The following is a 230,686-nucleotide window of genomic DNA, read 5'->3' as shown; positions in this document are numbered from 1 at the left end:
TTCAGCGCGCGCGATACGAGGACCGCGTCGTCGTTGAACATCTCGTAGAAGTCGCCCATCCGGAAGAAGAGGATCGCGTCAGGGTGAAGCGCCTTCGCTTCCTCGTACTGGCGCATCACCGGCGTCAGCTTCTTCCTGGCCGCGGGCTGCTCGGACGGATGCATCGCCGGCGTCTTAGTCTCGACGCCCGGTGAGGTCTACGCGGGATGCGTACGTTCGTTTCGCGGTTTTCGTGGAAAAATCGGCGTCAAATTCGCAATGACGCGTGAGCCGACGCGCTCACCCAGCGGCGACCGCGCGTCGGCGCCGCGCGCGCTGGGCGCGCGGGCTCGACGAGCGGCTCACCTGAACCGGCGCGTCACGCCGACGCTGCGCGCGCTCAGCAGGATCAGCCCCTGGAGCGAGCCGTCGGTGATGGCGAGCTCCCCCGTCGCGGGGACGAGCCGGATGGCCTGCGGCTGCAGCTCCACGAGCTCCCTGCTGTCGCTGAGCCGCACGAGCAGCGGCGTGAACGCGCCCTGCGTGGTGAAGCGGAACTGCATGTCCTGCTCGGGCGCGCCGCCCGTCACCGCGAAGCGGAACATCGGGTTGACGAAGGCGCCCAAGTCGCCGTCGGTGACCCGCCCGTCGTCGGGCGTGTGCACGACGCGCCCGTTGAGCCGCGCGAGGCGCTCGTCGCACGCGTTGCGGCACCGGCCCGTCTCCGGGTCGGCGACGACGTGGTGCAGGAAGCCGGCGCCGCCGCTCTGGACGACCCACTGGCCCGCGGCGCGGACGCCGAGCTGCACCTCGCCGCCGAAGCAGCACGCCGCGAACGCGACGTCGTCGACCGCCGGATCGCGCGACTCGAGCGTGAGGTGGTCCTCGTAGGCCTCGACCACGCGGAGCCCCGGGCGCGACGTGATGACGCTGCCGTACTTCGCGTTGCAGCTCTCGAACGAGCACGCCTCCGCCTTGTCGCTGTCCCAGTACGCGGCGTCCTCGGCGGGGAGCGCGGACGTGATCTGCACGAAGTCGGCGAGCTGCGCGGCCCGGGCCGGTGCCTCGCGCGCGTCGACGCCGGCGGCGACGAGCTGCTCCTCGACGCTGGCCTGGCTCTGCACGCCGCGGCGGCAGAAGCGCGCGTCCGCGCTCCCCACCGCGCCGTCCTCGCCGAAGCGGACGAACGTCCGGGTGAACCCGGGGAGCACGCCCTCGTAGGTCACCGTCCACGTCTCGTTGGCGAGGTGCACCCGCGGATCCTCGAGGTTCATCGACAGCGCGTGCTGCGGCTCGCCGGACCTCAGCACGAGCCCCTGCTCGTCGAGCAGGGTCTGACCGCTGTCGGTCGCCTGGATCGGCTCGCGCTCGACGCCCACCGCGAGGGTGAGCGCGGCCGCGTCCCCGGACGGGAACGTGGCGCGCATCTTCGGGCTCTCCGCGGAGAACGGCACGACCGTGCCGGTGCGGTCGTAGAGGACCGGCAGGCCTTGCACGCCGGGCTCGAGCTGGCCGGCGCTGTCGCTCGTCACGACGTAGTTGGCCGAGCGGGGCGCGTGCGGGGTGACGACGTTGCAGGAGACCTCGCCGCTCGTCGCGAGCGGGTCGCCGGTCGGCGCGCCCTCGCCGCAGCCCGCGCGCGCGCTGCCGACCGCGGGCCCGCGGCAGGCCGCGTCGAGGTCGTCCACGTCGATGATCGCGACCTCGCCGTTCGTGAGCACGAGGTAGGCGAACGAGCCCCGGAGCTTCAGCGGGCCGGCGCCGGCGTCGCGATCGGACGACGTACGGTACAGTGTCTCGATGTCGCACGAGGCGACGTTGCTGTCGCACGTCCTGAGGCGCGGGTCGGGATCGCACCGGATCCCCTCCGGCGCAACGCCCGTCGCGGGCAGGCTGGCGGGGGCCTCGCGCTGCACGACGGCGAGGTCGCGGACGGGCGCCTGCAGGCGGATCCGGTCGGGCGGCTGGAACGGGTTCCACTCCGGATGGGGGCGCGAGAGCGGCGCGCGGCTGGCAGCGCCGTCGCTCACGTCGAAGACCATCACGCTGCCGTCGCCCGCGTCGACCGCGTAAAGGTAGCGACGGAAGTCGGGCGGCGACGCCGGGCTCACCGCGACGCGGCTCGTCGTGACGACGCGCTCGGGATCGAGCGTCGACGAGGGCAGGAGCGGGGGCAGCTCGATCGGATCGCACGGCGTCGGGACATCGACGACGTGGATCACCGGGGCGTCGAGATCCGCGATGAACAGCCGGTCGCCGGCGAGCGCGAGCCCCGCGGGCCGGGGCGCCTCGACGGCCTGCGCCGGCCTGGCCGAGGCCGCCGGCGCGACGCACTCCGGGCCGTGCGGCGCCGCGCCGGGCGCCGCGGCCGGCGGGAGCGAGGCCTGAAGAGGGACCCACCGCTCCACCTCGCACGGCGCGAACCCGCCCTCCGCGTACCGCTCGTCCTCGAGGAGCGTCTGCGCGTCGATCACGGCGAAGCCGCCGAGCTCCGGCATGCTCACGATGAGCTTCTGCCGGCCGAGCCCTTCCTGGCTCAGGTCGCCGCTCGCGCTGCCGCACGCGTCGCCGGTCGCGTCGGCCTCGCCGGGGCTCGCCGGGTCGATGTCGTAGTCGCTCGAGCACGAGCTCCGCAGCTTGCCGTCGGGGTCCGGCGGGTCGGAGACGAGCAGGATCTCGCCCGGCGGCGAGCCGAGCGAGCAGGAGGGCCACGAGGTGAGCGCCGGGACCGGGCACCCCTCGCGCGGCAGCACCCTGGCCGACGGGAGCGCGAAGATCCCCTCGCGCCCCGGCTCGGCCACGGAGACGAACGACGCGGTGCCCCCCCGCGTCGCGACGATGTCGACCGGCTGCGCGCCCACCGGGAGGAAGCTCGCGCCGGGCGTGCCGGAGTCGAGATCGAGGATCGGCGAGCGCTCCGTGGTCATGTCGATGACCGCGACCTCGCCGCGCGACGTCTGCGTCACGAGGGCGTAGAGGTGCGGCAGCGTGGCCCTGCCCCCGTCGTCCTCGTCGACCTCGAAGTCGCTGGGCGAGTCCGCGGTGCGGTACGAGCAGTCCGTGATCGGGAGCGAGCGCAGGACGCCCGGCTTCCCCGGATCGGGCTGGTCGATGGCGAGGCAGACGAAGGCGCTCCGGCCGGACTGCGCGAGGGCCTCGACGTCGACCGGCGTGGCCTCCCCGGCGCACCCGGCGAGCGCCAGGGCGGTGGTGGGGGCGAGGAGCGCGGCGCGCTGCTTCATTGGGACTCCCGGGGCGGGACCGGCTTGCCCACCGTGAGGATCATCGATCCGAACGTGTTCGCCTTGCGCATGTCGAGGTCGACCACGCCGAGGTACGAGTCGGTGAAATGCGCGATGTACATGAGGGAATAGGGTTCGCAGGCGTCGTCGCCCGACGAGCAATCGCAGCGCTCCTTCTCGTCGCCGCACGCGTGGCCCGTGTCGAACGCGAGCGCCTGGGGGCCGCGCCCGGTGCGGATGACGCCGTCGATGCGGCGCGCCTCCGGGTCGTAGGAGAACGCGAGGCCCGAGTCGAACGCGAGCGCGAAGACCCTCCGGTGGCGCGCGCCGTCGGCGCCGATCACGTGGCCCACCTCGACGCGGGACGGGTAAGCCGCGAGCGGCGCGGCGTCGCGGATCGCGAGCGTCTCGTAGGCCGCGGCCCACCGGCCCTCGGACTCGGTCGGCTCCCGCTCGACAAGCGTCGTGGTGAGCTCGCCGATGAGCAGCGAGTTCGGGTAGCGGTGCGCCACGAACACCTGGATCGGGATCGCCGCGCACCGCGCGAGGCACTCGAGGTCGTCGTCCCCGCAGCCCGCCTCGCACGCCTGCCGCTCGCTCGCGTCGACCGCGATCCCGCGGGAGTCGGAGCCGCTCGCGAGCGCGCTGATCCGGGTCGCGGTCGACTGGAACAGGAGCGCCGGCGCGGGGTCTGCGGTCTCCTGGTACCGGAGCAGATCGAGCTGCGGCGCCGCGACGTACGTGAGCGCGAAGGTGGGCTGGTAGTCGATCGCCTTGGCTTGTGCCCTCAGCCGGCCGACGAGGCGCGGGGGCGGCACGGCCGCGAGCTCCGTCGGACCGGAGGCGAGATCCGTGAGGACGCCGGCGAGCTGGGGCCTCGTGCCGATCGTTTCTACGTTCTCCCACGGGTTCACGATGACGCTCGCGATGTTCTCCACCTGGTGCGAGACGACGATGCTCCTCCCGTCCGGGCCCGCGGCGATGCCGAACGGCTCGAGCGGGAGCTTGCGCCGGATCCGCTCCTGGCCCGGATCCTCGCCGATGCGGTGGTCCCTCCCGCAGCGCCCGCCCGTCGCGGTCGCGCCGCAGTCGAGCTGGAAGCAGGCGTCGCCCTCGCAGCGCTGCGCCGCGGGGGCGTCGGTCCGGTCGTCGGCGACGTCGAAGAAGGTCACCGAGGGGTCGCCGCGGACGGGCACGAACAGGCGGGCGAGCGGGCCCTCGGTCGCCGCGGGCTCGTCGAGCGGCCGGTGCACGAGGACGAGGTTGGACGCGAACGCGCCGATCACGGCCGAGCGACGGACGATCTCCTCGTCGCCGTCAAGCGTGGAGATGTCGAGCGGCCCGCACGGCCCCGGATAAAGGAGCGGCGCGGCGTTGAGCTCCAGGCCCGCCGCCTCGCACGCCGCGCTCACGCTCGCGCCGGCGCCCGCCTCCGGCGGGTTGAGCGACGCCTGGAGGCCGAGCGCCCGCCGGCGCAGCCGCTGGAGATCCAGCGCCTGGACCGTGCCGCCGTTGAACTGGAGATCGAAGTCCGAGTTCGCGACGTAGAGGACCCGCCCGCCGGGGGACGCCGCGATGCCCGACGGGAAATAGAGCCCCTCGACCGGCGGCGGGAGCCCTTCGCTGTCCACGAAGCAGCCGGCCCCCCCGAGCCCGCCCACGATCGAGGCCGCGAGGCCTGCACCAAGAATGCGAGGTGTCCGGAGAAGTGCGCAGGCGAGCGTCATGCGGGCGCGGAGACTAGTCAGCACCACGAGCACTGGCAACCCGCTCCAGGAGTTCGTTTGCGGCGGACGTGCGCCGAACACGCCGGCACCGGCGCGCCCCGCGAGCCCGCCGCCAGACGGCGGCGAGCGCGCCGCGCGGATTCCGTGTACGGGTGTACCGGGGAGGCGCGCCGCCCCGAGCGCAGGGACGCCGAGCGAGAAGACGCCGTCACCCCCGCTGCTCCAGAAGGGGAGTGCCGCGCCGTGCGGGGCATGACGTCATCGACGTCGCCGCGCGACGGGCTTCCCGGCGGGAAAGCGGAGGAGCGCGCTCTCCTGCGCGCCTGCCGCAGCGCAGCACGGGCGCAAAGCGGGCTGGCGAGCGCGCACGGCTCGGCAGAGCACCTGCTCGCGGCTCGCTGTGGCGCCCGTCCGCCATGGGTCGCGCGCGGTACGGCAGGACGCGAAGGAGCCTTCCTGCGTCGGCAGGTGCCGAGGTGCGCCCCCGCAGCGCCGCTGCGCGGGCCGAGGGCCAGGAACGTTCGCCGTCGTCCGTCCCCCTGCATGTTGATCTCGGAGACGCGGCGCGCCTTTGCTACGTTGGTCGCCGGGACATGGCCGATCTCGCAGCCGCCCTTGTCATGGGAATCGCCCTTCTGGGGCTGATCTACTGGTATTTTCGTTCAAACAACGGCGATCGGGCCCGCCCGCGCACGGCGATCGCGCCGTCGCATGGTGGCCCAGGAGCCCAGGCCCTCGACGAGGGGGAGGCAGATCTCGAAGGTTCGACGACGAGTCCGGGCGCAGCCGGCCCGCAGGACGGCACGCGCGTGCCCGCGAGCGAGAGCTCCCACGCAAAGACCACGGGAGGACAGGGCCGCGCGGAGCGGGTCTCGAGCGCCGAGTGGAAGCGCACGACCGGGTCGTCGCGCCGCGACGACGACGACGACGCGTTCGGCGATGACGACGACGACCTCACGCTGATCACGCTGGCGCCGCCGGAGGTGCTGCAGAGCGCGATCAAACGCCCGAGCGCCCCGTCCTACGGCGGCGACGAGGAGGACGACGACGACGACGATCACGAGCGCGAGGAGCCCTCGGCCGTCCCCATCATCTACGACGACGAGGCCGCCGTCGACGAGCCGACCAGCTCGTCGCCGCTGCTGCTCATCAGCGCCGTCGGGCAGACAGACCCCGGCCAGAAGCGCAAGAAGAACGAGGACTGCTATCTCTGCCTGGACGAGCACTACCTGTTCGCCGTGGCGGACGGCATGGGCGGCCACGCGGGCGGCGACGTCGCAAGCCGCCTCGCCGTCGACACGATCGCGCGGGCGTTCCGTGATCAGTCGTTCGTGGACAGCGACGCGGAGCGCGCCTACCCCGATGTCCCCCGACGCGGCAGCGAGCTCGCGGTCGCGATCCAGCGCGCGAACCAGGCCATCTACGAGCGAGCCCACGCCGAGCGCAGCCTCACCGGCATGGGCACGACCCTCGTCAGCGCCCGCTTCTCGCCCAACAAGCAGCGCCTCTACATCGGCCACGTCGGCGACAGCCGGTGTTACCGCCTGCGCGACAACGAGCTGACGCAGCTCACCACCGATCACACGATGGGCGCCGCGGGGATCACCGGGCCGATGGCGAACCACCTGAGCCGCGCGATCGGGATCTCCCCCGCGGTCAAGGTCGACCTGATCATCGCTCGCCCGCACCCCGGCGATGTCTACCTCCTCTGCTCGGACGGCCTCTCGAAGATGACGACGCACGAGGCCATCCGCGACATCCTCCTCGCCGAGCCCGATCCCGAGAAGGCGTCCCAGGCGCTCATCGAGAAGGCGAACGCGGGCGGCGGGCGCGACAACATCACCGTCATCCTCGTCCGGGTCAGCGATCCCAAGGACCTCGCCCGCCTCGCCTCGCGCGCCGGCATCGGCGCGGGGGCCGGCGCGGGCTGACCGCCCGCCGGCCCCTCTCCCTCCCCTCGCCTCCCCAGGAGATCGATCGCCGCGCCGCGCGGCGCGCCGCGCGGCCCGCGTGACCGGCGGAGCGCGCCAGTGCGTCCGCGGCCGGCCCGCGTTCACCTCCAGATTGCAGTCTTTTACGGACAACGCTCCTCGTTTGCCACGAAGACAGGCGTGCTCGCGTGATGGACCGCGGAGCAGCGATATACGAGCGACAGGCGACAATCGTCACGAATAACGCTCACGCTCGACCGCAATCGCATTGCGATCTCATTGCGTCACGCGGCGCGCGATTACCACGCATACGGCGCCCGGCGCGCTCGAGATCGCGTAAAAAGAAGCGCCATGCGACCTTGACGCGCTGTGGCTCGAGAGCTCTCAATGGCTGCCACCAACGACTCGCTCAGCGGAGCCATTGACCCGGGATGCAACGACCCCTTCTCTTCAACATCGTTTTGCTCTCTCTCCTGCTCGGCGCGCCCGCGTCCGCCGCGGAGCCGGCGCGCCGCGTCCTGCGGTTGCAGTACAGCGAGGAGGCGCGAGCGGCGTCGTGCCCTGGAGAGGCCGCGCTGCGCGAGCAGATCCAGGCGCGCACGGGGTACGACCCTTTCCGGGAAGACGCGCCCGAGGATGTCGCCGTCACGATCGTCCCGCGCGGCGCCGACCTCGTCGCGACCGTCAAGTACCGGGACGCAGGCGGGAACGTCTCCTCTCAGCGCGAGTTCGACGTCCCGAGCAGCGACGCCGCGTGCGGGCTGCTCACCAGCTACGTCGCGCTCTCGATCGCCTTTGCCCTGACGCCGTTCGGGCTCGACGAGCGAGCTCCCGCGGCGGCGGCCCCCGCCGAGGTCGCGCTGCCGGCGACGCCGCGGGCGAGACAGCCGGCGCCGCGCCCGGCTCCCGCGATCGCCCCCGACAAGCCGCTGCACGCGACGCAGCTCGGCGCCGGCGCGCTCGCGCGGGTCGGCGCGACCGGCGAGGTGCTCGGCGGCTTCTCCTGCTCTTTCCGGTCTCGCCTGTCGAGGAGCGTGACCCTCGCTCTCGAGAGCCGGAACGTCTTCCCCGCGTTCGCGCCAGACGCCCGAACGGGCGGCGCGGGCGCGGATCAGGGCGCCTCGAGCCCTGCCGGAGGCCCGGCGGAGCAGGCGCTGTACACGCGGGCGATCACCTCCGGCGCCATCGCCTCGTGCTTCCATCTGCGCGACCCGCTCGTCGGCTGCGGCCTCGTGGAGGCCGGCACGCTGCTGCTCTCCGGCCAGCCCGGCGGCGACCTCGACGCGATCCTGCTGATGATGGCGCTCGGGGTCCGCGGCGGTGCCGAGGTCGCGCTGAGCGACACGTTCTCGTTCTATGCCCACGGCGAGCTCCTCGCGGCGTTCAGGCTCCACGACGCCCCCGCCATCGACGCCCTGAGGACACCGCGCCTGACGGCATCGCTCGGCGCCGGGCTGCTCGCGGGCTTCTGAGCGCACCACGGGCGGCCCGCGCCGCGAGGCTGCGGTTCGCGGGTGGATTTTTCGACCCCGGCGCGCGGACCGCGCGTCGCCGCGCCCTCCTGGACCGCGCGGCGCGCCACGCGAGGCGCGGCCCAGGTCGCCCGGCGGCGACCTTCGCGCCGCGCGGCTGACCGCGACGGTGCGGAGCGCCTTCTCTCTGGCACGAGGCTGCGAAGTTCGCGTAGCCTGTCCCAACGGTGCTCCCGGAGTTCACCGATCCGACCGACCGCTTCATGATCGAAGCCCGCAGCCGAAGCGGCGGCATGGGCGATATTTTCAAGGGCACCGATCAGTCGACGGGCGCCCCGGTTGCGATCAAGATCCTGCGCGCGGCCGCGTCGCCCCAGGAGCGCGCCCGCTTCGCGCGCGAGATCGCGATCCTCGCCGACCTACGGCACCCGAACATCGTCCAGTACATCGCCCACGGCACCTGGCTCGACGGGCGCCTCTTCTTCGCGATGGAGTGGCTCGACGGCGAGGACCTCGGGCAACGCCAGCGCCGCGCGCCGCTCGGGCTGCGCGACTCGGTGGAGGTCGTCCGGCGCAGCGCGGCGGCCATGGCCGCGATCCACGCCCGCGGCGTCGTCCACCGCGACCTCAAGCTCTCCAACATCTTCCTCGTCCGCGGCAAGGGCACGGCGATCAAGCTGATCGACTTCGGCGTCGTGAAGCTCGCGGTCCCGGACGACTGCCCCACGGAGCGCGGCACGATCATCGGCACCCCGCACTTCATGGCGCCCGAGCAGGCGCGCGGGGAGCCGGTGGACGCGCGGGCCGACGTCTACTCGCTGGGCTCCGTCCTGTTCCGCCTGGTCACCGGGAGGAACGTGTTCGAGACCGAGCACGCGATCGCCCTGCTCGGCCGCCTCGTGCTCGAGGATCCGCCCCGCGCGCAGCAGATCCGCTTCGACGTGCCGGAGGCGCTCGACGAGGTGATCACCCGCGCCATCGCCCGCGATCGAGAGAAGCGGTACGAGAACGGCGGAGAGCTCGCGCGCGCGCTCGCGCGGGTCGGAGAGCTCAACAACGACCCCCCGGCGACCGACAGGTCCGCCTCGGCGGTGCGGCGGGCGGCGGCGCCGGAGATCAGGGCGACCCCGGCGAGCCCGGCCGGCCCGGGCGACGAGCGGCCGCAGACGCGGCTCGCCACGAGCGAGCGGCGCGTGGTCGCCTGCGTGCTCTTCGAGCTGGGCGCCGGGCCCCTTCACCCCGAGGTGGACGCCGCGCTCCGCGAGGTCCTCGGCGACGACGCGCGGCTCGAGCCGCTCCTCAGCGGGAAGATGGTGGCGGTCCTCGGGGTGGAGCGCTCGCGCGGCGACGAGGCGATGCGCGCGGCGCGGGCGGCGCTGACCGTCGCCAGGTCGACGCCGGGCGCGCGGGTCTCGGTCGCGGTCGGGCACGCCGTCCGCGGCCGCGCGAACCTCGCCGGCGAGGCGCTCGAGCGCGCGGCGCAGCAGCTCGAGTCCGCCGTGCCCGGCGCGGTGCGGATCGACGCGTACGCGACCGCGGCGCTCGAGGGGCGGTTCGTGGTCCAGGAGGACGCGCGCGGCGGCGTGCTCCTCCACGAGGACGCGACCGGCTTCGACGCGCGCAAGCTGCTCGGGCGGCCCTCGCCGACCATCGGGCGCGAGCATGAGATCGCGAGGCTCCAGGGCATCTTCAGCGAGCTCGCCGAGGATGCCGTCCCGCGCGCCGCGCTCGTGACCGGGGCCGCCGGCATCGGCAAGAGCCGCGTGCGCGCCGAGCTGATCCAGCGCCTCGACATGGCGCCGCACGCGCCCGTCATCCTGCTCTGCCGCGGGGATCCGATGAGCCAGGGCTCGGGCCTCTCCGGGCTCGGTCGCGCCCTGCGCACGCTCATGGGCGTCCACGACGGCGAGCGCCGCGAGGACCAGGTGCAGAAGGTGAGCGCCCACGTCGCGGCGCGCCTCGCCCGCCCGCTCCGCTTCCTCGCCGCGTTCATCGGGGAGCTCACCGGCGTGCCGTTCCCCGACGAGGGCAACGAGCCGCTGCGCGCCGCCCGCGAGAGCCCGCAGCTCATGGAGTCGCGCATGCGGATGGCGATCGAGGCGTTCTTCCGCTCGAAGTCCGAGGAGACGCCGCAGATCCTGGTCATCGAGGACATGCACTGGGCCGACGGCACCACCATCGAGCTCGTCGACTGGCTGCTCGGCTGTACCGATCTCCGCTTCGGCGTCTTCGGCTTCGCGCGCCCCGAGCTCTTCAGCCGGTTCCCGGCGCTGTGGGCGCAGCGCAACGTGACCCGCCTGCCGCTCGCGCCCCTGTCCCCGCAGGCCGCGGACCGGCTCGTGGCGACCGCCCTGCCCCAGGCCGACCCGGCCACGCGCGGCGCCATCGTGCAGCGCGCCGGCGGCTACGCGCTCTTCCTGGAGGAGCTCATCCGTCACGCCGCGGAGGGGCGCGACGACGTGCCGCTCAGCGTGCAGGCGCTCGTGCAGCTCCGCGTCGACCGCATGTCGAAGGGGGTGCGCGAGGCGCTGCGCGCCGCGTCCGTCTTCGGCCAGGTCTTCTGGACCGGCGGCGTCGAGGCGCTGCTCGAGCGCCCCGTGGGCGCGGAGCTCGCCGAGCTCGAGGCGGGCGAGATCATCGCGCGCCAGGTCGAGCCGGGCGTCGCGGGCCAGGCGCAGTGGGCGTTCCGCCAGGCGCTCGTGCGCGACGCGGCGTACGCGTCGATCCTCGAGGAGGACCGCGCCGCGCTCCACCGCGCCGCGGCCGCGTGGCTCGAGTCCGCGGGCGACGTCGACCCGGGGCTCATCGCGCGGCACGCGGAGGCCGGCGGCGAGAAGGCGCGGGCCGCGCTGCTCTACGCGCGGGCGACGCGGAGCGCGGCGGCGCGGGGCGCGGCGCTCGACGCGGCGCTCGAGCTCGCGACGCGCGGGCTCGCGTGCGGGGCCGAGGGGACGACGCGCGCGACGCTCCTGGTCCACAAGGGGACGATCTGCGAGCTGATGGGCCGCGTCCCCGAGGGGCTCGACGCGGCGGAGGAGGCCGCGCGCCTCGCGCTGCCCGGCTCGGATCTGTGGGGCGAGGCGCAGGTGCTCGCGGTGACCTGCATGATCGAGGCGGGCCAGAGCGCCGAGGGGGACGCGCGCGCCGCGTCCGCGCTGTCGCCGCAGTTCGCGGCGGCGCTCTCGCCGTCGATCCGCGCCATGCTGCTCGCGTCGCGCGTCCGCGGCCTCGTGGACCTGAGCCGGCCCGCCGAGGCGCTCCGCGCCGCGGAGGCGGCGGTCGAGGTCGCGCGCTCGGGCGGCTCGACCGACGCTCTCCTCCACACCCAGGAGGCCCGCCTCGCCGCGCTCATCCACGTCGGCGACCTGTCCGCCGCGCTGGCCGCGGGCGCGTCGCTCATCGCCGAGGCCGACGAGGCGGGCGACGCCATCGTCGCGACCAAGGCCCGCCTGAACATCGGCTCGACGCTCAACTACATCGGCCTGTTCGAGGACGCGCAGGCGACGCTCGAGCGCGCGCTGGCCGACGCGCGGAGCCGGAAGCTGCGGGTGCTCGAGGGCTTCGCGCTCCACAACGTCGGCATGTCGTACGCGCGGCTCGGCAACCTCGAGGAGGGCATCGCGTGCCAGCGGCAGGCGGGCCGGTTCGCCGACGAGTGCCAGGTCGCGCGCCTCAGGATCGTCGGCCGGCTGTACGAGGCGATCTTCCTCGTGTGGCGCGGCGCGCCCGGCGATTACGGGACCGCGCACTCCATCGCGCGCTGGCTGTGCGAGGAGACGGCGCGCCACGCGGCCGCGCTCCAGGCGATGGCGAGCTTCGCGCTGGCGCGCGTCCAGCTCGCGCGCCGCGAGATGAAGGAGGCGGTCGACGCAGCGCGCGAGGCCGCTCGCCACCTGGAGGGCGGACCCATCGAGGAGTGGAACGACGCGATCCGCCTCACGCTCGTGGAGGCCCTCCTCGCGACCGGAGACGAGGCGGGCGCGAACGCCGCGCTGGACGCCGCGTTCACCGCGCTGGCCGCGCGCGTCGGGGCCCTCCGCGATCCGCGCCACCGCGAGGCGTTCCTGCGCGGGAGCGACGACGTCGGGCGGCTCGTCGCCCTCGCCCGCGAGCGCCTCGGCCGCTCGCTGCCGGCGCCCGCCGCGCCTCAAGCGTCGAGGGACGCGGAGGGACCCTCCCAGCGCCCCGCGGCGGCGCCGCCGCGGGGCAAGGACGTGAAGGCGATCGGCGCCCCTCCGCGGCGGGAGCGCGCGGATGCGCCGGGCGGCGATCCGGCGGCTCAGCGCGGCGCGGGCTCCGCGCAAGGCAAGGACGCTCACGCCGACGGCGCGGCGACTCCGGCGCGCGAGAAGGGCGCGCCACGTTCTTGACGTTGGATGGCCGGGTAGCTAAGGCCATCCGCGATGCAAAACAACGCCTCTGAGCGGCCCTTCGCGCGCTGCTCCACGCTCTCCAGCCCCGCGCGTCCGGCCGACGCGAGCCCGCGCGCCGCGCTCTCGGCGCGGCCGACCGCGGGCCGGCGGCTCGCGGCGCGCGTCCTGCCGCTGCTCGCCGCTGCGGCGCTGGGCGGCGCGGCGCTCCTGTCGTCCGCGCCCGCGTCGGCGCAGTCGAAGATCGCCGTCGTCGACGTGCGCCGCGCCATGCTGGAGACCGAGGAGGGGCTCCGGGTCCAGGCGACGCTCAAGAAGCTGTTCGACAGCCGCCAGGTCGAGCTCGACACGAAGCAGCGCGCGCTCGCCGACGAGCGCGACAAGCTCGACAAGGAAGCGCAGGCGGGCAAGACGCCGAAGGACGCGCTCCAGCGCCGGTTCGAGACGTGGCAGCGCCAGGCCGCCGAGCTCCAGGCGACGATGGTCGACTACCAGCGCGAGATGCAGCGCAAGGAGAGCGAGCTGACCACGCCGATCCTGCAGAAGGTGCTCGGCCTGCTCCGCCGGCTCGCCGCGCAGGAGGGCTACGACCTCATCCTCGACAAGTCGGCGGCGCCCTATTACCGCGCCGATCTCGAGCTCACCGACCGCGCCATCCAGATGTACAACAGCGGGCAGACCGGCGACGCGGCGCCCGCGAAGGGCGCGCCGCCGGCCAAGGGCGCGCCGCAGGCGGCCCCCGCGAAGCCGGCGCCCAAGCCGCCCGCGCCCGCCGCGCCCGCCAAGAAGTAGCCGGATCCACGTCACGAGGGCGCGGCGCTGGAGCGCTGCGCGCGGCGGCCCAGGCAAGGAGGTGACTCGGTGAGCTCTTGTCTTGTCGGCCGGGGAGCGCGCCTCGCGGCCTGGGTCGGGCTCTGTGCTGCCGGCGCCCTCGCGTCGCCCGCGGCGTGCCTCTATCCCGATTACACCTTCGACGAGCCCGAGCCATCGGGGGGCGGCGGCAGCAGCTCGAGCGGGCCCGGGTCGGAGGATTGCTCGAACGGCGCCGACGACGACGGCGATGGCCTGGTCGACTGCGCCGATCCGGGCTGCGGCGACTTCGTGTGCACGACGGCGGTGCCGGAGGGGTGGAGCGGCTACTTCGCGCTGTTCGACGGGGCGCCCGCGATGGACCCGGGATGTCCTGCCGCGTTCGCCGCGGGGCAGCCGTTCGTCGGCAACCGGGGTCTTTCCGCGCCGCCGGCGCGCTGCACGTGCTCGTGCGGCCCGGCGCAGGGGCAGCGGTGCGGGGAGCTGGGGAGCATCCAGATCAGCGTCAGCGACGCGCCGTGCGGGTCGCCGTGGGTGTGCGCCTGGGACCTGGACCTCATACCCGGCTGGACGCGCGACGAGTGCGCGGGGCCCGACGGGGTCTTCGGCGGCGGGGTGGCCTGCGAGCCGGGCAACGAGTGCCTTTCGACCCGGGAAGCGCACCCGTGCGTTGCCTCGGTCTCCGCGACCCCGCTCGAGGCGACCGGCGGGAGCTGCGCGCCGGGCCCCGTGCAGGTCGAGGCGTCGGCCCCCCGATGGACGGGGCTCGGGCGCGCGTGCCCCGCCGCGCCGCCGGGCCAGGGCTGCAACCTCGGCCGGGTCTGCGTTCCCAGGCCGGGCGCGCCGTTCGAGGGCGGGCTCTGCATCGCGAAGGACGGCGACAACGCGTGCCCGCCGGGCGCGTACACCGAGAAGCACGTGTTCTTCACCGAGATCGAGGACGACCGCGGCTGCGAGGACGACTGCGCGTGCGGCGAGCCGTCGAACGGGGCGTGCCGGACGACGATCGCGCTCTACGCCGACCCCGAGGTGAACACGTGCGACACGCCGCTGGTCGAGGTCCTCGCTGGGGAGTGCGCGAACGTCGAGGGAAACCCCACGATCGTCGGCCGCAAGGTGACGTCGGCCACGCCCACCGGGGGCGCGTGCGCGCCGAGCGGCGGCACCGCGACCGGCGCGGCGCGGGGCGCCGCCCCGAGGACGTTCTGCTGCCAGAGCCAGGGCTGAACGGCCCGCGGGCGACGGGCCTGTCACCGCGCTGCGGGCGCCGGGCCTGTCGCGGCGACGCGGGCGCCGGGCCTCAGAACCGGCCAGCGACGCTGAGGCCCGCGAGGTCGGCGCCGGGCGCGTGCAGCACGACAGCCGCGCGTTCAGCGCCCCCGCCAGCGCTCCGGCGGCTCGTGACGGCGCCCGCGCGCGGCTCGGCGGGCGCGGCGCCGCTGTTCGTCACGAGCAGCGCGATCCCCGCGGCCACGCCGACGACGCCGAGCCCGATCGCGACCTCGGCGACGCCCGTGTAGAGCCGGCCGCGATCGGCGGTGGGCCTGGCCGAGGGAGGGCAGCTCGTGTCGCCACCGCAGAGCGCGTCGAGGTCGCTCAGCGTCCCGGCGCGGAGCCCGAGGAAGACGCCGCCGACGGCGCCGCTCGCGATGCCGGCGCCGAGCACCACGAGGCCCGGCACCCGCGAAGGCCGCGCCACCGGCGCCGGCGCGGCCGCCGGCGGAGGCTCCGGCGCCTGAGCCGCGGGCGGCGGCTCCGCCGGAGGCTCGGCGATCGCGACCTCCACGGTCTTCTCTTCGCCCTCAGCGAGCGTGACGGTCTCTCGCGCCACCTCGCGGTCGCCGATCCTGGCCGAGACCACGTGCGGCCCGGGGTCGACGGGGATGTCGGCGCTCATCTCCGCGGCGCCGAGCGCGGCCCCATCGAGCAGGATCGTCGCCGTGAGCGCCCCCTGCCCGCGGCGGATCGCGAGCTTCGGGGTGCGCTGCTCCAGGTCCTCGATGCGCGCGCCCACGTTGGCGGTGACGTCGTTCGCCCTGGGGTCGCCCGCGGCCGCGGCCGCCGCGATGCGGTAGTTGCCGAGCGCCGAGACGAGCTTGCCGAGCCGCGCCTCGCACTCGGCGATGTTGAACAGCACCTGCGGCGTGCGCCGCACGCTCGCGACCGCGTGGAACCTCGCGAGCGCCGCGGCGCAGTTGTTCGCCGCGCTCAGCGCGACGCCCTCCTGGAAGAGCGCCCGCGCCTCCGCGAGCTCCTCCTTCGTCTGCGCCCCCACCGGAGGCGCCGCGAGCACGGCGACGCCCAGCGCCGCAGCCGCGAGGATCTGCCTGCCGCCCTTCCGAAGTCCGCCCTGGTCCATGCTCCCCCTTGGCGGGCGCAGCGCCCGGCCCAGGCCATGCTCCAGCCGCCGCGGCGCGGCAAGGCCGGCGGCCTGACGCGGAGGCGGCGCCAGGCGCGCGGCGCCTCGTCGATGTCGCCGCGCTCACCCCGCGCGTCGGCGCGGCCGCGTCCAGCGGCCCGGGGCGCCCGAGGCGCGCGACGCGATCGACCGCCAGGCCGCGATCGCCTCCTCCTGGTCCACCACGAAGTCGTGCGGATCGAAGCGCACGAAGTGCCCGGTGCGGACGATGAGCTCGCGCTGGATCGACCGACGCTCGCCCGGCGTCACCCGGCCCGTGTCGAGCTCGTCGAGCGCGACCTCGGGCGTGTACGGGAGCCCGCGCCGGTACCGCGCGCCCAGATCCCAGCCCTGGCAGCGCTCGATCCAGAACGCCCGCCAGCGCGCGGCGTCCACCGTGGGTTGCTCCACCATCTCTGGCGCCGGCGCCGCGGGCAGGTCGCGGGGGTCGCTCACGATCTGCGCGAGCTTGAGCTCGCGCGGCTCACCCACGTCGGGGTCGGGCGGCTCGGCGACGACGATCTCGTCGTCCTCCACCGCGACCTCCTCCCACATGCCGGCGCCGGTGATCCTCTCCAGCGCGTAGGCGGCAGCGAGCTTCATCGCCTTGTCCCCTTCACCCTCGAGCAGGTCGATCAGCAAGGGCACCGACGAGGCCGCGCCCGCCCAGCCCACGGCGACGATCAGGCCGTGGCGCGGCGCCTCGAAGGCGCGCGCGACGAGGTGCCGCGCGTCGGCCTCGTCGCCCGCAAGCGCGAGCAGGAGCGCCGCCGCGTCCCCGCCCTCCGGCGCCTCCATCGCGGCGCGCAGCGTGATCGAGGCGTGCGGGTGGTCCGAGAGCGCCATGGCCGTCCAGGTGGCCTCGCGGAGCTCCGGGTCCGCCGCCGCGGCCGACGTGAGCGCCCGCTGGATCAGCTCGGGCAAGCGCTGGTTCGGCGCGCAGCCGAGGTGGTGGAGCGCGCGCGCCGCGACGGGCGCCGCCTCGTCCGAGGCCGCCGCGACGAGCTCGTCCTCGGTCGCGAGGCCTCGGTAGGCGAGGACGTCGATCGCCATCGCGCGGAGGAGCGGCTCGGGCTCGCGGAGCAGGCTGCGGAGCGCGAGCGGCAGGAGCTCGTGCGGGACGAGCTTCAGCGCGGCGCCGAGCGCCTCGATGAAGGCCCGGTCCCGCTCGCTCCGGAGCAGCGCGTGCTCGGCCGCTGCCAGCGCGTCGCGGCCCGCGAAGCAGCCGAGCACCATCGCGCTCGCGAAGGCGAGGCTCGGGTCCTTCACCGGGGCCTCGGCCACGAGCCGCGGCACGTGCTCGAGCGCGGGCGCCCCGATCGCCGCGATCACGTCGATCGCCGCGAGCATGCGCCGCTCGAGAACCAGCGCCCCGCGGAACGGATCGCCGAGCAGCGGCGCGCGCTGCATGCCGACCATCGCGACCTCCTCGAAGCACTCGCGGGTGCGGCCGCGGAGGAAGGCGACGTCGTCGATCGCGGCGCCGATCTCCCGCGCGAAGCCCGGCGGCGGCGCCGGGCGCGCGGCGGGCTCGTCCCCGCGCGGCGCGAGCGGCCGCGCCGCCGCCGCGGGGAGCGCGCCGGGCGCGGGCGCGCGCTGCTTCAGCGTCGCGACGGCGGCCTTGAGCTCGTCGAACGTCGTCGGCCGCGGGATCGGCGGCGGCGGCTTCGCCACGAGCTCGGCCGGGGGCGGCTCCGGGACCTTGAGCCTCGGCACGAGCGAAGCGCGCCGGACCGCGTGCAGCCGCGGCCGATCGCGGCTCGCGAGGATCGGGAGCGGGTCGAGCGGCGGCGCGGGCGGCGCGCCGGCGAGCCGCGCCTCGGCGTGCTCGAGCCAGCCGCGCGCGTCCCGGAGCAGCGCGCCCACGGTCGCGAGGCCCGCGTCGAGTCCCGCCGCGTCGCCGATCGGGACAGCAGCGCTGTCAATTTCCGCCAGGGCAGCGCGCACGGCGCCCAGGCGGTCGGCGCGGCCGTCGAAGGCGTCGTAGATCGCGCCGGCGGCGCGCTCCAGGGCGCGCGCGGGCCCGGTCAGGTCGATCACGGGCTCGACGTCGTGCTCCAGCGACCGCGCGGCGCGGCGGAGCGCTGCGTGCCCGCGCTCGAGCTGGTCGAGGGCGGGCGGGGCCATCCCGGCGGGCGCGGAGGGCTGCCCCTCCTGACCGCCGGGCGCGACGAAGGGCAGATAGGTGAAGGACACGCGCCATGGATACACCTGCGCCGAGGAGGCCCCAAGCTGCGCGCTGAGGTAGCCTGGCCGCGCGATGCAAGATCCCTCGGACGACCTCGAGGCGTACGCGACGCTGGCCGCCCAGCTTGCGGACCCGAGCGCCGATCGCGCGGCGCTCCTCGCCGCGCACGGGCTGGACGAGGAGCGCTGGGAGGCGCTCGACGACGCCTGGCAGGCGCGCCTGTCCGAGGCGGATGACGGTGACGGCGAGGACGTGGAAGTGCCGCCGCTGGTCGCCGCCTTCGCCGAGACGTTCGCCCGGGTCCAGCGCGCCCGCGCGAGGAACGAGCTGTCGTTCGACCGCTTCCTCGAGGCGGCGCGCGCGATGAAGCGGGGCACCGACATGGCGACGGTGCTGAGCCGGCTGGACCTGACGCTCGAGGACTACCTGAGCGCGCAGCAGCGGTGGACCGCGGCGATGCTCGAGGACGAGGAGCTCATGGCGCGGTTCCAGCGGGCGATGAAGTAGCGGGACGGCCGCGCCGCGGGATCGGCCGGCGCCGGGGCCGCGCTGCGGCGCGGCGGCGGGGGTATGCTGGGGGGAGGCATGGTGGAGAGCGAGGGGAACAGCCGATCGATCACGCTCGAGGAGCTCGCCGCGATCGCGGGGGCCCTGGAGGCGGGCGCGCCGCGGGACGAGGCGCTCGCCGGGGCGGGGCTCTCGGTCGAGGCGTGGGAGGCGGCGCGGGAGCGCTGGCTGGCGAAGCTCGCCGCGCAGGCCGCGCGGGGGCAGCTCCGCCCGAGCCAGCGCTACCTGGAGCTCGTCGGCGAGCAGAAGCGCCGCGCCCAGGCGAAGCTGCGGGAGGCGCGCAGGAAGCCGGAGGGGCCGATGCCGGTGGCGCCCGAGGCGCACCTCCCGGCGCTGGGGGGCGCGCTCCCGGACGGGGCGGCGCCGGTGGCGGCCGCGGGCGTGAGCGACGAGGAGGCTGCGCGCTCGCCGTGGGCGAGATCGAGCGCGAGCGGGCCGGCGGCGCGACCGCTCATGGATCGGTCCCCGCTGCCCTCGGGCACGCCGTCGCCGCTGCCCTCGGGCACGCCGTCGCCGCTGCCTGCGGCCATCCCGTCGCCGCTGCCTGCGGCCACGCGTACACCTCGGCCCTCGCCGATTCCGGAGCCGCCGCCAACCGCGCCGCGGGCCTTCGTGACGCTCCTCGACATGCGGGCTGTCCCACTCCAGGACGCGCTGCCCTTCCGTCAGGGCGCGTCGAACGCAGCCCCGGTCGAGGCGACCGCGGCGAGGATGGACACCACGAACGCCGGCACGATGAGCCCGTTGCCCGCCGACAGGGCGCTGCCCTTCTCGCGGAAGGTCCCTGGACCTCCGACCGACAGCGCATTGCCCTTCGGTCGGACGGCCCCTGTACCTCCGACCGACAACGCCCTTCCCTTCTCGCGCCCGAACCCTCCTCCTGCGGCCGACAAGGCTTTGCCCTTCTCGCGCCCTGTCGCTCCTCCGGCCGACAACGCATTGCCCTTCTCGCGCCCTGTCGCTCCTCCGGCGGCCGATAACGCATTGCCTTTCTTTCGCCCTGCCACGCCTCCCGCGGCCGACAAGGCGCTGCCCTTCTCTCACCCGAGCCCTTCGCCTCCCGCCGACAACGCTCTTCCCTTCTCGCGCCAGAGCCCTTCGCCTCCCGCCGACAACGCGCTGCCGTTCGCCCGCCCTGCCGCTTCTCCCGCGCCGCCGCGGGCCTCCAGCAGGGACGACGCCGTGCCACGGCCGCCCCCGCTGCCGACCGGGAGCTGGGCCTTGCCGTTCCAGCAGCCGAGCTCCGGCGACGGGTCGCCGGCAAACACGTCGCTCTCGCGGTCCGCCGCGGGGGCGCGCCCCGAGCTGGATGCGGAGATGAAACGGCGCGTCGAGCGCATCTCGCTCGCCCAGTACGCGCGCATCTGCGCCGACGTGCGGGAGCACCCGGCGCACGTCCACGAGATCCAGGGTCATTACGGGCTGGACCCGCAGAGCTGGACCGCGCTCCACGCGATGTGGCACGAGCGCTTCCAGTCCGATCCGGCGCTCAAGGCGCGATGGCAAGCGCTCGTCGAACAGAGCGCGCGGCGCTGAGCCGCGCCCCGAGGGCCCGCCCGGCACGCGGCGTCAGTTCAGCCGGAGCAGCCGCCCCACGATCCGGAACAGCCCCCGCGACGCGGCGCTGATGCGGCTGCCCACCACCTCGATGTCGCCGTCCTCGCGGATGCGGACCGCGCCCCGGCCCGAGCGCAGGAGCAGCTCCTGCTCGCCCTCGATCGTGATCGTCGCCGCCTTGAGGTGAAGCGCCTTCGGCCGCTGCGTCGCGAGCGCCCCGACGATGAGCGGCAGCGCGCCGTCGCAGAGCTCGACGAGCACGGCGTCGCCACGGGCGCGCGCGTCGGCGATCACCTCGGGGTCGACCTCGGGCGCGACCTCGGCCTCGATGGGCCCGTCCGCGCCCCGCACGAGGATCTGCGCCGCCCGGCCGGCGATCGAGGCGACGCGCGCGGTCCGCATCGCGGCGCCGAGCGGCTGCGCCTGCGGCGCCGGGAGCGGCGCCGCCGCCGGCGCGGCGGGCTCGGCCAGCACGTCGTCCAGGGTCACGCGCGGGGCGTCGGAGGCCTCCCCCGCCCCGGGGTCGGCATCGAGCTCCTCCACCGCGCGCGACGCGCCGGCCGGCCAGGAACCACCGTCGAAAGGAGCCGCCATCAGACCTCCGAGACCTTCTTCGGGAGCTGGATCTTCGGGGCCAGGAAGGCCACGAGCGGCGACGTGATCGTGACGCCCCCGCCGTCGATCACCACCTCGCTGGCGCCGCACTTGAAGACGATGGCCCCCTTCGCCTCCACCTTGTGGAACGCCCCGATGAACGTCGCAGGCCCCACGGCCTGGACGACGTGCGACCCCTTGAGCTTGTCGACGACCGCGCCGCCCACCATCGCGGTGCGCGAGCCGGTGACCGTCTCGCTCTCCCCCGCGCTGCTGAGCACGACCAGCCCCGTCGCCTTCTCGTTCTTCGAGCCGGTGACGGTCTCCGAATAGCTGCCGAACGCGACCTGCACCGTCGCCGCGCCGACGTCGATCGTCTTCTTGCCGGTCACGTTGTTGTCGATGTCCTTGACCGCGCCGAGGACCTTCATCGACCCGACGTCCTCCTTGTGCGTGCCCGCGACCTTCGCGGTCGAGTGCCCGGGCCCCTTCTCGCGATCGGTCGCGTCGACCCCATCGACGTTGCCCTCTGGCCCGGCGGCGTTCGCCATCGACTGGCCGCCCCCGCCGCCCGAGTCCATGCCGAGCGCGGAGGCGAGCGCCTCCGGCTGGACGAAGATCCCGCCGGCGAGCGCGTTGTGCGCCGCGTTCGAGGCGATCGCCGCGAGCATGTTCGGAGGGCCGCCAGCGCCGCCGCCGCCGCCAGCGCCGCCGCCGCCGCCAGCGCCGCCGCCGCCAGCACCGCCGCGACCTCCTCCGCCCATCGAGGCCGCGAGCTGGCTCGCGCCGGGGATGCCCGACGCGCCCGCGATCATCCCGGGCATGCGGCTCATGTCGCCGCCGGCGACGGCGCCCATCGCGCCGGCGACCCCCTGCACCTGCTGCGTGAGCCCGTTGATCGGCGCCATCACCTGGTTGATCGCGCCGTCGACCTGCCCCTGGATCGCCGAGATCGCGTTGTTCGCCATCACGCTCGCGAACTGCACCGCCGCCTGCGCGGCGAGCGCGAGCATCGCCTCGAGCGGGTTGCCGTCCATCTCGAACTGGTTCCCGCCCACCGTGGTCGTCGCGTTGCCCTTCGCCGTGAGCGCCGACACCGCGTTCACCTCGAGGGTGCGGTTGCCGCCCACGCTGATCGTCTGATCGGCGCCGATCGTGTTCGACGAGCCCTTCGTGATCTTCGTCGTCTGGTTGCCGCCGACCTCGAGCGACGCGTTGTTCCCGATCACCGTGGTCTCGTTGTTGCCGATGTTCTTCTTCGCGTTGTTCGCGGCGGCCGTCTTCATGTCGTGCTGGGCGTGCATCATGATCTCCTCGGCGCCCGCCTTGTCCTCGAAGCGGACCTCGTTGGTGCCGCCGCCGCCCGGCGTGCTCGCGGTCCGGATCGCCGAGCGCGTCTTGCCCTCGGGCAGCGCGTACGGCGGCATGAAGACGCCGTTGTAGAGGCGGCCCGTGACGATCGGGCGGTCGGGGTTCCCCTCGAGGAACTCGACGATCACCTCCCAGTCGATGCGGGGGAGCATCATCGAGCCCGACGTCTGGAGCTGCGCGACGCGCATCCAGCACGAGGCCTTGTCGTCGACAGCGTCGCTCCGATCCCAGTGGAACTTGACCTTGCACCGGCCGTGCTCGTCGGTGTGGATCGCCTCGGGCTGCGAGCCGGCCGGCGCCACCACCGTCGCCGTCTGCGGCCCCTCGATGACCGGGATCGGCGTGATGCGCCGCGGCCGGTACTTCACGTCGGCGGGCACGAGGCGCGCCCGCGCCCTGGAGCGCGGCGCGGCGCCCTCGCGCTCGCCGTCCTCCTCGTGGACGAAGGTGTGCGTCACCGAGAACAGGAAGTACTCGCCGTCGAGCTCGCCGGCGTCCGCGATCGTGAGCTTGTGGCCGACCGCGAGGCGCGGGCACACGGCGTCGATCTCGATGGTGCGCCGCTCGACCTGCTCCTCCTCGAGACGGATCTGCGCGAGCCGCTCGCCCTCACTCGGCTCGAAGTAGCCGCCCGGGTAGTCGTACCGCTCGAGCTCCGTCCGCTCGCTCGACGCGGCGGTCACCGTGAGGTCGAGCTTCGGTCGCTTGAAATCGAAGTCGCGGAGGACGAACTTGCCGGAGCGCACCCGCTCCCGCTCGCGGATCGCGTAGATGGCGTCGCGCTCGTCGGCCGCGCTCAGGCCGGTGCGCCGCCGGAACGGCAGCGCGGGATCGCCGGAGATCGGCCCGGCGACGGTGCTGTCGTCGTCGAAGACGAGGAGCTCCCCCTCGGCGTCCACCTCGACGAAGCTGTAGATGCCCTCGTGCTCCATGAGCCGCGAGATGAACACGAGCGCGCTCTCCTGGTACTGCACGCAGTACTCGCGCTTCGGACAGTCGCCGCTGAGCCGCCACTCGACCCGCGAGACCCCGTGCTCCTCAAGGACCTGCGCGACGATCTCCTTGGCGCTCATCTCCTGGAAGATGCGCGAGTCGACGCTGCGCGCGAGCAGCGCGAGCGAGGAGACGACGCGCACCGCGTAGCGCGCGCCCATGATCTCCATGCCGAGCTCGGTCGAGCCGATCGACGTCGCGGCCTCCACCGTCCCGGCGATGACGCGCGGCTCCTCGCCGGGCGCGCCGAAGGAGAGCACCGCCCCCTTCCCGATCATCGCGTCGAGCTCCTGGTACATGTGGAGGACGACCTCGACGTCGAGCACGAGCGGCCTGCCCGCCTCGTGGATCGACTCGAAGCGGAGCACCCGGGCCGCCGGGACATCCTCGATCGTGAAGTGCGCTACGGTCTGGCGTGCCACGTTCGCCTCCTGCTCCTCAGTTGTCGAGTACCAGCGCGGCGGTGTCCGCGACGTCGCCGTCGAGCTTCGCGGACAGGCCGAGGATCGCGACGCTCGCCGGTGTCAGCGAGACGATCGACGCGCCCATGACCAGCGTGAGCGCGCCGGTCGCCTCGAAGACGACGTTGTTCGCCTTCACGATCTGCGCGCCGCCGGCGAGCTCGGTGTAGGTGCCGAGCGAGCTCTCCACGCGATCGCCGTTGGCGACGTTGACGATCGCACCGCCGACCTTCACGTTCATCGATCCGCCGACCTCGACGCCGCGCCCGGACTTGACCGCGATCACCTTCGCGCCGGTGGCCGTCTCGCTCCGGTCGCCCTGGACCGTCACGGTGCGGTGCCCCAGCGCGAGCTCGACCAGCGCCGCGCCCACCTCGTGCTTGAAGGCGGCCAGGGTCGCGTCCGTGACCGAGCCGACCACGAGGTCGATCTGGTTGCCGGAGACGGTGAGCGCGCTGTCGCCGGTGACGTCGCGCTTGTGATCGCCGCCGACCTTCATGTCGCGGTTGCCGCCGATCGCGAGCTTGTGGTCGCCGCCGATGTCGTCCACGTGGAAGGTCTCGACCTTCATCGCCTGGTTGCCCGAGACCGAGATCTTCTGGTTCGAGCCGACGCTGCTCGTCATGCTGTTCGTGACGTTCGTCGACTGATCCGCGCCGATCTTCTTCGCGTGGTTGTTGCCGATCGACTCGGTCGCGTTGTTCTTCACCTCGGTGGACATGTCCTTCGAGGCGTTGATGAACATCTCCTCGGCGCCCTTCGCGTCCGACATCCTGAGCTCGTTGGAGCTGCCCCCGCCCGGCGTCGTCGCGGTCTGGAGGGAGCTCTTCCCGGCCTCCTTCGGCAGCGCGTAGGGCGGCGGCGTGAGCGCGTTGTACATGCGGCCCAGCACGAAGGGCCGGTCGGCGTCGCCCTCGAGGTGGCGCACCGTGACCTCCCAGCCGACGCGCGGCAGCAGCATCGAGCCCCCGGTCGGCACCTGGCTCGTGCGGATCCAGCGGCTCGACGTGTCGTCCTTCTTGCCGGAGCGATCCCAGTGGAAGGAGACCTTCACCTGGCCGCTCGCGTCCGTGTGGATCTCCTGCCCCGACGGGCCGGTGGTGATCGCCGTCTGCGCGCCCGGGATGACCTGCTCGCGGGCGCGCCGCGGCGGCCGGTAGCGCGTGGTCCCGGTGGGCACGCCCCAGAACTCGCAGGCCATGCGGAGGTCGCGCGCGCCGCCGTCCGCGCCCGCGCGGCCCGCGAGCTCGAAGTTCCGCGGGCGGCTGCCGGCAATGCGCGCGCGGACCACGAGGTACTCCTGGTTGAGCGGGTCGTAGGGGTGGCCCTCCACCGAGAAGCGCCGGCCCGGGAGCAGCGCGAGCGAGCCGGTCTCGCCATGCACGACGTCGCGCTCGGCCTGCACCGCGTCGAGCAGCACCTTCGCGAGCCGCTCCGCCGCGCTCACGTCGGCGGTGCGCGCGGGGTACTCGTAGATCTCGAGCACGTGCGACCCGGGATCGCTCCCCTCGGCCGACGCCTCCAGCTTGAGCGAGGGCTTCTCGGGGTTGTAATCGCGGACGAACACCTTGTCGCTCCGCACCGAGACCTCCCGCGAGAGGCGGACGACGCGATCGGCGAAGCCGTCGACGCCGAAGTCCTGGTAGAACGGGAGCGTGGTCGCGCCCTCGATGTCCTCGAGGCCGGTCGGCGAATCGCTGAAGACGAGCACGTCCTGCTCGTCCTTCACGTGGATCGCGAAGTAGATCCCCTCCTCGGCGAGGAGGCGGTGGATGAAATCGAGATCCCGCTCCCGGTACTGGACGGTGTAGACGCGCGCGGGGTGCGGCTCGGCCAGGCGCCAGTCCTGCTGGCCCGCGGGCACGCCCGCGCCCTCCAGGACCTCCTTCACGATGTCGACCGCGCTCTTCTCCTGGAAGATCCGGCAGTCGGCGCGCTGCCCGAGGTTCCAGAGCGCCGGCGCGACCTCGATCCGCAGCGTGGGCACGTCGTCGCTGTCGGGCAGGAGCTCGGCCGCCACGATGGTGCCCGCGAAGGTGCGGGTCTGCGTGTCGTCGCTGCGCGTGAGCGTGAACACCGCGCGCTTGTCGAGGACGTCCTTCGGCCGCGGCAGCGCCGCCTCGTCGTCGAGCAGCTCGCACTCGAGGCGGGTGAGCTCCGAGAGCTGCTCGGTGAGCTCGAACCGCAGCACCCGGTAGACCTTGCCCTCGACGCTGACGGAGGGGATCGCGAGGATATGTTGTTCAGCCACTCTTCACCTCACTAGCGCCCGCGGACCTCACGATCCGAGCTTCATCGACGCGCCCATCTTGACGACGAGGGCGCCCTTCACCGCGATCTTGGTCCCCTTGATCACGACGGGTCCGCCGCCGAGCTTGAGCTCGCTGCCGCCGCCCTTGAACGAGCCGACGGCGCCGAGGAGCGTGATGAGCGGCGCCTGGACGACCAGATCGCCGTTCAGCTTCTGGTAATGCAGGCCGCCCACCAGGTTGGTGACGCCGGTCGCCACCTGAGAGATCGAGCCCTTGGTCAGGTGGAGCTCGGCGGCGAGGGAGGTCTGATCCTTGTTGGCGGTGATCTGCTCTCCGTGGCTCCCGTTGATGATCTGCGCCTTCACGGCGCCGACCGTCTCCGCCATCCCGCCGAGGACGTTGTCGTTGATCGAGGCGAGGCTGCCGGCGATCTGCACCGCGCCGACCTTGCGGCTCATGTCGCCGGTGATCGACTGCTCGATACCGTTCGATATCGTGATCTGGTTCCCGCTCACCGTATAGGAGCGGTTGCCCGTGATCTTCTCGACGTGATTGCTGATCGCGTTGGTCGTGTCGTTGCCGCCGATCGAGATGCTCTGGTTGCCCGTGATCTTGTGGGAGAGCACCGCGCCGACGTCGAGCGATTGATTCCCGGACACGGTGATCGACTCGTCGACCTTGACCGAGCGGGAGCCGTTCACGCTGATGTGGTTCTCCTCGTTGACCGCGACCTCATCGACCTTGTCGTTCCTGACGGTGACGTTGAGGTCCTTCTGGGCGTGGACGCCGAAGCCCTGGCTCCCGGAGCTGTCGGACATGCCGATCTCGTTATGGCCGCCTGCGCCCGGCGACGACATGCTCTTGAGAGAGCCGGACGCCTTGGCGGCGGGGAGCGACTGCGGCGGCGTCTTCTCCGCGTTGTAGGTGCGCCCGAGGGCGAGCGGCCGGTCCGGGTCGCCGTCGAGGAAGGCGACGGAGACCTCCCAGCCGACGCGGGGGAGGATCATCGAGCCGCCCATCGCGAGCTGCGAGACGCGCAGCCAGCAGCTCGCGGTGTGGTCCTGCTGGCCCTGCCGGTCCCAGAAGAAGCGCACCTTGATGCGGCCGTAGTTGTCGACGTGGATCGCCTGCTCCTGGGTGCTCGACCCCGTGACGACCGCCGTCTGGATGCCGCGGATGCGCGGCCGGCGCGCGCGGCGCTCGGCCGCGAAGGGCGCGCCCTTGGGGATGCCGCGGAAATGGTTCTCGACGTCGTAGTTCGTCTCTCCCCCGGTGAGCGTCTGGTTGCCGCGCGAGACCAGCTGGGTGACCACGAACTGGCCGTTGAGGCACGGCTCGGCGGCGCCCTCGACGAGGAACGGCTCGCCCACCTTGAGGCCCGCCGCGCGGCTCTCGCCCTCGCACACGTCGGCGTCGGCGGAGAGCTCGCGCATGCGGGCGTCGGCGCGGCGCCCGCCCACGCTCCCCTTGGTGAAGCCGCCGGGGTACTCGAAATAGGGCAGCTCGATGGCCTCCTTGCGGGGCAGCGCGGACTCGGGCTTCACGGCGGGCTTCTCGAAATCGTAGTCCCGCAGGTGGACGCTGCTCGTGCGCAGGGCGCGCGTCCTCGTGAGCTTCGCGAGCGGCTGGCTGCCGGGCAGGCCGCCCTGCGCCATGCGGAAGATCACCGGCGTCCCCTCCTCCACCTCGAACGAGGAGGGATCGTCGGTGATGATCATCGTGTGTCCGGAGACCTCGTGCCGGAAGTAGTAGAAGAGGCCGTTGTCCTCGAGCAGGCGTGAGACGAAGTTGAGGTGCGACTCGCGGTACTGGACGATGAACTCGCGCGCCTCGTATTCCTTCGCGTTCCGCCACTCGACCTTGTCGCCGAAGCCCGCCTCCTCGAAGACGGTCTGCACCACCTGGACGATGCTCTTCTCCTGGAAGATGCGGGACCCCTCGCGGTGCGCGAGCGCCGCGAGCGCGGGCCGCAGGCGGACGTCGAACTGGCGCCCTTCGCCCGCGACGCGGGCGAAGCCGGCGCGGTCGACGATGCCGTCGAACAGCCGCTGCGCGCCAGAGGTGTCGATGACCCGCAGGCAGAGGCGGCTGCGCAGGCAGTCCTCGACCCGGAAGGCGGTGTCCACCGTCGAGAAGCGCACGTCGACCGCGTACGGGGTGGACACCCCCTCGACGGCCTCGAATCGGGTGACGGCGATGTCCGCGGGGAGGTTGTCGCCCTCGAGGGAGAAGGTGGCGAAGGTGGCGGCCATTCGGGGCATGGTAGGCGATCGGCGTGCGGCGCCAAGCCCCGCGGACGCGGCGAAAGCGGCGTGGGAGCGGAATTTCGTCGGGCGTGGGAGCCGAATTTTGCGGCGCTCACGGCGGGCGACGGATTGCTGCGCGCGCCCGCGCCAGCGTCGGAATGGCGCCGCAATCGCGGCCGAAAAGCGGCGGGGCGCTCGCTGTACGGCGTCAGCCCGGCGCGACGACGACCATCGCCGCGCGCTCCCCGCCGTCGCTGCCGGCGAGGGAGACCGCGCAGGGGTGCGGCGCGAAGCCGCGCGCGAACGCCTCGGACGCGATGCTGAGGTGCAGCGGCATGGCCGCGGCGCCGAGGTGGCCTATCCGCTGCGCGGGGCTCTCGACCTGCTGCGGATCGCAGAAGAGCTGCTGCGTGCGCACCGAGGCGGCCTGGAGCTCGAAATGGCGGAACGTCTCGAAGGTGAGATCGGTGAGCATCCAGCCGGCGCGCAGCCCGCGCTCGGACAGCGGCGCGAGCGCGGTGCGGAGCGCGGCGGTGAGGCCCGAGGCCTGGAACGCCGATTCGTCGTTGTCCGGGCGGGCCCGCTCGTGCGCTGTGGCGAGGCCGACGATCTGCCCCTGGTCGCGGAGCTGGGCGCGGCGCGCGACGTCGGGGCGCATCAGCACCACGAACGCCGCGCACTCGCCGGGGATCAGCGCGTCGAGGTTGTCGGGCCGGAAGATCCGGCCCGCGGCGTCGAGCGCGGCGATGCGCGCGGGATCGTAGTCGGTGTGCACCCCGCCGAGCAGCGCCGCGTCGATCGCGCCGCGCGCGAGCGCGTCGCACAGCTCCGGCAGCAGGAACCCCGGCCCGGCCGGGCCGCGCGTGGCGACCTTGACCGAGATGCCGGGCGCGTGCGCCTCCGCGCGCGCGGCGAGCTCGGCGGCGAGCCGCTGCGCCGGGACCTCGCCCCCGGGCTGCCGCTGCCCGAGGTGCTCGTCCAGGCACAGGGCCATCTGCATCCGCAGCCCGCGCGCGGCGGGGCCGAGCTTCTCGAGCGCCTCGCCGAGCGCGCGGGCCCCGAGCAGGGCGGCGCGCGGCGCGCCGGTGGCGAGCGGATCGAGCGTGGGGAGGAAGCACATCGTGACCGGCTCCCCCTTCGCGTCGAGGAGCGGCGCCTCGCGCATCGCGGCCGCGGCGGCGCGGTGCGAGAAGGCGGTGTCGATCGACCGCAGCCCGACGGGCGTGACAGCGCCCGCGGCGACCAGGACGGCGAGGGGCCTCACGCGCGCCCCCGCTCGCGCACGACGACGCGCGCATCCTTCATCCGCCGGGGCGCCTTGACGTGCGCGCGCCAGACCATCTCCACGGCCACCGGCTTCTGCGGGCCGGTGGCGTAGAGGTCGACGAGCACCGTGTCGAGGTGGGGCGCGAAGGCGGCCGGCGGGCGGTCCTTCACCTGGAACTCGATCTCCACCTGCACCCTCGGGAGCTCGAAGCTGAGCGCCCCCTCGGGCGTGAGGTTGAGCACCCGCACCGGCTCGCCGCCGGCGAGCGGCGGATCCGCGATCAGGCCGGGCGAGGCGCACAGGTTGTAGCGGTGGTCGAAGTCCTCGGGCAGGAGCGGCGCGCGGAGCTCCTGCCAGGTCCGGTCGTACGTCCCCGCGTACCTGCGGCGCGGCTCCCAGTGCCGGCCGATCGGGCCGATCCCGGCGGGCGGCGGCGCGGACTTCGCGGTCCGGATCGGGAACGACGGGTCCTCGATGCTCGGCGCCGGCTGGTGGGTGAGCGAGGCCGGCGCGCGCGTGACGCCCGTGCCGATCGGGTTGCGCGGCTCCTCGAGGATCGCCGCGGGGTCCTCGTCGTCCCTGCCGCCCCAGGCGTGTTCGTAGCGCATGTCGATCTGCTCGATCGGCCCCGGCGCGGTGAGCGCGGCGCCCTTGTCCACCCAGAGGCGCCTGCCGAACACGACGAGCGACTTCCTGAGCGGGCCGACCTCGACGCGCACGTCGAACGAGGGCGCCGGCTTGCCGTTCGGCGCGTACGCCCTGGCCACGAAGATCACGTCGGTGGCCGGCTTGAACAGGCAGATGTCGGCCGGGTAGGCGACGCTCTCGGGCTTCTCCTTTTCCCACGGCAGGTCGGCGAACCGGATCGCGCGCGTGCGCTCGGGCGGCGCGAGCTCGAAGCCGCCGTCCTCCTGGAGCTCGAAGCTCGCCTTCACGATCGTGACCAGCTTCTCGCCGTCCCGATCGACGAGGAGCTGCGGGTGCGCGGCGAAATCCGTCTTGTTGTCGAGCGGCGGCTGGTCCATCGCGGGCGCATTATCGACAAGATCGGGCGAGATGTCTCTCGGGCCAGCGCGATCACGACGCCCGCGCCATGTCGGCGGCGTAAGCGTCGAGGCCGTGGCCGCGCAGCATCGCCTCGACGAGCGCGATCGGCTCGGCGCAGGCGGGGTCGCCGTCCGCGCCCGCCTCGGCGCAGATGAGCGGCAGCGCCCGGGCCACGACGAGCCGCGCCGCGCGATCGCGCAGCGCGAGCGAGAGCGGCAGCGCGCCGAGCAGGCGGTGGCCGTGGAGCGCCGCGCGCAGGTAGAAGCGCTCGCGGTCGGGGGCGCGCGGGGGCGCCAGGAGCAGCGCGGCGAGCAGGTCGGGGTCGGCCAGGGCGAAGGTCGCGGCGGCGATCCACTGCGTGGCCCTCCGGGCGAGGTCCCGCTCGCTCCGCCAGGCGGCGTCCTCGCGCGCCCGCCGCGCGGCCCTCCGGTGGAGCGCGGCGAGCCAGGGCCCGAGCGCCGCCGGCTCCAGCGGGTCGGGCCGCTCGAAGCGCGCGATGGCGTCTTCCGTGAGGCCCTCGACCTCGATGGCGGCGGCGAGCGAGGAGAGGCCCGCGGCGACGTCGGGCGGCGGCGCCGCCGCGGCGAGGCGGCGCGACCACGCGACGAGCTCGGCCCGGGGGGCGGTCGCGCCGAGCGCCACCTCCGCGCGGTCGGGGAGCGCCGCGACGTCGATGCGGTCGTCGAGATCGCCCCGCGCGCGCAGCCGCGGGTCGATCAGCGGCGCGCCGCCGGGGCGGCCCACGCTGGCCAGCACGCAGGCGCACTCCACGGAGACCGAGATCCGGATCGACTCGCCGTCGTCGATGAAGCTGGTCGGGAACGTGCGGCACCCGAGCGGCTTCGCCGCGGGCCCACCGGCCGCGTGGAGCGAGCAGCGCCCCGCGCCGCCCTCGCCCTCCAGGTAGGCGCACCGGCCGTCCCGCATCGCCACCACGGACGCCGCGGACGGCCACGCCCCGCGCTCCGGCGTGAAGGCGCGCTCGTGCCGCGCGCCGCCGCTCAGCACCTCGGGCCGCAGCGCCCGCGCCCGCGCGGCCTCCTCGGGATCGAAGAGGATCGAGGCGTAGATGCGGCAGCAGCTCCCGCTGCCGTCGCAGTGGAGGCTGAAATCGGGCAGCACCTCGAGCGGGCGCTCGCGGGGGTCGCGCGCCGTCGGGTCGAGCGCGGGCGCCGCGGGCAGCGCGGGCGCCGCGGGCAGCGCGGAGGCCCTGGGCGCCGCGGACGCCGCGTCCTCGCCGGCGTCCTCGGCCCCGAGCAGGCCCGCGGCGTGGAGCTGCGCGAAGAAGGCCTGCGCCGCCGGGACGCGCGCGGGCGCGCCCTCGCGGGCGGCCGCGATCACGATGCCCTCGACGTCGCGGGTGCCGTCGGCCGCGGAGAGCAGGACCCACTCGCGCGGACCGAGCTGGAGCAGCTCGCCGGTGCGGAGGTCGTGCAGGAGGATGCGCTCCTCCTCGCCGACCAGGTGGCGCCGCGCGAGCACGTGGGCGGCGAGGCGGGGGCGGGCTGGCAGGGCGTTCGGGCTCACCCGCACACGCTAGTGCCGTGGGCCAGGAATCACGCCAGGGATCTGCTTTGCGGAGCGGAGAGCGGGTCAACGCAACGACGCCAGATGCGCAAGGACGCAAATGCAGCATGCTTACACTTTTCTACCCTTGCGCCTTTGCGCCTTGGCGTTGAACTCTCTCCGTATCCCCAGGCCGGCGGCCGCGACCCCGCGACAGCGCGCTCAGCGCACGCACTTCACCCACGCTTCCGTGAAGTAGTTCCACTTGCCGCTGGCGCCGGCGTTGAACCCGGTGAAGCCGTCGTCGAAGTTCAGCGCCCACGCCGCCGGAGCGTTCCTCGCGGCCTCGTGCGAGCCCCAGTACCAGTCGTTGCTGCGGGCGCCGTACTGCGTGTCGGGGAACATCGCCCGGTTGATCGACGGCGCCACCTGCGCTTCGTCGACCAGGGTCGCCAGCTCCCGGATGCTCGGCAAGCGCCAGGCGTGATCGTTGAGGCCGAGCGTCTCGCAGTAGCTCGCCGCGTCGGCCCAGCTCATCGTGGTCGGCGAGTAGCCCTGTTGCCAGATCAGCCCGGTGTACTTATCCATCACCTCTCCGGCCGACACGACGGCGTACTGATCGGGCGGCGCCACGGCCGGGCTGCTCGGCGCCTCCCCCTCGCCGTCGCCGCGCACGCAGCGCAGGCTCGCCGCGGTCGCCTTGGAGTAGGCGTTGCTGACGATCCCGTCGCTCATGTTGAAGGCCCAGGCATAGTCGCGGCCGGCCCCGGCGCCGGCCTGCCGGATCGTGAGGATCCAGTCGGAGGACGTCTTGTGGAATCCCCCCCGCGCGCCCGGGAATGCGGCCGTGTCGATGGCCGGGCTCCGGGTGAAGTCCACGATCGACGTCATCTCGATGCGCGTGGGAAGACGCCAGTCGGAGTGCCCGCCGAGCGTCAGGTCCTCGCAATAGCGGATCGCCTGGTCCCACGTGTACGCCTCGGAGGGAGGGCTCTGCTGCCATTCGAGGCACGTGACATTGTCGCGCACCACGCCCCCTCCGACATCGCTGTAGCTCGCCGGGTTGGGCAGGCCGCTGCCCGCGGGGTTCGGCATCGGCCAGCACGCCCACTTGTGCGTGCCGCAGGCGGCGGCCCTGCTGCAGGTATCGGGTGCTCCGGCACCGCCGCCGCCCGCGCCCGGCGATCCCCCGTCGCCCGGCGCGCCGCCGCTCGACGCGGTCCCTGCGTCGCCGGCGCCGCCAGCCCCGCCGCTCCCGGTGATCCCGGAGCTCCCCGCGTCGCTGGCCCCGGCGCCCGCCTCGGAGGCTCCCCCTGTCGCGAGCGCGCCGCCCGTCCCCGACGCGGCGCTCTCGGTGAGCGCGTCGCCGCGATCGCCGGCATCCACGCTCCCGCCGGTGTCCCCCGCGGTCGAGCAGGCCGCGACCGCAAGCGCCAAGCCGAGCGCCATTCCGCTGCGGGCGCACGCGGCCATGGTGGACGTCGCCAGGGTCGCGCGAAGGACCCACCGGTTGCTTCGATTCACAGGAACCTCCATCAAGTCAAGCTGGTGCCGCGTCGCCGACGTTTGTCCATGGATCACGAGAGAGAGAGAGAGAGAGAGAGAAGGAACCACAGAGGCACAGAGGGCACAGAGGGCAGAAGAGAAAGAGAAAAATTCTTATCTTCTCTTCCCTCTGTGCCCTCTGTGCCTCTGTGGTTCAAATTCTTTCCCATCACGGGATCAAGAACGAACCTCAGGGACGCGACAACGGCGCTCAAGATAAACCAGTTCGAATCGCACCAGCCTATCACACGATACGCAACCAACGTCAATGCGCGCACCGGAAGAAGGATTCATTTCTCATCGTGACCGATCGCACCTCAACACCTCTGCGCGGCGCGGAGTCGCAGGACTGGCGCGCTTTCCGCAGGCACACCGACCCGGCGTGGTCGACAGGACGAGCGCGCGTTCTCGTGCGCTGCCAAATCTTCAACCAGCCGACAAAGCGCAGGCGGTTCGAGACTCTGGTGATTGGGTCCGAGGGGCTCGAGCAACCTGATCAAGAACGACAAGAATCTCTCGAGCTTCGTGCCGTCCGGGCCCCCTTTCGCTCGCTCCGTCCCGGCGCCATGAAGCGCGCATGTCGTTGTCCACCAAGAAGACGTCTATCGGCGGCTCCAGCAACAGCAGACCGAAGAACAAGAACAAGCGACATCACTGGAAGCGCTACCGCGGCCAGGGCAAGTCACATCACGGCTGATCGCTCCGGCGCGCGCGGCCGGCCGCCCGCCCGACGAGCGCGGCGGCCGCGGCCACGCCGCGAGCGCGCAGCGTCGACCGGGGGAGGCGCGCGTCGATCGGCGGGGACACGAACGCCTCCAGCCAGGCTTCGGCCGGGGGACGCGCCAGCACGCCGCCGAGGTCGAACAGCGCGAGATCCGGGACGCCGGCCGCCACCGCGACCGCGACGTCCTCGCGTAGCTCGTCGGGCGACCGGTAGACCGGCTCGTCGCCGAGCGCGCCCGCGCCGACCGCGCCCAGCGAGACGCCCGCCCTCGAGCCGAACCGCCGCACCGCGGCGCGGCACCCGGAGGCGAGCAGCGCGACGGCATCCGCCCGGCCGAGCGCGCCCCGCGAGTAGCCCTCCAGCAGCGACGTGTAGAGCATCGCGCCGACGCGCCCCCACGGCGGCGCCGACACGGGCGTCCCGAGGAGGCGCTCCCAGCCGCGCGACGGCCCGTCGGCCAGGACGAGCGGCACGATCGCCGCCGAGGTGGCCACGCCGCGCGCGTGCAGCGCCGCGGCCATCCCGGCATAGGCGCCCTCCGCGTCGCGCCACCGCGGGCTCACCCCCGCGCGCCCGCCGCGGAGCAGATCGAGCGCGCCGCGGCCGCCCGCGAGCGCACGGCGCACGTCCTCGATCGGCGGCTCGAGATCGAACACGACCTCCGCGGCGGCGAGGCCGCGGGCGTCGAGCGCGTCGAGCAGCCGCGCGACGAACGCGCCGAACGCCGCCGCGTTGCCCGCGCTCGCCCAGCGCCCGGCCTCGTCCTCGATCATCGGCCACACCGCGACCGCCACCCCGGCGTCCGCGCACGCCACCGCGAGATCGGGCAGCCCGGCCGCCGTCTCCGGCCGCACGGCGACCGAGAGCTCCAGGCCGTGGCGCCGCAAGAGCGCGAGCGTCCGCGGGGCGCGCACCACCTCGAGCGGCAAGAGCTCGCTCCAGATCCGCCGCCGATCCCTTCCGGAGACGGGGTCGCCCCCGCTACACTCGCGCGTCATGAAGATCCTCTATGGCGTCGTCGGCGAAGGGATGGGGCACGCCATGCGCTCGCGCGTCGTGATCGAACACCTGCTCGCGCAGGGACACGAGCTCGAGATCATGGCGTCGGGCCGCGCGACCGACTTCCTGTCGAAGCGCTTCGCAGGGGTGAACCGCATCCACGGGCTCCACATGATCTACGAGGAGAACCGGGTCCGGCGCGGCAAGACGCTCTGGTCCAACGTGCTCTCCGGCGCGACGGGCATCCCGAGGAACATCGCCGCGTACTTCGAGCTCATCAAGGACTTTCGCCCCGAGCTCACCGTCAGCGACTTCGAGTCGTGGACGTACCTCTACGCCAAGCTCCACCGGCTGCCGATCCTGTCGGTCGACAACATGCAGATCATCAACCGGTGCACGCACGGCCCGGAGATCCTCGCCGGCCACGAGGCGGAGTTCCAGATCACGCGCGCGTTCGTGAAGAGCAAGCTGCCGTTCTGCAAACACTACGTCATCGCCACGTTCTTCCGCCCCCCGGTCCGCAAGCAGGACACCACGCTGGTGCCGCCGATCCTCCGCCCCGAGATCATCGCGGCGAACCGCCGCCCCGGGGAGCACCTGCTCGTCTACCAGACCGCCGAGGGGAACGACGCGCTCTCGGAGACGCTCGCGAGGACCGGGCTCGAGTGCCGCATCTACGGGATGCGCCGGAACATCCAGGAGGAGCAGGTCGAGGGGAACCTGCGCTACCGCCCCTTCAGCGAAGACGGCTTCATCGACGATCTCGCCTCGTGCCGCGCCGTCATCGCCGGGGGCGGGTTCACGCTGATGGGCGAGGCCGTCTACCTGCGCAAGCCGATGCTCGCCGTCCCCCTCGGGCGCCAGTTCGAGCAGGTGCTCAACGCCCGCTACCTCGAGCGCGAGGGGTTCGGCCGCGCCGCCGACTCGCTGGACGACCCGGCGGTCATCCTCGATTTCGTGAAGGCCATCCCCGCCTGCGAGGAGAAGCTCGCGGGCTACTCCCAGGACGGCAACCGGCAGCTGTTCGAGGTGATGGACGGCCTGCTCGACCGCGCGCTCGCCGGCGTGCTCTGAGCGCGAAGCGCTACCGCGCGTTGCGGGTCTTCGCGCCCTGGCGCTGGCTCCACGACGCGGCCGCGGCCTCCTCGATCCGGATGAGCACGGCGGTGATGTTGTCGCGGCCACCGTTCTCGTTGGCGCAGTCGATGAGCTTGCAGCACGCGTCGGCGAGCACGGCGTTGTCCTCGATGATGCGCGCGATCTCGCGATCGTCGACGAGCCCGTGCAGGCCGTCGGAGCAGAGGAGGAAGACGTCGCCGGGCTCGACGCGCTCGGCGCGCAGGTCGACGTCGACGCTGGGGCCGATGCCGAGCGCGCGCGTGATCACGTTGCGGGGCAGGTACGCGAGGTCGCTCTCGGTGAGATCGGGCCGCTCGAGCAGCGCGTCCGCGATGAGCGAGTGATCCCGGGTGAGCTGCGCGATCCCGCCGCGGCGCAGCAGGTAGCAGCGGCTGTCGCCCGCGTGCGCGACGTAGAACTTCCGCTCGCGCGGCGCGAACGCCGCGGCGACGACCGTGGTGCCCATCCCGCGGTAGAACCGGGAATCGTCGGCGTGCGCGAAGATGCGCGCGTTCGCGTACGTCACGGCGGCGCGCAGCCGATCGCCGGTGGACGCCTTGCGGCGCTTGCCGTTCGCCTCGCGGAAGTAGCCCGCGATGGCGCTCGCGGCGATCCGGCTCGCGACCTCGCCGGCCTCGTGGCCGCCCATGCCATCCGCGACGACGTAGACGTTGAACTCGGGGAGCAGGATGTATCGGTCCTCGTTGTGGACCCGCTCCCTGCCGACGTCCGATAGACCTGCCGCGATGGCCCGCATTCGCCCCGAGTCTAGACGACGCTTGGCCCCCCAGGGAACTGGGTTAATCTCCCCCGCCATGCCCGACCTGGTGATCGACAACCCCTATACCCTCGAAGAAGCCGCCCGCCGGCCGCTCGCCGATGAGGCCGCGGTCGACCGGCTCCTCGACACAGCGACCGCCGCCGCGCGGAGCTTCGCGCGCACCCCCTTCGCCGAGCGCGCCGCCCTGTGCCTGCGCGCGGTCGAGCGCATCGAGGCCAGCGCGCCGGCGATCGCCGCTGACATCACCCGGATGATGGGCAAGCCGCTACGCCAATCCCGCAATGAGATCGCGGGCATGGCCAAGCGAGCTCGGCACATGATCTCGATCGCCGAGGCCTCGCTCGCGGACGTCGTCCTCCCCGAGCAGCAGGGGATGGAGCGGCGCATCGTGCGCGCCCCGCTCGGTGTGGTCTTCAACCTCCCTGCCTGGAACTATCCGCTCCTCACCGCCGTGAACGTGGTCATCCCCGCGGTGCTCTCGGGCAATGTGGTGCTGCTGAAGCATTCGCCCCGCTCCCCGCTCTGCGGGGAGCACTTCGCTAAGGCGTTCGCCGAGGCCGGCGCGCCGCCCGGCGTGGTGCAGGCCTTCCACTGCGATCACCCCACGTCCGAGCGCATCGCCTCGGACCCGCGCGTCAACTACGTCGGATTCACCGGTTCCGTCGAAGGCGGACGCAGGATCTACGCGGCGACGTCGAAGAAGGTCGCGGTCGACGCCGGCCTGGAGCTCGGCGGCAAGGACGGCGCGTACGTCGCGGCGGACGCGGACCTCGAGAAGGCGGTGGACGGGATCGTCGACGGCGCCTGCTACAACGCCGGACAGAGCTGCTGCGCGGTCGAGCGCGCGTATGTCCACCGCGATCTCTATCCCGCCTTCGTGGAGGCCGCGCTCGAGCTGATGAAACGTTACGTCCTCGGTGATCCCACGGACGAGCGCACCAACCTGGGGCCGATGGCGCAGCCGCACGCGCCGGCGTTCCTGGAGGCGCAGGTGAAGCAGGCGCTGTCGCGGGGAGCGCGGGCGCTCTGCGGCGGGCGGGCGACGCAGGTCGACGGGCGCGGGCGCTTCTTCCAGCCGACGCTCCTCGTCGACACGGCGCCCGATCTCGACGTGATGCGCATCGAGTCGTTCGGGCCGGTGCTGCCGATCGTGCCCGTCTCGTCGGACGAGGAGGCGCTCGCGCTGATGAACGACAGCGATCTCGGGCTCACGGCGTCGATCTGGACGCGCGACAGGGAGCGCGCGGCGCGGCTCGCGGCCGAGCTCGAGGTCGGCACGGTCTACATGAACCAGTGCGACACGCTGGATCCGGCGCTCCCGTGGACGGGCACGAAGAACACCGGCAAGGGCGCGACGCTCTCGACGCTCGGGTTCCTCCACCTGACCCGGCCGAAGTCGATCAACTTCAAGCTCGGCTGACGGAAGCTGGAGAAGGAGAGAACAGGACCCCAAGGCGCAAAGGACGCAAGGAGAGAGGGGGAAAGAGATCGATTGAGAAGAAAGGCGCCATGGCGCCAGAGCTTCTTTCCCTTCCTCTCTCTTCTCTCCCTGGCGACCCTTGCGCCCTCGCGGCCTCTTCTCTTCAATCCGACCGTGACCCCCCAGCCGGCGCCTGCGCCAGCCCCTCGCCGAGCACCTCGAAGACGGCCTCGGTGAGCTCCATCGCGCCCTCGCGCGGCAGGAGCCCGTCGGTGAACATGCGCGCGAGCCCGTAGACCATCGCGCGGCCCGCGACCTCCGTGACGATGGGGTCGGTGGGGCGCAGCTCGCCGTGCTCCCGCGCCTCCGCGATCATCCTCCGCAGCCGCGCCTGCGCCTCGTCCCGGGCGGCCAGGAGCGCGCCCTCGCCCTCCGGGTCGACGCGAAAGGCAGGGCCGTTCAGGAGCTCGAACAGCGCGGGATGCTCCAGGGCGAACCGGACCGACGCGAGCCCGAGCGCGCGGAAGCGCAGCAGCGGAGAGGGCGCGGCCGCGATCTCGGCCGCCGAGGCGAGCTCGAACCGCTCCATCCCGGCGAGGGCGACCTCGCGCAGGAAGTCCTCCCGCGAGGGAAAATGGCGGAACGGCGCGGCCGGAGAGACGCCAACCCGCCGCGCCGCCTCCCGCACCCGCACGGCGTCGACGCCGCTCTCCTCGAGGAGCGCCAGCCCCGCGTCCACGAGGGCCCGCTTGAGATCGCCATGGTGATAGCCGCGCGCCGCCCGCTTCGAGGGCGCCCGCCCGGCAGGCGGCTTCGCGGTCTTCTTCGAGGGCGTCGCCCTCTTCTTCACAGGCGGCTCCTCGACGCGCTTTCGACCCGGAGGCATGCCGCGCTTTCCGGGGGACGAACGGCGGCGTCAAGCAGGAGACCGCCGCGCCGACGCGAACAACGGCGGCGCAGAGGGCCGAGGACGCCCGGCGACGCCGCCCGCACGATCCAGCTTGCGCTCATGTGATCATCGATTACATTACCCGAACGCGATGTAATCAATGATTACATCCGCCCCACCGGAGGCCCCATGTCCATCGCCCTGTCCACCCCCGTCCCCGACGCCGCCCTCGACGCTGCCTTCGCCGGCGCGGGCCGCGCTTCCCCGGAGGCCGCGCGCGGCGCGCGCGCCTTCGACCACCTGACCGACCTCGAGGCCGAGTACGGCTTCACGCCGCTCGCGGTCGAGGGAGCGCTGCCCGAAGGGCTCGAGGGCACGCTGTTTCGCGTGGGCCCGGCCCGCGCCACCCTCTTCGGCGTCCGCGTGCCGCACCCCTTCCAGGCGGACGGGGGCATGCTCGCCGTGCGGCTCTCGGGCGGCCGGGCGGAGGGCGCGCACCGCCTGGTGCGCAGCCGCGGCCTCGTCGAGGAGCTCGCGGCTGGCCGGCGCCTCTACGGCTCGACGCTGTCCTGGCCCAGGCGCGTGCTCCGGGCCCTGCAGGGCAAGGATCGCAAGAACGTCGCGAACACGAGCGCCTTCGTCGCCGGCGGCCGTCTGTTCGCGCTCGTCGAGAGCGCCAGGCCGACGGAGCTCGATCCAGCGACCCTCGACACCCTGGGCGAGAGCGACCTCGGCGGCGCGCTCGGCCCCACCTTCTCGGCCCACCCGCACCGCGTCGCTGCCCGGAAGACCAGCTACAACTTCGGCGTCCGGTACGGCCGCGCGCCCCAGCTCGACCTCTATGCGGTCGACGACGAGGGGCGCGCGCGCGCGCTCGGCGCGGTGCCGTTGCCGGCGCCGGTGATGCTCCACGACTTCTGCGCCACCCGGCGGCACCTCGTCTTCTTCGTCTCGCCCGCGGTCATCCGGGTGGCGCGCGCGCTCCTGCACTGGGGAGGATTCGACTCCTGGGTGCGCTACGAGCCGCGCCGGGGCACGGAGGTGATCGTGGTCGACATCGACGACGTCTCCCGCGTGCGCCGCTTCCACGTCGACGCGTTCTTCCAGTGGCACTTCGCGAACGCCTACGACGACGGTGACGACCTCGTCGTCGACCTCGTCCGCTACCCCGGGCTCGGCACGCTCGGCGCCATCGGCAAGGACACCGACCGCCCCGAGCTCTCCTCGGTCGAGACCGGCGTCCTCGTGCGCCACCGCGTGCGCCCCGCGCGCGAGCAGCTCGAGGCGGAGGACCTCGGCGGCGTGCTCGGCGAGTTCCCGCGCTGCGACCCGCGGGTCGAGGGGGAGCGGCACGGCGTGGTCTTCCTCGCCACGGCGGGGCGGGACGAGGACCGGCACGGCAACGGCGTCGCCCGCGTCGAGCCCGGTACGGGCGAGGTCACCCGGGCGCCGCTCGCGCGGCACGAGCTGCCCTCGGAGCCGGTGTTCGTGCCGCGCTCGCCCGGCGCGGCCGAGGGCGACGGCCACGTGCTCGCCCTGATCACCGACGTGAAGGCCAGGAAGAGCGCCGTCCACGTCTGGGACGCGGCGCACCTCGACGACGGGCCGCTGGCGCGGATCCACCTGCCCCACGCCTCGCCGCAGACGTACCACGGGACGTTCCTGCCGCGGGAGAGCTGAGGGAGGCCGCGGGCGCCGCTCCGCGGATCGAGCGCCGCGCGTCGCCGCGCTACGTCGCCGGCGCCTCCACCTCGATCCGCTTCCTCGCGACCGGCCGCGGCGCGACGTCGTTCAGGACCACGCCGAGGATGCGGCGCTCGCCGATCTGCTCGGCGGCCCGCGTGAGCGAGGACGCGCGCGTCACCGAGGCGCGCGCGACCAGGAGGATGCCGTCGGAGGCGTCCTCGATGACGTTGGCGTCGCCCGTGCCGAGGATGGGCGGGCCGTCGATCACCACGTAGTCGTAGTAGCGCCGGAGCGTGCGCAGCGCGGCCTCGAAGTGGACCGAGTGGAGCGCCTCGGGGTAGCTCGCCTCGAGCGACGGCTCCGCGAGCACCGAGAGCGACGGGCCGAGGGCGACGACGCCGAGCGGGCGCGCCTGACCCGCCATGCGCCGCCGGAGCTGCTCGGAGAAGCCCGCGCGCGCGGGCAGGCGCAGGCCGAGGAGCGCCGCGACCCGGGGGCGCGCGAGGTGGCCCTCGACGAGCAGGACGCGCGCGCGCTCGGCCTCGGCGAGCGTCATCGCGAGCCGGGTCGCGAGCGCGGTCTTGCCCTCGGCCCGGCCGGGGCTCACCACCGCGACGGCGAGGGGCTCGCCCCCGCGCCGCTGATCGAGCCGGTGCCGGAGGACCCGGAGCGCCGCGAGCGCCGCCGCGGGCGCGCCGCGGAGCAGCTCGAAGACGCCGCACCCCTCGGGGTCGACGTCGGCGCCGAGGATCTCCACCTCGGGCTCGCCGAACGCGGCGCTGGGCGCATACGAGAGGGGGCGCGCGCCCACGCAGGCGAGCGCGGGCGCGCTCCAGGACGACCCGGGGAGGACGTCGGCGCCGTCGAGATCGAGGTCGTCGGAGCGCGCGTCTTCCGGGGCGAGATCGGGCGGGTCGGCGTCCGGATCCGGGGGCGTGTGGGGCGGCTCCGTGATGTGTGGGGGCGCGCTCGACGGCTCGTCGCCGTGGCCAGGAGCGCTCGACGGCTCGTCGCTGTAGCCGGGCGCGCTCGATGGGTCGGGGCCGTACGCGGAGACGATCGCGCGCTCGCGTAGCGGGGGGCGCGCCGGGAGCTCCGGCATCGCGGCCAGCAGGGCGGGGCCGCCGAGCGCGTGGATGTCGCCGCCGTCGTAGAGCGTGTCGTTGAGCAGCACCCGGGCCCCGGCGACGCCGAGCGCGAAGAAGAACGTCACCGCGGCGCCCGCGAAGAGGACGCGGCCCCGCCCGCGATCGGGGCGGCTCGGCAGGTAGGCCGGATCGAGGATGTCGAGCTCGGTCTCGCTCTTGTCCTCGGCGGCGTCCGCGGACAGGTTGGCGGCGCGCTCGTTGGCCTGCGCCGTCTTCAGGTACTCGCGCGCCCGCTCGAGATCGAGGCGGAGCCGGTGCCACTCGGTCTCGAGCTCGATGACGCGGTCCTCGGCGCGCTCATCGGGCTCACGCGACCCGCGCGGGGCCTCTCCGTCCGCCGCGCTCCCCGCCGGCGCGCGCGGGGCGCGCCGGGCCTCGCCGCCCGCCGCCGCGCTGCCGCCGCCGGCGCGCGCGCGCAGGCCCGCGATCTGCCGGTGCAGCGCGCTCCGCTCCGCCTCGAGCGCTGCGCGCCGCGGCGGCGTGAGCGCGCGCGCCTCGTCGCGCGGCACCTCGGTGAGGCCGGCGCGCACGAGGCCGAGCGCGCTCTCGGCGGCCGCGAGCTGGCCCTTCGCCGCCTCGACGCGGCGCTTCGCGGCGATGGCGTCCGGGTGGAGCGGGGTCACGGTCGTGAGCTTCTCGGCGAGCGCCGCCTCCGCCGACGCGACCGCCGCGGCCGCCGCGTCGCGGGCCCGCTGCGCCTCGACGACGGTGTGGGGCAGCGGCTGCCCCGGCGCCGCCGAGGGCGACCGCCCGGCCCCGAGCAGCGCCTCGACCCGGGCGAGCTGCCGCTCGAGCGCGGCGAGCTGCGGATCGACGGGGCGGGCGGGCTGCGCGGGCGCGATCCGCGCCGACGCCGGCGCGGGGGCGCCGGGCGGGCCGAGCGGCTGGGGCGCGGGCGCGTACGGGGAGTCGTTGAGGCCCCACTGGAACTGCGGGTTCCTCGCGAGGAACGTCGCGAGCGCGCGGCTCGCCTCGTCGACCTTGGCGCTCGCCTCGGCGAGCTCCTCCCGGAGAAAGTCGCGGGTCATGGTCGCCGCGCCGACGCTGGCGCGGCGGTAGTCCTCGATCAGGATCTGCGTGAGTCGGGCGGCGACCTGCTGCGCGACGTGCGGGCCGTCGTGGGTGAAGGAGATCACGTACGTGTCGCTGCTCTGCGCGCGGAAGCCGACGTGGTTCTTCATCTCCTCGACGGCCTCGACCATCGAGCGGGCGGTCTTCTCCGGGTAGAGCCCGAATTCCTCGATGACGCCGGCGAGCGTCCCGCGGGCGGTGAGCGTGTCCTTGAGCTTCGGCCCGAGGCGCGCCGCGCGCGCGGCGCTGCTCTGGGGATCGCGGCCGGTCTGGATGGTCTCGCGGTAAAGGAGGGTGGCCTCGCTCCGCCACACCCGCTTCGTGGTGAGCGCCAGGGCGAGGGAGATCGAGAGTCCGACCGCGATCATCGCGGCCACCCCGCGCCAGTACATCCGGACGCGGCCGAGGACGCTGATCGCGCGATCCAGGCGCTCGCGGGGTGTGCTCTCCGTGCTCAGGCTGGACATGATGTTCCTCGCCGCGTGGGCAGCGCGTCCGGCGCCGCGCGGCGCAGGGCGCGCGCGGCGGTGTTTCGCGCCCTCACGGCAAGGCGCGTGCTCGCGGGCGCGTCACCTGGGGACGCACCCGCGTCGAGGAGACCGGGAGAGGCGATTCAGGGCGGTGAGGAGGGCGAGCGCCGTGGACGTTGCGCATGCAGGGAGCGCGTGTTCCTTCGCGGACACGTGTTTGGAGACAGGCGATCATCGGACCCTCCGTTCAACAGGGCTGTGCTGTTCCAGTTCGGGGGTCCAGTTCCAGACTCGCCACGAGCTGCGCCCGGTACCCTCATCGTGCGTTGTGCAGGGCCGCCCCGGAGAGATGGCAGCCGGCGCCGCTTGGCGCCGCCGCTGAACGGCAGTATCGGCGGGCAGACGCATGACCAATCCCCTTCCCTGCTCCCTGCTGCTCGTTCTTTCGTCGGTCGGCTGGCTGGCGAGCTGCAGCGACGGCGAGCCCGCCTCGCCGCCCGGCGACTCGACCTCGAGCGGCGCCGCCGCCATCAGCGGTGCGACCGGTGGCGGCCAGGGCGCGGGAGGGGCGGCCGCCGGAGCCGCCAGCGCGAGCGGCAGCAGCGCCGGCGGCGTCGCCGCGGGGGGCGCGGGCAGCACGGGAAGCGAGGGAGTCACCGCGACAAGCTCGACCACCGGCGCCGGCGGCGCGGAGCCGGTCGCGCCCGGGATCGTCAAGCGCGGCGAGGGCAAGCTCGCGGAGTCGGGGCTCACCGTGGTGTCCTATGGCGGTTACGTGAACGGCGAGTCGTTCCAGCAGGACGCGATCGTGTCCTTCAACGGCTACCAGTACGCGGCCTTCTGGAACAGGAACCGCAACGTCGTGCTCGCGCGCCGCAAGCTGCCGGCCAGCCCCGGGGGGGACGCCGGGGCCTGGCAGAAGTTCGACTTCACCGACCACCGGCTGAGCGCCGACGACGCCCACAACACGATCTCTCTCGGGATCGCGCCGGGCGACGGCACGCTGCACCTCGCGTTCGATCACCACGGCAGCACGCTGCACTACCGCCGCTCGGTCACGGGTCTTCTGACCGATCCGGAGGGCGCCGCGTGGGCCGCCGCGAGCTTCAGCGCCGTCTCGGGCGCGCTGGTCGGCTCGAACACCGTGCGGCTCGTCACGTACCCGAGGTTCGTCACCGAGCCGGGCGGGGACAAGCTCCTGTTCAGCGCCCGGATCGGCGAGAGCGGCAGCGGCGACGAGCACCTGTGGGAGTACGACGCGGCGACGCACGCCTGGCGCTCGCTCGGCGAGTACATCGAGGGCACGGACGCCAGCATGAACGCCTACCTGCACGGCCTGGCGTACACGCGCGGCGGCTCGCGGCTGCACGCGGCGTGGTGCTGGCGAGACACGCCCGACGCGACGACGAACCACGACCTGCTGTATGTGTACAGCGACGATCACGGGCGCACCTGGATGAACAACGCGGGCGAGAAGGTCGCGACGACGGGCGCGTCCTTCGTGACCCGGAGCACGACGGGCCTCTCCGTGTGGCCCATCGGCCAGAATAGGGGGCTGATCAACCAGGAGCACATGGCGGTCGACGCGAGCGGGCGGGTCCACGTGCTGCTCTCGCACCTCCCCGACGGGGAGGCCGACAACTCGAACTTCACGAGCGCCCGGTCGCGCAGCGAGTTCTTCCATTACGTGCGCGACACCGACGGGACGTGGGCGCGCCACGGGCTCGGCCTGCGGGTCGTCGAGAACTTCCGGGGCAAGCTCGCGATCTCCTCCACCGAGAACGTCTACGCCATCCTCCCGGATCTGCGCATCGCCGGCGCGTCGCCGAGCGACGGCTACGCGACGTGGACGCTCCTCGACGACACCGACGCGGGCCGGTTCTTCTCCGATCCTTTGATCGACGCCGCCCGGCTCGAGACCTCGGACGAGCTCACCGTGTACTATCCCGAGCGGAGCTCCGTGAACATCTGGGGGCTGGAGTACACGCTCCAGTGAGCCGCGAGCGTGCGCTCCCACGTCCGTAGATACGCCTCGGCGGGGTTGTAGAGCGCGGTCAACGCCGCTTCGCCGCGCTCGAGACGGACCTCTTCCACCCAGTCTGCGACCAGGCCGTCGTGTGCCATGCCGGAGCTATCGAGAGCCGGCGCAACGGTGTGAAATTCCGCCAATGCAGGAATGGCGCTTCTGCCTTCTCGAGATCGGCAACTCCGAGGCGAGCGCACGATTTCGGCGGGCTGGCCACCCGGGACGGGGCCGCGAACCTCAACCTCGGTCGGGTCCGCGCGCCTCAACCTCGGTCGGGGCCGCGCGCCTCAACCTCGGTCGGGGCCGCGCGCCTCAACCTCGGTCGGACCGCGGGTCGGGGCCGCGCGCCTCAACCTGGGTCGGGTCCGCGAGCCTCAACCTCGGTCGGGTCCGCGCGCCTCAACCTCGGTCGGGCCGCGGGTCGGGCCCGCGAGCCTCAACCTGGGTCGGGTCCGCGCGCCTCAACTTCGGTCGGGTCCGCGCGCCTCAACCCGGGTCGGGTCCGCAGGTCCGCACCGGCCCCGTCCCTTGACATAGGTCCGTCGAGAGCTATCGTCTAGATATATCTTTTAGACTATCGGACCGGGCGCCGCGGGCTGCCCGGACCCGCAAGGCCGGGACTGTCCACCCACGCGCGCAGCAACTGAGTGCTCGCCGACGTGGCGGGCCGCCGCCGAGCAAGAGAAGGAGCTCACCTATGTTCTGGGGATGTGACCACCACCACCATGGCCACCACCATCACGCCGGCCCGCGAGGGCCCCGGGGTGGTCCGTTCGGGAGAGGCCGGCCGGGCTTCGGCGGCGGGCCGCCCGGCTGGTGGGGCGACTGGTTCGGAGGACCGCCGCTCCGGGCCGACCGCGGCGGCGTGCGCTACCTCGTCCTCGACGTGCTCGCCGAGCGAGCGCGCCACGGCTACGAGGTCATCCAGGCCATCGAGCAGCGCAGCGGCGACGCCTACAGGCCGAGCCCCGGCGTCATCTATCCGACGCTGCAGATGCTCGAGGAGCTCGGGCATGCGCGCGTCATCGAGGCCGACGGGCGCAAGGTCTACGAGATCACCGACGCCGGACGCGAGGACCTCAAGGCGAACCGCGAGTACGTCGACGAGTTCTACGAGCGCTTCGCCGAGACCTCGTGGGAGCGCTTCGCCGAGGACTTCGGCGACGTCATGAAGCGCGTCGGCTCGCTCATGAAGCTGCTGCGCCACGCCATGCGCCGCGGCCGCCTCACGCCGGCCGTGCTCGCGCGCACCGTCAAGATCCTCGACAAGGCGGCCGCCGACATCGAGGAGCTGCTCGACGAAGACCCGGAGAACCGCGCCGGCCGGCGGCCGTGATCACGCGCTCGTCGTCACAGCCGCTGCGAGTAGTACTCGATGATGAGCTGAACCTCGATCGGGAACGGGATGCTCGTCTCGTCCGGCAGGCTGGTCACGCGCGCCTGCCGGACGTCCTTGTCGACCGCGAGCCACGAGGGCGCTTCCATGTCCGCCCTCGCGAGGCCGGCCACGACGGTCTGGTGATCACGCCGCTGCTGCCGCACGCTCACCGTCTCTCCGGCGCGGACCCGGTAGGAGGGGATGTCGACGCGCTTTCCGTCGATGAGCACATGCCCGTGGGTCACCAGCTGTCGCGCGGCCGGGATGGTGCGCGCGAAGCCCGCGCGGAAGATCACGTTGTCGAGCCGCCGCTCGAGCAGCTCGATGAGCTTCGCCCCGGCGGCCATCTTGCTCCTGCGCGCCTCGAGCATGAGCGTCCGAAGCTGCGTATCGGTGAGGCCATAGTTGAGCCGGACCTTCTGCTTCTCCCGGAGCCGCAAGGCGTACTCACTGAGCTTCTTGCGGGCCTGGCCGTGCTGCCCCGGGGGGTAGGGCCGGCGCTCGGTCTTCTTCGTCGACAGCCCGGGGAGCTCGACCCCGAGCGCGCGCATGACCTTCACGCGAGGTCCGGTGTAGCGGCTCATGTGGAGGCCCTCCCCAGAGAGGCGCGCGCGTCGCGAGGGCAGATCGCGGCGCCGTCCGGCGCCGGTGCGTCAACGAATTCCTGGATGTTCATCGAGATCCTTTGTCTTCTTTCCTGGTCCTGTTCTGGAGCTGACGAATCCCCTCAAATTCTTCGGAGAAATTCACAGCGAGGCGGGGAGGCGGGGAGAAAAATCTTCGAAGACTCCCCGCCTCCCCGCCTCCCTGTTGAATTTCTCCGCTGAAAAAGGCTGCAAAACGAGGGGACTCCTCAGGTTCTGGAGGGCTCACACGCGCCGCAAGTGGCGGAGGATGGGGAGCTGCGATTTTCGAAGGAAGCGCGCGAGTCCGTTCGTGGTCCGGACCCGGGCGCCAAGCGGCTCGGGGTAGTCGTCCTCGTCGAGGACCCGCAACCACGGGAACGTCTCCACGCCGCGCCCCTCTCGGTGGAGCTCGACGTGACGCGCGCCCCTCGCCGCGGAGGGACGAAGTCGGAGGCACGGGGTCGCGTCGAGCAGGAGCTCCACGCCTGTCGCGAGGCGCAGGGAGGCCTGGGTCAAGAAGTCCGAGATCCGCTCGGGGCCGAGCTGGGAGAAGAGGCCGAGGCCGAGGATCAACGTGGGCCAGCCGTGCGCCTCGGAGAGCTGATCGATCCAGTGGTCGCAGCCGGGGGACGCGGTGGCCAGCGCATACCGCGGCGTGTCGGGGGCGCGCCGGAGCCTCCAGGCGATCACGCGCGGGACGTCGACGTCGATCCAGTGGAGCAGGCCATTGTCGACGCGCGAAAACCGAGTGCACGGCCCGGAGAAGAGCCCGATGGCCAACCCTTCCGGGTGGCGGCGGAAGAAGTCGCGCACGACGTCATCCACCAGGCGCGCCCGGGTCGCGAGCGGGCGGAGCTCCTGTTCCGTGAAGCCCGCGCGCTCGACGTCCAGCACGCGGGCGAGGCGGCGCGCTTCTTCGTCGTGGAACCCGAGGTCCGGGAACGCGTCGGCTGCGTAGGCGCACGCGGCGACACCTGCGAGCTCGCGTCGAGCAAACGATGGGGCGGCATCGATGTTGAAAGTCATTTTCATTTTCATGACAGATCTGACCGCCGCTTGTCAAGCCCAGGCGCGCCGCGCCGCGAGGTTGGCCGACGGTGCGCCGCGACCTCACCCAGGTTGCCGACGGTGTGCTCCCTCACCCGGCCGACACGTCAACCACGGTAAGGTCGCTGTGAGGTCGCTGTGAGGTCGCTGTAGGTCGCTGGCCCGGCTCCGATCGCCGGGCCGCGGCGTCACGGTCGCCAGGCGTACGGCGGCGCGACCGTCACCTCGGTCGCGGACGAGACGCCGGTCCAGTCGCCGGGGACGAATCCGTAGAATGTATTGCTCGACTTCGACGTGGCGACGAACTCGACATCTCCGAGCAGCCGCGCCGTCCCGGAGACGGACTGGCCGCCGCCGAACCAGCCGAGCGGATAGAACGTCGTCTGCACGACCGCCGAGCCGCTCACGTCGAAGGCGCGCGCCTGAATGCCCGCTCCGCCCTGCCCGACCAGGCTGAGCGCCCCGATCCGACCGCCGGAGATCGTCCCGTTGACGATGGTCGCGTGATCCTCGACGCGCACATCGCCGCTCACCTCGCCTCCGAGGATCCTGGCGTAGGGGCCGACATACACGCTCGACGGCGTGCCCGGAGGCGCGCAGCCGCCGCCGTTCGAATGCCTCTCCGTGCCCGCCGGACACGCCTCGACCTGACCGTCCTGGAACCCGGCAGGCCAGGCCCCGTCCACCTGCACCATGTACGGATAGCGATAGATCGACGGGTATGCCGGCCCGTCGGAAGGATTCGTCCAGACCAGCTTCTGGTATTCGGTCGGCGTCGCGACCACGACCAGGTAGACGTTCTCGCCCGGGCTGACGCAGAAGCTCAGCGCGCCGTCGGCCCCTCGCTGCAGCGGGCTGTAGCGCGCCCTGGTCAGCTCCGGATCGGTCGCCACCAGCCCCCAGCGCCACCCGGACTTTGCATCGGCCTGCGTGACACCCCGGAACTCCACCTGCACGCTGGTCGCGTCCGGCTCCGGGTGCAGGCGCACGACGTTGTACCCCCAGCGCTGCGGCGCCCAGTGGTACGGCGAGACGAAGCGGCGGTCCTGGGCCCAGTCCGCGTCGAGCGCCTCGAGCCGGGTGAGCCGCAGCCGCCGCTCCGTGCGGCCGCGCGAGGTCGGATCGGTCTCGATCGACCCGTACGCCTGGCGATACACGCTGGAACGATCGGCTCCGTCGGTGGGCGGCGGGTCCTTGTAATCCCAGGTGATGTTGTGCATCGCCCACTCGCCGAACAGATCGTTGAGCTGCTCGATGTCCCACCCCCGGCTCAACATGAGCTTCTGCCACGGGTCGCGCTGGCCGCTCGGGGCGTCGAACGCCCACATGTCGTTGACGGCGCCATAGCAGTGCTTGTCCTTCAAGAACTCGAAGAACTGCCAGTTACAGTAACGGTCGCGCGTGTTGCCGTAATAGAGGTGCGGCATGTTCGGCAGCATCTCCGAGCAGTGCACGTCATCCCGCCAGATCTGGTGCGGCATCCAGTTCGCGTGGCTCTCGAAGATCCAGCAGCCGACGCCGCCGCACTCCGGGAACGCCCGGGTCGTCGACTGCACGCCGTGCATGAACTCGTGGGCGAGCCCCCACCGATCCCTCGCGGCGCCGGGGCCGATCCACATCCCCATGTAGCTGATGCCGTTGCGGGTCCAGCCGCCTCCCCAGAGCGGGAAGTCATTGTCGAAGTGGACCGCGGCCTTCCACTTGTCTGCCGAGCCGCAGTACGGCTCGGGGAAGAAGATCGGGCTGCCGAAGTACGCGCTCCAGATGCTCTCGAGCGTCTCCGCCGCCGCCTCCGCCTGGCTCAGCGTGATGTCGGTGCCCTCTGGCCAGTAGATGGCGAAGTGCTCGGACTCGTGGCGCAGCGGCGCGCCCGTCTCGCCGCCGTCGCGCGGCGCCCTCCACGTGCCTGCCGTGCAGCTCTCCCGCGTGGCCTGGCAGCTCGTCGCCCACGTCGTGCTCGCCGTGCCCTCCTGGCAGGCGCCGGGACCGCCGCCCGTGCCGCTCGCCGAGGGGCCCGCGCTCGCCGTGGTGCCCGTCGCTCCTCCGCTGGAACCGGCGCCCGCGCCGGTGCCTGCGGTCGCCCCCGCGCCGCCCGTGCCCGCGGTCGCCCCCACGCCGCCGCTGCCGGACGCGGGTTCCACAGCACGCTGCTCCGACGGCTGACCGCACGCGACGAGGAGCCCGGCGACGGCGAGCGCCGAGCCCTTCGCGAGCCGCTCCTCGAGCAACGCGCCCAGCCTGCGTCGAGCTCCCGCTCGCGCGCGGCGTGTACAGGCGGAGAGCTCGGGGACGCCACGACCGCGCAACTCCGGTGTGCCATCAGCCGGTTCAAGCATGCTGTATTCTCGCCCGGAGCTCGCTCGGCAGGCAAAGCAAATCACGCCAATGCCGGCCACATCGCCGCTCGCCAGGTTACATGGGCCCGTGAAGTGGTCGTGTAGGTCGCGTCGCGAATGTCACCCGGCATCCAAGAACGTCTTGTGATCAACGAACGCTCGGCATAATCTGCACGTGGCGCTCGGCGGGGCAGCGGGGGCGCGGGGGGTCTACGTAGAGCGAGTTCGCGGTCCGCTCGTCCGAGGAGCGACCGTCCGTGGGGAGTGCGCGCTGGGGGCATCGTGTCGCCTCGCGCCGTGGAGGATCGCCCGGTGCTCCGCGGATGCGCTGGGGCCGGCGGGAGCATTGCAAGGAGACCGAACGTGACCATGGATGGCATCGAGCACGTCGTGCTCGTGATTCTCGAGAATCGATCCTTCGACAGCATCCTCGGGTGGCTGTACGCCGACCGGAGCGAGGGCCCGGCGCTGAACATCCCGGAGCCCGCCCCGGGCGCGCGCCGCTTCGAGGGCCTGCAAGGCCTCGATTTGACGGCGTTCACCAACGTCGCGGAGGGGCTCAGCGGCGCCCCCGTGAAGGGAGCCTCCGCCCTGAACGTGCCCTGCGTCGCGCCGAACGAGGAGTTCGCCCACGTCAACGTCCAGCTCTTCGGGAAAGAGGACGTCGAGACCGGCGATATCCCCACGATGAAGGGGTTCCTCCAGGATTACGTGGCGGCCCTCAGGAAATCGGGCGTCGCCCGCGACAAGCCGGGAGCGCTGCGCGAGCTCGCGGGCGAGGTGCTGGAGAGCTACACGCCCGACCAGCTCCCGGTCATCAATGGGCTCGCAGAGCACTATGCGGTCTGCGACATGTGGTTCTCGTCGGTGCCGTCCCAGACCAACCCGAACCGGGCCTTCGCCTTCTGCGGCACGTCTCTGGGGCTCACCGACAATGGCTGGCTCGAGAAAGACCCGAGGGCCAAGCTGATCGAGGAGAAGGTAGGGCTCGGCCTCGGCGACGATCAGTTCGACACGAAGACCCTCTGGAACGCCCTCCACGACGCCGGACACGACGACTGGAAGATCTTCTGGGAGACGAGCACCCTCCCCAGGAAGATATCGGTCGCGCTCACCGGCGGAAAGACCGGCCTCCAGCCGCTGATCGAGCGCGTCGTCAAGCTCGCGGAGGACCTCGACGCCGACCACCAGGACTACCTGATCGAGCTCTCGTCCGGAGAGCTCCCTTCCTGCTACACGTATCGGCTGTTCCGCGGTCTTCATGCGATCCCGGAGGTCGAGCGACGCTTCGCGCGGATCGACGAGTTCCACACGCACGCGCGCGCAGGGACGCTCCCGCGGTTCAGCCTCCTGGAGCCGTTCTGGACCGTCTCGGAGGAGTCCACCGATGTGAGCTGGATCAAGAGCCTCGCCACCGCGATCGGGAACGATTACCACCCGCCCGGGAACCTGAGCGCGGGGGAGACCTTCCTGCAGAGCGTCTACATGAGCCTCATCGCGAACCGAGAGGCCTGGGAGAAGACGCTGCTCATCGTGACGTTCGACGAGGGCGTCGGCACCTTCGACCATGTCCCGCCGCCCGCCGCCGTGCCCCCCTGGGGGAGCGACCGCCCAGGGTTCGAGACCCAGCACGGGTTCAATTTCGATCGTCTTGGCGTCCGGGTGCCCGCGATCCTCGTCTCGCCGCGCATTCAGCGAGGCACCGTGTTCCGCTCGACGCGAGAGCAGCCCTATGATCACACCTCGCTCATCGCCACGATCCTCAAGTGGTACGGGGAAGAGCGGCAGCTCCCCACCTTCATGGCGCGCGCGATGGGGGCGCCCACGTTCGAGGGCGTGTTGACCTTGAAGGAGCCTCGCCGGGACGAGCGCGACATCCGGTTCCTCAAGGTGGAGCGCGCGGCGGGGGAGCCGTTCAGGTACCTCGAGCGATTCCACCTGAGGAGCCACCTCGGCGAGCGCCTCTCGACCTCGGTCAAGGAACGGACGATCCTGGGCTTGCTGTCGCCGTCGGATCCCGAGGCGGCAGAGTACTTCCCTACCCTCGGCGGCGAGGCCGTCGCGCTCTTTCTGGAGAAGAGCGCGAGGGAGGCCAGCGCGAAGGAGGTCCGCGACGGCGACGACGTCGCCCTCGTGTCGACCGAGATGGAGATCGGCGCCTACAACACGCTGGGCGCATGGAGCGACGCCCGGAATTGCTACTACTTCAACGACTACGACCCGGTCCTGGACGAGAAGAGGTACGAGAAGCAGACCTGGACGCTCGAGGCCGAGGTCAAGGACAGGCCCGTTCGCTTCGGCGACGCGGTGGCCTTCAAGAACAAGCGCTCGGGGGAGTACCTGACCCGGAGCAAGAACGGCGTGACGACCCGGAGGGAGGTCTACTACTGGACCGTCGAGCCGATCGGCGCGCAGGCCGCGGCGCCGGGCCGGTGACGACCGGCGGGAATGACCCCGAACGACCTACTGCAGCGCGGTGGCGCCGCCTCGTGGTGCGCCATGGAACATCAACGAACCGTCAATGACGGATGGAGCAGGGCATGAATCGTCTCTCGTCGGACATCGAAGACATCAGCGGTGAATACGACGTCGTCGTCGTGGGCTCCGGCTATGGGGGCGCGATCATGGCGTCCCGGCTCTCGCGCGCCGGGCTCAAGGTCTGCGTGCTCGAGCGCGGGCGGGAGCGGCAGCCCGGCGAGTACCCGAACACCGCGCTGGAGGCCGTGGAGGAGTTCCAGCTCAACCTCCCGGAGCTGGGTCACGAGGGCTCGCGCACGGGGTTGTTCGATCTGCACGTCAACAAGGACATCGGCGTGCTCGTCGGCTGTGGCCTCGGCGGCACCTCCCTCATCAACGCCAATGTCTCGATCCGCGCCGAGGCGCGCGTCTTCGACGATCCGCGCTGGCCGGCGCAGCTCCGCGCCGAGAACATGGAGCACCTCAACACGGGATACATGCTCGCCGAGCGGATGCTCTCGCCGAGGCCCTACCCCGAGAGCAACCCCCCGCTGCGCAAGCTGACGGCGCTCCAGCGATCGGCGGAGGCGATGGGGCAGCCGTTCCGGCGCCTCAACATCAACGTGACCTTCCAGGACGGCATCAACGCCGCCGGCGTCGCGCAGAAGGCCTGCAACAACTGCGGCGACTGCTGTTCCGGCTGCAACCACGGCGCGAAGAACACCGTCCTGATGAACTACCTGCCCGACGCGAAGCGCCACGGCGCCGAGATCTTCTGCGAGGTGAGCGTGCGCCACGTCGAGCGCCGCAGCGACGGGAAATGGAACGTCCACTACCAGGTGCTCGACACCGGCCGCGAGGCGTTCGACGCGCCGACGCTGGTGGTCACCGCCAAGATCGTCGTCGTCTCGGCCGGCACCCTGGGCTCGACCGAGATATTGCTCCGGTCGAAGGAGCTCGGATTACCCCTCTCCGATCAGCTCGGCAATGGGTTCAGCGGAAACGGGGACATGCTGGCGTTCGGCTACAACTGTACGCCGGAGCTCGACGGGATCGGCTTCGGGCACCGCGCGCCGGGGACGGCGACGCCCGTCGGGCCGTGTATCACCGGGGTGATCGACATGCGCAATCAGCCCGACCTGAAAGATGACATCATCATCGAGGAGGGCTCCATCCCGGGCGCGCTGGCGCCGCTCCTGCCGCTGATGTTCAAGGCGGCCTCCACTATCGGCGGCTCGAACACCGCCCCGCAGAACGCCTTCGCCCAGGGAGTGCGCGAGACCGAGTCGCTCCTGCTCGGCGCTTACCATGGCGCCACGACACACACGCAGACGTACCTCGTGATGGGGCACGAGGCGAACGCCGGCACGATGAAGCTGGAGAGCGATCAGCTACGGATCGACTGGCCGGAGGTGGGCACCGAGCCCATCTTCGCGAAGATGAACGCGCGCGTCTTCGAGACGACGGCGCCGCTCGAGGGGATCTCGGTCAAGGACCCGATCTGGTCCCCGAAGATCGGCGACAAGCTGATCACCGTGCACCCGCTCGGCGGCTGCTTGATGGCCGACTCGGCCGCGTCGGGCGTCGTCAACCACAAGGGCACGGTCTTCGCGTCGACGGCGGGCACGGCGGTCCACGAGGGGCTGTACGTGTGCGACGGCTCGATCATCCCCGTCTCCCTCGGCGTCAACCCGCTGCTCACGATCTCGGCGCTGGCCGAGCGCTGCGCGATCCACCTCGCGCGCGACCGCGGGCTCCACATCGACTACTCCGACAAGGGTCCGTTCGTCCCCGAGCCCTCGCCGCGCAAGCCCGGCATCCGGTTCACCGAGACGATGAAGGGCTATTTCTCGAAGGCGGTCGACAGCGACTTCCAGACCGCCGCCGACCTGGGCAAACAAGAGGACTCGAGCTTCAAGTTCATCCTCACGATCGTGTCGGAGGACGTCGACGCGATGATCGCGAGCCCGGAGCACGCCGCGCGCACGCTCGGCACGGTGGACGCGCCGGCGCTCTCGGGACGCCCGCTCACGGTCACGCACGGGACGTTCAACCTCTTCGTGCAGGACCCGGACGCCGCCGACACGCGGCTCATGAAGTACTCGATGAAGCTCGCCTCGGAGGAGGGTCGCTCCTTCCATTTCTACGGCTTCAAGGTGATCACCGATCGCCCGTTCTGGGACGCGTGGCACGACACCACCACGCTGTACATCACCATCCACGAGGGCGAGGACGACAAGGGGCCGGTGATCGGCAAGGGGATCCTCCGGATCGAGCCGGAGGATTTCATCCGCCAGCTCGGGACGCTCGACGTCACGAACGCGAAGAACGCCGAGGAGCGGCTCGCCACGACGGTGAAGTTCGGGCGCTTCTTCGCGGGCGTGGTCTACGACTACTACGGCGGGGTGGCGGCGCCCCTCCAGTTCGCCGACTCGAACGCTCCGCCCCAGAAGCGCAGGCCGCTGCGCGTCCCCGGCCCGCGCTTCTACCCGTTCAAGACCGACGACGGCGTCGACCTCCTCCTCACGCGGTACCAGGGCGGGACGAAGGGGCCGGTGATGCTCGCGCACGGGCTCGGCGTGTCGAGCCGTATCTTCTCGACCGACACCATCGAGACGAACCTGCTCGAGCACCTCGTGGCCCACGGCCACGACGTCTGGCTCCTCGACTTCCGGTCGAGCGTGCTGCTCCCCGCGTCGAAGACCCAGTACACGGCCGATCAGATCGCGCACCACGATCACCCCGCCGCGATCGCGAAGGTGCGCGAGGTGACGGGCGCGGCCAGCGTTCAGGTCGTCGCCCACTGCTACGGCGCGACGACGTTCACGATGGCGATGCTCGCCGGGCTCCAGGGCGTCCGCTCGGCGGTGATCTCGCAGATCTCCACGCACGTGGTCACGCCCGCCCTGGTGCACCTCAAGGCAGGGCTGCACACGCCGGACGTGCTCGACGCGATCGGCGTCGGGTCGCTCACGACGAACGCGTCCTCGCACGAGGGGTTCTTCTCGCGCCTCTACGATCGCGCGCTCGCGCTCTACCCCGTCGGGTCCGATGAGCGCTGCGACAGCGCGGTCTGCCACCGGATCTCGTTCATGTACTCGCTGCTCTACGAGCACGCGCAGCTCAACCACGCGACGCACGAGCGGCTCTACGAGCTCTTCGGCGAGGCGACGATGCGCGCCTTCGAGGGCCTCGCGCTGATGACCCGCAAGGGCCACGTGGTCGACGCCGACGGGAAGGACGTCTACCTGCCGCACCTCGACCGGATGGCGATCCCGATCCGCTTCATCCACGGCGCGGAGAACCAGTGCTTCCTGCCGGCGAGCACCGAGAAGACCGTCGAGGTGCTGTCGGCGAGGAACGGGGCCGGCCTCTACTCGCGCAACGTCATCCCCGGGTACGGCCATATCGACTGCATCTTCGGCAAGAACGCGTCGACCGACGTGTATCCCTTCATCGTCGAGCACCTCGACCGGACCTGAGCGCGGCGCTGATACGCGCGCCCAAGAGACTCCGTCACCACGGGAGCCGGCCGAGCTTTGCGTGCGAGAACGTACCCGTCGGGCCGTCCGGGACCGTCGAGATGTCCGGTTTTTCCAATCAGAGGCCGCGGGCGCGTGGCATGAACACCTCATGACCCACCTCGACGCCACGATGAGCCGCTCCCCCCTCCGCTCGACTCCGCTGGGCAAGGCCGGGCCCAGCGTCTTTCCCGTCGGCCTCGGCTGCATGGCGATGTCCGGCGCCTACGGCCCGGCCGAAGACGCCGAGAGCGTGGCGACGATCCGCCACGCCATCGCGCGAGGGATCACCCTGATCGACACCGGAGACTTCTACGGCAACGGGCACAACGAGCTCCTCATCCGGCGCGCGATCGAGGGGGTGCGCGACAAGGTCCAGCTCTCGGTGAAGTTCGGCGCGATGCGCGGCCCAGACGGCGCCGCGCTGGGCATCGACGCCCGCCCGGCGGCCGTGAAGAACTTCGCTGCGTACAGCCTGCAACGGCTGGGCGTGGAGGTCATCGATGTGTACCGCCCCGCGCGCCTCGACCCGCAGGTCCCCATCGAGGACACCGTCGGGGCCATCGCCGACCTCATCAAGGCCGGCTTTGTCCGGCATATCGGGCTGTCCGAGGTGGGGGTCGAGACGATCCGGCGCGCGAGCAACGTGCACCCGATTGTGGACCTGCAGATCGAGTACGCGATCGCGACGCGCGGACCCGAGGCGTCCATCTTCCCCGCCCTCGCAGAGCTCGGGATGAGCGCGACGCTCTACGGGGTCTTCTCGCGGGGGCTGCTCACCGGCAGCAAGCCTTCGGGAAAGGGGGACTTCCGACAGTACATGCCACGCTTCGCAGGCGAGCAAGGGGCAAAGAACGCGAGCGTCGTAGAGAATCTTCACGCCTTCGCCGGTGAGCGAGGGATGACGCCGGCTCAGGTCGCGCTGGCATGGGTGCTGGCGAAGCAGCCCACGCTGGTGCCGATCGTCGGGGCCCGCACGCGAGCCCAGCTCGACGATGCCCTCGTGGCCCTCGACAAGCCGCTGTCGTCGAGCGACGTCGCGGCGCTCGAGAGCATCGTGCCAGCCGACGCGATCGGCGGCACGCGCTACCCCGCCCAGCAGATGAAGGCTCTCGACAGCGAGCGGTAGCCGATCGGTGCGGGCACCCGCGTCGGCTTGAATGGCCGCACGAGAGGCGTAACAGTAACGAACATGGCCGCTGCGATGGCTCTCCCCACCCTCGCGCTCCCGCCCTTCGTCGAGGACGTGCGTGCGGTCGCGCCACCCCCCGGTCAGGCGTTCGACCTCGAGTGGCTTCCCGACGGCAGAACGATCCTCGTTTTTCGAGCGCTCGAGGGTGGGCGCGAGGGGGACGTGTGGGTCGCGGGTCCCCGAACACGCGCGATATTCAAGAGCAAGACCGGCCTCGCGCGGACGGTCATTCTTCGGTTCAAGCCAGGCTGGTCGGTCCCGCTGCTCGGCGTGGCAGCGCGCGAGCTCACAGACCGCACCGTTCCGCTGGAGGACGTGTGGGGCCGCGCGGGGCGCGAGCTCTGCGGCGAGCTACTCGCCGCGAGGAGCCGCGCGGAGGTGATGGAGCGCGTCGCCCGGGCGCTCGCCCGTCGTGCCGGCCAACCATTCGAGACGGCGTCGGGGCAGCTCGCTCGTCGCGCGGTTCGCTTGCTCGAAGGTGGCGAGGTCCGGGTGGAGAGTGTTGCCGACCGGCTCGGCGTCACGGCGCGGCATCTTCGCCGCGCTTTCACCGAGAACGTCGGCATCGGCCCGAAGGAGTTCGCGCGGACCGTCCGCCTGCAACGCGCGGTGCGAATGGCAGCGACCTCGTGCGACTGGGCACGCATCGCCGCAGACGCGGGCTATTATGACCAGGCCCACCTCATCGCCGACTTCCGCCAGCTCGTCGGGCTCACACCGGGCGCGTTCTTCGACCGCGCGGGCGGCCGGATGACCCAACCGAAGCGGATCACCTCGGATTTTCCTTTGCCTGTCCGGTAGCTCGGCACGAGGACCTTTTCGTTTCCCTGGCTCACCCCTGCTCCGACGGCCGGCCAGCTCGGCAAGGCCTCCGGCCGCGGGCACCGAGCGCGATCGATTCCCACAGGACGAAGTCGCCGTCCTCCAGCGTGGGCACCAGCGCGTTCGGGTTGCGCGCACCTCCTCGTGCACGCTCGCGCGGGCGGCTCAGGCCGGCGAGCGCTTCCGCCGCGTCGGCTCGGGCGCGGCTTTGCGGCTGCGAGGCCGCGGCGTGGACCGCGTGCGTGCGCTTACCTGTCCGGCCGGGGCGGCGAGGACCGCGAGCACCGCGTCGAGGGTCTCGTTTGCGGCGCGCAGGGCGCGTTCCCCGACCGCCGCGGATACCCGATCGGCCCACGCGACCTGAATGGGATGAATACGCCGGATCGCTGCCCAGCCTCGTTCGGTCGGGGCAAGCAGCTTGGCTCGGCGGTGGGCGGGATTGTCGAGATAGGTGCACAAGCCCTCGTCGACCAGCACGTCGGCGAGCCGCTGCACGCTCTGACGGGTCAGTCCCATGCTGCGCGCGGCCGCCGCCACCGACTGCGGCTCGCGCAGCACGGCACCCAGCACCTGCCAGCGAGCCGCGGTGAGGCCGCTGCCTTCGGTGATGTCGTCAGCCGCCTCGAGGAAGCGGCCGTTGAGGCGAAAGACCTTCAGCACCAGCTCGGTCAGCGCGTCCCCGCCGGAACTACGCTTGACCACCACGTCCGAGCGCCTCCATCAAGGCGTAGTAGTAGGACGGCTCCCGTGTCTTGTAGAGCCCGTACCAGGCGTCGAGCGCGGCCGGCGAGAACACCTTCAGGCGGGCCAGGATCACGCGTGCGAAGTCGAGAGGCGCCATGGACGAGGCCGTGATCACGCCTCGATCGTCCACCGCGGGCTCGTTCAGGTAGTGCGCGCCGCCGCGGTAGCCGCTGGACTGGAGGAAGCTCGGATCGTTGCTGGTGTGCTTTCGATCATCGAGCAGCCCGGCGCGGGCCAACCCCAGGGTCGCGCCGCAGATTGCTGCGATCGGCACGCCGGCGTCCACGAATTCACGCGCCTTGGCGAGCACGGGATCCGTCTTCGGCTCCGCCCAGACGTCGGCCCCCGGCAGGATCAGCAGCGAGCTGTCCGCCGGACGCAGCTCGTTCAACGAGAGGTCCGGCAGGATGGTGACTCCGCCGACCGTTCGCACGGCTGAGCCATCGAGCCCGACAGTGCGGACCCGGTACGGAGAGGGCACGCCGGGGGCCGGGCGGTTGATATGGGCTATCGCGAACCCAGGCTCCCAGTCGGCGAGGGTATCGAGCACGAGCACGTGGACATCGCGTTGGTTCGACATGACAGAATGCTGTCATGTTGACAGCATTCTGTCAAAATGCCGATTCACGATATCGGGCAGGCCCAGTCCAACCGGCGCCTGTTCTGGCGGGCGGACTAGGCGGCCAGCAGCGCGCGCATGGCGGGGCCGATGACGTCCGCGATCGCGCAGCGCCGGGAGGCGGCGAGGACGGCTTCGTCGGGGCGCCCGTGCGCGGCGAGGGCGGCCGCAGTGGCGTCCGACGCCGCGGCGGCCGGCGGGGGCGCGGCGAGGGCCGCCTCGAAGGCCGACGCGACCGCGCGGCGCACGGCGTCGCCGCCCGTCTGGAGCGCCCAGGCGACGAAGCGCCACGCGAGCTCGGCGTGCCGGGCCTCGTCCTCGGCGATCGCCGTGAGTGCGCTCCGGACCGCGGCGTCGGTGGCGTGCGCGAGCTGCTCGCTGGCCTGCACGGCGGCGAGCGTCTCGCCGATGCAGCCTTCGCGGACGGCGCGCGCCGCGAGCTCGGCGAGATCCGAGGTGACCTCGACGCTGCCGCCGAACGCGAAGGGCGCCGGCTCGAGCGCCGCGCCGGCATAGGCGCTCGCCAGCCCGAAGCAGAGCGCGGCGTGGCGCACCTCGTCGCGCGCGGCCTCGTGCGCGGCGTCGAGCATCTCGGCGGGGGCCCCGACCGCCATCATCTCCAGCGCGAACCGCGAGAACGAGGCGACCGAGGCGTGCTCGAGCAAGGCGTCGCGGAGCCACGCCTCGGCCAGCGCGGCGCGGGTCGCCGGCGTGAGCGCAGCGACGTCGGGACGCGCCGCGGCGGCCCCCCATGCGCCCGCCGCGCGCCGCTGCGCCGGCGCGGTGCGGGCGCGCTCGCCCACGAGGAACGGGCGGCCCGACCCGCCGCAGCTCGCGGTGAACTCGTAGCAGCACTGGCCGCCTCGCGGGACACCGCCGCCGAGGCTGTCGTACCAGCACCCGGCGGGCGGCCTGGGGACGTCCGGGTCCATGGGGTCCAACGCAGGACATGCGCCCGTGTACGCGCCGCCGGAGCCCCCTGCGCCGCCGAAGCCCCCTGCGCCGCCGAAGCCCCCTGCGCCGCCGAAGCCCCCTGCGCCGCCCTGCCCTCCCTCGCCCAGGAGCTCTGGCGCGACACACACCGTTCCTTCCTCCGTCCACGAGACGCCGCCCGCCTGGATCGACGTGACGACCTCGGGGTTGTGGCCGCCTTGCGCTCCCTCACCGCTCATCCCTCCAGGCGCTCCCGAGCCATCGTCGCTGCGCCCGCCGCCGCCCTCGCCGGAAGGGCGATCGTGGATGACGTTGGCGCTGCAGGCGGCGCCTCCAGCAGCCACGCTGAGCGTTGCCGTGGCGAGGATCGCGCGCGTCAGATGATGAGCGAACGCGCTTCGGAAGTGAGCCGGAGAGGGGGGCGTGTTGGTCATGGAACCGCGTCGTAGCAGCAGATGTACCAGCGGCAGATCCGCAGAAATTCAGCATCTCCGCGATGAGAGGTTCGGCACAGCCTGGCACAGAGTCTGTATTCCTGGCACGCTGGCGCAGCGCCGCCGCGCCGCGGAGCGAATCAGACGATGACGCGACCCGGCACGCTCTCGAAGGAGAACACCCGCCAGGCATTCGGCTGGCCCGGACGCGTGGACTCTGTCGCAGCGCCGTTCGTGAACTCCGCGACGACGCCGCCCCAGAACGCGAGAGCACCCCGGTTCCCCTCGGAAACGCGCACCGTCCACGCGCCGGGAAGACCGCTCCACAGCAGGAAGGCTGCCCGACGACCCACACCGGAACGGCGGTATCGACGGAGGACGAAGAACTCGGCGATATCGAGGACGTCCGGGTCCTCGGCCGCAGGTGAACCGCGCGTCGCCAGGACGAAGCCTGCGACGCGCCCGCCGCATCGGATGATGAAGGCAAACCGGCGATCGCGCTCGGACCAGTAGAGAGGAAGCCTGGGGTAGCCGAAGCGCCCGTCCGCCCCCAGCTCGATACCGGGGAACACGTCGCTGAGATCGTGAATGTACAGCTCGAGAAGGTTGGACAGCAACAAGGCGTCGGACGAGGTCGCCGCGTCGAGAGAAGCTGTCTGGAGTTCGCTCATATGCCGCAGGCTGCGCTCCTCGGCTCAGCCGAGGAAGCCCCGCGCCCGGGCGATCGCCTCGATCGCCGGCCTCCGCCGCTCCAGCTCCTCGACGTCCTTGACGGGGAGGAACCGGGCCGCGAGGCCCTCGCGCGGCACGCGCAGGAACCTGGCCGGGAGGCCGAAGGTGATCTCGTTCAGGATGCGCTCGAACTGGATCGCCTTGCGGTCGCCCACCTTCTTCTCGACCTCCACGTAGACCCAGTCCATCGCGAGCGCGCTGAGCGCCTCGGCGCTGGCCAGGAAGGTGTTGGTGTTGAAGACGGGCACGACCTTCGGGTCGAAGCTGGTCGGCAGCCGGAAGTCCTCCGCGATCACCGGGCGGCCGTTCCATCGCATCGGGCCGCCGCCCTTGTCGCCGCCCTTGTCGACCACCTCGACCGTGAGGGGCCCGCCGTGGCCGAGGTGCCAGCCGAGGATGACCGGATCCACCGTCGCGCCGAGGTTGTCGAGGTTGGCGATCCACACCGTCTTGCCGCCGCGGGCGATGAAGCGGCCGAGGAGGCCGCTCTCCCGGAGCGCGTCCGGGAGGTCGCCGTGGCCGGTGGCGTAGACGCTCGGCTCGCCGTCCTCGTCGACGAACAGCGCACCTTCCTGGGTCAGCCGCAGCGAGACGTGCTGCTCGAACGTGGCGCAGAGATCGCCCTGCTCGTCGAGGCGCTGGCCGAGCGCCTCGCGGATCGGCGCGTTGGTCGCCTCGCTGGTCATCAGCCACAGCGGCACCGGGACGCCCGTCGTGCGCCGGAGGTGGTCGCTCTCGGCGAGGCGCAGGTCGAGGAACGTCCGGCCCGGCAGCACCTCCACGAGCGCCTTGACCACGCCGCCCATGCGCGTGGCCATCCCGCCGGCGAGGACGCAGAGGGCGACCTCGCCGCGGCGGAGCGCGTCGAGGCCCGCCTCACGGCAGCGGGCATGCTCGGGCGTGCCCTCGGCGGGCACGTCGACGACATCGCCGGGCGCGGGCGGCTCGACCGTGCCCTGGAGGCGGTTGCGGGCGTCGCGGTCCTTGCCGATGGACGCAGCCCACCGGGCGACGCGGTCGGGGTCGAACCCGCGCGCCCGGAGGCGGCCGAGGAGAGGAGCAGGGAGCGCGGCGATCTGCTGAGCGAGAGAAGACACGGTATCTTCAAAGAGCACGATGCGATGCGCGAGGCAACAGCATTGTGCCGCGGGTCGCGGGTCGCGCGAGCCTCCCCGACGCGCTGCTCCCCGGCGCGCACGATGCGGTTCCGGGCATGGCTGGACGGGTCGTAGGCTGATCCCTGATGGGGATTCGGAGAGCAGAGATCCGGCGTCACGGAGGAGCGAGCTCCACCGTTGGCCGGCTGGCGCCGCCGCCGCTCCCGTGGCTGACGGCGTCGAGCCCGCCGGATGGCCTTGACGGCCGCGCGACGCGCGCGAGAACCTGGCGGCCAGGGCGCCGCGGCGCGACGCGAGGGACGACGGCATGATGAACATCGCTTACGCCGTGATGGACGGTTACCAACAGCTCATGGACGCGCAGCGGGAGGTGGTGGACGAGAGCCAGGTGCTCCGGCGAGAGTTCGCGCGGCTCGACGCGGAGTTGACGGCGGTGAGGTGGAGAGATCGCGAGGTGGACTGGGCGCGCTTCGACGCGGTGCTCCCGAAGGCCTGCTGGGACTACGTCGAGCGGTCGACCGAGTTCCTTGCATGGCTGGATCGGCTTCGCGACCTCGGAGCCCGCGTGGTGAACCCGGTGGAGCTCATCCGGTGGAACAGCGACAAGCGCTATCTCCTCGAGCTGCGTCGAGGCGGCGCGAGCGTCGCGCCGCTCGTGTACGTCGAGCGGGGCGCCCCTCGCGATCTCCGGGCCGAGCTCTCGTCGCTCGGACGGGGGGAGATCGTGCTCAAGCCGGCGATCTCCGCGGGCGCCTACAGGACGCTCCGCGCGAGCTCGCTGGACGCCGAGGGGGTGCTCGATCATGCCGAGACGATCCTGCGCGACTCGGGGCTCCTGATACAGCCGTTCTTCCCGGAGATCCCGCGCGACGGAGAATGGTCGCTCCTCTTCTTCGGCGGCGTATTCAGCCATGCGCTCGTGAAGGTGCCTGTCCGCGGCGATTTCCGCACGCAAGCGATGTTCGGCGCGACGGTGACAGCGCGGGATCCGCCGCCGGCGCTCCTCGAGCAGGCCGCCGCGGCCCTCGACCTGCTGCCCGGGAAGGCAGCCTATGCTCGGGTGGATGGATTCGTTCGCGAAGGACGGCTGCAGATCATCGAGGTGGAGCTGATCGAGCCGTATCTGTATCTGGAGCACGGCGGCCCCCTCGCGGCGCGCCGGTTCTGCGAGGCGATCCTCGCGATGCTGCGCTGAGACGGAGACAAGCGCCTGTGTGCGCTACGGCGGCGGGACGAGCGCCTTCCTCCCCTCCCTCGCCCCGTCGACCCCGCGCACCCGCCGTGGGAGAACGGAACTACGACACCGATCGCTTCGAAGTCACGGTCGCCCGCGAGGCGGCCCTGGGAGCAGGCGTGCGCAGATGAGTTGGTGCGCGTTTACTAAGGAAAGGACTCCTCGCCATGGTCGTCTCTGGTTACTGAGCTCACGTATCGACCATCGCTATCTCTCTGTCCTTGCTGCGTCAGCATGCGGGTCGGATCCAGTCGATCTTCGACCGCCTTATCTGGCATTCTCACCCATGTCGCACCAGGGCTCGGCGCCATGTCCCTTCCCGAGCGCCGCTTTTGGGGTGCGATCGAAGGGGAATTGCAATGCTTCGGCGTTGACCTTCGCGTTGATGTGCCTCCGGCGTCTCCGGGCGCCATCCTCTTTCGGCGGATTGGCGCAGCCGCCTTTGTCGTGCTGGTCAAGGTCCTGTACAGATCGGGGTGAACATGTCGGATATGATCCTCAAGCCCCTTGCGCACCTTCGAGCACCGTGGGCATTTTTGCCCAGACAGGGTAGAGGCGTCCGACATCAGCACATTTCGTGCTGATGATTTCGTCTGGATTCCAGCGGACTTCGGCTCGGCCTTCGAAGCGACCTTTGGCTCGGCTTTCGCCGCGGCCGTCGGCTCGGCTTTCGCCGCGTCCACCAGCCTTGCACGCACGGCATCTTGCAGCAGTCGCGCGCCGTCGCGACCGAGACGTCGAATGAACTCGGCCGGCTCGATAGCGGCCCATTTAACATGAGTTCCTACGCGCTGAGACCGATAAAACTCCTGGAAGTTGCGCCGAAAGATATACAATCGCTCTCCACTTCCTATTTCTATCGGCAGACATGGTGCAGCTCCAAGCTCCGTCCCTTCAAAGGCCTTATGCTTGTGCCAGACACCTTGCGGCAGGTCATCGATCAGCTTCTGAAGCGAGCGGCGAAGAGCCGCTCCGGCGGCCGCGATTTCGTTCTGTAGGCGGTCAACTTCAGCAGCCTCTCTGGCTGCTTCCGCCAAGGCTGTGCTCCAGGTTCCTTCCGTCATCATGCGCCCCCGGTCCCCTGAAGGTGCGATCCACGCGCTTCGGTCTCGCCCGATCTCTCGAATCCGGCCCCCAGAGGATCCTACCAGCGCCCGGCCGCGCTCGTCCACTCCGGCGGCGCATCGAATCCTTCCAGCGCCACGCGTCCGCCAACCTCCCACCCGGCCCGCGATCCCCGTGAAGTGTCACGACCCGATCGCCGCCCCGAACCAGCGCGCTCACCCGAGGATCCGCAGAAGGATGTTCAGCGAGACGAGCACCGCAAACATCGCGCCGCACACCAGCGCAGCCTCCCTGGAGGACACGCGCACCGAGACGCGGCTGTCCTCGGCCCGCGCGGCGCCGTACAGCGCGGCGGACGCGCCGAGCGCCATGTAGAGAACGTCCTTGTACGCCCACGACAGGAAGAAGATCCCTATCAACGCGCCGCACAGGCTCACGAAGATCGCCGGCGCGAACCGCCTCGCCGCGGGGCCCACCTCGACGTCGCCGAGCCAGATCACGAGCGGCACCTTGAGCGACGCGTAGAGGACGAGCGCAAAAAGGCACATCCCGAGCAGGCCCGTCTCGGCCGCAGCGAGCATGTACGAGTTGTGGGCCGTCAGGCCGAACGACGACTCGTCGCCGAACTGCCCTGCGCCGACGCCGATCCCCTTCGTGCGCCGGATCATCTCGAAGGCCTCGCGGAGCAGCGCCACGCGCTCCTCCGAGCTCTCGGTCGCCTCGTCGCCGCTCCGGCCGCCGAGCAGGAGCATGGGCGGCCCCACGAAGCAGGCGGCGACGACGCCCAGGGTCCCGCTCCGCCGGATGAAGGTGAGTCCGAGGACCGCGAGGTACACGATGAGCCCCGAGCGCGAGCGCGACATGACGACCGTCGCGCCGATCGCCACGATGACGGCCGTCACGGGCAGCGCTCGCAGCGCCGAGGCCACGCGCGAGAGCAGCCGATCCGTGAGCAGGAGAGGCAGCGTCGGCGCGGCGCGCGCCCGGCGGGGAGATGCCGGCGCGCGCGGGTCGGCGCCGGCGCCGGTCGGCCGCGCGCTGTCCGGCGGACGCGGGCGGCCGTTGCCCGGCTTGCGGGGCGCGCGCGGGCCGGCGCGCCGCTCCGCGAGCGCGATCGCGAGCGGGATCGACATGCCCGCCATCAACGACAGCTCGTTCGGATCGGCGAGCGAGCCGCGGTAGCGGACGCGACCGTCGATGGTCGACGTACCGAGCGGCCCGGGGCGCTCGCACCGGTAGTTGCCGTCGGGGACGGGCGCATCCTTGCGGCAGTCGAGGTTGGTCTCGCACGGGCGTCCATCCGGCTCGAGCTCGCCCCTGCCCGCCCAGTCATCCGGCGCGGCGAGCATGCAGCCGTAGGGCTGACACGCCTGCGTGATCGCGACGACGGTGGTGAGGACGGCGCAGCCGACGAGCGTGATCGCAAGCGCGCGCAGCCCGCGCGGCGACGCGGCGGCGAAGGCGACGGCGAGGAAGACGCCCACGACGGTCGCGAGCTGCAGGCCGCGCTCCTCGAGCGCGGTCGGGCGCTTGAGCGCGGTGGTCAGCGCCGCCCAGGCGAGGAACGCGATCGCATAGACGATCTGGGGGGCGAGCGTCGGCCTGAGCCGCCGCCACACGACGTCGAGGGCGACGCAGAGAAGGGTGAGCCCGAACGCCGCATGCACGAGCGGAATCCCCGAGAGCTCGGGGATGAACTCCTGCGGCTTGATGATGACGAGCGCGCACAGCGCGCACACGACCCACGCTGCCATGGTGTGGCGCGCCGCGCGCCGCGCGGCCGACCGCGCCGCGCCCTCGTGACGGCCGCGGAGCGGCGCCCGGCGCAGGCGCGATGAGGCGCGGCGCGCATTCCCCCCCTTCAGCGCGACGGATCTAGCACCGTGGGTCCGACCGGCACGCGGGAAGCGCGCCGGTGCGCGCGCGAGGAGCAGGCGCGAGGCGCGGCGGCGGGCTCGGGGATTGCTGTGCGCCGTCACGTCGACCACGCTGTCGCGACAATCACGTCAATCACGTCGAGGAGGCTGGAAACCGCATGTGCTCCCGCTGTGTCCGGATTGCCCTGCTCTGCTCCGCGCTCGGGGTCCTCGTGGCGCTCTCGGGCTGCGGCGCGAGCGCGCCGCGGGTCGACTTCGAAGCGGAGCGCCGCGCCACGAGCGCCTATGCCGTCGGTCCGGGCGACGTCCTGGAGGTGCGCGCCTGGAAGAATGAGGCGCTGAGCCACCGCGTCACCGTACGGCCCGACGGGTTCATCACGATTCCGCTCGTCGGCGACATCATGGCGTCGGGGCGCACCGTCATGGGGATCGCCGAGGAGATCGCGAATCAGGCGGCCAGGTTCTACCATGAGAAGCCGGTCGTGAGCGTGGAGGTGGCGGAGCTCCACAGCTACCGGGTCTACGTGATGGGCGAGGTGTCGCGTCCGGGCGAGTTCACGCCGAGGGCGCAGATCACCGTGCTTCAGGCGCTCGCCCTGGCGGGCGGGTTCACGCGCTTCGCCGATCCCGACGAGGTGGTGATCGTCCGGCGCGACGCGAACGGCGAGCGCCGGATTCCGTTCGTGTTCGAGGAGGTCGTCGGCCGGGGCGACCTCCGCGGAGACCTGCCGCTGCAGACGAACGACACGGTGGTGGTGCCGTAGATCATCGCGCGGCGTCCTGGCATCCTGGGAGGATGCGCCCCGACGCTACGCTGCCGCTCCTCGCCGCGCTGACCCTCGCGTTGCCGGCGCTCGCGGTCGCGTGCGCCCCCTCCGGCCCGGGCAACGCGGCGCCTGCCGGCAAGGCCGCAGCGCCGCCTCCTCCTGGCTCGCCGGCAGCCGTGGCGGCCGGCGCGCCTCCTGGCCCGGGAGGCCCTGTACCTGCCAGCGCCGCCTCCACCGGGGCAGCGGCAGCATCAGCGCGCGGCGCGCAGGTCCGTGCCCCCTCCCCGGCCGCGCCCGAGCCGGCCCCCTCCATCTCGGCCGACGAAGCCGAGGCGATCCTGTTCCCGGAGGACGCCGCCGCGCACCAGGCCGGCATCGACGCCTGCCGGCGCGGCCACGCCTCGGCTGCCGGCCCACCCTCTCCGGAACACGAGCGCGTCCGCTGTCTGCTCGCGCTCCGCTACCACGGCGACGCGCAGGCCGCGGCGAGCGCGACCGCGCTCTTCGACGGGAACGGCAGCGTCGCCGGCCTGGAGCGGGAGCACCTGATGGACGGCGGCTACCGCGGCACGCTGCACCTCGTCCCGGAGCTGCCGGTGCGCGCGGAGCGCCGCCACCTCGAGTGGACGGCCGCGGCCATGGCCGACGTCGACGCTCTCGTCGCGGATCTCGCGGCCGCGGCCAGCTCACCCGTACGTTATCGCCACCGCGCCCTCGCGCTGCGGTACTTCCGGTCCGTACGGGCGCGGACGCCCTCCGCCTACGCCGCGGGCTGGACGGTCGCCTACAACCTGGCCGGCTCGCTCCACCGCTCCGCGGACGCGGTGCGGGAGACGCTCTTCCACGAGATCTTCCACCTGAACGACAGCGCGCACGGCGCGTGGTCGCAGGCGGCGCTCTCGCCGATCTTCGACGGCATCGTCGCGCGCTGCGGGACGAGGATCTCGTGCCTCACGCCATACGCGCCGAACGAGACGCTCGTGAAGGGCGGGACGTACTACGCGTTCCAGCCGGGCAACGGCGTGGGCGAGTACGCCGCGGAGCTCGCGATCCGCTACTACCGCGAGCAGCGGGCGGCGCTCCGCGGCGAGCGGCTCGGCAAGACACCGTTCAAGTGCGGCCCGCCGGAGAACGCGCGGGCGTGGTCGCTCCTCGCGGCCGAGTTCTTCGGGGGCGCGGATCGCGTGGCGCCCTGCCACGAGGGCGCTCCTTCCGCCCCTCGGCCTCGGGCGAGCGCAGCTCGCTGACACGCCCTCACGACCCGGTGCCCCGAGCCCGCAACCCCCTAGTCGATGCGCTCCCGGATCCACCCCGCGATCAGCTCCGCCGCCGCCTGCCGGTGCCCGTCGAGGAAGTGCGTCGCCCCCCGCAGCTCCACATAGCTCCTGTCCGGCGCCGCGCTCGCCTCGAAGATCTCCCGCGCTTGCCGCCGCCGGATCTCCGTATCCGCCGTCGCGTGCACGACCAGCGTCGGGATCTTCACCGCGCGCAGGCTGTCCGCGAGCCGCGCCCTCGATGACAGGCTCGACCACGTGGACAGCCACGCGCGCGCGGTCAGCGTCCGCGCCACGCCGCCGTATCCATGATTCGCCAGAAATGGATCCGGCGACGCGAAGATCGACCCCATCGCGCGATCATCCGGCTCGATGGTCAGATCCAGGTACGCCGGGTCTGCCACCGTCCGGTACACCGTCAGGTACCTGCCGTGCGCGCTCCGCCGCCGCAGCCGGTTCCAGTCGGGATGACGCGCATCCATTCCCTCCATCGCCCTCTCCGCCTCGGCCTGCGCCTCGAGCGCCGCCCGCGCGATCGCGTCGATGCGCGCGACCCGCGCCCGCTGCGCCGCTCGATAGCGCGCGAGCCACGCGCGATCGTACCTGCACGGCTCCGGCCACGGCCGCCAGCCGTTGTCCGGCGCGTACATGTCGAGCGCCGGATCGACCGACAGGGGATCTGCCTCCTCCACCACCGAGGGATCGATCGCCTGCTCCAGGAACACCCCCTGTCCCGGGTGCGCTGCCAGCGCGATGAACGCGTCGCCCAGCCTTCGCCCCTCGGCCGCCGCGCCCGCGTCCGCCAGCGCGAGCAGCGAGCCGCCCCCCGAGTTGCCGATCAGCACCACGGACTCCGCGCCCCGCGCCCGCGCCGCCTCCACCGCGGTCTCGACGTCGAGCGCCGCCTTCTCGTGCAGACAGTCGGTGTCGTTGTTCACGTAGCGCATCGCGAACCCCAGCGCCGCGATCCCGCGCGCCGCGAGCAGCGGGCAGAGGTAGTGGACCGAGAAATCCGCCCGCGGGTGCGCGAGCACCGCCGCCACCTTGAACCGGCCGCCCGGCGGCGTCCAGAGCAGGCCCCGCACGAGCGCGCCGTCGCTCCCCACGGCCACGACCGGCTCCCGCCCGAGCGAGACGGCCGGATCGTCCTCGGGCGAGGGCCAGTATCCGGCGGACGCCGGGCGGCGCCCGTGCCCCAGCATCGCGTCGATCGGCGGCGCGCTCATCGACGCACCTGGGGCCGATGGACGATCACGGGCCGCGGCAGCTCGAGCGGCGGCATGGGATCGAGCAGCGCGCGCTCCGCGTCCGCCACCTCCTCGGCCGAGAAGCCCCGGAGCGTCTGACAGAACTCGACCATGATGCCGTTGGGATCCATCGTGTAGATCGACCGGCAGAAGTCGTGATCCATCTCGGTCACCTCCATGCCGTGCGAGAGCCACCGCGCCAGCATCTGGCCATAAAACTCGGCCGTCGGCGCGTCGAAGGCCAGGTGGTTCATCCACACTGGCAGCCCCAGCCCCGTCGAGAGGTCCGTCCTGAAGCGCCCCTCCAGCGTCGCTTCGTGCGGATCCCAGAACGCGAGGAGCGGCCCATCCGACGCGCTCGTCCGATAAAACGCGTGCCTCGCCCAGCCCCCATCGCGGCTGCCCTCGTACGGGACGGCCATGACCTTGACGAGACGGAACCCCATGACCTGGGTATAGAAGCGATGTGTGGCGGCCATGTCCCCGGTCGCCAGCGCGATGTGATGCACCCCCATCGTACCCCCCGTGTGTGCGCGAGGAGCATGTCAGCGCCGGCGCGCTCGTTCAAGGTGCACGCCGTCCGATGATCGTGGAACGTGGATCAGAGCCCACGAGTCACGGCCGCGATCGTCCGTAGCGCGACAAGCCCGCTTCGTTCCGAACGGCGAGAGGCCTTGCGGGGTTCGCGCCATGGCCGATCGCGCGGCTGTGGCTGACACGATTCCGGACGGCGCTGCCCCCACGCGGCCCGGGCCAGCGGGCGTCGTGACGCGCTCCCGCGCGCTGCCCCCCGGGCGCCTGCGCTATCCTCCGCGCACGCCATGTTCGAAGGCGACGTCGTCTTTGCATCGATCCCCGCGGCCCTCATCGCCTTCGCCTCGTCGCGCGGCGTGCCGCGCGACGATCTCCTCCGCGCCGCTGGAATCGCGCCCGAGGCGCTCGACGCGCCCGACGAGCTCGTACCGTACGGGTCGCTCCTCTCGCTGTGGGAGCTCCTGCTCCAGCGCTTCCCTGGCGAGCCGCTCGGGCTCCAGTACTCGCGCTGGATCCCGGTGTCGGTCGTGGGCATCGTCGGGCACGTCCTCCGCCACAGCGAGACCCTGCGGCAGGGGGTCGCCGTCTATGGCCGCTTCTGCCGCCTCATGGACCCGTACCTCCGCATCACGCTCGAGGAGCACGGCGACGTCGTCCACCTCGCGCTCGAGCACGAGCCGCGCGTCGTCGCCCTGGCCGAGCCGATCGAGCTGATGATCGCGACGCTCGCGCGCTTCATCGCGCTCTACCTCGACGGCGCTGCGCGGCCGATCGAGGCCATGTTCCGCCACCCTCGCCGGCACCCGCCGTCGCTCTACGAGGAGGCGCTCGGCGCCCCGGCGCGCTTCGAGGCGGGCGCCACGGGCCTCGTCTATGACGCACGCGTGCTGGACGCGCCGGTCGTCGGCGCGGATCCCCTGGTCCGCGACTACCTCGTCCGCCAGGCCGAGCACCTCCTCGCCACGCGCGCGGCGCCGGCCAGCGCTGCGCCCCTGGGCAGCGCCGCGCCGCTCGACGCCCGCGTGCGCGCCCGCATCGACGAGCGGCTGGACCGCGGCGACGTGGACCAGGACGGGATCGCGCGCTCGCTGGGCATGAGCACGCGCTCGCTCCAGCGCGGCCTCAAGGATCTCGGCACCTCGTTCACGGCGCAGCTCGACGAGGTGCGGCGGAGCAAGGCGCTCGACCTCGTCCGCCGCCGCGATCTCGCGCTCCAGGAGATCGCCTTCCTGCTCGGCTACGGCGAGCCGCGCCACTTCTACCGCAGCTTCCGCCGCTGGACGGGCACCACCCCGGGCGAGTACCGGCGCACCTGCGCCCGCTAGCGCCGCGTCGCCCGGCGATGAGGCGCGGGCGGGAACGGCGGCGCGGCGCGCCAGGCCGGCGCTCACCCGACGTCGACCGCGAGCGATCGCACCCGGTCCCGGAGCCAGGTGAGCGCGGGGTGCCTGGCTGTCCTGTGGTGCCACACCATCGCAATGGCAAAGCCCGGTACGGGGACGGGCGGCTCCAGGAGCTGGAGCCGGTCGGCGCGGTCGCGCGCCACGCGTTCGGGGACGAGCGCTGCCATGTCCGAGCGCGCCACGATCTCCGGCACCATGAGGAACGAGGGCACGGACAGGAGCACCCGCCGCTCACGTCCGAGCGCGGCGAGCGCGGCGTCGGTCGCGCCCGTGAAGCCGCCGCCGCGCGGGCTCACCACCACATGGTCGAGCGCGCAGAGCTGGTCGAGGCTGACGGTCCGCGAGACCCGCGGGTGGTCGCGCCGGACGATGACGACGTAGCGCTCGTCGAGCACCTTCCTGCGCTGCAGGTGCTCGGGCGCTGTCTCGGGCGTGATGAAGGCGAGGTCCACCTCGCCCCGCTCCGCCTGGTCCGCGAGCTGGACGGCGTCGATGGCTCGCCAGGCGAGCCGCACGCCCGGCGCCTCGCGCCGGAGCTGAAAGGCGAGCGGCATCAGCAGCGCGTACTGCACGTAGTCGGACGCGGCGACCGCGACCGTCAGCTCGGCGGTCGCGGGGTCGAAGGCGGCACCGGCGGCGAGCACGGCGCGCACGCCCTCCAGCGCCTCGTGCAGCGGCGCTTGCAGCTCCAGCGCGCGCCTCGTGGGCGTCATGCCGCGCTGCGCGGGGAGCAGCAGCGGGTCGCCGATGACGTCGCGCAGCCGCTGGAGCTGGGCGGACAGCGCCGGCTGGCTGAGGTTCAAGCGCCTGGCGGCCCTGGTCACGTTGCGCTCGGCGAGCAGCACGTCGAGCGCGACGAGCAGGTTCAGGTCGAGGCGGCTGCTATCCACCGAGGTGATAGCAGCACAGAAGAACAACGTTTTCAACGATGCCGGGGAGCGCCGTAGCTTTCGACGCATCGACCCGGCCGCCCCGGGCGGCCCGGTGATCCACCGCGCGAGAAGAACACGCCCGGGAAAGGACAAGGCATGAACATCCTCATCGTCTATGCGCATCCCGAACCGCGCTCATTGAACGGTGCGCTCCGCGACCGGATGGTCGCGACGCTCACCGCTGCCGGGCACGAGGTGCTCGTCTCCGATCTCTATGCGCAACGGTGGAAGGCGGCGCTCGATGGCGCCGACTTCCCGGCCGAGCCCGGAGACGCACCCCTGCGCCTCATCGACGCTTCGCACCGCGCGTTCGCCAATGGCACGCAGACATCCGACGTGGCCGAGGAGCAGCGGCGCCTCCTCTGGGCCGACGCCGTCATCCTCCAGTTCCCGCTCTGGTGGTTCTCGATGCCGGCGATCCTGAAGGGCTGGGTCGAGCGCGTCTTCGCGCACGGCTTCGCCTACGGCGTCGGCGAGCACTCGGACCGGCGCTGGGGCGACCGCTACGGCGAGGGCGTGTTCGCCGGCAAGCGCGCCATGCTCGTGGTCACCGCGGGCGGCTGGGCCGATCACTACGCGGAGCGCGGCATCAACGGGCCGATGGATGACCTGCTGTTCCCGATCCAGCACGGCATCCTCTTCTACCCCGGCTTCTCTGTGCTGGATCCGTTCGTCGTCTACCGAGCCGAGCGGATGAACGAGGAGCGCTTCCGGGCCATCACGGCCGACCTCGACCGGCGCCTACATGGGCTGTTCGCCGAGCGGCCGATCGCCTACCGGCCGCAGAACCACGGTGACTACGAGATCCCGTCGATGAAGCTGAAGGAAGGGCTCGGCGGGGCGGGACAGCAGGGTTTCAGGCTGCACCGGGCCTGAGTCGCGCCGGCTCACTCGCGGATCCGCACATCCGTGTTGTAGCCGCGCGGCGCGAGGGGCGACAGCTTCTCCAGCCAGATCTGCTCGAGAAGGGTGAGCTCATCCGACACGGAGAACCCCGGCTCGTCCTTCTGCCGCACGACCTCGAGCACCTCGAACGCGAAGGCGTCAGCGCCGTGCTGCTTCCAGTCCCGCTGGAGCTCCTGGTTCATGTGCATGCCGTTCGACAGCATGAAACGGTGCTTGTTGAGCGGCCCATGGAGGTTCGTGCTGCTGCCGAGCAGGACCTTGCCGTTCACCGTGTTCTTGACCTGGAAGACCCCCGCCTGCTTCGGGGTCTCGAGATACTGCCGCTTCAGCTCCTTGCGCGTCTCCACCTTGCTCACGCCCGCCTCCCTCGCTCCTGCCTCTGGCGTCCTGGTCTCCGCCTCGGGTGTCCTCGTCTCCGCCTCGATCAGCCTGTAGAGCTGGCCGTCTCGCGTCATGTACCCCTCGTCCAGCAGCATGCGCCGGATCGTGCAGTGATCGGGGTACAGGGCATGGATGATCTCGTTCACCTCCTGCTCCCGGTAGCTCCGGCCCGCCTGGAACCTGCCCACGAACTGCTCGAGCACGATGCGCCGCTTGCGCCATTGCTTCGGCATCTGGACCAGCACGCCCCCGCGGAAGAAGGCGCGCAGCACCTGAGTCCGGGATCGCTCCGCGCGCCGCTGCGCAGGCCCGTCGCCCGCGGATGGCAGCGCGACGAGCTCCTTCAGCGTGAGGCGGAGCAGGTCGTCGCGGAGCGCATAGACCTGGTAGTACTGGGTCTTGCGCTTCGTCACCAGCCCGGCCTCGTCGAGCTTCCGGAGGTGGAAGGAGACCGTCGACGCCGAGCGCCCCAGCCGCTCGGCCAGCTCCTCGGCGCAGTGAGGCCGCCCGATCAGGGCGCTCACCACCTGGAGCCGCGACGCGTCGGCGAGCGCCTTGAGCACGCCGACGCGCGCCTCGACGCCCAGCGCGCGCGCTGGAGAATCCGATTCGATGGTCATCGAAACAAATCTGCGGCGCCGCGTGGCGCCCGTCAAGCTGTTTCGATGGACGTCGAATCAGATTTTCGTGACGTGGCGCGATGGGCTTCATCGCGAACCGTTCGCCTGACCTTTGGCCGCCTCGGTCGCAGAGGACGCGGGGACGCGGGGACGCGGGGACGCGTCGAGCCATGCCATGAGGTCTCATTACGTGGTTGAACAGGAGCTCATTTCACCATTCGCATCTCATCGACGCATGCCCGAAATGCCTGTTCTCAGCTTGCCCCTCCGTGTGGCGCGCAGTAGCGTTCCGCTCATGCCGACACTCGAGCACAACGGCCTTGTCGACATGTTCCGCGAGAATCCATCTCTCGCGCCCCATCTCCTCAAACTTCTCTTTCACCTCGATCTGCCGCCCTACACCACGGTCGCCGTGGTCGAGGCCTCGCTCGATCAGCTGATCCCGGTCGAGTTCCGCGCCGATCTGGTGCTCGATCTCCGGGACGATCGCGGCGCGGTCGTGCTGTCCATCGTCCTCGAGCTCCAGCGCGACATCGATCGGCGCAAGTCCTACTCGTGGCCCGTCTACGTCGCGGTCGTGCGGGCACAGAAGGAGTGTCAGGCCGTGGTCGTCGTCGTCGCGCCCGACGCCGAGGTGGCGGCCTGGGCTGCGCAGAAGATCGACCTGGGACTGGGGCTCGGGACGCTCCAGCCGCTGGTGATCGGTCCGGCGATCGTGCCCGAGGTGACGGATCAGGCCGAGGCGGAAAAGGAGACGGAGCTCGCCATCCTCTCGGCGGTGGCGCATGGCAACGGACCGAACGGGCTCGCCGTGGTGCAGGCCGCGCTCGGTGCGCTCGGACGGTTCGACCGCGAGCACGCGGCCGTTTACTTCCAGATCGTCTACAATGCGTTGCGTGACCCGATGCGGAGGGCCCTGGAGGCGCTGATCATGGAACGGCAGACCGAAGGCAAGGCAACTTTCCCCGCGTTCGCCGAGCGGCTCATCGAGCGCGGCAGGCTCGAAGGCATCCGCGAGGGCAAGCTCGAAGGCATCCGCGAGGGCAAGCTCGAAGGCATCCGCGAGGGCAAGCTCGAAGGCGTCCGCGAGGGGGAGCTCAAGGGCAAGCGCGACGCCCTGCTGCGGCTGATCGCACGCGCGGGGATCGCGCTGACCGCCGACGACCGCGCGCGCATCCAGGCGTGCACAGACCCCGCGACCCTCGATCGGTGGGTCGACAACGTCCTCGGGGCCAAGAGCGCCTCCGACGTGCTCTCCTGAAACGCTGACTCCGCCCCTGGGCGGCCCCGTCCCCCCGCAAGCCGGGCCTGGCGCGATCCGTCGCAACGTTGGCGCCCGGCGCCGCTGCGGCGGCGCCGCGGCGTGCCCATCGTTACATCGCTCCCGGTGAGGCGCCGCGCGCCGCCGGGGGCGAGCCCCTCCCGAGGTACGCCATGAGCCATCTACCCCGAGGCCCGCAGGGCCGACTTCGCACGACCTACCAGTTCCTCGCGCATCCGCTCGAGTTCCTGTTCCGGTGCGCGGACACCTACGGCGATGTCTTCAACATCCCGATGTACAACGGCGACGTCGTGATCGCCGGCAGCGCCGCGTCGGTGCAGGACGTGATGACGGCGCCGCCGGAGACGTTCGTCCCCTACGCCGTCAAATCGATCGCCTCCCTCCTCGGGGAGCACTCGCTCCTCATGCTCTCGGGCGAGCGACACCGGCGCGAGCGGAAGCTGCTGACGCCGCCGTTCCACGGCGATCGCATGCGCGCCTACGCGGCGATCATGGCGGACACCGCCGCCCGCCGCTTCGCCGAGGCGGCGCGCGCGCCCCGCGCCGTCGCCCAGGAGATCACGCAGGCGATCTCGCTCGACGTCATCATCCGCGCCGTCTTCGGCGTCGAGGAGCCGCAGCGCACGCGCGCGTTCGCCCGCGCGGTCGTCGCCATGGGCGACGCGGTGACCCCGGCGCTCGCCTTCCTGCCGCTCCTGCAGCGCGAGCTCGGCGGCTTCGGCCCCTACGCGCGCTTCCGCCGGCGCGTCGAGACCCTGGAGGCCCTCTTCCGCGACCAGATCGAGCGCGCGCGCGCGACGCCGGGCGACGACATCCTGAGCCTCCTGGTCTCGGCCCGCTACGACGACGGCTCGGCCATGAGCGACCAGGCCATCTTCGACCAGCTCCGGACCCTGCTGTTCGCCGGTCACGAGACCACCGCGCTCGCCCTCGCCTGGGCCCTGGATCATGTGCACCGCCACCCCGGCGTCCTCGCGCGGCTGCGCGACGAGATCGACGCCCTCGGCCCGGAGCCCGACCCGGAGCGCCTCGCCGCGCTGCCCTACCTGGACGCGGTGTGCAAGGAGGCGCTGCGCCTGTACCCGATCGCGACCGAGGTCCCGCGCCTCGTGGCGCAGCCGTTCCGCCTCGGCGAGCACGAGCTCCAGCCGGGGACGGGCGTCGCGCCCTGCATCCTGCTCGTGCACCACCGCCCGGAGCTCTACCCCGAGCCCTCCCGGTTCAGCCCCGAGCGCTTCCTGGAGCGCAAGTTCTCTCCGTTCGAGTACCTGCCGTTCGGCGGCGGCAACCGCCGCTGCATCGGCGCGGCCTTCGCGATGTTCGAGATGAAGATCGTGCTCGGCGTGGCGCTCTCGGCGTGGCAGTTCCAGCTGCTCGACGACCGGCCGCCGCGCCCCGCGCGACGCAACGTCACGCTGGGCCCCGCGGGCGGCGTCCCGGTCGCCCTGCGCGCCCGCGACCGCAGCGCCCTTCGCGCCGCGTAGCGCTGGCCGCGCCTCCAGCGCAGGAGCGCACCGTCGAGGAGGACACCCGGTCTGCGCCGGCGCCGCGGTGTCCGCTGCGACACTCGCGCACGGAGGAGACGGAGGAAATCACGACATAAAACTCCGCGCGTCCTCCGCTGCGGAGATCCGCTGGGGGCAGTTCCGGAATAGAAGGGCTCCCCCGCTCCCCGCGCCGCGCCATGCCGAGATCCCTTGTCGATCGATTGACCTCCTCCCCCCTGCGTGCATGCCAATCGCCGTCGGTCGCGCCGTTCGACGCGAGCACCGCTGTTCGGCGACAGCACCCCCGCTGTCCGGCGCGGAGCCCGCGGCCGCTCGCCAGGCTCGGATGGTTGGCGGCGCTGCTCTCGGCGGCGTCGTCCTGCGAATCGGCCGCGACCTCACCGTCGCCGCCCCCTTCCCGGACGACGCAAGCCCGGCTGGAGCTGCACGCCGGCGACGCCGAGGTCTGGGCCTGGAGCGCGCGCATCCAGGGCGCCCTCGCCGGGCCGGGCACGCTGGAGGGCTGCGTCGTCCAGGTGGGCGGCGAGTCGATCCCCGCGGCGATCGAGCCCCCGCGGCGGTTCTCCGCGGACGTCCCGCTGCTCGAGGGCGAGAACGAGATCGTCGCGCGCTGCCGGGAGACGGGCTCGGGCCACCTGGCCTCCCCGCCCGTCACCTACCACGTCAGGCTGCGCGACGCGCCGAGGGCCCGCGCCCGCGCTACGTGGGCCGACGGCAAGCTCCTCCTCGACGCGGCGAGCAGCGAGCCCAGCGAGCGCTCGCGCGCCGAGGTCGTCGCCTTCGAGTGGCTCCGGCTGCGTGGTGCCGCGACGCCGGAGCGGCTCGGGCTGGGCCCTCGCCTCGAGCTGCCGGCCGCGGCCGCCGCCGATCCGGCGCTCTACGAGCTCCGCGTCCAGGACGAGCGCGGCCGCCGCGACGCCGCGCGCGTCGCGCCGCCGCCCGACGCACGCCCGGGAGCGAACGCGCGGGCGTGGATCGACGACGCCATCCTCTACGGCGTCGTGCCGCCCTTCTTCGGCGATCCGCCGCTCGAGAGCGTCCGCGCCGCCCTGCCCGCGCTCCAGCAGCTCGGCGTCACCGCGATCTGGCTGTCTCCGCTCTTCGGCGCGCCCCCGGGCGACTTCGGGTATGCCGTCACGGACTACTTCGCCGTGCGGCCCGACTACGGAACGGAGCGCGATGTCCGCGAGCTCGTGGACGAGGCGCACCGGCGCGACATCCGGGTGCTGCTCGACCTCGTGCCCAACCACACCTCCGCCGAGCACCCGTATTTCCGGCAAGCCGAGCAGCGCCAGGGCCGCTCCCACACGTTCGCGTTCTACGATCGCGACGACGGCGGCGAGCCCACCCATTACTTCGACTGGGAGCACCTGCCGAACCTCAATTACGACAACGCCGAGGTCGAGCGCTGGATGCTCGAGGTGTCGCTGCACTGGGTACGGCGGTTCGGCATCGACGGCTACCGCGTCGACGCCGCGTGGGGCATCAAGGACCGCCGCAGCGCGCTCTGGTCCACCTGGGCCGCGGAGCTCCGGCGCGTGAACCCGGAGCTGTCGCTGATCGCCGAGGCCTCCGCGCGCGACCCCTATTACCTGCAGAACGGGTTCGACGCGGCCTACGACTGGACCGAGGAGCTCGGACACTGGGCCTGGAAGGACGTGTTCAGCGCGCCGCGCGGCGTCGCGGCGCGGCTCGGCGCGGCGCTCTCCGCGACAGCGGCGGGCGCCTCGCGCCCCGAGCGCACGCTGCGGTTCATCAACAACAACGACACCGGCGCGCGCTTCATCACGCGCCATGGCCCAGGGATGACGCGCGTCGCGGCCGCGGCGCTGCTGACGCTCCCGGGGATCCCGTGCGTCTATTCCTTCGACGAGCTCGGCGCCGAGTACGAGCCCTACGGCGGCCTGGAGCCGGTCTCACGGCCGGCGCCGGGCGCTCTGGCCCGGCATTACGAGCGGCTGATCCGGCTCAGGCGCTCCACCGCGGCCCTCCGGGCGCCCGGGCTGCTCACCGTGCACGCCGGGCCGGACGACGAGATCCTCGCCTACCTCCGGCACGGCGACGACGCGTCGCGCTTCGCGCTCGTCGTCCTGAACTTCAGCGACCGACCGGTGAGAAAGCAGATCGTCGTCCCGGAGCCGTTCGCCGGCCACGCGCGGGGCGGCCTGCGCGACAGCCTGAGCGGCGCCGCCGCGCGCCTCCACGGCCGCTCCCTCGCGCTCGATCTCGCGCCCTGGGACGTCCGGGTCCTCGTGCCCCGGTAGGAACGATCCGCGCGCCGCCGCAGGGGGTGTGCCTCAGCGCGCCATCTGTTATAACGGACACACGTCCAGCATCGAGCCTGGCCGGGAGCCGCCCTTCCAGAGGCTCAGATCCACCACTACCTGATTTTTTCACATTCCGAACGCGCAGCGCACGCGCGCGCGGCGGCCGTGGTCGCCGCCGAGGAGGAGAGATTCATGGCTCAGGAGCAATGGTCTGCCGTCGATCGCTACATCACCGATCTGCTCGTTCCCGCCGACGCCGCGCTGGATGGGGCGCTCGAGGCGAGCGCCGCGGCCGACCTCCCCGCGATCAACGTCGCGCCGAACCAGGGCAAGCTGTTGCATCTGCTCGCGCGGATCCAGGGCGCGCGCGCGATCCTCGAGATCGGCACGCTCGGGGGTTACAGCACGATCTGGCTCGCGCGGGCGCTGCCTGCGGGCGGGCGCCTGATCACGCTGGAATCGAACCCGAAGCACGCCGAGGTCGCCCGCGCCAACCTCGAGCGCGCCGGCCTGGCCGACGTTGTCGAGCTGCGCCTGGGGCGAGCGCTGGACACGCTGCCCGCGCTCGCCGCCGAGGGCCGCGGCCCGTTCGACTTCATCTTCATCGACGCCGACAAGCCCAGCAATCCCGACTACTTCGCGTGGGCGCTCAAGCTCTCCCGCCGCGGCAGCGTGATCGTGATCGACAACGTCGTGCGCAAGGGCGCCGTGGTCGACCCCGAGAGCGCCGATCCCAACGTCCAGGGCGCGCGTCGCCTGACCGAGCTGCTCGCCGTCGAGCCGCGCGTGAGCGCGACGGCGATCCAGACCGTCGGCAGCAAGGGGTACGACGGCTTCGCCATCGCGCTCGTCACCGCCGACCCGTAGCGGCCGTGGCCGGGTGCCAGCCAGCCGCCCGCGGCGGCGACCCCCGGCGCCCGCTTTGCCGGAGCACAAAAAACAGAGCGCCCATTCGACGGCGGGGGGGGGAAGCCGTCACGGGCGCTCTGCCATCCCTTCTTAGCAGGACGTGGGCCAGGGGCTTTCTCCAGTCACTTCGCGGAGTTACCCGTCAGGATTGCCCTGAGGATTTCGTTCCTGAGATCGCTGCGTTGCAGACCTGACGGCCGATCAGCTCCTGAATGCCCCGAGCGGGGCAGCGCGCGCCGGCGCCGGCGTCAGGACGGGGATGGGGCGCGCTCGGCGCTGGTCGCATAGGCGATGCCCGACTGGAGCGTCCCGCGCATCACGATGTTGCCCCACGGGACATCCAGCTTCACGAGGGTCCTGGCCACCTCGGGGCGAAGGCCGGTGAGGACGACGCGCGCACCGAGGAGCGCGACCGCCTTCGCCGCATCGACGAGGACCGACGCGACATGCGAGTCGATGAGGCTCACCCCCGTGACATCGAGGATCGCGACGCTCGCCTGGGTCCGGCTGAGGCCGTCCAGCAGCGTGGACAGCACCTGGTCCGCGCGCTGCGCGTCGACGATCCCGACGAGCGGCATCACCACGACCTTGTCGGTGATCGGGATCAGCGGCGTCGACAGATCCCGGAGCCGCCTGGACTGCTCCTCGATCACGAGCTCGGCCTCCCGCCGCGCGGTGATGTCGATCTCCATCCCGACCATGCGCAGCGGCCTTCCGCTCGCGTCCCGGGCGACGATCCTCCCACGATCGATGTTCCACCGGTACTTCCCGCTCTTCATCCTGAGCCGGGTCTCGCAGTGGTAGCTCGGGGTTCTCCCCTCGAGATAGCCGTTCACGGCCTCCATGACGCGCGACACGTCGTCCGGGTGGAGCAGCTTCGCCCATCCGCCGACGTTCGGCTCGAGCTCGCCCGGAGCGTACCCGAGCGACTCGCACCACCGGTCGCTGTAATAGACCACATCGGTCGCGATGTCCCACTCCCAGTATCCCTCGGGCAGCATCTCGAGGACGTATTTCAAACGCGCGTCGGCCTGGCGGCGAGCGGCCGCGAGCTCCTCGCGGTCGGTCACATCGTGATGGGTGATCAGCGCTCCGGTGCCGCCCTCGGCCGCGAGCGCGCTCGCGACGAGCTCGAAATGGCGCGGTGGCGCCGCGCGCTCGCAGGCGTACTCCAGCGTGAACGACTGCGACCGTCCGGCCAGGACGTCGCGCACCCCTCGCGCGAGCACCTCGACGAGCTCCGCGCTACGGGCCTCGGCGCAGCACGCCAGGTAATCGCGCGCGACGGCGAAGCGGCCGCCCGCGAGCGCTTGCTCGACGTCGAGCCGGGACCACGCCGTGTTCACTGCCCGGACGTGCCCCTCGTGGTCCAGCATGGCAGCCGGTTCCCTGAGCGAGCTCAGGAGTGCTTCCGATGAGACGACGGACATGGGGCTCCTCTCGTGTTGTGTCGCGCCCTGCCGGGCGACTCCTCCACGGCTCGTATATCAAGGTTTGCATAGCCTCTGGGCAACGATCCGTTGGCCTTCAACGCGGTATATGGATGAGCCTGTATGGCCGTCTGGCCGCGCGCCGTCCTGGCTCGAATCTGGGAACGTGGGGAACTCCGGCGTTCTGGTCGGGGCGCCCCCTGAGGATCGCCGTTCTCCACGTGAGAGGATTCGAGGCGCGGTCGCGCCGAGGAACAGGGCGCCGGGACGCGCGCCGCGCTCAGCCGGGGGTGGCGATCTCGTCGTAACCGCGGCCGTTGAACTGAAGAAGGCAGATGCCATGGCCGAAGGGATCGGCCAGGCGGAGCATGCGTCCCCACGCGGCCACCTCGATGTCGGCCTCGGGGACCGCGCCGGCCTCCTGTGCGCGGCGCGCGGCGGCCTCGAGATCGTCGACGACGAAGTCGAGGTGGACCGGCGTCCAGTGGCGCCGGTAGTCGCGCGGCGACGCGCCGCCGGCGGGCGCGCTGCCAGCCGGCTTCACCAGGAGGTAAATCGGCGCCGCCGCGCCGAGGAGCTCGACGAACGCGTCGCCGAAGCGTCGCCCGACGCGGAGGCCGAACGCGCGTGTATAGAACGCGAGAGCAGGGTCGAGCGCCGGAACATCGATGTTGACGAGCAGGTCGGACATGCGCCCAGCCTAGCGGCCGAGCGCGTCACCACACAACGCGCGCGCCGCGCGGACGCGCGGACGCGACGCGACGGCGTGAACCGAAGGGAGTTTGCGCTCAGACCACCATCTCGCTCCGGGCCGCGCCGTCCCCGCGCCGCGCCAGGAGCAGCTTCGCCGCCGGCCGCACCACCTCGGCGACCGCGCGCGCGGCCGCCTCGGCGCGCGCCGCGGCCCCGAACCGCCCGTGCGACGCGAGCGCTGCGCCCTCCGCGCGGTCGTCCTCCCCCCCGTCCGCGATCTCCCACGCATCCGCGCGCTCGAGCCCGGCGAACACCGCCTCCACCGCCGCGCGCACGCCCTCGCCGCCCGCGCCGATCGCCCACGCCACCGTGCGCCACGCGAGCTCCGCGTGCCGCGCCTCGTCCGCGGCGATGATCGAGAGCGCGCTCCGGACCGCCGGGTCCTCCGCGGCGCCGAGCTCCTCGGCCGCGATCACCGCCGCGAGCGTCTCGCCGATGCAGCCCTCCCTCGCGGCGCGCGCCGCGATCGACGCGAGGTCCGCCTCGACCTCCACCCGCCCCTCGAACGGAAACGCCCCGGGGGCGATCGCCTCGCCCGCGTAGGCGCTCGCGAGCGCGAAGCAGAGGCGCGCGTGGCGGGCCTCGTCGAGCGCAGCGCGGTGCGCCTCCTCGACGAGGCCGGCCGGCGCGCCCGCGGCGAGCAGCTCGAGGGCAAAGCGGCCGAACGAGGCCACGGACGCGTGCTCGAAGAGCGCGTCGCGCGTCCACGCCGCGGCCAGCGCCTCCCGCAGATCGGCGGACAGGTGATCGATGCGCGGGGAGATGGCCTCGGCCGCGCCCCACCCGGCGTCGCGGCGGGCGCGCACGGAGGGCGCCGTCCGCGCCAGCTCGTCGACGAGGTACGGGCGCCCCTCGCACATCGGGATGACGTAGGCCTCATAGCAGCACTCGCCGTCCTTGAAGGTGCCGTCGCTCTTGACGGAGTGGGACGCGAAGTACGTTTGATTGAGGATCTCCTGCCCTTCCGACCGCGATGGGCACGCGAGCGGCTCGCCACCTGCGCCGCCGCCTGCGCCGCCTGCGTCGTCCTGCGGCCACGCGAAGCAGGCCACCTTGGAGACGGGCTCCGGATTGTCGGGACAGCTGCTCATGCTGAGACAGCCGGCGGAGGCGCCCGCGGCGGGCAGCGCGAGCAGGGCGAAGAGGCGATGGGCGAGCGTCAGGCGAAAGGCATGTGCGGTGTTCATCGGGGACCTCGTCGGCAAGGGAATCGCCGTGGGCGCCCCCCATGCACGACGAATGCCTCTCTCGCAGCCAGGCCGAACGCGCGCCCCGCGCGCGGGCAGGGCATGATCGGGCGGTCATGGCTGGCGCAAGCGCCCTGGCGCAGGCGCCCTGAAGACAGGCGCCCACGTGACGAGCAACGCGATGGCCGGCAGGGGCGCGGTCGGATTGCGTTCCATGGCTCGCTCCGGCGTGCGCCGGAGCTGACCAGGCCCTCGCCGTCACTCACGCACGCGCGGCGCGGCTCCTCGCGCGGATGCAGTCGAGCAGCGCGTCCCGCAGGCCGTTGCGCGTGGGCAGGCGCGAGAGATCCACCCCGAGCGCGACGATCGTCCGCGCCACCTCCGGCCGGATGCCCGACAGCACCCCCTGCGCGCCGAGCATGCGCACCGCGTCGAGCATCTTCATCAGGTGACTCGCGACCTCGGTGTCGATGATGTCGACCCCGGTCAGGTCGACGATCACATGGCTGCTGCCGCTCGTCACCACCGCGTCGAGCAGCGCCTCCGTCATCTGGTTGGCCCGCTCCCGGTCCACGAAGCCCACGATCGGCAGGATGAGCACCCCGTCCCACACCTCGATGATCGGCGTGGAGAGGTTGCGGATCGCCTCTGCCTGCGCCTCGATGAGGTGCAGCTTCTCGGCGAGCGATTGCTCCGCGCGCACACGCTCGGTGACGTCGGTGACGTAGCCCTCGAGCGCGAGCAGCGCGCCGTCCTCCGCGCGGACACCGCACCCCTGCTCGTACACCCACCGCTCCTCGCCCTCGGCCGTCGTGATCCGATAACGCAGCGTGAACGGCTGGCGCACCCCGAGCGCGGCCTGCACCTCGTCCCATACCCGCGCCTGGTCCTCGGGGTGGATCAGGTGCCCATACATCACCCGGTGATCGACATACTGCTCTGGCGAGTACCCGGTGAGCTGCTGGCACCCGGCGGTGATGAACTCCAGCGGCCAGTCCGGCTCGTTGCGGCACCGGTACACCATCCCGACCAGGTTGCTGAACACCGACGAGAGGAAGCGCTCGCGCTCGCGCGCCGCGCGCTCGGCCTCGTGGAGCTGGTTCACGTCGTGCAGGATCACGTGGACGACGCGCTCGCCCGCGGGCGCCGCGGCGCTCCAGTCCATCCAGCGCGCGCCGGCGCCCGGCGGCTGGAGGCGCGCGCGCCACGAGCGCGCCTGCTCCCCGCGCCCGAGGTCCACCAGGCACGACTCGACCTGCCGGCGATCCTCGAGGTGCACCAGCTCGGCGATGTGGACGTCCCGCACCCGCTCGCGGTCGACGCCCGCCGCGCGCGCCAGCGCGGGATTCGCCGTGGCGATCGACCCGTCAGGGCGCAGCAGCGCCTGCGGCGCGGGATGGAGCGAGAAGCAACGTTCGGCAAAGCCCGGGGAGAACACCGACAAGGCCTATATCACGGCGCGACAACCGTGAGCCACCTGTCAGCGGCGCGCCGAGCGTATCGCGCGCACATCTCGGGAGCTGTCTTGTCCACAGCCGCGCCGCTGTCACCGAACGGCTGTCCAGGTCTGTCCTCTGGAGTCGGCGCCAGGCTCAGCAGGCATGATCGGCCAGAGGGCATATCGACATCGCGGGCTTCATGATCGAGGCGCACCTCTCGACGATCCCCGAGGCTTCCTCCCCCGCGCCGCCTGCCCTACTGCTTCTTCGACGCGGTCTTCCTCCGCCTCCTCGCGGCCCGGCCGGCGCGCATCGAGCCGGTGCTCACGGCGCTCTACACCCGGCCCCCCGTCGAGCCGCCGCGCGCCAAATCTCTATTGCAATACGGTCAGTTACGGCCAGCGCACCTCAGGGCAGGACGCGGGTCGCCCGGGCCGCCGCGAGCTCCGCGCCGCCGGCCCACGGCGCCTGCCGGTCGCCCAGCGAGGCGCGCACCCGCGCCACGTCGTCCTTCGTGATCGCGGGCGCGCTGTTCCCCCAGCTCGATCGCACGTAGGTGAGCACCAGCGCGATCTCCTCGTCCGAGAGCGTCACGCCGAGGTTGGGCATCACGTCGTTGTAGACCACGCCGTTCACCTCCATCGGGCCGGTCGCGCCGAGCAACAGGAGCCGGATCGGGGTCTCCGCGTCGTCGAGCAGCCATGACGTGCCGACGAGGGGCGGATAGCGGCCGGGCTTGCCCTCCCCCCTCGCCTGGTGGCAGCTGGTGCACGAGCGATAGTAGATCTTGCCGCCCTGGGCGAGGTCATCGGCCGTGACGCCGGAGCCCAGGCTGCCGCCCGGCGGCAGCGCGCGGCCCTCCAGCTTGCGCAGGACCATCCACGGCAACGCGAGCACGCCGAAGGCCACGATCAGCAAGATCACCACGACGTGCGCCGTGCTCTGCTCTCCCCCTCGGGCGTCGTCGCGCTTGCTCGCTGTACCCACGCGGCACTCCTCCGCCGCAGATGAAGCGCACGCGATCCCCGCCGTCAAGGACCCATCCGTCGGCCGCCGCCGGCCCGGGCGCTGCGCCCCGGAAAGCTGGTCCCGCCGGCGCCCAGGCGGTGTCCCCTTGCCGCTGCTCGCCGCGCTACGCCGTGGCAGCCGCCGGGACGCCGGCGCTCTCGGTCCTCGTCGCAGCGACGCGCGGCGCCTTCTTGCGGGTGACGCTGCGTCGGCCGTCGATGCCGACCGGCACGTCGCCGTCGACCGTCACCCGGCGCACCACGCGGAGCTGATCGCCATAATCGTTGATCGCGTAGTGCTGGGTGGCGCGGTTGTCCCAGACCGCCACGTCGCCCACGGCCCAGCGCCATCGGACGGTGTTCTCGAGGCGCGTGACGTGCTCCTGGAGCACCTGGAAGAGGTGCGCGGAGTCGAACGACGACACGCCGAGGAGGTTCTTGACGAAGTGGCCGAGCACCAGCGACCGCTCCCCGGTCTCGGGGTGGACGCGCACGACGGGGTGCTCGGTCTCGTAGACCGTCGACGTGAACACCTCCTGATACCGCCGCACGTCGTCCGCCGACGACTGCGGCTTCCGCGCCTGGTAGTCGTACTGATTGCTGTGGACCGCCCACAGCTTGTCCGCGAGCTCGCGCAGCGCGGGCGGCAGGTCCTGGTACGCCGCGACCGTGTTGGCCCAGACCGTATCGCCGCCGTGGGCGGGGATCACGAGCGCCCGCAGGATCGAGGCCTTCGGGTACGCGTCGACGAACGTGACGTCGGTGTGCCATGAGTTCGCGCGGCCGCCGTACCGCGAGTCGAGCTCGTGGATGTAGTCGGTGCCCTGGACGACCGGCACCGTCGGGTGCGCGACGGGCTTGCCGTCGAACAGCGCGGTGAGCCTCTGCTGACCGGCATCGTCGAGGTGGTGCTGGTTCCTGAAGAAGATCACCTTGTAACGCAGCCACGCCTTCCGGATCTCGCTCACCGTCGCGGGGTCGAGATCGGCCGAGAGGCGCACGCCGCGCACCTCCGCGCCGATCCGGCCGGCGATCGGCACGATCTCGAGGACATTGCTGCTCTGGTTCACTGTGGCGCTCATGCGGAGTTCTCCTGATTGCGGGGTCGGCCGGTCCGCACCGCGACATCACGCCGCGGCGCGGAGCTCGACGGGCCGGTGGACTGCTCAGTGCGACGCGGGTTTGTGGGCGATGGCGAAGAGGCGCTTTCCCTCGAGTCGGATGCCCTCGGGCGTCCGGAACGCCTCGAGCTCGCGCTGGATGTCCTCGATGGCCTGGGTGCGCAGCGACTCCGGCAGGTGACCGAGGAAATTGCCGAACGAGCTCGCCTGCGAGAAGGCGATCGCCGCGCGTCCGTCAGGTTGGTAGTGGACGTTCTCCTGGGCCTCGATCTTCTGCACGGCGAAGCCGGCGCCGCCGAGGAGGCTCGAGAGCTCATCGGCCGTGACCCAGTGGGGCGTGCCGGCCTTGGACTCCGGATAGCGCGCGTAGGGCTCCCGCGACAGCACCTGCCGCTTGATGGCCTGCAGCCGGTTCGGGTGGTCCTTCGCGCCCGTGGTGAGCCCGACCCGCCCACCCGGCTTGAGCAGGCGATGGATCTGCCGCAGCGGCTCGGTCTTCTCGGGGAGCCAGTGGAAGACGGCGTTGAGGTACACGACGTCGAAGCTGCCCGAGGGGAGCTCGTCGAGCGCGTAGGCGTTGCCGACCCGGAACGAGAGGTTCGCCTTGGCCTTGCGCTGGGCGATCTCGATCCGCAGCGGCAGCGGGTCGATGCCGAGCACCTGGCCCGTGGGCCCGACGATACCCGCCACGTGCTCTGCGAGCAGCCCGGTGCCGCTCCCGATGTCGAGCACGCGCTCGCCGGCGCGCACGCCGAGCTCGGCGATCAGCCGCTGGCCGTGGCGGAACTGCCGCTCGGCGCTGCGTACCTCGTAGTCCTGTGCGAGCTGCGGCGTATCGAAGACGAGACTGAGTCCACTCATGCGACGGCTCCGGAGAGAAGAGGGTTGCCGGGCGCTCTCGGCGGCGGGACGTCCTCGCCCGCGCCCGTCGACGCCCACGTCGACCCCCTCACGTCGCACGCGCCGTGCCAGCGTTTTCCACGGGTTCCTGCCGGGCGTCGCCCGCCGGGTGCTGCGTCACGAGCACGCCGCCAGCACCTCGTGTTGCGCAGGCCGCACCTCGCCCGCCCGCAGGGCTACGCCCTCAAAACAAAGCTCCATCTCCGCTGTATTCACGCTCGCGGTGAGCCGATCCGAGGGCGAACCGCTACTGCCTGACGAGTGCTCCGCTGGCTCCTGCTTTCGCTCATCCCTCCCGGCCAGTCCGCCGCCAGGGAGCGGCGCGTCACGGCTCGTCGGGGGCAGATCGGCGATGGCGCGCCCGCCGGAACACAGCACGTCCCTCGACATGATTCCCTGACTTTCTCACCGGAGCACTGGTCAGCTCGAACGGCGCCGACACGTCGTACACACCAGCAGGGCCCTCCCGGGGGGAGGGCAGCATGACAATTTGTACTCATAAAAGAATTCTTGTTGTTCGATGATGGGACTTCAGCGCGCCCTGAGCGGGCGAAGAGCGGCATCGATGTACACATCCTTGAACCATGAGCAGGCGAGGCCTCTCAGAGGCCTCAGGTCAGCTGTCCCGATCGCGTTGATCGTGGCCAGCGGTTGCACTGGAAACGTGGGCAACGGGGGCAACGCGGGCGGCGTGGGCGAGCCTGACGCCGAGACCCCCACCACGGTCGACCCGAGCGCCTGCGAGGATGGCGCGATTCACCCCGGCCGGGCGCCGCTGCGGCGGCTGACACGGTTCGAGTACAACAAGACGGTTCGCGACCTCTTCGGCGACACGACCGAGCCAGCCTTCTCGCTGCCGAGCGAGGATGTCGGAAACGGCTTTGGCAACGACGCCGACGCCCTGTCGGTCTCGAGCCTGCTGGCCGAGCAGCTCGGCACCGTCGCGGAGGGCGTCGCCCGGCGCGCGACAGCCACGAAGGAGGCGCTCGCGAAGCTCGCCCCGTGCGCGAGCAGCGTGACGAGGGAGAGCGAGGAAGCGTGCGCGCGCACGATCATCGAGCGGATCGCGCCGCTCGCCTACCGAAGGCCGCTCGCCGCCGGCGAGGCGGACGAGCTCCTCGCGCTCTACGCCGTCGGGCGGACGGATGCGACGTTCGACGTGGGCATCGCCACGGTGATCGAGGGGCTGCTTCAATCGCCCGATTTCCTCTACCGCATCGAATGGGGCACACCCGACCCGGAACGCCCCGAGCTCCGCCGGCCCACGGGCGACGAGATGGCGACGCGGCTCTCGTACCTGCTCTGGGGCACGATGCCCGACGACGAGCTGCGCAGGGCGGCGCAGGCAGGCGAGCTCTCGACGAAGGAGGGCGTGCGGGCGCACGCCGAGCGCATGATCGAGGACCCTCGGTTCCGGACCACGGTCCGGTTCTTCTTCGACAACCTGCTCCCCATCAGCAACCTCGCGGACCTCGAGAGAAGCGCGGAGGCGTTCCCGACCTTCTCGCGGACGCTCGGCTCGTTCATGCGCGAAGAGACGCAGCGGTTCCTCGAGCACGAGATCTTCGAGGGGACCGGCACCTGGCCGGCCATCTTGACGGCCCCGTACTCGTTCATGAACGGTCCTCTCGCGAAGTTCTACGGCGTCGAGGGCGTGACGGGCGACGAGTTCCAGCAGGTGCAGCTCGACACCACCCAGCGCCTCGGGCTCCTCACCCAGGCGGGCGTGATGGCCGGGACGACGCACTCGAACACGACCAACCCCGTGATCCGCGGCTCGTTCGTGATCCAGAAGCTGATGTGCCAGAAGATCCCGCTCCCCACCGGCGACATCCTGGAGCGGGTGAAGCCGCCGGATCCGTACACCGGCGCGACGGCGCGGGACCGCTTCAGCCAGCACAGCCAGGATCCTGTCTGCGCGGGGTGCCACCAGTTCCTGGATCCGGCCGGGTTTCCGTTCGAGAACTACGACGCTGTCGGGCAGTTCCGCACGACGGAGAACGACGTGCAGATCGACGCGAGCGGCGGGGTCCCGGGCACGGACGTCACGGTGAGCGGGCCGATCGAGCTGGTGCGGGAGCTCGCCGAGAACGAGGACGTGCTGAGCTGCTTCGCCTCGCGCTGGGCCGAGTACGGCTATGGTCTCACGCTGCGCTCCGAGGACGTTTGCACCAAGACGGACGTCACGGCCGCCTTCAAGGCGTCCGGGTACAACGTGAAGCAGCTCCTGATCGAGCTCACGCAGACGGACGCTTTCCACTACATGGCTGCCCGAGAGGAGTGATGGTGATGTCGAACTTTCGCTTGAGCCGACGTGCCGTGCTGCGCGGTGCTGGCGCCATCGCCATCGCGCTCCCCTGGCTGGAGATCATGGGCCCCGAGCGCACGGCGCGCGCGGCCCCGGCTCCCGCCAAGCGCTTCCTCTCGGTCTACACGCCGGGCGGGACCGTCATCAACCGCTGGCGGCCGACAGGCAGCGAGACGAGCTTCACCCTGGGCCCCATCCTGTCGCCGCTCGCGCCGGTGCAGGACCGGTTGCTCGTCGTCGACGGCCTCGACCTGAAGAGCGCGCGCGGTGAGCAGCACCAGAGCGGGATCATCGCCTGGCTCACGGGCACGGCTCAGGAGGGCTCCTCGAACGGCGGTTACGGCAACGGACCCTCCATCGATCAGGTGATCGCCTCCCGGATCTCCGCCGGTCAGAAGGCGAAGGCGAGCATCGAGATCGCGGTGCGCTGGGCGACGGGCAAGTCCCACGGCCTGGTGTCGCCGATGAACGCCGCGAATTTCGAGACCACCGCGCCGTTCAAGCCGATCCCGCCGCGCCTCGATCCGGTGGAGATCTTCACCGAGCTCTTCGGCACGCTGGATCCCACCGCCGGCAACGATGCCGCCCGTCGCCTCGCGCGAAAGCGATCGATCCTCGACTTCCTCGACGGGCGCTACTCCGCCCTGTCCTCGCGGCTCGGCGCCGCCGACAAGCAGAAGATCGACCAGCACCTGACGAAGATCCGTGAGATCGAGATGAGCCTCAACAACGTGCCGGTCGAGACGAGCGCGTGCAAGGCGCCGGAGCGGGTCGACACGTCCGACTACAATCCGCGCACGGGGCTCAACTCCTCGGACAACGGCTCGATCAAGGACACCTCGACCGACGCGGCGATCCCCAAGGTCGGCAAGCTCATGATGGATATGCTGGTGATGTCGCTCGCCTGCGACATCACCGCGGTCGGCACGCTGCAGTGGAGCGACACCGAGGCGAAGCACACCTTCCCCTGGCTCAACCTGACCGAGCACCACCATTACTACCAGCACGACGGCGGCTTCAAGCCGGACGAGTGCGAGCGCATCTGCAACTGGTACTCGAAGCAGCACCTCTATCTCCTGCAGGAGATGGAGAAGGTCGACATGGGCGGCCACTCGCTGCTCGACGAGAGCGTCGTCTTCTTCGGCTCCGAGCTCTCGGATCCGCCGAGCCACAACAAGACGAACATGCCGTTCCTGCTGGCCGGCGGCGGCGGCGGCCTGCGCACCGGGCGCTGGCTCCGGTACCCGAACCTCCCGCACAACAACCTGCTCGTCTCGATCTTGAACCTGTTCGGCGACACCCGCGACACGTTCGGCGACCCGCGGTACTGCACCGGGCCGCTCACCAACCTGACGTAGCCACCCCCCGGGGGGGACACACCGGCTGCTTCGATGTGGACGAGACGACGTCCAGCAGCTTCAGCCTTTACACCGGCGCCCTCGCCGGAGTGGTATCCTATGAGAGTATCTCTTCTTACGATCCCTGTGATGATGGTAGCTCTTGCCTGTGGCTCCGATGCCGACCCGCCTCCGGCAGACCAGGGCACCTCCAGCTCCACGGGCGCTGGCGGTCCGGGCGGGGGAGCCGATGCGTCCACCAGCACGAGCGCCTCCAGCAGCGCGAGCTCCGGCGGGTCCGGCGGCAGCGGCGGGGAAGGCGGCAGCGGCGGGGAAGGCGGCAGCGGCGGGGAAGGCGGCAGCGGCGGCAGCGGCGAAGACCCGCTCGCCGCGGCCGCCAGCATCGACGGCTTCCGCTGGGAGATGCCGTGCGATCGCGATCCGGGCGGCAGCGACGAGTGTTCGACGTCCGCGCACGTCGACGAGACAAGGACGTTCGGCGGCTCGCCCGACACGATCTATCAGGTGACGGTCCGGCTACGCGGCGTCGTCGAGCCGATGAGGTACCGGGGCGGCACGCCCGACGGCATGCACTTTCGCGTGGGCGGCACGCCCGACGACGCGACGTACAACGTCTACAGCTTCACTGTCTCCGATCCGCCGGAGGTCTATTACCTCAACGACAGCCCCAACGTGGGTCACGACACGTTCCTCATCGACCACACGAAGACCATTCCCATCCGGGGTGGAGCCACCGTGTCTTTCCTGGGCGACGGTCAGAACGGCATAGAGATCGCCAACTTCAAGCATCTGGTCGTGGACGGCATCGCCCCGGCGCCCGAGCCTTATGTCGGTCAGCTCATCCAGCTCGACGTGCAGTCCGTCGAGGTGGCGCAGCCCTGACCGCCACGACGGCCAGGTCAACCCAGTCGACGGGTTCATCCCCAGGGGCGCCGGCCCCATCGTGATCGCGCCGCAGGGATCGCTGGCTGGAACCGGACGACAGCAAGGCTCGGCTGTCGTCCGGTGACGACGTGCTCGGAGGGCCGCGGCGGCCCGGGGTGTCTCAGCGGACGTGGATGTCCGGCTTCGGCACCGGGGCCATCCCCTCCCCGATGTGGAAGCTCGGGTGGGGCGGCTGGTTGTAGGCGCCGTTCTGCCACGAGATGGCGACGCGGTACTGCGGATCGTGCATCAGGGTGTGGATCCGGTTCTTCGCGAGCTGGCTCGTCGTGAAGATGCGGATCGCGTTGCCGCAGCGGAAGATCACCTCCTCGCGCCAGTCGCCCAGGATATCGGCGCTGAGGGTCGGGTTGCTCTTCGTGCCGTTGTTCGCGGCGCACCCGTCGGCCGTGAAGTTGCCGCCTTCGCCGTCGGCCTGGCGGATGCCGTTGCCGTCGAGGAGCTCGCGGCTCAGGTCCGCGTCCCACCAGATGAGGAAGTTGCTCGACGCGGGGCGGTTCCCGACGCTCTTGCCGTCCGAGCCGCTCAGCAGCTGGCTGTTGTTCACCCACGCCTCGCTCCCGGGGTTGCGCGGATCGACGTCCGCCGCCACGCCCCGGCCAGGCCCCTCCTCGCCGCCGTTGCCGGGCCCGCGCCAGATGACCTCGCACGTGCGCGCGTCGCGCATGGCGTACGCGGGCGACTCCCCGCCCTCGTACGGCATGAACACCTCGAGGCCGGGGCGCGACGGGATGTGATCCGTGACGTGCAGCGCGTCGCCGTGAGCGTAGTAGTCCACGGTGCAGAGGCCCGTGCCGTCGTGGTCGAAGGTGGCGCCGCCGTTGATGATCTCCTGCTGCGGGTCGTCGTCCACGTTCGCGACGCTGATGGAGTGGGCGCCCTTGCCGGCGAACTTCCCGTTGTCGCGGCTCGAGCTCGAGTCGAACGTCCAGAGGTTCGAGAGCGCGCCGTCGCGGTAGTTCCAGGCCGAGAGCGTGGTGCGCGCGTAGTAGCCGCGCCCGAACACCGCGCTCGGACGCCCAGTGTCGTCGAGGAACGCGATCGTGCCGACGAACCTGTCGACGCGGTTGCCGTAACACTCGTTGTTGCCCCAGCTGCACGGGTCGTCGCGCCCTACCTTGAACTCCGTCGTGGCGAGCTCGGCGCCGGTCTCTCCGGAGAACACGGTGAGGTACTCCGGGCCGGTCAGGATGTAGCCGTCGCCGTTGCGGTAGTCCCTGGCGTCGTCGTCGCCGGCCGCGGGCCCCTTGCTCAGGAGCTCGCCCTTGCCGTCGCGCGTCCCCGGGGCGGTCTTGACGGCCACCTCCGCCTTCCCGTCGCCGTCGAGATCGTAGACGAGGAACGGCGAGTAATGCGCCCCCGCCCGGATGTTCACGCCGAGGTCGATGCGCCAGAGCCTCTCGCCGTCGAGCGTGTACGCGTCCAGGTAGGTCTTGCCGGTGCGGCCAGCCTTCGAGTTGTCCTGGAGGTTCGACGGATCCCACTTGACGACGATCTCGTACCGGCCGTCGCCGTCCAGGTCCCCCACGCTGCCGTCGCCGCTCGAGTACGTGTAGCCGTCCCCGGCGGGCGGCGGCGTCGTCTGGATGGACAGGGATCCATCCTTCCACACGGACGCGGCCTCCGACTCGCCCTGCTCGACGCCGCCGACGACCGGCCGCACCGTGTAGACCGAGCTCGGAGAGCCGCCGCGGTCCACGAAGTTGGTGGAGTCCGTGATCGGCGCGTCATTGACCTTGGTGCCGTCCCGGTAGACGTTGAATGCGATGTCGTCGGGATCGTAGCCGAACAGGCGGAAGCCCACGTAGATGCCGCCGTCGGTGGGAACGGCCACGACGCCGCGGTCGAGGTCCTCCATCTGCGCGAACCCCGTCGGCGCGGGCACGCCCCCGCCGCCGCCCGCGCCGGGGCCCGCGCCCGCGCCGCCGCTGCCCGACGCAGCGCCGCCGCCCGACGCCGTGCCTGTCGCGCCGCCTCCGGACGACGCCGTGCCTGTCGCGCCGCCTCCGGACGACGTGCCGGTCGCGTCGCCTCCGGACGATGTGCCGGTGCCGTCGCCGCCGACGCCGCCGGCGCCGGTATCGCTCGACCCGCATGCCACGAGCCCGGCAGCGAGCGAGAAACAGATCGAGAGAACAGGGCGCCTCATGAATTACCTCGCGTTGCCGCTCCGCCTCCGGTCGGCGGTTCGCCGCCAGGCCGTGAGCGGCATGATGTTCTGGTTGCTGGCCTAGGTTGTGACATCGGCGCAGACTCAATCACCTCGACCGCTCATGTCGTGCGTTTTCTCGATGGGCTGGAAATTTGAACACCCCTCGCGAGAACGCGGCTGTGCTCCGAGCAACACAGCGAGGCCAGCTGGCATGCCAGCTCAGTTTTATGGTGAAGCGGATGAGTCTGGGGTACGCAAGAGGGCCGACATGCAGCAGTCGCGCACACCGCACCGCGCCATCACCAGGACGCTCAGCGCAGCGGCGATCGCGGGCGGACGCGCGGCGCCCCGATGCCTGGCCGCTGTCGCGTCGCTCGGGCTCGCGGCCTGCGCGAAGGGGCCGCTCGACGCCGTCGAGCTGGCGGCGCCGACGCTGGCCGAGGGCCTCGTCGCGTACTGGACGTTCGACGAGGGCGAAGGGACGGTCGTGAACGACCGGTCCGGCAACCGGCACGACGGCGAGCTCACCGGCGGCACGTGGGTGGAGGACGGCCGGTTCGGGCGTGCGCTGCACCTCGACGAGGGCGAGTTCATGACGGTGGGCGAGTTCCCGAACGCCACGCCGAGCTGGACCGTCTCGGCGTGGGTCCGCGTGCTGACCGACGAGCCGCCCGCCGGCGACACCCTGCGGACCGTGATCAGCGCGGAGGACACCGGCGGATGGGAGCTCGACGTCGACTACGAGGGCGAGGCGCCGGGCATCCGCTTCGGGTTCTGGAAGGGCCCCGAGCTCAGCGATTACCACCACATGCAGTGTCCCTGCCTGGAGCTCCAGCGGTGGACGCACGCCGCCGGGGTCGTCGACGGCGACGCGCTGACCGTGAGCTTCTACATCGACGGGCGCCTCCACGACACCGCGCCCATCGACAGGACGATCTCGCCCGGCGCGACGAGCCTCTACGTCGGCCGACGGCCAGAGGACGGTCGGCTCCTCGTCGGGGACGTCGACGACATCGCGATCTACAGCCGCGCGCTCGGCGCGGCGGAGGTCGCCGAGCTCTCCCAGCACGCCGTCCCGGCGGAGGTCGCGGCGGACGTCTCGACGGACACCCCCTACAACCTGGTCGGCGTCCAGAGCGGGCGCTGCGTGGACGTCGACGCCGCCGTGGCCGCGGCCGACGATGTCGTCGTGCAACTCTGGGATTGCAACGGCGGCACCAACCAGCAGTTCCGCTTCGAGGCGGCGGACGGCGGGTATTACCGGATCCGCAACGTCAGCAGCGACAAGTGCCTCGACGTCCGCAGCGGGTCGACCGCCGACGGCGCCGTCATCGTCCAGTTCACCTGCCATGGCAACCGCAACCAGCAATGGTCCGTCACCGATCTCGGCGGCGGCGCCGTCCGCATCACGTCGCGCCTCAGCGGCAAGGTCATCGACGCTTACGGCTCGCCGCCCGGCAACGGGACCGCCCTCTTCCAGAGGGCTTCCAACGGCGCCACCAGCCAGCAGTTCAGGCTGAACCCGGTCGGAGCCGACACAGGCGCGGGCACCACCGGCGGCCCGGAGCCGTGACGCCGGGCGCCTCTCCGCAGGCGTGGGACCTGCTCGGCCACATCGACGACCTGTCCACGCGGCGGCGGCCGGCGCGGGCGACGACGCCCCGGGAAGCTCCACCGCCGGGCGCGCGCCGCGACGCCGCTCGTCCTCCGATGATCACAGCCACCCCACGAGGCTGAGGCTGCCGAGCAGCGCCGGGCGCGCGCCGCTCGCCGCCTCGGTCTCGGCGAAGCGGACCACCGGATACGGGTGCGCCACGAGCGCGTGCGCCTCGACCACGACGTCGAGCCGCCGCGTGATCCCGAGCTCGACGCCGGCGCCGGCGTCCGCGGCGAACGCCCACCGCGCGCTGTGGCCGCCCCGGTACGGCCACGAGGCCTCGCCGTCGACGGCGACGTGGAGCGCCCCGAGGCCCACCGAGAACCTCGGCCGCAAGCGCAGCTCGGGCCAGGGGAGCGCCGCGAGCTCCACGAGCCCGAGCCGCTGCTGCACGGTCGCGCTGGCCTGCGGCCCGGCGACGCGCGGCGCCGTCCCGAGCCCGGCGAGCGAGAGGCGCCCCTCGAGTGGACTGCTCGGCCCGAGCGGCGCGACGCGCAGGCGCGCGACAAGGAGCAGCGCCGGGCCGATGCCCCCCGGGCTCGCGAGGAGCCCGCCCCCCAGCTCGACGCCCCACATCGATCGGCGCGACTGCTGATCGAGCGACGGCGCTGCCGGTCGAGACACGTGCGGGCTCGCCTCGCTCGCAGGCGGCGCGGCGTCACCGGGCGGCGCCGCGGAGCGCCGCGAGGACATCAGGAGCTCCAGCAGGCTCGCGCGGAGCAGCTCGACGGCGCGCACGGCGAGCACCTCGACGATGTGCTCCCGCGCCTCGCCGCGCGTGTCGATCCGCCGCACGAGCGTCCTGTTCGTCTGCGGGTCGACCACCCAGAGCTCGGCGGCCTGGCCGTCCGGCGCCAGGAACAGCCCGATCAGGGCCGCGGAGCCGGCCTGCTGCCCGGCGTCGTCCATTGTCGGCCGGGGGGCGGAGGCCGACTGCGCATCGAGCAGCTCCACGTCGAATCCATCGGCGACGAGCTCCCCGCGGATGCGGATCAGCGCCTCGGAGATCGACGGATCGGCGGCGCCGGGCCGCACGAGGACCACCCGCGCAGGCTCCGCCGACGCCGCGGGGCTCGCCGCGCAGAGGAGGAGCGTCAGGGCCCCGGCCAGCGCCTGCGCCCGCGCGAACCTCACGGCGTCCGAACGAGCGCCCGCGCTGCCTGCGCGTAGGTTCCGCCCGGGAACCGGCGCAAATACGCCCGCGCGACGGCCTCGGCCTGCGCGTCGCCGTGGAGCCGCTGCACGATCACCATCTTGCGCCCGAGCGCTTCGGAGGCGTAAGCCCCCTGCGGCGCCTCCTTGAGGTAGGTCTCGAACCAGGCGAGCGCCGCGGCGCCTCCCTCCTGGGTCTCCGCGAGGCGGCCGAGCTGGAAGGCCGCCTCCTTGCCCCGTTGCGTCGCCGGAAAGCGCCGGCGCTGGGCGAGGAGCGCCCGCCGCGCGATGTCATTCCGCCGCGTGTAGCGCGCCGCGTCCGCGAGGGCCGAGAGCTCCTCGTTGCTGCTCTCCGCGAGCGAGGCGTCGAGCCCGCGGCGCTGCGCCTCGTCGACGATGACGTCGAGCTTCCCGGCCGCGAGCTTCCCGGCCCAGTCGCGCCTCGGCTCGGCCGCGGGCGCCGCCGCCGTCGGGTCCGCGGGCGCCGCCGCGGTCGGGTCCGCGGCCGGCCCGGGGGCATCCGGAGCCGGCGCTGCGCCGGGCTCCTCGGCGCGGTCGGGCGACGGCAGGGCGGGCGCCGGCGACGCCTCCGCGCCCTTCTGGAGATCGAGATCCCGCAGGAGCACCTCTCCCGTGCGCCGCCGCAGCGTCAGCCACTGCCCGGCGCGCACCGCGATCGGCTCGCCGGCCAGCGGCCCGCTGACGACGACGGCGCCGTTCTCGAGCCGCAGATCGAGGCGCTCGTCCTCCGGCGTCCAGGAAAGCGCGAAGGCCGTCCCGGTCACGGTCACGAGGAACGGCCCCGCGTCGAACAGCCACTGCGCCTCCGACCGATGGACAACGCGCGCGTGGACCTCTCCCCGGTCGAGGGCGACCCTGGCGCCCTGCTCGTTCACCGACACGATGTGCGCGCGCGCCATCTCGGCGAGCTGAACCTCGGTGCCGTCGGAGAACCGGACCTTCGGACGGCTCGACGTGTCCGCGTGGACGGAGCCGTCCTGCTGCACGGCGCCGCCCTCCACCTCGTAGGAGAGCCGATCCGAGCCCGTTCCTCGCTGCGGCCACCCGTTGACGCCGACAGCGACAGCCGCGGCCACGGCGAGCGCGAGCGCTCCGCCCCGGAGGGGCGACAGCCGGAAGCCCGGGCGCCTCGCCGTCCGCTCCGTCACGCGGAGCAGCCCCTGGACGCGCTGCTGGGGAGACATCACGCCGAGCGACTGGCGCGCGAGCTCGATCGCGCGCGCGGCCTTCGGGCTGAGTGCCGGGTCCTTCTCGTCGTCAAGAGTCATCCCGCGCCTCCCCTCTCATGCAGTAAGCGCCGAGAGACATGTCCTTCTCGACCTCGGACGACACACGCTCCGTTGCCCGGCTGAGCCTGCGCTTCACGGTGGCCAGCGATATCCCGGTTGCCTCCGCGATCTCGGGCAGGCTCATCCCCTCCATGTGGCGGAGCACGAACGCAGTCCTGTCGTCTGCGCTCAGCGTGTCGAGGATCGCATAGAGGCGTCCCAGCGCCTCGCGCGCCTCGCTGTCCGCCGGCGCGACCGCCTGCTCCGGGAGCTCGGCAGTGTCCGCGAGCTGGAGGATGCGCCTCACGCGCCTGCGGCGGAGCTCCCACTTCAGGAGTCGAACGGTCACCGAGAACACGAAGCTCCCCAGCGCATCGGGGTCTCTCAGCCCGGACACCCTGGAGAACACGCGAACAAAGACCTCCTGCGTGACGTCCTCTGCGTCGGCGCCCGGCCCGAGCACGCGCGCGACGATCCGGAACACCTTGGGCGCGTGCGCGTTCCACACCGCGGCTGCCGCCCACGGCTCTCCTGCGATGAGCGCGCGAACCACCTCGCTATCGTCAGTACCGCCACGCTCGGACGGAGCGACGGCAAGGCTGGCTCTACGCACAACGTCATCGCTCCGAGGGCTCGTGGCTTTCGCGGGTCGATCGTGAGGAGCGAGCACAGTACCGAGCCGAGGTTCCCGGCGCAAGGCGGTCAGCGCGCACGGCCCGGGAGGAGCCCACCAGATGACCTTGAGTGAAGTCAACATCGCATCGGACGCTCCCGAGCTGGGTTGCCCGGATGCCCGGCACGGCGACCACCACGGATGTCCGCGGAGGTCGCAGAGATCTCGGTGGGCACTTCGACCCAGCCAGCCAAGCGCACGTCTGTCAGGCAGTAGCCGCACGCCCCCGAACCGGCTCACCACGAGCGCGAATGGCGCGAGGGCGGAAAATTCCCGTCGCCAAGGCGGAAACGGCGCGGGAGGAGAGGAGCGCGCGGCGCTGGCGTCAGCCGCGGCGCGCGACCTCGAGGACGCGGAAGGTCTGGTCGGCCTCGGCGCCCGGCTTGCGGCGGGTCCCCCACCCCACCGCGGCGCGGTAGCTCCCGAGGAGCCCGGACGCCGAGAGCTGCTCCTCGTCCACCGGGACGGGCCGCTCGGCCTCCGGCGCCACGTAGAGCGCGTCCACCGGGCAGTAGGCCTCGCACATGAAGCACGTCTGGCAGTCGCTCTGCCGCGCGATCACGGGCGCGCCGCCGGGCACCCGATCGAACACGTTGGTCGGGCAGACCTCGACGCAGAGATCGCACCCGATGCACCGGGCGTCGCTGACGAGCTCGATCATGGCGCGTGCGCCTCCACGGCGGCCGCGCCGATCGACGTCGGCGCGGGCGACTCGGCGCGGACCCAGACCTGGTCGAGCCCCCCGGTGATCAGGCGCCGCTGCTGCGCCGGATCGAGGCCCGGATGGTCCTTGTGCTTGTGCATCCCGCGCGTCTCGGTGCGCGCGCGCGCCGCGTTGAACATCCAGCGCGCGGTGGCGACCATGGCCGCGCCCTCCCGCGCCCGCACGGCCTCGCGCACCTCGGCCGCGGGCCGCGCCTGGCGCACGTCGCGCCAGAGCGCGTCGAGCCGGTCGAGCGAGACCGCGAGCCCGCGCTCGGTGCGGAAGAGGTTCTTGTCGTACGGAAACACCTCGTCTTGCACCGACCGGATCACGCCCTCGGCGTCGATCGGCCTCGTCCCGCCCGCCGCGGGGAGCGCCGCGCGGCCGGCGCCCTCGACCTTGCGCTGACCGGCGCGGGCGCCGACGCCGCGCGCGAACAGGGCGGCGCCCTCGCCGGCCCACTGGCCCGAGGAGATGGCCCACGCGGCGTTGTGGCTGCCGCCGCCCGTGAAGCCGCCGCAGATGAGCTCCCGCGTGGCGGCGTCGCCGGCGGCGTAGAGCCCCGGCGCCGAGGTCGCGCAGGCCTGGCTGGTGATGCGGATCCCGCCGGTGCCGCGCACGGTGCCCTCGAGCCGCATCGTGACGGGGAAGCGCTGCCGGAAGGGGTCGATCCCGGCGCGGTCGAACGGCAGGAAGAAGTTCGGCTGGGCCTTGCGCATCCACGCCTGGAGCGCCTCGTCGGCCTTGTCGAGCTGGGCGTGGACAGGCTGCGTGAGCAGCGTCTCCGCGATCACCGACCGCCCGCGCTGCGAGCCGGCCCCCTCGATGACGCGCCCGTCCTCGTAGTAGAACGTCGCCCAGTTGTAGAAGAGGGTCTTCGTGACCGACGCGAACGCCGGGGCGATCGCGTACGCGTTGGAGAACTCCATGCCTGACATCTCGGCGCCCACCTCGGCGGCCATCAGGCCGCCGTCGCCGGTGAGCACGTTCGTGCCGAGGGCCTTGCTCAGGAAGGCGCACCCGCCGGTCGCGATGACGACGGCCCCGGCCTTCACCGTCCACCGATGCCCGAGCTGCCGGCAGACGCCGGCGGCGCCGGCGACAGCGCCGTCCGCGTCGACCAGGAGCTCGAGCGCGGGGCTGTGGTCGAGGATGCGGACGCCCGCGAGCTTCACGCGCTTGCGCATGAGGCGCATGTACTCGGGCCCCTGCAGGCTGCGGCGCACGGGCTGGCCGCCGTCGTCTGTCGGAAAGGGGTAACCCCAGGTCCCGAGGTCGTTCACGCTGGACCACGTCCGATCGAGCACGCGGTCCATCCAGCCCCGGTCCGCGAGGAAGCCGCCCAGGCCCTCGCGGCTGGCCTTGGCTGCCTCGCGCAGCTCGGGGACCGGCGGCACGTACCACACGCCGACCCCGGACGGCGCGGTGGCGCCGCTGCTGCCGCAATACCCCTTGTCCGCGAGCACCACCCGGGCGCCCTTCGCCGCTGCGGCGAGCGCCGCCCAGGTCCCGGCAGGCCCGCCGCCGATGACCAGCACGTCGGCCTCCAGCGCCAGCGTGTCGCTCCCGTCGAGGACGCGTCCACCCTCTCCCGCGTTTGATTCAGGCTCCAGTAGCTCGCTCATGATCGGCGACTCCCTTGCTCAGGCCGACTTTCACGGAATGCAGCCGATATGCCATCACGCGCTCACTGCCCCTCTCCGGCCGGCGACGTCCTTCGTTGCTGGCGAGGCACCAGGGCCTGCTGCTCGGGTGTTGCTCCGCGCGCACTCTGTCGCTCGCTCGCGCGCGTGGTGGCGAGCGGGGCTCCGCCGCGTCAGCGGAGCGCGAAGCCCATCGAGGCGAGCGCCGCCCGCAGGCGGTCGCGCCCGCGCAGCACGGCCATGACGAACATCTCGAGATATGTCAATCAGGCTCATCCACCAAAACGGACAGATGTTCCGCCAAAACGGACACGTCAACAGCGCGCACAGACGGAGCTCCGGGTGTGGCGAAAAGGAGGAAGCGTCGACGCGCTCGCCGCCGCGCTTTCCGCGCGAATTGCGCTCATTTCCGCGGCGTGCTCGCGATGAGCGCGGTCGATCGCCGTCCGTGGCCCGGTCCTGGCATTGCGCCAGTTTCATGAAATCTTCCGTTGTAGCCATCGCCGGGTTTGGCCTCGCCGTGCTCACGACGGGGTGTGGCAAGGAGGAGCGAGCGCTCGCGGAGGAGCGCCCGGTGCAGCCGGCGGTGGTCGAGGTCGACCAGCGCGCCGTCGATCCGCCGCTGGTGGCGACCGAGATGCCTGTGCCCGGCGACCATCCGGCGTTCGTCGTCACCGGGCCGGGCGGCGCGTGTCCGCGGATGATCTTCCTGCACGGCATGTGCGGGCACGGGCTGGGCTATGTGCAGGCCATCCAGGGTGCGGCGCGGGAGCACGGCGGGGTGCTCGGGCTGCAGGGCAACGTGCCCTGCGGCGGGGACGGCGTGTTCAGCAAGTACTCGCCGAACCCCGAGGAGCAGGACGGCCGGATCCGGGCCGCGCTCGCGGCGTGCGGCGGCGAGGCGGAGGACCTCGTGGTCATCGGCTACTCGCAGGGGGCCTACATCGCGGAGCGGCTCGCGGAGCGCTGGCCGGACCGGTACTCGCGGCTCGTGCTGCTCGGCGCGCCCACGACGCCCTCGGCGGCGCGGCTCCGGGGCATCCGGGGGGCGGTGATGATCAGCGGCGAGTTCGACGCGAAGTACCGCATGAAGGAGGGCGCCGGCGGCCTCATGGCGGCGAAGATCCCGGCGGTCTACCGGGAGATGCCCGGCGCGCAGCACGGAGCGATGCCGGACGCGGAGCGGGTGATGGACGAGGCGCTCGACTGGCTCGACGCGAATGCGCTGCCCCGCCGCTGACCGGCGGCGCGCGCGTGAGCTCGGGCTCGAGCGCCTGCGTCGGTCCGCGCGTGCGCTCCGGCGCGCGCGCTCGAGCTGCCCTCGGCTTCGGGCGCGGGCGCGTGTGCTATGGATCCCGCGCCGATGATCGAGCGCGCATCTTCCGGGGTGTCGTGTGAGGATGGCGACGCGCCGGAGCCCGCGGACGCCGCGCCGCAGGGCGACGCCGGGAGCGCCGCGCTGACCCCGGGCGACGCGCTCGGCGACCTCAACCAGGCGTTCCTCGACGCCTACGCCGCGCGCCGGGAGGCCGTCCTCGCCACCATCGAGCCGATCATCGCCCAGATCGACGACAGCCTCATCCTGCGGCGCGGCGGCCAGCGGTTCGAGGGGCCCGCGCGCACCCGGCGCTACCACGAGCTCAAGGCGATCGCGCACGTCCCCCTGGCGGTCCACGCGCTCCTCTCGGGCCGGCGGTGGGCGCTCGACGGCGGCGCGCTCGACGGCGGCGGGCGCCGCCGGATGGCCGAGCTCCGGCAGCGCATCGCCGCGGCCGCGGGCGACCTCGACCGCCGCGGCTTCACCCCGGAGCAGCTCGAGCGGCAGCGCCGGATCCTCGACGCGTCGGCCGCGCTCCTCGACGAGGCGAGCGCGACCGGCGGCGTCGCGCCCGAGGCGCTGACCACCTTCGCCCGCGCGCAGACCGAGGACGTCCTGCGCAACGCCGAGGACGCGGCGCGCGACCAGATCGAGACGATGCACGCCACGGTCGAGGGCTGGCGGCGGCAGATGACCCCCGAGGAGCGCGACGGGCTGCGGGCGGTGGTCGCCGTCTCGCACATGGCCCGGCCCGGGAACGTGGCCGCGCAGTACTTCTCGGTGACCCTGGGAGAGGCGTGGCAGGGTCGCTTCGATCAGGAGGACCTGAGGCCGGGCAAGCGCGTGCTCACCGCCGAGGCGACGTTCGACGAGGCGCAGGCGTTCGCGCTGCTCGCGACGCACGCGCTCGACGCGGGGGTGGCCACGCGGTTCTTCGACGAGGAGACCCGGCTCTCGCGCGACATCCTGGCCGACGCGGCGGAGCGGATCCTCGCCGGGATGTTCCGCAAGGCGCCGGAGCCGCCGGCGCAGGCCGTGGAGACCCCGATCGCCGATCGGCTTGAAACACCCAGGAATGAAGAGATGTGAACCACAGAGGCACAGAGGACGCAGAGGAACAACAAAGAAAACTCTGTGCCCTCCGTGCCCCGGTGGCTCGTTCTCTCGGGGTTTCAGCCTGTTCGATGGGGGTCGACGCGCTGGATCGCGATCGACGTCACCTCCTCACGCCGTCTGCGGAGATGCCTGGGGCGGCTGTGCGCCCGGTGATGGCGCGGCCGTCGGTCGCGCGGCCGGCGGCTGTGCCGCCGTGGGCTGCGCGGCCGTGGGCTGCGCGGCCGTGGGCTGCGCGACCGGCGGTCGCGCGACGGCGACAGCGCCCCTCGCGGCCCGGGCTCGCCCCTCGACGATGGACGCCGCCCGCGTCTCGAACAGCGCGCGCAGCGCCGCGTAGCGCTCGGCCAGCTCGGGTGCGTGCTCGAGCGCGTTGGCGAGCTGCTTGTTCTCCGCCTCCAGGAACACGAGGGCGTCGCTCAGCGCGATCTGCTCCATCTCGCGGGCATACAGCGCGAGGGCCTGCACCGCGGCCGACAGCCGCCCGACCCGCTCCAGCCGCTCGACGAGCGCCGGCGCGCGCTGCGGGTCGGGCGCGTACTTCCCGAGGTCCGCCGCCAGATCCAGCCCGGCGGCCTCGCGCAGCGCGGCGAGCACCTCGGCGCGCAGCTCGGAAGACACCTTGCGCAGGCGGCGGTTGCGCGTGTCCGGATCCGTCGGCCGGAAGCCGGCCGGCGGCCTTGGCAAGCTCGCCGGATCGAGGATGGGCAGCGCGCGGTTCTTCGCGATGGTGTCGTCGAAATCGGCCTCCGGCGCGCGGCCGGCGCCGAGCGTGGGCTCGGCGCCGGCGGGTGTCACGGGGCTCGGGGTGTTCTTCGTGCTCTTCTTTCGCGACGGCATGGGCTCCTCCTGGGGGGCGCGCGCCACGGCGGGTCATCCCGGCTCGCGCGGCGCGCAGGTCTGCGCAGGGCGTATTCAAGGAAGATGCCCGCGGCCGAACGTCCGGTCAGACGCGGCCCGGCGATCCGCGCGGAGGGGTGAGTACGCAATGGATTGCCGCAAGCCGCAGCATGATTGCGTAGAGATGTGCGGACGGGCCGGATCACCCCCGGCCGGGGTTCGACCATCCCAACATCCATGGTCGATCATCCCCTGTCCGTGGATTGACCCTCCAGCCATCCATGGTCGTTCATCCCGTGTCCGTGGATTGACCGTCCTCGGCCGGGGGCCGTTCGTCCCGCCGCCGAGGACCGACGATCCTCGGCCGATGACGGACCGTCACCCTCCGGCCAGGGGACCGTCACGCGGCCGAAGATCCTCGGCGTGCACCTCCGTGAGCGCCGTCGGATCGCTGCTCTGCTGCGCCAGGGCCGCCGGTGCCTCCCCGGAGGCTCGTCACGTCTCGACCCGGCCCGCCGCCGGCGGTCAACCCGGCAGCGCGCCGCCGCCGACCACGCTCCGGCACCGCTCGACGTCTTCCCAGAACGTCGGATACGTCTTCGCCACGCAGGCGGGGTTCTCGATCGTCACCCCGGGCCGGCACAGCCCCAGGATCGCGAAGCTCATCGCCATGCGGTGGTCGCTGTAGCTGTGCACCACCGCGGGCGTCAGCGGGCGCGGCTCGATGCGCAGCCAGTCGTCGCCGTGGGTCACCTCCTGCCCGAGACGGCGGAGCTCCGCGACCGTCGCCGCGAGCCGATCCGTCTCCTTGATCCGGATGTTCGCCACGTTCCGGATCGTCGTCGGCCCTTCGAGGAGCGGCGCGATCGCCGCCAGCGTCATCACGGTGTCCGAGATGTGGTGCATGTCGACATCGACGCCGCGCAGGCGGCCGCCGCCGCTGACCGTGGTGGTGTCCGCCTGCCGGGTCACGCGCGCGCCGGCCTGCTCCAGGAGCTCGACGAACCGGTAGTCACCTTGCAGCGCGCCCTCGCCGAGCCCGGGCACGGTGATCGCGCCGCCCGCGGCCGCGGCGAGCGCGAACGGGTAGCTCGCGGACGACGCGTCGGGCTCGATCGCGTACCTCCGCGGCCGGTACCCCTGCGCCGGATGGACCGCGAACCCGCCCGCGGCCTCGTCGATGCGGCCGCCGAAGTCCGCGACCATGCGGCGGGTGATCTCGACGTAGGGGCGGCTCACCAGCTCGCCGGCGATGCGCAGATCGATGGCGGACTCGGCGAAGGGGCCGGCCATCATCACCGCCGAGAAGTACTGGCTGGAGCGATCGCCGCGCATCGTCAGGGTGCCGCCCTTCAGCCGGCCGCCCCGGATGCGGAGCGGCGGGCACCCTGTCGGGCACTCCACGTCCGCCCCGAGCTGCCTCAGCCCGTCGACCAGGTCGGCGATCGGCCGCTTGGCCATGTGCTCGTCGCCGACCAGCACCACCTCGCCGGGCACGAGGCACGCGAGCGCTGCCAGGAAGCGCACCGTGGTGCCGCTGTTCCCGATGAACAGCTCGCGCCCCGGCGCGCGCAGCCGGTGCCGCCCGCCCTCCACGACCAGCGTGCTCGGGCCGGCGTCCTGGATCCGGATCCCCAGCGCCTCCAGGGCAGACCGCATGTGCCGCGTGTCGTCGCTGTGCAGCACCCCCTCGAGCGTGCTCTCGCCGTCGGCGAGCGCCGCCAGGACCAGCGCGCGGTTCGTGATGCTCTTCGAGCCGGGGACACGCCAGGTCAGCTGTGGGGGCGAGGAGAACGGGACGATGGGCAAGGGACCGGCGGGGATCATGGGGCGCCAGACTAGATCCTGACGCCCGAGCCCGCCACTTCGGTCACACGGCCGGGACGCCCGATCGAGCCCCTCGTCCCCTGCGCCGATCGAGGCTACGCCCCCCGCGCCTCATCATGTAATGGAGTGTCATGGACTCCGCAGCGGCAGGGTGCGAGCACCTCGCCTGCGCGCGTCGCTCTCGTCGCGCTCCTGCGGATCTCGTCGATTCCTTGATGAAGCTCGCCCGCTTCAGCCACACACCGCACCGGCGAGGCTCCCCTGCCTCAGCTACGCGCCGGCCCCCTTGACCGAGGCCCCTCTTGTCCTCTCGCCCGACCCATCGCGAACACCACCGCGGCCCCCGCTGCCGTCTCCTCCTCGCGGCCGCGACCCTGGGGCTCGTGCTCGCCGCCGCCCCCTGCGCGCTCGCCGCGCCGCAGGAGACGCCCCGGCCCGCCGACGACGCGCCCCGGCCCGCCGACGACGCGCCCCGGCCCGCCGACGACGTGCCCCAGCCCGACGACGCGCCCCAGCCCACCGGGCCCACGGCGCGGGACAGGGCCGCCGAGCACTACAGGAGGGGCCTCGCCTTCTACGACCGGCGCGACTGGTCCAGGGCCCTCGCCGAGTACCTCGCCGCGCAGCAGCTCTACACGAACTGGACCGCGACGAGCGCCGCCGCGCTCTGCCTGACGCACCTCGGGCGCCACGACGAGGCGCTGGAGATGTTCGAGGCGCTGCTGCGCGACTTCGGCGACCGGCTGCCCGCCGCGGCGCAGGCGGCGGCGCAGCGCCAGCTCGACGACCTGCGCCGGATGGTCGGCATCCTCGAGGTCGACGCCGCCGAGCCGGGCGCGTCGATCGTGGTCGACGGGCGGCGCCGCGGCGAGGCGCCGCTCCCGGCGCCGCTCCGCATCACCTCGGGCAGCCACTGGGTGCGCGTGTTCAAGGAGGGCTTCGAGCCGTTCGAGCAGCGCGTGGAGGTCGCGGGCGACCGGCTCGTGCGCGTCCATGCGCGGCTCCGGCCGCTCTCGCGCATGGGGCGCCTGCGGGTCGTCGAGCAGAAGGGCCGCCCGCTGGATGTGCTGGTGGACGGCAACATCATGGCCAAGGCCCCCTGGGAAGGGCTGCTCACGCCCGGCGAGCACACGGTCGCGCTGCGCGGCGAGCGGCGCCTCGGCACGCCGCCTGTGCGCGTCGAGGTCGAGGTCGACAGGACCGTGCCGCTGACGCTCTCGGCGGAGGAGCTCGCCTCGGCGCTGCGGATCGAGCCGGTGCCGGTCAACGCCAGCGTGGCTATCGACGGCGTGCTCGTGGGCCGGGGCCTGTGGGAAGGGCGGCTGCGCGCGGGCGCGCATCAGGTGGAGATCGCGGCGCCCGGGTTCGTGCCGGAGTCGCGCCGGGTGGTCCTCGGGCGCGACCAGATCGAGGTCGCGCGCGTGAGGCTGGAGCGCGACCCGAGCTCGCCCTTCTGGCGCAGGCCCTCGCGCCCGTCGCGCCTCGTCGTCGAGGCCGTCACCAGCGTCGTGCTCGTCCCCGGCTTCGGCGGCGGCGTCGCGGGCACGTGCATCCGGAGCTGCGAGGAGTCGCTCGGCACGGGCGGCGCCGCCGTGCTCCAGGTCGGCTACGAGCTCGGCATGGGCCTCGGGTTCGGCGTCACGGCCGGCCACCTGGCGGCGTCGCAGCGCCTCGAAGGCCGCGCGACGACGGTGACGCCGGTCGGCCTCGACGACAACCCGGGGACCGTCGACGATCGGCTGTCGCTGCGCGGCGCGCTCCTCGGCGGGTGGGTCGGCTTCACGCTGCCGCTCTCCGACCGCGTTCCACTGCATTTCCGGCTCGGCGGCGGGGCCCTCATCGGCTCGCTCCTCGACGAGCGGACGAACGGCGCGTTCATGGCGAGCAGCGACGCGCCGTACGAGCTCGGTCCCTACGTCCAGAAGCACCCGGCGCTCTTCTTCTACGCGACCCCCGAGGTGCGGCTCGGATGGTCGCTCGGCCGGCGCGTCCAGGTGACCGCCAGCGTGGCCCTGCCCCTGCTCGTCGATCGGCGGCAGGCGCAGTGGGACCCGGGCCAGGTCGTGCCGGCGGGGACCGACGGCCGCGGGCAGTTCCCGGCAGAGCGGCTCACCGGCCCCGTGGTCCTGACGATCGCGCCCGGGATCGGCGCTCGTTACGAGTTTTACTGAGCTGCTTGGAGAGAGGTCGAGATGCTCGCGGAAGGTTCGATGCGCCGTGCCGGCTCGTGGACGCTGGCGGTCTTCTGGGCTGCCACGCTGGCCCTGCTGCTCGGCTGCAGCGAGGTCGGAGGTCCGATGGACGCGCGCGCGCTGCGCCGGCAGTTCCCGGAGCAGGCGGACGCCGTCCTTCAAGGCCCGTTCGCCTTCACCGCGGCAGGAGACGGGTTCGAGGCGCTGCGGCCGCCCAACGCGCAGACCGACGGGCACGCCGACGTGCACGGCGAGGCCGGTCTGCGCCCGAGCTTCCCGCAGCAGGGCGACGGCGCCGTTCGCTTCCCGCTGCCCGACGGCGCCGAGGCCCTCGTCCGGGAGCTCGGCGCCGCGGGCGAGGCCGCGGTCGCGGACAACGCGGTGGCCTATGCGCGGAGGGGCGGAGCGTCGTTCTGGACCGCCCTGGAGGACGGCTACGAGGAGTGGCTGCTGCTCGAGCCGAGCGCGGTGCGGCGCGACGCGCCCGTCGCCACCTGGCAGGTCGACGGGGCCGCGCTGCGCCAGGACGGCGCGGCCGTGGAGCTGGCGGACGCGCGCGGAACACCGCAGCTCCGCGTCACGGCGCCCGAGGCGTACGCGGCCGGAGGAAGGCCGGTCGACGCGCGCCTCGTCGCCCGGGGGAGGCAGATCGAGCTGTGGGTGGATGCCGAGGGCGAGACCGTGCTCGTGGATCCGCGGTGGAGGCCCGTCAGAGAGATGAACTCCCCCCGCTACCGACATACGGCGACGCCGCTGCCGGACGGGCGGGTCCTCGTCGTCGGCGGCTATCATCGCTGGAACGCGCACGACAGCGCTGAGCTGTTCGACCCGGCCTCGGGCGAATGGTCGGTCCAGGGGTCGATGAGCGCCGCCCGCGCCGATCACACGGCCACGCTGCTGCCGGACGGGCGGGTCCTCGTCATCGGCGGCGATACCGGCGGCACCGAGGGCGATACCGCCGCCCCGGATCTCGCAGGAGCGCTCGACAGCATCGAGGTGTTCGACCCGGGCTCCGGCCAAGCAAGCGGGTGGTCCACCGGAGATCCCATGAAGGCTGCCCGCGCCGATCACACGGCCACGCTGCTGTCGGATGGACGGATTTTCGTCGCCGGCGGCTACGGCCCTGAAGGAGCGCTCGACAGCGCCGAGCTGTTCGACCCGAGCTCCGGCAGGTGGTCCACGCTGCAGCCCATGCGCGCCGCCCGCACCGCGCACACGGCGACGCTGCTGTCGGACGGGCGGGTCCTCGTCGCCGGCGGCGAAGGTGGCGACGGCGTGCTCGACAGCGCCGAGCTGTTCGACCCGCGCTCGGGCAGGTGGTCCACGCTGCAGCCCATGCGCGCCGCCCGCACCGCTCACACGGCGACGCTGCTGGAGGACGGGCGGGTGCTCGTCGTCGGCGGCGCCGATCCAGACAGCGCGCCCAACGACGCCGAGCTGTTCGACCCGGGCACGGGGACATGGCTCACGGTCAGGCGCATGGCCGCCGCCCGCACCGCGCACACGGCGACGCTGCTGCCGGACGGGCGGGTCCTCATCACCGGCGGCGACGGGCCTGAAGGATCGCTCGACGGCGTCGAGGTGTTCGACCCGGGCTCCGGCAGGTGGCTATCGCTCCAGTCCATGCAGAGGTCCCGGGCCGAGCACACAGCGGCGCTGCTGCCGGATGGGCGGGTGCTCGTCGCCGGCGGCTCCGTGCATGGAACGATCGACGACGCCGAGCTGCTCGACCCGGACGTGGGCATGTGGCGGTCGGTCGCCCCGCTGCACATCGCTCGGGAGGAGCACACAGCGACGCTGCTGCAGGACGGCCGGGTGCTCGTCGCCGCCGGAACGGTCGGCTCCGGCGGCCCACACCCCGGAGCGCGCGTCGACGTCACCGAGGTGTTCGACCCGGACTCCGGCACCTGGCACGTCGTCGGCCCGATCGGCCAGGTCCGGACTGAGCACACGGCAACGTTGCTGCAGGACGGACGGGTGCTCCTCGCCGGCGGTTCCGAGGAGATCGATGACCAACCGGGCAAGCTGCGATCGCTGACTCACGCCGAGCTGTTCGACCCGGGCTCCGGCACCTGGCAGCCGGCCAGCCCCATGAACATCGCCCGGTACTCGCACACAGCGACGCTGCTGCAGGATGGACGGGTGCTCGTCGCCGGCGGCCGCAATCAACAGGGAACCGAACTTCCGGACAGCGCCGAGCTGTACGATCCCGCTTCAGACAGGTGGATGCTCGTCGAGCCCATGCTCGCTCCGCGACAGGCGCACACGGCGACGCTGCTGCTGAACGGGCAGGTGCTCGTCGCGGGCGGCTATAGCCCTGATGGAGTGCTCGACGGCGCCGAGGTGTTCGATCCGGGTTCTGGCGGGTGGCTGCCGCTCGGGGCCATGATCTCAGCGCGTTCGGTGCACACCGCGACGCTGCTGCCGGACGGACGGGTGCTCGTCGCCGGCGGCTTCGACGCCGCGGGCGATCTCGACAGCGCCGAGGTGTTCATCCCGGACTCCGGCAGGTGGCTGCCCCTCGGGACCATGCACACCGCCCGCATCGATCACACAGCGACGCTGCTGCCGGACGGGCGGGTGCTCGTCCTGGGCGGCGCCAACGTACAGGCCTTCACCCTGCAGCCGCACACCGTCGAGGCGTTCGATCCATCATCCGGAGCGTGGTTCCGCCTCGAGCCCCTGCCCCTGGCCCGGTACTTCCACAGCACCACGCTGCTGAAGGATGGCGGGGTCCTCGTGGCCGGCGGCGGCGATGAAGGAGCGCTCGACAGCGTCGTCCTCTTCCGCCCGATGTCGGACGGCAGCCCCTGCGCTGCGGACGTCGAGTGCAGCAGCGGCCACTGCACCGACGGCGTCTGCTGCGAGCGGGCCTGCGACGTCTATCTCTGCGAAGCGTGCTCGGCGCTCCGGGGCGCCTCCGCCGACGGCGTCTGCACGTCGCTGCACCCCGACTACGTGCCCTTCGCCTGCTCGCCGCAGACCGGGGAGCGAATGGAGCCCTGCGCGTCGGTCCACCACTGCGCTGACGGCTTCGTCTGCGATGAAGGCGGAGAGTGCGTCCCGCCGCCGCAGAGCGGCGGGTTCCTCGCCAAGGGCGGCTGCCGCCTCGCCATCGCGACGGCCGCGGAGCCGGCGGGGCGCGCGCCCGCGGAGCTCGGCCTGCTGACGCTCGCCGCCGCCTCGGCGGCGCTGCGCCGGCGCCGCAGGTGACGGCCTCGGCGGCGCCAGCACGCGGTCGCGCTGCGCGGCGAGGGACACCTCGGCACGCCGTCGGCGCCGTCGCCGGCGCGCTCCTGGACGCGCGCCAGGTCGTGGCCGCGGGGCCCGATGGCTACGGGACGTTCCCGGAGGAGAGGCTCACTGGCCCCGTGTTCCTGACTGTCGCACCGGGGATCGGAGCTCGTTACGAGCTTTACTGACAGGATGGAGAGGGAGATTCGATATGCCCATCGCGGGTTCGACGCGCCATCCCGGCCTGCGGACGCTGGCGCTCTTCTGGACGGGCGTGCTCGCCGTGCTGCTCGGCTGCAGCGAGATCGCCGATCCGCTCGACGCGCGCGCCCTGCGGCGACAGTTCCCCGAGCAGGCAGACGCCATCCTCCAAGGCCCGTTCGCCTTCACCGCGGCGAGCGGTTCGTTCGAGCCCGTGCGCTCCTTCGAAGCGCCCGACGACCGGCCCGGTGAGGCCGCTCCGCGCCCCCGCTTCCCCATGCACGGCGACGGCGCCCTCCGCCTCCCCCTGGGCGACGGCTCCGAGGCGCGGGTGCGGGAGCTCGGCGCGGCGGGCGAGGGCGCCGCGGCCGAGAACGCCATCGCCTATCCGCGCGCGGGCGGCACCTCGTTCTGGACCGCCCTCGAAGACGGCTACGAAGAGTGGCTGCTGCTCGAGCCGCGCGCGGTGCGGCGCGACGCGCCCGTGGCCAGCTGGCACGTCGACGGCGCGATGCTGCGCCAGCAGGGCGAGGCCGTCGAGCTGGCGGACGCGCGCGGCGCGCCGCAGGTCCGCGTGACCGCGCCCGCAGCGTACGCAGCCGGGGGGAGGCCGATCGGGACGCGGCTCGTCGCCGAGGGCGAGCGGCTCGAGCTCTGGGTGGAGGCCGAGGGCGAGACCGTGCTCGTGGATCCGCGGTGGAAGCTCAAGAGGAAGATGAGCGCCGCCCGGGCCAGGCACACCGCCACGCCGCTGCTCGACGGGCGGGTGCTCGTCACCGGCGGCCAGAGCGACGTCGAGGCGAACGAGCTGGAGAGCACCGCCCAGGTGTTCGACCCGACCTCCGATACGTGGCGATCGCTCGGGACCGTGAGCTCCGCTCGCGTTGAACACACCGCCACGCGACTCCGGGACGGCCGGGTGCTCGTCGCCGGCGGCAGCGCTCATACGCAACCGCACGACGAGGAACCGTTCGCCACCGCCGCGGTGTTCGACCCGGCCGAGGACACGTGGTCACCCGTCGCGTCCATGAGCACCGCGCGCGCCAGGCACTCCGCGACGCTGCTGCCCGACGGGCGGGTGCTCGTCGCCGGCGGCCATGCTGCTGGAGAGACGCTCGCCGCCGCCGAGGTGTTCGACCCCGCCTCGGGCACGTGGACATCCGTCCCGTCCATGAGCGCCGCCCGCCACGCGCACACCGCGACGCTGCTGCCCGGCGGGCGGGTGCTCGTCGCCGGCGGCCGTGCCCCTGGAGAAGTGCTCGCCGCCGCCGAGATGTTCGACCCGGCCTCGGGCACGTGGACATCCGTCCCGTCCATGAGCATGAGCACCGCCCGCCACGGGCACTCCGCGACGTCGCTGCCGGACGGACGGGTGCTCGTCATCGGCGGTGGTGATCTCGAGAGAGAGCTCGCCAGCGCCGAGGTGTTCGACCCGGCCTCGGGCACATGGGCATCCGTCGCGTCCATGAGCACCGCCCGCTACCTGCACACCGCCGAGTCGATGGCGGACAATCGGGTGCTCGTCGCTGGGGGTTACGCTTATGAGGACGGCGTGCTCGACCGCGCCGAGGTGTACGATCCGGCCTCCGGCGCGTGGTTGCCGGTCGACCCCATGGTCACCGCCCGCCATGGGCACACCTCCACGTCGCTGCCGGATGGACGAGTGCTCGTCGCCGGAGGTGGTGGCCATCAAGCAGTGCTCGACAGCGTCGAGGTGTTCGACCCGGCTTCCAGCGTCTGGCGGTCGGTCGAGCCCCCGACAGCCGCGCGCGCCGGGCATACCGCCACGCCGCTTCCGGACGGACGGGTGCTCGTCGCCGGAGGCCTTGTCAGCGGGCTCGACGTTGAACGAGCGCTCGCCAGCGCCGAGGTGTTCGACCCGGCCTTCGGCGCATGGTCGCCCCTCGACTCCATGAGCGCGGTCCGCCTGGGGCACACCGCCACGCCGTTGCCGGATGGGCGGGTGCTCGTCGCCGGCGGTGGTCGAACCGTCGTCGACGTGAACACGCAGGAAAACACCGTCGAGGTGTTCGACCCCGCCACCGAGAGGTGGTCATCCATCGACTCCCTGAGCGCGGCCCGCCAGCACCACACCGCCACGCTACTGCTGGACGGGCGGGTGCTCGTCGCCGGCGGCTACGGCGCTCAGGGAGCGCTCGATACCGTCGAGACGCTCGACCCGGCCTCCAGCGAGTGGCTGCCCCTCGATTCCATGACGATCCCCCGGTCCGCTCATACCGCGACGCTGCTGCCGGACGGGCGGGTGCTCGTCGCCGGCGGCTACGGCGCTCAGGGCGCGCTCAACAGCGCCGAGGTATTCGACCCGGCCTCCGGCGGCTGGGTGCCCATCGGGCCCCTGATCTCCGCCCGCGCGGAGCACAGGGCGACGCTGCTGCCGGACGGGCGGGTGCTCGTCATCGGCGGCTACGGCGATCAGGGAGCGCTCGACACCGTCGAGGCGCTCGACCCGGCCTTCGGCACGTGGGTACCGCTCGCGCCCATGCACCATGGCCGCCTCGGACACAGCGTCACGCTTCTGCCGGAGGGGCTGGTGCTCGTCACCGGCGGCAGCGATCTCTCCATGGTGATCCATCCCGGCAGCACCGAGGCGTTCGATCCAACGAGCAACACGTGGTCGCTCCTCGCGCCCATGCTCGACGCCCGCCGCGGGCATGCCGCCACGCCGCTGCCGGACGGGCGAGTGCTCGTCTCCGGAGGCGGCCCCCACCCGCCGAATCATCCGATCGGCGCCGAGGTGTTTCAGCCGATGCCGAACGGCAGCATCTGCACGGCGGCCATCGAATGCCAGAGCGGCTTTTGCGCGGACGGCGTCTGCTGCGACCGGACCTGCAACGTCTATCTCTGCGAGGCGTGCTCGGATCACCGGGGCGCCTCCGCCGATGGCGTCTGCACATCGCTGCACCCCGACTATGCCCCCTTCGCGTGCTCGCCTCGAAATGGGCGCCAGGCCAAGCCCTGCTCCTCGGTTCGCGACTGCGTCGACGGCTATGTCTGCGATGGGCGCGACTGCGTCCTGCCGCCGCCGAACAGCGGATTCCTCGACGGGGGCGGCTGCCATCTCGCCACCCCCGCCGCAGCGGAGCTCACGCGACGCGCGCCCGCGGAGCTCGGCCTGCTGCTGCTCGCCGCCGTCTCCATGGCGCTGCGCCGACGCCGCGGATAGCGGCGCCGGACCGGCGCCCCCTCATTGCGGGGCATACGCCCGGAACTCGCCGCTCAGGTGCAGCAGGGCCAGAATGCACTTTGCAAAGACAGTTTACACCCCGCTCTCCTCACCCCAGTCCCCGGCCGCCGCCCATGACATCGTCGCCGTGGAGCGCGCCAGCCCGAACCGCCCGTCGCGGTCGATGGCGATGACGCCGCCGGTCATGTCGAGCCGCTCGGCGAGGTGCGCGATGATCCCCCGCGCCGCGTCGACCGCGCTGGCGCCGGCGCGCATCCGCTCCGCGGCCGAGTGCGCCACCGCGAGGCGGATCATCCCCTCGCCGTGGCCGGTCGTGGACACGGCGCCGGCCTCGTCGTCGGCGTACGTGCCCGCGCCGATGAGCGGCGAGTCGCCGACCCGCCCGACCCGCTTGTTCACCGTGCCGCCGGTGCTCGTCGCCGCGGCGGTGAGCCCGCTCGCGTCCCGCGCCACCGCCCCGACCGTGCTGCCCGCCCAGGAGGTCGCGCGGCCCGCGCCCTGCTGGGCGGCGGCGAGCGCCTCGCGCGCGGCCTCGGTGATGAGCGCGGCCTCGCCCACGGGCGTGAACCCCTTCATCCGCGCGAACCTCGCGGCGCCGTGCGCGGCGTAGAGCACGTGGCGGCCGTCCTCCAGCGCCGCGCGCGCGATCGCGATCGGCTCGGCGAAATCCGCGAGCGCGCAGACCGCGCCGGCGCGCAGCCCGCGGCCCTCCATGATCGACGCGTCGAGCTCGATGTGGCCCTCCTCGTTGAGGCACGCGCCCGTGCCCGCGTTGAAGAGCGGATCGTCCTCGAGGACGCGCACCGCGCGCTCGACCGCGTCGAGCGCGCCGCCGCCCTCCGCCAGCACGCGCGCCCCCTCGCGCGCGGCGCGGAGGCACCCCGCCGCGTGCAGCGGCCTCCGCTCGGGGGCGACGTTGCCCGCGCCGCCGTGGACCAGGATGGAGCGCTGTCCGCCGCGCCCGCCCAGATGATGGATGACGTGCTTCACGGTCGCGGCACCCTACCGCGGCGCGCGCCCGGAGGTCCACGCTCCGCCGCCGCTCACTCGGGCGGACGCGCGCTCCGCTTCGCCTCGAGATCGTAGGTCATCCCGCACGGCAGCGCCGCGAACACCGGCGCGACGCTGAGCTCGCCGGGCACGAGATCCTCGCAGCGCGAGCCCGCCGTGGGCGCGAACTCGTAGGTCATCCTCGCCTCGAAGCGCGTGATGTCGTCGTCCACGCCGCGGAGCTCCCCGCGCGCCCGGTCGCGCCGCTCGACCGAGCAGGGCGGCCCGGGCGGCATGTCGCCGCCGCGCATGTCCACCACCACGCGCGCCTCGATCGAGAAGCCCTCGTCGTCGTCCAGGATGCCCTGGACGACGCTGGCGCCGTTGTCCCAGTACAGCGCGCCCTCGTCGCGCGCGAGCTCGACGTCGAACTCCCAGAGGCGCGCCGCGCCGAGCGCCCCCTCGCCGCACGTGTTCGACGTCTGCGTCGCGACCACGTGGAACGCGCCGAGCGCCGTCCCCGGCTCGTCGGCGGCCTGGTCCCCGAACGCCTCGACGCACCCCGAGAGCGCAGGCAACGCCGGCAGCACCGCGAGCAGCAGCAGCATCCGCATGGACGCCGCCTACCAGACCGGCGCGGCGCAGGACAAAAAAGCGCGCGCTGGCAATGGAAATAAAAAACGGGCCGGGTGCTTCGCTTGCACCCGACCCGTCCCGTGGGCCTCTACCGGAGGCCTTCTGGACCCCGCTTGATCCCGCCTGTGCGGCGCCTCCCCTGTCCCATCGCGACGAGCGATCGACCCCGGAGCACCGGTGAGAATCGTCTCCGGAAGACCTGAGTCTTCCACGATTCTCTCTCTGCCGGCCTCGCGGAGGTCGCGATGGCTGTCAACAGGTCGTCAGGCGCCGGACCTGGCCGAGCGCGGACGCGTCTCGCAAGGCCCTGATGGCCCTGCGTCACGCTCCACGAGGGTCAGCTGTTCCCAGCCTCCGGTATAGAAGAGCCACTGGTACTGTGCATGGTGTCCATCCCTCCTCCGGCGTGCCGGCACCCCGCGCCGGATCGAAAGCATCGTCCGGCATGGCAGGGGTGTTCGATTGCGGATCAGCGGAGAGCCCGCCGATCTGGTATCGACCTCGGTACCACGGTGCTCCGCGGCAGGACCATCCTGGAGCTGACGCTCCGTCCGAAGCCGAGGACCAGCCTATCACCGCTGTTCAGGCGAGCAAGGGCCTCACGCACCGAAACATGCAAAGTGACTCACTTCCTTTTTCTCCGGCTCTCGCCTCCGCTGGCTCGGCTGCCGGAGCGGTCAGACGGCAGCGCGCGCAGCGCAGCTTGACAAGAGAAGCAGAGGGGTCGAACGGGAGGGCCCGCAGAGCGCGTGCGACGGAACCGACGGAACGTACGAGACCGACGATACCGGCAAGCCCGCGGCGCGGCAGCGGCGAGGACGGCCGCGGATCGCCCCGCGCGCAGCGCTCTGCGCCGCGGGATCCGCGGCGCTGCGCGGCGGCGGCGCCGGGGCACGGGGTCGATCGCGCGGCCGCTACACGTGCACGAACCAGCTCGTCTCCTCGCCCTCCGGCAGCGCCGTGGCGAGGACCGCGAGCATCGCGTCGATCTCTTCCTTCGTGTGCACGCCGCTGCGCAGGATGGCCGCCGGCCCCTCGCCCGCCGGCACCACCACGGACTCGACGGCGAGCGCCGTCTCGACGCCGTAGCCGTAGGACGCCAGCGTCACGACGGCGGTGGCTTCCCGGTCGTCGAGCAGCCTGCGGATCGTCAGCGTGCGGCGCACGCGCTCGCTGTCCTCCGCCCACGTCGCGAGCCACGCGCGCGTGGCCTCGTCGAGGCCGACGAGCACGAGCTGCGCAGGCGGCATGGCGTCCGGATCGGCCGCTGCCACCGCGGCGCGGTGGAAGCCCCGCACCTCCCGGCACCAGAGCGGCGGCGCGCCGTCGACTCGGACGACAAAGCCGTAGGGACCACGAGCCCCCTCGCGCTCGGAGCCCCCCGAGGAAGCGGAAGAGAAACTGTCGTTCGACACGAAGGGAGACGATACACGAGCTCTGCTCTGCGGAGGAAGCCCGCTCGATTGCGCAGCACGTCGAACCGACACGGCTCCGCCCTGGCCACACGCGGCACCTGGGTACGCTCGCTGTTCCCGGTTGTTCCTGGCTGTTCCCGGCTGTTCCTGCTGTGAGTTCCCGCTGTTCCTGCTGTTCCCGGCTGTTCCTCGCGGCTCCCGGCGCGCCTTGCCGTTCCCGACGGTTCCTTGCTCTTCCCATCGGTTCCGCAGCTCTCGCTGCGCTGGCATCCGCAGTTCCTCGCAGTTCCTCGCAGTCGCTGCTGTTCCCCGCGAGCCCTTCAACGAGACCGCCACACTCCCTGGATTTCGGCTAAGGTGGCCCCGCCTCCCCTGTGGAGCCCGTCCGGGACGGGGTGCGTTTTGCACCTACGGTGCCGCCCCTACCGACGCGCTCCAGCCCGCTTCCGCGGGTCGGGGCGGCGGCGGCAGCGCCCGCCGCCGGGCGCCGCGGTGGCAACCGGCGCAGAGGCCCGCCGGCGCGCCCCGCCGCGTCACCCCCGATCCCGATCCGACACGCAGGCCATGAAGCTCACGTCACAAGAAATCATCGAGATCGTCACCGCGCTCTGCGCCTTCTTCGGCGTCGCGTACGCGCTCAACTCGTTCGCCCCGGCGCGCTCCCGCGTGCTGGCGCGGTACATCACGGTCGCCGGCGGCGTCGCGCTGTTCTTCTATGGCCTGCACCGGTACATCGACGAGCACGCCCGCGCCGTGGACCTGGCGAAGGTGCTGATCGCGATGGGCGCCGCGCTCTGCGTCTTCTACGAGACGCAGCGCGAAGGGATGCGCAGGCCGATCGCCGAGCGCTGGAAGCGGTTCGTCGGCGTGGCGCTCGGGATCGCCGCCATCCTCTGTTACTTCAACGGCTTCCGCTTCGGCTATCCCAAGTATTACCACCGCTGGGATCAGTTCCATTACTACATGGGGGCCAAGTACTTCCCCGAGATGGGGTACGACGGCCTCTACAAGTGCGCGCTGATCGCGCAGGACGAGCTCGGGCTCGTCACGTACACGAACGAGGACACCGGGCGTCAAGTCAAGCTGGACATGGCGAAGGAGGTCCGCCATCCGGACAAGAAGATCCGGAACCTCGGCGGCGACAACCTCCTCATGCCGGCGAGCGAGGTGCTCAGCCAACCGGAGGTCTGCAAGGCGCACTTCGCCCCGGAACGATGGGAGGCATTCAAGGCCGACGTGCAGTTCTTCCGGACGTCCTCGGACAAGGGCTACTGGGAGGACATGCAGAAGGACCACGGCTACAACCCGCCGCCGGTCTGGACGATCATGGGCAAATTCTGGGCGGACCTCCAGCCGGCCAGCACGCGCTACCTCCAGTTCCTCGCCAGCTTCGATATTTTCTATCTCCTCGGTATGTTCGTCGCCCTCTACTGGGCCTTCGGCTGGCGGGTCTTCGCGGTCGCGGCGATCTTCTGGGGCTGCCAGTCGTCAGCGCCGTTCTACTGGACCGGCGGCGCGTTCCTCCGGCAGGACTGGCTCTTCTATCTCGTCCTGTCGGCCTGCCTGATCCGCAAGCGATATTTCAAGCTGGCAGGCGCGAGCATGGTCTACGCAGGTCTCCTGCGCATCTTCCCGGGCCTGCCCGTGATCGGCTGGCTGACGATCGCGGGGATTCACCTCTTCCGTCACAAGCGCATGGCGAAGTCGCACGTGCAGGTGCTGATCGGGGGCGTCCTTGCGGCGGCCGTGCTCATCCCGGTGAGCATGAAGGTCTCCGGCAAGGAGTCGTACGTGCAGTTCTACGAGCACACGCTCAAGGTGCACGACCAGACGCCGCTGACCAACCACATGGGCCTGCGCGTGCTCGTCGCCCACAAGCCCGGGACCGGCGTCGAGTCCGGCCGGATGAAGTACACGAAGGACACGAAGCTCGTCGACCCGTTCGAGGTCTGGAAACGGATGCGCAACGAGCGCTACGCGAAATACCGCTGGGTCGCCTACGGGATCATCGCCGCGAGCCTGGCCGCCTTCGTCTACGTGTGCCGGCGGATCCGCTCGCTCTGGGTGGCCCAGTGCCTGGCCCAGATCTTCATCATCCTGCTCTCACAGCTCACCTGTTATTACTACTCGTTCATGATCCTGAGCGCGCCGCTCACCCGGCTGAAACGGCAGATCGAGGTGCCCCTGTTCGGCCTGGCCGCGCTCAGCCAGTTCATCTGGATCACGTTTCACTATAACGACGACAAGTACACGGCGCTGACCGCGGTCTCACTCGCCTTCTGCTACTACCTGCTTTGCCTCTTCTCGGGTAAGCCGGTGCCGTGGGCGCGGCGCGTCGAGCCCGCGGCGGCGGACGGCGGAAAGCCTGCCGCGCAGCAGGCCTGAGGCGCTCGCCCCTCCGCGCTGGGAGACCTCGACAGCGCACCACCGCGATGCCTGGAAACGAACGATGACGGACGTAGTGCGAGAGCATCCAGAAGAGCCCGGCGACCTCCAGGGAGACGAGGCCCGCCCGAGCGACCCGGGGGCGCCGGCCGACCGGGAGAACAAGGCGCCCCTGCGCGCCGACGAGCGGGCGGTCCACGCCTTCCGGAAGGTGCCACGGACGGGCGTCATCTACGTGACGACCGAGGCCGCGCGCCTCGGGTTCAAGCCGGGCGCCGACGAGGGCCCGGACGGCTGGTGCAACCTCGGGCAAGGGCAGCCCGAGACGGGCCCGCTCCCGGGCGCGCCCGAGCGCTGCGCGGCGGTGCCGATCGCCGGCGACGACCAGGAGTACGCGCCGGTGGCCGGCCTGTGGGAGCTGCGCGAGGCGATCGCCTCGCTGTACAACCGCGCGTACCGGCGGGGCATGCCGTCGCGCTACACCGCCGAGAACGTCGCGGTGTCGGGCGGGGGCCGCATCGCCCTCACCCGCGCCGCGGCGGCGCTCGGGCAGATCAACCTCGGCCACTTCCTGCCCGACTACACCGCCTACGAGGAGCTGCTCGACGTCTTCCGGTTGTTCTCGCCGATCCCGATCCTGCTCGAGGGCGAGCGGGGCTACTCGTTCTCGGTCGGCGACCTCCGCCGCGAGATCCTGGGGCGCGGCCTGAGCGCGATCCTCGCGTCGAACCCGTGCAACCCGACCGGAAAGCACGTGCGCGGCGAGGAGCTCGCCGCCTGGGTCCGCACCGGGAAGGAGCTCGATTGCGCGCTCTTGCTCGACGAGTTCTACTCGCACTACGTCTACGGGATGGGCGACGTGGCGCCGATGGAGAGCGCCGCGCGCTACGTCGAGGAGGTCGACCGCGATCCGGTGGTGATCTTCGATGGGCTGACGAAGAACTGGCGCTACCCTGGCTGGCGCGTCACCTGGACGCTCGGGCCGCGCGAGGTCATCGAGGCGGTCGCGAGCGCCGGCAGCTTCCTCGACGGCGGCGGCTCGAAGCCGATGCAGCGCGCCGCGGCAGAGCTGCTCACCATCGAGCACACCCGCGCCGAGACGACGGCCATCCACCGGGCCTTCTCGCGCAAGCGCGAGCTCCTGATCGCCGGGCTGCGCAAGCTCGGCGTGACCATCGACGCGGAGCCCGAGGGCACGTTCTACGTCTGGGGCTCGGTCGCCGATCTGCCCCCCGGGCTCTCCGACGGGCACGGCTTCTTCCGGGCGGCCCTCGGGGAGCGGATCATCGTGGTGCCGGGCGAATTCTTCGACGTCAACCCGGGCAAGCGGCGGGCGGGGCGGCCGTCGCGGTTCCGCCACCACGTCCGCTTCTCGTTCGGCCCGAGCGAGGAGGTCCTCGTCCGGGCGCTCGGGCGGCTCGAGCGCATGGTAGGCGAGCGTCGCCGGGCCTGACACCGGCGGCGCCGCGCAGCGGAGCGGCAGGACGGTGCCGAGCGCCAGGTCTTGTCGCGCTGCACGTCTTCCGACATGGTGGGGGAGCGCGTGGCCAAAGATCCGTGGAGTGATTGGAACGACGACGACCCCGGTAACTTCCAGCCGGGCGATACGATCGGCCCCTACGAGCTGCTGTTCCCTGCGGCCGTGGGCGGCATGGCCGCCGTGTGGGCTGCGCGCCTGAGGCGGCCCAACGGCTCCGTCCAGATCGTCGCCGTCAAGCTGCTGTCCGACGCGATGCGGGGGGACGACGACGCGCGGGCGATGTTCCTCGACGAGGCGTGCACCGCGTCGCGCATCCTCCACCCGAACGTGGTGCACATCCTCGCGTACGGCGAGGTCCGCGACCGACCGTACCTCGCGATGGAGTGGATCGACGGCGCGCCGATCGCGAAGATCTTCTCGAACCAGAAGGCGAAGCGGGCGCTGCTGCCGCTCGGCTGGGTGCTCCACGTGATGATCGACGCGTGCGCCGGCCTGCACGCGGCGCACGAGGTCCGCGACGACACGGGGGAGCTGCTCAACCTGATCCACCGCGACGTCACGCCGGAGAACGTGATGGTGACCTTCGACGGCATGGTCAAGGTCGTCGACTTCGGGGTCGCGAAGACGCGGGCGCGCGCGCAGATCAGCCGCGTCGGCGCGATCAAGGGCAAGACGGGGTACTTCTCGCCCGAGCAGGTCATGGGCGGGACGCTCGACCGCCGCAGCGATCTCTTCTCGATGGGCGTGCTGCTGTACCTGCTCGTGACGGGCCACACGCCGTTCCGCGGCAAGGGCCCGCTCGAGGCGATGCAGCAGATCGCGAACCGCAACCCGCAGCCGCCGCGCGAGATCATGCCCGAGGTCCACCCGGAGCTCGACCGCATCATCATGCGGGCGCTCGCGAAGAACCCGAACGAGCGGTACCAGACGGCCGCGGAGCTGCGCCGCGATCTCGAGCAGGTGAGCGTCGCGGTCCGCGAGAGCTACACCGACAAGCAGGTCGGCCAGCTCGTGCGCGATCTGCTCCCCGGCGTCGCCGAGGCGCGCAAGGAGCGGATCGACCAGGCGATCGACGAGCTCGACCGGATCCTCGCCGAGCGCGCCCACCCGCAGCGGCCCCAGGCCGCGCGGCCCGAGGACGCGACGGAGGTGATGCTCCGGCGCATCTCCATGCTGCCGATCCTGCAGGACGGGCCGGAAGCGACGGAGGACGGGGCGTCGTCCGATGCGGCGTCGGCCTCGTCCGCGGCGGGTCCGGCGAGCTCGCGCATGTCGGGTCCGGCCAGCTCGCGCATGTCGGGTCCGGCCAGCTCGCGCATGTCGGGTCCAGCCAGCTCGCGCATGTCGGGGCCGACGAGCTCGCGGCGGACGAACCAGGACCCGATGCGCAAGTCGAACCCGGACGCGACCCGCAAGTCGCACCCGGACGCGACGGTCTCGCCCCTCGAGTTCGCGGCCGGGCTTCAGCCGCTCCCGCTGGGCCTGCCGCCGACGCACGCGGGCCACGCGCCGGCGCACGGGGGGCCGGCGGCGCACGCAGGCGATCCCACGGACGCGGGCGCGTCGATGCCCGAGCGGCGCGCGCGCCCGGCGCCCGCGAGGGGGTCCTTCGTCCGGACCGCGCTGCTCACGCTGGCCATCCTGGGCCTGGCCGCCGTCGTTGCGCTCCTGCTGGTCCGTCGCTCCCGCGGCCTGCCGTTCGGCTCGCTGGAGTCGCCCTTCGCGATCCCCAGCGCGCCCGGGCCGACCCTGGATCCGCCCGACGCCGCCGTCGACGCGGCGGCAGCGCAGGACGCGGGCGCGCCCGCCGTCGCGGCCCCGATCGAGCCCGTCGCCGACGCCGCGGCGCCGGCCGACGCGGCCGCCGTGGAGGTGGTCGCGGATGCCGCGGTCCCTGGCGACGCCGGGGCCGAGGTCCCCGCCGACGCCGCCGCGCCGCTCGCAAGCGGGCAACCCGGCGCTGCGCCCGCGCCGGCAATGCCGTACCCGGTCGCCCCTACGCCGCGCGTCCCGGGGCCGATGCCGACGCCAGCCGTCACCGGCTTCCCGCGGCCCGCGGCGACGCCGTCGAGCCCGCCGGGCCCCGCGCAAGCCCCGCCGCGTGCGCCCGCTCCGGGCCAGCCCCCGCCGCGCGCGCCCGCGCCGCCGCCGAACCTCGACCTGGCGCCGCGGTAACGCCGCCCGGCCCGCCTCGCCGCAGCGGGCGCTCAGTCCTTCTTCGGCCTGTCCACCTGAGACTTGTCGGGCAGCGGCGATGGCGGCGTCGGGGTGACGCGGGACGCCGCCTTCTTCAGAGACGACTCCGCGAGCGACACCAGCGTTGCGAGGTGCACCGGCTTCGAGAGCAGGAAGATCGCGTGACGCCGCAGCGCGCGGATGCGGGCCTGCTGCGACTCATCCGCGGTCACGACGAACACGGGCGTGTCCCGGTTCAACGCGCCCTTGGCCGAGAGCGAATCGAGCACGCTGAAGCCGTCGACGAGCGGCATGTGCAGGTCGAGCACCACGAGATCGAACTTGCGCGCGGAGAGCCGCCGCAGGGCCGGCGCCCCGCCGTTGGCCTCCTCGACGTCGCCGAGCGTACGGAGCGCGCGCGCAAACATGCCTCGAATCGCAGCGTCGTCGTCGATGACGAGGATGCACGTCACAGCATGATGATGTTTGCACGGGCACGGAAGCGCTGGAAGCGCGGCGCAGACTTCCGCATCACGCGCAGCGAGCGTCTCCGCAGCCGCAGCAATGCAGCGCGCACAGCGGAGACGGACGCGCCGTCAGCGCAAGCACGTATGTCCACGGGCCGAGGGCGGACATGGACGCCACGGACGGGGTGCGGTACACGCGGGGGAAGACCGCATCGGCACCGCAAAGGAATCATCCATGGGCAAGTTCACCGTCACGAACGAGATCAACTGCAACATCGATACGTTCTGGAAGCTGTTCCTGGACAAGGCCTTCAACGAGGAGCTCTACAGGAAGGAGCTCGGTTTCCCCGAGTACACCATCACGGAGCAGTTCGAGACCGAGGGCGAGATCGTCCGGAGGTCGGCCGGGAAGCCCAAGATGAACTTGCCCGGCCCCGTGGAGAAGCTGCTCGGCTCCGGCTTCCGCTACACCGAAGAGGGCAAGCTGAACAAGGCGACGAAGGTGTGGACCTTCAAGCTGACGCCAAGCACCCTGGCGGACAAGATGCGCAACGAGGGCGTGGTGCGCGCCGAGGCGATCGGCGACAACAAGACGCGTCGGATCGCCGAGCTCGTCATCGAAGCGAAGGTCTTCGGCGTGGGCGGCCTGATCGAGAGCAGCGCCGAGAAGGAGCTGCGGCAAGGGTGGGAGCAGAGCGCGGTCTTCATGAACCAATGGATCGCCCAGGGTAAGGCGGTGTAGCCGCTCCCGCACGGACCGCTCGACCAGACCTCGCCGCGCGCACCTGCCCGCCCGAAGAAGGCGACGCCCGACAGATCACCAGGCAATCCCCCACGAACGGGCATGCCGATGAGCGACCGTCGCGCCGTCCATCCGTGTCCTGACGAGGACACGAACCCGGACGTTCGATGCGAAAGCGAGAGATCGTCGGGGTCGACTCTTGCCGATCGGGGGGACGTGCAGCAGGGCCCCGGGCATGGAGCACGTGGTCATCATCGGCGCCGGCTTCGGCGGCCTCTACGCGGCGCGGGCGCTCCGGCGCGAGCCGGTGCGCGTGACCGTGATCGACCGGCGAAATCACCACACGTTCCAGCCCCTCCTGTATCAGGTCGCGACGGCGGGGCTGAGCGCGAGCGACATCGCCGCGCCCATCCGGCGCGTCCTCCGCAAGCAGAAGAACACGAGCGTGCTCCTCGCCGACGCGACGGCGATCGACCCTGTCCAGAAGAAGGTGATCTTCGAGGACGGCGAGCTCGGCTACGACACGCTGATCGTGGCGGCCGGGGCGTCCCACTCCTACTTCGGCCATGACGAGTGGGCGGAGTTCGCGCCGGGGCTCAAGACCGTCGAGGACGCGCTGGAGATACGCCGGCGCGTGCTCCTCGCCTTCGAGGCGGCCGAGCGCGAGACCGACCCGGCCCGGCGCGACGCGTGGATGACGTTCGTGGTGGTCGGCGCCGGCCCCACGGGCGTCGAGCTCGCCGGGGCTCTCTCGGAGCTCGCCAGGCACACGCTCCTGCGCGAGTTCCGGCACATCAACCCGGGCAAGGCGCGCATCATCCTGCTGGAGGGGGCGGGGCAGGTGCTGCCGTCGTACGTCCCGGAGCTCGGGGAGAAGGCGCGGAAGCAGCTCGCGGCGCTCAACGTGGATGTGCGGACGAACTGCCGCGTCACCGGGATCGACGAGGAGGGCGTATCGATCGGCGACCGGCGGATCGAGGCCAAGACCGTGCTCTGGGGGGCCGGCGTGGAGGCGTCCCCGCTCGTCCGCACCCTCGGCGTGCCGCTCGATCGGGCAGGGCGCGTGCTGGTGCATCCGGACCTGACGGCGCCCGGCCACGAGGACATCTACGTCATCGGCGACCTCGCGTCGCTGAAGCAGGAGGACGGGACGCCCGTGCCGGGCGTGGCGCCCGCGGCCATCCAGGAGGGGCGCCACGCGGCGCGCAACATCGCGCGCACGCTGCGGGGGCAGCCGCGGCTGCCGTTCCGCTACCGCGACCGGGGATCGATGGCGACGATCGGGCGCGCCGCGGCCGTGGCCGACTTCGGCAAGCTGAAGCTGTCCGGGTTCATGGCGTGGCTCGCGTGGCTCTTCGTCCACATCCTCTTCCTGATCGGCTTCCGCAACCGGTTCGTGGTGCTGTTCTCGTGGGCCTTGTCGTACCTGACCTACGAGCGCGCCTCTCGCCTGATCACGGGCGAGACCCCGCCCCTCCTGGAGGCGCCCCACGCTCGGGAGCTCGAGCTGCGCAAGGACGACGGGGCCGCCAGGGGCCAGCCGATGCCCGAGCACGCGCGTACCTAGCGTCGCGCTCAGCCGCTGTGTCTGCAGGGCGATCGCCTGCGCGGTTGCATCGCCCGAGAGCAGCCGCGCGTGGAGCACGGGCGCGCACAGCGGCGACTTGCGCTCATCTGGACGTTTGCGCGCGAGCTGCGTTAGCGTCGTTGACCATGCGAATTCATCCCGGACAGGACGCCACCGCGCGCCTCGCGCGAGCCCTCTTCGCCAGCGCAGCACCTCTGGCCGCACTCCTGCTCAGCGCCTCCTCCGCCTTCGCGCAGGCGCCTCCTGCGGCGTCCGCACCGGCGAGCGCGTCCGCCCCTCCGGGCACCGCCCAGGCCCAGCCCGCCCCGTACGGGGCCCCCGCCCCCTACGGGCAGCAGCCCGGCTATTACCCGCCCCCCGGGTACGCGCCGCCCCCCGGTTACGCGCCGCCCCCCGGCTATTACCCGCCCCCCGGGTACGCGCCGCCCCCCGGTTACGCGCCGCCCCCCGGTTACGCGCCGCCGCCCGGCGCTCCCCCCATCGGGCCGAGGATCATGAACTACGAGGAAGGGCAGGCCGTCCCGGAGGGCTACCGCGTCGAGCCGAGGGCGCGCCGCGGGCTGGTCATCGGCGGCGCCGTGACGTTCGGCGTCACCTACGTGCTCTCGGCGATGGTCGGGCTCGTCGCGGAGGCCGACGATCGCGCCCAGGGCGGCAGCGGAGCGAGCTACATGCCGCTCTACATCCCGCTCGCCGGCCCCTTCATCACCATCAGCACCGCGGACGCCAAGGGCGGTGGCGTCTTCATCCTCATGATCGACGGGCTCGCTCAGGTCGCCGGCGCCGCCATGTTCATCGGCGGCATCGCGGCGCCCGAGAAGAAGCTCGTCCGCAACGACGTCTCGCTGTCGGTCAAGCCGATCGTCTCGGCCGACACCCTCGGGCTCGGCGTCTCCGGCTCGCTCTGAGCGCGCGCCGCCGGCGCCCTCGCTTCACGTCACGACCGGCGGCGTCTCGTCCATCGTCTTGACCGCGCGCTTGGCCCGGCGGCGCACGTCGACGTGCAGCGACTCGTCGAAGTTGATCGCCGAGAACGCCGCGCGCGCCTCGATGTTCTTGCCGAGGGCCGCGTAGGCCTCGGCCTCGTTCCAGCGCAGCTTCCAGTCGCGCTTCGCGAGATCCGAGAGCTTCGCGGCGTCGGCGATGATCTCCGGGTAGCGCTGCTGCTTGCCGAGCTCGCTCCAGTACTCGGCCCTGAGGTCGTCGTCCTCGGGCGCGAGCGCGACCGCCGACGCGAAGCCGGCGAGCGCGTCGTCGATGCGGCCCGCGACGAGCTCGGCGCGGGCGAGCGAGCGGCGCGCGCCGGCGCTCTCGGGGTGCGCCGCGACGAAGGCGGCGAGCGCGGGGATCGCCTCGTTGACCTTCTGGATGTCCGCGGGATCGCTCGGCCAGAACCGGAGCGAGAGCGCGGCGAGGTCGCCAGGGTCGCTCTCCAGCGCGCGCTCGATCGCGGCGGGGGCCTCCTCGCCGCGACCGGCCTGCGCGAGGCACTTCGCGAGCTCGACCCACGCGCCCGACGAGGACGGCGCGTCCTTCACGTAGGCCTGGGCCGCGGCGAGCGCCTCGTCGAGGCGCCCGAGCGAGCGGAGCGCGGCGATCCGCGCGAGCTGCGCGCGCTCGACGCTCGCGCCCTCCGCGGCGGCGACGGCGCGCTCGGCGGCGGCCAGCGCGACGTCGTGGCGGTTCTCGCGCTCGTGGTAGGCGAGCTGCTCCAGGTAGAAAGCGCTGTCGCGCGGCGCCGCGTCCCACTGGCCGGTGAGGTACTCGAGCACCGCGTCGGAGCGCACATAGACGAGCGAGGCGGCGTCGCGCGGGTTCTCGTAGATCGGCACGAGCACCCCGAGCTGCACCATCGCGTCGAGCGCGGGCTGGCAGTCGGGCTTCGCCTCGAGCGCGAGGACCATCTCGTCGAGCGCGGCGTCCTTCTTCTGCATCGCCAGGTGCACCTGCCCGACCGCCACGTGGTAGTCGGCGTCGCCCTGGAACGTCTTCCGGATCGCCTGGAAGCTCTTCAGCGCCGCGGGGTGATCGCCCATGTTCGCCTGCGCCGAGGCGAGGTTCAGCCGCGCGGCGTGGTCGTCCGGGTCCATGGTGACGATGCGCTTGAGCGCCGAGATCGCCTTCTCGTAGTCGCGCTCCCCGAACGCCTTCTGCGCGCGCTCCCAGACCGGCGCCTTGTCGAGGAAGGCCTCGAACTGCGAGACGAGCGTGCTGTTCTGCTTGCGCCAGACGCCGCTCTTGCCGGGCTCGGAGTTCGTGAGGAAGTCCTTGATCCACTTGCGGGCGGCGTCGATGCTGAGCCCCTTGTCGGCCAGCCCCTCGAACTCGCCCCGAGGCACCGGCATGCGCGCGGGGATCCCCTGCCGGCGCGCCGTGTTCTCGTCGAGGCCGATCAGCACCCAGTCGCCTTGCTCGCTCATGATCAAGGACGGTAGCCGCCGTTCCCCGCCGGGATCAAGCGACGTCTCGGCGCGCCGCGCCCGCGCGGCGGAGGCGCAGCGGAGCGCGACGGCGAGCGCCGGGAGGGCGCTTCAGGAATAGAGCCAGGCCAGGAGGACGAACGCCGCGAACGCCGCCGCCGCGACGGCGACGACGATCGTGCGCGGCACGCCGAGGAGCATCGGCCGGACGCTCGCCTGAAACGCGATCGCCTCCACGGAGCTGGGCGGGCTGCTCGGCGCATCGACGCCGGACGCGCCGCCCTGGACGACAGGCGGCGCGGCGGCGGCGCTCCTCGCGGGGGCCGCGGTCGCGGTCCGCGGGGCCGGGGTCGCGATCCGCGGGCCCGCGCTCGGGTCCGGGGGCGCGGGAGGAGGGCTCTGCGGGGGCGGGCCGAGGCCCGGGGGCCGCGACGTCGCGGGCGACGCCAGGTGCTCCAGGCCGAGCTGGGCCAGGATCGCGTGCTGCTCGTTGCCCCACGCGACCGGTCCAGCCGTCGCCTCGGGCGCGAGCGTGAGCGGCGCCGACATGACCTTGTGCATCGCCCGCTCGAGCGTGAGCGCCTCGTCGAGGCGGCGCGACGCGCGCTCTGCGCCGGAGCTCGCGGCGAGGCGCAGCGCCTCGGCGGCGATCGACGAGATGTGGGCCGCCACCTTGGCGACCGCCAGCTTGCGCTCCGCGTGCGCGACCGCGAAGCGCGCCTCCTCGCGGAGCCGCAGCGCCTCGGTCGTGAGGCGGTCGACCTCCACGTCGAGCTGCTTCTCGCCCTCCGGCCCGCCGTGCGCCGGCGCGGCAGCCCCCGCGTCGCGCTCCGCGGAGAACGTGACCGCGGTCGTCGAGCGCGGCGGCTCGGGCTGCAGCTGCCTCGCGGACGGCTCGATCACCTCGCTGTCCAGCGAGGTGATCGAGCCGTACGACGGCTGGCTGTTGCGATGTCGTCCGCTGACGGAGCTGGCGGACGCGGGGTCTGCGCGCCCGCGGCCGTTGCCCCCGACGACGACCGTCTTCTCGTCGGCCGTGTCGGACGACAGCGGTCCGCGCAGGCGCGCGCCCTCGTCCGCGATGTCCACGCGGCGGGTCGTGGCGCTCGACGGCAAGGGGGAGGACGTGACGCCGCCGCGCGGGTCGAAGTCGGTCGGCTCGTCTTCGTGGACGCGCTCCTGTGCGCGCGCCGCTTCCTGAGCGCGCTCCGCGCCGCCGGTGCGGAGCCGGTCGGGGGCGCCCGCCCCCCTGTCCCGCGCGGCGTCGACGGGGGGCCGGCGCGGGATCGCCGTCGTGGCCGAGAGCGAGGGGCGCGGCGCCTTGTCGACGCCCGCAAAGCCGCCGGAGACCGCGCGCTCGAACCAGCGCATCTGCCTCATCGCGTTGCGCCGCACGAAGCGGCCGAGCGCCTCCTCGTTGCCCTCGAGGTACCCGTGGCTGCGCAGCCAGCCCTCGAGCCGCGCGAGGATGTCGTCCGCGCTCTGGAAGCGCGACGACGCGTCCTTCTCGAGGCAGCGCATCACGATCGCGACGAGCTCCTTGTCGATCTTCGGCCGGAGCTCCCGCAGGTCCGCCGCGGGCTGCGTCGTCAGGGCCCGGAGGAGCTCGTAGTCGCTGGACGACGGCCACGGGTGCTTGCCCGAGAAGAGCTCGAACAGCACGACGCCGAGCGAGAACAGGTCGGAGCGCTTGTCGGCGGGGCCCCCGCGGGCCTGCTCCGGGGCCATGTAGGTCGTCACGCGCCGGCGCGCCCCGACGGCCGTGGTCATCACGCGGAGCGAGGATTTGGCGAGCCCGAAGTCGGCGATCTTCACCTCGCCCTGGAAGCCGACCAGCACGTTGCCGGGCGTGAGATCGCGGTGCACCAGGTTGAGCAGCTCGCCGGCCGGCGAGCGGAGCTCGTGCGCCGCGGCGAGCCCGCGGCAGAGCGTCGCGCCGATGTGGACGACGAGCCGCTCGGAGAAGACCTCGCCCGTGTCGAAGACGGTCTTCATGAGACGCGCGAGGCTCACGCCCTGCACGAGCTCGACGGCGAAGTACGACCCCTGCTCGTCGTTCCCCCAGCCGGCGACCTCGACCACGTTCGGGTGCTTGAGCGCCGCGGTCGTGCGCACCTCGTCGAAGAACCGGGTGGACACCGCCGGATCCTCGGCGAAGTGCGGGTGCAGCCGCTTGACGGCGAGCAGCTCCCCTGGCCGGTTCGGACCGACCGATCGGCAGAGATCGACGCGGGTGGTCGCCCCGGACGCGATCTCGGCGAGGAACTGAAGCGAGAGCGCGGCCGGCGCGGGCTCTGGGAGCCGAGACATGCGCGCCTCAGTCTAGCGGGCGAGAGCCCTCACCGGAAAGGGCCTCAGACGCCCGCGCGCGCCGCGGCGATCGCCGCGGGGACCCCGGAGGGGGTGGCCTTGAGGTGCACGTCCAGGTGGTCATCCTTGGTCTTCAGCGCACGGACGCCGAGCACCGGCGCGCAGATGCGCAGCGCGCGGGCGACCATCGGGTTGCCGCCGATCGCCGGAATCTTGAGCAGATCCAGGGTGATCCTGTCGTCCTTCGCGTCGATCAGCGCGGCTGGCCGCTTTGGCATGAAGGACACGAAGTTACCGGGCTTGTTCAGATCGATCGCCCCCGAATTAATGAGCCCGGCGATGGGCGAGCTCTCGTCGCCCATCACGTGGAGCTTGAGGTCGGCGATCCGCAGACCGACGCGGATGGCGTCCGCGCGCACATCGAGCTCCTCGGCGTACACGGCGAACGAGGCCCGGATCGGGGCGCCCATGGCCTTCACGGTGAGCGCGAGGCGGAGGCCAGGGGGCGCGGCCTCGATCACGATGTCCTTCGGCGCACGTTTTCCGCCGCTGAGCTCCCGCGCGAGATAGCGCAGCGCATCGATCGGGACGCCGAAGCGCAGGCCGAGCGCGCCGCGCAGCGCCCTCACGATCTCTTCGGGGTGAGCCTTGAGGTAGTCACCGGCGTGGCGGAGCAGCAGCTTCGGGCTGGGCTTGGGCATCGTTGGGGCAGCTACGATTGCCCGGAGTCCGGCCCGCACGCAAGGGCCGAACGCGACCGCAGCGAGGTCGTCGGGCCGCCGAAAGGCCGTTGTTCGATCGGGGGCGACTCGGTCACACTCGGGCGCGATGCACATCAAGATTCTTCTTGTCATGGCCACAACAGCGTTCGCGATCGGCTGCGGCTCGGCCGACGCGACGCTCGGGAGGGCGCCGGGCGACGAGCCGACGGGCGGCGGTACATCGAGCCAGGGTGGCGGCGACGGCGGGTCGACGGACGGCGGAGAAGACCAGGGCGGCAGCGGCGGCGATGACTCGAGCGGCGACGGCGGTGAGCTGTCGGCCGGCGGCGATGGCGACGATGACTCGAACGGCGACGGCGGCGATGGCGACGAGGACTCGAGCGGCGGGGCTCCGGGCGTCCTCTGTGGCCCGCCTCCGGCGTGCAACGCGGCGCCGCCGGATCCCGGCGAGGAGCTCTCATGGAACCACCCGACCTCGTACATCATCTCGGCCGCGGGGAGCCCGAACCACCGCGGGCGCGACCTGTACCTGGCCCCCGATGATCCGCAGTGGATCCTCGGCAAGTTCGCCTACGGGCTCACCGACAAGGACCTCAAGGGCGAGCGGGTCGACATCTACCTGCTCCGCGGCTGCGACGGCGCCTGGGAGCGCCTCGGCTCGGCGACCACGACGGAAAGCGACTCGGCGCACGCCGAGATCGAGGGGGTCAGCGACAGCGGCGGCCGCGTCTACTTCCAGATCCCCGAAGCGCAGCGGCTCGGTCCGGGCAGGCACCGGGTCCACCTGGTCGTCCGCGGCGACCTGTCCAGCGCCGAGCTCTTCATCGAGGTCGTCCCCCGGGGGACGCCGATGTTCGTGAGCGACGTCGACGGGACGCTCACGGGCACGGAGACGGAGGAGTTCACCACCCTGCTCACCGGCCTGCTGCCCGACGTGCACCCGCACGCCACCGCGGCGTTCCACCTGCTCACGTCGAAGGGGTACCGCCCGATGTACCTGACCGCGCGGCCGGAGTGGCTCGTGCAGCGCACACGCGACTTCCTCGAGGCCTACGGCTTCCCGCCCGGCATCGTGCACACGACGCTCGGGCTGACCGGCGCGCTGGGCCGGAGCGCCGCGGAGTACAAGACCGCGGAGCTGCAGCAGCTCTTCGACAGAAGGGAGATGCGGCTCGCCTGGGCGTTCGGCAACACGGAGACCGACGCCGAGGCCTACGACAACGCCGGCGTCATGCCCCTCGGCCGGCGCGTGTTCTACCAGTTCGATGACGATGCGTACGGGGGTCGGCGCATCGACGACTACGCCGAGCTGTTCGACGAGATCGAGGCGCTCCCGAGCCTCTGCGACTGATCCGGGGCGGCGCGCCGGCGCGTCAGCCGGGCGCCTGCTCGGTCTGGACGCCGCTCGCCGGCGGCTCCGACGCCGTCGCAGCGCCGGCCGACGCCTCCACGCGGCCGCCGATCGATCGGAGCAGCTCGCTCACCGCGGCGTGGGCGCGCTCGCGCAGGTCGTTCACCCGCGCGCCCTCGCGGCCGTCCAGGGACACGGTGAGCGGCGCGCCGATCCGGACGCGGACGCGCCGCATCGTGCCGTCGCCCGTGTCGATGGCGCCCTTCTTCATGAGCAGGTGCGTGCCGTCGATGGCGACCGGCACCACGGGCACGCCCGCGCGGACGGCCGCGTAGAACCCGCCGTTCTTGAACGACCGGAGCACGCCGTCCTCGCTGCGCGTCCCCTCCGGGAACACGAGCAGCGGCTTGCCTTCCCGGAGCACCTGCTCGAACCGCGCGATCGCCTCGGCCGCGGCGCGGGTGCCGACCGTGCGATCCACCGGCACGTGGCCCGCGAGCTGGAGGTGCCAGCCGAGGAACGGGATTTTCATGAGCGAGCGCTTCGCCGCCCACTTGAAATCGCCCGGGAGCACCGCGCCGAGGGCCAGGATGTCGAGCACGCTCTGATGGTTGGAGCAGTAGACGAACACCCCGGAAGGGACGTTCTCGAGGCCGCTCACCTCGATGTCGATAGCGAGTCCGCGCGCGCTCGACTGGCACCAGCGGCGCATCGCCCAGAGGCTCGCCGAGCGCTGCGGCGTGAGCGGCCCTAGCGTCAGAGAGACAGTGCCATAGGCCATGGTCCTGACGGCGAACGGGACCCATTGCCGCGTCGCCAGCCATGCGCTCTTGAGATCCATACTACAGCGCTTACCACTCTCCCTCCGTGGCGGAAACGCGTAGCAATTTGCGCACTTGCGCCGCGCTGGCAGCCGTGCTGTGCGCCTGCGTCTACGGGCCGCGCGGCGGCGTGAGCAGCCCCCAGCCGACGGTGACGGGCCGCCCGGCGCGCTCGAACTTGACGGTGTACAGGCCCGTCTCCTCGGCGCTCTGCACGACCGCGGGGCGCAGCGTGCCCACCCACTCGGCCCAGACGCTCGCCCCGATCTTGAGCTGCGGCTTGATCGGGATGGGTCGCAGCGCCGACTCGTCGGCGATCAGGGCCGCGCCGCCGTAACCGAGGGCGAACCACCGCGCGGAGCTGCTGGCCAGCGACGTCAGGACGGCGCCCGGGTCGGCCGGGGGGCCGCCGAGCCGCGACACGAGGAGCACGTGGCGCCACGTCTCGCCGTCTTTCCATGCGGCGAAGTTGCCGGGGACGAGCCCCTCGGTCTGCACCACGAAGCGCACCCCCTTGAGCTGCGCGAGCGGGGTGCGCGGGTCCATGTCGGTGTAGCGGACCTCTAGCTTGTCCTTCACGAAGCGGGTGATGACGGCGTGCTTCATCACGCCGTTCCACTCCGTGAGCACCGGATCGTGGGGACGGAGGCGGGGCACGTCGGGCACGGGGATGACGTAGCCAGGGTGAACCTTGTAGGAAGGGCCGCCCTTCGCCTCGATGATCAGATCGTCGCCCTCGAAGCCGACCACGGTCGCTGCATACAGCACGAGCGTCGATCCGAGCCTGGCCCCGGCGAGCATCCGATCCGAGAAGGTGAACACGCGGCGGCCTGGATCGAGCTTGACCGGATACGCCGGGAGGCCGAGCGGGTTCGACGCATGCGCGGCGCCGGTCGGCGCCGGGGTCTCTGCGGACGGGGGCCGCGGCAGCGCCGCGAGCGAGGCGAGGGGCGGGCTCTGGGAGGGCATCGGCGTCGGGGTCGACGTCGGCGCAGACTCGCACGCGACCGCGGAGCACGCCGCCAGGAGGCAAGCGAGCGCTGCGACCGCGGCGCGGCCGCGCGGCGCCGCTGTCCCGCGACGTCGCTTCGCGCACCTCTGGCGGTCCTCCACGGCGGCGCGCCCCGGCCTGCGGGACCCGGCCCCGAGGCCGCCGGGACATCGGTCAGCCATCGGGGGCGAGCATGGACCGCGGAACGCGCGGCGGCGAGCAGAAAGGGACACGGCCGGCCACGCGATGAGGGTCTGCTCTGCCGGCGCGGTCGCCGTCTCGCCGGAGGCCGTGCGCGCGGGTGCGGCGGCGCGCGGCTTTCCGCGCGACGCGCGCGGCGCCGCCTGCGCTAGCCTGCCGCGCATGAAGCGCGCGTTCAGCGTCGATGAGCTCAAGCAGACCGCGCCGCGCCTCGCCGTGGAGCGCCGCGCGGTGCGCTTCCAGGACGTCGACGCGGCCGGCATCGTCTTCTACCCGCGGGTCCTCGAGTACTTCAGCGACGCGTACATGGTCGCGCTGAAGGAGCGGGGCATCGACCTCCCGGGCCTGATCGCGGGCGGCGCGCTCAAGCTGCCGCTCGTCCACGCCGAGGCCGACTACTTGCTGCCGCTCCGGTTCGGCGACACCGTCGAGGTCGAGGTGCTCGCGCCGAAGCTCGGCGATACGTCGTTCACGGTGGGCTACCGCGTGACGACGGCGGGCGGGATCGCCGCCGTCGGGCAGACGGTGCACGTGTGCATCGATGGCGCGCGCTTCGTTCCGCGTCCGCTCCCGGACGACCTGCGCGGCGCGCTGGGAATCACCGCGCCGGGCGGCGGCTCCGGCGCGGCGCCGCGCTAGCGCGGCGGGAACGGGGCGAGCACGGCCGCGAACCGCGCCGCCGCGCCGGCGCGATCGAGCTTGCCCGCCGCGGTGAGCGGGAGCGCCGCGGCGGCGCAGAGGCGCCGCGGGCGCTTGTGCGGGGCGAGGCGCGCCGCGACGGCGGCCGCGAGGTCGTCGAGCAGCGCGGGCGCGAGCGCGGCCCCGTCGAGCGCGCGGGTCGCCCCGTGGTCGGGGACGATCGCCGCGGCGACGACCTGGCCCCAGCGCTCGTCCTGCACGCCGAACACGACCGCGCCCGCGACGCCCGCGCAGGACGCGAGGACCTGCTCCACCTCGGCGGGGTAGACGTTCTCGCCGCCGGTCACGATGAGATCGCTCCGGCGCGCGGCGACGTGCAGCCGCCCGGCGGCGTCGACCGCGCCGAGATCCCCGGTGCTGAACCACCCCGCGCCGTCGACGAGGAGCTCCGGAGCGCGCTCCGGGCCGCGGTAGTAGCCGCGGAACAGCACGGGGCCGCGGATCTCGATGCGCCCCACGCTGTCGCTGCCGGCGCCCTCGATGCGCAGCTCGACGCCGGAGATCGGCGCGCCGGAGCCCGGCTCGCGCGTGCGCGGATCGCGCGGGCGCTGGACGGTGACCTGCGAGCACGCCTCCGTGAGGCCGTAGGTGGTGAGCGCGGGGACGCCGCGGCGCGCGCACTCGTCGAGCGCACGCTCCGGAGCGCCCGCGCCGCCGACGAGCACCGCGCGCAGCCGGGCGAGGACGTTGTCGCGGTCGGCCTCGAGCAGCGCGAGCAGCATGGTCGGCACGACGGAGAGAAGCGTCGCGCGGTCGCGCGCGATCGAGGCGAGCACCGCGGCGGGATCGAAGCGGGGCACGAGGACGACGGCGCGCCGCGCGAGCAGGCAGCGCGTCACGATCGAGAGGCCCCCGACGTGGCAGAGCGGCATGCAGAGCAGCCAGCGATCGTCGTCGCGCACGCCGAGGTTGGCCGCGCTCGCCTCGGCCGCGGCGAGGAACGCGCGGCGCGGGAGCACCGCGCCCTTGGGGCGCCCGGTCGTGCCCGAGGTGTAGACGATGGCGAGATCGCCCGAGGGATCCGGCGGTACGACGCCGGCCTCCCGGGCGATCTCGATGGCCTCGGCGGCGCGCGGCCCGCGCTCGCGGCGCGCGGCGAGCTCCCGTCCGGCGTCGTCGAGCAGGGCGGCGAGGTCGGGCTCGCGGAGCACGAGGTCCGGCCGCGCGTCGTCGATCAAGAGGCTCGCCTCGCCGGCCGTGAGCCGCGGGTGGATCGGGACGAGGACGGCGCCGAGCGCGAGCAGCGCGTGGAGGACGACGACGGTCCCGAGAGCGCTCGGGGCGACGAGCGCCACGCGAGCCCCCTGCCCCACCCCCGCGCGGGCGAGCCGCGCGCACACGGCGGCGACCGCGGGCGCCAGGTCGCCGAAGCGGAGGGCGCCGCCCGGGCCGACGCGGAGGCCCGGGACGTCGAGCGCGGGCGGCGTGTCCGTGTCGCCGCCGCCGTGCACGAGCGCCGTCCGCGCCGCGACCGCGGGGTCGCGCACGGCGTCGAGGAGGCTCAGGCCCTCCATCGTCCGACCCCGAGGCCCGGCCGATCGCTGGCCCCGATCAGGCCGCCCTCGCGCAGCTGCGGGACGCGGATCGCGGGCCACGCGGCCAGGCCTGCGTGCGCGTCGAGGCCGCACGCGAGCGGAGCGCGCGGCAACGACAGCGCGAGCTCGCACGCAGCGGCGAGCGCGATGGGGCCGTCAAAGAGGTGCGTCACCACGGCGTCGAGACCGCGCGCCTGCGCGCTGCAGCCGAGCTCGTGCGCGCGCAGCAGCCCGAGCATCGCCGGCTTCAGGATGAACGCGGCGCAGCCCTCCGCGTCGAGCAGGCGCTCCGGCATGCCCTCCACCGCGAGCGACTCGTCCGCCGCCCACGGGACCTCGCACGCGCCGAGGTGGTGGAGCAGCTCCGGCGCGACCGGCTGCTCGACGAAGCGGGGGCGGAGCGGCGCGAGCAGGCCGAGCCGGCGGGGCGCTTCGTCCAGCGACCAGGCCGCGTTCGCGTCGAGCCGGAGCTCGACGGCCGGGTGCTCTCGCCGGAGCGCGCGCAGCGCCTCGAGATCGCGCGCGAAGCCTTCCTGCCCGCGGGAGCGGAGCTTCACCTTGATCGTCCCGACGCCGCGCCTCGCGAGGGCGCGGGCGCGATCGAGCATCTCCGGCAGGGCGGCCGACGTCGTGAGCAGCCCGTTGACCTGGACCTCCTCGTAGCCCCGGTGCCCGCCGAGGCACGCGGAGACCGGGACGCCGAGGCGCTGGCCGAGCAGGTCGAGCAGCGCCGTCTCCAGCGCGAAGCGCGCCGTCGGAGCGCCGCGCAGCCGCGAGGACAGCGGCGCGAGCGCGCGCTGGATCGCGAGCACCGTCGCCGCCGGCGGCGCCCCCGCGGCCGACGCATCGCGGGGCAGATCGATCGGTCCGAGCACCCCCGGCAGCTCGGCGAGCGCGCGCTGGTCGTCGTCGGCCGACTCGGGCGAGAAGCCGGGGAGCGGCGTGGCTTCGCCGACGCCCACGCGCCCGTCCTCGTCGGTGATCGACAGCACGAGACCCCGGCGCGCGCCCTCGAGTTCGACGAGCTCAAGGCTGGCGGCGGCGACGCGCATGCTCCCTACAGCCCCGCGGCGAGCCCCAGCGAGAAGAGCAGCGCGTAGGCGAGCAGCAGCTTCGCCGTCCCGGCGAGGCACTCGTTGAGCGGGCGGCCGTCGGTCGTCGCCAGCATCTGGAGCAGGCGCACGGCGCGCAGGAACGTCGCGAACACGAGGAGCGTCCACGGCCGGCCCTCGCTCACGGCGAGCGCCACGGGGACGGCGTAGGAGACCGCGAGGAGCATCGCGTACTCGAGGACGCCCGCCTTGCGGCCGAAGCGGACGGCGAGCGTGCGCTTGCCGGCGACGACGTCGGTGTCGCGATCGCGGACGTTGTTGACGACGAGCACGGCGGTGGCGAGGGCGCCGACGGGCACGGCTGCCGCCCACGCGAGCGGCGGGACCGAGCCGAGCTGGACGAACGCCGTCCCGCAGACGGCGACGAGGCCGAAGAACACGAACACGAACACGTCACCGAGGCCGTGATAGCCGAGCGGATACGGGCCTCCGGTATAGGCGACCCCGGAGAGGATCGACGCGACGCCGATCGCCACGATGGGCCACCCGCCAACGAGCGCGAGGTGCACCCCGAACGGCAGCGCCAGGGCGATCGTGACGAGGAGCCCGACGCGCACCTGGCGCGGCGTGAGCAGCCCCGCCTGCACGGCGCGGGTGGGGCCGAGCCGCTCGTGCGTGTCGGCGCCCTTCTCGTGATCGAACACGTCGTTCGCGAAGTTCGTGGCGATCTGGATGAGCATCGCGCCCGCGAGCGCCGACAGCGCCGGGCCGAGCCGCATGCCGCCGAGCGCGTAGGCGACCGCCGTGCCGACCATGACCGGCGCGAGCGCCGCGGTGAGCGTCGCCGGCCGGCAAGCGAGGAGCCACGCCCGGAACGAGCCCGGCCGCACGCCCGCCGCGACCGCCGCCCCGGCCGCCTGGGAGGCCACCGTCGCGCTCATGCTCCCCTCCCCTGCCGGCAGCGACGTCGCCCGCCCGCGGCGGAGTGATCGCTCCCGCGCCGCGCGATGGCCTCGCGCGCGAGGTCCTCGGCGCCGGAACTCCTGTTCGCGTTGACCTGGCTCATGACCGTGGCTCCCTCTCCCTCCGCAAGCTCGGGTTGTCGGCGCGCGCGCCGCTCATGAAGGCTGGAGATCGGCCGCCGACGGCGCGCCGATCAGCGCGGCGACCTCGCGGCGGACATCGGACCAGAGGCGCGCGACGCGGGCGGCGCCGTCGTGGGGCGGAACCACCGCCTCGATCAGCGTCGCGCCAGGCCGCTGGTGGGCGGCGGCGAGGGCGCGGGCGAGCCCCTCGGCGGTGCCGGCGCGCTCGTACGCGAGCCCGAACATCGCCGCCGCGGGCGCGAAATCGAGGTGCTGCGGCATCGTGAAGCCGCGGTCGAGCAGATCGGCGCCTCGCCCGGCGATCGGGAGGTGCTCGAAGATGCGGCCGCCGTCGTTCTGGACCACGACGACGACGAGCGGCGCGCCGCGCTCCCCCGCCACCTTCGCGGCGAGGAGCAGGCCGGTCAGATCGTGCAGGAGGCTGAGGTCGCCGAGCAGCAGCGTGACCGGCTCTGCCGCGGCCGCGCGGGCGCCGGCCGCGGCCGACACGAGGCCGTCGATCCCGCTCGCCCCGCGCTGGTGCAGGACGCGCAGCGCGCGCCCCGACGGCGGGCAGTACGTATCGAGATCGCGCACCGGCATGCTGTTGCCGATCGCGAGCAGCGAGCCCTCCGGGCACGCGCCGGCCACCGCACGGGCGACCTCCCCCTCGGTGAGCTCGTCCCCGGCGCACGCGCGCGCGGCCAGCGCCGCCGCGAGCTCGCCGGCGCGCGCGAACGACGCGGCCCACTCCCTCCGCGCGCGCCCGAGGTCCCCCGCCGCCCCGGCGAGGCGCGCCGCGAGCCCCTCGCACACGTCGACGGGCTCGGCCATGACGAGCGCGGCCGCGGCGCTCGTCGGATCGTTCCAGCCGTGCGGGGACACCACGAACCGGCGGCAGCCCGCGTGCTCGGCGATGTAGGTCGCGTACCCGGACGAGGTCGGCGGGGCGCCGATCTCCAGGAGGAGGTCCGGCGCGTTCGCCGCGCGGAACTCGGGCGCGCGCAGGAACGAATCGAACGAGGCCGGCATCACGACGCCGTCGGCGACGCCGCCGAAGTAGATCTGGCTGGTGCCCTCGGCGAGCACCGGGAAGCTGGTCGCCCGCGACAGCGCGAGCACCGCTCGGCGCGTCCGCGCGTCGTCCTCGCGGCTCGGGGCCGGGCCGCAGACGATGAGCCCCCGCTCGGCGCGCGCGCAGCGCGCCGCGATCTCGTCGAGCGCGCGCGCGTCGACGCCGGCGCGCGCCGACACGACCCGCGGGCCGGCGCGGCGCATCAGCGCCTCCCACTCGGCCTGCCACGGCTCGGGCCCGGCCACCTCGACCGGCTCGAGCGGCTTGCGGAAGCGCGCGTTGATGTGCACCGGCCCCGGCGTCGGCGAGAGCGCGCGCGAGACCGCCTGGGCCGCGATGCGCGCCACGGCGCGCAGCGCGAGCGGCGACGGATCCGGCAGCCCCATCTCGGCGAAGTGGCGGACGTGGTCGCCGAAGAGCTTGATCTGATCGATGGTCTGCGAGGCCGCCGCGTCGGCGAGCTCCCACGGCCGATCGGCGGTCACCGCGATGAACGGGGTGAAGCTCTGGTGCGCCTCGATGATCGCCGGCAGGGCGTGGGCGCCGGCCGTGCCCGAGGTGCAGACGAACACGCTGGGCCGGCCCGTGACGCGCGCCTGCCCGAGCGCGAAGAACGCCGCGGCGCGCTCGTCGATGACCGCGTGGCACCGCACCTCCCCGCTCTCCATCGCCGCGAGCGCGAGCGGCGTCGAGCGAGACCCCGGGCAGAGCACCACGTCACGCACGCCGGCCTGCGCCAGCGCGCGGACGAAGAGCTGAGCCCAGGCCGAGTGGAGGTTCGAGCCGCTCACCGCGATCCTCCGCGTCCTTCCCGCGCGGGCACGTCAGCCCCCCTCGGGCGTCGCCACGAAGAGGCACACGACGCCCATCGTGAGCGGCTCCACGCGCAGCACCCGCAGCCCCGCGCCGCGCATCTGCTCCGCGAACTCGTCCGGCGGGGGGAACCTCGCGATCGAGTCCTGCAGGTAGCGATACTCGTCCCTCCCGGAGATCGCGCCGCCGATGTACGGCACGACCGTGTGGATGTGGAAGCGCGCGAGCTTGCTCATGAGCCCCCCGCGCGGCTCGCTGAGCTCGAGGATCGCGACGCGCCCCCCGGGCCGCGTGACGCGCGCCATCTCGCGGAGCGCCCGCGCGCGATCCGGGACGTTGCGGATCCCGAACGCCATCGAGATCGCGTCGACGCTCGCGTCGCCGAGCCGCAGCTGCTCCGCGTCGCCGACCTCGAGCTCGACCCGCCCGGCGAGCCCCGCGGCCTCCACCTTGCGGCGGCCGACGGCGAGCATGCCCTGCGACGGATCGACCCCGATGACCTTCACGTCGTGCGTGTGCGCGATCGCGATCGCGAGGTCGGCGGTGCCGGTCGCCAGATCGAGCACCGTGGCGCCGGGGACGAGCTCGAGCGAGCGCACCGCGCGCCGCCTCCAGCCCTGATCGAGCCCCATCGAGATGATCCGGTTCAGGAGGTCGTACCGCTCGGCGATGCCGTCGAACATCTCGCCGCTGCCCGCGCGCCGCTCGCCGCGCGGCGCCTCGCCTTGCTCCATCTGGCTCATGTCCCGCCCTCCACCTGCGCCGCGCGGTGACCCTCGCCGCGCTCCGGCGCGAACCGCTTGCCCTCGCCCGACGCCGGCGCGGCCTCGCCGCTCCCCGCCGCCGGGGCGCCGGCGAGCCCGCGCTTCCGCTCGTGCAGCCGCATGTGGCCCCGCTGGATGCCCTCGCTCGCGAGCGCGCGCAGCGCCGCCAGGTTCGACGCGAGCCCGACGGAGGCCAGCACCACCGCGAGCTCGCGCGCGCCCTTCGCGCCCACGAGCTGCAGCGCCGCGCGCACGCCGGCGTGCACCTCGGTCGAGCCGCCCACCGTGCCGACGGCGAGCGGCAGCTCCGCGCGACCCACGAGCCCGCCGGGCACGCGCTCCCACGTGCTGAGCGGCCGGTACTTGCCGCTCATCGACGCGTACGCGTGCGCGCCCGCCTCGATGGCGCGGAAGTCCTGCCCGAGCGCGACCGCGGCCGCGTCGAGCCCGTTCATGAAGCCCTTGTTGTGGGTGGCCGCCCGGTACGGATCGAGCTCCGCGAAGCGGCTCGCCCGCGCGATGCCGCTCGCCACGTCCGCGCCGCCGAGCGCGTCGTCGCCGACCGTGGCCGTCACCCGGACCAGGCGGCGGACGGTCAGGTTCGAGAGGATCCGGAGCCCGAGCGTCCCGCCGGCGATGCGCTGCACGAGCGGCGCCACCGCCTCCGCCACGGTGTCGACCAGGTTCGCGCCCATGGCGTCGCCGACCTCGACGTAGAGGTGCACCACGAGCACGCCGAGCTCCGCCGAGAGGACGCGCACCTCGACGTCGCGACAGCCGCCCCCGCGCGCCACCATCCTCGGGATCGCCGCGTCGCCTGCCGCGAGGAGGCTCTCGCGCGCCGCCGTGAGCCGGCGCGCGGCCTCCTCGGCGTCCGGCACGTCGTCGAGCTGGACCTGCGCGGTCATGATCGGCGGATCCGCCTCGCCGGAGAAGCCGCCGGACAGGCGGACCATGCGCGCCGCGTTCGACGCGGCGGCGATCACGCTCGGCTCCTCCACCGCCATCGGCACGAGCACGTCGCGCTGGTTGACGCGGAAGTTCAGCGCGAGCCCGAGGGGGAGCGCGTGCGTCGCGATGACGTTCTCGCACATCCGATCGGCCACCGCCGTCGGCAGCCCGCCCCCGCTCGCGAGGTGCGCGAGCGCGTCCTCGTCGAGCAGGCCGAGCGCCTGGATCGCGCGGAGCCGATCCTCGAGGCACCGCTTGTAGAAGCCGCTGATCCGGCTGGAAACGTTCTGGCTCATCGGGCGCCTCCGCGCGTCGCCTGCGCTCGCGTCGACTGGGCGCGCTCGGCCGTGTCGTCCACGGGCGCCGCGCGTTGCATCAGGGAGATGGTCATCGCCGCTCACCGCCTCCGCCGGGGGGTCGACATCGCGACCCCCTCGAGCGCCGCCTTCGCCGGGCTCTCCGGGAGCGGCTCGATGCTCCGCACCGCGTCCCCGCAGAGCCGCGCCGCGAGCTCCAGGCAGTCGTCCACGACGTGCTTCTCGACCATGATGTGCGCGATGCGCCGGCCGAGCTCGGGCTCGACCGCCGCGTCCTCCGTCGCGCAGTGCGCCTCGAGGGCGGGCGTGAGCTCCCGGTCGCGCTCCATGGCGAGCAGCAGCGGGTACGTCATCTTGCCCTCGCGCAGGTCCGTGAGCAGCGCCTTGCCTGTCGCCTCCGGATCGCCCGCGAAGTCGAGGACGTCGTCGACGAGCTGGAACGCGACCCCGAGGCTCGTGCCGAAGCCCTCGAGCGCCTTGCAGAGCGGCTCGCTCACGCCGCCGGCGCGCGCGCCCGCGAACATCGCCCAGCGGAACAGCGAGGCCGTCTTGCCGTCGACGATCTGGAAGTACTCGCTCGTGCTCGTGCGCACGCGGCCGCGCGACGCGAGCTGGAGCGCCTCCGCGATGACCATCTCCTTGATCACCTGGAGCACCCGCTCGAGCACGTCGGGCATGCCCACCGCCTGGATCTTGCAGAGCGCGTCGAGCAGGAGGTAGTCGCCGCCGAAGATCGACGCGGCGTTGCCGTAGATGACGCGCGCCGCGTCGGCGCCTCGCCGGCGGTCGCCGAGATCGACCACGTCGTCGTGGAGGAGCGTCGCGTTGTGGACGAGCTCGACCGCCACCGCGAACGTCCGCGCGGCCTCGTTGAACCCGCCGCCGATGTGGGAGGCCAGGGCCACGCAGATGGGCCGCAGCCGCTTGCCGCTGATCCCGAGCAGGTGCCGCGCGCTCTGGTGCGCCGGCGTGTCCCCGTCCAGCCCCACCTTCGACAGCTCGCGCTCGACATCCTCGAGGTCCCCGTCGAGCAGGCGCCGGAGCTCCGCGAGGCGCGCCGCGAGCGAGTCGAGCCCGCGTCCAGCGCACATGCCTCCGAGGCTCGAGACGACATCGCTCCGCTGGACCGCCCCAGTAAACGTTGTTGTCGCAGTCATCCCATCTCCACCTGGATGCACGAGCGCACGCTGTTCCCCGCACCGCGCGGGGCCCACGTAGCGGTCGAGCCCTCCGAAATCACGAGCCCGCTATGCGCCTCGCCGGGACCGCACGGCCCGGATCGGGAACCGGACCAGATCCCCGAACCGCGAGAAATCCACGGTCCTGCTCTTGATGAACCCGTCGAGCGCCGTCTGCGCGACGATCACGAAGGAGAGGAGCCGCTCCACCCGATCGAGGCTGAACCTGGCCGCGTCGGTCGGCGGCAGGCCCTCGAGCAACGCGGAAGCCCGCTCGAGCCGTTCCCTCACGGAGTCGGCGATCAGCCGCTCGCGCTCGGCGAACACCTTGGAAATCATCTTCCAGAAGTCCGTCTCGGCCTCGAAGAACTCCTTCCGCTCGCCCGGTTTCCATACCCTTCGTACTACACCCCACCTCTGCAGTTCTGTCAGCGACATACTCATCGCGCCGGAAGAAACCTGCAGGCGTTCGCCGATCTCCGCGGCGGACAGGGCGCCGCCCGCGATGAACAGGACGGTCCAGATCCGCCCGAGCACCCGGCGGAACCCCCAGTGCTCGATGACATCGCCGATCGCGTCCGCCGCGAGCAGCTCCGCCTGACGGTGGATGTCGGCTGAAGAGCTCATTGAACTTTCAAAATTCTCTGAAGGAACTGTGTGGGCCAAGCTGGACCGGCGTCAAGACGCTCCCGACCGGGCTCAGCAGGAAACGGACAGGCGCGGCTGTAGCGCGACCCGCCCGGCGCGCCGGCCGCGCGGTGGCGGCCGGCGTGGGCTCACGCCTGCATCCGGGCCGCGAGATCCCGGTTCTGCCGGAGCAGCGCCTCCGGCATCCGGGCGCCGAACGACGTCAGGAACGTCTCGCGATCGCGCGCCTCCTCCAGCCATGCGTCGCGGTCGACGGCGAAGAGCTCGCGCAGCGCCTCGTCGTTCACGTCGAGGCCGCTGGTGTCGAGCTCCCCGGCCGCGGGCATGATCCCGAGCGGCGTCTCGCGGCCCTCCGCCGCCCCGCCCACGCGCGCCGCGATCCAGCGCAGCACGCGGAGGTTCTCGCCGAAGCCCGGCCAGAGGAACTTGCCCGCGTCGCTCTGCCGGAACCAGTTCACGTGGAAGATCCTCGGGAACGCCGCGCGGCGCTCGCCGAGCTCGATCCAGTGCCGGAAGTAGTCGCCCATGTTGTATCCGCAGAAGGGGCGCATCGCCATCGGGTCCCGGCGGACGACGCCCACCTTGCCGGTAGCCGCCGCGGTCGTCTCCGAGGCCATCGTCGCGCCGAGATAGACCCCGTGGGTCCAGTCGCGCGCCTCGCAGACGAGCGGCGCGAGCCGCGCGCGCCGGCCGCCGAAGACGATGGCCGAGATCGGCACGCCCGCCGGGGCGTCGAACTCCGGTGAGATGGAGGGGCACTGTCGAGCCGGCGACGTGAACCGGCTGTTCGGGTGCGCCGCGGGCTCCTTGCTGTCGGGCGTCCAGCGGCGGCCCTTCCAGTCGGTGAGCGCCGGCGGCGCCGGCCCATCGAAGCCCTCCCACCACGGCGTCCCCTCCGGCGTGAGCGCGACGTTCGTGAAGATCGAGTTGCGGGAGAGCGTCGCCAGGGCGTTCGGGTTCGTCCTCGAGCTCGTCCCGGGGGCCACACCGAAGAAGCCGGCCTCGGGGTTGATGGCCCAGAGCCGGCCGTCGGGGCCGATCCGCAGCCAGGCGATGTCGTCGCCCACGGTCCACACCTTCCATCCCTTCTGGGACGCGGGCGGGACGAGCATGGCGAGGTTCGTCTTCCCGCAGGCGCTGGGGAACGCCGCGCAGATGTACGTCACGCGGCCCTCCGGGTCCTCCAGGCCGAGGATGAGCATGTGCTCCGCGAGCCACCCCTCGTCGCGCGCCATCGTGCTCGCGATGCGCAGCGCGAAGCACTTCTTGCCGAGCAGCGCATTGCCCCCGTACCCGGAGCCGATGCTCCAGATGAGCCGCTCCTCGGGGAAGTGGCAGACGAAGCGGCGCTCCGGGCTCAGGTCGCCGAGCGAGTGCAGCCCCCGGCAGTACTCCTCGGAGCTGCCCAGCGCGTCGAGCGCGACCCGGCCCATGCGCGTCATGATCCGCATGCTCGCCACGACATAGGGGCTGTCGGTGATCTCGACTCCGACCTTCGCCGACGGCGATCCGACAGGGCCCATCAGGTAGGGAACGACGAACATCGTCCGCCCCTTCATCGCCCCGTCGAACAGCCGGCCGACCTTCTGCGGCGCCTCTTCTGGCGACATCCAGTTGTTCGTCGGGCCGGCGTCGTCCCTGTCCCGACTACAGATGAACGTGAGGTGCTCAGTCCGGGCGACGTCGGTCGGATCGCTCCGGTGAAGATAGCAGTTGGGGTACTTCTCCTCGTTGAGCGCGAGGAGCGTGCCGTCGCTCAGCATCCCCTGGATCAGCGCCCGGTTCTCCGCCTCGGAGCCGTCACAGAAGACGACCCGATCGGGCCGCGTCTGCTGCGCGACCTCGTCGACCCACGCTGAAATATTCCGGTGTTGCATACGGCAAGGCAGCCTAGCCCGGGCCGGAAGGACCGCCAAGGGACAGTGTCGCTGCAATAACACAACAAAACTGGATGACCTGGCGAACTGCGCGCCGCGCAGCAACCTGCGGCGACCAGGCCGCGGTGACGGTGAGCGGGCTCAGTTCGCGCGAGGAGAAGCAGGGGCGTTCGGCTATGCTGGAGACGTGCAGCGTGTCGTCGACCTCCCCGAGCGGGGCAGACTGATCGTCGCCACCGACTTTCAGGGGAATGTCGCGGATTTCGAGCGAATCGCCGAGATCTTCGAGCAGGCGGCGGCCAGCCGCGACGGCGCGGTGCTCGTGGTCACGGGCGACCTGGTGCACGGCCCCGAGCTCGATGAGGGCGAATGGCCTGATTACCTGGGTTCGTTTTACCGGGGCGACTCCGTGACCTTGTTGAAAAAGGCGAGGAGACTCGCAGATCGCCACCCGGGTAGGGTTCATTACCTGCTTGGCAACCACGAGCATGCGCATGTCGGCGGCCCCGTGGTGGCGAAGTTCTTTCCAGACGAGGCCCAGCGGCTCGAGGACCTGCTCGGACCGGAGGACACGCTGGCGATGCGGAGCTGGTTCCGCGGGTGGCCGTTCGTGGCGGTCGCGCACGCGGCCCGGATGGTCATGCTCCACGCCGCGCCGCACGCGCGCATCCAGAGCCGCGAGGATCTGGAGCGGCTCCCGCTCGACGGGTTCCTCGACGTGCCGCTCACGGAGATGACCCTGCAGGGGACGCTCGGCGCGCTGCTCTGGGCGCGGAGCACCTCGAGCGAGCGCGCCCATGCCTTCCTGCGCGCGCTCGATCCGGACGCCTGCGTGGCCGTCTACGGGCACGACGTCGCGCGCGCGGGGTACGCCACCGAGCGCGAGCCGCTGCTCTGCCTCTCGACGAGCTTCGGCTGCTACGACGGCGACAAGCTCTACCTGGAGTGGGATCTCGCCGAGCCCGCGGAGAGCGCGTCCGACGTCGCGTGGCGCGGGCTCCGGTCGCTGTACCCCGAAGCGCCGCGCGTGCACAGCGAGCCCTGAGCGGCCGCGGAGGGCGTCCGCAGAGAGCGCCTCGACGACGCTCTCCGCGGCGCGACGCTCACGCCGCGGGGCCGGGCGCGACCTGGGCGGGCGGGGCAGGCGGCTTCGGCGCCGCGTTCGCGTGGCGGCGCTCCGCGAGGATGCCGACGAGCGCGAAGATCACCAGGACGAGCTGGGCCGCGAGCGTCTCCACGGTCGGGAAGATGCCAAGGGCAGGCACGCCGCCGAAGGGCAGCGCGTGGACAGGCACCTTGCCCGCCATCTGGAGGGCGGCCACGCCCTGCCCGGCGAAGATGACCGCGAGCGCGTAGAGGAGGTAGCTGGAGATGCGGAAGAAGACCTGCGGGGGGGCGAACCTGCCGGCGCGCGTGTAGGCCGCGACCACGGCAACGAGCACCACAGCGCCCCCCACGGCGCCCGCGAGGGCCGCGGTCGCGGAGGCGTTCGAGGCGAGCAGGGCCTGGTAGAACAGCACCGTCTCGAACGCCTCGCGGTACGCCGCGAGCATCGAGACGCCGAAGAGCGAGAGCGCCGCGCGCCGCGGCGAGATCTGCGCCTTCAGGAACCTCATCCAGCGGGCGACCTCGCGCTTCGCGAGCAGCGAGTAGCTCACGTAGAACAGCACCGCCGTCGCGAGGAGCGCCGTCACGCCCTCGATGAGCTCGCGCTGCGCCCCGGAGATCGCGACGATGCGGGCAGAGGCGATCCAGGTGAGGACGCCGAGCCCGAGCGCGGTGATCCAGCCGAGGTGCACGAAGCGCCGCTTGTCCGCGAGCCCCGCCTGGGCGGCGAGCCCGAGGAGCGCGGCGATGAGGAGCGCGGCCTCGACCCCCTCGCGCAGGATGATGCCGGCGCTCGAGAGGGCCGTCGACGCGAAGCTCTTCGGCGCCGCGGCGGGCGACAGGAGCGACTCGGCGCGGCCGACGTCGCGCAGCAGCGCGTCCATGGCGGCGCCGAGCTCGGCGGGGGACGCGCCCCGCTCGAGCTGGCCGCGGAGCTCCATGCTGCGCGCCTCGAGCGCGGCGGCGAGCGAGGCGTCGGCGGCGCGGAGCGGGGCCTCGATCGGCTCGATCCCCTCGAGGTACGCGTCGATGAGGTTCCCGCGGGCCGCGTCGCGATCGCCCCGCGCGATCGCCTGGCGCGCGCGCTCGATCTTCACGCGGACGAGGCCGAGCGGGGTGCGGGCCGCGCGATCCTCGTACGGCGCGCGGAGCCGCAGATCGGCCAGCACCGCGGCCTCGGTGTCGGCCGGGACGGCGGCGCTCCGGAGCTCGGCGCGCAGATCGGCGTCCGTGCGGGCCGCGAGCTCGGCGAGCGTGTAGGCGGGCGCCACGCCGGCCGGCGCGGGGGCGACGTCGGCGTGGCGCAGGCCCGTGATGAAGAAGGCGAGATCCCAGCGGTCCGCGTCGGAGAGGAACGTGAACGGGACCATCGCCGTGCCGTCGACGCCGAAGCGGACGGTGCTCACGACGCGGTACGGGGCGATCGCCTCGCCGCGCTCGGGGTCGTGGAAGTTCACCGGGCGGGGCGTGAGCGTGGCCGCGCGCGCGGTGTCGGCGCGCCCGGTCTCGCCGTGGCACGTGGCGCAGTGCTCCTGGTAGAGGCTCTTGCCACGCGCGGCGTTCGGCGCGGCGCGCGGCGCCTCCTCGATCTGGAACGCGGCGACGAGCTCGGCGCGCAGGCCCGTGATCAGCGCGACGACGTCCGCCGGCGGCGCCTTCTGGTCGAGCAGCTCGCGGAGCTTCGCGATGCGCGCCGAGAGATCGAGCTGCCGCTCCGGGGGGATCGCGGTCTGGATGCGCGCCGCGATCTTCGCGCCGTCCGCGGCGAGCGAGAGCTGCTCGGCGTACTCGTCAGGCACCGTGACGACGCCGTTCGCGACGGAGCCGCCGTAGTCGGCGCCGATGTACCCGAGGATGTGCACGAGCCGCTGCGCCTCGATCTCGGGCGGATCTCCCTGATCCGCGCGGGCGAGCGGAGCGCCCAGCAGCACGGCAGCCAGACACAGGAATGCGAGCATCCGCTGGCCGCGCGTGATGTTGATAGTCATATTCAGAAAGTACCGCGGGCTGTATGCGGGGATCAAGGCGAAGTGAGGCGCGGGTGAGCGCGAGCGAGCCACCGGCCTCTGGGGCGGCGCGCGGCGCTAGCGTCCGAGCTCCTCGAGGAGGGCCGCGACGCCGTCGTCGATCTCGGCGTCGGTGAGGTACGGCGCGGGGCCGATGCGGAGCACGTCGCGCCGCGCGTCGACGAGCACTCGCCGGGCGCGGAGGCGCTCCACGACGTCGCCCGCCCGCGCCGCGCGGACGGCGACGAAGCCGCCCCGCCGCTCGGGCTCGCGCGGCGAGATCACGTCGCCGGCGCGGCCCGCCACGTCGAGGAGGCCGAGGATGCGCCCGGTCTGCCGGAGCGAGATCGCGCGCAGCCGCGGGACGGTGAGGCCGAAGCGATCCCAGTGCTCGAGCGCCGCGGCGGCGCGGTAGAGCGCGGAGGGGTCGAACGTGGAGCCCGCGAAGCGCGCGCCGCCCGGCGCGTACGCGACGCCGCCGCCGCTGCCCGCAAGCGCGCCGAAGTCGGCGAACCAGCCGGTGAAGACAGGGCGCAGCGCGCAGTCGCGCGGGACGCGCATCCAGCAGATCCCCTCCCCCATCGCGGCGTACTTGTAGCCGCCCGCGACCGCGAAGACATGAGGCGCCGCGCGGCCCCACGCGACCGGGACGACGTTGAAGGCGTGGTAGGCGTCGACGAGCGGGACGGCGCCGTTCTCGGCCGCGCGCGCGACGATCTCGTCGAGCCGCGGCACCACCGTCGCGCTCTCGAAGAGCACGGCCGAGATCGCGAGCATCGAGGTGCCCGGGCGGAGCGCGGCGAGCAGCCGATCGGCCAGCGCGGCGCGCGGCTCGACGCTCACCCACTCGACCTCGACGCCCTCCTCCTCCAGGCGCGCGAGCTGACGCCTGAGCGAGTGGAACTCGCCCTGGGTGGTGACAATCCGCGGCCGCTCTCGCCGAGGCAACGCGGTGATCAGCCGGTAGACGAGCTCGTGCGTGTTCTGGCCGAAGGCGATGGCGTCGCCGCGATCGAAGCCCATCCGCTCCAGGATCGCCTCGCCGACCGCCGCGCGCTTCGGGAGCACCGCGGCGTCCCACTTGTCGTCGACGAGCCGCGCGGCGTCGTCGAAGCACGCGACGAGCGCGTCGCGCGCCACGTCGGGCCAGGCCTGGTGGGAATGGCCCGTGAGCAGGATGCGCGGCGCCGCGCCGTCCGCGGGCGTGAGGAAGCGCGAGTACGCCGCGCGGAACGCGTCGAGGTCGAACGAGAAGCCCAGTTCCGCGTCTCCTTGCATTCCAGCTCCTCGGTGACGGCGTCGCGCGACGTGCGCGCGAGGCGGTGAGGCTCCGCGCGCGTCCCCGCTTAACCCACTTCCGAGTTCACTTCCACCGGCTCGGCCCGTGGATCCTGCGCGGGATGTGCGGATTGCGTCCTCGGCGAGCGGGACGTGCGGCCGGGGCGCGCCCCCGGCGCGTCCGATCATCGTAAGGGGAGGTAGCTCGCCCGGCGTCGGGCGGAGAGACGCGACAGCGGAGGGGGTGGGAGGTTCCGTGACGGGCGAGGATTGCTGCGGCGTGGGAGGGGGGCCGGCGCGCCGTCGCGCTAGACTGCGCAACCTGCCGATGCGACCGCGCGCGGAATACCTCGAAGGGCTCGTCGATCTCACGTCCCACGACGACCCGAACGTCCGGCGCGCGCTCTTCCGCCAGACGATCGCCTCGATCGCCCTCGTCGACGCGCTCGAAGGGTCGACCCCCCTCGACTCCCTCAGCCCGGACGGGCTGCTGCGGAGCGTCCAGACCGCCATGGCCGACGGGCTGCTCGACGACCTGAGCTGGCTGGCGCCGGCCGCCGCGAGCGTGGCTCTCTACGAGATCGCCGGCGCGCTCCCGCACGGGCCCGAGCGGCGCGAGCTCGGCCGGCGCGTGCTCAACCAGCTCTACGCCGGCAACGCGGCGACGTTCGTCGCGCTCGCAACGCGCATGGCCGCCGGCTCGGCCCGCGGCCTCTCCGGGGCGGGGATCCGCGCGCGCGTCATGCTCTCGCTCTGGCTCCCGGCCGGCACCGACATCCCGGTCGATCCGCTCGCGCTGCTGCTCGCCTCGCGGCGCGAGCTGTCGCGCGACTGGATCGCGGCGCCCTCGACCGGCTCGCTCCCGGAGCGTCGCCTCGCCGCGCGCCTGCTCGAGCGCGCCGCCCGCGAGGCGACCCGCAGGGCCATGCAAGGCGACGACCTCCCGCTCCGCGTCTTCCGCAACGTCAGCGACGGGCGCCGGCGCGACCTCGACCGCAGCGCCGACGGGATCGCGCTCGCGTGGCAGACGCTCCTCGCCGACCGCGAGCCGCTCGTCTGGCGCCACGTCGCCGCGGCGCGCGGCTTGCTCGCAGGGGTGCTGCCCGACTTCGCCGACGAGGTGCGCGCGCTGCTCGGTCAGGATCTCTCCCCCACCGAGTGGCGACGCGGGGCCGCGTCGCTCGCCGCGAGCATCGCCGTCGACCCGGACGGCGCGCTCCGCCGCGCCGTCGAGCTCCTGCGAAGCCCGCTGCTCACGGCCGACCCGGGCATCGCCACGGCGATGGCGTGGGGCCTCCCCGTCGCGGCCGACGCGGAGCCCGAGGCCGCCGACGCGCTGCTCGACGAGATCGCGCGCGCGTCGCCGATGTCGACGGCCGAGGCGATCGTCGAGCTGCGGCGCGACCTCCGCGGGGCGCTGAGCCGCGGCGAGCCGCTCGGCGGCCGCGCGGCCGCGCGGTGCGCCCGCGCGCTCGAGGACGCGCTCGAGGCGCCGCCCAGCGCGCACGCGCGCGACGACGGCCTCGCGGCGCTCGCGCGCGTCGTCCACCGCGACCTCGCGATGGACGGCGCCGGGGTCGCGCTGCTGCGCGGCGCGCTCGACGGCGCCGTCGCCGCGTTCGTCGAGACCGGGCCGCGCGAGGCGCACGGCCGCGCGCTCGAGGCGTACGCCCTGGCGGCCGAGGTCGTGGGGGCGCTCGAGGAGATCGAGCTCAGCGATCTCGACGACGGGCAGAGCACCGCGGCGCGCAGGGCCGCGGTGGGGCTCGTGCGCGAGCTCGACGCGGAGCTGCTCGGCTCCGGCCTGCTGAGGAGCCTGCTGCTCCTGAGCCGCCGGCCGAGCGAGGACGCGACCGGGGTCGCCTCGCTGGACGATCTCGACGAGCGGCTCGCCCGCTGGCTGCTCCGCGCCGAGGGGCCCGCCGCGCGCGCGAGCGCCTCGCCGCCCCTGCACGTGACCGTGCACCAGCGAAACCTGCGCGCGCTCATCCACCTGATCGACGGCGAGAACACCGATTTCGGCGGCGAGCCCGAGCTCAAGGCGCGCGTCCTCGCGCGGTGGACAGGGGCGATCGGCGTGCTGCTCGACCGGCTGCGCGCCGACCGCGGTTCGTCGCTCCGCCGCGCCATCGCGGCGTCGGTCGCCCGCGGCCTCGACGCGCTCGTGCGCGAGGGGGCCGCCGACGCGGCCGACATCTTCCTGCACGCGGCGATGCGCGGCGGCGACCCCGACGACCTGGAGGTGCTCGGGGAGGCCAGCATGCACCCGGACGTCGCCCAGCTCCTGCGCGCCTACGCGCGGTTCGCGCGCGGGGGGCGCGAGGGCGGCGCGCGCGGCGGGCGCGCGCCCGACAGCGACGCCGCGGTGTCGGTCCGGTCGACGCGGCGGGGATCGCTGGACGCGGAGCTCGCCGAGGCCGAGCGCGCGCGCGCGGCGCTCGAGCGCATCGCCGCCCTCGACGCGCTCGTCACGGCGTTGCCCGCGGGCGCCTCGCAGCGCACGGAGATCGTGCGCGGCGCGCTGGCCCGCCTCGCGCGCGCGCTCGGGGCGGTGAACACGGCCGGCGCGCTCAGCGCGCTGACGGGGGCGGGCGACGGGGACGCGGACGCCTCGCCGCTCAGCGCCCTGGAGGACGCCCTCACGCGGCTCGCGCAGCTCACCGCCGGCGCTCGCCGGCGCTGCGGGGAGCACCCCGCCTCGGCGCCCTCCGGCGCGACCGAGCCGCTGCGCCTCGCGATCGAGGTCGCGCTGCAGGAGGAGGAAGAGGGCGTCGAGCCGGGCGTCGCCGCGCCGATCGAGGCGCTCGTCTCGGCCGCGCGCGCGAGCATCCCGGGCGCGCTCGCGGACGTGGTCGCCCTCGTCGCGCCGCGCGTCATGCGGCTCCCGGTCCGGCGCCCGAGCGCGCCGGGCAGCGTCGCGCTGCCCGAGCAGCCCCTGCCCGCGTGGCTGCCGAGCCGGCGCACGCTCGGCGGCTTCTACGTGCACCGCCAGCTCGGCGGCGGCTCGCTGGGGACGGTGTTCGTCGTCACCCGCACCGAGGAGCGGCACGATCCGTCGGCCGAGCGCTTCGCCCTCAAGGTGCCGGAGTACGATCACACGGCGGCCCGGAGCGTCTCGGAGGCCGACTTCCTCCGGCTGTTCCGGGAGGAGGCAGGCGCGCTCCTCTCGCTCCCCGATCACCCGAACCTCGCCCGCTTCGTCACGTTCGACGCAGGGGCCCGCCCCAAGCCGATCCTCGTGATGGAGCTCATCGAAGGCATCCGCTGCGACAAGCTGCTCGACGCGCGCGGCCTCACCTCCCGCAGCGCCGTGGCGCTGCTCGACGGCATCCTCGCCGGGCTCGAGGCGATGCACGCGGTCGGCGTCGGGCACCTCGACATCAAGCCCACCAACGTGATCCTGCGCGGCGGGCGCGAGCCCGTGCTCGTCGACTTCGGCCTGGCGGGCCGCCACATCCGCCCCGGCTGCGCCACCGGCTGCTACGGCGCCCCGGAGATCTGGGGGGTCGTTCCGCCCGGGGTCACCCCGACCCCGCTCACGGCCGACGTCTACAGCTTCGGCTGCCTCGCCTACGAGATCCTCACCGGGAAGACGCTGTTCGACGGGCCCACCGAGGTCGCGCTCATCACGGCGCACGTCACGCACGACGGGCTGCCAGCGCCGGTCAAACGCCTGGCCGACGATACCAGGACCGCCGATATCGCGGCGTTTTTGTATGCCTGCCTACGACACAACCCGCTGGACCGGGCGACCGCCTCCTCATTACGGGAGATGCTCCTCCGCATCACCGGTCAGCTCGCCGACCTGAGGTGGCCGCTCGACGACGAGCGGACCGCGAGGCACAGCACCGCTGGATCCCGCAAGGGTCATACAGGAAATTCCTGACCAACTTTTCCTCCGAAATCCGGCGGTCCAAAGAGGGATTTAGGCAGTAGGCTTCTTCTTGGCGGCGCGTTCGGGGGGGCCGCGTAAATCAGGCCGCCATGGCCCCCGGGTCAGCGCTGCTCGATTCCCATCGACGTACCGGCGCATCCCGGCGGCCAACCTATCTTGATGGCGCCGGAGCGCTGGTGTCGCGTCGGTCGATGTCCTAAGGGCGGCGTGTTGATCCCGGCCCTGGAACCGCCTCGCGACGAAGTCGACCTCCGCTGCCGCGCGGCCGCGCTGACGGGCATGACGCTCGCTGATCTCGCGCGCGCCCTCCAGCGCGCGGTGCCCCGAGGCGGCGTTCGCACGAAGGGAGCGGTCGGCGCGCTCGTGGAGCGCGCGCTCGGCGCGAGCGCCGGCTCGACGTCCAGGCCCGATTTCCCCCATCTCGGGATCGAGCTCAAGACGATCCCCGTGGACGCGGCCGGGGCGCCGCAGGAATCGACGTTCGTCTGCTCGATCTCGCTGTCGGACGCCGATCGCGCGGAGTGGGAGACGTCGCGCGCTCGCGCGAAGCTCGCCCACGTGCTCTGGATCCCGATCATCGCTGCGCCGGGCCAGCCGAGCGAGGAGCGACGGCTCGGCGCCCCGCGGCTCTGGCGGCCCACGGAGGCGCAGGAGGGCGTCCTGCGCGCCGATTTCGAGGACCTGATGGGGCTCATCGGCATCGGCGCCATCGAGGCGCTCACCGCGCACGCAGGGCGGTGGCTACAGGTGCGGCCGAAGGCCGCGACCGGGCGCTCGCGGACGCTCGCGTTCGGCCGCGACGGGGAGATCATCGCGGCGCTGCCGCGAGGCTTCTACCTGCGCCCCAGCTTCACCGGCGCCATCCTGGGCGATCCGGCCGCGATGCCGGCGTGATCGGGCCCTGGACGCGCGGCTCGCCGGGCGTCACTTGCAGGGGACGACCTTCTTGGTGCCGTCCGGCATCGTCGCGGTGCACGTCTCCATCGAGAGATCGCTGTTCACGGTCACCGCCGGCGCGACGGTGCGCGGCGGCCCCGGATCGTCAGCGGGAGCCGCGCCTGTCCCCCCCGCCTGGCGCCCGCGCCCTCGCCCGCCGCCGCGCGACGGTTTGCCGGGTCCCGCGTCCGGCGCGGTCGCGCCCGCCGCGGCCGCTCCGGTACCGCCGTCCGCCGCGGCCTCGCTCGAGCTGACGGCGGCGTCCGCCGCGCCCGCGTCCGCTACGCCGGCGCTCGTCGCCGTGGCGCTCGTCGCGGGGGCGCCCGCGTTCTCGGCGTCGCCTGCGGGGATGACGTTCGGCGCCGCGACCGCCGTGTCCGGCGCCTGCGGCGGCAGCGCGGGCTCGACGGACGCCGCTGTCTCGCTCGACGAAGGCACCGCCGGGTTGGTCACGTCGGTGCCCCCCAGGGCGAACCGGCTGCGCTGGAACTGGAGCGCCCCCCACGCGCCCACGGCGACCGCGACGGCGCCGACGCCCACGTAGAGCAGCGTGCGCCGTCGGCGCGGGGCCTCGTCGTCCGACGGCGGCGTGGAGCCCGCGGTGCGTGCGCCCTTGTCGGTCACCGACGGACCGCCGCTGCTCGTGCGCGACGCGCGGGACAAGGTCCTCGTCATGGCCGCGCGCGAGGCCGGCGGCGGCAGGTCGAGCTCCGCGGCGTGCTGGCGGAGGATCCCCGCGATGGTCGTGCGCGTGCCCGGCGCGGCGTACGGCGCGAGCGCCTGCACGAACTCCGCGATCGACTGGTAACGATCCTCGGGCTCGCGCGCGATCGACTTCTCGATCACCTCGACGAGGCCCTCGGGCACCTCGGGGCGGAGGTCCTGGAGCGGCTCGGGCGGCGACGTGTAGATCTTCGCGCACAGCTCCGGGAAGCTGTCGGCCACGTACGGCGGCCTGCCGCCGATGATCTCGAAGAGGCACACGCCGAGCGCGTAGATGTCCGTGCGGGGATCGACGCTCTTCGACGAGCGCATCTGCTCCGGGGACATGTACAGCGCCGAGCCGAGGATCGTGGTCGTCTGCGTGAGCGAGACGTTGCCCGTGTCGCCGGTGAGGATCTTCGAGACGCCGAAGTCGAGCACCTTGATGAGCGGCGCGCCGTCGGGGCGCTTCGTCAGGAACAGGTTCGCCGGCTTCAGATCGCGGTGGACGATCCCGAGCGCGTGCGCCTCCGCGAGCGCCTCGCACGCCTGGACGATGTGATCGATGCACTCGCCGATCGCGAGCGTGCCCGCCTCGGCGGCGTGGCACGCGAGGTCCTCGCCGTCGAGCAGCTCCATGACCATGTACGGCTCGCCGCTGTCCAGCGCGGCGACGTCGAGCACGCGGACGACGTGGTGCGTCTGCAGCTTGGCGACCGTGCGCGCCTCGCGCATGAACCGCTCCGCCGCCTCGGTGTACGACATGAACTCCGGCAGCAGGAACTTGATCGCGACGCGCGTATCGAGATCAAGGTGCAGCGCCTCCACCACGAGGCCCATGCCGCCACGGCCGATCGTGCGCTCGACGCGGTACTTGCGCGCAATGACGGTGCCAGGCGCGATCGTGTAGACGTTGTCGGCCTTCGGTTCCCCCGCGCCGAGCGGAAACGCAGCCGTCTCCGGGCCGACCGGGTCGTCTGCGTCGGTCGAGCCCGGCTCTCCAGAGGAGCGCGCCATCGAGCTAAGGTATACACGTCGCGCTTCTGCGAAGCGATTCCCCTCACGTCGCAGGAATGCAAAGGGCTGCGAAAAACCTCCGCACGGGTGGGACGAGCGCGCGGGAGATGCGCAAGCGAGCGCGGCTTGAAGCCGTCCTGCGCCCATGGCGCACCGCGAGCGCAGCCTCCGCCATCAGCGCGCCTCCGTGGTCTGCTGGAGCCGATGTCGCTGGCGCGCTGCTCCTCGCAACCGGCCTCGCGCCCGTGATCGCGCGATGCGGGTTGACAGCGAGCTCAGCGGGTGCGCGCCGGCGGGGTCCTGGAGCGGCGCATGTTGGCCGTCGATGAGGTCCGGTGCGGCCCCTCGGTGCCGTGCGCCGGCGTCTGCCGCGTCGCCTTGAGGTTGCCGAGGTCGGCCTCGATCTCGACGCCGAGCGCGCGACAGCGCCGGATGAGCCGCTCCAGATCCACGCCCGCCTCGATCAGCAGGCCCGAGGGGGGCGATGGATCGACGAACATCTCGGCGGCCGGCCTGCGGGTGCGGAGCAGCTCGCGGATCTCGGGGTCCTCGATCCAGAGGAAGCCGGAGGCGCCGACGAAGCTCGCCTTGCCGATCACGACGCTCGCCTGGATGAGCATGCGCGAGATCGTGTCCGGCAGCGGCGCTACCGCCTCGATGCGCGCCCGCAGGGCGTCGCTGTCGAGGCCCACCGACAGCGCGCGCGCGATCGAGGGCGGCGTGAGCAGCAGATCGACCTGATCGCCGACGCGGCCGATCTCGGCGAACGCCGAGAGCCCGAGAACGGCCGAGACCCTGGCGCCGGTGCCGACGCGCAGCGCGTGGGCCTCCACGAACTTGCTCTTGCTGTTGTCCGAGCTCGGCGCGGAGCCCGCGAGGAGCGCCCGCCCGCGCGGCGTCAGCCGGAGCGCCAGCTCCGCGCTGGCCGCGTCCTCGGCCCCGCCTAGATCGATGATCCCGAGCGCGGGCAGCGACTCCAGGGCGATCCGTCGCGTGATCTCCGGGATCTCCGGCGCCTCGACCGACGCGCGCTCGGCCCAGCGACGGACCAGCCGCTCGACCCCGGCGATCCGCTCGTCGGCGGCCAGGTAGCCCTGCAGCGACTGCCAGGGGACCCAGCGACCCTCGCCGAGGTCGTGCAGCGCGTCGAGCACCATCTCGCGGAGCGCGCTGATCGGGCTCGCGTCGCGGTTGTCCGACGCCACCCGGAGCACCTCCCGCTCGGCGCGCGCTTCGTCCCACGCGCCGCCGCGGCGCCACGTCGTGAACAGGAGCGGCGTCAGCTCCTGCACCTGGAGCGAACCGGGCGGCGTGGCCGGCGATGCGGCCGACGCATCCCAGAGCCCGACCGCGCGCGACAGCGCGGCGACGAGCGCGACGCCCTCGACGTCGCGCCCGAAGCGCTGCGCGAGCCGGACGAGCAGAGATCGGGGCGTCCCGACGCCGGGGCGCACGTCGCTGCCAGGCTCGCGCACGCAGTACGCGAGCGCCAGCGCGAGCATCCCGGGATCCGAGGCGAAGCGGGCGCGCCGCGGCGCGTGGTCCTCCTCGAGGACGAACGAGCGGATCTGCTCCCGCCGCTTCTCGCGCATCCGGCGGCGATCCGCGCCCACGATGGCGGCCACCTCGGTGGGCACGACGTGCCGGTTCGGGTGGATCGGAATGAGAAAGGCGCGGCGCTCGAGCGCGAAGCCCGCACCTCGGCGGCTCGCCGTCACCCCGCTCGCGCTGCGGAGGCGCATCGGCTCCCGCTCCAGATCGAGCAGCTCCTGCGTGTCGACCTCGCCGCCGACGGACTCGATCGCCTCGAGCAGGCGGCGCTCGACGGGCGCGAGGCGGTCGATCTCCTCGCGCAGCCGCTCCGGATCGCTCAGCGTCTCCCACGCGACCTCGAGGGACAGCGCGATGGGCGGCGTGGCCGGGCGGCCGAGGTAGTGCGTCGCGATCGCGCTCATCGTCTCGAAGGGCGCCTGCGCCAGCAGCGCCCGGATCGCCCGGGGGTCCTCGCTCTCCCAGCTCTTGAGCTGGACGAGGAACGCCGCCGGGAGCACGAGCTCGATGCCCTCGTCGGTCTTGCGCGCGTAGACGACGCCGCGGGCGATGAGCGGCTCGAGCCCGGCGGGGAGCGAGGGGACGACGAGCACGCCCCCGGCCTCGGCGATGCGGTGGAGCAGCTCGCGGCTGGCGGTCGGGAGCCGCGACGGGTCGCGCACGTCGGGGAGGCCGACCAGCGCGCGCGCCGCCTGAGACGGCGCGTCGATGCGCTTCGCGGCGTCGATGCGGATCCCCATCCTGGTGATGAGGCCCTTGAGCTCCGACTCTGGAAGGGCGCGGAGGATGGCGTCGAGCCGCCTCGGCGACTCGTCGAGCTCAGCCTCGTCACTGCTCGCCATGCCTCCCGATTCGCGCGTCACCCGACCTAGCTCCTCATCTGCAGGATGTCCCCGCCCCGACTGTCGTCCGTTGGTCGTGGTCATGTTCTCGACCTATCTCCCGGATATCCAATGACCCACATTAACCAGCGGAATAGCCAGCCTCCTAACGTACACCAGGATGCTCGTCCAGCTCCAAGAAATCGAGCACTTTCCTTCCCCGTTCTCATTTTCGTCCGCTTCGTCCGCTCACGTGGTCGCGCGCCGTCTCGTGACGCGTGTCGTTGCGTGTCCTTGCGCATCTGGCGGTTGCGCGCACGCGAGCCATCTCGACGTCTCGTGTCACGCCCCCACGCACACGCCCCGTCGGCCACGTATGCGCTCGCATGCGCTCGTACGCGCTCGCGCTCACCAGCAGGCGGCCGCGCGGCTCGCGTGCGTCGGCACGCTCGCGGTGATGCGGTGCGCGACGCACGCCATGACGCATTCCGCGCTGTTCATCGTGTTCATCGCGGGCCTCGTGTTCATCGCGGCGCCGTTCGTCTTCACCTTCAGCGTTACGTTCATCGTCGCGCTCGTCTTCACGTTCAGCGTTACGTCGTTGCCCCTGGTTTTCGACGTCTGTCACGCGACGTCCATCCGCAGGATCCCGCCCCGGCGCTCCGGGCCCCTTTCCGCTGCGGGGCGGCTGTCGCGCGCCTCGATCGGGGCGGCTCGGCGCCGCGCGCTCGGCGTCCTTGCGGGAGGCGACGACCAGGTCGCCAGACCGCTCATGAGGGCGCTTCGCGACAGGCGCCCTTGCCTTCCCGTGCGCTCGCGTGGGAACGTCGCACACCTCCCTGATTTCCCGCCCCTGTCGAGGCGCATCATGCCGTGCTCCACGCCGCACGCCCGAAGCTCGAGACCGCACGCCCGAAGCGACCAACCCTCCACCCGGCGCGCACGCGCGCGGTTCGACACCATCAGGCAACTCCTGAGTGACCCGGCGCCCCCTGCGCCCATGGGGTCGCGTGGAGACCCATTGTGATCCTGCGCGACCCGGTCCACGGCCTCATCGAATTCGAGAGCGGCGAGGCGGCCATCGTTCCGCGGCTGCTCGGCGCCCGCGAGGTGCAGCGGCTGCGGCGCATCCGTCAGCTGGGGCTGACGTCGCTCGCCTTCCCGGGCGCCGAGCACACCCGCTTCGCGCACGCGCTCGGCGCCGCCCATGTGATGCGCCTCCTCATCGCGAGGCTCCGTCAGATCGATCGTGACCTTCCGTTCTGGCAAAGGGTCACCAGCGACCGCGCGCGCGACGCGATCGCCGCAGCGTTCCTGCACGATCTCGGCCACGGCCCGCTCTCGCACCTCTTCGAGGAAGCGATGCCGGGCGCGCTCCACCATGAACGATGGACCGAGCGCATCCTGCTCGACCCGTCCTCGGACGTGCACCAGGTGCTCGTACGCCAGGACCCCTACCTGCCGCAGCGAGTCGCCGACCTCATCGGCGGTCGACACGAGCTGCCCTACCTCGCCAAGGCCGTGAGCGGGACCTTCGACGTCGACCGCTGCGACTACCTGCTGCGCGACGCGCACGCGACCGGCGTCCGCTATGGCGAGTACGACCTGCCGTGGCTGCTGCGCAGCCTCCGGTTCAGCGACGTCCAGGTGGAGATGCCCGGCGGCGGCGCCGCGTCCGCCCCGCCTGCTCCGTCGCTCGCCATCGACGGGACCAAGGGGATGAGCGCGATCGAGTCGTTCCTGCTCGCGCGCTACTTCATGTTCCAGCAGGTCTACTTCCACAAGACGACGCGGAGCGCGGAGTGGATGATCGGCGCCATCCTCCGCCGCGTCGTCGCCCGCCTCGCCGAGGGAGACCGGATCCCCGAGGTGCCCGCCGCCGTCGCCGCGATGGCGTCCGGCGAGATGCCGACGTTCGGGGAGTACATCGAGCTCGACGATCAGGTCCTGCTCGGGGCCATCCACGCATGGGAGGCGGCGCCCGATCCCGTGCTCTCCGATCTTGCCCGCCGCCTGCGCGTACGCTCGCTCTTCAAGGCGCTCGAGCTGTTCCCCGAGCCCGGCGAAGGGCCCGCCGAGCGCGACGCGCGGCGCGGAGAGGCGCTGGAGACGGTGCGCGGGATCGCGCAGGCCGCGGGGCTCGACCCGGATGTGTACGTCGGCGTCGACGTCGCCGAGGACACGCCCTACGCCGAGGACGAGTCGCTCCTCGTCGTTTACCCGAGAGGACGCCCGCGGCGCCCCGCCGAGGTGTCCTTCTTGCTGGACCGGCTGCGCAACGAGACCATGACGCGCACCCGGATCCTCTTCGCGCCCGAGCTGCGGGACGCGGTGCGGGAGGCGCTGATCCGCTGATGACAACCTCGAAGAAAGCAGCCCGGGGGTCGTTCGAGGCCGCGCGCCGACGCCGCGCCAGCGCCACGGCGCTCGCCGGCGCCGCGGCGCTCGCGGCGCTCGCCGGAGCCTCCACGGCGCGCGCCGAGAACGACGGCGCCTACGGCCGCCTCGACGGCGATCTCGATCTGCGCGTGGGCGCCGGCGCCTCGTTCGCGGAGGGCGGCCCGGCGCTCTGCGCGCGCGGCGCCGCGGTCTACCTGGAGACCGCCGGGCTCTACGCGCACTATGTCGACGCGCTCGGCGCCGAGGGGACGCCCGTCGCGCGCTCGATCGCGGGCGGCGTCTTCCTCCAGCCGCTGTTCCTCGCCCGGTACGCGAGCGATCTCGAGCGCGGCCCGCCCTGGCTCGACCTCTTCCTCGATTCCGTCGCGCTCGGCGTGGGCTCGTTCTGGGAGGCGCCGCCGGGCGCCGGCCTCGCCCCTGAGCCCGGGCTGGAGCTCTCGCTGTCGCTCGACGTGCCGCTCCTGGGAGACGCCACGGGCCCGTTCCTCGGCCTGCGCGGCGCGCTCCGCTGGCGGGGGCCGGAGCTCACCGGCGACGGGAGCGCGCGCGACGCGCAGCGGGCCCTCCTGTCGGTGACGCTGAGCTGGCACCACGTCCTCGGGGTGCACCTCGTCGACGCCGGCGATCGCTCCTATGCCCGGGGCCGCGCCCCCGTCGAGGTGGCGGCGAGCGGCGGCTTCGCGGGGGTGAGGAGCCCGTGAGCGCGGCGCTCGACGGGCTTCGCGCGGCGCTCGTGGACGCGCTCCGCGCCGGGCTCGCGGCGCTCGATCCGGCAGGGCTCGTCGAGCGCGCGCTCGACGCCGAGGCGGCCGCGCCGAGCGGCCGCGTGATCGTGATCGCGGCGGGCAAGGCGGCGCTGGGCATGGCTCAGGGCGCGCTCCGGAGTCGCTGGGCAGACAGGATCGCCGGAGGGCTCGCCGTCACCGTCGCGGCACCCGCGCTCTCCGCGCGCGAGCCGCACGCCGCGGCGAGCGATCCCGACGAGGCCGCGCTGCGCCCGCTGCGCGTGATGCGCGCGGCGCACCCGATCCCCGACGGCCGCAGCATGGATGCGGCCGCGGCGGCGCTCGCGATCGCGGCCGCGCTCGGGCCCGACGATCTGCTGCTCGCCCTCATCTCCGGCGGCGCCTCCGCGCTGCTCGCCGCGCCGCCGCCGGGCGTGTCGCTCGCCGACAAGCAGACCCTCGTGGCGGCGCTCCTCGAAGGAGGCGCCCCGATCCAGGAGGTCAACCTCGTCCGTCGCCACCTCTCGCGAATCAAGGGCGGGCGGCTCGCGGCGGCAGCGGCCCCGGCGCGCGTGCTGACGCTGCTCATGAGCGACGTCGTGGGCGGGCTCCCGCACGACATCAGCTCTGGGCCCACGGTCCCGGACCCGACGCGCGTGGAGGAGGCGCGCGCCGCGCTCGGCCGCTGGGCTCCGCAGCTCTCGCGGCTCGCGCCCGCGCTCAGCGAGTCGCTGAAGCCAGCGGACGCGCCGCTCGTGGAGACGCGCATGCTCGCGGATCCGGAGGAGCTCGCCGCGCGCGTGGCGTCCGACCTCGTCGCCCGGACAGGGCTCCGCGCCGTCGCCGCCGCGGCAGAGGACGGCGACGCGCGCGCGATCGTGCAGCGTCGCCTCGCGCTCGCGCGCGCGCTCGCCCCTGGCGAAGCGGCCGTGATCCCGTGCGAGCCGACGCTCGCGCTGCCGGCCGAGCGCGGCGCCGGCGGCCGCGCGGGCTGGATCGCGCTCGCCGCCCTGCGCGACTTGCCGCCGGACGTCGTGCTCCTCTGCGCGGCCACCGACGGCGCAGACGGCAGCTCCGGCGCAGCGGGCGCGGTCGTCGCCCGCGCGGCAGCGGCCGCGATGGACGACCGCGCGATCGAGGCTGCGCTCGCGCGCTTCGACGACGCCGCCGCTCACCGCGCCCTCGGCACGCAGCTCGAGATCGGGCCGACCGGTCACAACCTCACAGATGTGCACATCGTCGCGCGGGATTTCACCCGCGCCGCGTCCGTGCGCTGATCTCGTGGAGCGCGCCTGTCCACGACAGGCGCGGGTCACGCCCGCGCGCCTGTTGTGGACAGGCGCGCGCGCCGATCACCCCGCGCCCTCGCGCGGCCTCACTGCGGCTCGGCGACGGCGGCGGTGGTGTCGCCCATCGCCTCGCGCACCGCGAGCGCCAGGGCGCAGCTATTCGCTTGCCGCTGCCGCGCCTCGAGCACGCCCCCCTCGACCGACGGCGTCCCGCCGATGAGGTTGCCGCTCGCTTCCCTGCGCACGCGCAGGATCGGCTTGCCGTCCGACAGCCGCCAGACGCCGACCCGCGCCATGTGCGGCACCGCGAGCAGCGCCTCGGTGGTCGTGGCGCCGTCGGCGGGCTCGTCGAGCACGAGGAGGTAGTACTGCGCCCGCGTGAGGAGCTCCGCCGCGAGCGGCACGTCGTCCCGCATCGTGTCCTCGAAGCTCGACTCCAGGAGCCGCAGGCGGAGCTCGCTCGAGGCGTCCTGCGCGTCGCGCACCCACTCGTCCGAGAGGACGTGCATCGTCCGGTACGCGACGCGCAGGTTGAACGGCTGCGCCGGCCGGGAGCAGCGCTCCGCCTCGTTGCAGTACTCGCCCGCAGGGCAGTCCCGCGTGCGCTTGCACTCGGCGCCCGCCAGCGGGTTCGGGTTCGGCACCCGCAGGAGGCACGCGGTGAACGCGTCGCGGAGCGACTGCTGCGCGTTCTTCCGGACGGCGTCGACGCCGGTCGCCTCGTCCACCCGGAGCCGCAGGTAAATACCCGCAAGCTCACGGAAATTCCATGACTTGAGCGCCTCCTGGTCCACGAGCTCGGCGCCGGCGCTCCGCGCCAGATCGAGCGTCCAGGCCTCCACGCGCTCGCGCATCGGGAACCAGCGCGGGCCGAGCTCCACGGCGACGGCGCGCTGGCGCGCCATCAGCTTCTGGCGCGCGCTCTCGATCTGCCCCTGGGACCACTTCCAGTGGAGGATCGCCGAGACCGCGAGGACGAGCGCCGTGTAACCCCAGAACTTCGCCGGGGGCCAGCGCATCTTGGTGCGCGCCTCCCGTGCCTTGTAGACCGAGGGCAAGCCGCGTTCGCGGGGCGGCTGTTCAGAGGACATAGGAGAGGCTCCGCGCACGTGGTCCCAGTCCAGTCGCGCGGGCGGGACAGCCTCCTCCACACGAGCCGCGTAGAGGGAAGGCCGCGCCGAGCGCGCCGCTGGAGCCACCACGTTCGATGGTGACACCGGGGCCGCCAGGCATCGTCCGGCGCGCCCCGTCCTTCTCTGCTCGATAGGTCAAGAAGCGGGGATCAATTCGACTTCGGCAGCTTGCTGACCATGAAGCTGACGTTCGGGTAACCGGCGAACGCCGCGGTCTGGAAGACGCTCTTGACGACCAGCGCGGGCACGTTCTGGTCGACCTGGAGGATGCAGACGCCCGGGAACGGCTTGTTCGGCTGCACCTGCTTCCACAGCTCGCGCTTGTTCTTGAGCAGGTTGAAGAGCTCGTCGATCTTCTGGAGGCGCCCGAGCTCCTCGATCGCGCGGGTCGACCCGGCCAGGGCGCCGTCGACGAGGATCTGGTTGCCGTTCACCGCGACCATCGGCGCGTCGATGACGTCTTCGACGTTCTCCGCCTTCGGGAGCTTGACGTTCTTGTCGACGGCGATCTCGCCCGACGCCGAGAAGGACATCAGGAGGAAGATCACGGTCACGACGAGGAAGTCGATGAAGCTCACGAGGTTGAGCCCAGCGTTCGGGCTGCGAGCTCCGTGACCCGACACCTTGTTCCACACGAACCGGAGCGGGACGCCCTTCATCAGCCGTCGGCCCGGCTGGTGGATGACGTGGGCGTGCGGGTTCTTGTGATGCTTCGGATTGAACCTATCCATGTGCGCGCTCCTGCCTCACCGGACCGAGAACGTCATGTTGAACACGGGGACCTGCTTGTTCCCGTCGGGCAGCCTCATCTCGCGCTTCGGCGCGTAGAGCGCGTCGAGCACCGCGACGATCTCCTTGAAGGGGGTGCGGTTGTCGGTGTGGAGGATGGCCTGGTCGAGCTTCTTGTCGCTCGGGTCCCGGTGGCCGCCGTGCGTCTTCCACTCCTCCTCGATCCGCTTCGCCAGCTCGGGGTAGCGGACGATCTTCGAGGATGCATCGCCGATCTCGACCTGCGCCTTGGGGACCTTGACCTCGTTGACCACCGTCGCGCCCTGCTTCCACACCAGCCCGAACTCGCTCTCGCCGATGTGCAGGTTCAGCACCTTCTCCGGCGTCTGCGGGGTGAGCTCCTTGTTCGGATCCGGAGGGCCAGGGACCTGGGCGTCCGCGTTCATGCGCGAGTTGGTGACCCAGACCGCCGTGATCAACAGGAATGCAATCGTGACCATCAGCAGGTCGATGAACGGGATCATGTTGATGTCGCTGTTCGTCGACCGCTTCTTGCCGCCACCGTCGCCGACGTCTACGCCGCCCATAATGCCTTCCCAACGTGAGCCTGAGCTCACCTATCCAAGTTGTTCCGGGGAACGCCCTGCCCGCTGCTCGCGGAGGGCCACCATGCTGGGTCTGACTTCGTCGCTCTTCCGAAGTTCCCGGTGCCCCGGCGGCGCGATCCGCCGTCCGGGGCTTCGAGGCGCGAAAGCGGGCCCAGGCGCAAGCGCACGCGAGGGGCGCTCGACATCCCGGGCCCGCCGAGGACCATCAGGCTGCCGCCTGACCGACGGCTGCGACATTCACCTTCTGGCGGTTCGCGACGACGAGGTTGAGGATCTGCACCGATGCCTCGTTGATGTCGTCCTCGATGTGCTGCGTCTTGCCGTTCAGCACGGCGAAGCCGATGAGGCCGATGATGGCCACGCCGAGGCCGAAGGCGGTGCAGTTCATGGCCTCCGAGATCCCGAGGGCGAGCACGCGCGCCTTCTGGCTCGGGTCGACCGACTCGCCGGCGACAGAGCCGAAGGACTTGATGAGACCCGTCACCGTCCCGAGCAGGCCGGAGAGCATCGCGAGGTTCGCGAGCAGCGCGAGGTACGAGGTGCGCGCCGAGATCTTCGGCAGCTCGCGAAGCGCGGCCTCGTCCATCGCCGCCTGGACCTCCTCGTCGGGGCGGTTCACCTTGACGAGGCCGGCCTGGACGATGCGGGCGAGCGGGGCGTTCGCCGCCGAACACATCTTCACAGCCTTGGCGACATCACCCGCCAGGATGCACTTCTGCATGGTGGCGAGGAAGACGTCCTTGTTGATCGACGAGCCGAACAGGTAGAGGGCGCGCTCGACAATGATGCCGATCGTGAGGATCGACCAGAACAGGATGGGCCACATACCCCACCCACCCTCTTTGAAAGCTTCATACGCTCCGTGCATTGCTTCTGTCCTCCAGTTCGCCTCGCGTCCCCGGGATGAGGTATCGCGCAACTCGATCGGTTCCCTTTGTCAGACTCGTGTTGCCGAGGGGCGGCAGTCTTTCGCTCACACGTAAACAACGGATGAGAGGCCTATTTCGCTTGGCGGCGCTGGCCGTGGACGGCGTGCTCCTGTCGCTCTCTGGCGAGATGCCCACGGGACGCTAGCCGAGCGGCGCTGACCTCTGCAAGAGTCCTGATCGTCCCTCCTGGTCGCGGCGCCCGGCGCCGTCCCAGCTCTCTCACCTGTCGTCCAAGACTGACTTCACGTCGTCACGCCAGGGGCCGTGATGGCTCTGGGCGCGGCTCCCCCCGTTCACCCTGGAGCGTGCCGCCCTCTGGTGGCCAAGCGACGCCGATGCGCCCGGGGGACTCGCGCATCTTCGCGATTGAGACCCGGCGCCGTCAAGAGAGATTTGGCCACATCTGAGCGCTCTGATGCGGGCAAAACTTTACAACAATCGCAGGGTTATGCGGTGCTCCGACGCGAGCGAAGCGGGCGGACCCACGGCGGAGCCCGCGGCTTCCAGGAGAGGCGGCGCCGGCGTGACGTCGGCCGAGATGACAGCGCACTGCGGCAGTGCGAGCAGCATCACCCAGCGAGGGCGCGCTCCGACTCGGCAGGCGAGCGGCCCCGGGGATGGCACGGCGCGGCGGCCGACCGGCCGGTAGCGGCCGAAGTGATTCAGGGCGTTCCGTACCCGGGTGCCCCGGGACGGCCGGCGCCGCCTCGTCGCGTCGGGCGCCAGATCGCCGCGTCGCACGCGGGTTCTGCCGCGGATCTGCGCCGATCCCGGCAACTTGCCGCCGGTCGCAGCCGCATCGCCGAGCTTGCGCACGGGATCGGGCGGCAGTTATAGTCGCCGCGCCTAGAGATTGTCGGGCTTCTGACGACGCTGAGAAAGGGACTTCGAGGATGCGTCATCTGCTGATGTTGGCGGCCGAGGGTGGTGGCGAAGGTGGGATGTGGGAGGCCATCAAGCACAATCCGACCTTCCTGATCGCGAACCTGGTCGTCTCGGCGGTCGTGGTGACGATCATCATCGAGCGAACCGCGTTCCAGCTCGGGCGCTACCGCGTGAACTCGAAGGAGTTCTTCGCGCAGGTCAAGAAGCTGGTGGCCGCCGGCAACATCGACCGCGCCATCAAGCTCTGCGACGCGAGCGATTACCCCATCCTGCAGCTCGTGAAGGCGGGCCTCACCCACGCGAACAAGGGCGCCGACGAGATCGACGCCGCCCTCAGCGAGAAGCTGTCGGAGCTCAAGCCCGCCGTGGAAAAGCGCATCGGCGCCCTCTGGTCGCTCGCGAACATCGCGACGCTGATCGGCCTCATCGGGACGGTCTCGGGCCTGATCAACACGTTCGCCTCCATCGCCGCCCAGGGCCTCTCCCAGGCCGACAAGCAGCGGATGCTCTCGAACGGCATCGCGGAGGCCATGTACAACACGGCGTTCGGCCTCGCGATCGCCGTCGTGTGCATGATCGCGCACGTCCTGCTCCACACCCGCTCCAAGAACATCCAGCACGATCTTGAGGCGACCACGGAGCGCGTCTTCAACCTGCTCACGATCAGCAGCAAGCCTGGCTACTAGCCCATGGCGGACCCGCAAGACGTCCCGCTCAGCTCGGCGCAGCGATCGAAGATCCGGCGCCTCTCGCAGCCCAAGGAGCCCGAAGCCGGGGAGGAGGCCGGCGAGCTCAACGTCGTTCCTTACCTCGACATCATCACGAACATCCTCATCTTCGTGCTCGCCAGCGTCTCGGTGACATTCGTGTCGTCGATCGACACGACGCCGCCGTCCATCGGCGGGGGCAAGGTGCGCAGCGAGCTCTCGAGCAAGGCGTTGAACCTCTCCGCGTTCATCACCAGCCAGGGGATCTCGCTGAAGACGTCGAGCGGCAACATCGCGACCGGCTGCCAGGACGTGGGCAGCGGGGTCACGGTGCCGAAGACGAACGAGAGCTATGACTTTCCCGCCCTCACGGCGTGCGCGAAGCGCCTCAAGAACGCCCGCCCCGAGTTCAAAGAGGAGACGCAGGTGACGATCACGGCGAACCCGGGCATCGACTACAAGACCATCATCGACGTGATGGACGCGCTGAGGAGCGACGCCGGGGAGGAGCTGTTCCCGGAGGTCCACTTCGGGGTGGCCCGATGAGCGCCGCCGAGCAGCCCCCTCCGCCGCAGCCCAAGGCGAGCATCGTCCGCTACAAGGCGGCCCTCCGGAAGGCGATCCGCCGGAACCGGCGTGAGCCCGAGATCGACTTCCTGAACATCACCGCGATGCTCGACCTGATGACGATCATCCTCGTCTTCTTGCTGAAGAGCGTGGGATCGTCCGCGGCATCCATCCCGCAGTCCAAGGACCTCACCCTGCCGAAGTCGGTGATGCAGGCCGAGCCCTCGCAGGAGGGCGTGGTCGTCATCGTCTCGAAGTCGCAGATCCTCGTGGGCGAGGATCCGACCCCGATCGTCGTGCTCCCCAACCGCGAGCAGCTCGCCCAGTCCGGGGTCGACGCGAAGTACAAGCGCAGCGGGCCCAACGATCTCTACATCGTGCCGCTCGCGAATGCCCTGTCCCATGCGCGCGAGACGGACAAGGCGATCCGCGCCGCGAAGGGGCTCGATCCTTCGTCGTCCGAGGCGATCATCGTGGCCGACGCCACCACGCCGTACCGCCTGCTGATCGAGGTCCTGTTCACCCTCGGACAGAGCGAGTTCGGCAAGTACCACCTGATGGTGCTGAGCGGCAGCAAGCAGTAGCCGCTCCCCTGCCTCGCTCCAGGCGGCCACCTGCCGTGGCCGCGCACCTCACCCCACCCCACGTTCGGCGCGCCGTCGCTCGGTCGAGAGGCGCCCCCCCAACGGGCGCGCTCCCCCGATGCGCTCCGCCGCGCTACATGCCCCGACAGGCCCCCGCGACCGGCGCGCTCGCCGCGCGCCGTGCCGCCGGGGCGATCAGTCCACCGCGAACAGCTCTTCGAGATCGGCCTTGGTGAGCTTCTTGGCGCCGCCGGCGTCCTCGCTGAGGACGGAGGCGACGAGCTGACGCTTCTTGTCCTTGAGCAGCAAGATCTTCTCCTCGATCGTGCCCGCGGCGATGAGGCGGTACGCGGTCACCACCTTGGTCTGCCCGATGCGGTGGGCGCGGTCGGTGGCCTGCTGCTCGACCGCGGGGTTCCACCACGGATCGAAGTGGATCACCGTGTCGGCCGCGGTGAGGTTCAGGCCGGTGCCGCCCGCCTTGAGGCTGATGAGGAAGACCGGCACGCTCGGATCGCTCTGGAAGCGCTCGACGCGCTCCGCCCGGTCCTTCGTGGAGCCGTCGAGGTACTCGTAGGCGACGCCATCCTCCTTCATCGCCCGCTCGATGAGCTTCAGCATCATCACGAACTGGCTGAAGACGAGGACCTTGTGCCCGCCCTCGACGGCGTTCGAGATGAGCTCGCGCACCGCGACGAGCTTGCCGGAGTCGTCGTCGCCGAACTCGCGCGGCAAGCCGAGCAGCCGCGGATCGCAGGCCGCCTGCCGGAGGCGCGTGAGGCCGGCGAGGATCTGGAGCTGGCTCTTCGCGAGCCCGACGCGCTCCACCTCGCCGAGGACCTGCGCCCGCACCTCGCGCGCGACCTGCATGTAGAGCGCCCGCTGCTCGCCGGTGAGATCGCAGATCTGATCCATCTCGATCTTCTCCGGCAGATCCTTGGCGACCTCCTGCTTCGTGCGCCGCAGGATGAACGGGTGGATCACGGCGCGGAGCCGCTGCGCGGTCTTGTAGTCGCCCGCCTCGATCGGCCGTGAGAAGCGCGCCTCGAACTTGTCGAGCGAGCCGAGCAGGCCCGGCGAGACGAAGTCGAAGATCGACCAGATCTCCGACAGCCGGTTCTCGATGGGCGTGCCCGTGAGCGCGAGCCGGCGCTTCGCGCGGAGCCGCTTGGCCGCGGCCGCCGTGGCGCTCATCGGGTTCTTGATGTGCTGCGCCTCGTCGAGGATCGCGTAGCTCAGATCGAGCTGCGCGAGGAAGTCCTCGTCGCGGCGGAGCAGCGCATAGCTCGTGATGACCACCTCGGCGGCCTTCACCTCGTCGATCTGGTCCTTGCGATCGGCGCCGTGCCACAGCGCGACCGAGAGCGACGGCGCGAACCGGGCGAGCTCGCGCTCCCAGTTCGTCACGACGCTCGTCGGCGCGACGATCAGCGCGCGCAGGTGCTTCTCCTCCTGCTTGACGGCGAGCAGGAGCGCGATCGTCTGGACCGTCTTGCCGAGGCCCATGTCGTCGGCGAGCACGCCGCCCGAGCCGATGTCGTGGATGAACTTGAGCCACGACAGGCCGGCCTCCTGGTAGGGCCGCAGCGTCGCCTTCAGGTTCCGGGGCCGCTTGGTGCTGCCGATCTCGTCGATGTTGCTGAGCTTGTGAAAGAGCTCGCGCGCGGAGGCGGTCACGCTCGACGAGCTCGCGTGCTGGAGCAGCTCGTGCACCCGCCCGGCCTGCGCCAGCGGCAGCCGGCCGCTCTTGCCGGCGGTCATCATCAGCTCGACCTCGCGATCGAGCATCGCGCGCACCGCGTCGGGGTCGAACGCGGCGAACGACCCGTCCTCGAGGCGGACGTAGCGCTTGCCCTCGGCGAGGCAGCGGCGCAGCTCGTCACGATCGACGCCGACGCCCTCGCTCTCGAAGCTGAGCTTGACGTTCAGCCAGTCCATCCCCGAGGTGACCTTGGCAAACACGCCGATGGGCTTGCTGCGCACCTGCGTGTCGACGAGATCCTCGGGGACGAAGAGGTCCCAGTCGTCGGGGAGCTCGGCGAGACCCTCGGTCCAGAAGGTGAGCGCGTGGTCGCCGTTCGCGATGAAGCCCTGGCCGGTCTCGTCCGGCCTGAGCCCGAGGCCGAGCAGCTTGCCCGCCGCCTCCTGCTGCGCGGCGATGTCCACGCGGATACAGCGGGCGCGCTTCATCCCCTCCTCGGGCGGCTGCACGAGCACCGGGGGCGAGATGCCGTCGGCGCGCACGGCGACCTCCGCGTCGCCGTACGCGGCGAACAGCGTGACGCGCGCCTCGATCAGTGAGCCGCCGGCGCGCATACGGAACGTGGGCACGAGGTCGACGACCTCGGCGATCTGGTTCAGGTCGGGCAGCTCCGCGCCGACCTCGAGCGCGATCTTGGGCAGCCCCTGCATGATGATGCGGGGCAGCTCGCCCATCGGCTCGCCGATGGTCGGCGAGCGCAGCAGGCGGCGCATCGCCGCGGGCGAGACGCGCTTGTCGATGCGGCGCGCGAGCCCCTCCTGCGTGTCGATGTGCCAGCCCGGCCAGCCCTCGAACCACCCGCCCTGCAGCAGGGAGAAGCGGCGCTTGTCGTTCCCCCGCTCGAAGCTCGCCTTGACGATGATCGTGTCGCCGCCGACGGTCTCGAGATCGAAGCGCGGCCGCAGGCTATCCTCGCCGAAGCGGAGCTGCATGAGCGCCGGCTCGAGGAGCACGCGCTGGCCTTCCAGCAGCGGGAGCAGCTCGGCCACGTCCTCGCCGCGGATATCGACGGCGGGGTGACGCGGGTTGCCGCTCTCGAAGCGGGCGAGCAGCCGGAGAGCGTCGCGATCGGGCGTCGGATAGAGCGCCTGCCAGGCGAGCGCCGCGGAGGGCAGCACCGGGACGCGCGCCTCGGCGTCGAGGACGGTGACGGTCAGCGCTCCTTGCCGCACGTGAAGTCGGAACTCCACGCGCCGGGCTCCGGTGACGCCCTCGGGCGGGAGCCAGGCGCCGATGCCGGTCTGCTTGGCGGTGGCGTCGAGCACGGGGGCCGTGAGGGCGACGGCGGAGCCCGGCGGCCCGTGGGTGCCGACGACGGTGGGGACAGGAACCGGCGGCGTGATCGCCAGCCGCCCGCGGCGGTCACGACGGCGCACGCGCTTCAGGGCGTCACCGCCAGCATGGGCGGTCTGAGGGACGAGCGCCGGGATCGGCGGCTCGCGTCGGGGCTGCGCGCCGCGAGCCTGGTCTCGGATGCTGATGAGCAGCGCCGCGACGTGCTTGCAATGCTGTCCGGCCTTCTGGAATGCCGGGCAGGAGCACTGGGACTGGATGCCATCGGGCGAGAGCTCCACCTTGACGGGGTACGGCTCGGAGTCGGCGGCGCGGACGGTGCCGCTCGCCATCGTCTCGTTGATGGAGATGTCCTCCACGACGCGGCGACGGAAGTACTCCAGCCCGCGGAGAAAGGTGCGGGCGCCAAGGAGCCTTCGCAGGCCACGATCGCTGAGGGTGGAGAGTGCGTCGGAGATCGGAGGCGGCACGTCGTGGGCTCGGGATACAGGTGCGGCGGCAATTCGCCGGGATGGGTCGGGTGGACGGGACCTCTGGCGGATCCCGCTGGATGAAGAACCGGCATCAGATGAAGAACGGCAAGAACACGATGGTCACGGCGGGAAGCATCTTGATGAGCACGTGGATCGCAGGACCGGCCACATCCTTGAGGGGATCGCCGATCGTGTCGCCAACGACGGCGGCGCCGTAGGTGGGGTTGTCCGCCCGCGCCCCGGTCTCGTCGACAAGGTAGCGCCCGCCGTGCGCGCCGGTCGCGATGTACTGCCTCGCATTGTCCCAGATCGCCCCGGTATTCCCCAAGAAGAGCGACCCGAGGACACCTGCGACCGTCCCGGCCATGATCAGGGCCGCGACTGAATCTGCCGCGACCAGAGGATTATCTTCCGTCCTTGCAAAGCGCAAGGCAAGTCCCACGACGACCGGCACCGCCGCCGACACCAGGGCTGGCGCGATCATGTGGCGTAGCGCCGCCCGCGAGACCATCTCGACGCAGGGCTCGTGGTCGCCGACGAAGCCCGGCGGGCGGGCCCGGGCCTGGCGCCTCACCTCGTCGAGGACGCGGCGGCCGGCCTGGAGCACGTTGCGGATGCAGCGCCCGGCCAGCCAGAAGACCAGGAGGATCCCGACCAGCGCGCCGAGGTAGACCTCGGGCCGGTCGAGGCGCACGACCATGGAGGCCGTCTCGCCGCTGCTCGGCGCGCTCAACGTCAGCGCGCGCCGCCGGGACTCGTCGAGGTAGCCGGCGACGAGCAGCAGCGAGGCGAGCGCCGCCACCCCGGCCGTGTACGCCTTCGTGATCGCCTTGGTCGTGTTGCCGACGGCGTCCAGCACGAGGGTGCGGCCTCGCACGTCCGGTCGGTCGCGGGCCACCGTCAGCGCGACGATGCCGCCCGCGTTGTCCACGATGGGGCCGAACGCGTCCATGGCGAGGACATACCCGGCGGTGCCCAGCATCCCCATCGTGGCGACCGCGGTGCCGAACAGGCCTCCCCCGGCGAGGCCGGAGCGGGCGCCGAGCAGGTACGAGCCGAAGGTCGCGCCGACGACGACCAGGAGCGGGAGGACCGAGCTCTCGAGGCCGATGGCGAGCCCACGGAGCACGGCCATCGCGGAGCCGCTGCGGGCGGCCTCGGCGAGCTCGCGGACCGGGCGATGCCGCTGCTCGGTGTAGTACTGCGTGACGTGCAGCACGCCGATGCCGGCGACGATGCCGATGACGCCGCACGCGAAGAAGACGACCCAGTGGGCGCCGAGCAGCCACTTGGCGGCCCCGGCGATCCCGACGGCGTGAAGGATCGCCGTGACGTAGAGCCCGCGGACGAGGGCGTTGAACGCGTCCTCCCGGTCGTCGGTCTTGACGACCATCACGCCGAAGAGCGTCGCGATGAGGCCGAACGCGCGGCTAACCAGCGGAAAGAGCACGACGGCGAGGGCGCTCGGGAGCCCGGCGTTGTTGCGGAAGAGCATCGCGCCGACCACCATGGCGCCCGCGTTCTCGGTGACGGTCGAGGCGAAGACGCCGGCCGCGCGCCCGGCGCAGTCGCCGACCATGTCGCCCGCCAGATCGACGATCGTGGCCGGGTTCTGCTGATCGTCCTCGTCCAGCCCGACCTCGGCGCCGGCGAGGTCCGCGCCGAGGTCGGCCGCCTTGGAGAAGGTGCCGCCGCCGAGCTGCGCCATGAGCGCGGCGAACGAGGCGCCGAGCGGGTAGCCGGCGATGACCCAGGGGATCGTCGGCGCGAGCGCGAGCGCCTCGGCCGGCTCGGCCCCGAAGCCGCCCCGGAACGCGAGGACCGCGGCGAACAGGCCGCCGAGGCCGAGGAGGCTCATGCTCGCGACGAAGAGCCCCGACACGGCCCCGCCCCGGAGGGCGATCTGCAGGGCGAGATCGAGCGAGCGGCGGGCGCCGCTGGCGGCGCGCACGCTGGTGCGGGGCGCGATCCAGGTGGCGATGCGGCCCGTCGCGACCGCGCTGGCTGCCCCGACAGCGAACGAGAGCGTGAGCCAGACGCCGAGCTCCAGCGCGGGCACCGGGTTCTTCTCCCCCGCGCGCCGGAGGAGGCCGTACGCGAGAAAGATGGCGCCGCCGAGCATCGCGGAGACCGCGCCGATCACGCTGCTCTGGCGGCGAAAATACGCCTCCGCGACCCCCTGGATGAGCGCGGCCACGCGCTGCATCTCCGGCTCGACCGCGGGGCGCGCGACGACCCAGCGAGCGAGGTAGGCCGCAAAGGCGAGCCCGATCAGGCCGCCGCTGAGGATGAGCGCAAGCTCCGTCATGACGGGCGGACCGGGCGCGCACCGTGAAAGCGCTGCCTCGGCCGGTGAGGATGGTGCGGGCGATGCCCGCGGGAGCGCCGCAGGAACCCGCGCTGCAGCGGCGCACGCCTTCCCTACTCCGGCCAGCAGGGCCGCGCAAGCGAAGACGACGCGCTCGGCCCGGTCATTTCACGTCGTTCGCATCGCGCCCGACCGCGTGCTCCAGCCGGGTCTTCGCGACGAGCGCCCCGACGCGCGCGTTGAGCTGCTGCAGACGTGCGCGCGTGACCTCGGTCTCGGCGTCGACGACGTCGACGCTCGTGGCCCGACCGGCCCGGAACAGCTCGGACCGGACGCGCATCGACTCCACCGCCGCCGCGAGCTGGCGCTCGGCGGCCTCGATGCTGCTCACGGTCTTGCCCAGCTCAGCGTAGGCGGACGCCACCTCGAGCCGGAGCGCGTCGCGCAGCGCGGCCTTCTGCTCGGCGACCTGCGTGGTGCGGGCGTTCGCCTCGGCGGAGGCGGCCGCGGTGGTGAAGACGTCGTTGAGCACCCACGAGGCGCGGACGCCCGCCGCCCACGTCAGATCGAACCGCTCCTGGGTCGGGAAGATGCGCTGGTTCGGGTTCGCATAGGTGACGTCGGCGAAGGCGTCCACGCGCGGGAAGTAGCCGGCCCTCGTGACCGCCTCGGCCTTCTCGAGCGAGTACTGTGTCTCATCGAGGGCGCGGATCTCGAGGCGCCGCTGGAGCGCCTCCTGGAACAGCGCCGGGAGCGGCTCGGCGGGCGGCTTCGCGGGCGCGCTGCCCATCACGTCGATGCCCAGGTTGAGCGGCCGGTTCGGCGCCGCGCCGAGGGCGATCCGGATCTGGTCGTCCGCGACCAGGAGCGCGGCCTGGGCCTCGTGGAGCACCTGCTCGGCGCTGGCCACCTGGGCCTCGAGCCGGAGCACGTCGGCCCGCGAGAGCAGCCCCACCTCGAAGGTGCGCCGCGCGTCCTCGACGTGGGCCCTGGCCTGAGACACCGCCTCACCTGCGACGACGACCTGCCCCTTCACGCGAACCCAGTTGAAGAACGCGATCTTCGCGTCGGCCGCGGCCTGAAGGGACTCCGCCTGGAGCTCGAGCTTCTTCGCGGTCTCCGCGTGGGACGCGGCGGCGTATCCCTGGGAGATGCGGAGCACGTAATCCGAAATGGGCACGGCGAGGTTCGCCGTGAGCGAGTAGCTGTTGAGGAGGACCGGAAAGGAAAACGCCGCTGCCGCGACCGGCGAACCGGCGCTGTCCACGACGCACTGGCCCGGCAGGCCGCCCGGGCACGGGCCGACCTGGATCAGGCCCTGGTTCCGCGCTCCAACGATGGCCCCGCCGCCGAGGCCCGCGCTCTCGACCTCCGACAGGCGCGTGTAGCTCGCCGTCGCGGTCACCCGGGGGAAGAAGTTGACCACCGCCTGGTCGACCCTGGCCGAGGCCGCGCGGAGCTCGGCCTGCTTGGCGCGGAGCGACGCGCGCGTCCGCAGCGCCGCCTTCGCGACCTCGTCCGGCGTCAGCCCCCCGGGCTGCGGCGCGAGCGCGGTCGCGAGCGGATCGGCCTTCGGCGCCGCCGGCTGGGCCGCGGTGAGAGGAGCCGGCGGGGGCTGCGGCTGTCCGGGGGCGGGAGCAGCGGGCGCGGGCTGCGGCGCGACCGGCTGCGGCACGGCGGGCTGCGCGGCCGCCAGCGGGGCGATGAGCCCGAGGGCGAGCAGCCCGGCGAGCGTCGAAGCCAGCGAGATGCTGCGTCGAGACGAGGGTGCGGTGCTTTTCATGACCGGTCGGTCACTTATGGGCGGCGAAAGCACCCGTCAAGTCACAGGCGATCACCCGCGCCGCCCCACGGCGATCGCTCGCCTCGCCTTCCCGCGAGCGTGACCGGGCGCGTGACCCGGCGGCGAGCGCGCTCGAACCGACGGCAGCTCTGGCGCGCATGAATCGGTGACCGCGCTGGCGCTGTCCGTGACCCCGCTCGGCGCCGTGGCCTGGCGCGGTCGTCATGCCGTGCCGCGTTGGGCCATGACAGCCGGGACATCAGCGCCGGCGCATGAGAAGCGTCTGGTCCGGTGCGCCGCTCAGCGCATGGTCGACGCACTGTTCAGAGCACTGTCCGCACCCACGCACGCGCGCTGTGGACGGCAGCAATCCGTCGCGTGCTCCGCGGCAACGCGTATTGCGGTGCTCCATGGGATGGAAGAACATCCAATGAAGTGGCCGCCATCTTGCTTGGCGGCGGACCGGAGGCCCTCATGCATAGACTGCTTGCATCGCGCCGCAGCTTCTCCCCGATGCTCGCCATCCTCGCGACCGCATCATCGTTTGCCGCCTGCGCTCCGTGGGATCTCGGGGAAGACGAGCCGCCGCAGATAGACGATCCCGGGAGCGTCGCGGTCGCGGCGGAGCCGCCGCCCGCGATCAGCGGCGGCACGCTCGCCGTGAGCAGGAGCGCTGTCCGGGCGGTGGCCGCCGATCCGGATCGCGATCGCGTGTGGATCATCGACCTCGAGGCGCAGAAGCTGACCGCGGAGATCGTCCTCGAGAAGGGCGACGAGCCAGGCAGGGTCGTCGAGGACGACGCGGGGCGGTTCCACGTCGCGCTGCGCCGCGGAGGCGCGGTCGTCACGATCGACGCGGAGAGCGGCAAGGTCGTCGACCGGCGCGACGCGTGCCCTGCCCCGAGGGGGATCGCCTACGATGCGCAGACGGACCAGCTCCACGTCGCCTGCCTCGGCGGCGAGCTCGTGACGCTCCCGGCCGGTCCCGGGGCAGCGACGCGCCGCCTGCAGCTCGAGCGCGACCTGCGCGACGTCATCGTGGACGGCGATCGGCTCCTGGTCAGCAAATTCCGCGCGGCGGAGCTGCTCACGGTCGAGGCGGACGGCAGCATCGCGGGGCGAGAGTCGCTCCCGCAGTTCGACCTGTTCGGGCAGGTGTTCGCGCCGACCGTCGCCTGGCGGACGCTCCCGCTGCCGACGGGGGGCGTCGCGATGGTGCACCAGCGCGCCCTGATCGCGCCCGTCGAGATCGTGGAGGGCGGCTACAGCTCCGGCGGCTGCGACGGGAGCATCGTGCACAGCACGGTGTCGGAGCTCGGGACTGCGGCCCCGGACGGCCTGTTGAAGCTGTCGGCGGCCCTCCCGTCCGCGACCCTCCCGGTCGATCTCGCGATCTCCGAGGATGGCGCGTCGTACGCGGTCGTCGCGGCCGGAAGGAACGAGGTCCTCGTGACGAGCCCCGCGAGCCTGAGCCAGAATGTGGAAGTTGGCTTCGAGCAGGGGACCTGCATGGAGCCGCAGCACCGGGTGATGGTGGACGGCGAGCCCACCGCCGTCGCGTTCGCCGGCGACGCCGTCATCGTGCAGACCCGCGAGCCGGCGAGCCTCCAGGTGCTCGCGCTCGACGGCGTCTCCCGGAACCGCGTCATCACGCTCCCCGGCGAGAGCCGCAGGGACACCGGCCACGAGATGTTCCACAAGAACGCGTCGGGTTCGATGGCGTGCGCGTCGTGCCACCCGGAAGGCGGCGAGGACGGCCACACGTGGGTCTTCAACCCGATCGGGCCGCGGCGCACCCAGTTCGTGAGCGGCGGCATCCTCAATACGGCTCCGTTCCACTGGGACGGCGACATGTCCGGCATCGAGGCCATCATGAGCGAGGTGTTCGAGCGGCGGATGGGCGGCATGCATCAGGGCCCGCGCCGGGTGAAGGTCTTCGCCCGGTGGATCGACAGCCTTCCCGCGCCGCCGGTGTCGTCGGCGCCCGACAAGGACGCCGTGGCGCGCGGCGAGGCCCTCTTCCACGACAAGACCGTGGACTGCGCGAGGTGCCACGCGGGCGCTCAGCTCACGAGCAACGAGTCGTTCGACGTCGGCACGGGCAAGGCCTTCCAGGTGCCGTCGCTGGTCCGCATCGGCGCGCGCGCGCCGTTCATGCACGACGGGTGCGCGACGACGCTGAAGGACCGGTTCACCAAGGCCGCCTGCGGCGGCGGCGACATGCATGGCAAGACGTCTCACCTGTCGGACGCCCAGCTCGACGATCTGGTCGCCTTCCTCGAGACCCTCTGACCCTCCTCCGATCCCGCGTTCCGGCGGGATTTCCGCAGGAGATCCCGCCCTGATCGCGCCCCCCTCACCGCGAATGATGTAACGAGCGCCGAGCCGCGATATGCTGGCGCGGCGTGAACGTCGCAGAAAAAGTCGCCACCCTCGAAGCGCTCCTCCAGCGGGTGCAGCGGAACGCCGCTGCGCCTCGAACCCGGACGTTGCTCCCGGTCTCGGCCGAGCTCGTCCCTCACCGCGGTGAGGCGCCCGGCGCTTTCGCCGACGACATCGTGGGCGCGGCCTCGCCGGACGGCGGGCTGAGCTCGGCGGAGACGTCGCCGGCGAGCGAAGCGCGGCCGGCAGCGGCCTCACCGGCCGCGGGCGGACCGCCGCGCGCCCCCGAGCCGTTCCTCGACGATGCCCGCCATGTCGCCGCGTCGCCCGCCGCTCAGGCGCCGCAGACCGCTGCAAAGCAGCCGGCTGCGGCCGCCAGGGCACCGCAGGAGGCTCAGCCGGCAGCGAAGACCCCGCAGCAGCCTCCGGTGAAGACGCCCGCAGCGGGCGCGGCCAGGACGTCTGCCGCCAGGCCGGCCGCCGCACCGCCGGCGCGCGCCTCGGCGCCGTCCCTCGGCTCACCCGAGAAGCCGGCAGCGGGGCGGCCCGCAGCCTCGCTCGACCTGCCGCGGGCCGATGCCCGCGACGCCGGCCCGATCGCCGGCGGCCAGGAGACCTACCGTCCCCCCGCGGAGCCCGCCGAGCCGAAGCCGAGAGATGCGGCCAGACCTGCCGCGTCCAAGGTCACGGCGCCCGTCGCCGCCAGGTCGGCCGGCCAGCTCTCGGGCGGCGCGGCGGTGCCGCCGGCTCGCGGCTCCAGCCCGCGCGCCGAAGGGAAGCCGTTCTTCCCGCACGAGGACGTCGCCGCGAAGGGGAAGCCGGTCGAGAGCGACAGCGAGCTCTCGTTCGCGGGGCTCCTCCCCGACGAGCCGACCGCCGCGCCGAAGCCCGCCGCGGGGCTGAAGCTCCCCGCCGAGCGCAGGCCGGAGGCCGAGGCGCGCAGGTCGCTGGCCGACCGCGCCGAGGCCCCCGTCGCGGCGCGCGCCGCGACCACGCCGGTCGGGAAGGAGGGCGCCTCCGCGCTGGAGGCGGCCGACGAGCGCGGTGCGTCCGTCAGCGAACCGGTCACGCCGAAGGCCGCGCCAGCAGAGGCGCTCGCCGCCACGACGCGGCGCGCGATGGGCGAGCCGGCCGTCGAGCGCGAGCTCAATCGCGATATGGTCGACGATGAGCCGACCGTGATCCGCGGCATGCTCGAGGACGAGCCCACGGTCATCCGCTCGCGTCCCGAGGGCCTCGAAGACGAGGAGACGGCCGTCCGCTCCGCGCGGTCCGAGGCCCAGGCGATCGCGCGCTCGGTCCAGGATCAAGAGACGGTCGACGCGGCGCCCGGGGTGCTGCCCAGGGAGGCCGTCGACGAAGGGGAGCGCAGGTCCAGGCCGAAGGCGCTCGACCGCGACCTGCTCCCGAAGGTCATCACCAAGGATCCTCCCGTCGTCCCGGCGGACAAGGCGCCGAAGCAGTCCGATGTCGCCACGACGCGGCCGCCTGCGGACACCAGCGTCAGCGTCACCGAGCGCCCGGCGGCGCCTCGCTCGCGCGTGGGCCTCATCATCGCGGCGGCGGCGCTCCTCGTGGCCGGCGCAGCCGTCGCGCACCGCCTCGGGTTGTTCGGCTCCGAGCCTGCACCCCCGGCGAACGTCGCTCCTGACACCAACGCGGGCGCAGCGCAGGACGTCACGGCGCAGCCCCCGGCCACGCAGCCGACGCCGGCCGCCACGCCCGCAGAGACTGCGCCCGCGGCCCCGTCGGCGGTGGAGACCGCGGCGCCCGCCGCGACGGCTGAGCCGACCACGACCGCCGTGCCGGCCGAGACCGCCGTGCCGGCCGCGGGCAGCTCGGAGAATCTGCCGTCGAACCGTGGCCACCTCCTGGTCAACTCGCCCGAGCAGGCGTCGGTCTACGTGAACGGCTCGCTCGCCGGAAACACGGGAGAGACGCTCGAGGTTCCCTGCGGGACGCGCTACGTGCGGCTCGGCAAGCTGACGACGGAGAAGACGTCGACCCCCACGTGGCTCTCCTCCGGCCAGGCGGTCATCGTGGGCTGCCGCAAGCAGACGGTCCTGTCGATCAACCCCACCCCGGCGAGCCCGGCGCCCGAGCGGCCGGCGAAGCGCAAAGGCAGCCCGGCCGCCGCCCCCGACCAGGAGGGCGCTGCTCCGGCGCCCGCCGGGGGAGACGCGCCCGCGCCGGCGGGCGAGCCCGCTCCGTAAGAAGCCCCTCCGCTGGTTCGATGACAGGCCGCCCTCCGGGGGCGGCCTGCGCTCCTGCAGGTACGCAGGAGCGCGGTGCTAGGCTGCGCCCCTCATGGAATCCAAGACGACCGCCCTCCCCCACGCGGCAGGCGCTGTGGCCGACGAAGCGGCGGCCCTGCGGGCGCCCGGCGCGGCGGCGAGCGCTGGCCCCTTTCCGGTGAGCGGCCCGGCGGGGGGAGAGCCCCTCGACGACGTCGCGGAGACAGCGCCCACCGCTGTCGGGGAGATCGTCGTCCGGGCGCGGGCGGCGCAGCGCGTCTGGGCCGAGGTCCCGATCGGGGAGCGCGCGGAGCTCATCGGGAAGGTCAAGCGGCGCCTGCTCGCGCGGGCCGAGGAGATCGCGGCGCTCCTGCACCGCGAGTGCGGCAAGCCGATCGAGGAAGCCGCGCTGGCCGAGGTGCTGCCGAACGCCGATCTCATCGACTACTGGACCGTGTCGATCGAGGAGCTGCTCGACGAGCCGGCTGTCGATCTCGACCCGCTCGCCTACCCGGGCAAGGCCGGGCGCATCCGGAGGGAGCCGCGCGGCGTCGTCGCCCTCATCACGCCGTGGAACTACCCCGTCGCGATCCCGCTGCGCACGATCGTGCCGGCGCTGCTCGCGGGTAACGCCGTGGTCTTCAAGCCGAGCGAGGTCACCCCGCGCTCCGGCGCCCTCGTGTCCTCGCTGTTCGACGGGCTGCTCCCCGACGGCGTCCTCGCCGTCGCGCAGGGCGGCGGCGACGTCGGCGCCGCGCTCATCGACGCCGGCGTCGATCTCGTCGTCTTCACCGGCAGCGTCGCCACCGGCAAGAAGGTCGCGGTCGCATGCGCCGAGCGCCTCGTCCCGACGTCGCTGGAGCTCGGCGGGAAGGACAGCGCCATCGTGCTCGGCGACTGCGATCTGGAGCGCGCCGCGCGCGGGGTCGTCTGGGGTGCGTTCACGAACGCCGGACAGAACTGCGCCTCGATCGAGCGCGTCTACGTCGAGCACGCGATCGCGGACCGCTTCATCGAGCGCGTCGTCGCGCTCACCGGGCAGCTCCGGGCGGGGATCGACGTCGGGCTGATGACGACCGCGCGGCAGGCCGAGATCGTCCGGCGTCAGCTCGACGCGGCCGTCGCCGACGGGGCCGAGCTGCTCGCCGGCGGCGCGCCGGAGCCTGGCTCTCTCGCGTTCCCGCCGACGGTCCTCAAGGTCGAGCGCGAGGACACGCCGCTCCTCCGGGAGGAGACCTTCGGCCCCATCCTCCCTGTCCTCGTGGTCAACAACGCCGAGGAGGCGATCGCCCGCACCAACGCGTCGCGCTTCGCGCTCACGACCAGCCTCTGGACCCGCGGGTACGAGCGGGCCCATGCCCTCGGGCGCCGGCTGAGATCGGGCGTGGTGACGATCAACAACCACGGCTTCACGGGCGCGCTCCCGGCCGCCCCGTGGACGGGGACGGGCGACAGCGGCTTCGGCGTGACGAGCAGCCCTCACGCGCTCGCGGAGCTGACGCGGCCGCGCTTCTACCTCGAAGATCGCAGCAGAGCGAAGAGCGAGCTGTGGTGGTACCCTTATACTCCAGCGCTCCGGACCATCGCCTTCGCGATGGCGCGGGTGCGAGGCGGAGCCGGATGGTTCGGCCGCATCAGCGCCCTTGTCGAGCTCGTCGCCGCGTTCGCCAGGCGCATGCTCGGCCGCTGATCCGGAGGCCCGTCGAGGCAACGCATGCGCCCCCTGATCCTCCTGTCCAACGACGACGGCTACTCGGCCCCAGGTCTGATCGCGGTGCGGGACGCGGTCATCCAGCACGCCGACGTCGTGGTGTGCGCCCCCGCGGTCAACCAGAGCGCCACGAGCCACTCGCTGAGCCTGCACCGCGTCCTCCGGCTGCTGGAAACCGCGCCCGGCGTGTTCGCGGTCGACGGGACGCCCGCCGACTGCATCTACGTGGCCCTTCACGCCGGCGCGCGCGTGCTGCCGCGGCGCCCCGACCTCGTCGTTTCGGGGATGAACCACGGGCTCAACCTTGGCTCCGACATCTTCTACTCGGGGACCGTGGCCGCAGCGCGCGAAGGAGCGCTGCGCGGCATTCCCTCGATCGCGCTCTCCGCCGACGCCGGCGCCTCGCGCGACGCCGCGGCGGCGCTCGGCGTGAAGCTCGCCCTCGCCCTCCACCGCGCCGCCGGGCAGGCAGAGCGCCGGCCGGCGCCGCTGCTCAACGTCAACATCCCCGCGGGCAGCAGCTGGCCCGTGCGCGCCACGCGCATCGGCGCGCGCCTATACACCGAGGAGGTGATCTTCCGCCAGGATCCTCGCGGGCACGAGTACCTCTGGATCGGCGGCGCAGGCGTGCGCCACGACTTGGTCCCCGGCTCGGACACCGAGGCGTACGACGAGGGGGCCGTCAGCGTCACGCCGCTGACCCTCGACCTGTTCGCAGCGCAGCACGAGGGCGTCGCGAGCGGTATCGCCGCGGAGCTCAACGATGGCCGCACCCCCTGAAGCCGCGCGCGGCGGCGCCCTGCTGCGCTTTCCGGCCCGGGGGCGCTCGCCTAGGCTCCGGCGCCATGTTCAACCACGACGACCTGCCCTCCGAGCACGCGCTCCGCTACCTCAAGGCCCACCTCCGCAGCGTCCCGGATTTTCCGAAGCCGGGCATCCTCTTCAAGGACATCACGCCGCTCCTCGCCGATCCGCGGGCGCTCCACATCACGCTGGATCTCCTGGCCCAGCGTCACATCGGTGAGCACGTCGACGTCGTGGTCGGCGTCGAGTCGCGTGGCTTCATCTTCGGCGGCGCGCTCTCGGCCCGGCTCAACGCGAGCTTCGTGCCCGTGCGCAAGCCCGGCAAGCTCCCGGCCGCGACCGATCGCGTGGCGTACGAGCTCGAGTACGGCACGGCCGAGCTCGAGATGCACAAGGGCTCGATCAAGCCCGGAGCCAGGGTCCTCGTGGTGGACGATCTGCTCGCGACCGGCGGCACCGCCGCCGCGACCGCGGAGCTCGCGCGCAAGCAGGGCGGCGAGGTCGTCGGCTTCGCCTTCGTCGTCGAGCTCGACTTCCTCGGCGGGCGGGCGCTCCTCACGCAGCGCGCCGGCGACGCGGCCCGCGTCTACTCGATCGTGCACTTCGCCGCGGGCGAGTGAGCGGTCAGTCCTGCCCCACGCCGACCTGCAGCTTGCGCGCGACGATGCGGCTCGCGCTGGTCGCCCGGGTCGGCCCGCCGACGGGGAACGTGATGACGACGGCGCCCGCCCCGCCCCTGGTGATGCCGCCGCCGTGCGCCCCCACGAGCTTGCCCAGGCTCGCTGCATCGAGCGAGGCGCCGGCGCTGCGCAGGGCGTCGATCTGCCCCGCTCCCTTCAGCGCGGCCAGCGCCCCGCGATCGACCGCCGGCAGCTCGGCGAACAGGCCGGAGGCATGGACGAGCGCCGCCGCAGCCGCAGCCGGATCCGATCCGCGGAACCAGGCGCCCGCGTCGTGGTAAGGCAGGTGCGCGCAGCGCGCATACAGGGCGCCGAGCTCGGCGGATGCCCCGTCGGCCATGCGGTCGGCGAGGGCGACGAAGCGCGCCCGGAGCGCGGGATCGAAGTACGCGCGCGCATAGCCGCCGGAGAACCGCGCCGTGATCGCGCGCCACGACGGCGAGCGCCCCGCCTCCTCCGCGTCGAACCCCGGGACGATCTCCACGAGCCCGTCGGTCATCGCCGCGAGCTCGGCGTCGGCGCTCGCCGTCAGTTTGCCTTCGGAGATGAGCCCGCCCAGCCCCACGGCCTCCGCGCTCGTGGCCTCTTGCCCGGCGGCGGCCTGCGTTGAGCCGCGCGGCGTCGCCAGCCAGAGCTCGGCCACCCAGCCCGCGAGCTCGAACGGCCCCATGGATGCGCCAGAGTAGATCCGCTTGCGCGCCGCCTCGCAGGTGCGCGCGTTCCTCGCCGCGTCTTCGGCCGCGGTCGTCTCCGGCGCGACCGGCGAGGCCACCGGGTTCTCGCGCGATCGCATCGCGCGCGCCGCGACGAGCGCGCCGACGAGCGCGACCGCCACCGCGACGACGGGGATCACGACGTACCGCGCCGGCCGCCCCGGCGCCCTCGCGCCCGGCGGCGCCATCGAGGTCACCGCGCGCTGCGCCTGCGCGAGCCGCCGCGCGATGTCGGACGCCTTGCGCGCGCGCAGGTCCTGGGGCAGGAGCGGCCACTGCTCGGCGAGCTGCTCCAGATCGATGGCGACCGGCGCCCCGCGCCCGCGCAGCGCGATCTGCCGCCCCTGGACGCTCACCGATCCCGATGTTCCGAACAGGCCCAGGGCCTCCTGTACAGCCGCCTCGATCTCCCGCGCGCTGAGGTCGTCCACGATCGCAGAGTAACCGGATTTGAGGTCGGCGTGCCCGCCGCTTCTTTGCGCGGCGCCCGGGGCTCGCGGGGCGGGCCGCGGAGGCGCCCGGTCGACGCGGGAAATGCCGCGCGCGGCCGAGGGAAATGGCACATTCCTGCGCGTGCAGAAGACGCGCGTCTACCTCTCGCCCGGCATGTTCGGGTTCGCCACCCTCGCCTCCCTCGAGTACTTCGAGCATTTCATCCGAGCGATCGAGGAGCGCTTCCGCGATCGCGGCCGGGTCGTCGAGATACGCGTCTGCGAGGTGCATCCGACGGCCTCCCTCCTCCGCCGGGCCGCGAAGCTCGCCCGTCTCGTGGACGAGAGCGCCGGGGACGACGGCGGCCCGATCCACATCATCGGCCACTCGACCGGCGGCCTCGACGCCCGCCTCGTCGCCTCGCCCTCGGTGCGCCTCCCCGGGAACGCTCACCGCCGGCTCGGCTGGACGAGCCGGCTGCGGTCCGTCACCACGATCAACACGCCGCATTTCGGCACCCCGCTCGCCGCCTTCTTCGCCACGGTGAGCGGCCAGCGCCTGCTCTACGCCGTCACGGCGCTCACGGTGGCGGGCCTCAAGCTCGGCGCGCCGCCGCTCGCGGCCGCGTCGGCGCTCGTCGCCGCGTTCGGCCGGGCGCAGCTCGGCTTCCTCGAGATCGAGCTCATCGATCGCGCCGTCGAGAGCTTCATCCGCGTGCTCGACGACGCCTCGAGCCGCGAGCTGCGCGCCTGGTTGAAGCTGCTCCGCGACGACCAGGGCGCCATCGTCCAGCTCATGCCCGAAGCGATGGACCTGCTCCACGCCGGCCTGGAGGACCGCGCCGGCCTGCGCTACCAGAGCGTCGCCACGTACGCGCCGCGCAACGCCGTCCGCGACTGGGTCTCGGCGCTGAGGTCGCCGTGGGGGGCGATGTCGGCCGCCATCTTCACGGCGCTCTCGAACATCACGGCCCGCCTGGACGAGCACTACCCCTGCCGCTCCCATGACGGCTCGATCGAACAGAAGCTCGCGCGCGTGCTCGGCGAGCTGCCGCCGCCGGACGCCAACGACGGCGTGGTCCCGCTCGCCTCGCAGGTCTGGGGAGAGCTCATCTGGGCCGGCAAGGCCGATCACCTGGACATCGTCGGCCACTTTCCGGGCAAGGGCGGGCACATCGACTGGCTGGCGAGCGGCGCGCGCTTCAATCGCCTTCGCTTCGACGCGGTGCTCGATCGCATCGTGACCGGGATGGTGGCCGGCGAGCAGAGCAGCCTGTCGGAGCAGGCCGCGACGCCGCCGCGCCCGGTCATCGAGACGGTCGCGCCGGAGCGCGGGGACGTGGAGCAGACCGCCGCCGCGGCGAGCGCGATCGGCGGCCCCGCCATCGAGGATCCCGGCGGATGAGCGCCGACGGCGCCGGGCGCGCGCTCGAGCAGATCGCGGCGGAGCTCGTCGAGTGCCGTCGCTGCCCGCGGCTCGTGACGTGGCGGGAGGACGTCGCGCGCGAGAAGCGGCGCGCCTACCGGGACCAGACCTACTGGGGCCGCCCGGTGCCGGGCTTCGGCGATCCGGACGCGCCGCTCGTGGTCGTCGGGCTGGCGCCGGCGGCGCACGGCGCGAACCGCACCGGTCGGATGTTCACGGGTGATCGCTCGGGCGACTTCCTCTACGCGGCGCTGTTCCGCGCCGGGCTCGCGTCGCAGCCGACGAGCACGTCACGCGACGACGGCCTCGCGCTGCAGGGCGTGTTCATCACGGCCCCCTGCCACTGCGCTCCCCCGGACAACAAGCCCGCGACCGACGAGCTCGCGGCGTGCCGCACCTGGATCGAGCGAGAGCTCGCGGCCCTGCGCCGCGCGCGCGTCTACCTCGCGCTCGGCAAGATCGGCTACGACGCCGTGGGCGCGCTCGCCCGCTCGCAGCGCGCGGCCGCCGCCGGGGAGCGCGCGCGGCGTCGCGCGGAGGAGGATCCGCGCCTGCCGCCGTTCGCGCACGGCGTGGAGGCGACGATCCCCGATCCGCGCGGCGGCGCTGGCGAGGCGCGGCTCTTCGCCAGCTACCACGTGAGCCAGCAGAACACCCAGACCGGGCGGCTCACCGGGGACATGTTCGACGAGGTCCTGCGCCGCGCCATGCGCGCAGCAGGGCTGCGCGCCGCCTGAGGCCCGAGCCATCGGTCGAGCTCGCCCGAGGCGCCGCGCTCTTCATCGCCCGCGCTCGCCAGGCGCGTCCCGCAGCCTACTCCTGCTTCGACAGGAGCTTCTGCAGATCGCCCGACTGGAACATCTCCATCAGGATGTCGGAGCCGCCGACGAACTTCCCGTCCACGTAGACCTGCGGGATCGTCGGCCACTGCGAGTAGTCCTTGATTCCCTGCCGCAGCGAGGGGTCGGTCAGCACGTTGACATCTTTGAACTCCACGCCGCACTTCTTCAGGATGTCGACGGCGCGCGCCGAGAAGCCGCACTGCGGGAAGGTCTTGGTGCCCTTCATGAAGAGGACGACGCGGTTGCTCTCGACGGTATCCTTGATCGCCTGGTGGATGTCGCTCATGGCTCGTTCCTGATCTCCCGCCGCGAGCGGGATCGCCCATCTTTCAACGTACACAGAAGCCAACGTACACAGAAGCCGCGCGGGTCGCCGGACCGCGCGCTGACCCGGCCGGCGGGGGGCTCTCGACGGGATCGCACCCGGCTCGCCAGGCGACCACGTGACCTCCGCGCCCCGGACGCGCAGTTACGAGCACGCTTTCTGGTGTCGACCGTCGCCCGCGTCAACTGGGCGAACGCGCCGCGGGGTCCCTTCCGCAGGGGTAATCGACCGAGATGCCTGCGAGCAGATGCCGCGGCAGGGCACGTCCTCGTTGCTCGATGCGCCGCGGTCCCTGTCGCGCCTCGTGAGCCGCGGGCCGCGTGGACCAGGCTCAGCGCACCGCCGCGATGGCTTCGAGCGGCCGCGACCTTGCATGTTCGCGGCGCGGGCGCTCGACGCAGCGCGGTGCTCGTCTTCATGGAACAGCGCTCGAACGCCGGCGGACGGCGCGCTCGCGGCTCTGGGGCGCCCGGGGATCAGCGCCGCGTTTCGCTCGTTTTTTCGCGCCTGGAGCCCGGGAACCTCAGCGTCTGGCCTCGCGCCGCCAAGTCGTTGTAGAACACGCCCCCACCTGGGCCGTCTTACCGTTCGTGACCAGCGGCCGTGAGCCGCCGCGGGTGCGGCGAGCGTCCCAATGTCGTGGCCTCACCCCGCACAACCCTGAAGGAGCCTCGTATGCGCTTGTACGTCCTCATCCCTGCGGCCCTGCTCGGCCTCGCGCCCCTCGGCTGCGGAGGCAGCGACCCGGAGCCGAACAACCCGTCGCAGATGCAGAACCAGTACGGGGCGTCAACCCAGTACCCGCCCGGCCAGTACCCCCCCGGTCAATACGGCCAGCCCGCCCCGGCCGGTCAGTACGGCCAGCCCGCCCCGGCCGGTCAGTACGGTCAGCCCGCCGGCACCCCGACGACCCCCACGACGCCGACCACCCCCGCTGCGGGTGCGAGCGGCGGGCAAGCCTCACCGATCGCGCCCACGATGGTGGCCGCGGCGACCCCGGTGCTCACCGCGATGGCGGCGTCCGAGGTCCAGGGCATGCAAGCGGAAGGCGGCGCGTTCGCCGGGCAGTTCCAGGACGGCCAGACGCTCGAGCAGCCGTTCAACATCCAGCCGGGCAAGTGTTACTCGGTCATCGGCGTGGGCGTTGGCCTCCAGGAGCTCGACATCCAGCTCGTCGCGCACACGCCGCCGATGCCGCCCGTGGTGCTCGCCCAGGACAGCACCACCGGTCCGAACGCCACGCTCGGTGGCAAGGGCCAATGCTTCAAGAACCCGCTCCCCATCGGCGGCCCCGCGAAGGCCGTCCTGCGCGCCCGCGGCAGCGGGATGGCCGTCGGCCAGATCTACGTGAAGTAGTCGCCCCCGCGCGGCGCCGCCTCGCGGGCACTTCGCGTCGCGAGTCGGCGTCGCCATCCGCAGCTCGCGGCGCGCTCCGCCCGGCCGCGCGGCGCCGGCGTCGCGATCGCCCGTCGTCGGAGCGAGGGCGTGGTCCCGGCGTGCGCCCGACATCAGCCTCGCTTTCGTGTGAGCTCGCTTGCGCCGTAAGCTGCTCCCAGCGGCACGCTCGGCCGCGGGTCACCGGGAGAGGTGTGGTGCGCGCGGCCCCGCGGCTTCTCGCCGGGGAGGGTGCAAGGTACACTCCCATCGTGAGCTTGCCTTGGAGACACTGGGCGCCGCGGGTCGCCCTGCTCGGTCTGGCGTCCTGCTCGCTTCGCATGCGCGAGCAAGCGGAGCCGCCGTGGCCCGATCCCCCGACCGATGCCGCTTCGCCGGTGATCCTGGCGTTCGAGGAGCAAGGACCGCTGCAGCTCGCGCCGGGGCAGCTGCACACGGTCTGGGTCACCGGCCAGCCGCCGGTGCCCTACGAGGTGACCTTTACCCTCCTCGGCGACGCCGCCGGCGCGTGGGTCGACCGGACGACCGTCATGGCGGACGAGGACGGCAGGGCCTCGGTCCAGCTCCACGCCTCGAGCCTGGGGAGCACGTTCCGACTCCGCGCCGCCACGAAGGACGGCCCGGCCGCCGAGCTCGGCGTCTCGGTGAGCGCGGAGGGCTTCGGGGCGCTGCGCGTCCTTCCGCTCTACCAGGGCAGACGCCTCGCGAAGGAGTGGACGGCGAGCGTCATCACAGGGGCCACCTGCGAGGAGCTCGCAACCGCAGCGCCCGAAGCGCCCGTGGGCGCGCTCGTGGCGCACGGCGGCCCGAACGAACCGGTCGTCATCTCGGGCGCCCCGGTGGGGCTGAGCCTCACCGTTGCGCTCCACAGCGGAAAAATCATGTGGGGGTGCACGGGCGAACGAGAGCTGCAGGCCGGATCGTCGCGCGACGTGTGGGTCCCGGTCAGGGATCTGCCCATCGACCTGGCGGCGACGAGCCTCAACACGAAGCTGACGATCGCGTCGGCATACGGGCTGGATGCGCTGCTCGACGCGGCGACCGATGAGATGGTCGATGCCTTCTTGCCTGCTGGCGCGGAGGCCGCGTCCCTGCTCGACGCCATGGAGCGCGCCGCTCCCCCGGACCAGGCGTCCGAGTTCGACGCGCGGCGTCGGGAGCACGGCTGGGACACCGCCGCGCAGGCGCACCTCGCCGCGCTCCCGGTCTCGCTGCGCAACCGGTGCCGCGGGTGGGCCCGCGCCGGGCAGGAAGCTGCGCCGCTCACGATCGACGGCAAGCTGAGCGGCATGAAAGAGATGCCAGGAGGCGCACTCTTCGAGGTGAGCTGGCTCGGCAGCGCGCCCACCGAGAACACGGGCGAACGGTCGCCCGCGATCATGAAGTGGACAGCGGATCCCGGTGACGTGCTCCGACTCGCCGGAACCCTCTCCTGGGTGCCGAGCCTCTATGTGGGCGGCGCCGCGGCGCTCGGGGCGACGCTGGAGGCGGAGGCCGAGTCCGTCCCCACGGCGCTCGCCGCTGCAGCGGACTGTGCGACCCTGGGCGAAGTGCTCGTCGGCTACTCCGGCTGCGACAGCGACTGCATGGCGACGCTGTGCGCGCGCGGGCTCAAGGTCCTCTGGCACGATGGCCTGGAGGCGCAAGCGAAGGCCGGGCGGACTGGCGAGATCGTCGTGAACGCCTCAGGCGAAGCGCAGGTCAACAGCGCCGCCGCGCCGATCTCGTGGACGGCAGACTGGCTGGGGACCCTCCGTTACGAGGGCCTGGAGGCGAGCGTCGAGGGAAGCGTGGACGCCGTCTCAACGGACGTCATCGCCAACTGATTGCCCGCGGTCGCCAGCGCCTCATCGGCCAGCGTCCCTGGGCTCGCAGCGCAGCCGCCACCTCCGCCCCGTGGTCCGCTCGGTCGCGGCGAGCGGGATGGCGCTGGCAGCGACGTCGCGCTGCTTCTCGGGCGCCTTCGAGAAGATCCCTTGCAGCCTCACCGACATCGCCTCGACGCACGCTGCGCCGGGATCCAGGCGAAGCCGGAACTCGGCACCATCGACCGACGAATAATTACCGCCGAGATCGAAGCTCGGCGAGCCCTCCAGGCTCGTGTCCAGGAGCCAGCCGTCCTGGCCCGACTGACAGCGGTCGAGCGGTGTGTCCACCAGATCTTTGCGCCCGAGCGGCACCGCCTCGCCGAGCGCACCGGTGTCGCGGTCGATCGGGAGCACATGCCATGAGCCGGCGCGCACGCCCGGGTCCGGGGCCGTCGAGATGAGCAGGCCGACACCGCCGCCGAGCGCACGCCGGACCAGGCGCGGCGGGTCGACTCCGTAGCTCGTGCGCGCGGGACGATGATACGTCGCGAGCGGCCGCGCGATGCCGAGGTCGGCCCGCCACAGCGTCACGGACTCGTACGAGCCGCCGGGCGCCACGAAGAACCAGGTCTCACCGAGCCGCACGGCGCCGTTCGGAAAGGGCCGGAGAAAGTTGCCTGCGCGGCCGCCGCCGTCGCGGAGCGGGAGCACCGGCAGCCCCTCGGACACCGCGAAGAGGCTGCATCCCGCGCCCCGACACACGTGGGTCAGGGCAGCCCGTCCGCCCGGGTCGAGGTACGCGCCCCAGGAAGCTGCCCCGTAGTTGACGACCCCGAGCGCCTCGGCCGCGGTGGCCTCGTCCGACCAAGGCGAGGCGCTGACGGCGCTGGAGCGGACCCCGCCATCCGGGTCGAAGCGATCGTCGAACCGGATGAGCCAGCGCCCCGCCCGAGCCCAGTCAGCGCCCCGCTTGCCCCATGCGTAGGCGCGCACGGTCACGATGTCGTACGGGGCCCCGTTGTCGAAGCCGATCTCATCCGCGCCGAGCGTGGGCGGCACGGTGTTGCGGAAAGGCGCCCACGCCGAGCTCGCCGTCTCCTTGGACTGCGGGCGTGCGGCCGGCTGCGGTGGGCGCGCGGCCGACGCGGCGGACGGCCTGTCCGGCAGCGGCGGGGTCGACGAGCCGAGCGCCTCGCAGCGCATCGCGATCGGGCTGCCCGCGCGCAGCGGCGTCTGGAGCACCGGCGGTGGCTTCGCTTCGGCGAGGTCGTCCGGCAGCGCCGTCTTGCCCCAGCCTACGCGTATCCAGCCCTTGAAGACGCAGCCGACAGGGCCGCACGCGCGCGTCCGGGGAGCGGCAGCGTCGTCGTCCCGCTCGGGCAGCTCGATCGAGCGCCAGGTCATGCCGCCGTCCGTCGACTCGGCGGAGCGCTCGCCCTCTCCCAGAGAGAGCGCGAACCGCCCTGACAGGAGCGCGCCCGTGCCGTCCTGGCGCGGCGCGCCGGCGGTCACATTGCCGCTCTTCACGTCGATCCGGACGCCCACGATCGGGCCGCCTGCCTCTACCCAGCCGCCGAGGACCCCGGGCTCGCGCTCCTCGAACCCCTCGAGCCACATCCCGCGCTGCAGATCGCGGACGGTGCTGCGGGGCTTGCCCGGAAGGGTCAGCGGGACGGTGGTGACGTCGCTCCCCTTCAGCAGCGTGAGCTGCCCCGAGGCCCCCGGGCGCGGCGGTGAGAGGACGGCGACGCGGCCGTCGGAGAGCGCGACGACGCGCTCGACGCCGACGTCCCGCGCCGGCGCGCGGACGTGGATCTCGCGGGTGCCCCCGTCGGCGGCGACGATGCAGTACGCGCGGCCGTCGTGCGCGCCGCTGCGCTCTCCGCAGGCGCCGCGGATCACCAGCGCGCCGTTGCCGCTCGCGGCCACGAAGCGCGGCTCCTCGAAGCGCATGAGCCGGCGCATGCCGAGCGGCGGCTGGAAGGCGTAGAGCGTCGTCGGCCCGTCGCGCTCGCCGCAGACGAAGCCGAACGACGCGCCCGCGCGGATCGCGTGGCACGCCGCCTCGCGCTCGGGGTAGGCGTCCGGCGCGACGTCGACGACGGCGCCGTCGCGCAGCGAGACGCGCGCCAGGGCGCCGCCGCGGGCCACCACCGCGGTCGAGCTCGAGTCGGGCCACCCGTCCTCGATCGCGGCGCGCAGCGGGCGCCGCCCGAAAGGCCCCTGCGCCCGCGCCGGCGCCTCCTGCACGTCCTCGGGCGTCTCCAGGGTGCGGTACGTGACGCCGCCGCGCGCATCGACCGAGTAGAACCCGTTCGCGGTCATCACCGCCGGGTCGCCGCCGATGACCGCGAGCGAGGTCGGCCTCGCGTCGACCTCGACCGGACGCCACGTGGCCCCCGCGTCGAAGGTGACGAGCAGCCCGCGCAGGTCGGCCTCGACCACGGCGCGCCACCCGTCGGCGAACGCGAGCTGGCCGTACGCGCTCGCCGGCGGGAGCGGGCCGAGGGGCATCGCCTCGCCCTTCTGCGCGTCGATCGCGAGGAGCCGGTGGCTGTGCGAGAGCCGGGCGTAGAGGCGATCGAACCCCGCGATGATCTCGTTCGCCTCCGACGGCAACTGGACCAGCGGATCGAGCGGGGCGAGCCACTCCCGGGCGCGCCAGAGCTGCGCGCTCCCGCGGTTCGAGGCGTAGAAGAGGTAGCCGCCGCCGAGCCGCGTCGGGAGCTTGAGCGCGGTGACCTGACCAGACGGCAGCAGCTCGGCGGCGCGCTCGAGTGATCCGTCGTCGTGCGCGATGAGGCGCATGCGATCGATGAGCACCCGCCGGGACCCCGCCTCGCTGGCCACGACGCCGCGCTCTCCGACGAGCTCAGGGAGGAGCAGCGAGGGCGTGATCATGGTGACGAGCGCCCCCTGCGCGGCTCGCCCACCCGAGGCCGGGAGCGCCGACCGCGCAGCCCCGCCGCGCGACGCCTGCGCCGCGTACGGCGCGCTCGGCGCGCGTCCGCCGCAACCCGCGGCGCCCGCGCCGAGGAGCAGCATCATCGCGAAGAGCGGCCCGGCGCCCGGCGTGCGGCGCGCAGTCGGCGCGTGATACCGCCGGTCGGGCTCGCTCATGACGGACGATGCTAGCGCGCCCCCCTGGTCGCCGCACCGTCCTTGCAGTCGCCCGCTGGACAGACGGCGCCGCGGCCGGCGCGGAGCGCGGCCGCCGAGCGAGAGGTTCAAGCGACGGGATCTCGGCTCATCGCGAGGGCCAGGACAGCCCTCGCGCGTTCACTTGCCCTTGGCGGAGCACTGCATCGCGCACATCAGATCGCCGGCCGCGCACCCGCAGCCGCCGCGCTTGGCCGGCGCGGGGGCGGCGGCCGGGGCCGGGGAGCCGGAGGCAGGCTGCGCCTTGCCTGCGGAGCCGCCGGAGGTCTGCCGCGCCGGCCGCGCGGCACCGCGGGCAGGCGCAGCCGTCGGCGTGGCGCTCGGCGTCGCGCTCGCGACCGGCTCCGCGCTCGCCGTGGCCGTCGCGCTCGCGGTCGCGGTCGCGGTCGGCGTCGGCTCGGGCTCCGGCGGCGTCGTCGTCGCCGGGGCTGCCGCCGTGGTCGCGTTGTCGGCAGCGGCGGGCGCCGGCGCCTCGCCGCCGCCCTTCATCATGAAGAAGACGCCCGCGATCGCGATGCCCGCGATCGCGATGCCGGCGCCGATGATGAGCGGGGCGCGGTTCTTGGGCGCTGCCTCGATGCTCGTCGGCGGCGCGACGGACGGCGCCCGCGCCGTGGTCACGATGGGCGCGCTGAGCTGGAACAGGCCGCCGTCGTTCGCGACGATGCTCGCCACCGGCGACGGCGCCCTGACGCCTGCTCCCGACGCGAGGGCCTTCAGGTCGATGAGACCGGAGTCCTCCGACGCGCTGGCGCTCGACCGCGCCGGAGGAGGCGCGGCCTTCGCCGTGAGGGCGCTCAGCGAGAACAGCATCGAGTTCTCGTCGCGCTGGCCGGGGGCGGTGCCGCTCTTGAAGAGCGGAGCGCTCGTGGCCACGTCGTCGGAGCTCGGCCGATGCGCCTCGGGCGCCGGGCTCCCGCCGAAGAGGTCCTGCGTCGGGCGCGCCGGATCGCGGCGCACGGCCGCCGCGCGCGGCGCCGGAGCGGACGCCGCGACCGCCTCGATGCCCGAGGAGGCCTGCGATGCGGCCGCACCAGCGCTCGGCACGGGCTGCGACTGCACGGGCGCCGGCTCCTGCGCGGCCGTCGAGACCGGGGCGCTGCCGGCGTGCAGCGCCGCGACGATCGTGTCGACCTGGCCGAGCGGCTGCCAGTCGGCCATCCCGTCCGCCCAGATGTACGTCTCGGCGTTGATCACCCCCGCCTGATAGCTGGCGACGATCTCCGCCAGCGTCATCGAGCGCTGATCGCCGTCCGCCACGTTGACCAGGTACGTGGTCCCGTCGTTCGGAACGCTCGTGCCGGAGACCGGATCGGCGACCCCGCCGTTGGTCGTCACGCCCGAGCTGTTCACGAGGATCGTGGCGCCGCACTTGCGGCACTTGATCTTGACGGTTCTGCCTTGGACCTTCTCGTCCGAGACCGTGTATTTCGACTGACAGGACTGGCAGGTGATCTTCATTGGGGGCTGGCCCGCAGGGGGGTAATGCCGGCGAGGCGTCGCGTAGAGTTTACCTTGATACCGCGCCGGTGGCCCGCTCTCTGACGTGCCAGTCGCGCGTCTGATCTCGCAGCTCCGCTTTACGATAGCCGAGGTCGTCATCCCTTCGTAAAGCACAAAGGAACGGGGCCGCTGATGGAACCGTTGTCGGGGTGCGTCACACGGGCCCGCAGGCCGGCGCCTGGAGTGCGACCGGTCACGTCGCGCCCCGAGCGCCGACCCGCCAGGAAAGGCGCGGGGCGCGCGCCACGGAGGGCGGGTCACGCGCGGCGGCGGAGGGCGATGCGCTCGTTCAGGCGTCGCCGCGCGCGGAGCCGAGCTCTTCCAGGCTGGGTTCGTCGGTCACGACGGGCACATCGTCGACCGGATCGTGGGGCTCGGCGCTCTCGCTCGGCCCCTGGGCCTCGTGGCCCCCGACGTGCTCGCCGTACGCCTGCAGCTTCGAGTACAGGCCGCGGCGGCTGATCCCGAGCACGCGGGCCGCGCGCTGCTTGTTGCCGCGCACGGCCTCGAGGGTCAGCAGGATGAGCTTGCGCTCCGCGTCGGCCAGGCGCGTGCCGACCGGGAGCCGCAGCACGAGCGGGTGCTCGGCCGCCTCGCCGGCGTCCCGCGGCGGCTCCGCGTCGGGGATGCTGCCCTCCTGAGGCCTCCGCGGCAGCGAGGCCGGGCTCACGGAGGCCGGCGGCGGCTGCGCGACGACGGCGTGCGATGGCGCAGGGTCGGACGGGACCGCCATGTCCGCTGGGTGGACGAGCGGCACCGAGAGCGGCTCGGCCGGCTCGGGAGGGACGACCGGCGCCGCGGTCCGCTGGGACGTGACGCTGTCGTAGGCGCGCCGGCCGGAGCGCCGCTCGATCCGGCCCTGGCCGAGCTGGACGTCGTTGGCCGACACCATCTCGCTCGAGGCGAAGAGCGCGGTCTGCTCGATGACGTTGCGCAGCTCGCGCACATTGCCCGGCCAGTCGTGCTCCGTCAGCCGCTCGACGGCGGCGTCCGTGAGGCGGCGCGCCGGGGTGCCATAACGCTTCGCGAATTTGAGCAGGAAGCGCTCGGCGATGGGCAGGATGTCCTCCCGGCGCTCGCGCAGCGGGGGCAGCGTCACCGTGAACACGTTGAGCCGGTAGTAGAGATCCTCGCGGAAGACGCAGTCGTCGACGAGGTCGAGCAGATCCTTGTTCGTGGCGGCGACGACGCGGACGTCGGCCTCGATCTCCTTGCGGCCGCCGACGCGGGTGAAGCGGTAGGTCTCGAGCACGCGGAGCAGGCTGACCTGCACCGCAGCGTCCATCGTCCCCACCTCGTCGAGGAAGACCGTGCCTCCGGCCGCCGCCTCGAACTTGCCCTCCGCGGCCGCGAACGCGCCGGTGAACGAGCCCTTCTCGTGGCCGAAGAGCTCGCTGCCGATGAGCTCGCGCGGGATGGCACCGGTGTGCACCGGAACGAACGGGCCGGCGCGGCGGCGGCTCCGGTTGTGGATGGCGCGCGCGACGAGCTCCTTGCCGGTGCCGCTCTCGCCCACGATCAGCACGGGCGCCATCGTCGCGGCGACGCGCTCGATGCGGGTGAAGACCTCGCGCATCCGGGCCGAGCCGCCGATCATCCCCTCGAACACGAGCTGCCCGTGGAGGGGATCGTCGTCCTCGCCCTCGACGAACTCGCGGGCCGGACCGTCGAAGAGGAGCTGGCGCACGAGCAGTACGAGGCGCGCCGGGTCGAGCGGCTTCTGGAGGTAGTCGGCGGCGCCGAGCTTTAGCGCGTCGACGGCGCTCGTGATCGACGCGGCGCCGGTGACCATGACGACGGCGGGCGGCGGCGTCTTCGGCTCGGGCCCATCGAGCTCGCCCGGGGAGAGCCGGCGCATGAGATCGACCCCCGTCATGCCGGGCAGGTTGAGGTCCGTGACGAGCACGTCGGCCGGGGTCCGCTGGTGGATCTCGAGCGCCTGCTCGCCGCTCGAGGCGACGACGACGTCGAGCCCTTCATGGCGCAGCACCGCCTCGAGGATGGCCGCCTGGTCGGGCTCGTCCTCGACCAGCAGCACACGGCCGTGCTGGTTGTGGCTCCGATGCGGCGAGCGCGCTTGTCCGCGCGGAATTGCAGCAGATACTGCGTTCGGTCCCAAAGCTTCCCTCCCAGCTCGGCGGACGGACGGCTCGGCCCCGTGCGATGTGAAACGTGCCGCTCAATGTGTACCCTGCGGGGGCTTCACATCAACTCGGGACTTGCCTACTTCTCGGTGCAAGCCCCCCTCACATGCCGTCCGTGACATGCCGTCCATGCGCAACGGATGCGACGCCCCCGGGTCGCTGCCCCCTGTGGTGACACGCCAGCGCGCGCATCACCAGCGCTCGATGATGCCGCATGCGATGCGATCGGCCAGCGCCATGCACGTAAGCATCGGGTTCACCGCGGGACTTCCAGGAAAGACGCTCGTGTCGGCGACGTAAACGTTCTCCAGATCGTGGCAGCGCCCCTCTTCGTCGACGACGCCGTCCCGAGGGTTCCTCGACATTCGCGCCGAGCCGAAGGCGTGGTTCGCCGCGGTGATCGTGTCGCGCCCGTCGAGCCGCCTGCTCTTCAGGATCTCGGCTTCTGCCGGCGACGTCAGCTCGTCGGGGATCCCGTGCAGCCCGGGCAGGATCGACGCAGCGCCCGCCGCCCAGCAGATGTCCGACAGGATGCCCAGGCCGCGCTGGATCTTCTCGACGTCGCGGGGCGCGTAGTCGAACCGCACATCGGGATCCCACGAGCCGCGCTTCGGACGGACCGTCCCCCGCGACTGCTCGGCCGCGATGATCACATCGAAGGGCGCCATGCGGTGATACGTCCTGAGGTGACGCTGGTAATCGTGCCCGAAGCCGGGGAACCGCGCGGCGAGCACCGCGGGGGGCGACCAGAGGACCTCGAGCTTGATGCCCTGCTCGAGGAAGTGGAGCGAATGATAGCCCTGCGTAGCGCCCTCCCACGGGTCGATGGGATCGGGGAAGACCGCCATGATCGCGAGCCCCGGGTGGAGCTGGAGCTCGTTCCCGACATGGCCGCTGGAGTTGGCGGCGCCGCTGCGGAGCAGGATGAGCGGGGTCGCCATGCAGCCCGCCGCGAGCACGACGAGCTTCGCCCGGATCTCGACAGGCGCCCCCTCGCGCCACGTGAACGGCTCGACGGTGCGGCCGCGCATCCCGACGGCGCGCTTTCCGGAGAGGAGCAGGGTCTCCGCGCGCACGCTGGTGAAGACGCGCGCGCCCGCCCGGATCGCGGCGGGGACGTACGAGATGTCGGTCGACATCTTCGCGCGGTTGCGGCACCCCGTGAAGCACTCGCCCGAGCCGCGGCAGCCGCGCACGTTGCGGTGGGTCGGCTCGCTCGACAGGCCCAGCGCGTCGCAGCCCCGCTTGAAGCGCAGGTTGCGCTCGCCCTGCACCTCCACGGGCGTGGGCGCGACGCCGAGCAGGCGCTCGACGCGCTCGTAGTGAGGCGCCAGCGTCTCCGATGTGAGCGACGCCGTCCCGGTCCGGTCCGCCCACTTGTCGAACACCCACGCGGGCGAGCGCGCGCAGATCGCCGAGTTCACGACGGACCCGCCCCCGAGCGCGATCGCCTGCATGGTCGGGATGAGCATGCGCCCGCGCGCAGCGCGCATCCCGCCCTCGCGCAGCGTGCGCGCCAGCGACTCGCCCGCCTCCTGCCGGAAATCCTCCACCCCGAACGGCGGCCCCTCTTCCACGAGGATCACGTCGCGCCCCGCCTCGGCGAGCTCCTTGGCGACGACCGCCCCGCCCGGCCCCGACCCGACGACGAGCACCTCGCAGGACGCCCGCACCTCGCCGTCGTAGTCGGCGAACACCTTCACCTGGGAGCGCGGCTCGCTGGGCGCGAGCGGCTCGACCGCGGCCCTCGATCGGAGCGCGGCGGCGGAGAGCGGGCGCCGCTCGGCGCGCTCGGGGCTCGCGGGCGGGAGCGCCCCCGACAGGCCGGGGAGCTTCACGCCGTCACCCCCGGCGCGAGCGACGGCGCGCTCACGGCGACCCCCTCGCCCGCCGGACGCGCGGCCGCGCGGCGCTCAAAGGGCGTGGCGCAGCAGGCGACGCCGATCGCGCGGGCCACCTTCTCGTTCGCGAGGTAGCCCATCGAGAGCATCGTCCGGAGCGAGAGGAACGTCACCCGTCGCAGGTAGATGCAGCTCTGCGCCATCGACGCGAGCACCGCGATGCGATCGGGCTGCGGGAGCCGCGTGAAGCGGGCGCGCCGTGGCCCGAAGACGCAGGGCGAGAGCTCGACGACGTGGAGCAGCAGCCGAAGGTAGGGCCGGAGCGGCCTCGGGGTGCGCGCGACGTAGTGCTCCATGTACTCGACCAGCCCGGCCTCGGTGCCCGAGACCGGGATCGGTCCGCCGGCAGGGAACAGCGCGTCCGCGCAGGCAGCCACGATGGCCCGCTCCTTCACGGAGAGCGCGCGGGCGGGCGCGCCCGAGGCCCGGGCCCTGCGCGCGAGGCCGACGGCGGCGAGGGCGAGCGCCGCGAGGGCAACGACGAGAAAGATCACGGGCAGGTGCGCAACGACGTCGCTCATCACTCGACTCCTTTCCTGGCAGCGCGGGCGCCGGGCTGACCGGGCGCCCGGGCGCCTCACGGACGGCGCTGCGGCCACGCGCGAGCTCGGCGGCGAGATCGACCTCCCCCGCACGCCGGCGTCCGCTCGAGGACGCCGCAGCGATCCGGGAAACGATCGCGCCTGCGGCACCGCTCATCTCGCCCGAGGCCGTCGTCATGGCTGCCTTGAAAGCCTAATCCGACGGGCGGAGTGCGCAATTTCGTTCGCACTGCGTCGGGATGTTCGCACACCATCCTGTCCTGATTTACGCAGCCCGGGGTTACGGCTGTGACAATCGCGGTATGGTCGGCCCCCGATGAGCGACGAGGCCAGAAGCGCAGTGGACACGAGCGACGAGGTAGGACGCGACGAGCCGGCGGAAGGCGAGGAGTCGATGGACGACGAGGAGCGCCCGACGGCGCCGGCGCGCGATCTCCGGACCTGGCTCGCCGGCGCTCCCCTCCCCGCGTGGCTCCAGATCGCGCTCGGGCTGGTCTTGCCGATGCTCGTCACGCTCGTGGGCGCGCTGCGCGTCGCGAGCTTCACGATCGACGACGCGTACATCTCGTTCCGGTACGCGGAGAACCTCGCGAACGGCAACGGGCTCGTCTACAACGTGGGCGAGCGCGTCGAGGGCTACACGAACTTCCTCTGGACCGTGCTCCTCGCCGGCGCGGTGAAGATCGGGGCGACGCCGCCGGCCGCTGCGAAGGTCCTCGGCGCCGCGTGCGCGTGCGGCGCGCTCGTCCCGACGTACCTCCTCTCGCGGCGGCTGCGCGCGTTCTCGAACCTCCCCTGCCTCGCGACGTGGCTGCTCGCGACGAGCATCCTCTTCTCTGGCTACGCGGTGTTCGGGCTGGAGACGCCGCTCTTCCTCCTGCTCACGCTCGCGGGGACCGAGCTCTTCCTCCGCGAGGAGGACGCCGCCACGGCCGGCGACGGACCGCGGCTGGCGCTCACCTTGTCCTCGTTCCCCTGGTCCGGCGTGGTGTTCGCGCTCGCCGCGCTCACGCGCCCGGAGGCGCCGCTGTTCCTCGGATTGCTCGTCATCTGGCACGTGGACCAGGCGTTCTCGCGGCGGAATCTGCTCCGCCTGCTCGCCTTCGCGCTCCCCGTTGCGGCGCACCTGCTCTGGCGGCACAGCTATTACGGCGCGTGGCTCCCGAACACGCTCGCCGCGAAGACCGGCAACTTCGCGCAGCAGCTCCAGGGCGGGAGCGACTACGTCCGCAAGTACGCGCAGCACGCCGGCGCCTTCCTGTGGCTCGGGCTCGTCTCGGTCGCGTCGTCGATCGTCCACCGGCGCCGGAGCGGCCTCGCGATCGCGTCGATCGCGCTGCTCTTCGGCGTGTATGTCGTCGTGGTGGGCGGCGACTGGATGCCGTACTTCCGGTTCCTCGCGCCCGCCGAGCCGTTCGCGTTCCTGCTCGTCGACGACGCGATCCGCGCCATCGCCGCGCGGCGCGAGCGGGCCGCGTCGCTCGCGCTCGCGGCGTTCGGCGCGATCACGATCGCGACCCGCACCGGCGAGCTCTGGCGGGCGCAGAGCAACCTCCTCGTCAACGACAAGGGGTTCTGGGACGACGCGGCCGGGCGCACGGCCGACTGGCTCGTGCAGAACGGGGAGCCCGGCCCCATCGCGATCGCGGACATCGGCTACGTCGGGTACCGCACGGGCTTCCCCGTCGTCGACATGCTGGGGCTGCTCAGCCCCGAGGTCTCGAGCCTGCCGGGCGGGTACACGCACAAGGTGGGCACCGGCTACACCGACGCGCTCTTCGACAAGAACCCGCGCTACTTCCTGATCATCGCCTCCGGGGCCGACTGCCGGAACCCCACGGTGCCCTCCTCGCGCGCGTCGTACAACGATCCCCGGTTCAAGAAGGACTACAAGCTTCGCCAGGCCATCGCCCTGAAGAAGGGCGGCGCCTGGTGCATCTACGGCAAGACGTCGTACCCCTGACGGCCGTCCCGCCGCGCGCTCGCGCTCGCCTCACCGCGCCCCCGCCTCACCACACGCTCACCTCACCGCGGCTCATCGCTGCGCGCCGGCGCTGCCCCTTGCGCCTCCGCCGGCGCGGCGGTCCAGAACGCGCGCACGTCCTCGATGCGCTCTGTCCGGCGCGCGTCGGGCAAGCTGTCGAGCAGCACGCGGCCGTAGCCGCGCGTGCGCACCCGCCGGTCCAGGATCGCAACGATGCCGCGATCGGTGCGCGTACGGATCAGCCGACCGAAGCCCTGCTTCAGGGTGATCGCGGCCTGCGGGACGCTGTACGCGATGAACGGGTTGCCGCCGGACTGCTCGATCGACGCGCACCGCGCGGCGACGACCGGATCGGTCGGCACCGCGAACGGGAGCTTCTCGATGATCACGAGGCGCAGCGCCTCGCCGGGGACGTCGACCCCCTCCCAGAAGCTCATCGTCGCGACGAGCACGGCGTGCCGCTCGGCGCGGAAGCGGCGGAGCAGCGCGCCCTTCGGCGCGTCCCCCTGCACGAGCAGCGGGATCGGCTGCCGCGCCGCGCCCCCGGCCGCCCGGGCCTGCGCGGGCGCGCGGGCGAGCCGGGCGCGCAGGGCCGCGGCGAGCGCGTTCATGGCGCGGATCGACGTGCACAGGACGAACGCGCCGCCGCCGGTGATGCCGATGAGCTCGGCCATGCGATCGGCCGCGCGATCGACGAACGCCGCGTCGGTCGCCTCGGGGAGGTCGCGCGGCGTGTAGAGCAGCGCGGCGCTCGGGTAGTCGAACGGCGACGGGACCTCGAGCTCGTCGACTGGCACCGACACGTCCTCGTCGAGGCCCATCCGCGAGCGGAGGAAGCGAAACCCGGACGCGCCGGAGCCGCCCGTGGTGAGCGTGGCGCTCGTCAGCACCACGGCGCCGATCCGCTCGAAGACGTGCTCGCGCAGCATGTCCCCGAGATCGACCGGCGACGCGCCGAACGAGACGGCGCGCCCGCGCACCTCGACCCACGTGACCTGGTTGGTCGCGGGGTCGACGATCCGCGCGGCGTCGTCGCGCAGCTGCGCGGCGCGGTTGCCGACGAGCTGCACCGCCTCGCTGATCGCGTTCGCGCTCGCGTAGTTCGCGAGCGCCTCGAGGTGGTTGTCCAGGCGGTGGTAGGCGTCGAGGAGCTCGCCGGACCACGCGTCCCTGGCGAGCGGGACCCGGGCGTCGCCCCGATCCGCGCTGCCCGCGGCGCCGCCGAGCGCGGCGAGCCGGTCGAACAGGGCGTCCGCGGACTCGCGCACCACGGCCGTGATCGCCGTCCCCTCACCCCGCCCGAGGATGTGGTCGGCGAGGCCGGACGCGATGAAGGCCCGGTCCGCGTCGCGGAGCATCGAGTCGACCCGCGCGCGCGAGGCGCGGACGCCGAAGAAGCTCGTCGCGATGTCCTCGAGCTGGTGCGCCTCGTCGAAGATCACCGCGTCGTACGGCGGGAGCGCGCCGGCGCCCGCGAAGCCGCGGCGCGCACCGGCGATCTTCAGCGCGAGATCCGCGAAGAAGAGGTGGTGGTTGACGATGAGCAGGCGCGCCGCCTCGCTGTCGCGCTTCATCCGCGTGACGAAGCACTCGTCGAAGTAGTCGCACGAGGCCCCGAGCCGCGTCTCGCTCGATGACGCCACCTCCCGCCAGAGCGGATCGCCCTCCGCGAGGTAGGCGAGCTCGGCGACGTCGCCCATCTCGGTCTCCTGCGCCCACGCCTCCAGGAGCGGCAGCGAGCGCCCGGCGGTCCCGGCGCCCGCGCCGGGGCTCTGGCGGAGCTCGTTGAAGCGGCGCAGGCAGAGGTAGTTGCCGAGGCCCTTCACCAGCGCCGCGCGCGGATCCAGGCGGAGGTGCTCGGCCACGAGCGGCAGGTCCTTCGTGTAGATCTGGTCCTCGAGCGCCTTCGTCGCGGTCGAGACGACGACCTTGCGGCCGCTCAGGATCGCGGGAACCAGGTAGGCGAGCGTCTTGCCCGTCCCGGTGCCCGCCTCGCAGAGGAGGACGCGATCCTCGGCGATCGCCCGCTCGACGGCGCTCGCCATCGCGACTTGCCCCTCGCGGTCCTCGTAGCCCGGCAGGCCGCGCGCGAACGGGCCGGAGGGCCCGAGCAGGCTCGCGGCGCGGTCGAACGGCATCGTCTACCGCTTACCGCGGCAGGGCAGTCTTCTCGAGCGAGAGAGCGAACCCCACCTCGCTGACGGCGAGCTCGAGCGACGCCACCGGCTTCTCGAACTGGACCTCGCACCACGTGTCCAGCGTCCGCTCCGCGTCGCCGGGGTCGCGGACGTGCCGGAGCGCGGCCTCGCCCTCGGTGTAGCCGCGCGCCACGGCGGGCTCGGCCAGGCCGCGCGCCCGCTCGAAGAGCTGCTCGTCCGCCGCGCCCGGGAAATCGTTGCGCTGCGCGCGCACCACGAACCCGACGCGCAGCGGCTCGGCGCCCACGACGATCCCCGAGTCCATGAGGAGGTTCTCCCGCACCCGCTCGGCGACGTGCACGGCGTCGCCTCGGGTGCGGTAGACCTCGAATCCGGCCTGGAGCAGGGCTTTCTTTATCTCCGCGGGTGTCGGCATCGTCCGCTGGTTCCCGGCTACCCCCATGCCAGCAGGAACATCCATCGCAAAATTGCGGGGGCCTCGTCAAGCTGACAGCGCTGACAGGGGCCTGTGGCGCTTTGGCGCGCCCGCGCATTTCTGCGCGGTCACGCACGAGGTCACGAGCTCGACCGTGACGGCCTCGGCTCCCCCTCGTCGAGGAAGCAAACGCCCACGATCGAGCCGTCCGGCTCGTCCTGGACCCACATGATCCGACCGGGGCGCGGGGCCCTGCCGTCGAGCCAGACCGTTAGCTCCGTACCGGGATCGAGTGAATTTTCTATCACCACCCGAAGCCCGCCGACGCTGGCGTTCAGCGTCCAGCCCGAGACCGCGCGATCCTCGGTCTCGAGGCGCACCCGCTCGCTGAGCTCACGGCGAGGGCTTCTACGGCGGTTCGCCAGGAGCTGAGGTGGAATCTGGAGCGACGGAGGAGTGAGGGTTCTGCGTCGAATCACAGAAGAAAATTACAAGCACACGCCGTGCCCGGGAATGGATTTCGATGACTCCCGGGTAAATTCACCCTGGACGGGAGCGACGAACTGATCAGTGGGCTTCGGCGTGGTCGGGCTTGTGGCCGGAGCCGTCGCTTGGCTCCTCGAACACGGAGACGGGCTCGAGCAGCGAGAGCTGGTCACGCTTGATGCCCACGCCCTTGTCGGAGAAGAAGAGGTCGTTCTCCTGCAGCCGCGATCGGACGCGGGCGATGAACAGGATAGGCATGCCCGCCTGCGTGTACCCGAGCTGCACCAGCGTGCCCTTCGGCCAGTTGCCCCCGTCGAACGTGAGCTCCTTGCGGAGCGTGTAGAACCCCTCGGCGGGGAGGCGCTGCAGCGAGTCCGCCCACGTCGTGCCCCGGAACGCGACGGCAGGGCCGTGGAAGTGCCAGCGGTTGTGGACGTTGTGATCGGGCGTCGTGACCGTCGGCAGACCGTTGTCCGAGTGGTTGTGGAAGGAGACGATGATGCCGGCAGGCACCTTGTCCTCGTTTCCGGGGAGCGGCTTTGTCGTCAGGTAGAGGCCGCAATCAGGGAGGTGTGACTTCGAGCTTGCCATGGGATGAGCCCCTAACCCCGCTCTCGACCGCCGTAAAGACACGCCGTCGACGCCGTGCTATGCCGCGCCAGGCCAAGGCGAGAGGCTGCTCGAGGAGCGAGCAGCGCGCCCCGGGAGCGAGCCCTTCGTGAACAGACTGAGCCAAATCTTCGGCGCCGCCATCGTCATCGCGATCGCCGTCGTCTTCATCGTCCAGTTTCGCCCGAACACCGGCCCCGTGCAGTCGGCCGCGAGCACCTGCGTCGTCGAGGTCCGAGGGAGCTGCATCTCCTCGATCGAGTTCAACGCCTCGAGGAACCTGCTCGCGATGCGCAGCGTCGACGAAAACCGCCTCCGGGCGATGGGACTCCGGCGGATCACGGCGGAGGGGCTCTACGAGCGGTGGCTCCTCAACGAGGACGCGAAGCGCCTCGGGATCAGCGTCTCGGACGACGAGCTGACGGCCGAGCTGGGGACCGGCAGGGTGCGTGTCTCGCTCCCGGCGGACAAGATCCGCCAGATCGGTTACGCGCTCAACCTCCGAGAGGACCTGATTCGCTACCTGGACGTCCGCAACCGCCAGACCAAGAAGTTCGACAACAAGCAGTACGAGCGGCAGATCCGGAACATCACGAAGATGAGCCCGACGGACTTCCGCGATTACCAGCGGAAGGAGCTCATCGCCGCGCGGATGCGCGACTTCATCCGCGCGCGGGTCCGGGTCGGCGAGAACGAGGCGTTCGAGCAGTTCTCCCGCGAGAAATCCACCCGGACGCTCAGCTACGTGCGCTTCGACCGGCGCTTCTACAGCGATCTCGTCGTGGACACCTCGGAGAAGGCGATCCAGGCCTGGGCCGACGCCAACAAGGAGGAGCTCGACAAGACGTGGGAGGGGCGCAAGGCGCAGTACCTGCCCGAGTGCCGGGTCGCCCGGGTTATCACGGCCGAGGTGAAGCCCGACGAGGCCGAGCAGGGACCGGAGGCGGGCAAGGCCGCCGCGAAGGCGCGGATCGAGCAGGCCGTCCAGCGCCTCAAGAAGGGCGAGAGCTTCGCCGACGTGGCGCGCAGCGCGAGCGACGACCCGAGCGCGGCGCGCGGCGGCGAGCTCGGCTGCGTGACCAAGGGCCGGCTCAGCAAGCCCGTCGAGGACAAGCTCTTCGAGATGAAGGCGGGCGAGGTGTCGGACCTCGTCGAGACCGAGGACGGCTTCCAGGTGATCAAGGTCGAGCAGATCGCGAGGGACGCCGAGGCCGAGAAGATCGGCCGGCTGGAGGCGGCGCGTGATCTCTACGTGGCCCACGAGTCGGAGCGGCTCGCGGCCGAGGCCGCGAAGCAGGTGCTCGCCGCCGCGGCCGGCGGCAAATCGCTGGAAGACGCGCTCGCCGCCTACATGGCGCAGCTCACGCCCGCGAAGAGCGCTGCCGCCGCGCCGGGCGCGAAGCAGGAGGAAAAGGCTGCGAAGCAGGACGGAGCCACGGACGCGAGCGGCGCGGGCGGCACGAAGAGCGACGGCCAGACCGAGCCGGGCGCGGCGCGGGCGCCCTACACGATCGCGAACCATCCGAACCGGCCCACCGTCGAGGCGAGCCTGCCGTTCAACGTGTCGGGATCGCCCATCGCGGACGCGAAGGACAGCACCGAGCCCGCGCGCATCGCCTTCCAGCTCGAGAAGCCGGGCGACCTGCCCAAGGACGTCGTGGCGCTGGAGAACGGGTATGCCGTGATCCAGCTGAAGGAGAAGACCTCCCCGAGCCAGGAGCAATGGGACAAGGACCGCGAGTTCTACACATCGGCGATGCGGGCCGCCAAGCAGAACGACGCGCTCGTCGGGTACATGCGCCGGCTGAAGTCGACCATCGGCAGCGAGGTGAAGTACGATCAGAGCCTCCTCAAGGAGACCAGGCCGGCCGAGGACGGCTCCGGCCAGCCGGAGCTCCCGATCGAAGACGAGGGGGAATGACGTCGCTCCCGCTGCGTGACGCTCGGGACATCGTCCTCTCGAACGGCCTCAAGGTCGTGCTCGTCCCGCAACCGCAGGTGCACCGGGCGGTCGCCTCGCTCTACCTGCGCGTGGGCTCGCGGTTCGAGACCCAGCAGAACAACGGGATCTCTCACTTCCTCGAGCACATGGTGTTCCGGGGGACGTCGACGCTGCCGTCGGCGCACGCGCAGGCGCTCGCCTTCGAGCGCCTCGGGGGGACGCTCTACGCGGCGACCCACGTCGACCACGGCGTGATGAGCATCTCCGTGCCCCCGTCGAACCTGGACCCGGTGCTCGCCCTGCTCGGCGAGGTCGCCACGTCGCCCCGCTTCACCGCGATCGAGGTCGAGCGCGGCATCGTGCGCGAGGAGATCCTCGAGGACCTCGACGACGAGGGGCGCGACATCGACGCGGACAACAACGCCCGCGCGCTCATGTACGAGCGACACCCGCTCGGCTTCACGATCACCGGGGGCATCGACGCGCTCGACCGGTTCGACGAGCCGATGCTGCGCGCGCACCACGCCCGACACTACACGGCGGCGAACGCGGTGCTCTGCGTGGCAGGGCGGTTCGATCCGGAGGCGTGCGCGCGGGTGATCGAGCGGCACTTCGGCGCGATGCCGCGCGGCGAGCAGGTGCCCGCCACGCCGCCGCCGAACGGGCAGAAGAAGCCGAGGTTCCGCTTCATCGAGAACCAGTCGAGCCAGACCGAGCTGCGGGTCGCGTTCCGGGGCGTGAGCGAGCGCGATCCGCGCGAGCCCGCCGTGGAGATGCTGCTCCGCGTGCTCGACGACGGCATGTCGACGCGGCTGTACGAGCGGATCTGCGACCGGCTGGGCCTCTGCTACGACGTGTCGGGGATGTTCGAGGCGTACGAGGACGACGGCGTCGTCGACATCGCCGCGGGCGTGCAGCACGACCGCGCGACCGTTGTGGTCCGGGAGATCTTCGCGCTGCTCCGGGAGCTCGCCGAGACCGGCCCGCGCGAGGACGAGCTGGCCAAGGCGCGGGACCGCCACCTCTGGTCGGTGGAGGCGATGCAGGACGACCCCGAGGCGACCGCCGGGTTCTACGGGCTCTCCGCGCTCGCCGACATCGCCCGGACCCCGGAGGCACGGCACGAGGAGCTCGCCCGCGTCACCGTCGACGACGTGCGCAACGCCGCGCGCGCGCTGTTCCGGCCGGACCGGCTGACCGTCGTCGCCGTGGGCCTGCTCCGCTCCTCCGAGGAAGCGAAGCTCGAGAAGGCCGTCCGCTCGTTCGGCTGAGGCGCCGCCCACCGCGGCGCGCCGGGACCTACGGCAGATCCAGGAAGGGTGGAATAGGCCGCGCCGCGCGCACGGCCACTACCTCCCCTGTGCTCAACCACGGACGGGACTGCCGCCTCCCCTGCCCTCAACCACGGACGGCGGCCGCTCGTCCTCAACCACGGACGGCGTGCTCGTCGCCGCGGGAGCGTGCCCACCGAGCTTTGCCGAGCGTGGCCCCCTCACCCCGACGGAAGGTGACCGGAACCACGAGTTTTATATTTGCATCTATGCGCATCGACGCATATATGATGCCCGTGGTCACCGTCACGGAGTCCCCGGCCCAGCCTGTCGAGGCGATCGCGCGGTGCGAGCTGTACCGGCTGCTCGCCGATCCGGTGCGGGTGCGGCTCCTCGGCCTGGCTTCGGCGGAGGAGCTCGCCGTCGGCGAGCTGGCCGAGTTGCTCCGTGAGGGGCAGCCGAAGATCTCGCGCCACGCGGCCGCGCTCCGCGAGGCGGGCATCCTCCTCGCCCGACGTCAGGGCACGTGGACGCTGCTCCGCCTCGACCCGCGCGCCACGACCGACCCGGTGGTTGACGACGCCGTGCGCGCGGGCCAGCGCGCGTGCGCGGCGGACGGCACGCTCGCGCGCATCGAGGAGGTGCTCGCCGCGCGCGACGCCGAGACCCGCGAGTTCTTCGCGCGCGGCGGGCGCCCGCTCCGCTCGGGGCCGCCGTCCGAGCTCGCCGCTTACCTCGCCGCGCTCGCGCCGCTCCTGCCCCACCGCCGTCTGGCGGTCGACGCGGGCACCGGCGACGGGGCGCTGCTCGAGGTGCTGTCCCCCATCTTCGAGCGCGTCGTTGCGCTCGATCGCGCGAGCGCCCAGCTCCAGCTCGCGGCGGAGCGCATGCGGCGGCGCAGCCTCGAGAACGTCGAGCTCGTGTGCGGCGAGATCGACGGGCCCGAGGTGATCCGCGCCGTCGCCCGCGCGCTCGGGGGCGAGCCGCCCGAGCTCGGTGAGCCCCTCCCCGACGGCGCCGATGTGGTCTTCGCGGCCCGCGTGCTGCACCACGCGCCGCAGCCGGCGAGGGCCATGCGCGCGCTCGTCGAGCTCGCGCGGCCGGCCGCGCCCGGCCACGCGGACGACGCCCTGCGCGCCCGGGGAGGCGCGGTGTGCGTGCTCGACTACGAGGCGCACAGCGATCCGACGCTGCGGGAGCAGGAGGCGGACATCTGGCTCGGCTTCTCGCCGGCCGACCTCAGGCGCCTCGCCGAGGAGGCTGGGCTCTCGGGCATCGAGATCCGGCGGCTGCCGTCCGCATGGCAGGGAGAAGGCCCGGATCGACACCTGGTTTGGCAGCTACTCGTCGGCTGGCGCGGCGCGCGCACCGGCGCATTCACCGGATAAAGACAAGAGGACATCATGACTGCTGACAAGAAGCTCTCGTACAAGGTCGCCGACATCACGCTCGCAGACTGGGGCCGCAAGGAGATCCGCATCGCCGAGAAGGAGATGCCCGGGCTCATGGCGCTCCGCGCCGAGTACGGCCCGACGCAGCCGCTCAAGGGCGCGCGCATCGCCGGCTGCCTCCACATGACCATCCAGACCGCGGTGCTGATCGAGACGCTGGTCGCCCTCGGCGCCGAGGTCACCTGGTCGAGCTGCAACATCTACTCGACGCAGGACCACGCGGCGGCGGCGATCGCGGCGGCTGGCATCCCGGTCTTCGCCTGGAAGGGCGAGACGCTCGAGGAGTACGACTGGTGCATCGAGCAGCAGCTCTACGCCTTCAAGGGCGGCAAGGGGCCCAACATGATCCTCGACGACGGCGGCGATCTCACGATCGTCGCCCACGAGAAGCACCCGGATCTCTTCACCGGCAACGACGCGATCCGCGGGCTGTCGGAGGAGACGACGACGGGCGTGCACCGGCTCTACGAGATGCACCGCGCCGGCAAGCTGAAGGTGCCGGCGATCAACGTCAACGACTCGGTGACGAAGAGCAAGTTCGACAACCTCTACGGTTGCCGCGAGTCGCTGGGCGACGGGATCAAGCGCGCCACGGACGTGATGTTCGCCGGCAAGGTCGCCGTCGTGTGCGGCTACGGCGACGTCGGCAAGGGATGCGCGCAGTCGCTGCGCGGCCTCGGCGCGCGCGTCATCATCACCGAGATCGACCCGATCTGCGCGCTGCAGGCGGCGATGGAGGGCTACGAGGTGAAGCGCCTCGAGACCGTCGCCCCGGTCGGCGACATCTTCGTCACGGCGACCGGCTGCGCCGACGTGGTCCGGGCCGAGCACATGATCGCGATGAAGGACGAGGCGATCCTCTGCAACATCGGCCACTTCGACTCCGAGATCCAGATCGCGTGGCTCGAGAAGAACCCCGAGATCAAGGAGGAGAACATCAAGCCGCAGGTCGACCACTTCATCTTCCCGGACGGCAAGCGGCTGATCGTCCTCGCGCGCGGCCGGCTCGTGAACCTCGGTTGCGCGACCGGCCACCCGTCGTTCGTGATGTCGACCTCGTTCTCGAACCAGGTGCTCGCGCAGATCGCTCTGTGGACGGAGAAGTACACGGTCGGCGTCCACCTGCTGCCGAAGAAGCTCGACGAGAAGGTCGCCGCGCTCCACCTGCCGAAGCTCGGGGTCGAGCTGACGCAGCTCACGCAGGACCAGGCGAAGTACCTGGGCGTTCCCGCCGAGGGCCCCTTCAAGGCCGAGAACTACCGCTACTGAGCGGCAGGCTTTCGGCGCCTCCGCCGCTGCGGTAGGCGGCCGGTCGATGGATCCTCGCCACAGCAAGGAAGAAGCCCAGCGCTACCTCGACACCTACGCCGCCACCTGCGGCGAGGATCTCGCCCTCCGCGTCTACACCTCCCGCCTGCTCGGCGCCGATCCGTCGCTCGTCCTCCACGGCGGGGGCAACACGAGCGTCAAGAGCACGGCCGTCGACCTGCTCGGCGACCGCGTCGATGTGCTCTTCATCAAGGGCAGCGGGTGGGATCTCGCGACGATCGAGCCGCGCGGCTTCCCGGCGTGCCGCCTCGCGCCGCTCCAGCGCGCGTGCGGGCTCGAGGCGATGACCGACGAGCAGATGGTCGCGCTCCTCCGCGGCCAGATGCTGGATCCATCGAGCCCGACGCCGTCGGTCGAGGCGCTGCTGCACGCGATCATTCCCGCGAAATTCGTCGATCACACGCACGCGGACGCCGTGCTGTCGGTCATCGATCTGCGCGGCTCGGGCGAGGTCGTCCGGGCGATCTACGGCGACGAGGCGCTCTTCGTGCCCTACGTGATGCCGGGCTTCGCGCTCGCGCGCCGCGTCGCCGAGCTCATCCGGGCGCGCCTCGAGCAGGGATCGCTCCCGTCCCTGATGCTCCTCGACAAGCATGGCGTCTTCACGTGGGGAGAGACCGCCGAGGAGAGCTACACGCGCATGATCGACGCGGTCACGCGGGCCGAGCGCTACATCTTCCAGCGCAGCGCGATCGCCTCGCACCCCACCGTGTCGGCGCCGGACCCGGACATCCGCGCCGCCATCGGCCCGGTCGTCCGGGGCGCGCTCGCCCGCGCCTCGGGCCGCCCGTGGGTTTGCGCGCTCCGCACCAGCCTGGAGCTGATCGCGTTCTGCGAGCGCGACGACCTCGCCCGCGTCTCGCAGATCGGCTGCGCGACCCCGGATCACGTCATCCGCACCAAGGCGCGGCCGCTCGTGGTCGACGGCCACGCGGTCGCCGACGTGGGGCGCCTCCGCGCGGCCGTCGAAAAGGGGATCGCGAAGTACGTGGCCGAGTACCACGAGTACTTCCGCCGCTCCTGCGCGGCGCGGGGCGTGACCCGCGACGAGCTCGATCCGTTCCCGCGGGTGCTGCTGTTCCCGGGGGTGGGCGCGCTGTGCGTCGGCGGCTCGCTCGCCGAGGCCGAGATCGTCGCGGACGTCTACGAGCACACCGTCTCCGTGATCGACGCCGCCGAGGCGCTCGGGGGGTACGAGCCGGTCCCCGAGCTCGACCTGTTCGACATGGAGTACTGGAGCCTCGAGCAGGCGAAGCTGAAGCTCGGGGCCGGCCAGAAGGGCCCGCTCGATCGGCGGATCGCGCTGATCACGGGCGCCGCGTCGGGGATCGGCCACGCGACCGCGGCGGCGTTCCTGGCCGCGGGGGCGCACGTGGCGCTCGTCGATCGCGACGAGGAGCCGCTCGAGAAGGCCGCCGCCGAGCTCGGCGGGCGCCACCGCGGCCGCTGCGTCAAGATCGCGTGCGACGTGCGCAGCGAGGCGAGCGTGAACCGGGCGTTCGCGCAGGCCGCGGCGCACTTCGGCGGCGTCGACGTGGTCGTCTCGAACGCCGGCCGCGCGTTCTCCGGGTCCCTCCACACGTCGGAGGGGCACGAGGCGCTGTGCGCCTCGCTCGAGCTGAACCTGCTCGGCCACCAGAACGTCGCCCGCGCGGCGGCGCGGGTGCTGCTCGCCCAGGACGCGGGCGGCGCGCTGCTGTTCAACGCGTCGAAGAGCGCGTTCAACCAGGGGCCCGACTTCGGCCCGTACGCGGTCGCCAAGGCGGCGCTCGTGGCGCTGATGCGCCAGTACGCCGTCGACCTCGGCCCCCAGCGCATCCGGGCGAACGCCGTGAACGCCGACCGCATCCGCACCGCGCTGTTCGGCGCCGGCCTGCTGGAGGCGCGCGCGCGCGCCCGCAACGTCTCGGTCGACGACTACTTCCGCGACAACCTGCTCCGGCGCGAGACCACCGCGGCCGACGTGGCGCAGGGCTTCCTCTACCTCGCGACCGCCGAGGCCACGACCGGCTGCGTCCTGACCGTCGACGGCGGGAACGCGGCGGCGTTCCCCCGGTGAGCGGGCCGGGTCAGAGCCCCCGCGTGCTCGGGCCGCCGCTGCCCTCGCCGAGCGCGGCCTGACCGGGCTGATCGTGGGCGTCGAGCCGGATCTTCTTCCAGTCCCCCGAGCGGAACTTCCACACCATGGTCGCGGCGAGGAGGACCACGTAGATCACGCCGGCCCCCCAGATGCCCATCAGGCCGAAGCCGAGCGTGATGCCGAGCAGCCACGCGAGCGGCACCAGGCAGGTGAAGTGGAGGATGAGCTCCACCACCATCACGAACAGCGTGTTGCCCGCGCCGAAGAGCGCCTGCGTCAGGATCATGCCGACCGCGACGAGCGGCGTGCAGATGCCCATCACCTGGAGCGGCCGGAGCGCCGCGGCCTGGACGAGCTCGCTGCTGCTGGCGAACGCGAGGATCTGCGGGGCGAAGATCGCCTCGAGCAGGCCGACGACGCCGAAGATCGCGAGCCCCAGCCGGACGCTCACCCAGCCGAAGCGCGCGGCCTTGTCGCCGTCCCTCTCGCCGAGCGACTGCGCCACCAGGGTGGCCGTCGACGTGCCGAAGGCCAGGCAGGCGGTGAACGTGAGCTTCAGGATCCCGACGATCACCGTGGTCGCCGCGCCGTAGACCGGCTCGGCGCGGCCGCCCGGGCAGAGCGGCGAGATCACGCCCGCCGGCGCGACCTGGTCGAGCTTGCTGGCGATCGCGTAGAACAGGCCGAAGCCGGTCATGATCGCGATGGTGGCGACGGCGCTCGGGATCGACAGCTTGAGGATGGACCAGGTGAGCGGGGCCGAGAGCTTGCTCGCGGCGAACGGGCGGTAGACGCGCCGGTACTGCGGGAGGAGCGCGTACGCGAGCATGATCGCGAGGCCGACGTAGGTCGAGATGAAGCCCGCGATGCCCGCGCCCGCGATGCCGTACTTCGGGATGCCGAGCGCGTCGTTGCCGAAGATGAGCAGGAGGCACAGCACGATGTTCAGCGCGTTCATCGCGAGCGCCGAGACGAGGTGGATGTGCGTCTTGCCGATCCCGTCGAAGAACGCCTTCAGGGCGAACGTCGCCGCCATCGACGTCACCCCGAGGAGGCGCCACCCGAGGTAGTCGAGCGCCGCCTGGCGCGCGTCCGGCACCTTGATGATGACCGACAGGATGTAGGGCATCGTCAGGTACCCGAGCGCCGAGAAGGCGACGCCGGCGACGAGCGCGAAGAACAGGGCGTTCGCGAGGACCGCGCCCGCGTCCTCGGGCCGCTTCTCGGCGAAGCGGCGCGCGGTGAACGCCTGCGTGCCGACCGAGATCGCGCTGAGCGAGCCGCCGAACAGCCAGAGGACGATCAGCGACGGCAGGAGCGCGGCGTGCGCGTTCGAGGACTCGGGGCACGGCAGGTGCGCGAAGAAGACGATGTCGACCTCGTTGACGATGCTCTGGGTGAGCATCGCCGCGACGGTCGGCAGCGCGAGCCTCAGGATGGCGCGATGGGGTGGGCCCGACGTGACGGCGTTCGGACCGGGCGCGGGCAGGGCAATCTGAGCCATCGCAGGCTGCGCGGTATACAACGCCGCAGCGTGCGCGCGAGAGAAATGCGCCGCGTGCAGCGCAGCTTACTCGGCCTTGGCGACCCGCGACCGCCGCTTGTGACGGCGCCGCTTCGCCTCGCTGTGATCCTCGTGGCCTTCCTTGTTCGGCGTGTCAGCCTCGCCACGGGCCGGTGTCGGCGCGGCGGACTCGCGCGCCGAGGATGAGGACGATCGGTCGCGCGCCTTCGCGTCGCGCTTGGCGACCTCGCGCGAGGCGCGATCCGCCGCGTCGCGCGCGGCGGGCTTGTCGGCTTTCGTGGCCACGCCGCGCGTGGCCACGGCCGGACCGCGCGGCGCAGCCTCGCTCCTGGCAGCCGGCTTCGCGGCCTCCCGCTTCGCGACGGCCGCCGGTGCGGGCGGGGCGACGGGCGCGGCGGCGGACGCGGCCGCGAGGGCCAGAGGCGCCTCGGCCCCCTGCCCCGCCACGCCGGACTCGGCCGCGCCGACTGCCGGCGCCACCGGTGTTTCCGCGGCTGCCGCGACCGTCGGTGTCTCCGCGATCGCCGCCGCTGCAAGCGCGACCGTCGCCGGAGTCTCCGCGCTCGCCGGAGTCTCCGCGCCCGTCGGTGTCTCCGCCGCCGGGGGCGCGCTCGTCACCGGCCCGTCATTCGCACCGACATCGGGCGCAGCGGCCCGGGCCGCCTCGTGGGGCGAAGAGCCCGCGTCGCCCGCGACGTCGATCAGCCTCGCGACCGCCGGGACGCGGGTCGCGATCTCCCGCCCCTTCCCCACGGCGAGCACGCCCGCGACCGTCATCACCGCGGCGACCGCCGCGAACCCGAACACGCGGCGCCGGGAGCGCGCGCGGGCGGGCGCCTCCAGCGCCTTCAGGACGGCGTGGCGCATCTCGGTCGCGCTCTGGAAGCGGACGCTCGGGTGGCGCGCCAGCGCGCGCATCACCAGCTCGTCGACGAACGGCGGGATCTGCCGGGACGGCGCGCGCTCGCGGAGGCGCTCGGGGCTCCCCTTGATCTTCGCGTCGAGCAGCGAGACGAGGCTCGGCTCGACGAACGGCAGGCGCCCGGTGAGCATCTCGTAGAGGACGCAGCCGAGCGCATACAGATCGGCGCGCCCGTCGATGCGCCCCGACGCCGCCTGCTCGGGGGCCATGTACTCCGGCGTCCCCACGATCGCGATCGCGGCCCGCGCCGGCCCCTCCCCCGCGCCGGTCGCGTCGGCGACGCCGTCGACCTCGCCGCGATCCTCGGAGAGGCACTTCGCGAGCCCGAAGTCGAGCAGCTTCAGGCCGGCGTCGGCCAGGGAGGTCGAGCCCACGGCGCCGCTCGGGCGCGTCAGGAACAGGTTCTCGGGCTTCACGTCCCGGTGCACGAGGCCCTCCGCGTGCGCCAGCTCGAGCGCGCTCAGCACCTTGACGGCCATCGCGAGCGCGTCGCGCCAGTCGATCGCGGCCCCGCGGGCGAGCACGGCGTCGAGCGTCTCGCCCTCGAGCAGGTCCATGCCGCAGAACAGGCGGCCATCCGCCGCCATGCCAAAGTCGTGGACCTTCACGAGGTGCTCGTGGGAGAGGCGCGAGAGCACGCGCGCCTCGCGGCGGAAGCGGCCCGCGACAACGTCGGTCGCCGAGTGCTCGGCGGACACGACCTTCAGCGCCACGCGGCGGCCCAGGTCGATGTGCTCGGCCTCGTAGACGGTGCTGCTCGCGCCGGTCCCGATCTCGCGCAGCAGCCGGTACCGCGTGCCCGGCAGCATGCCCTCGTCGCCGCGCTCGGCGGAGGCCATCGCCTCCGCGCGGGGGCTCACCGGCGTCACGGCCGTGGCGCGGTGCGCCTTGGCGGCGGCGACGAGGCTCGCGAACTCGCTGCGCGAGCGCCCCGGCTCGCCCGGGAAGAGCCGCTGCATCAGGTGCGCGGCCCGCGCGCGCACGCCGCGCTCGCCGCCCGGCAAGGCGACCGCCGCCCCGAGGAGCGCGGCGAGATCGCGCGCGGCGGCGCGGCTCGACGGGTACCGCGAGTCCCTGTCGAAGGCGGTGAGCCTCGCGATCACGGCGTCGAGCGCCGGCGGCGCCTCGAGCCCCACGGCGATGGGCGGCGGGTCGTTCTGGTTGCGCGCGACCGCGGCCATGTGCGCCTGCGCGTCGCCCTGGAGGAAGCGTCGGCCGGCGCAGAGCTCCCAGAGCATGATCCCGAGCGCGTAGAGGTCGACCCGCGCGTCGCCCGGGTCGCCGTTGGCGACCTCCGGCGCGACGTAGCCCGGCTTCGCGAACACGACGCCCGCGACGGTGTGGCAACGCCGGTTCTGCCCGCGCGCAGTGCCGAAATCGATGATCTTCACGTCGCCCGAGAACCCGAGCATCACGTTCTGGGGCGACAGGTCGCGGTGCACGATGCCGAGCGCGCCGCCCGACGGGTCCCTGCGCTCGTGCACGTGCGCGAGCGCCTCCGCGATCATCGTGGCGATCGCCACCGCCTCCGCCCAGTCGAAGCGGTGCCCGAGCTGCACCGCGCGGGCCCGGACCTCGCCGAGGCTCCGGCCCTCGACGTGCTCGACCACGGCGTACGGCTCGCCGGTCGCGGGGTCGACGTCCGCCTCGATGACCTGCGCGACGCCGGAGTGCTGGAGCTGCGCCTGCACCCGCGCCTCGTCCAGGAAGCGCGCGATGTAGCTCGGGTCGGACGCGTGCTCGCGGCGGATGATCTTCACGACCACGGGCCGCTCGGCCCCTTCGAGGCCCGTCGTCGAGGCGAGGAACACCTCGCCCATGCCTCCGCGCGCGATGCGCCGCAGGAGCACGTAGCGGCCGAGCGGCCGCGGAACGTCGTCCGCGGCGAAGCCGCTCCTGCTGGGCTCGTGCGAGGGCGGAAGAACCGGACGAGGCACGGTCACCGAGGAGTTCGCCATGGAGCGAACCTACCGGATGTAGGACAAGGTGGGCCAAGTTCGAGAGCCTCGCTTCGCCAGGCCTCAAACCTCGCCGAGATCGCTGGCGAAACCGGCTCAGCGCACCATTTCGACACAGGGGCTCTCCAGATTATCCACAGGGTTATCCACACCCTGTCGACAAAGTCGCGCAACGGACACAGCGCGTGGGCGGAACATGGATCCGTCCAGGGAAGCCTGGAAACGCCGCGATCCCCTGCGGATCCGGGCCATTGCTCTTCCTGCGGGCCTCAGCTAATCCTTGCGAGGGATGCCGCGGCACGCTGTCCAGCGCCTGATGACCTTGCTGACGTTCGCGTTGGCGCTGGTCCTCCCGCTGCGTGCGGGCGCTGCGATCGTTCCGGTCTGCGAGGAGGACCGGATGACACTCGTCGCTCCGCCGGACGAGCCGTCGTGCACCATCCTGACCAGCGTCGACGACGCGACGGGTGAGACGAGGGACGCGCCCATCTGCGATCCCCGCGGCGCCTCCTCGGTCGCCCCGCCCCGCACCCTGCCGATCGCCGACGATCGGATCGACGCGGCCCCCGGGTGCGATGGAGGCGATCCGTCGCCGAGCGTCGGGCCGAACTCGCGCCATCCCGTGCCCGCGAGCGAGCTCTCCAGCGCCGCGCAGCAGGCGCTGATCGTTCCGGAGTTCGTTCTTCCTGCCCCGTTCGCGCCCGCGGTAAGCTTCTCGTTCATCGGGACGGCCGGGGGTCCGCGCGCCGGTGTCGAGCAGGGCGTCTACCACCCGCCTCGGTGAGGCGCGCTCGCCGGCGGGCCGCGGTCGTTCGCGCCGCGTGGTCTCTCGGAGATCGCGCATCGGGGCGCGAGTTCGGCGCCGCCGCGAGATCCGGAGCGTTGCCGGTCTGACCCGAGCCCGAAGGGCGCTCGTCCGGAACCACGTCGCGCAGGCGCGCCCCTCCTCCACGGGCGACGCGCCCCAGGCGGCCGGAGCCGGGCGCTGACGTCGGCGTGCCGGGTCGAGAGCGGTCCCGGCGCTCCGCCGGGGGCTGACGCCGCGCGCACGCGGCGGCGGCTCCTTCGGCCCTGGGTGGCGAGCCATCCAGGGAGTTCGATTGGCCATCTTGTCGCGGGCGCGCCACCTGGTGTCGCGCCCGCGTTGAAGGAGGGGCCCGCCTGGCGGAGCCCCACCAACGTTGAGAGAGGAAACCATTCATGAACAAGGGAACAGCCATCGTCGGCTTTCTTCTCTGCTTCATCGCAGGGATGGGGCTGATGTGGAGCATCGATCGGAGCGCCGGCTCGCGCGGGCATGAGATCGCGGCGGCCGTGGACGACGGGCAGCCGTGGAGCGACGAGGACGCGGCGATCCCGGTCTCGTCGAAGGACCCGCTGTGGGGCTCGCGGACGGCGCCGGTCACCATGGTCGTCTTCAGCGATTTCGAGTGCCCGTTCTGCAGCAGGGTCGAGACCACGATCAACCAGCTCAAGGAGAAGTACGGCCCCGAGAAGCTGCGGATCGTCTGGAAGAACAACCCGCTCCCCTTCCACAAGAACGCGCGCCCGGCGGCGCTCGCGGCCGAGACCGTGTTCCGCCTCGGCGGGTCGAAGGCGTTCTGGAAGTTCCACGAGCTCGCCTTCCAGAACCAGAAGGCCCTCACGCCCGCCAACTTCGAGGCGTGGGCCGCCGAGGCCGGCGTCGACAAGGCGAAGTTCAAGGCGGCGTACGATCGGCAGGAGTACATGGCCAAGATCGACGCCGACATGGCCGTCGGCAAGTCGTCCGGCGTCACCGGCACGCCTGCCTCGATCATCAACGGCGTGTTCCTGAGCGGCGCTCAGCCGGTCGACAAGTTCACCGCCGTCATCGACGAGCAGCTCAAGGCCGCGCAGGCGGCGGTCGCCTCGGGCACCAAGCCTGACAAGGTGTACGCCAAGCTCGCCGCGGAGAACAAGGCGAAGGCGCCCCCCAAGCAGGACCGCGAGCGCCCGCAGGAGGACGACAAGACCGTCTGGAAGGTGCCCGTCGGCGACGCGCCCGCCAAGGGCCCGGCGACCGCGCTGGTCACCATCGTCGAGTGGTCCGATTTCCAGTGCCCCTTCTGCAGCAAGGTCGTCCCGACGATCGACGAGCTCCTCACGACCTACGGGGACAAGGTCCGGTTCGTCTGGAAGAACAACCCGCTCCCGTTCCATCAGCGCGCCGAGCCCGCGGCCGAGCTCGCCATGGAGGCCCGCGCTCAGAAGGGCGACAAGGGCTTCTGGGACGCGTACTACCTGCTCTGGAAGAACCAGCAGAAGCTCAACGACGAGGACCTGCTCGGCTACGCCAAGGAGCTCGGGCTCGACGTCGAGAAGGTGAAGGTCGCGATCACGACCAAGAAGTACGGCGCGTCCATCGCCGCCGATCAGGAGCTCGCGGACGACCTGCAGGCGTCCGGGACCCCGCACTTCTTCATCAACGGCCGCAGGCTCGTCGGCGCGCAGCCGGTCGACAAGTTCAAGACGATCATCGACGAGGAGATCAAGAAGGCCGAGGGGCTGCTCGCGAAGGGCGTTCCGGCCAAGGACCTCTACGCCGAGATCATCAAGGACGGCAAGGAGCCGCCGCCGCCCGAGCGCAAGGAGGTCGCCGCACCGGCGCCGAACAGCCCGTGGAAGGGCGGCGAGCGCGCCAAGGTCGTGATGCAGGTCTTCTCGGACTTCGAGTGCCCGTTCTGCAAGCGCGTCGAGGACACGGTCTCGCAGGTCTCGAAGACCTACGGCGACAAGCTGAAGATCGTGTGGCGCCACCGGCCGCTGCCGATGCACAAGAACGCGCCGCTCGCCTCTGAGGCCGCGCAGGAGGCTTACGCGCAGAAGGGCAACGCCGGGTTCTGGGCGTACCACGAGCTGCTCTTCAAGAACCAGGGGCAGCCGGAGGCCTTCTCGCGCGCCTCGCTCGAGAAGTACGCCGAGGAGGTGGGCCTCGACATGACGAAGTTCAAGAAGGCGCTCGACACGAACACCCACAAGGCGTTCGTCGAGGCCGAGAACTCCGTCGCCGACAAGGCGGGCATCAGCGGCACGCCGGCGTTCGTCGTGAACGGCTACTTCATCAGCGGCGCGCAGCCGTTCTCGAAGTTCAAGAAGCTCATCGACAAGGCCATGAAGGAGGCCGGCGAGACCGCGCCTGCCGCCGCGAAGGTGGAAGCCCCGAAGAAGCCGGCTGGCGCCGTGCAGCCCGCCGCCGCTCCGGCCGCGCCCGCCCCGAAGTGAGCCGCCGCCGCGCGGCCTGACTTCCCCTCCCCCAGACCAACCCGCACCGAGGGCGGCTCCCGTGATCCGGAGAGCCGCCCACCTCCCTGATCGACGCCGCGGTCCGATGGACGCTGCGGTGCGCGCCCGTGTTTCTTGGGGCAGGGCCGCCAGCCGCGTCGAGGCGCGGCAGGGCCGCCAGGTCGCGGTCGCGCGGGCAGCGTCAGCTCGTCGAGCGGAACCGCGAGCGCCCCTCGGAGGTCCACCACGCGCGGTAGCGCTGCTGGGCGGCCTCTCGCTCCTGCCGCGGGAGGTCCTCGTAGTAGCCGAAGTACTCCTTGGTGATGCCCTTCAGCTCGTCGATCGCCGCGCGACGGATCGCGGGCTTCTCGTGCGTGAGCGCGTCGATGATCCACTCGACGCGGTGGCGCTCGCCGTTCCTCGACCACCACGACGCCCACCTGCGCGCGTCGCGGCCGAGATCGTCCCGCGTGATCACGACCAGCGCCCGGGCCGCGGCCTCGACGATCGCCTCGTGAGGATCGGTGAGCGCGCTGATCAGCGCGGGGACGGCGGACCCGGCGCGGATCTCGGCCGTCGTGTCGATGGCGGTCAACCGCCGCGTCGGCGATTCCTCGCGGTCGCGCGTGATGTGCTCGAGCCCCTGCAAGATCGGACCGCCCGCGGGCGGCGCCGCGATCAGTAAGGCGGCCGACCGCACCGCGATGCGGCGGACGGCCAGGTTGTCGTCGAAGAGCCGGGGGAGCAGCGCGTTGGCGGCCTCGGGGTATGGGAGCTCGCCGAGCACGTGCGTGGCCCAGAAGCGCACCTCGGGATCGGGCGAGGCGCTCCGCACGGTCATGAAGGGGAGCGCCGGGCGCCGGATCGCCACGATCAGCTCGAGCAGCGGTCCGCACTGCGAGGCGGGCGGCGCGGCGGCGACGCCCGCGGCGCCGTCCGGGCCGGCGACCTGCTCACGGAAGCGCTGGCGCTCGACCCGGAGCGGGCCGGGGAAGCGCGCGGCGACGATCGAGACCGCCGTCTCACCGTTGCGCACGAGCTCGGCGAACGCCCGCGCGCCCGCCTCGCCGCCCGTGAGGACGTGCTGCAGGAGCGAGGTGTACTCCGCGCGCAGATCGCCTGCCGGAGAGGCCGCGGCGCGCCGCTCGGACGGGGGCCGCGGGTACGCGACGGAGCCCTCGACGGTGACGGGCGTGCGACGGCGCGAGGCGGAGCGACCCGCGGCCGGCGCCGGTCCGGGCTCGCGGTGCTCCTCGCCGCCGGGCATGATCGAGCTGTCGAGCATCCACGGAGGGCGTGAGTACCGCCTCGTCCGCGCGTCCTCAGGCTCGCTGAGATCCTCCGGCGGCGAGGGGGCCGGCGCAGCAGGGATCTCGAGGTCGGGGATCTCGTCGATGACCGCCGGCGGCGCGGGCGCCATGACCGCCGGCATCATCGGCGCCGTGACCGCCGGCATCATCGGCGCCGTGACCGCCGTGCCCGATACGACGTCGGCGCCGGCCTCGAGGCCCAGGCGGAACTGCGGCTCGACCGGGCGGCTCGGTGCGTGCGGCATCGGTGCCGGCGGGATGGTCGAGCTGAACGCCATCGCGTGCGCGGGGCCCTCATCCGGCTGCACGGGCTCGGCCTCCACGCCGGTGCCGCGGAGCCCGAAGGCCCTCGCGACAGCGTCGATCCCCGAGCCGCCGTCCTCCGTGGACCAGCCGCCCTGCGGCGGCGGGCCCTGCGGCGGCGCGCCCTGCGGCGCGACGTCCGCGCTGTCGGCGCGCCGCGACTCCTCCGGGCCGAGAGCTGCATGCACGTCGGGCCGGGCGGACCCAGCATCTGCGACGGGCGAGCCGTGCGTCTCGACACGGAGCATGTTGCTCAGCTCGAGGAGCGCGGCGCGGGTGCGCATGGAGAGCGGCCCCTCCGCGGCGTGCTCGTCGGTGGGCGCGGCTGCCTCGTGCGGCGGCACGGCGGCGGGCTGCGGCGGCGCCGAGGCCCGGTGCGGCGGCACGGCGGCGGGCTGCGGCGGCGCCGAGGCCCGGTGCGGCGGCACGGCGGAGTCACGGGCCGCCGGGCTGTCGCTCTGCTGGGTCGCGCCGCTCCGGTTCAGCTTCTTCCGCAGGATGAGCCGCTCCAGAACCGTCGCGGCGAGCCCGGCGAGCGCGATGAGATCGCCGAGGCTGGAGAGCTCGACCGAGGTGGCGCCGTCGTCGCCGTAGATGAGCGCGACGACGCGGCCGCGCACGACGACCGGAACGACGGCCACGGCGGCCGCGTGGACCTTCCGGCCGAGCTCGCGCTGGAGCTCGACGTCGGGGGCGCTGCCGGCGAGGGCGGTGACGAGCGGCGCGCGGAGCGCGCGCGCCCTCGCGAGGACGCTCGGGCGATCGAAGGGCGCCGCGATCTTCGCGACGCGCTCGCGCTCTGCGCCTGGGCCTGCGGCATTGCGGCCCTCGGCGCGCTCGCCGTGCACCGTGAACAGGACCGTGTACTCGAAGTACTGCTGCGCGAAGTCGAAGAGGACCGCGAGCACCGCCTCGCTCGCGTCGGCCGCGGCGAGCTCCTGCTCGGCCATGGCCAGCGTGAACGGGCCCTTCCGCCGCTGCGCAGCGGGCGCGGACCGGCCCGCGGCGCGCATGGGGACCTCCGCCGCGGGCGCGCTGGACGAGCGATCGCGCTGCTCCGCGACCGCCGCCGCGGGCGCCGCAGCAGCGGGCGCCACGGCGGCAGGTGCCAGATCCGCGGGCGCCGTGGCCGCAGGAACCAGCGCCGCGGCCGGCACGGCGACGGGCGCAACGGGAGCCGCTCCGCCGGGCTGACGCTGGAGCGAGGCGGCCGCTTGCGGCACCGCATCTTGCTGAGCGCGGTGCGCGGCCGATGCCCGCTTCAGCCAGCCCGTCAGCAGGTAATTGGCCCCCGTCGGCGGACGCACGCCGGATGTCGCCGGCACCTGCGGTGTCGGCGACGCCGCCGGCGGCACAGGCGCTGCGACCGGCGGCTCCGTCACCGCCACGACCGCCGCGGCGTGCACCGCTTCCGACGCGGCGAACGACGCCAGCCGCGGCGCGAGCTCCTCGGGGCGCGGCGTCGGCTCTGCAGGCTCGATCGCGGGCTCTCCACGCGACGGTGCCGCGTGGTCCGGAGGCTCGGCCTCCTCGCCCGGGCCTCCTATGGCGCTCTCGTCCCTGGCCGCAGCCGCGTTCTCCCGATCGCGCTGCGGCGCGATCTCGGTCACGCGTGACGCGGGCGCCTCGACGCGAGGCGTGCGTGCCTCGAGATAACGGAACGAAGGCAGGTCGAGCGGGTATTCGGCGACGACGGTCGGCTCGTCATCCAGCTCGTGGAGCGGCGGCTTCCTCGGCGTGGGCACGGCCTCGCTGAGCACGACGTCCGCGCTCACCGTCTCCTCGTCATAGATCGAGGTCAGCGCCTCGACGGTCGGTGCATCGTCGATGCTGTGCCGCTTCTGTTTCTGCGTCTCGG

The 230,686-nt window shown here is 72.6% G+C and carries 158 protein-coding genes (2 of these 158 only partly in view); 68 read left to right on the top strand and 90 right to left on the bottom strand.

All coding sequences use genetic code 11. The features are described from left to right. The 3 genes from mutS to WME96_RS15620 all read right to left on the bottom strand — a co-directional run. A protein-coding gene (gene mutS, locus WME96_RS15630; protein ID WP_437290906.1) for a DNA mismatch repair protein MutS crosses the window boundary here: on the bottom strand, positions 1 to 164 show its 5' portion. 2,530 nt of this gene lie to the left of the window's left edge; the window shows 164 of its 2,694 coding nt (coding positions 1-164); its start codon is at positions 162 to 164; the stop codon falls past the left edge of the window. Between the two features lie 177 nt (positions 165 to 341). Beyond that, positions 342 to 3,221 (bottom strand): hypothetical protein, encoded by a 2,880-nt coding sequence (locus tag WME96_RS15625; RefSeq protein WP_437290905.1) that lies wholly within the window; start codon positions 3,219 to 3,221, stop codon positions 342 to 344. After that, positions 3,218 to 4,948, bottom strand: a complete 1,731-nt coding sequence (locus WME96_RS15620) for a hypothetical protein (RefSeq protein WP_437290904.1) — start codon at positions 4,946 to 4,948, stop codon at positions 3,218 to 3,220. The genes WME96_RS15625 and WME96_RS15620 overlap by 4 nt, the downstream gene beginning before the upstream one ends. Positions 4,949 to 5,568: 620 nt before the next feature. Here WME96_RS15620 and WME96_RS15615 point away from each other — a divergent pair. The 5 genes from WME96_RS15615 to WME96_RS15595 all read left to right on the top strand — a co-directional run bounded on the left by WME96_RS15615 (position 5,569) and on the right by WME96_RS15595 (position 14,758). Beyond that, a complete protein-coding gene (locus WME96_RS15615; RefSeq protein ID WP_437290903.1) occupies positions 5,569 to 6,879 on the top strand; it encodes a PP2C family protein-serine/threonine phosphatase in 1,311 nt (436 codons plus the stop codon). Between the two features lie 431 nt (positions 6,880 to 7,310). Next, positions 7,311 to 8,351: a hypothetical protein gene (locus WME96_RS15610; protein ID WP_437290902.1), complete on the top strand. Its 1,041-nt coding sequence runs from the start codon at positions 7,311 to 7,313 to the stop codon at positions 8,349 to 8,351. 227 nt (positions 8,352 to 8,578) lie between these two features. Beyond that, entirely contained in the window at positions 8,579 to 12,721 is a 4,143-nt protein-coding gene (locus WME96_RS15605; RefSeq protein ID WP_437290901.1) for a serine/threonine-protein kinase, read from the top strand. Between the two features lie 33 nt (positions 12,722 to 12,754). Further along, positions 12,755 to 13,513, top strand: coding sequence for an OmpH family outer membrane protein (locus WME96_RS15600; RefSeq protein WP_437290900.1), 759 nt, complete (start codon positions 12,755 to 12,757; stop codon positions 13,511 to 13,513). Between the two features lie 69 nt (positions 13,514 to 13,582). Continuing rightward, a complete protein-coding gene (locus WME96_RS15595) occupies positions 13,583 to 14,758 on the top strand; it encodes a hypothetical protein (RefSeq protein ID WP_437290899.1) in 1,176 nt (391 codons plus the stop codon). A 73-nt stretch (positions 14,759 to 14,831) separates the two neighbouring features. Here WME96_RS15595 and WME96_RS15590 read toward each other — a convergent pair whose 3' ends face one another. Both WME96_RS15590 and WME96_RS15585 read right to left on the bottom strand, forming a co-directional pair. Continuing rightward, positions 14,832 to 15,890 (bottom strand): PEGA domain-containing protein, encoded by a 1,059-nt coding sequence (locus tag WME96_RS15590; RefSeq protein WP_437290898.1) that lies wholly within the window; start codon positions 15,888 to 15,890, stop codon positions 14,832 to 14,834. A 123-nt stretch (positions 15,891 to 16,013) separates the two neighbouring features. Further along, positions 16,014 to 18,125: a hypothetical protein gene (locus tag WME96_RS15585; RefSeq protein ID WP_437290897.1), complete on the bottom strand. Its 2,112-nt coding sequence runs from the start codon at positions 18,123 to 18,125 to the stop codon at positions 16,014 to 16,016. Positions 18,126 to 18,189: 64 nt separating this feature from the next. Here WME96_RS15585 and WME96_RS15580 point away from each other — a divergent pair, with 64 nt between their 5' ends. Together WME96_RS15580 and WME96_RS15575 are read left to right on the top strand one after the other, a co-directional pair. Next, positions 18,190 to 18,624, top strand: a complete 435-nt coding sequence (locus WME96_RS15580; protein WP_437290896.1) for a hypothetical protein — start codon at positions 18,190 to 18,192, stop codon at positions 18,622 to 18,624. 78 nt (positions 18,625 to 18,702) lie between these two features. Further along, positions 18,703 to 20,220 carry a hypothetical protein gene (locus WME96_RS15575; RefSeq protein ID WP_437290895.1) on the top strand — a complete coding sequence of 506 codons (1,518 nt, stop codon included), beginning with the start codon at positions 18,703 to 18,705 and terminating at the stop codon, positions 20,218 to 20,220. Between the two features lie 33 nt (positions 20,221 to 20,253). Here WME96_RS15575 and WME96_RS15570 read toward each other — a convergent pair whose 3' ends face one another. The 9 genes from WME96_RS15570 to WME96_RS15530 form a co-directional block, all read right to left on the bottom strand. Beyond that, positions 20,254 to 20,835 (bottom strand): hypothetical protein, encoded by a 582-nt coding sequence (locus WME96_RS15570; protein ID WP_437290894.1) that lies wholly within the window; start codon positions 20,833 to 20,835, stop codon positions 20,254 to 20,256. Next, positions 20,835 to 23,621, bottom strand: coding sequence for a type VI secretion system Vgr family protein (locus WME96_RS15565; RefSeq protein ID WP_437290893.1), 2,787 nt, complete (start codon positions 23,619 to 23,621; stop codon positions 20,835 to 20,837). Before WME96_RS15565 ends, WME96_RS15570 begins: the two co-directional genes overlap by 1 nt. A 16-nt stretch (positions 23,622 to 23,637) precedes the next feature. Next, positions 23,638 to 25,911, bottom strand: coding sequence for a type VI secretion system Vgr family protein (locus WME96_RS15560; RefSeq protein ID WP_437290892.1), 2,274 nt, complete (start codon positions 25,909 to 25,911; stop codon positions 23,638 to 23,640). Positions 25,912 to 25,938: 27 nt separating this feature from the next. Then, a complete protein-coding gene (locus WME96_RS15555; protein ID WP_437290891.1) occupies positions 25,939 to 28,164 on the bottom strand; it encodes a type VI secretion system Vgr family protein in 2,226 nt (741 codons plus the stop codon). Positions 28,165 to 28,366: 202 nt separating this feature from the next. Next, entirely contained in the window at positions 28,367 to 29,422 is a 1,056-nt protein-coding gene (locus WME96_RS15550) for a beta-ketoacyl synthase N-terminal-like domain-containing protein (protein ID WP_437290890.1), read from the bottom strand. Then, positions 29,419 to 30,450, bottom strand: coding sequence for a DUF2169 family type VI secretion system accessory protein (locus WME96_RS15545; protein WP_437290889.1), 1,032 nt, complete (start codon positions 30,448 to 30,450; stop codon positions 29,419 to 29,421). The genes WME96_RS15550 and WME96_RS15545 overlap by 4 nt, the downstream gene beginning before the upstream one ends. Before the next feature lie 52 nt (positions 30,451 to 30,502). Beyond that, positions 30,503 to 31,999 (bottom strand): YkgJ family cysteine cluster protein, encoded by a 1,497-nt coding sequence (locus tag WME96_RS15540; RefSeq protein ID WP_437290888.1) that lies wholly within the window; start codon positions 31,997 to 31,999, stop codon positions 30,503 to 30,505. Positions 32,000 to 32,200: 201 nt separating this feature from the next. Next, positions 32,201 to 33,502: a DUF1566 domain-containing protein gene (locus WME96_RS15535; protein ID WP_437290887.1), complete on the bottom strand. Its 1,302-nt coding sequence runs from the start codon at positions 33,500 to 33,502 to the stop codon at positions 32,201 to 32,203. A gap of 708 nt (positions 33,503 to 34,210) precedes the next feature. Beyond that, positions 34,211 to 35,245 carry a hypothetical protein gene (locus WME96_RS15530; RefSeq protein ID WP_437290886.1) on the bottom strand — a complete coding sequence of 345 codons (1,035 nt, stop codon included), beginning with the start codon at positions 35,243 to 35,245 and terminating at the stop codon, positions 34,211 to 34,213. Between WME96_RS15530 and WME96_RS15525 the strand changes: the two genes are divergently transcribed. Then, positions 35,244 to 36,320: an MJ1255/VC2487 family glycosyltransferase gene (locus WME96_RS15525; RefSeq protein WP_433936246.1), complete on the top strand. Its 1,077-nt coding sequence runs from the start codon at positions 35,244 to 35,246 to the stop codon at positions 36,318 to 36,320. The two genes, WME96_RS15530 and WME96_RS15525, sit on opposite strands and share 2 nt — an antisense overlap. A 10-nt stretch (positions 36,321 to 36,330) precedes the next feature. On the opposite strand, the gene WME96_RS15520 is transcribed toward WME96_RS15525, so the two are convergent. Then, on the bottom strand, positions 36,331 to 37,122 hold the full coding sequence (locus tag WME96_RS15520) for a Stp1/IreP family PP2C-type Ser/Thr phosphatase (protein WP_437290885.1): 792 nt from the start codon (positions 37,120 to 37,122) through the stop codon (positions 36,331 to 36,333). Between the two features lie 58 nt (positions 37,123 to 37,180). Here WME96_RS15520 and WME96_RS15515 point away from each other — a divergent pair, with 58 nt between their 5' ends. Next, positions 37,181 to 38,566 (top strand): aldehyde dehydrogenase family protein, encoded by a 1,386-nt coding sequence (locus WME96_RS15515; RefSeq protein WP_437290884.1) that lies wholly within the window; start codon positions 37,181 to 37,183, stop codon positions 38,564 to 38,566. A 163-nt stretch (positions 38,567 to 38,729) separates the two neighbouring features. On the opposite strand, the gene WME96_RS15510 is transcribed toward WME96_RS15515, so the two are convergent. Then, the gene (locus WME96_RS15510; RefSeq protein ID WP_437290883.1) at positions 38,730 to 39,416 is read right to left on the bottom strand and encodes a TetR/AcrR family transcriptional regulator; all 687 of its coding nucleotides are present in this window, start codon (positions 39,414 to 39,416) and stop codon (positions 38,730 to 38,732) included. A 228-nt stretch (positions 39,417 to 39,644) separates the two neighbouring features. On the opposite strand from WME96_RS15510, the gene WME96_RS15505 reads away from it, so the two are divergent. Next, positions 39,645 to 41,135, top strand: a complete 1,491-nt coding sequence (locus tag WME96_RS15505; RefSeq protein ID WP_437290882.1) for a carotenoid oxygenase family protein — start codon at positions 39,645 to 39,647, stop codon at positions 41,133 to 41,135. A 49-nt stretch (positions 41,136 to 41,184) separates the two neighbouring features. Here WME96_RS15505 and WME96_RS15500 read toward each other — a convergent pair whose 3' ends face one another. After that, the gene (locus tag WME96_RS15500) at positions 41,185 to 43,827 is read right to left on the bottom strand and encodes a hypothetical protein (RefSeq protein WP_437290881.1); all 2,643 of its coding nucleotides are present in this window, start codon (positions 43,825 to 43,827) and stop codon (positions 41,185 to 41,187) included. A 409-nt stretch (positions 43,828 to 44,236) separates the two neighbouring features. Between WME96_RS15500 and WME96_RS15495 the strand changes: the two genes are divergently transcribed. Both WME96_RS15495 and WME96_RS15490 read left to right on the top strand, forming a co-directional pair. Then, positions 44,237 to 45,826: a BNR repeat-containing protein gene (locus tag WME96_RS15495; RefSeq protein WP_437290880.1), complete on the top strand. Its 1,590-nt coding sequence runs from the start codon at positions 44,237 to 44,239 to the stop codon at positions 45,824 to 45,826. Between the two features lie 727 nt (positions 45,827 to 46,553). Then, positions 46,554 to 47,192: a PadR family transcriptional regulator gene (locus WME96_RS15490; protein WP_437290879.1), complete on the top strand. Its 639-nt coding sequence runs from the start codon at positions 46,554 to 46,556 to the stop codon at positions 47,190 to 47,192. A 14-nt stretch (positions 47,193 to 47,206) separates the two neighbouring features. Here the strand turns inward: WME96_RS15490 and rpsD are convergent, their stop codons facing one another. The 3 genes from rpsD to WME96_RS15475 all read right to left on the bottom strand — a co-directional run bounded on the left by rpsD (position 47,207) and on the right by WME96_RS15475 (position 51,243). Beyond that, positions 47,207 to 47,818 (bottom strand): 30S ribosomal protein S4, encoded by a 612-nt coding sequence (rpsD, locus tag WME96_RS15485; RefSeq protein ID WP_437290878.1) that lies wholly within the window; start codon positions 47,816 to 47,818, stop codon positions 47,207 to 47,209. 285 nt (positions 47,819 to 48,103) lie between these two features. After that, complete coding sequence (locus WME96_RS15480) at positions 48,104 to 48,886, bottom strand: class I SAM-dependent methyltransferase (RefSeq protein ID WP_437290877.1); 783 nt, start codon at positions 48,884 to 48,886, stop codon at positions 48,104 to 48,106. A 209-nt stretch (positions 48,887 to 49,095) separates the two neighbouring features. Further along, complete coding sequence (locus WME96_RS15475; protein ID WP_437290876.1) at positions 49,096 to 51,243, bottom strand: DUF6055 domain-containing protein; 2,148 nt, start codon at positions 51,241 to 51,243, stop codon at positions 49,096 to 49,098. A 369-nt stretch (positions 51,244 to 51,612) separates the two neighbouring features. Here WME96_RS15475 and WME96_RS15470 point away from each other — a divergent pair, with 369 nt between their 5' ends. The 4 genes from WME96_RS15470 to WME96_RS15455 all read left to right on the top strand — a co-directional run bounded on the left by WME96_RS15470 (position 51,613) and on the right by WME96_RS15455 (position 59,214). Further along, positions 51,613 to 53,679: an alkaline phosphatase family protein gene (locus WME96_RS15470; RefSeq protein ID WP_437292322.1), complete on the top strand. Its 2,067-nt coding sequence runs from the start codon at positions 51,613 to 51,615 to the stop codon at positions 53,677 to 53,679. A gap of 104 nt (positions 53,680 to 53,783) precedes the next feature. After that, positions 53,784 to 57,182, top strand: coding sequence for an alpha/beta fold hydrolase (locus WME96_RS15465; RefSeq protein ID WP_437290875.1), 3,399 nt, complete (start codon positions 53,784 to 53,786; stop codon positions 57,180 to 57,182). Between the two features lie 151 nt (positions 57,183 to 57,333). Then, the gene (locus WME96_RS15460; protein WP_437290874.1) at positions 57,334 to 58,350 is read left to right on the top strand and encodes an aldo/keto reductase; all 1,017 of its coding nucleotides are present in this window, start codon (positions 57,334 to 57,336) and stop codon (positions 58,348 to 58,350) included. A 63-nt stretch (positions 58,351 to 58,413) separates the two neighbouring features. After that, on the top strand, positions 58,414 to 59,214 hold the full coding sequence (locus WME96_RS15455; protein ID WP_437290873.1) for a helix-turn-helix domain-containing protein: 801 nt from the start codon (positions 58,414 to 58,416) through the stop codon (positions 59,212 to 59,214). A 186-nt stretch (positions 59,215 to 59,400) separates the two neighbouring features. Here the strand turns inward: WME96_RS15455 and WME96_RS15450 are convergent, their stop codons facing one another. The 5 genes from WME96_RS15450 to WME96_RS15430 form a co-directional block, all read right to left on the bottom strand. Continuing rightward, positions 59,401 to 59,940: a MarR family winged helix-turn-helix transcriptional regulator gene (locus WME96_RS15450; RefSeq protein WP_437290872.1), complete on the bottom strand. Its 540-nt coding sequence runs from the start codon at positions 59,938 to 59,940 to the stop codon at positions 59,401 to 59,403. Continuing rightward, complete coding sequence (locus WME96_RS15445; protein ID WP_437290871.1) at positions 59,924 to 60,559, bottom strand: type 1 glutamine amidotransferase family protein; 636 nt, start codon at positions 60,557 to 60,559, stop codon at positions 59,924 to 59,926. The genes WME96_RS15450 and WME96_RS15445 overlap by 17 nt, the downstream gene beginning before the upstream one ends. A gap of 95 nt (positions 60,560 to 60,654) precedes the next feature. Continuing rightward, entirely contained in the window at positions 60,655 to 61,965 is a 1,311-nt protein-coding gene (locus tag WME96_RS15440) for a ferritin-like domain-containing protein (protein WP_437290870.1), read from the bottom strand. 140 nt (positions 61,966 to 62,105) lie between these two features. Continuing rightward, positions 62,106 to 62,636: a GNAT family N-acetyltransferase gene (locus tag WME96_RS15435; protein WP_437290869.1), complete on the bottom strand. Its 531-nt coding sequence runs from the start codon at positions 62,634 to 62,636 to the stop codon at positions 62,106 to 62,108. A gap of 24 nt (positions 62,637 to 62,660) precedes the next feature. Next, positions 62,661 to 63,794, bottom strand: coding sequence for a UTP--glucose-1-phosphate uridylyltransferase (locus WME96_RS15430; RefSeq protein ID WP_437290868.1), 1,134 nt, complete (start codon positions 63,792 to 63,794; stop codon positions 62,661 to 62,663). Between the two features lie 328 nt (positions 63,795 to 64,122). Here WME96_RS15430 and WME96_RS15425 point away from each other — a divergent pair, with 328 nt between their 5' ends. Continuing rightward, positions 64,123 to 65,010, top strand: a complete 888-nt coding sequence (locus WME96_RS15425) for an ATP-grasp domain-containing protein (RefSeq protein ID WP_437290867.1) — start codon at positions 64,123 to 64,125, stop codon at positions 65,008 to 65,010. Positions 65,011 to 65,195: 185 nt separating this feature from the next. Here the strand turns inward: WME96_RS15425 and WME96_RS15420 are convergent, their stop codons facing one another. Beyond that, a complete protein-coding gene (locus WME96_RS15420; RefSeq protein ID WP_437290866.1) occupies positions 65,196 to 66,086 on the bottom strand; it encodes a hypothetical protein in 891 nt (296 codons plus the stop codon). A gap of 243 nt (positions 66,087 to 66,329) precedes the next feature. Then, positions 66,330 to 67,868 (bottom strand): O-antigen ligase family protein, encoded by a 1,539-nt coding sequence (locus WME96_RS15415; protein ID WP_437290865.1) that lies wholly within the window; start codon positions 67,866 to 67,868, stop codon positions 66,330 to 66,332. 281 nt (positions 67,869 to 68,149) lie between these two features. Here WME96_RS15415 and WME96_RS15410 point away from each other — a divergent pair, with 281 nt between their 5' ends. Both WME96_RS15410 and WME96_RS15405 read left to right on the top strand, forming a co-directional pair. Beyond that, the gene (locus tag WME96_RS15410; protein ID WP_437290864.1) at positions 68,150 to 68,755 is read left to right on the top strand and encodes a polysaccharide biosynthesis/export family protein; all 606 of its coding nucleotides are present in this window, start codon (positions 68,150 to 68,152) and stop codon (positions 68,753 to 68,755) included. Positions 68,756 to 68,787: 32 nt separating this feature from the next. After that, entirely contained in the window at positions 68,788 to 70,005 is a 1,218-nt protein-coding gene (locus WME96_RS15405; protein ID WP_437290863.1) for a hypothetical protein, read from the top strand. Positions 70,006 to 70,043: 38 nt separating this feature from the next. On the opposite strand, the gene WME96_RS15400 is transcribed toward WME96_RS15405, so the two are convergent. Both WME96_RS15400 and WME96_RS15395 read right to left on the bottom strand, forming a co-directional pair. Continuing rightward, positions 70,044 to 71,258 (bottom strand): alpha/beta hydrolase, encoded by a 1,215-nt coding sequence (locus WME96_RS15400; protein WP_437290862.1) that lies wholly within the window; start codon positions 71,256 to 71,258, stop codon positions 70,044 to 70,046. Then, positions 71,255 to 71,794: a VOC family protein gene (locus WME96_RS15395; RefSeq protein ID WP_437290861.1), complete on the bottom strand. Its 540-nt coding sequence runs from the start codon at positions 71,792 to 71,794 to the stop codon at positions 71,255 to 71,257. Before WME96_RS15395 ends, WME96_RS15400 begins: the two co-directional genes overlap by 4 nt. 306 nt (positions 71,795 to 72,100) lie before the next feature. Here WME96_RS15395 and WME96_RS15390 point away from each other — a divergent pair, with 306 nt between their 5' ends. Continuing rightward, positions 72,101 to 73,138, top strand: coding sequence for an AraC family transcriptional regulator ligand-binding domain-containing protein (locus WME96_RS15390; protein ID WP_437290860.1), 1,038 nt, complete (start codon positions 72,101 to 72,103; stop codon positions 73,136 to 73,138). A gap of 62 nt (positions 73,139 to 73,200) precedes the next feature. Here WME96_RS15390 and WME96_RS15385 read toward each other — a convergent pair whose 3' ends face one another. Next, the gene (locus tag WME96_RS15385; protein WP_437290859.1) at positions 73,201 to 74,106 is read right to left on the bottom strand and encodes a LysR family transcriptional regulator; all 906 of its coding nucleotides are present in this window, start codon (positions 74,104 to 74,106) and stop codon (positions 73,201 to 73,203) included. A gap of 138 nt (positions 74,107 to 74,244) precedes the next feature. Here WME96_RS15385 and WME96_RS15380 point away from each other — a divergent pair, with 138 nt between their 5' ends. After that, on the top strand, positions 74,245 to 75,024 hold the full coding sequence (locus WME96_RS15380; RefSeq protein WP_437290858.1) for an NAD(P)H-dependent oxidoreductase: 780 nt from the start codon (positions 74,245 to 74,247) through the stop codon (positions 75,022 to 75,024). A gap of 11 nt (positions 75,025 to 75,035) precedes the next feature. Here WME96_RS15380 and WME96_RS15375 read toward each other — a convergent pair whose 3' ends face one another. After that, positions 75,036 to 76,055 carry a metalloregulator ArsR/SmtB family transcription factor gene (locus WME96_RS15375; protein WP_437290857.1) on the bottom strand — a complete coding sequence of 340 codons (1,020 nt, stop codon included), beginning with the start codon at positions 76,053 to 76,055 and terminating at the stop codon, positions 75,036 to 75,038. A gap of 295 nt (positions 76,056 to 76,350) precedes the next feature. On the opposite strand from WME96_RS15375, the gene WME96_RS15370 reads away from it, so the two are divergent. The 4 genes from WME96_RS15370 (at position 76,351) to WME96_RS15355 (ending at position 81,979) form a co-directional block, all read left to right on the top strand. Next, positions 76,351 to 77,316, top strand: a complete 966-nt coding sequence (locus WME96_RS15370) for a hypothetical protein (protein WP_437290856.1) — start codon at positions 76,351 to 76,353, stop codon at positions 77,314 to 77,316. Positions 77,317 to 77,489: 173 nt separating this feature from the next. Further along, the gene (locus tag WME96_RS15365) at positions 77,490 to 78,821 is read left to right on the top strand and encodes a cytochrome P450 (protein WP_437290855.1); all 1,332 of its coding nucleotides are present in this window, start codon (positions 77,490 to 77,492) and stop codon (positions 78,819 to 78,821) included. 353 nt (positions 78,822 to 79,174) lie between these two features. Then, positions 79,175 to 81,109, top strand: coding sequence for an alpha-amylase family glycosyl hydrolase (locus WME96_RS15360; protein ID WP_437290854.1), 1,935 nt, complete (start codon positions 79,175 to 79,177; stop codon positions 81,107 to 81,109). A gap of 195 nt (positions 81,110 to 81,304) precedes the next feature. Next, complete coding sequence (locus tag WME96_RS15355; protein ID WP_437290853.1) at positions 81,305 to 81,979, top strand: O-methyltransferase; 675 nt, start codon at positions 81,305 to 81,307, stop codon at positions 81,977 to 81,979. A 290-nt stretch (positions 81,980 to 82,269) separates the two neighbouring features. Here the strand turns inward: WME96_RS15355 and WME96_RS15350 are convergent, their stop codons facing one another. From WME96_RS15350 to WME96_RS15320, 7 genes are all read right to left on the bottom strand, one after another. Further along, positions 82,270 to 83,451 carry a PAS domain-containing protein gene (locus WME96_RS15350; RefSeq protein ID WP_437290852.1) on the bottom strand — a complete coding sequence of 394 codons (1,182 nt, stop codon included), beginning with the start codon at positions 83,449 to 83,451 and terminating at the stop codon, positions 82,270 to 82,272. Between the two features lie 280 nt (positions 83,452 to 83,731). After that, positions 83,732 to 84,142, bottom strand: a complete 411-nt coding sequence (locus tag WME96_RS15345) for a VOC family protein (RefSeq protein WP_437290851.1) — start codon at positions 84,140 to 84,142, stop codon at positions 83,732 to 83,734. A gap of 97 nt (positions 84,143 to 84,239) precedes the next feature. Then, positions 84,240 to 85,391 carry a ferritin-like domain-containing protein gene (locus tag WME96_RS15340; RefSeq protein WP_437290850.1) on the bottom strand — a complete coding sequence of 384 codons (1,152 nt, stop codon included), beginning with the start codon at positions 85,389 to 85,391 and terminating at the stop codon, positions 84,240 to 84,242. Positions 85,392 to 85,653: 262 nt separating this feature from the next. After that, the gene (locus WME96_RS15335) at positions 85,654 to 86,829 is read right to left on the bottom strand and encodes a PAS domain-containing protein (protein WP_437290849.1); all 1,176 of its coding nucleotides are present in this window, start codon (positions 86,827 to 86,829) and stop codon (positions 85,654 to 85,656) included. A 409-nt stretch (positions 86,830 to 87,238) separates the two neighbouring features. Next, a complete protein-coding gene (locus WME96_RS15330) occupies positions 87,239 to 87,817 on the bottom strand; it encodes a c-type cytochrome (protein WP_437290848.1) in 579 nt (192 codons plus the stop codon). Between the two features lie 145 nt (positions 87,818 to 87,962). Continuing rightward, positions 87,963 to 88,919: a TauD/TfdA dioxygenase family protein gene (locus WME96_RS15325; RefSeq protein ID WP_437290847.1), complete on the bottom strand. Its 957-nt coding sequence runs from the start codon at positions 88,917 to 88,919 to the stop codon at positions 87,963 to 87,965. An 84-nt stretch (positions 88,920 to 89,003) separates the two neighbouring features. Then, positions 89,004 to 89,819 carry a class I SAM-dependent methyltransferase gene (locus tag WME96_RS15320; RefSeq protein ID WP_437290846.1) on the bottom strand — a complete coding sequence of 272 codons (816 nt, stop codon included), beginning with the start codon at positions 89,817 to 89,819 and terminating at the stop codon, positions 89,004 to 89,006. A gap of 703 nt (positions 89,820 to 90,522) precedes the next feature. Between WME96_RS15320 and WME96_RS15315 the strand changes: the two genes are divergently transcribed. From WME96_RS15315 to WME96_RS15305, 3 genes are all read left to right on the top strand, one after another. Then, complete coding sequence (locus WME96_RS15315) at positions 90,523 to 92,142, top strand: DUF1592 domain-containing protein (protein WP_437290845.1); 1,620 nt, start codon at positions 90,523 to 90,525, stop codon at positions 92,140 to 92,142. Further along, a complete protein-coding gene (locus tag WME96_RS15310; RefSeq protein WP_437290844.1) occupies positions 92,142 to 93,524 on the top strand; it encodes a DUF1552 domain-containing protein in 1,383 nt (460 codons plus the stop codon). Before WME96_RS15315 ends, WME96_RS15310 begins: the two co-directional genes overlap by 1 nt. A 129-nt stretch (positions 93,525 to 93,653) precedes the next feature. Next, positions 93,654 to 94,406 (top strand): hypothetical protein, encoded by a 753-nt coding sequence (locus WME96_RS15305; protein WP_437290843.1) that lies wholly within the window; start codon positions 93,654 to 93,656, stop codon positions 94,404 to 94,406. Positions 94,407 to 94,569: 163 nt separating this feature from the next. Here the strand turns inward: WME96_RS15305 and WME96_RS15300 are convergent, their stop codons facing one another. Then, positions 94,570 to 96,615: a rhamnogalacturonan lyase gene (locus WME96_RS15300; protein WP_437290842.1), complete on the bottom strand. Its 2,046-nt coding sequence runs from the start codon at positions 96,613 to 96,615 to the stop codon at positions 94,570 to 94,572. A 271-nt stretch (positions 96,616 to 96,886) separates the two neighbouring features. Between WME96_RS15300 and WME96_RS15295 the strand changes: the two genes are divergently transcribed. Further along, positions 96,887 to 98,191, top strand: coding sequence for an RICIN domain-containing protein (locus WME96_RS15295; RefSeq protein WP_437290841.1), 1,305 nt, complete (start codon positions 96,887 to 96,889; stop codon positions 98,189 to 98,191). 141 nt (positions 98,192 to 98,332) lie between these two features. On the opposite strand, the gene WME96_RS15290 is transcribed toward WME96_RS15295, so the two are convergent. From WME96_RS15290 to WME96_RS15270, 5 genes are all read right to left on the bottom strand, one after another. Next, a complete protein-coding gene (locus WME96_RS15290; RefSeq protein ID WP_437290840.1) occupies positions 98,333 to 99,409 on the bottom strand; it encodes a hypothetical protein in 1,077 nt (358 codons plus the stop codon). Beyond that, positions 99,406 to 100,716 carry a FecR domain-containing protein gene (locus WME96_RS15285; protein ID WP_437290839.1) on the bottom strand — a complete coding sequence of 437 codons (1,311 nt, stop codon included), beginning with the start codon at positions 100,714 to 100,716 and terminating at the stop codon, positions 99,406 to 99,408. Before WME96_RS15285 ends, WME96_RS15290 begins: the two co-directional genes overlap by 4 nt. Then, entirely contained in the window at positions 100,706 to 101,269 is a 564-nt protein-coding gene (locus tag WME96_RS15280) for an RNA polymerase sigma factor (RefSeq protein WP_061620548.1), read from the bottom strand. The genes WME96_RS15285 and WME96_RS15280 overlap by 11 nt, the downstream gene beginning before the upstream one ends. 445 nt (positions 101,270 to 101,714) lie before the next feature. After that, entirely contained in the window at positions 101,715 to 102,050 is a 336-nt protein-coding gene (locus WME96_RS15275; protein ID WP_433936185.1) for a 4Fe-4S binding protein, read from the bottom strand. Continuing rightward, the gene (locus tag WME96_RS15270; RefSeq protein WP_437290838.1) at positions 102,047 to 103,717 is read right to left on the bottom strand and encodes an FAD-dependent oxidoreductase; all 1,671 of its coding nucleotides are present in this window, start codon (positions 103,715 to 103,717) and stop codon (positions 102,047 to 102,049) included. The genes WME96_RS15275 and WME96_RS15270 overlap by 4 nt, the downstream gene beginning before the upstream one ends. Positions 103,718 to 104,213: 496 nt before the next feature. Here WME96_RS15270 and WME96_RS15265 point away from each other — a divergent pair, with 496 nt between their 5' ends. Then, complete coding sequence (locus WME96_RS15265; RefSeq protein ID WP_437290837.1) at positions 104,214 to 104,975, top strand: alpha/beta hydrolase; 762 nt, start codon at positions 104,214 to 104,216, stop codon at positions 104,973 to 104,975. Positions 104,976 to 105,098: 123 nt separating this feature from the next. Continuing rightward, on the top strand, positions 105,099 to 106,142 hold the full coding sequence (locus tag WME96_RS15260) for a hypothetical protein (RefSeq protein WP_437290836.1): 1,044 nt from the start codon (positions 105,099 to 105,101) through the stop codon (positions 106,140 to 106,142). 135 nt (positions 106,143 to 106,277) lie between these two features. Here WME96_RS15260 and WME96_RS15255 read toward each other — a convergent pair whose 3' ends face one another. Both WME96_RS15255 and aroA read right to left on the bottom strand, forming a co-directional pair. Continuing rightward, on the bottom strand, positions 106,278 to 107,006 hold the full coding sequence (locus tag WME96_RS15255) for a hypothetical protein (protein WP_437290835.1): 729 nt from the start codon (positions 107,004 to 107,006) through the stop codon (positions 106,278 to 106,280). A gap of 525 nt (positions 107,007 to 107,531) precedes the next feature. Continuing rightward, positions 107,532 to 108,833: a 3-phosphoshikimate 1-carboxyvinyltransferase gene (gene aroA / locus WME96_RS15250; RefSeq protein WP_437290834.1), complete on the bottom strand. Its 1,302-nt coding sequence runs from the start codon at positions 108,831 to 108,833 to the stop codon at positions 107,532 to 107,534. Between the two features lie 302 nt (positions 108,834 to 109,135). Here aroA and WME96_RS15245 point away from each other — a divergent pair, with 302 nt between their 5' ends. The 3 genes from WME96_RS15245 (at position 109,136) to WME96_RS15235 (ending at position 117,644) form a co-directional block, all read left to right on the top strand. After that, positions 109,136 to 111,004 (top strand): PEGA domain-containing protein, encoded by a 1,869-nt coding sequence (locus WME96_RS15245; RefSeq protein ID WP_437290833.1) that lies wholly within the window; start codon positions 109,136 to 109,138, stop codon positions 111,002 to 111,004. Between the two features lie 21 nt (positions 111,005 to 111,025). Next, a complete protein-coding gene (locus WME96_RS15240) occupies positions 111,026 to 114,238 on the top strand; it encodes a kelch repeat-containing protein (protein WP_437290832.1) in 3,213 nt (1,070 codons plus the stop codon). A 232-nt stretch (positions 114,239 to 114,470) separates the two neighbouring features. After that, positions 114,471 to 117,644: a kelch repeat-containing protein gene (locus WME96_RS15235; RefSeq protein WP_437290831.1), complete on the top strand. Its 3,174-nt coding sequence runs from the start codon at positions 114,471 to 114,473 to the stop codon at positions 117,642 to 117,644. Positions 117,645 to 117,737: 93 nt separating this feature from the next. Here WME96_RS15235 and WME96_RS15230 read toward each other — a convergent pair whose 3' ends face one another. From WME96_RS15230 to WME96_RS15220, 3 genes are all read right to left on the bottom strand, one after another. Beyond that, positions 117,738 to 118,655: an isoaspartyl peptidase/L-asparaginase gene (locus tag WME96_RS15230; RefSeq protein WP_437290830.1), complete on the bottom strand. Its 918-nt coding sequence runs from the start codon at positions 118,653 to 118,655 to the stop codon at positions 117,738 to 117,740. 53 nt (positions 118,656 to 118,708) lie between these two features. Further along, entirely contained in the window at positions 118,709 to 119,269 is a 561-nt protein-coding gene (locus WME96_RS15225) for a hypothetical protein (RefSeq protein ID WP_437290829.1), read from the bottom strand. Between the two features lie 936 nt (positions 119,270 to 120,205). After that, the gene (locus WME96_RS15220; protein WP_437290828.1) at positions 120,206 to 120,706 is read right to left on the bottom strand and encodes a hypothetical protein; all 501 of its coding nucleotides are present in this window, start codon (positions 120,704 to 120,706) and stop codon (positions 120,206 to 120,208) included. 564 nt (positions 120,707 to 121,270) lie between these two features. Between WME96_RS15220 and WME96_RS15215 the strand changes: the two genes are divergently transcribed. The 3 genes from WME96_RS15215 (at position 121,271) to WME96_RS15205 (ending at position 126,746) form a co-directional block, all read left to right on the top strand. Beyond that, a complete protein-coding gene (locus WME96_RS15215; RefSeq protein ID WP_437290827.1) occupies positions 121,271 to 123,091 on the top strand; it encodes a hypothetical protein in 1,821 nt (606 codons plus the stop codon). 64 nt (positions 123,092 to 123,155) lie between these two features. Then, entirely contained in the window at positions 123,156 to 124,544 is a 1,389-nt protein-coding gene (locus WME96_RS15210) for a pyridoxal phosphate-dependent aminotransferase (RefSeq protein WP_437290826.1), read from the top strand. Positions 124,545 to 124,634: 90 nt separating this feature from the next. Next, positions 124,635 to 126,746 carry a serine/threonine-protein kinase gene (locus WME96_RS15205; RefSeq protein ID WP_437290825.1) on the top strand — a complete coding sequence of 704 codons (2,112 nt, stop codon included), beginning with the start codon at positions 124,635 to 124,637 and terminating at the stop codon, positions 126,744 to 126,746. A 32-nt stretch (positions 126,747 to 126,778) separates the two neighbouring features. On the opposite strand, the gene WME96_RS15200 is transcribed toward WME96_RS15205, so the two are convergent. Then, on the bottom strand, positions 126,779 to 127,219 hold the full coding sequence (locus WME96_RS15200; RefSeq protein ID WP_437290824.1) for a response regulator: 441 nt from the start codon (positions 127,217 to 127,219) through the stop codon (positions 126,779 to 126,781). 229 nt (positions 127,220 to 127,448) lie between these two features. Between WME96_RS15200 and WME96_RS15195 the strand changes: the two genes are divergently transcribed. From WME96_RS15195 to WME96_RS15185, 3 genes are all read left to right on the top strand, one after another. Next, positions 127,449 to 127,955: a DUF2505 domain-containing protein gene (locus tag WME96_RS15195; RefSeq protein WP_437290823.1), complete on the top strand. Its 507-nt coding sequence runs from the start codon at positions 127,449 to 127,451 to the stop codon at positions 127,953 to 127,955. A gap of 235 nt (positions 127,956 to 128,190) precedes the next feature. Next, positions 128,191 to 129,522, top strand: a complete 1,332-nt coding sequence (locus WME96_RS15190; RefSeq protein ID WP_437292321.1) for an NAD(P)/FAD-dependent oxidoreductase — start codon at positions 128,191 to 128,193, stop codon at positions 129,520 to 129,522. A gap of 146 nt (positions 129,523 to 129,668) precedes the next feature. Next, complete coding sequence (locus WME96_RS15185; RefSeq protein WP_437290822.1) at positions 129,669 to 130,451, top strand: hypothetical protein; 783 nt, start codon at positions 129,669 to 129,671, stop codon at positions 130,449 to 130,451. A 24-nt stretch (positions 130,452 to 130,475) separates the two neighbouring features. Here the strand turns inward: WME96_RS15185 and WME96_RS15180 are convergent, their stop codons facing one another. The 3 genes from WME96_RS15180 to WME96_RS15170 all read right to left on the bottom strand — a co-directional run bounded on the left by WME96_RS15180 (position 130,476) and on the right by WME96_RS15170 (position 134,974). Then, complete coding sequence (locus tag WME96_RS15180; protein WP_437290821.1) at positions 130,476 to 131,963, bottom strand: tetratricopeptide repeat protein; 1,488 nt, start codon at positions 131,961 to 131,963, stop codon at positions 130,476 to 130,478. 111 nt (positions 131,964 to 132,074) lie between these two features. Continuing rightward, the gene (locus WME96_RS15175) at positions 132,075 to 134,273 is read right to left on the bottom strand and encodes a protein kinase domain-containing protein (RefSeq protein WP_437290820.1); all 2,199 of its coding nucleotides are present in this window, start codon (positions 134,271 to 134,273) and stop codon (positions 132,075 to 132,077) included. A gap of 44 nt (positions 134,274 to 134,317) precedes the next feature. Further along, positions 134,318 to 134,974, bottom strand: a complete 657-nt coding sequence (locus tag WME96_RS15170) for a hypothetical protein (protein ID WP_437290819.1) — start codon at positions 134,972 to 134,974, stop codon at positions 134,318 to 134,320. Positions 134,975 to 135,125: 151 nt separating this feature from the next. Between WME96_RS15170 and WME96_RS15165 the strand changes: the two genes are divergently transcribed. Next, positions 135,126 to 136,346, top strand: a complete 1,221-nt coding sequence (locus WME96_RS15165; RefSeq protein ID WP_437290818.1) for an LNS2 domain-containing protein — start codon at positions 135,126 to 135,128, stop codon at positions 136,344 to 136,346. A 22-nt stretch (positions 136,347 to 136,368) separates the two neighbouring features. Here WME96_RS15165 and WME96_RS15160 read toward each other — a convergent pair whose 3' ends face one another. Beyond that, positions 136,369 to 137,187 (bottom strand): lysophospholipid acyltransferase family protein, encoded by an 819-nt coding sequence (locus WME96_RS15160; RefSeq protein WP_437290817.1) that lies wholly within the window; start codon positions 137,185 to 137,187, stop codon positions 136,369 to 136,371. Between the two features lie 91 nt (positions 137,188 to 137,278). Then, positions 137,279 to 138,136: a hypothetical protein gene (locus WME96_RS15155; RefSeq protein WP_437290816.1), complete on the bottom strand. Its 858-nt coding sequence runs from the start codon at positions 138,134 to 138,136 to the stop codon at positions 137,279 to 137,281. A gap of 385 nt (positions 138,137 to 138,521) precedes the next feature. Here WME96_RS15155 and WME96_RS15150 point away from each other — a divergent pair, with 385 nt between their 5' ends. After that, entirely contained in the window at positions 138,522 to 138,998 is a 477-nt protein-coding gene (locus tag WME96_RS15150; RefSeq protein ID WP_437290815.1) for an acyl-CoA thioesterase, read from the top strand. Here WME96_RS15150 and WME96_RS15145 read toward each other — a convergent pair. The 9 genes from WME96_RS15145 to WME96_RS15105 form a co-directional block, all read right to left on the bottom strand. Next, positions 138,995 to 140,572 (bottom strand): AMP-binding protein, encoded by a 1,578-nt coding sequence (locus WME96_RS15145; protein ID WP_437290814.1) that lies wholly within the window; start codon positions 140,570 to 140,572, stop codon positions 138,995 to 138,997. The genes WME96_RS15150 and WME96_RS15145 overlap by 4 nt on opposite strands. Continuing rightward, on the bottom strand, positions 140,560 to 141,645 hold the full coding sequence (locus tag WME96_RS15140; RefSeq protein ID WP_437290813.1) for a mandelate racemase/muconate lactonizing enzyme family protein: 1,086 nt from the start codon (positions 141,643 to 141,645) through the stop codon (positions 140,560 to 140,562). Before WME96_RS15140 ends, WME96_RS15145 begins: the two co-directional genes overlap by 13 nt. Before the next feature lie 5 nt (positions 141,646 to 141,650). Next, entirely contained in the window at positions 141,651 to 142,586 is a 936-nt protein-coding gene (locus WME96_RS15135; protein WP_437290812.1) for a 1,4-dihydroxy-2-naphthoate polyprenyltransferase, read from the bottom strand. Positions 142,587 to 142,763: 177 nt separating this feature from the next. Continuing rightward, positions 142,764 to 144,596, bottom strand: coding sequence for a 2-succinyl-5-enolpyruvyl-6-hydroxy-3-cyclohexene-1-carboxylic-acid synthase (gene menD, locus WME96_RS15130; protein ID WP_437290811.1), 1,833 nt, complete (start codon positions 144,594 to 144,596; stop codon positions 142,764 to 142,766). Between the two features lie 33 nt (positions 144,597 to 144,629). Next, positions 144,630 to 145,361, bottom strand: a complete 732-nt coding sequence (gene ubiE / locus WME96_RS15125; RefSeq protein WP_437290810.1) for a bifunctional demethylmenaquinone methyltransferase/2-methoxy-6-polyprenyl-1,4-benzoquinol methylase UbiE — start codon at positions 145,359 to 145,361, stop codon at positions 144,630 to 144,632. Then, positions 145,358 to 146,629 (bottom strand): hydroxymethylglutaryl-CoA reductase, degradative, encoded by a 1,272-nt coding sequence (locus WME96_RS15120; RefSeq protein WP_437290809.1) that lies wholly within the window; start codon positions 146,627 to 146,629, stop codon positions 145,358 to 145,360. The genes ubiE and WME96_RS15120 overlap by 4 nt, the downstream gene beginning before the upstream one ends. Before the next feature lie 101 nt (positions 146,630 to 146,730). Next, on the bottom strand, positions 146,731 to 147,741 hold the full coding sequence (locus WME96_RS15115; protein WP_437290808.1) for a polyprenyl synthetase family protein: 1,011 nt from the start codon (positions 147,739 to 147,741) through the stop codon (positions 146,731 to 146,733). Between the two features lie 156 nt (positions 147,742 to 147,897). Next, positions 147,898 to 148,455 (bottom strand): GbsR/MarR family transcriptional regulator, encoded by a 558-nt coding sequence (locus WME96_RS15110; RefSeq protein ID WP_061616620.1) that lies wholly within the window; start codon positions 148,453 to 148,455, stop codon positions 147,898 to 147,900. A 149-nt stretch (positions 148,456 to 148,604) separates the two neighbouring features. Continuing rightward, positions 148,605 to 150,353: a phosphoenolpyruvate carboxykinase (GTP) gene (locus tag WME96_RS15105; RefSeq protein WP_437290807.1), complete on the bottom strand. Its 1,749-nt coding sequence runs from the start codon at positions 150,351 to 150,353 to the stop codon at positions 148,605 to 148,607. A gap of 187 nt (positions 150,354 to 150,540) precedes the next feature. Between WME96_RS15105 and WME96_RS15100 the strand changes: the two genes are divergently transcribed. Continuing rightward, complete coding sequence (locus tag WME96_RS15100; protein ID WP_437290806.1) at positions 150,541 to 151,398, top strand: metallophosphoesterase; 858 nt, start codon at positions 150,541 to 150,543, stop codon at positions 151,396 to 151,398. 58 nt (positions 151,399 to 151,456) lie between these two features. Here the strand turns inward: WME96_RS15100 and WME96_RS15095 are convergent, their stop codons facing one another. Then, on the bottom strand, positions 151,457 to 153,448 hold the full coding sequence (locus WME96_RS15095) for an FTR1 family protein (protein ID WP_437290805.1): 1,992 nt from the start codon (positions 153,446 to 153,448) through the stop codon (positions 151,457 to 151,459). 96 nt (positions 153,449 to 153,544) lie between these two features. After that, positions 153,545 to 154,744 carry an aminotransferase class V-fold PLP-dependent enzyme gene (locus tag WME96_RS15090; RefSeq protein WP_437290804.1) on the bottom strand — a complete coding sequence of 400 codons (1,200 nt, stop codon included), beginning with the start codon at positions 154,742 to 154,744 and terminating at the stop codon, positions 153,545 to 153,547. A 256-nt stretch (positions 154,745 to 155,000) separates the two neighbouring features. Here WME96_RS15090 and WME96_RS15085 point away from each other — a divergent pair, with 256 nt between their 5' ends. After that, positions 155,001 to 158,630 (top strand): protein kinase domain-containing protein, encoded by a 3,630-nt coding sequence (locus tag WME96_RS15085; RefSeq protein ID WP_437290803.1) that lies wholly within the window; start codon positions 155,001 to 155,003, stop codon positions 158,628 to 158,630. 219 nt (positions 158,631 to 158,849) lie between these two features. Further along, on the top strand, positions 158,850 to 159,533 hold the full coding sequence (mutH, locus tag WME96_RS15080; protein WP_437292320.1) for a DNA mismatch repair endonuclease MutH: 684 nt from the start codon (positions 158,850 to 158,852) through the stop codon (positions 159,531 to 159,533). Positions 159,534 to 159,563: 30 nt separating this feature from the next. On the opposite strand, the gene WME96_RS15075 is transcribed toward mutH, so the two are convergent. From WME96_RS15075 to WME96_RS15065, 3 genes are all read right to left on the bottom strand, one after another. Next, complete coding sequence (locus tag WME96_RS15075) at positions 159,564 to 161,294, bottom strand: serine/threonine-protein kinase (RefSeq protein ID WP_437290802.1); 1,731 nt, start codon at positions 161,292 to 161,294, stop codon at positions 159,564 to 159,566. A gap of 275 nt (positions 161,295 to 161,569) precedes the next feature. Next, positions 161,570 to 163,687: a hypothetical protein gene (locus WME96_RS15070; RefSeq protein ID WP_061618988.1), complete on the bottom strand. Its 2,118-nt coding sequence runs from the start codon at positions 163,685 to 163,687 to the stop codon at positions 161,570 to 161,572. A gap of 387 nt (positions 163,688 to 164,074) precedes the next feature. Continuing rightward, positions 164,075 to 164,233 (bottom strand): hypothetical protein, encoded by a 159-nt coding sequence (locus WME96_RS15065; protein WP_437290801.1) that lies wholly within the window; start codon positions 164,231 to 164,233, stop codon positions 164,075 to 164,077. Positions 164,234 to 164,689: 456 nt separating this feature from the next. On the opposite strand from WME96_RS15065, the gene WME96_RS15060 reads away from it, so the two are divergent. From WME96_RS15060 to WME96_RS15050, 3 genes are read left to right on the top strand one after another with little or no spacing between them, the layout of a single operon-like run. Then, positions 164,690 to 166,021 carry an HD domain-containing protein gene (locus WME96_RS15060; RefSeq protein ID WP_061618990.1) on the top strand — a complete coding sequence of 444 codons (1,332 nt, stop codon included), beginning with the start codon at positions 164,690 to 164,692 and terminating at the stop codon, positions 166,019 to 166,021. Continuing rightward, positions 166,021 to 166,767: a hypothetical protein gene (locus WME96_RS15055; protein ID WP_437290800.1), complete on the top strand. Its 747-nt coding sequence runs from the start codon at positions 166,021 to 166,023 to the stop codon at positions 166,765 to 166,767. The genes WME96_RS15060 and WME96_RS15055 overlap by 1 nt, the downstream gene beginning before the upstream one ends. Next, the gene (locus tag WME96_RS15050; RefSeq protein ID WP_437290799.1) at positions 166,764 to 168,068 is read left to right on the top strand and encodes a DUF4147 domain-containing protein; all 1,305 of its coding nucleotides are present in this window, start codon (positions 166,764 to 166,766) and stop codon (positions 168,066 to 168,068) included. Before WME96_RS15055 ends, WME96_RS15050 begins: the two co-directional genes overlap by 4 nt. 98 nt (positions 168,069 to 168,166) lie before the next feature. On the opposite strand, the gene WME96_RS15045 is transcribed toward WME96_RS15050, so the two are convergent. From WME96_RS15045 to WME96_RS15030, 4 genes are all read right to left on the bottom strand, one after another. After that, complete coding sequence (locus WME96_RS15045) at positions 168,167 to 169,171, bottom strand: hypothetical protein (RefSeq protein WP_437290798.1); 1,005 nt, start codon at positions 169,169 to 169,171, stop codon at positions 168,167 to 168,169. A gap of 191 nt (positions 169,172 to 169,362) precedes the next feature. After that, positions 169,363 to 169,944, bottom strand: a complete 582-nt coding sequence (locus tag WME96_RS15040; protein ID WP_061617268.1) for an ExbD/TolR family protein — start codon at positions 169,942 to 169,944, stop codon at positions 169,363 to 169,365. Between the two features lie 15 nt (positions 169,945 to 169,959). Further along, on the bottom strand, positions 169,960 to 170,529 hold the full coding sequence (locus WME96_RS15035; RefSeq protein WP_437290797.1) for an ExbD/TolR family protein: 570 nt from the start codon (positions 170,527 to 170,529) through the stop codon (positions 169,960 to 169,962). Positions 170,530 to 170,755: 226 nt separating this feature from the next. Next, on the bottom strand, positions 170,756 to 171,376 hold the full coding sequence (locus tag WME96_RS15030) for a MotA/TolQ/ExbB proton channel family protein (protein ID WP_231864858.1): 621 nt from the start codon (positions 171,374 to 171,376) through the stop codon (positions 170,756 to 170,758). Positions 171,377 to 172,372: 996 nt separating this feature from the next. On the opposite strand from WME96_RS15030, the gene WME96_RS15025 reads away from it, so the two are divergent. Genes WME96_RS15025 through WME96_RS15015 form a run of 3 tightly spaced genes read left to right on the top strand, consistent with a single transcriptional unit; the run spans position 172,373 to position 174,222 of the window. After that, a complete protein-coding gene (locus WME96_RS15025) occupies positions 172,373 to 173,050 on the top strand; it encodes a MotA/TolQ/ExbB proton channel family protein (RefSeq protein ID WP_061617270.1) in 678 nt (225 codons plus the stop codon). Between the two features lie 3 nt (positions 173,051 to 173,053). After that, on the top strand, positions 173,054 to 173,617 hold the full coding sequence (locus WME96_RS15020; RefSeq protein ID WP_061617271.1) for an ExbD/TolR family protein: 564 nt from the start codon (positions 173,054 to 173,056) through the stop codon (positions 173,615 to 173,617). Beyond that, positions 173,614 to 174,222: an ExbD/TolR family protein gene (locus WME96_RS15015; protein ID WP_437290796.1), complete on the top strand. Its 609-nt coding sequence runs from the start codon at positions 173,614 to 173,616 to the stop codon at positions 174,220 to 174,222. The genes WME96_RS15020 and WME96_RS15015 overlap by 4 nt, the downstream gene beginning before the upstream one ends. 195 nt (positions 174,223 to 174,417) lie before the next feature. On the opposite strand, the gene WME96_RS15010 is transcribed toward WME96_RS15015, so the two are convergent. The 3 genes from WME96_RS15010 to WME96_RS15000 all read right to left on the bottom strand — a co-directional run bounded on the left by WME96_RS15010 (position 174,418) and on the right by WME96_RS15000 (position 181,841). After that, positions 174,418 to 177,747, bottom strand: coding sequence for an SNF2-related protein (locus tag WME96_RS15010; protein WP_437290795.1), 3,330 nt, complete (start codon positions 177,745 to 177,747; stop codon positions 174,418 to 174,420). A gap of 94 nt (positions 177,748 to 177,841) precedes the next feature. Beyond that, positions 177,842 to 180,058 carry a sodium-translocating pyrophosphatase gene (locus WME96_RS15005; RefSeq protein WP_437290794.1) on the bottom strand — a complete coding sequence of 739 codons (2,217 nt, stop codon included), beginning with the start codon at positions 180,056 to 180,058 and terminating at the stop codon, positions 177,842 to 177,844. 163 nt (positions 180,059 to 180,221) lie between these two features. Next, positions 180,222 to 181,841, bottom strand: a complete 1,620-nt coding sequence (locus tag WME96_RS15000) for a TolC family protein (protein ID WP_437290793.1) — start codon at positions 181,839 to 181,841, stop codon at positions 180,222 to 180,224. 474 nt (positions 181,842 to 182,315) lie between these two features. On the opposite strand from WME96_RS15000, the gene WME96_RS14995 reads away from it, so the two are divergent. The 5 genes from WME96_RS14995 (at position 182,316) to WME96_RS14975 (ending at position 189,592) form a co-directional block, all read left to right on the top strand. Next, a complete protein-coding gene (locus WME96_RS14995; protein WP_437290792.1) occupies positions 182,316 to 184,133 on the top strand; it encodes a c-type cytochrome in 1,818 nt (605 codons plus the stop codon). A gap of 113 nt (positions 184,134 to 184,246) precedes the next feature. After that, positions 184,247 to 186,436: a hypothetical protein gene (locus tag WME96_RS14990; protein ID WP_437290791.1), complete on the top strand. Its 2,190-nt coding sequence runs from the start codon at positions 184,247 to 184,249 to the stop codon at positions 186,434 to 186,436. 94 nt (positions 186,437 to 186,530) lie between these two features. Continuing rightward, the gene (locus WME96_RS14985) at positions 186,531 to 188,147 is read left to right on the top strand and encodes an aldehyde dehydrogenase family protein (RefSeq protein ID WP_437290790.1); all 1,617 of its coding nucleotides are present in this window, start codon (positions 186,531 to 186,533) and stop codon (positions 188,145 to 188,147) included. Positions 188,148 to 188,171: 24 nt separating this feature from the next. After that, on the top strand, positions 188,172 to 188,948 hold the full coding sequence (gene surE / locus WME96_RS14980) for a 5'/3'-nucleotidase SurE (protein WP_437290789.1): 777 nt from the start codon (positions 188,172 to 188,174) through the stop codon (positions 188,946 to 188,948). Between the two features lie 65 nt (positions 188,949 to 189,013). Continuing rightward, positions 189,014 to 189,592 (top strand): adenine phosphoribosyltransferase, encoded by a 579-nt coding sequence (locus WME96_RS14975; RefSeq protein WP_437290788.1) that lies wholly within the window; start codon positions 189,014 to 189,016, stop codon positions 189,590 to 189,592. Between the two features lie 4 nt (positions 189,593 to 189,596). Here the strand turns inward: WME96_RS14975 and WME96_RS14970 are convergent, their stop codons facing one another. Beyond that, complete coding sequence (locus WME96_RS14970; RefSeq protein ID WP_437290787.1) at positions 189,597 to 190,796, bottom strand: hypothetical protein; 1,200 nt, start codon at positions 190,794 to 190,796, stop codon at positions 189,597 to 189,599. A gap of 142 nt (positions 190,797 to 190,938) precedes the next feature. On the opposite strand from WME96_RS14970, the gene WME96_RS14965 reads away from it, so the two are divergent. Further along, positions 190,939 to 192,201 carry an esterase/lipase family protein gene (locus WME96_RS14965; protein ID WP_437290786.1) on the top strand — a complete coding sequence of 421 codons (1,263 nt, stop codon included), beginning with the start codon at positions 190,939 to 190,941 and terminating at the stop codon, positions 192,199 to 192,201. Beyond that, positions 192,198 to 192,959, top strand: a complete 762-nt coding sequence (locus WME96_RS14960; RefSeq protein ID WP_437290785.1) for a uracil-DNA glycosylase — start codon at positions 192,198 to 192,200, stop codon at positions 192,957 to 192,959. Before WME96_RS14965 ends, WME96_RS14960 begins: the two co-directional genes overlap by 4 nt. 76 nt (positions 192,960 to 193,035) lie before the next feature. Here WME96_RS14960 and grxD read toward each other — a convergent pair whose 3' ends face one another. Next, positions 193,036 to 193,350 (bottom strand): Grx4 family monothiol glutaredoxin, encoded by a 315-nt coding sequence (gene grxD, locus WME96_RS14955; protein WP_437290784.1) that lies wholly within the window; start codon positions 193,348 to 193,350, stop codon positions 193,036 to 193,038. Between the two features lie 714 nt (positions 193,351 to 194,064). On the opposite strand from grxD, the gene WME96_RS14950 reads away from it, so the two are divergent. Both WME96_RS14950 and WME96_RS14945 read left to right on the top strand, forming a co-directional pair. Next, positions 194,065 to 194,745, top strand: a complete 681-nt coding sequence (locus WME96_RS14950; RefSeq protein ID WP_437290783.1) for a hypothetical protein — start codon at positions 194,065 to 194,067, stop codon at positions 194,743 to 194,745. A 290-nt stretch (positions 194,746 to 195,035) separates the two neighbouring features. Beyond that, complete coding sequence (locus tag WME96_RS14945) at positions 195,036 to 196,610, top strand: hypothetical protein (RefSeq protein ID WP_437290782.1); 1,575 nt, start codon at positions 195,036 to 195,038, stop codon at positions 196,608 to 196,610. Between the two features lie 21 nt (positions 196,611 to 196,631). Here WME96_RS14945 and WME96_RS14940 read toward each other — a convergent pair whose 3' ends face one another. From WME96_RS14940 to WME96_RS14920, 5 genes are all read right to left on the bottom strand, one after another. After that, a complete protein-coding gene (locus tag WME96_RS14940; protein WP_437290781.1) occupies positions 196,632 to 199,712 on the bottom strand; it encodes a hypothetical protein in 3,081 nt (1,026 codons plus the stop codon). A 159-nt stretch (positions 199,713 to 199,871) separates the two neighbouring features. Next, the gene (locus WME96_RS14935; protein WP_437290780.1) at positions 199,872 to 201,212 is read right to left on the bottom strand and encodes a zinc-ribbon domain-containing protein; all 1,341 of its coding nucleotides are present in this window, start codon (positions 201,210 to 201,212) and stop codon (positions 199,872 to 199,874) included. 331 nt (positions 201,213 to 201,543) lie between these two features. Beyond that, complete coding sequence (locus tag WME96_RS14930; protein WP_437290779.1) at positions 201,544 to 203,292, bottom strand: sigma-54-dependent transcriptional regulator; 1,749 nt, start codon at positions 203,290 to 203,292, stop codon at positions 201,544 to 201,546. Between the two features lie 297 nt (positions 203,293 to 203,589). Beyond that, positions 203,590 to 205,236 (bottom strand): GMC family oxidoreductase, encoded by a 1,647-nt coding sequence (locus WME96_RS14925; RefSeq protein ID WP_437290778.1) that lies wholly within the window; start codon positions 205,234 to 205,236, stop codon positions 203,590 to 203,592. Next, a complete protein-coding gene (locus WME96_RS14920) occupies positions 205,233 to 205,820 on the bottom strand; it encodes a gluconate 2-dehydrogenase subunit 3 family protein (RefSeq protein WP_437290777.1) in 588 nt (195 codons plus the stop codon). The genes WME96_RS14925 and WME96_RS14920 overlap by 4 nt, the downstream gene beginning before the upstream one ends. Positions 205,821 to 206,157: 337 nt before the next feature. Between WME96_RS14920 and WME96_RS14915 the strand changes: the two genes are divergently transcribed. After that, positions 206,158 to 207,804, top strand: a complete 1,647-nt coding sequence (locus tag WME96_RS14915) for a hypothetical protein (protein WP_437290776.1) — start codon at positions 206,158 to 206,160, stop codon at positions 207,802 to 207,804. Between the two features lie 62 nt (positions 207,805 to 207,866). Here WME96_RS14915 and WME96_RS14910 read toward each other — a convergent pair whose 3' ends face one another. The 4 genes from WME96_RS14910 to WME96_RS14895 form a co-directional block, all read right to left on the bottom strand. Further along, a complete protein-coding gene (locus tag WME96_RS14910; RefSeq protein ID WP_437290775.1) occupies positions 207,867 to 209,963 on the bottom strand; it encodes an ATP-dependent DNA helicase in 2,097 nt (698 codons plus the stop codon). 10 nt (positions 209,964 to 209,973) lie between these two features. After that, positions 209,974 to 210,399 (bottom strand): hypothetical protein, encoded by a 426-nt coding sequence (locus tag WME96_RS14905; RefSeq protein WP_437290774.1) that lies wholly within the window; start codon positions 210,397 to 210,399, stop codon positions 209,974 to 209,976. A 140-nt stretch (positions 210,400 to 210,539) separates the two neighbouring features. Further along, positions 210,540 to 210,878 carry a PilZ domain-containing protein gene (locus tag WME96_RS14900; RefSeq protein ID WP_437290773.1) on the bottom strand — a complete coding sequence of 113 codons (339 nt, stop codon included), beginning with the start codon at positions 210,876 to 210,878 and terminating at the stop codon, positions 210,540 to 210,542. An 88-nt stretch (positions 210,879 to 210,966) separates the two neighbouring features. Beyond that, entirely contained in the window at positions 210,967 to 211,476 is a 510-nt protein-coding gene (locus tag WME96_RS14895; RefSeq protein ID WP_061614945.1) for a hypothetical protein, read from the bottom strand. 127 nt (positions 211,477 to 211,603) lie between these two features. Between WME96_RS14895 and WME96_RS14890 the strand changes: the two genes are divergently transcribed. The 5 genes from WME96_RS14890 to WME96_RS14870 all read left to right on the top strand — a co-directional run bounded on the left by WME96_RS14890 (position 211,604) and on the right by WME96_RS14870 (position 219,546). Further along, positions 211,604 to 213,415: a peptidylprolyl isomerase gene (locus tag WME96_RS14890; RefSeq protein WP_437290772.1), complete on the top strand. Its 1,812-nt coding sequence runs from the start codon at positions 211,604 to 211,606 to the stop codon at positions 213,413 to 213,415. Beyond that, a complete protein-coding gene (locus tag WME96_RS14885; protein ID WP_437290771.1) occupies positions 213,412 to 214,707 on the top strand; it encodes a M16 family metallopeptidase in 1,296 nt (431 codons plus the stop codon). The genes WME96_RS14890 and WME96_RS14885 overlap by 4 nt, the downstream gene beginning before the upstream one ends. Positions 214,708 to 214,997: 290 nt before the next feature. Next, positions 214,998 to 216,095, top strand: coding sequence for an ArsR/SmtB family transcription factor (locus WME96_RS14880; protein ID WP_437292319.1), 1,098 nt, complete (start codon positions 214,998 to 215,000; stop codon positions 216,093 to 216,095). A 15-nt stretch (positions 216,096 to 216,110) separates the two neighbouring features. Next, positions 216,111 to 217,427, top strand: coding sequence for an adenosylhomocysteinase (gene ahcY, locus WME96_RS14875; protein ID WP_437290770.1), 1,317 nt, complete (start codon positions 216,111 to 216,113; stop codon positions 217,425 to 217,427). A gap of 46 nt (positions 217,428 to 217,473) precedes the next feature. Then, positions 217,474 to 219,546 carry a bifunctional aldolase/short-chain dehydrogenase gene (locus WME96_RS14870; protein ID WP_437290769.1) on the top strand — a complete coding sequence of 691 codons (2,073 nt, stop codon included), beginning with the start codon at positions 217,474 to 217,476 and terminating at the stop codon, positions 219,544 to 219,546. A 10-nt stretch (positions 219,547 to 219,556) separates the two neighbouring features. Here WME96_RS14870 and WME96_RS14865 read toward each other — a convergent pair whose 3' ends face one another. Both WME96_RS14865 and WME96_RS14860 read right to left on the bottom strand, forming a co-directional pair. Beyond that, positions 219,557 to 221,071 carry an MATE family efflux transporter gene (locus WME96_RS14865; RefSeq protein WP_437290768.1) on the bottom strand — a complete coding sequence of 505 codons (1,515 nt, stop codon included), beginning with the start codon at positions 221,069 to 221,071 and terminating at the stop codon, positions 219,557 to 219,559. Between the two features lie 66 nt (positions 221,072 to 221,137). Then, positions 221,138 to 223,972, bottom strand: coding sequence for a protein kinase domain-containing protein (locus tag WME96_RS14860; protein ID WP_437290767.1), 2,835 nt, complete (start codon positions 223,970 to 223,972; stop codon positions 221,138 to 221,140). A gap of 400 nt (positions 223,973 to 224,372) precedes the next feature. On the opposite strand from WME96_RS14860, the gene WME96_RS14855 reads away from it, so the two are divergent. Both WME96_RS14855 and WME96_RS14850 read left to right on the top strand, forming a co-directional pair. Next, positions 224,373 to 224,756 (top strand): hypothetical protein, encoded by a 384-nt coding sequence (locus tag WME96_RS14855; RefSeq protein WP_437290766.1) that lies wholly within the window; start codon positions 224,373 to 224,375, stop codon positions 224,754 to 224,756. Between the two features lie 416 nt (positions 224,757 to 225,172). Continuing rightward, positions 225,173 to 227,215, top strand: coding sequence for a DsbA family protein (locus WME96_RS14850; RefSeq protein ID WP_437290765.1), 2,043 nt, complete (start codon positions 225,173 to 225,175; stop codon positions 227,213 to 227,215). Positions 227,216 to 227,417: 202 nt separating this feature from the next. Here the strand turns inward: WME96_RS14850 and WME96_RS14845 are convergent, their stop codons facing one another. Further along, positions 227,418 to 230,686, bottom strand: partial view of a hypothetical protein gene (locus WME96_RS14845; protein WP_437290764.1) — the 3' portion only. It continues 835 nt past the right edge of the window; only the last 3,269 of its 4,104 coding nucleotides appear in the window; its start codon lies beyond the right edge, outside the window; it ends in the stop codon at positions 227,418 to 227,420.

It is taken from the genome of Sorangium sp. So ce406, assembly GCF_051474675.1.
Classification (GTDB): Bacteria; Myxococcota_A; Polyangia; order Polyangiales; family Polyangiaceae; genus Sorangium; species Sorangium cellulosum_G.
This window is presented reverse-complemented; position numbering and strand designations above follow the sequence as displayed.

Coding starts and splice junctions, on each gene's coding strand:
- WME96_RS15625 (WP_437290905.1), bottom strand. CDS start 3,221: ATGAAGCAGCGCGCCGCGCTCCTCGCCCCCACCACCGCCCTGGCGCTC.
- WME96_RS15620 (WP_437290904.1), bottom strand. CDS start 4,948: ATGACGCTCGCCTGCGCACTTCTCCGGACACCTCGCATTCTTGGTGCA.
- WME96_RS15615 (WP_437290903.1), top strand. CDS start 5,569: ATGGGAATCGCCCTTCTGGGGCTGATCTACTGGTATTTTCGTTCAAAC.
- WME96_RS15610 (WP_437290902.1), top strand. CDS start 7,311: ATGCAACGACCCCTTCTCTTCAACATCGTTTTGCTCTCTCTCCTGCTC.
- WME96_RS15600 (WP_437290900.1), top strand. CDS start 12,755: ATGCAAAACAACGCCTCTGAGCGGCCCTTCGCGCGCTGCTCCACGCTC.
- WME96_RS15590 (WP_437290898.1), bottom strand. CDS start 15,890: ATGGACCAGGGCGGACTTCGGAAGGGCGGCAGGCAGATCCTCGCGGCT.
- WME96_RS15580 (WP_437290896.1), top strand. CDS start 18,190: ATGCAAGATCCCTCGGACGACCTCGAGGCGTACGCGACGCTGGCCGCC.
- WME96_RS15575 (WP_437290895.1), top strand. CDS start 18,703: ATGGTGGAGAGCGAGGGGAACAGCCGATCGATCACGCTCGAGGAGCTC.
- WME96_RS15570 (WP_437290894.1), bottom strand. CDS start 20,835: ATGGCGGCTCCTTTCGACGGTGGTTCCTGGCCGGCCGGCGCGTCGCGC.
- WME96_RS15555 (WP_437290891.1), bottom strand. CDS start 28,164: ATGGCCGCCACCTTCGCCACCTTCTCCCTCGAGGGCGACAACCTCCCC.
- WME96_RS15545 (WP_437290889.1), bottom strand. CDS start 30,450: ATGGACCAGCCGCCGCTCGACAACAAGACGGATTTCGCCGCGCACCCG.
- WME96_RS15525 (WP_433936246.1), top strand. CDS start 35,244: ATGAAGATCCTCTATGGCGTCGTCGGCGAAGGGATGGGGCACGCCATG.
- WME96_RS15530 (WP_437290886.1), bottom strand. CDS start 35,245: ATGACGCGCGAGTGTAGCGGGGGCGACCCCGTCTCCGGAAGGGATCGG.
- WME96_RS15520 (WP_437290885.1), bottom strand. CDS start 37,122: ATGCGGGCCATCGCGGCAGGTCTATCGGACGTCGGCAGGGAGCGGGTC.
- WME96_RS15515 (WP_437290884.1), top strand. CDS start 37,181: ATGCCCGACCTGGTGATCGACAACCCCTATACCCTCGAAGAAGCCGCC.
- WME96_RS15505 (WP_437290882.1), top strand. CDS start 39,645: ATGTCCATCGCCCTGTCCACCCCCGTCCCCGACGCCGCCCTCGACGCT.
- WME96_RS15500 (WP_437290881.1), bottom strand. CDS start 43,827: ATGTCCAGCCTGAGCACGGAGAGCACACCCCGCGAGCGCCTGGATCGC.
- WME96_RS15495 (WP_437290880.1), top strand. CDS start 44,237: ATGACCAATCCCCTTCCCTGCTCCCTGCTGCTCGTTCTTTCGTCGGTC.
- WME96_RS15490 (WP_437290879.1), top strand. CDS start 46,554: ATGTTCTGGGGATGTGACCACCACCACCATGGCCACCACCATCACGCC.
- rpsD (WP_437290878.1), bottom strand. CDS start 47,818: ATGAGCCGCTACACCGGACCTCGCGTGAAGGTCATGCGCGCGCTCGGG.
- WME96_RS15480 (WP_437290877.1), bottom strand. CDS start 48,886: ATGACTTTCAACATCGATGCCGCCCCATCGTTTGCTCGACGCGAGCTC.
- WME96_RS15475 (WP_437290876.1), bottom strand. CDS start 51,243: ATGCTTGAACCGGCTGATGGCACACCGGAGTTGCGCGGTCGTGGCGTC.
- WME96_RS15470 (WP_437292322.1), top strand. CDS start 51,613: ATGGATGGCATCGAGCACGTCGTGCTCGTGATTCTCGAGAATCGATCC.
- WME96_RS15465 (WP_437290875.1), top strand. CDS start 53,784: ATGAATCGTCTCTCGTCGGACATCGAAGACATCAGCGGTGAATACGAC.
- WME96_RS15460 (WP_437290874.1), top strand. CDS start 57,334: ATGACCCACCTCGACGCCACGATGAGCCGCTCCCCCCTCCGCTCGACT.
- WME96_RS15455 (WP_437290873.1), top strand. CDS start 58,414: ATGGCCGCTGCGATGGCTCTCCCCACCCTCGCGCTCCCGCCCTTCGTC.
- WME96_RS15445 (WP_437290871.1), bottom strand. CDS start 60,559: ATGTCGAACCAACGCGATGTCCACGTGCTCGTGCTCGATACCCTCGCC.
- WME96_RS15440 (WP_437290870.1), bottom strand. CDS start 61,965: ATGACCAACACGCCCCCCTCTCCGGCTCACTTCCGAAGCGCGTTCGCT.
- WME96_RS15435 (WP_437290869.1), bottom strand. CDS start 62,636: ATGAGCGAACTCCAGACAGCTTCTCTCGACGCGGCGACCTCGTCCGAC.
- WME96_RS15425 (WP_437290867.1), top strand. CDS start 64,123: ATGATGAACATCGCTTACGCCGTGATGGACGGTTACCAACAGCTCATG.
- WME96_RS15415 (WP_437290865.1), bottom strand. CDS start 67,868: ATGGCAGCGTGGGTCGTGTGCGCGCTGTGCGCGCTCGTCATCATCAAG.
- WME96_RS15410 (WP_437290864.1), top strand. CDS start 68,150: ATGTGCTCCCGCTGTGTCCGGATTGCCCTGCTCTGCTCCGCGCTCGGG.
- WME96_RS15405 (WP_437290863.1), top strand. CDS start 68,788: ATGCGCCCCGACGCTACGCTGCCGCTCCTCGCCGCGCTGACCCTCGCG.
- WME96_RS15400 (WP_437290862.1), bottom strand. CDS start 71,258: ATGAGCGCGCCGCCGATCGACGCGATGCTGGGGCACGGGCGCCGCCCG.
- WME96_RS15395 (WP_437290861.1), bottom strand. CDS start 71,794: ATGGGGGTGCATCACATCGCGCTGGCGACCGGGGACATGGCCGCCACA.
- WME96_RS15390 (WP_437290860.1), top strand. CDS start 72,101: ATGTTCGAAGGCGACGTCGTCTTTGCATCGATCCCCGCGGCCCTCATC.
- WME96_RS15380 (WP_437290858.1), top strand. CDS start 74,245: ATGAACATCCTCATCGTCTATGCGCATCCCGAACCGCGCTCATTGAAC.
- WME96_RS15375 (WP_437290857.1), bottom strand. CDS start 76,055: ATGACCATCGAATCGGATTCTCCAGCGCGCGCGCTGGGCGTCGAGGCG.
- WME96_RS15370 (WP_437290856.1), top strand. CDS start 76,351: ATGCCGACACTCGAGCACAACGGCCTTGTCGACATGTTCCGCGAGAAT.
- WME96_RS15365 (WP_437290855.1), top strand. CDS start 77,490: ATGAGCCATCTACCCCGAGGCCCGCAGGGCCGACTTCGCACGACCTAC.
- WME96_RS15355 (WP_437290853.1), top strand. CDS start 81,305: ATGGCTCAGGAGCAATGGTCTGCCGTCGATCGCTACATCACCGATCTG.
- WME96_RS15350 (WP_437290852.1), bottom strand. CDS start 83,451: ATGTCCGTCGTCTCATCGGAAGCACTCCTGAGCTCGCTCAGGGAACCG.
- WME96_RS15345 (WP_437290851.1), bottom strand. CDS start 84,142: ATGTCCGACCTGCTCGTCAACATCGATGTTCCGGCGCTCGACCCTGCT.
- WME96_RS15340 (WP_437290850.1), bottom strand. CDS start 85,391: ATGAACACCGCACATGCCTTTCGCCTGACGCTCGCCCATCGCCTCTTC.
- WME96_RS15325 (WP_437290847.1), bottom strand. CDS start 88,919: ATGAGCGCCACAGTGAACCAGAGCAGCAATGTCCTCGAGATCGTGCCG.
- WME96_RS15320 (WP_437290846.1), bottom strand. CDS start 89,819: ATGAGTGGACTCAGTCTCGTCTTCGATACGCCGCAGCTCGCACAGGAC.
- WME96_RS15310 (WP_437290844.1), top strand. CDS start 92,142: ATGGTGATGTCGAACTTTCGCTTGAGCCGACGTGCCGTGCTGCGCGGT.
- WME96_RS15305 (WP_437290843.1), top strand. CDS start 93,654: ATGATGGTAGCTCTTGCCTGTGGCTCCGATGCCGACCCGCCTCCGGCA.
- WME96_RS15300 (WP_437290842.1), bottom strand. CDS start 96,615: ATGAGGCGCCCTGTTCTCTCGATCTGTTTCTCGCTCGCTGCCGGGCTC.
- WME96_RS15295 (WP_437290841.1), top strand. CDS start 96,887: ATGCAGCAGTCGCGCACACCGCACCGCGCCATCACCAGGACGCTCAGC.
- WME96_RS15285 (WP_437290839.1), bottom strand. CDS start 100,716: ATGACTCTTGACGACGAGAAGGACCCGGCACTCAGCCCGAAGGCCGCG.
- WME96_RS15275 (WP_433936185.1), bottom strand. CDS start 102,050: ATGATCGAGCTCGTCAGCGACGCCCGGTGCATCGGGTGCGATCTCTGC.
- WME96_RS15270 (WP_437290838.1), bottom strand. CDS start 103,717: ATGAGCGAGCTACTGGAGCCTGAATCAAACGCGGGAGAGGGTGGACGC.
- WME96_RS15265 (WP_437290837.1), top strand. CDS start 104,214: ATGAAATCTTCCGTTGTAGCCATCGCCGGGTTTGGCCTCGCCGTGCTC.
- WME96_RS15260 (WP_437290836.1), top strand. CDS start 105,099: ATGATCGAGCGCGCATCTTCCGGGGTGTCGTGTGAGGATGGCGACGCG.
- WME96_RS15255 (WP_437290835.1), bottom strand. CDS start 107,006: ATGCCGTCGCGAAAGAAGAGCACGAAGAACACCCCGAGCCCCGTGACA.
- aroA (WP_437290834.1), bottom strand. CDS start 108,833: ATGATCCCCGCCGGTCCCTTGCCCATCGTCCCGTTCTCCTCGCCCCCA.
- WME96_RS15240 (WP_437290832.1), top strand. CDS start 111,026: ATGCTCGCGGAAGGTTCGATGCGCCGTGCCGGCTCGTGGACGCTGGCG.
- WME96_RS15235 (WP_437290831.1), top strand. CDS start 114,471: ATGCCCATCGCGGGTTCGACGCGCCATCCCGGCCTGCGGACGCTGGCG.
- WME96_RS15225 (WP_437290829.1), bottom strand. CDS start 119,269: ATGCGGATGCTGCTGCTGCTCGCGGTGCTGCCGGCGTTGCCTGCGCTC.
- WME96_RS15215 (WP_437290827.1), top strand. CDS start 121,271: ATGAAGCTCACGTCACAAGAAATCATCGAGATCGTCACCGCGCTCTGC.
- WME96_RS15210 (WP_437290826.1), top strand. CDS start 123,156: ATGACGGACGTAGTGCGAGAGCATCCAGAAGAGCCCGGCGACCTCCAG.
- WME96_RS15195 (WP_437290823.1), top strand. CDS start 127,449: ATGGGCAAGTTCACCGTCACGAACGAGATCAACTGCAACATCGATACG.
- WME96_RS15190 (WP_437292321.1), top strand. CDS start 128,191: ATGGAGCACGTGGTCATCATCGGCGCCGGCTTCGGCGGCCTCTACGCG.
- WME96_RS15185 (WP_437290822.1), top strand. CDS start 129,669: ATGCGAATTCATCCCGGACAGGACGCCACCGCGCGCCTCGCGCGAGCC.
- WME96_RS15180 (WP_437290821.1), bottom strand. CDS start 131,963: ATGAGCGAGCAAGGCGACTGGGTGCTGATCGGCCTCGACGAGAACACG.
- WME96_RS15175 (WP_437290820.1), bottom strand. CDS start 134,273: ATGTCTCGGCTCCCAGAGCCCGCGCCGGCCGCGCTCTCGCTTCAGTTC.
- WME96_RS15170 (WP_437290819.1), bottom strand. CDS start 134,974: ATGCCCAAGCCCAGCCCGAAGCTGCTGCTCCGCCACGCCGGTGACTAC.
- WME96_RS15165 (WP_437290818.1), top strand. CDS start 135,126: ATGGCCACAACAGCGTTCGCGATCGGCTGCGGCTCGGCCGACGCGACG.
- WME96_RS15160 (WP_437290817.1), bottom strand. CDS start 137,187: ATGGATCTCAAGAGCGCATGGCTGGCGACGCGGCAATGGGTCCCGTTC.
- WME96_RS15155 (WP_437290816.1), bottom strand. CDS start 138,136: ATGCCCTCCCAGAGCCCGCCCCTCGCCTCGCTCGCGGCGCTGCCGCGG.
- WME96_RS15150 (WP_437290815.1), top strand. CDS start 138,522: ATGAAGCGCGCGTTCAGCGTCGATGAGCTCAAGCAGACCGCGCCGCGC.
- WME96_RS15145 (WP_437290814.1), bottom strand. CDS start 140,572: ATGGAGGGCCTGAGCCTCCTCGACGCCGTGCGCGACCCCGCGGTCGCG.
- WME96_RS15140 (WP_437290813.1), bottom strand. CDS start 141,645: ATGCGCGTCGCCGCCGCCAGCCTTGAGCTCGTCGAACTCGAGGGCGCG.
- WME96_RS15135 (WP_437290812.1), bottom strand. CDS start 142,586: ATGAGCGCGACGGTGGCCTCCCAGGCGGCCGGGGCGGCGGTCGCGGCG.
- ubiE (WP_437290810.1), bottom strand. CDS start 145,361: ATGAGCCAGATGGAGCAAGGCGAGGCGCCGCGCGGCGAGCGGCGCGCG.
- WME96_RS15120 (WP_437290809.1), bottom strand. CDS start 146,629: ATGAGCCAGAACGTTTCCAGCCGGATCAGCGGCTTCTACAAGCGGTGC.
- WME96_RS15115 (WP_437290808.1), bottom strand. CDS start 147,741: ATGTGCGCTGGACGCGGGCTCGACTCGCTCGCGGCGCGCCTCGCGGAG.
- WME96_RS15110 (WP_061616620.1), bottom strand. CDS start 148,455: ATGAGCTCTTCAGCCGACATCCACCGTCAGGCGGAGCTGCTCGCGGCG.
- WME96_RS15105 (WP_437290807.1), bottom strand. CDS start 150,353: ATGCAACACCGGAATATTTCAGCGTGGGTCGACGAGGTCGCGCAGCAG.
- WME96_RS15095 (WP_437290805.1), bottom strand. CDS start 153,448: ATGACTATCAACATCACGCGCGGCCAGCGGATGCTCGCATTCCTGTGT.
- WME96_RS15090 (WP_437290804.1), bottom strand. CDS start 154,744: ATGCAAGGAGACGCGGAACTGGGCTTCTCGTTCGACCTCGACGCGTTC.
- WME96_RS15075 (WP_437290802.1), bottom strand. CDS start 161,294: ATGGCGCGCTCCTCTGGAGAGCCGGGCTCGACCGACGCAGACGACCCG.
- WME96_RS15070 (WP_061618988.1), bottom strand. CDS start 163,687: ATGGCGAGCAGTGACGAGGCTGAGCTCGACGAGTCGCCGAGGCGGCTC.
- WME96_RS15065 (WP_437290801.1), bottom strand. CDS start 164,233: ATGAACGTAACGCTGAAGGTGAAGACGAACGGCGCCGCGATGAACACG.
- WME96_RS15055 (WP_437290800.1), top strand. CDS start 166,021: ATGACAACCTCGAAGAAAGCAGCCCGGGGGTCGTTCGAGGCCGCGCGC.
- WME96_RS15045 (WP_437290798.1), bottom strand. CDS start 169,171: ATGTCCTCTGAACAGCCGCCCCGCGAACGCGGCTTGCCCTCGGTCTAC.
- WME96_RS15040 (WP_061617268.1), bottom strand. CDS start 169,944: ATGGATAGGTTCAATCCGAAGCATCACAAGAACCCGCACGCCCACGTC.
- WME96_RS15035 (WP_437290797.1), bottom strand. CDS start 170,529: ATGGGCGGCGTAGACGTCGGCGACGGTGGCGGCAAGAAGCGGTCGACG.
- WME96_RS15030 (WP_231864858.1), bottom strand. CDS start 171,376: ATGTGGCCCATCCTGTTCTGGTCGATCCTCACGATCGGCATCATTGTC.
- WME96_RS15025 (WP_061617270.1), top strand. CDS start 172,373: ATGCGTCATCTGCTGATGTTGGCGGCCGAGGGTGGTGGCGAAGGTGGG.
- WME96_RS15020 (WP_061617271.1), top strand. CDS start 173,054: ATGGCGGACCCGCAAGACGTCCCGCTCAGCTCGGCGCAGCGATCGAAG.
- WME96_RS15015 (WP_437290796.1), top strand. CDS start 173,614: ATGAGCGCCGCCGAGCAGCCCCCTCCGCCGCAGCCCAAGGCGAGCATC.
- WME96_RS15005 (WP_437290794.1), bottom strand. CDS start 180,058: ATGACGGAGCTTGCGCTCATCCTCAGCGGCGGCCTGATCGGGCTCGCC.
- WME96_RS15000 (WP_437290793.1), bottom strand. CDS start 181,841: ATGAAAAGCACCGCACCCTCGTCTCGACGCAGCATCTCGCTGGCTTCG.
- WME96_RS14995 (WP_437290792.1), top strand. CDS start 182,316: ATGCATAGACTGCTTGCATCGCGCCGCAGCTTCTCCCCGATGCTCGCC.
- WME96_RS14985 (WP_437290790.1), top strand. CDS start 186,531: ATGGAATCCAAGACGACCGCCCTCCCCCACGCGGCAGGCGCTGTGGCC.
- surE (WP_437290789.1), top strand. CDS start 188,172: ATGCGCCCCCTGATCCTCCTGTCCAACGACGACGGCTACTCGGCCCCA.
- WME96_RS14975 (WP_437290788.1), top strand. CDS start 189,014: ATGTTCAACCACGACGACCTGCCCTCCGAGCACGCGCTCCGCTACCTC.
- WME96_RS14960 (WP_437290785.1), top strand. CDS start 192,198: ATGAGCGCCGACGGCGCCGGGCGCGCGCTCGAGCAGATCGCGGCGGAG.
- grxD (WP_437290784.1), bottom strand. CDS start 193,350: ATGAGCGACATCCACCAGGCGATCAAGGATACCGTCGAGAGCAACCGC.
- WME96_RS14950 (WP_437290783.1), top strand. CDS start 194,065: ATGCGCTTGTACGTCCTCATCCCTGCGGCCCTGCTCGGCCTCGCGCCC.
- WME96_RS14940 (WP_437290781.1), bottom strand. CDS start 199,712: ATGAGCGAGCCCGACCGGCGGTATCACGCGCCGACTGCGCGCCGCACG.
- WME96_RS14935 (WP_437290780.1), bottom strand. CDS start 201,212: ATGAAGATCACCTGCCAGTCCTGTCAGTCGAAATACACGGTCTCGGAC.
- WME96_RS14920 (WP_437290777.1), bottom strand. CDS start 205,820: ATGAGCGACGTCGTTGCGCACCTGCCCGTGATCTTTCTCGTCGTTGCC.
- WME96_RS14915 (WP_437290776.1), top strand. CDS start 206,158: ATGAGCGACGAGGCCAGAAGCGCAGTGGACACGAGCGACGAGGTAGGA.
- WME96_RS14910 (WP_437290775.1), bottom strand. CDS start 209,963: ATGCCGTTCGACCGCGCCGCGAGCCTGCTCGGGCCCTCCGGCCCGTTC.
- WME96_RS14905 (WP_437290774.1), bottom strand. CDS start 210,399: ATGCCGACACCCGCGGAGATAAAGAAAGCCCTGCTCCAGGCCGGATTC.
- WME96_RS14895 (WP_061614945.1), bottom strand. CDS start 211,476: ATGGCAAGCTCGAAGTCACACCTCCCTGATTGCGGCCTCTACCTGACG.
- WME96_RS14885 (WP_437290771.1), top strand. CDS start 213,412: ATGACGTCGCTCCCGCTGCGTGACGCTCGGGACATCGTCCTCTCGAAC.
- WME96_RS14880 (WP_437292319.1), top strand. CDS start 214,998: ATGCCCGTGGTCACCGTCACGGAGTCCCCGGCCCAGCCTGTCGAGGCG.
- ahcY (WP_437290770.1), top strand. CDS start 216,111: ATGACTGCTGACAAGAAGCTCTCGTACAAGGTCGCCGACATCACGCTC.
- WME96_RS14870 (WP_437290769.1), top strand. CDS start 217,474: ATGGATCCTCGCCACAGCAAGGAAGAAGCCCAGCGCTACCTCGACACC.
- WME96_RS14865 (WP_437290768.1), bottom strand. CDS start 221,071: ATGGCTCAGATTGCCCTGCCCGCGCCCGGTCCGAACGCCGTCACGTCG.
- WME96_RS14860 (WP_437290767.1), bottom strand. CDS start 223,972: ATGGCGAACTCCTCGGTGACCGTGCCTCGTCCGGTTCTTCCGCCCTCG.
- WME96_RS14855 (WP_437290766.1), top strand. CDS start 224,373: ATGACACTCGTCGCTCCGCCGGACGAGCCGTCGTGCACCATCCTGACC.
- WME96_RS14850 (WP_437290765.1), top strand. CDS start 225,173: ATGAACAAGGGAACAGCCATCGTCGGCTTTCTTCTCTGCTTCATCGCA.